Origin of the sequence: Streptomyces sp. T12, from assembly GCF_028736035.1 — a bacterium.
Lineage (GTDB): Bacteria > Actinomycetota > Actinomycetes > Streptomycetales > Streptomycetaceae > Streptomyces.
Genome location: NZ_CP117866.1, coordinates 2,517,411 through 2,747,407, shown reverse-complemented (window position 1 = coordinate 2,747,407; position 229,997 = coordinate 2,517,411). Strand labels below are relative to the sequence as shown.

The window sequence follows — 229,997 nt, the reverse complement described above, 5'->3', positions numbered from 1 at the left end:
TGCCTCGGCCTGCAGCGCCGGGACAAGGACAAGGTGCTGCACGGCCGCGAGTCGGGCATCATCAAGCGCCTGCCGCACGGTGAGTTCATCGAGGTGCACGAGCCGCTCAGTCAGGACGCGCTGTACACCCTCACCGCGCACGAGCAGTACAAGCCGCTCGAGATCGGCCCGACGGTCGACGAGAACGGCGTCGAGCGCAAGGTGAAGGGCTCCGAGAAGCTGCGCGCCAAGCTCAGCAAGGCGTACTTCGACGAGGACGGCCAGATCCCGAAGCCGACCGTCGAGGAGTACAAGGAGATCACGAGCGGCCACGGCCACCACTGATCGCTGCGCCAGCCACGCCACGGTTGAAGGGCCCCGTCCGATTGCGGACGGGGCCCTTCGCCGTGCGGGGAGACGAGCCGTCCGGTGTTCGGACGGGGCGCTTCTCTGTGCCCCGGGGCTGGATAGGGTGGACCCGTTGAGACTCGCGTCCCGTAGAGCGGGACACCACAACTGACCCAGGAGCGGCTTATGAGCGCTGTGACCCCCGCTGGAGGCGACACCGCGGCGGGCCGTTCCTGGCCCGAGGTGTTGAGCGCCCTGCTCGGCGGACAGGACCTGAGCGCCGGCGACACGGCATGGGCGATGGACCGCTTCATGAGCGGCGAGGCCTCGGACGCCCAGATCGCGGGCTTCATGGTGGCCCTGCGGGCCAAGGGCGAGACGGTCGAGGAGATCAACGGCCTCGTCGAGGCGATGTACGCCCACGCGCAGCCGCTGGACATCCCCGGCCCGGCCGTCGACATCGTCGGCACGGGTGGCGACCGGGCCAAGACGGTCAACATCTCGACGATGTCCGCCATCGTGATCGCGGGCGCCGGGGCGAAGGTCGTCAAGCACGGCAACCGGGCGTCGTCCTCGGCGAGCGGCTCGTCCGACGTGCTGGAGAAGCTCGGCATCAACCTGGACCTGTCGCCTCAGGGCGTGGCGCGGGTGGTGGACGAGGCCGGCATCACCTTCTGCTTCGCCGCCAAGTTCCACCCCTCGATGCGGTTCGTCGGTGGCGTACGGCGGGACCTGGGCATCCCGACCTCCTTCAACCTCCTCGGCCCGCTGACCAACCCCGCCCGCGTCACCGCCTCGGCCGTCGGCTGCTTCGACACCCGGATGGCGGGGCTCATCGCCGGCGTCCTGGCCGAGCGCGGCTCGTCGGCGCTCGTGTTCCGCGGCGACGACGGCCTCGACGAGCTCACTACGACAGCCACCTCGCGGGTGTGGGTGGTCCGCGACGGCAAGGTGACCGAGGAGGCCTTCGACCCGCGCGACGTCGGCCTCGACCTGGTGCCCGTGGAGGCGCTGCGCGGCGCGGACGCGTCGTACAACGCGGAGGTCGCCCGGCGTCTCCTGGACGGCGAGACAGGGCCGGTGCGGGACGCCGTACTGCTCAACTCGGCGGCGGCGCTGGTGGCGTTGGAGCCCACGGATGCCCCGCTCACGGAGCAGATCCGGCTCGGCATGGCGAGGGCGGCGGAGTCGATCGACTCGGGCGCGGCGAAGCGGACCCTCGACCGGTGGGTGGCTGCCAGCAACGCCTGATCCGGCAGCATGTGACGCAGGGCGCAGTCCAGGATCCGGACTGCGCCCTTGCGCATCGAAGATCGTATGGCAGGATGTTGGACCAGGTCATGAGTGACAGTCATGAGGCCCCGGCCGACTGTCCGGCAACCCTCCGTCCGTGGCGGGGTGCCCCGGGTGAAGACCAGGCCGTAGGCAGCGAGGTCTACGGCAAGCGCGGGCCCCTCTCGAAACCAGGGGTCCTGGTCGTTCGAGGGAGTCTTCCGTGAGCAAGCGAATGCGATAGGGCCGCCGAGCCCCGCCTCCGCGCACCCTTTTTCTCTTCTCCGCATGCCTTCAACTCGCATGCCCCTCACGGGAGTTCGCCATGTCTGTCTCCACCGCTGCCGCCGCCCAGACCATTTGCGCCCCGCTGCCCGTTCTGGGCCGTGATGTCACCGTCCCGCTGGTCACCGGCGGCGAGGTCACCTACGCCGCGCTCGACTACGCCGCCAGCGCCCCGGCCCTCCAGCGCGTCTGGGACGACGTCGCCGCCTACGCGCCGTACTACGGCAGCGTCCACCGCGGTGCCGGCTACCTCTCCCAGCTCTCCACCGACCTGTTCGAGAACGCCCGCAGGACGGTCGCCGAGTTCCTCGACTGCCGGGACACCGACCAGGTGGTGTTCACCCGGTCCACCACCGACTCGCTGAACCTGCTCGCCGCCGCCCTCCCGGCCGACTGCCAGGTCTTCGTCTTCGAGACCGAGCACCACGCCTCCCTGCTGCCCTGGCGCGACGCCCGCGTCACCTACCTCGACGCGCCCCGCACCCCGCGCCAGGCCGTCGAGACCCTGGAGCGCGCCCTCGCCGACCGCACTGTGTCGATTGAAGGGGGCTACGGCCCGGCCCTGGTCTGCGTCACCGGCGCCTCGAACGTCACCGGCGAGCTGTGGCCGGTCCGCGAGCTGGCCGCCGCCGCCCACGCGCACGGCGCCCGGATCGTGCTCGACGCCGCCCAGCTGGCCCCGCACCACCCGGTGAGCCTCCAGGAACTCGACGTCGACTGGGTCGCCTTCTCCGGCCACAAGCTGTACGCCCCCTTCGGCTCCGGCGTCCTGGCCGGCCGTACCGACTGGCTGCGCGAGGCCGAGCCGTACCTCGCGGGCGGCGGCGCCAGCCGCAAGGTCACCCGGCGCGAGGACGGGGGAGTGGACGTCGAGTGGCACGAGAGCGCCGCCCGGCACGAGGCCGGCTCCCCGAACGTCATCGGCGCCTACTCCATCGCCTCCGCCTGCAAGGCCCTGGCGGAGGCGGGCTTCGACACGCTGGTCGCCCGTGAGCAGTACCTGATCGAGAAGGTGCGCGCGGGTCTCGCCGAGGTGCCCGAGGTCCGCATCCTCTCCCTCTTCGGCGACGACGCCCCCCGCGTCGGCGTGATCTCCTTCGTCGTCGAGGGCTGGAACAGCTCCCACTTCGCCGCCGCGCTCTCCGCCGAGTACGGCATCGGGGTGCGCGACGGGCTGTTCTGCGCCCACCCGCTGGTCCGGACGCTGCTGGGCAGCGACCCGCAGACGCAGGGCGAGTGCGGCGCCCCCGAGGCGGCTCCCGGTGAGAAGTCCCTCAACGCGATCCGGGTGAGCTTCGGGGCCGGTACGCCGGACGAGCACGTCGAGCGGTTCGTGAGCGCCGTGAAGGAGCTCGTGACGGACGGCGCCCGGTGGAACTACCGCACTCAGGACGGGCGTTGCGTGCCGGACACCTCCGCGTGAGCCGGTAGCCGGGCGCCCAGCAGGATCATCCGCAGGGCGCGTTCGGTGGCGTCCGTGAGGAGTTCGGAGGCCCGGACGAGGGCCTCCGCCAGGGCCATCGGCGCCGGCAGGATCCCGCTGAACGCGTCCACGCCGGGCACGTCGGGCGCGCCCTCGCCGAGGGTGCCCGCCAGCGCGAGCACCGGGCGGCCGGACACCTTGGCCCGGCGGGCCACCTCGGCCGGGACCTTACCGCGGGGCGTCTGGTGGTCCAGGGCGCCCTCGGCGGTCACGACCAGGTCGGCGCGGGCGAGGCGGGCGTCCAGGTCGAGGTGGTCCAGGAGCACGTCGAAGCGGGGGAGCAGGCGGGCGCCCAGCGCGGCGAGGCCCGCGCCCAGGCCGCCGGACGCGCCGGTGCCGGGGCCGTGGTGCAGGTCGGTGCCCACGGCCCCCAGGTCGCGGGTGAGGACGTACGCCCAGTTCTCCAGGCCCGCCGACAGATGCTCGACCTGTGCGGGCGTCGCCCCCTTCTGCGGGCCGAAGACGCGGGCCACGCCGCGCTCGCCGCACAGCACGTTGTACGGGTTGCAGGCGACGAGCAGCTCGACATCCCGCAGGCGTGGGTCCAGGCCGGACGGGTCGATCCGGGCGAGCCGCGTCAACTCACGTCCACCACGGGGGAGTTCGAAGCCGTCGGCGTCCAGCAGTCGGGCGCCGAGGGCCTGCAGCGCGCCGGCGCCCCCGTCGGACGTCCCCGAGTCGCCGCAGCCGATCAGGACGCGCCGTACGCCGGTGTCGAGCGCGGCGCGGATCAGCTCGCCGACGCCGTACGTCGTCGTGGCGCCCGGGTCGCGCAGGGTGCGGGGGACGAGGGAGAGCCCCGCGACCGCCGCCATCTCGACGACCGCTGTGTCCTGGGAGCCGAGCAACGCGAAGTGCGTGCCGATCGGTTCGCCGACGGGGCCGGTCGCGGGCAGCGCGACGAGCCGTCCACCGGTCGCGGCGGCCAGCGTGGCGGCCGTGCCCTCCCCGCCGTCCACCAGCGGGATCAGGTCGATCAGGGCCTCCGGCAGCACCCGCCGCACCCCGTCGGCAATGGCTTCGGCGGCGGCTTGGGCGGACAGCGACTCCTTGAAGCCACTGGGGGCTACGACGACGCGGGTCAGCATGGGGTCTCCTATACACGTCTGGGGTTCGGCAACGCCCTCAAAGGGGCGCGGGGCTGTGACATATGCGGCTCCGCCGCGTGGGCGCGACCAGCCACAACGGCGCAGCCGACGTTCGACGGCGTATCGAGGCACTGTCATCGGGTCACGGGCACGCCGAGCAGCGGCCACACCGCGACGACGAACAGCAGGACGAGTGCAGCCGTCAGCGGGGCCAGGACGGCGGACAGACGCAGCAGGTCACGCGGGGTGTAGGTGGGCGTCCCCGGGATGTCGGAGAAGAGCGTCACCGGCTTGGCGGAAGCCGGAAGCGTATGGCAGAAACCGGCCGCCGCAGTGGACGCGAGCGCCGCCGCGACCGGATTCACCCCAGCCCCCACCGCCGCCGCGACCACCAGCGGCACCAGCACCGACGAACGGGCCGAGCGGGACTGAAGTACCAGGTGGGCCGCCGTACTGATCGCGATCACGACGATCAGGAACACCACCGGGCTGACTCCACCGGGCAGCCCGTCCACCAGCCACTTCGCCGCTCCCGAGTCGGCGAGCGCGACGCCCATCGCCATCGTCGCCGCCATGAACAGCAGCAGCGACCACGGCACCGTCTTCAGCGCGTCCTTCAGGTGCACGGTGCCGAGGGCCGGCGAGGCCGCCACCACCGCGCCGATCAGCGCGACGACCGCGGGCGGCACCCGGTGCAGCGGCTCGCTGCACCACAGCAGCACGACCGTGCCGAGCAGCAGCGCGCACCGCTTCTCGGCCTGTGACCAGGGGCCGGTGACCGGGTGGTCGCTGTGCTCCTGGATCTGCTCGGCGGTGATGTGCACGGGGCCTTTGCGGTCCGCGCGCCCCGTGGTCGTCAGGAGTACGGCCTCGGCGGCCAGGTGGGACGACGCCACGGCCAGCGGCAGACCGAGCAGCAGCCACTCGGTGAAGCCGATCCGGTCGCCGGTGGCCTGCCACAGCACCGACACGGTGATCAGATGGGCGCCCGCCCCGATCAGGGTCGCCACCGCCGACAGCAGGATCACGGTCGGGAACAGCAGGGCCAGCATCACGACCAGGCGCCTGCGGTCGGCGAGCGCCTTGGCCAGGGCCAGGAACACCGGCAGCGCCAGGGCGGCCCGGCCCGAGGTGGCCGGCACCGCGAACGCCGTGACGACCAGGGCGGCCGTGGTCAGGTGCACCAGCTGCCGTACGGTCCGCGCCCCGCCGACCAGGAACGCCGCCGCCCGCCCCGCCAGCCCCGTCCGGGTCACCGCGGCCGCCAGCACGAATGCGCAGATCAGCAGCCACACCGTGGAGTCGCCGAGGGTGCCGAAGAGCGTGTCGCTGCTGATCACCCCGGTCACCGTCAGCGCGAGCCCCGCGCCCAGCGCGATGTACGTGTCGTCGACCGGCGTGGCGATCCAGGCGCAGGTCGCCAGGGCGAACACGGCGAGGGTGAGGCGGGCGTCGGCGCCCAGTCCGGGGAAGTTGCCGGGGACGGCGAGCAGCGCGCACAGGGAGAGGGTCACGCACAGGGCGGCGCTCAGACGGAGGCTCAGGGTCACGTCATCGAGGGTTCACCCGGGCCGTGAGCCCTCGATGAGCCGTAGATGAAGGAGACTTCACGCGGACCGGAGACTTCAGACGGACAGGCGGTACCCCACCCCGCGCACTGTCTCGACCCGTTCGGCCCCCAGCTTCTTGCGCAGCGCCCGCACATACACGTCCACGATGTTGGAGCCCGGGTCGAAGTCGTAGCCCCACACGTGGGACAGGATCTGCTCGCGGGACAGTACCTGCCCCGGATGCCTCAGGAACAGGTCCAGCAGCACGAACTCACGGGCCGTCAGGTCCACCGTCCGCTCCCCGGCCCGCGCCCGCCGGGTGCGCAGGTCCAGGGTCAGTGAGCCCGACCGCAGCACCGTCACCTCGGGCGCCCGGGCCGCCGTACGCAGCCGCAGGCGCACCCGGGCGAGCAGTTCCTCGAAGCGGAACGGCTTGGTCATCCAGTCGTCGGCGCCGCCCTCCAGACCGGCCACCGTGTCGCGTACGGAGTCCCGGGCGGTCAGCACGATCACCGGGACCGTCACCCGGGCCTCGCGCAGTTCCCGCAGCACCGTGAAGCCGTCCCGGCCGGGCAGGCCGATGTCCAGGACCACGAGGTCGAAACCGCCGGTCAACGCGTACTCGTAGGCGGCGTCGCCGTCGCCGACGACGGTCGTGGTGAAGCCGTTGGAGCGCAGGCCCTTCTCGACGAAGGAGGCGATCCTGTCCTCGTCCTCGACGATCAGAATGCGGTTCACGTCTGTCCCTCTCCCAGTGCCAGTACGAAGGTGGCGCCGCCGCCCTCCGTGTCGCGCAGGCGCACCCGGCCGCCGTGCGCCTCCGCGATCGCCCGGACGATCGAGAGGCCGAGCCCGGCTCCGGAGCCCCGGCCGCCGCGCCGGGACGTACCGCGCCGGAACCGTTCGAAGATCACCTCGCCGTCCTGCGGCTGCACGCCGCACCCGGAGTCGGCGACGTACAGCTCGACGCCCGGCCCGTCGGCGCGGGAGCCGATCCGGACGCTCTGGCCGGGCGCGGTGTGCTGCACGGCGTTCTGGGCGAGCTGGACCATCGCCTGCGTGATCCGCTGCGGGTCCAGCTCGGCCTCGACGTCGGCGACTTCGGCGAGCTGCCAGTCCCGTTCGCCGAGGGTGCGGGCCTTGACGTAGACGTCGGCGGTGAGTTCGGCGAGCTGGACCGGCTCCGGGGTGACGAAGTCGGGGCGCTCGGCCTTGGCGAGCAGCAGCAGGTCCTCGACGATGCGGCTCATCCGGTCCAGCTCGTCGGTGACCAGCCGTATCGTCTCCTCGCGCTCCACCGGGTCGTCGCCCATGAGCTCCAGATGCCCGCGCACGATGGTGATCGGCGTGCGCAGCTCGTGGCCGGCGTCGTCGACGAACTCGCGCTGGGCAGCGAAGGCGCGCTCCAGCCGGTCGAGCATGGCGTTGAAGGTCTCCGCGAGCGCGGCGATGTCGTCGCGCCCGTGCACCGGGATACGGCGGGTGAGGTCCTGCTCGGTGAGCTGCGCCGCCGCGGTGCGCACCAGCCGTACGGGCTTGAGGATCCGTCCCGCGACCGCCCAGCCGATGCCGGTCGTCATCAGCAGGGCGACTCCGGAGATGGCGAGCAGGATACGGAACTCCTCGTTCACCGCCGCCTGTTCGCGCCCGGGGTGGAAGGCGACGACGAACGCGGCCTCCGCCTCGCCGCCGGCCCGGGCGACCGTGACCTTGGCCCAGCGGACCTCGCCGGACGCCCGGTGCAGCGTGCCCGTGGAGTCGGGGGAGTCGAAGATGCGGCGGCGGGCGTCGGCGTCCTCGTGCAGGGGAACGGGGACGGGGATGTCGCGCGGCTGGCGGAACTGAGCCGGGGACGTGCCCGCCCGGCCCACCAGGCCGATCAGCTCCTCGTCCGGGTCGGCGTACTGCCGTACCAGGAACTCGACCAGCAGCCGCGACGGGTCGGTGAACGGGCGGCCGGTCTCGGGGTCGACGCCCCGCTCCTCGAAGTTGGCGAACTCGCCCGCCTCCTGCGCCAGCAGCCCGTTCACCCGGTGGTCGACGTCCCGCAGCAGGATCGAGCGCGTGGTCGTCGCCACCGACACGAGCCCGACGGCCATGACGAACAGCAGCCAGAGCAGGATGCGGACCCTGGCGGAGATCCGTCGGCGCACGGGGTCAGCCGTCGTCCCCGAGCTCGCCGCGGTCGTCGTCCGAGGTCTCCCGGTCGGGGGCGTCGTCATCGTCGTCACTCGCGGGGCTGTCGGTCACCGGAGGCCGGGAGACGACCTCGTCGCTCGGCGTCGCTGTGGGCCGGGTGGGCGTCGGGGTGGGGGAGCCGCTGTCCAGTTCCACCTTGGCCGGGACCTTGGGGGACTCCGGGGTGTCGGTGAGGGCGAAGCTCGTCGCGGCGATACCGAGCGGAATCGCCACTACGGCGGCCAGGGCCGCGATCCGGTGCGAGAAGACCATGCCATCGAGCCTGCCCCCGGCAACGGGTGCCGAGGATGAGCCCAGGATGAAGAACTCTTCATCTTGGGCCGCAGGTGTCAGCTGTCCAGGCCGATGGCGAACGCGGCCTCGATGTCGTGCTGCGAGTACGTCCGGAACGCCACGTGCGTGTCCGTCCCCTCCACGCCGGGGATCTTGCTGATCCGGCCCGGGATGACCTCGGCGAGATCCTCGTGCTGCTTCACCCGGACCATGGCGATCAGGTCGTACGTACCGGTGACCGAGAAGACCTCGGTGACGCTCTCCAGCGAAGCGATCCGCTCCGCGATCTCGGGAATCCGGTCCACGCTGGTCTTGATGAGGACGATCGCGGTGATCACGGCTGGTTCTCTCCCTCGGAGGCCATTGCTGGGGCTCTCACCCTACTCGTGGTCCAACTGGCCTGGTTGTTCTGCCGGGGGTCCGGGGGTTGGCCCCCGGGAAGACACAGCAGTCGCAGGCCTGAACCGCGCCCACGCGTAGCCGAAGCCCAGCCCGAAGCCCACCAGGTGCGCCAGATAGGCCACGCCCGGCCCCTGGTCCGCCCGCCCCGCCGCCACCCACTGCAGGGCCACCCAGAACGGCAGCACGACCCACGCCGGGAAGCGCAGCGGCAGGAAGAGCAGAAACGGCAGCAGGCTTGTCACCCGCGCGCCGGGGAAGACGAACAGGAACGCGCCGAGGACGGCCGAGATCGCCCCGGACGCGCCGACCAGGGACTGGGTGGAGTCGTCGTTGGCGGCCGCGTAGCCCAGCAGGGCGAGGTAGCCGCAGCCGAGGTAGAACAGGGTGAACTGGACGCGTCCCATCCGTTCCTCGGTCATCACCCCGAAGACGTAGAGGAAGAGCATGTTGCCGAGCAGATGCACCCAGCTGCCGTGCACGAAGAGGGCCGTGGCCGGGGTGAGGGCGGCGCGGGGCGAGCCCTCGAACAGCTCGGCGGGCACCACGCCCCAGCGGTGGAAGTAGGCCCGCTGCGTGGCGAGCAGCCCGTCGCCGGAGCCGTACGCCGGATTCAGCCCTGCCGCCGGGCCCATCAGGAAGAGCAGACAGCACAGGGCGATCAGCCCGTACGTCACCGGCGCCGACGACCGGAAGACCGATCGGCCCACTCTGCCGAACCGAGCCCCGAAACGCGCCACGCTCCAGTCGCTGATCATGGACACAGAGCATGGCGTAACGGGACGCACGCGCACAGACCGCCTCGCCGCCGTGGACGGCCGAGCGGCGAGTACCCGCCAGGCCGTAGGGTTACGAGCCACACGCACCGGGGAGCTCGGGGCGTATCGCAGACAATAGAAAGCCTAGAAGGAAAGAGCACAGTCACGATGACGGTTCCCCTGCCGACCGGCACGACGCGGTGGCGCTGCACCCTCTGCGGCAACCTCACGCGCTTCGACGTGACGCGCTCTTCCAAGGTCGTGGAGTACGTCCACCTCGATCTGGCCGGTGAGCCCAAGGTCGAGGAGCGCGAGGTGCTCAGTGAGACCATCGAGTCGGTGCGCTGCCGCTGGTGCAACGCCGTGGACAAGGTGGAACTCGTGGACAGGCCGGGCGCCGGCTCCTGAGGGGGAGCGGGCCCCGCACAGCATTGGGGTGTGACGGATGGTGGAGACACAAGGCGGGGGGCCGGGCGACGGCGCCGCTGAGGTGCTCGACCGTCCGCTGCCCGACGGAGTGCGGCGCAAGGTCGTGCAGATCGTGTCCGACGGGTTCGGCGGGCTGACCGTCGGCGAACTGCCCGCACAGCTGCGGCAGTACGCCCGGTTCGCGCCGAACCGGCGGGCCAAGTTCGCCGGCAACGCGATGGCGGCGGCGCTGGAGACCGATCCGCTGTTCCGCCAGCGCATCGGGGAGAAGTTCAGAGAGGCCCAGCCGGAGCTCTCCGGCGCCCTCGACTCAGGCTCGGCGCCCCCGGCCGCGGACCCGCTCGACGTGGCGGCCGCGGCCTATGTTCTGCGGCCCACCGGTTGGGTCAAGCTGGTCACCGCGGCCGGCGAGGAGGCCCAGCGGGCCGACGCCGAGCGCGCCGACGAGGAGAGCCGCGCCGAGCTGGAGCGGCTGCGCGAGGAGCTCGCCCACGCCCGTGAGCACACCCGGGCCGAGACCGAGCGGCTGCGCACCGAGCTGGACGCGGCGAAGAAGGAAGCCGAATCGCTTCACCGCAAGCTTCGGTCGGCCCTCAGTGACGTCAAGCGCGGCGAGGCCGCCCTGCGCAAGGTCCAGGGCGAGATCGAGACCGTGCGCGCCGAGGGCCACGCCCAGGTCTCCGCGGCCGAGAGCGAGACCCGGCGGCTCAAGGCGCGGCTCGGGGAGGCCGAGGCCGCCCTGGAGGCGACGCGCAGAGCGGCCCGCGAGGGGCGCAGCGTCGAGGACATGCGCGTACGGCTGCTCCTGGACACCCTGCTGGACGCCGCCCAAGGGCTGCGCCGGGAGCTGGCGTTGCCGCCGGTCTCCGTGCGGCCCGCCGAGACCGTGGACGCGGTCGAACCGGGACGAATGACCCCGAAGGACATCGCCGCGCGGGCGTTGTCCGAGAACGACCCCGCGATCCTCGACCAGCTCCTCGCGCTGCCGCAGGCCCATCTGGTGGTCGACGGCTACAACGTCACCAAGACCGGCTATCCCCAGATGCCGCTGGAGAAGCAGCGCCTGCGGCTGCTCGGCCAGCTCTCGCAGCTCGCCGCACAGACCGGCGCCGAGGTGACCTGTGTCTTCGACGGGGCCGAGCTGGCCGCGCCGGTGCTGCTCGCGCCGCCGCGCGGCGTGCGGGTGCTGTTCTCCAAGCCCGGCGTGACCGCCGACGAGCTGATCCGCCAACTGGTGCGGGCCGAGCCGCCGGGCCGTCCGGTCATCGTCGCCTCCACCGACCGGGAGGTCGCCGACGGGGTGGCCAGGGCCGGAGCGCGTCCGGTGGCTTCTGCGGTGCTTCTCAAGCGGCTGTCCTGAAACGCCAACGTACAGGCGTAATGCCCGAATTGATGCGACCGTCACGCAACGTAGGGTCAAGCGCGCATCACAGCATGTGAGTTGTGTGTAAAGAATGACAGGTGTGACGAGAATTTTTGTGTGAGGATTTGATCTGATCACAACTGGGTCACTAGGGTCTGGCGTCGAACCTCCGAGCGGGTGATCACTCACAAGAAGGGTTTCACCTCAGTGGCGTCCCACCGTCGACCCAAGCAGCCGAGCCGAGCACGTGTGACCGTGCTGACCACCGCGGCCGCTGCCGCCGTGGCCATCAGTTCGCAGGCCGCCAACGCGGCACCCAGCGAGAAGCCGAGCAAGGACGAGGTCAAGGCCAAGGTCGACAAGCTCTACGAGGAGGCCGAGCAGGCCACCGAGAAGTACAACGGCGCCAAGGAGAAGCAGGAGAAGCTCCAGAAGGAGATCTCCACCATCCAGGACAACGTGGCGCGCGGTCAGGAAGACCTGAACGAACTGCGCGACTCGATGGGCCTCGCGGCCGCCGCCCAGTACCGCACGGGCAGCATCGACTCCTCCCTCCAGCTGTTCCTGTCGTCGAACCCGGACGACTACCTGGACAAGGCGTCCACCGCCGACCAGCTCAGCGCCCAGCAGGTCGACTCGCTGAAGAAGATCCAGGAGAAGCAGCGCGAACTCGCCCAGGAGCGCGCCGAGGCCGCCGAGAAGCTCAAGGACCTCGCCTCCACCCGCACCGAACTGGGCAAGAAGAAGAAGCAGGTCCAGGCCAAGCTCGCCGAGGCCCAGAAGCTGCTCAACACCCTGACGGCCGCGGAGAAGGCCGCCCTCGCCGCCGCGGACGCCCGCGCCAGCCGCTCCGCCGCCGACCGCGTGGACCTCGGCAACGTCGGCTCCGCCTCCGGCCGGGCCCAGGCCGCCTTCCAGGCCGCCCAGAGCCAGATCGGCAAGCCGTACGTCTACGGCGCCACCGGCACCGCCTCCTACGACTGCTCGGGCCTGACCTCCTGGGCCTACGCCCAGGCCGGCGTCTCCATCCCGCGCACCTCGCAGGCCCAGGCCAACGCCGGCGTGCACCTGTCGATGAGCGAACTCAAGGTCGGCGACCTGGTCATCTTCTACGACGACTTGCACCACGTCGGCCTGTACGCCGGCAACGGCCAGGTCCTGCACGCCCCGCGCACCGGCGCGGTCGTCCGGTACGAGTCGATCAACAACATGCCGTTCCAGTTCGGCGTCCGGATCTGATCCCGGCTCCACGCCTGCAAGATCAACGCCGCGTGCCGCCCGAACGAGCGAATTGCGGCACCGCCGACTGACCCCACGCCCCGCCCATGACCTGCGTCAGAGGCGGGGCGTCACTTTGTGTGCCCACGGCGGTCGTTGGTCGGCGCCCCCGCACGGAGCTACTGTCTGCCGCGTTTCCCCCGCCGCCGGGGGAAGGTCCTTGTCCGCCAGCGGAAGGAGAGCGGCTTCCCGTGGGGTCTCATCGCCGCCTTGCACCGTCCGGGTTCGACCGGGGCGCCGGTGCAGCGCTCTGCGTCATGTCAGCCGCCGCCACGGCCCTCGGGGTCGTACCGGCCACGGCCACGCCGCACGACGACGACACCCGGGCCAAGGTGGACCGCCTCTACGAAGAGGCCGAGAAGGCCACCGAGGCCTACAACAAGGCCGACGAGCGCGCCGACAAGCTCCGCAAGCAGGTGACCGACGCCCAGGACCGGATCGCCCGGCAGCAGGAGAGCATCAACTCCATGCGGGACGCCCTCGGTTCGCTGGCCGGTGCCCAGTACCGGTCCGGCGGCATCGATCCCTCCCTCGCCCTGCTGCTCTCCGACGACCCGGCCGACTACCTCGACAGGGCCGCCCGGATCGCCCGGATCAGCGCCCACCAGGCCGGCGAGCTGGAGGACCTCCAGGACGCGATGCGGGCCCTCGCCCAGGAGCGGGCCGAGGCGGCCGGGAAGCTCGTCCAACTGGAGAAGAGCCGCAAGGTCGTCGCCGCCCACAAGCGAACCGTCGAGCGCAAACTCGCCCAGGCGCGCAGGCTCCTGAACTCCCTCACCCAGACCGACCGCGCCGCCTACGACCGCGCCTCCCGCTCCGGCCGCGACGTCATGCCCGACTTCGGAAGCCTCGTCGCACCGTCGGGCCGCGCGGCAGCCGCCGTAGCCGCCGCCCACTCCGCGCTGGGTAAGCCGTACATCTGGGGCGCCAACGGCCCCTCCGGCTTCGACTGTTCGGGCCTGATCCAGTGGTCGTACGCCCAGGCCGGTGTCTCCCTGCCGCGCACCTCGCAGGGGCAGCGGTACGCCGGCCGGCAGGTCCCGCTCTCCGAGGCCCAGCCCGGCGACGTCGTCACCTACCGCTCCGACGCCAGCCATGTCGGGATGTACGCCGGCAACGGCCAGGTGATCCACGCCCCCTACCCCGGCGCACCCGTGCGCTACGACCCGGTGGGCATGATGCCGGGGGCGACGGTCACCCGGGTCTGACGTGGGTGTGACTCGGGTCTGACTCGGGTGTGACTCGGGTCTGACCGCCGCGCCCTCGCCGCCGTACGATCGGGAAATGGCTGGTCGAAGGCGGGCTTCGGGAGCGCGGGTGGTCCTCGCGCTCTGTCTGCTGTTCGTCTGTCTGGTGGGCTGCGGCGGGCGGACCGACACCGACGGCGCCAAGGCCGAGGTGCAGCGCGTCCTCGACCGGCGGGCGGCCGCGATGCTCGACCGCGACGAGGCGGCGTATCGCAGGACGGGCGCGCCGGACGGGTTCGACCACCTGCGCGCGGTGCCCCTCGCCGGGTGGTCCTACCGGCTGACCGGCCTGCACCGCACCGGCGACACGGCCACCGCCGAGGCCGAGCTCCGCTATCGCGTCGAGGGTTACGACCGGGCGCCGGTCAGCGCCGGCCGCACGCTGAGCCTCAGCCTGGACGCGCAGGGCGAGTGGTACGTCGAAGCCGAGCGGCCCGCCGGAAGATCCGCCGAGCAGCTGTGGGACCAGGGCGAGGTGAGCGTCGTACGGGGCGACGACAGCCTCGTCCTCGGAGTCGGGCAGTCCGAGGCGGCGCTGCGGTCGTACGCGGAGCTGGCGGACGACGCGGTGCCGGCCGTGTCGCAGGCGTGGGGCACGGACTGGGCCCGGCACGTCGTGGTCCTCGTACCGAAGTCCCTGGACGACATGGCCGGGCTGCTCGGCTCGCCCGCGTCCTCCTACCGCGGGATCGCCGCCGTCACCACCGGCGAGACCGGCGCTCCGGAGAAGGCGCCCGCCGACCGGATCATCGTCAACCCCGACGCGTACGGCGTCCTGGGGACGGTGGGCAAGAAGGTCGTCCTCACCCACGAGACCACGCATGTCGCCACCCGTGCCGACACCACTGCCGCCACCCCGCTGTGGCTCTCCGAGGGCTACGCCGACTGGGTCGGCTACCTCGGCAGCGGCCGCTCCCCGTCCCAGGCCGCGCCCGAGCTGTGGCGTGCCGTGTCCGAGGGGTCCGGGCCGCGGGAGCTCCCGGCCGACGCGGACTTCGGCTTCACCGGCGACGCGAACAAGCTGGCGCGGGCCTATGAGAGCGGGTGGATGGCCTGCCGGATGATCGCGGACCGCTGGGGCGAGGTCAGGCTCGGCGAGTTCTACCGGGCCGTGGGCGCGCACGAGCGGCGGGAGGGGGCGGTCGAGGGCGCGTTGAAGGACGTGCTGGGGACGTCGCTGGAGGGGTTCACCGGGCAGTGGCGGGAGTATCTGCGGGCTCAGCTCGGCTGATCCAGTGTGGCGATGGCCTCCGTCAGCCATGCGCGTTCCGCCTCGCCCGTCGCCCGGGCCACCCGCAGCATGCCCTGCCGGAACAGGTCGCCCGCCTCCTCCGCACGTACGGGCTTCCCGCCTTCGTAGAAGAAGCTTGTGGGCGCGGTCAGGAACTCCAGTCGGCGGCGCAGCACTTCGGCCTGTTCGCGGCGGTCCGGCAGGTGCCGTAGGAAGGACAGGACCGTGTTGAAGCGCACCTGGTCCGTGATCTCGACGGGCTTGGGGTGGCGCAGGCGTTCCAGCAGGTCCTCGCGGCCCTTGTCGGTGAGGGAGAGGATCCGGCGCGGGGCGGCGCTCGCGCCCGGTTCCGCGTGCTCGTCGAGCTTGCCCGCCTTGGTCAGGCGCGTGATCGCCGGATAGAGCGCGCCGTCGCTGACGGGGCGGACATGGCCGCTCAGCGCCTTGATGCGCGCCTTCAACTCGTAGCCGTGCAGGGGCTCTTCGGCCAGGAAGCCGAGGATCGACAGCTCCAGCATGGTCCTCCTTGCGGACGTGATGAGGCCATGGTACCTCTTATCGAGCTACATCTAATCGAGGTACCAGTCGATGAGGGGGCCGGATCGTGAACGCGCATCGCAAGCAGGTCATCTCGCTCGCCCACCCCGTCTACCTCTCGCTCCTCGCCTCCGTCGCCGCCGGGATCATCAACACCGTCTGGGTGTCCCGGCTCGGCGGCCCGGCCGTGGCCGCCGTGGCGGTCGCGACCAACACCGAGAACGTCCTGCTCGGCGTGGCGCTCGTCTTCGGCTCCGGTACGACCGTGCTGGTCGCGCATGCCAGGGGCGCGGGGGATGCGGGGGCCGTGCGGGCCGCCGTCCGCGGGGGATGGGCGGTGTGGGCGCTGCTCACGCCGGTGGTCGTCGTGGGCGGGTTCCTGCTGCGGGAACCTCTGGCGCGGCTGGTGCTCGGCGAGGGTTCCGCCCAGCCGCTCGCGGTGGGCTACTTCGCGATCTCGCTGCCGGGCATGGCGGTGTTCTTCGCGCAGCAGCTGGTCGACGGCATCCTCAAAGGCGCCGGTGACACCAGGACTCCGATGCGGCTCGCGCTGCTCGCGGGCGGCCTGATCCTGGTCTGCGATCCGTTCCTCATCCGCGTCCACGGCGTTCAGGGCGCCGCCGCCTCGACCGTGTTGTGCAGGAGCGTCGCCCTCGGGGTGGGGCTGGTCGCCCTGCGCCGGAATCGGCTGCTGCGGGCGGCCGCCGGGGCGCGGCCCGCGCAGTCGCTCGCCGGTGCGGCGCGGCGGACGCTGCGGACCGGGCTGCCGATGTCGGCCGACTTCACCGTGCGGCAGGCGGGCGCGCTGGTGCTGGTGGCGATCGTGGCGCGGCTGGGGGTGACGGCGGTGGCCGCGTACTCGATCGCGTACAAGGTCATGTACGTCGCCACCATGGGCTTCTACGCGGTGCGCCAGGCCGCCTCCATCCACACCGCGCACCTGCTCGGCGCCGGGCAGGACGCGCGGCGCGCGATCGGGCGGCAGGCGGTGCTGGTCGCGGGGGCTTTCGCGCTCGTGGCGGCCGTCCTGCTGGGCGTGACCGCGCCCTGGATCATGGCCGCCTTCGGTGCCGGTCCCGACGTCGCCCACGCCGGCGTGCTCTTCCTGCGCTGCATCGGGCCGTACCTGCTCCTGATGGCCTGCTTCATCGCGCTCGGCGGGGTCTTCGAGGGGAGCGGGGCAGCGCCGGTGCTGCTGCGGGTGACCGTGCTCGGTACGGCCGTCCAGCTGCCGCTCGCGTACGGGCTGTCCGGCCTCGGGCTGCCGGGTGTGTGCCTGGCCCTGGCTGTCGCCATGGGGGTGCAGTGCGCGGTGGTGCTGGTGGTGCTGCGCAGGGCCCGGCGTCAGGAGGGCAGTGACGTTTCCTTGGTGCGGGTCGCCTGAGCCGGTACGGGGAGCGGGGCGGGGCGGGCCACCGTCGAGCGCCAGAGCTCGCGGGCGGCGAGGAGCGTGGCGAGGACCAGCAGGCCGTTGCGGAGGAACAGGAGGGTGACGCCGAGGGCGTCGCTGGCGACGACGTGCGAGAACCAGACCGGGAACTCGAGGACCGTCACGAACGACGCCGCGAGGACCAGGCCGACGGGGAGCGCCATACGGCTGCCGCGGAAGCACAGGCACACGGCCGCGAGGCCGACCAGCCACACCAGGTACTGCGGGCTGATCACCCGGCTGGTCGTCGTGAACATCAGCACCGCCACGAAGGCCGCGTCCGCGAGGGTGTGCGACAGGAACCGTTTCGCCCTCAGCCGCCACAGCAGCAGCCAGCCGAAGGCGAGCCCGCTCAGGGCGAGGGCGGCCGTGCTGACGACGTCGACGTGCGGGCCGAGGAACTCCACCGAGCCGTAGTTGAGCAGCACCTGGCCGTTCCAGCCGAAGTGCCGGGCCACATGGAAGACCAGCGCGCCCAGCGACTCCACCTCGGTGCCGCGGTCCCGCTGGAAGGTCAGGAAGGCGAAGGCGCCGGGCATGGCGAGGGCGAACAGCGCGGACAGGGCGCCCGCGGTCAGCGCGGCCCAGCCCCAGGCGGCGCGTCCGCGGGCCGCGACCAGCAGCAGCACCGGCCACACCTTCAGCATCGCCCCGAAGGCCGTCAGCGCGCCCATCACCTTCGGATGCCGGGCGCCCGCGAGCAGCGCGGCCACGGCGACGGCGGTGACCATCACGTCGTAGCGCGCGTACACGGTCGGTCCGAGCAGCGGAACGCCCGCCACCCACACCCAGGCCCCGCGCAGCGTCCGCCCCGGGCGCAGGCCCGCGTACAGCAGGAGCAGCAGCACGGCCAGGTCGGCGCAGAAGGCGAGGACGAAGAACGCCGACGGGTAGTCCAGCCAGAACACCAGCGCGGGGGAGAGGATCGCGAGCGCGGCGGCGGGCGGGTACTGCCAGGTGACGTCGTCGAGCGGGAACGTTCCGGTGCGCAGCACCTCGTACCAGCCCTGGTAGATCACCGACACGTCGCTGGTGACGTCCGGGCCGGGAAAGACGTACACCTTGAACACGAAGAGCAGCAGGAGCAGCCTGGTCAGGCCCCAGACCCCCACAAGCCACGCCAGGGACCGCCGCGTGCCCGTCGTCTCCACCAGATCCCCTGCCGTTCGCTCCCGCCGTGCGGGAACATGATGTCCCCTCCAGCTGTGTGCGGGCCACACACGTGGCCGTGGCCCGGCTGTGAACAGCGGCTTCGGTAAGGTCTGCGGCGATGCACAAGACGCTCATCGTGACCAATGACTTCCCGCCCCGCCCCGGCGGCATCCAGGCATTCCTGCACAACATGGCGCTGCGGCTCGACCCGGAGCGGCTGGTCGTCTACGCCTCCACCTGGAAGCGCGGCCGCGAGGGCGCCGAGGCCACCGCCGCCTTCGACGCCGAGCAGCCCTTCACGGTCGTACGGGACCGTACGACGATGCTGCTGCCGACGCCCGCGGCGACCCGGCGGGCGGTCGGGCTGCTGCGCGAGCACGGGTGCACGTCGGTGTGGTTCGGGGCGGCGGCACCGCTCGGCCTGATGGCGCCGGCCCTGCGCAAGGCCGGTGCCGAACGGCTGGTGGCCACGACCCACGGCCACGAGGCGGGCTGGGCCCAGCTGCCCGCGGCCCGGCAGCTGCTGCGCCGGATCGGGGAGTCGACGGACGCGATCACCTACCTCGGCGAGTACACGCGGTCGAGGATCGCCGTCGCCCTGACGCCGCAGGCCGCCTCGCGGATGGTGCAGCTGCCGCCGGGGGTCGACGAGAAGACCTTCCACCCCGCATCGGGCGGCGACGAGATCCGGGCCCGGCTGGGCCTGACGGACCGGCCGGTGGTCGTCTGCGTCTCCCGTCTGGTCCGGCGCAAGGGGCAGGACACCCTGATCCAGGCCATGCCGCGCATCCTGGCCGCCGAGCCGGACGCGGTGCTGCTGATCGTCGGGGGCGGCCCGTACGAGGCGGACCTGCGGCGGATGGCGCGCGAGACGGGGGTCGCCGACTCCGTCCGGTTCACCGGGCCGGTGCCCTGGTCCGAGCTGCCCGCGCACTACGGCGCCGGCGACGTCTTCGCGATGCCGTGCCGGACTCGGCGGGGCGGGCTGGACGTGGAGGGGCTCGGCATCGTCTACCTGGAGGCTTCGGCGACCGGCCTGCCGGTGGTCGCCGGAGACTCGGGCGGCGCACCGGACGCGGTGCTCGACGGGGAGACCGGCTGGGTGGTGCGGGGCGGCTCCCCGGCGGAGGCGGCCGAGCGCATCATCACGCTCCTCGGCGACCCTGAACTGCGCGTCCGGATGGGGGAGCGGGGCCGGGAGTGGGTCGAGGAGAAGTGGCGCTGGGACCTGCTGGCGGAGAAGCTCAAAGCTTTGCTGTGAGCGGGGTTCCCGGACTCTAGGCGGAACGTAAAAATCCGCACATGCTGCGCACATGACAGTAAAACTGATGCAGCGTCAGCTGACAAGACGTCAAATCCTCGGCATGGCTGCCCTGCAGACCGCGGCCGCCCTCGGCTTCACCCGCGTCTCCCTCGCATCGGCCCAGGCCGCCGAGCCCGACGCGGTCGAATCCGTCTCCGCCATCGTCATCGGCTCCGGCTACGGCGGTGCGGTCGCCGCCCTCCGGCTGGGCGAAGCCGGCATCCGCACCGTCGTGATCGAGATGGGCCGCCTCTGGAACACCCCCGGCCCCGACGGCAAGGTCTTCTGCTCCACCAGCGCCCCCGACCAGCGCTCCATGTGGTTCCGCACCCGCACCGAGGCCCCGCTCGCCACCTTCCTGTGGCTGGACGTGGTCAACAAGGACATCAGCCCCTACCCGGGAGCCCTGGACCGCGTGCACTACGACCACATGTCCGTGTACGTCGGCCGAGGCGTCGGCGGCGGTTCCCTCGTCAACGGCGGCATGGCGGTCACCCCGCTCCAGTCCTACTTCGCCGAGCAGTTCCCGACCGTGGACACCGCGGAGATGTACCGCACGTACTTCCCGCGCGCCCGCTCCATGCTGGGCGTCAACACCGTCGACCCCGCGTGGTTCGAGTCGACCGAGTGGTACCGCTTCACCCGGATCTCCCGCAAACACGCGGCCAACGCCGGCCTGAAGACCACCTTCGTGCCGAGCGTCTACGACTTCGGCCACATGCAGCGCGAGGCCGCGGGCACGGCGACCAAGTCGGCGCTGGCGGGCGAGGTCATCTACGGCAACAACCACGGCAAGCGCACCCTCGACAAGACGTACCTGGCCGCCGCGCTCGGCACCGGGAACGTCACCATCCACACCCTGGAGAGGGTGAGGTCGATCAGCAGGGCCGCCGACGGGACGTACGTCCTGAGCGTCGACCGGATCGACGACACCGGCACGGTCGTGGAGACCAAGGAGTACGGCTGTACGTACCTCTTCCTCGGCGGCGGCAGCGTCGGGACCACCGAACTCCTCGTCCGCGCGAGGGAGTCGGGCACGCTGCCCGCCCTGGACGCGAGCGTCGGTACCGGGTGGGGGACCAACGGCAACGTGATGCTCGGGCGGGCCAACCACCTGTGGGACACGGTCGGGGAGAACCAGTCGACCATGCCGGTCATGGGCATCGACGACTGGGCCAACGCCGCCAACCCCGTCTTCGCCGAGATCGCTCCCTTACCCACGGGACTGGAGCACTGGGTCAGCCTGTATCTGGCGATCACCAAGAATCCGTCGCGGGCGTCGTTCTCGTACGACAGCGGTACGGGAGCCGTGAAACTCGGCTGGAGTGCCGCTCAGAGCGCGGTGTCGGTGGGCATGGCCAAGAAGCTGTTCGACCGGATCAACTCGGCGAACGCCACGATCTACCGGTACGACCTGTTTGGCTCGTCCAACAAGGTCTTCGCCGACGACTTCACCTACCACCCGCTGGGCGGCTGTGTGCTGGGGAAGGCGACCGACAACTACGGGAGGGTCAAGGGGTATTCCAAGCTCTACGTCACCGACGGCTCGCTCGTGCCCGGGTCGATCGGGGTGAACCCGTTCGTGACGATCACCGCGCTCGCCGAACGCACGATGGCGCGGGTCCTCGTGGAGGACACCGCGCCATAACCGTCGTACCGCTTTTAAGAGGGCGTACTACTTCTGGTAGATCGCCTCGATCTCGTCCGCGAAGTCCTTCGCCACGACGTTGCGCTTGAGCTTCAGCGACGGCGTCAGATGGCCCGAGTCCTCCGTGAACTGGGAGGAGAGAATGCGGAACTTCCGCACCGATTCCGCCTTCGACACCGCGGCGTTGCCGTCGTCGACCGCCGACTGGATCGCGGCCAGCAGGTCGGGGTCCTCGTGCAGCGACGCCGCGGTGGAGCCCGCCGGTTTGCCGTGCTCGGTGGCCCAGCGGCCCAGGAACTCGTCGTCGATGGTGACCAGCGCGCCCACGAACGGCCGCCCGTCGCCGACCACCATGCACTCCGCGACCAGCGCGTGCGCCCGGATACGGTCCTCGATCACGGCCGGGGCGACGTTCTTGCCGCCCGCGGTGACGATGATCTCCTTCTTGCGGCCGGTGATCCTCAGGTAGCCGTCCTCGTCGAGGGTGCCGATGTCACCGGTGTGGAACCAGCCGTCGGCCAGCGCCTCCTCGGTCGCGCCCGGGTTGTTCCAGTACTCCTTGAACAGGTGCTCGCCGTGCAGCAGCACCTCCCCGTCGTCCGCGATCCGCACGACCGAGCCCGGCAGCGGCTGGCCGACCGTGCCGATCTTCTGCCGGTCCCACGGGTTGAAGGCGGTGGCGGCGCAGGACTCGGTCAGGCCGTAGCCCTCCAGGACCGTGAAGCCGATGCCGCGGAAGAAGTGCCCGAGCCGCTCGCCCAGCGGGGCGCCGCCGGAGATGGCGTACTCGCCGCGGCCGCCGAGGACCGCGCGCAGCTTGCTGTAGACGAGCTTGTCGAAGACCTTGTGCTTGATCTTCAGGCCGACGGGCGGGCCGGACGGGGTGTCCAGCGCCTTGCTGTAGGCGATGGCCGTGTCCGCGGCCTTGTCGAAGATCTTGCCCTTGCCGTCCGCCTGCGCCTTGGCGCGCGCCGAGTTGTAGACCTTCTCGAAGACGCGCGGGACGCCCAGGATCAGCGTCGGACGGAACGAGGCCAGCTCGTCGGTGAGGTTCTTGATGTCCGGGACGGTGCCCAGCTTGATCGGCGCCATCATGGGCGCGACCTGCACGAGCCGCCCGAACACGTGCGCCAGCGGCAGGAAGAGCAGCACGGAGCACTCACCGGTGCGGAACAGCGGCCGCAGGCGCTCCACGATGTTCCCGCACTCGGCGAAGAAGCTGCGGTGGGTGAGGACACAGCCCTTGGGCCGGCCGGTCGTCCCGGACGTGTACACGATGGTCGCCGGGTCGTCCGCCTTCGCCAGCGAGCTGCGCTCCTCGACCGTCGCGTCGCTGATGTCCTGCCCGAGCCGCCCCAGCTCCTCGACCCCGCCGGCCTCGATCTGCCAGACGTGCTTGAGGGCGGGCAGCCGGTCGCGCACCGACTCGACGGCGGCCGTGTGGCTGTCCAGCTCGACGACGCAGGCGGTGGCGCCCGAGTCGGAGAGGATCCACTGGATCTGCTCCGGCGAGCTGGTCTCGTACACCGGCACCGTGACCGCGCCCGCCGACCAGATCGCGAAGTCGAGCAGGGTCCACTCGTAGCGGGTGCGGGACATCAGGCCGACCCGGTCGCCCGGCTGGACCCCGGCGGCGATGAGCCCCTTCGCGGCCGCGCGCACCTCGGCGAGGAAGGCGGTGGCCGTCACGTCCTGCCAGGCACCGCCCACCTTGCGGGCGATGACGGCGACGTCCGGGTGCTGCGCGGCGTTTCTGCGGACGATGTCGGTCAGATTGCCGTCCGCAGGGACCTCGTACAAAGCCGGAAGGCTGAACTCGCGCAAGACTGCTGCTCCTCATAGGGCGCCGGCGCCACGACGTTGTGTGATGCGACGGTGCGGTCCAAGGCTCGGGCAAGTGCTCTGGAATTCACATGTTGAAATCCAGAGCACGACTGGACCGACCGGACGTTACCCGCCGGTATGGCTTCTTCGACAGGGGGTCCCGGCGAGATGTTCGCTGCGTCACACGGATTGGTGTTTCTGCGCGCACAGTAGTCGAGCGGTCTGACGACTGGCCAGTAACCGCGGGACCGGCCGCCACTGTTCACGTATGCCGCACAGGCCTACCCTTGATCGTCATGGCACCCACACCGACGGGAAACCGCAGGACACGCGTACATGTGGTCAGCGATGTGCACGGCAATGCCCGTGACCTGGCCAGGGCCGGCGAGGGTGCCGACGCCTTGATCTGCCTCGGCGACCTGGTGCTGTTCCTGGACTACGCCGACCACTCGCGCGGCATCTTCCCCGACCTGTTCGGCGTGGCGGCCGCCGACCGCATCGTGGAACTGCGCACCGCCCGGCGCTTCGAGGAGGCGCGGGAGTTCGGGACGCGGCTGTGGGCCGGGATCGGCTCGGACCGGGGTGCGGTGATCGAGAAGGCGGTACGCAAGCAGTACGCCGAGATGTTCGCGGCGTTCCCGACGCCGACGTACGCCACCTACGGCAATGTCGACATGCCGCCCCTGTGGCCGGAGTACGCCGGGCCGGGCACGACGGTGCTGGACGGGGAGCGGGTGGAGATCGGGGGGTGGGTCTTCGGCTTCGTGGGCGGGGGCCTGCGGACGCCGATGCGCACGCCGTACGAGATCAGCGACGAGGAGTACGCGGCGAAGATCGAGGCCGTGGGGGAGGTGGACGTGCTGTGCACGCACATTCCGCCGGATGTCCCGGAGTTGGTGTACGACACGGTGGCGCGGCGCTTCGAGCGGGGCAGCAGGGCGCTGCTGGAGGCGATTCGCCGCACGCGTCCCCGTTACTCGCTGTTCGGGCATGTCCACCAGCCGCTGGTCCGGCGGATGCGGATCGGGGCGACGGAGTGCGTGAACGTGGGGCACTTCGCCGGGTCGGGGAAGCCGTGGGCGCTGGAATGGTGAGCGGCAGTGGTGAGCGCCGGCGCAGGTGGGGGTGAAGTCGGCTGGTCGGGGGCGCGGTAGCCTTCACGCTGCACACGCGTGCGCACCACGACTTCATACCGGCCCGCATCTGGAGGAGCCACAGCGATGGCGGAACACACCAGCTCGAGCATCACGATCGAGGCGGCACCGGCCGACGTCATGGGGGTGATCGCCGACTTCGCCCGCTACCCGGACTGGACCGGCGAGGTGAAGGAGGCGGAGGTCCTCAAGACCGACGACCAGGGCCGCGCCGAGCAGGTCCGCCTCGTCATGGACGCCGGCGCGATCAAGGACGACCAGGTGCTGGGGTACACCTGGACCGGCGAGTACGAGGTGTCCTGGACTCTGGTGAAGTCCCAGATGCTGCGGTCGCTCGACGGCTCGTACATCTTGAAGCCGGCGGGGGCGGGCTCGACCGAGGTCACTTACCAGCTGACCGTCGACGTCAAGATCCCGATGCTCGGCATGATCAAGCGCAAGGCCGAGAAGGTCATCATCGACCGGGCGCTGGCGGGGCTGAAGAAGCGCGTGGAGTCGGACAAGTAGGGGTCGCGCCGTAAGGGTGCCGGTGCGTTGCCGGGTGCACCTCGCAACAGGGCTGAACCCCGGCGTCCGTTACGGTTCACCCCCATGCGCACCATCCTGATCACAGGCCCGGGCGGCAGCGGCCGTACAACCGTCGCCGCCGCCACCGCGCTGACGGCGGCGGCGGGCGGCACCAGAACCCTGGTCCTCAGCGCCGACCGCACCGACACCCTGGGCGCGGCACTCGGCGTGGCCACCGGACCGGCCCCGACCGAGGTCGCCCCCCAGCTCACCGCCTGGCGCCCCGACGCCGCCACCGGCTTCCGCGACGACCTCGCCGCCTTCCAGGAGCGTGCCACCGCAGCCCTCGACCTCCTCGGCGCCTCCCGGCTCGACCCGGAAGAGGTCACCCCCCTCCCCGGTGCCGAGGAGCTCGCGCTGCTCCGTGCGCTGCGGGACGCCGCGCTCGCCGAGGCGCACGACCTTCTCGTCGTGGACCTGCCCGCCACCCCGCACGCCCTCGCCCTGCTCGCGCTCCCCGAGGAGCTGCGCCGCTACCTGCGCCGGCTGCTCCCGTCCGAACGGCAGGCGGCCCGTGCGCTGCGGCCCGTCCTGGGGCGGCTGGCCGGTGTTCCGATGCCCGCGCAGTGGCTGTACGAGACCGCGGCCCGCTGGGACGTCGAGCTCGCCGCCGTCGAGGCCGTCGTCGCCGACCGCGACACCGTCGTACGGCTGGTCGCCGAGCCCGGTCCGGGCGGCGCCGACGCCGTGCGCCATGCCACCCTCGCCCTCGCCCTGCGCGGCCTGCGCCCCGACCTGCTGGTCGCCAACCGGGTCCTGCCGGAGGCGGAGGCGCCGGCGGACAGCTGGCTCGCCGGGCCCGTCGCCCAGCAGCGCAAGGTTCTGGAGGAGTGGGGGGAGGACCACGAGGTTCGTCGCGTCGCGCACCTCGGGCGGGACCCGCGTGGCGCCGACGATCTCGACGCGCTCGCCGTGCCCGCCGTCAACGACTCGTCCTCCACCGTCGAGTGGCCTGTCACCGACCGGCTTGCCGAGGACGGCGTCCTCGTCTGGGCCCTCCCGCTGCCCGGCGCCGTACGCGACGAGCTCGACCTCGTCCGGCGCGGCGACGAACTCGTCGTCACTGCGGGACAGTTCCGGCGTATCGTGCCCCTGCCGTCGGCCCTGCGCCGGTGCGGTGTGGACGGGGCCGCGCTGCGCGATGGCGAGCTGCGGATCCGGTTCGCGCCGGATCCGGATCTCTGGCCGCGGACCCCGTGAAGCAGGTACGCCCGTTCGGGTAACGTCGTAGAGACGAACCGTAGTCAGGAGTCCGTCATGAGCGAAGAGCTCCCCCCGTCCGACGCCGGTGAGGATGAGGCTGTCGACGAGGTACGGGCGACCGACGCCGACGCCTGGTCGACGGCGTGCGCCGAGGACCTCGCCGCGGAGAAGGCCCGCCGCCGCGCCGAGTACGGCCCGCCGCCGGGCTCGGCCGCCGAGGAACTGCGCAAGCTCGTCGACGCGGTCGCGGACAAGCTGTCGACCATCCAGTCCCCGCTGCTCGGCGCGGTCGCCGGACCCGCCGCCCAGCAGGTGGTCAAGCAGGTCGTGGAGCAGGCCAAAGCCGCCGTCGAGCCCGTCATCGAGCGCAACCCGGACGTCTTCGACCACCTGGCCGCGGCAGGCACCGAACTCCTCGCCGCCTACCGCTCCGCGGTCCAGGCCCAGGAACGACGCTGGACGACCGGGGACCAGGATCTCGACGAGCGCCGAGACCGGGGCGACGGCACCGGCCCCGGCGAACGCATCGACCTGGACTGAGGCCCGCGACCGGCCCCTCAGCCGGGCTGCCCACCGGTCGGACGACGGGACCCTGACGGCAGGGCCTCGGGTACCGTTGGCCGTAGCGGGGCTCGACCGAAACTGAGGGATTCATGGGACTCACCATCGGCGTCGACATCGGCGGCACGAAGATCGCGGCCGGCGTGGTCGACGAGGAAGGCAACATCCTCTCGACCCACAAGGTGCCGACCCCGGGCACGCCCGAGGGCATCGTGGACGCCATCGCCTCCGCGGTGGAGGGCGCGCGCGCCGGGCACGAGATCGTCGGCGTGGGCATCGGTGCCGCCGGATACGTCAACCGTCAGCGTTCCGAGGTCTACTTCGCTCCCAACATCGACTGGCGCAACGAGCCGCTGAAGACGAAGGTCGAGGCCCGCGTCGGCCTCCCGGTCGTCGTCGAGAACGACGCCAACGCGGCCGCGTGGGGCGAGTACAAGTTCGGCGCGGGCAAGGGCCACCGCAACGTCATCTGCATCACCCTCGGCACCGGCCTCGGCGGCGGCATCATCATCGGCAACAAGCTGCGCCGCGGGCACTACGGCGTGGCCGCCGAGTTCGGGCACATCCGGATGGTCCCGGACGGCCTGATGTGCGGCTGCGGCTCGCAGGGCTGCTGGGAGCAGTACGCCTCCGGGCGCGCCCTCGTCAGATACGCCAAGCAGCGCGCCAACGCCACCCCCGAGAACGCCGAGATCCTGCTCGGCATGGGCGACGGCACCCCCGAGGGCATCGAGGGCAAGCACATCTCCATGGCCGCCCGCCAGGGCGACCCGGTCGCCGTCGACTCCTACCGCGAGCTGGCCCGCTGGGCCGGCGCCGGCCTCGCCGACCTGGCCTCCCTCTTCGACCCGTCCGCCTTCATCGTCGGCGGCGGTCTCTCCGACGAGGGCGAGCTGGTCCTCGACCCGATCCGCAAGTCCTACAAGCGCTGGCTGGTGGGCGGCAACTGGCGCCCGGTGGCGGATGTCATCGCCGCCCAGCTGGGCAACAAGGCTGGTCTGGTGGGCGCGGCGGACCTGGCCCGGGAGCCCGACCCGATCATGTAAGGGCGGCGACTTTTCGATCTACGGGGGCTTCAGCGCCGTCAGGGGCGCGAGGCTGTATCACCATGCGGCTCCGCCGCGTGGGCGCGACAAGCCACAACGAACCGGCAGTCGCCAACCAACCTCGCGCCCCGAGCTATTGGGCGTAGATTGATCCACATGGAGTTGCTCCCCAATTCCCGCACGGAGCCCGACGGTTCCGCGGTCATCAGGGCCCTGAGCTACAACATCCGCTCGATGCGCGACGACACAGCCGCCCTCGCCCGCGTCATCACCGCCTGCAATCCCGACCTGGTCCTGATCCAAGAAGCCCCCCGCTTCTTCCGCTGGCGCAAGAAACTCGCCCGCCTGGCCCGTGCAGCGAACCTCGTCATCCTCACCGGCGGCGCCACAGCCGCAGGCCCAGCGATTCTGTGCAACCTCAGGGCCACCGTGGAGAGAACAGAGGACGTACTCCTGCCGCTGACCCCGGGTCTGCACCGCCGCGGCTTCGCCACAGCAGTGGTCCGGTTCGGCGGAGCCCGTCTCGGCGTCCTCAGCTGTCACCTCAGCCTCCAGAAGGACGAGCGCTACGAGCAGGGCGCCATGCTGCTGGACCGGCTGGCCGGCCTGGGCGTGGAGCACGCCGTGGCGGGCGGCGACCTGAACGAGCGGCCCGGTGGCCGTGCCTTCGGCCGCATGGCCACCGACCTCCAGGACTGCTGGGCCACCGCCCCCTGGGGCGGCGAGTACACCTCGACCCCGGCCGACCCCCATCAACGTATCGACGCGGTCTTCGCCACCAAGGGCATCGAGGTACTCGGCTGCGGAGTCCCCCTCGGCCACCCCGGTGTGACGGAGACAGACCTGAGGGCGGCCACGGACCACCTTCCGGTCCTGGCCGCCCTCAAGATCCCGACGTCCTAGACGACCGCACCCCGCCCCGGATCGTCGCCGTCCTCGTCATCCGTCTTCATCCGCATCACCAGCGTGGCGAACCCGCCCAGGAACCCGCCGATACCGAGCGTGGCCAGCCACCACGTCATGTCCCAGCTGAGCAGCACGGCGAGCAGCAGCAGGATCGGCCCGCCGATCACCGCGAGCCAGGCGAACTTCGCGGTCGGGTCGGCGGGGGGCAGCGGCGGCGGCTCCGGCGGGACGAAGTGGCCCTCGTCGTCGACGTCGAAGTCGTCCTCGGAGGGCTCGGGCACGCTGTAGTCGCGCGGGCCGACGCCGGGGGCGAAGGAGACGGAGCTGCCCAAGGGCTTGACCGGCTTGTCGCCCCGGTCCTCCTCGGGCTCGTCGGCCTGCTTGGCCTTCTCGCCCTTCCCGCCGCCCTTGTCGCCCTTCGGCTCCCCGTCCGTCCCGCCGCTCGCTCCGTCGTTCGTGTCGGACTCCAGCAGCGCCAGGTCCTCGATCGACTTGAACGGCTTCGAGCCCGGCGGGTCCGTCGGCTCCTCGCCGTACCCGGCGACGATCGCGGCCCACGCGGCGTCCTCGTCGAACGGGACGTGCTGCTCTTCCGGCTCGCGATCCTCGCTGTCCTCGCGCCTCTCGCGGTCGGAGTCGTGCTCAGCCACGTGCGGTCGTCCCTTCCTTGTCGACGCCGGTCGCGAGCCGGTCGATGAAGCCGAGGCTCTCCTCGAAGATCCGGTCCGCTTCATGGTCCAACGTCGCCACGTGATAGCTCTGTTCCAGCACGATCTCCGTTACGTCTGTCGACGACACCCGACTCAGGACCCGGGCCGAATCCGCCGCCGGCACGGTGTGGTCCTGGGCGCTGCGCAGGAGCAGCAGGGGCTGGGTGACCTGCGGCAGTTCGCCGTCGAGAAGGCGGAAGAACTTCCTGAGGGAGTGGGCCGCGTGCAACGGAACCCGGTCGTACCCGAGCTCGACGCTGCCCTCCTTCGCGATGTCACTGGCGATGCCCCGCGTCGTACGGACGAGGTGGCGGGAGACCGGAAGGGTGTACGCGGACAGCCCGTGCACCTTGTTCGCGGGGTTGACGACCAGCACGCCCGCGACGTCCTCCCCGTGCTTCGCGGCGAGCCGCAGCGCCAGGGCGCCGCCCATGGACAGGCCGGCGACGAAGACCCGCTCGCAGCGGTCGCGGAGGTTGCGCAGCGCGCGGTCCACCTCGGCGTACCAGTCCTGCCAGCCGGTGAGCTGCATGTCCTCCCAGCGGGTGCCGTGGCCCGGCAGCAGCGGCAGCGAGACGGTGAGCCCGCGCTCGGCGAGATACTCCGCCCACGGGCGCAGCGACTGGGGGGAACCGGTGAAGCCGTGACAGAGCAGAACCCCGACCTCCCCGCCCTCGTGGCGGTACGGCTCGGCTCCAGGAAGGACCGGCACCTTACGGCCTCCTGTTCATGAGAAGGACGGACATGGCGGATATGGCGGACATGGGACGTGAGGAACGACGTGAATCCACGCGGCGGAGCCGCGTATCGATACAGCCAGGTGTGCTTCACCGTACGCGACCGTACGGACACCGACCAGGGCCGTCGGACTCTTTGACAGTGCTCCGGGTTAAGGTCTGATCGACAGACACAGGAGGCACTCGGTTGTTGTACGGCGCTATGAAGGTGGCCATCGGGGGACCGTTGAAGGTCGCCTTCAGGCCCTGGGTGGAAGGCCTGGAGAACGTTCCTGCCGCGGGCGCCGCGATCCTCGCGAGCAACCACCTCTCGTTTTCCGACTCGTTCTTCCTGCCCGCGGTCCTCGACCGCAAGGTGACCTTCATCGCGAAGGCCGAGTACTTCACGACCCCCGGCGTCAAGGGCCGGATGACGGCCGCGTTCTTCAAGGGCGTCGGCCAGCTGCCCGTGGACCGCTCCGGGGCGCGCGGCGCGGGCGAGGCCGCCATCAAGAGCGGCATAGAGGTCCTGGAGCGCGGTGAGCTGTTCGGTATCTATCCGGAGGGCACGCGCTCGCCCGACGGCCGGCTCTACCGGGGCAAGCCCGGCGGCCTCGCGCGCGTGGCGCTGGCCACCGGGGCGCCGGTCATCCCCGTCGCGATGATCGACACGGAGAAGATCCAGCCGCCGGGCCAGGTCATGCCCAAGCTCATGCGGCCGGGCATCCGGATCGGCAAGCCGCTGGACTTCAGCCGGTACCAGGGCATGGAGCACGACCGTTTCGTGCTCCGCGCGCTGACCGACGAGGTCATGTACGAGATCATGAAGCTCTCCGGCCAGGAGTACGTCGACATGTACGCGACCGCCGCCAAGCGGCAGATCGCGGATGCGGCGAAGGCCGAGAAGGAAGCGGAGAAGGCGGCCAAGGCCGCACTCGCGCAGGCCGAGAAGGACCAGGCGCAGAAGAAGAAGGAACAGCCCGAATAGGGAACAGCCCGAATAGGGAACGGCCCGCACAAGGAACGGTCCGCATGGAGTCGACCGTATCCGGGCCGGGGGGACCCAAAAAGGGGGGAAATGGCCAAGCGAGAGCGGGTCATGAGAATGTCCGTCGAGCAGCCGCTGTGGCGGGCGCTCGCCGGGTACCGGGTGCTGACCATGGTGTACGCCATCGGGCTCTTCATCAGCGCCCACGACGAGGTCGCCCGCCCCTGGGTGGCCATCGCCTACTTCGCCGTACTGGCCGTCTGGACCCTGGCCACCCTGCCCCGGGTCGCGAACGCCGCGAGCTGCACCAAGCGCTTCCTCGCCGTGGACCTCACCATCGCCCTGGTCGGCATCCTGCTCACCCGGCTCGCCGAGGCACCCGAGCGGATCGACGCCGGAGCCCCGACCCTGCCCTCGATATGGACCGCGGGCGCCGTGCTGGCGTTCGCCATCAAGGGCGGCTGGCGCTGGGCGGCCTTCGCCTCCACCCTGGTCGCCGCCGCCAACCTGGTCGAACGCTCCGGCGTACCCACCCGCGACACCATCCACATGGTGCTGCTCGTCTGGATCGCCTCCATCGCCATCGGCTACGTCGTCGAGGTCGCCCGCGCCTCCGAGCGCACCCTCGCCCGAGCCCTGGAGATCGAGGCGGCCACCCGTGAGCGGGAGCGGCTCGCCCGGGACATCCACGACGGCGTGCTCCAGGTGCTCGCGATGGTGCAGCGGCGCGGTGCCGTCATCGGCGGGGAGGCGGCCGAGCTGGGCCGGATGGCCGGCGAGCAGGAGGTGGCGCTGCGCACGCTGGTCTCGGGCGGCCTCGTACCCGTGTCGCGGGTGTCGGAGGACGCCGCCGAGGGAGCCGTCGTACGGGCCGTGGACGTGCCGGACGACGCCGACGGTCCCGTCGATCTGCGCGTGCTGCTCGCACGCTACGCCGGCGCCATGGTGAGCCTGGCCGAGCCCGGCGCGCCCGTGCCGCTGGCCCCGGCCGCCGCGCGGGAACTGGCCGCGGCCGTGGGAGCGGCCCTGGACAACGTCCGTAAGCACGCGGGGGAGCACGCGCGTGCGTGGATCCTCGTCGAGGACGAGCCCGACGCGGTGATCGTCACCGTACGGGACGACGGACCCGGCATCCCCGAGGGCCGGCTCGCGCAGGCCGAGGGCGAGGGCCGGCTCGGGGTCGCCCAGTCGATCCGGGGGCGGCTGCGGGACCTCGGCGGCAGCGCCGAGCTGATCTCGGTGCCGGGGCAGGGCACCGAAGTGGAACTGAAGGTACCGAAGGACAGCAGCGCTTCACGGGGGAAGGCGGAGCAGCGATGACGGACACCGCGAGCGGACAGCAGGGCCCGATCAAGGTCATGGTGGTCGACGACCACCCCATGTGGCGCGACGCGGTCGCCCGCGACCTGGCCGAGTCCGGCTTCGACGTGGTCGCCACCGCGGGCGACGGCGACCAGGCCGTGCGCCGGGCCAAGGCCGCCGCCCCCGACGTCCTGGTGCTCGACCTGAATCTGCCGGCCAAGCCCGGCGTCCAGGTCTGCAAGGAACTCGTCGGCCACAACCCCGCCCTGCGCGTCCTCGTCCTGTCCGCGAGCGGCGAGCACGCCGACGTCCTGGAGGCCGTGAAGTCGGGTGCCACCGGCTATCTGCTGAAGTCGGCCTCGACGGAGGAACTCCTCGACGCGGTGCGCCGTACGGCCGTCGGCGACCCGGTGTTCACGCCGGGCCTGGCAGGACTGGTCCTCGGCGAGTACCGCCGCCTCGCCTCCGAACCGCTGCCCGCCGCGCAGGACGCCGACCAGCCGGGGGCCCCGCAGCTCACCGAGCGCGAGACGGAGGTGCTGCGGCTCGTCGCCAAGGGCCTGAGCTACAAGCAGATCGCCGAACGCCTGGTCATCTCGCACCGCACGGTCCAGAACCACGTCCAGAACACCCTCGGCAAGCTCCAACTGCACAACCGGGTGGAGCTGGTGAGGTACGCGATAGAGCGCGGCCTCGACGACGAGTGATCCATCGGCCGCCGGCTTGACGACGCGTAAACCAAATACCCGGCAGTTCACCGGAATTGCCGTTCCTACCCATCCCGCTGTGACCTGGATCACCATTAGCGTGGCCTCACCAGGCAACCGCGGCGAAGGGACATTTCCATGCGGGTCGGAGTACTGACCGGAGGCGGCGACTGCCCCGGTCTCAACGCCGTCATCCGGGCCGTCGTCCGCAAGGGCGTGCAGGAGTACGGCTATGACTTCGTCGGCTTCCGGGACGGCTGGCGAGGTCCGCTCGAGAACGACACCGTCCCTCTCGACATCCCCGCCGTGCGCGGCATCCTGCCCCGCGGCGGCACCATCCTCGGCTCCTCGCGCACCAACCCCCTCAAGCAGGAGGACGGCATCCGCCGTATCAAGGAGAACCTCGCCAAGCAGGAGGTCGAGGCGCTCATCGCCATCGGCGGCGAGGACACCCTCGGCGTCGCCGCCCGCCTGTCCGACGAGTACGGCGTGCCCTGCGTCGGCGTGCCCAAGACGATCGACAACGACCTGTCCGCCACCGACTACACCTTCGGCTTCGACACCGCCGTCGGCATCGCGACGGAAGCGATCGACCGGCTGCACACCACCGCCGAGTCCCACATGCGCGTCCTGGTCTGTGAGGTGATGGGCCGTCACGCCGGCTGGATCGCCATCCACTCCGGGCTGGCCGGCGGTGCCAACGTCATCCTCATCCCCGAGCAGCGCTTCGACGTCGACAAGGTCTGCGCCTGGATCACCTCCCGCTTCAAGGCGTCGTACGCCCCGATCGTGGTCGTCGCCGAGGGCGCCATGCCGAAGGACGGCGACATGGTGCTGAAGGACGAGTCGCTGGACTCCTTCGGGCACGTCCGGCTGTCCGGGGTCGGCGAGTGGCTGGCCAAGGAGATCGAGAAGCGCACGGGCAAGGAAGCCCGTACGACGGTCCTCGGGCACATCCAGCGCGGCGGCACGCCCAGCGCCTTCGACCGCTGGCTCGCCACCCGCTTCGGGCTGCACGCCATCGAGGCCGTCCGCGACGGCGACTTCGGCAAGATGGTCGCCCTGCGCGGCACGGACATCGTCCGCGTCCCGATCGCGGACGCCACGGCCAAGCTGAAGACGGTGGATCCGAAGCTGTACGAGGAGGTCGGGGTCTTCTTCGGCTGACGCATTTCCGCCGACCGCTTTCCGCCCGGCGGCACGGGGTCGTGGGCCGTATATTCGGCCCATGGCCCCATGAAAGCCGTATGCAGGGAGCAGTCTTGGAGATCCTGGCCTTCGGCGTGCAGGCGGACGAGAAGCCCCTGATCGAGCAGGCCTTCCAGGGCCACCACGACGTCCGCTGCCTGGACGTTTTCCTCAACGAGGACACCGCCCCCATCGCCACCGGCTACGAGGTCGTCTGCACCAGCGTCAACTGCGACCTCGGCCACCGCGTCCTGCAGACCCTCGCGGCCGGCGGGACCCGGATGGTCGCCCAGCGCTCCACCGGCTTCAACAACATCGACCTCGACGTCGCCGAGCGCCTCGCCATGACGGTCGCCCGGGTCTCGTACTACTCGCCCCACTCCGTGGCCGAGTTCGCCTGGACCCTCGCCATGGCGGTCAACCGCCGCATCGTGCGGGCCTCCACGCGCACGCGTGACTTCGACTTCCGCCTCGACGGCCTGATGGGCCGCGACCTGCACGGCCGCACCGTCGGCGTCCTCGGCACCGGCAAGATCGGCGAGGCCTTCACCCGCATCGCCCACGGCTTCGGCATGAACCTGCTCGGCTGGGACGTCGCCGAGAACCCCGCCTGCCTGCGACTCGGCATGCGCTACGTCCCCAAGGAACAGCTCCTCGCCGAGTCCGACCTGGTCAGCCTGCATGTCCCGCTGCTGCCGGAGACCCGGCACCTCATCGACGCGGACGCCCTGAAGGCCATGAAGGACGACGCGATCCTGGTCAACTCCAGCCGGGGCGGCCTCATCGACACCGCGGCCCTCGTCGCCGAACTGCGCGAGGGCCGCTTCACGGGTGTCGGCCTCGACGTGTACGAGGCGGAGGCCGGGCTCTTCTTCCTCGACAAGTCCCTCCAGGCCATCGAGGACGACACCCTGGCCCGTCTCGTCACCTTCCCGAACGTCCTGGTCACCTCGCACCAGGCGTACTACACCCGGGACGCGGTCGGCCAGATCGTCGAGACCACGCTGAAGAACGTCCTCGACTACAAGGCGGGCCGCCGCTCCGAGAACGTGCTGGTCCCCCGCAGCTGACCCACCAGCTCCCGTACGACGGCGGCGCCGTTCAGGGTCAGGATCGACTCGGGGTGGAACTGCACGCCGGCGAAGCCCGGCCCGCGCATCGCGTGCACCTCCCCGTTGCCGGCCCGGCTGACCTCGATGCCGTGCGCTGTGAGCTCCTGCAGGGCCTCGTTGTCGCAGCGGGCCACGAAGCTGTTGTAGAAACCGACCGTCTCCGGCCGCCCGAACAGATCGATCGTCGTCTGCGCCCCCTGGTACGGCACTTCCTTCCGCACGATCTCCAGCCCCAGCTCGGCCGCGATCAGCTCGTGCCCGAGGCAGACGCCGAGCACACCGTGCCGGTGACTGCGGACGACCTCGGCGGTGAGGTCCCTCAGGAACCGCATCTTGGGGTCCTGCAGATCGGACGGGTCGCCGGGACCGGGACCCAGCACCACCGGGCCCTCGTGCGCGAGCACCGCCTCCCGCAGCCCCGGCTCGTCGTACCGCCGGACGGTCACCTCGAGGCCGCTCGACCGCAGCACGTGCGCGAGCATCGCCGTGAAGGTGTCCTCGCCGTCGACGACCAGGGCGTGTCCGGCCAGCTCCTCGGACCGCTCCTGCATCCGCAGCCAGAAGGGCGCGAGCGACGCCCGGCGCCCGTCGAGCGCGGCACGCACGCGTGGGTCGTCGGCGAGACGTACGCGCGCGTGCTCCCCACGCGGCCGTGCCGGACGTACGCCCAAAGCCGCCAGCACCCCCGCCGCCTTGGCGTGCGTCTCCGCGACCTCGTTCGCCGGGTCCGAGCCGCGCACCAGCGTGGCGCCGACCGGTACCCGCAGCCCGCCGTGCGCGTCGATGTCGGCGGTGCGGATGAGGATGGGGGAGTCGAGGGTCTGGGCCCCGCCCGAGTCCCGGCCGATGAGCGCGAGCGCCCCCGCGTAGTAGCCGCGCCCGACACCATCCCGCCCGAGGGGCTCGTACCGCTCGATCACCCTGCAGGCGTTCTGCACCGGCGAGCCGGTGACCGTGGCCGCGAACATGGTCTCCTTCAGGACCTCCCGCACGTCCAGCGAGGACTTGCCGCGCAGCTCGTACTCGGTGTGCGCGAGGTGTGCCATCTCCTTCAGCCGGGGCCCGACGACGACCCCGCCCATGTCACCGACGGTGCACATCATCTTGAGCTCCTCGTCGACGACCATCGACAGCTCCTCGATCTCCTTGCCGTCGGCGAGGAAGTCGAGCAGGTGCTCGGGGGTGGGCCCTTCGGCCGGGTAGCGGTACGTCCCGCTGATCGGGTTCATGACGACGGTCCCGCCGGACATCCGGACGTGCACCTCGGGGCTCGCCCCGACCAGCGTCCGCCCACCCGTCTCGCGCCCCCGCCCTTCCAAGGAAGGCCCTTCGGGCCCTTTTTGATTTCCGGTGTGCACGACGAACGTCCAGTACGCCCCCCGCTCCCCCTCCAGCAGCCGCCGGAACAGCGCGAGCGCGTCGGCGCGGCCGAACTCCGGGATCTGGCCCTCGTACGTCCGCCGGATCACGAAGTTCGCGCCCTCGCCCCGCCCGATCTCGTCCCGCAGGACGCGCCCCACGATCTGCGCGTACTCCTCGTCACCGACGTCGAACCCACCGCCCTCGACGCGCACGTCGTGCGAGGGGAGCTGGTCGAGGGCATCGGCGAGCGGGATGTCGTACGACTCCTGCGGCGTGAGTGCTGACAGTGGCGTGCCGTCGTCGCGGACGTCGAAGCCGCGCTCGCGGATCTGGCGGAAGGGGACGAGCGCCAGGCCCTCGTCGGGGAGGTCGGCCAGGCGGTCGTAGGTACTGACCGGGCCGATCAGGACCTCCACGGTGTCGTGATCGTGGCCCGGGGTGCGGCGGCGCAGCAGGGCGAACGGGCGGGGGTCGTCCAGCAAGCCGAGCAGGTTCATGGATCCGTGCTCCTTCTCAGAGAGACTCAGTGGTACTCAGTGGGAGAGGAACGGACCCCGGAAAACACCGAAGGCCGCCCCTCGGGCGGCCTTCGCGAAGTCTTGCGTACGCGCAGTCAGTGGGCCGCCGGATGAGCGGTCCACCACCAGTTCTGGGTCGAGTGCGCGAACATGCGAGGCACCCTACCCCACGTCCGCGTCGTGTACCTCGTGTCTCAATTGCTGGGCATGGGGCTGGACGCCCGACACGACCCCGTAATGTTGAGGGCGTGACCGTGAACGCTAAGACCAGCGCGAGTGCTGGCAACACCTGGCGAGACCTGCCCGCGGCGCAGCAGCCCGAGTACCCCGACACCGAGGCTCTGCGCGCAGTGATCGCGGACCTCGAGTCGTATCCGCCGCTCGTCTTCGCGGGCGAGTGCGACCAGCTGCGCGCCCGGATGGCGTCCGTCGCCAAGGGAGAGGCGTTCCTTCTCCAGGGCGGCGACTGCGCCGAGGCCTTCGACGCGGTGTCCGCCGACCACATCCGTAACAAGCTTAAGACCCTGCTACAGATGGGCGCCGTGCTGACGTACGCCGCCTCGGTGCCGGTCGTGAAGGTCGGCCGCATCGCCGGCCAGTACTCCAAGCCGCGCTCCAAGGGCACCGAGACCCGCGACGGCGTGACCCTGCCGACGTACCGCGGCGACTCGGTCAACGGCTTCGACTTCAACGAGGCCGCCCGCATCCCGGACCCCGAGCGCCTGAAGCGGATGTACAACGCGTCCGCCTCGACGCTGAACCTGGTGCGCGCCTTCACCACCGGTGGTTACGCCGACCTGCGCCAGGTGCACGCCTGGAACCAGGACTTCGTGAAGTCGTCCCCGTCCGGCCAGCGCTACGAGCAGCTCGCGCGCGAGATCGACCAGGCGCTGAACTTCATGCACGCCTGCGGGGCCGACCCGGAGGAGTTCAAGACCGTCGAGTTCTACTCCTCGCACGAGGCGCTGCTGCTCGACTACGAGTCGGCGCTGACCCGTGTCGACTCGCGCACCGGGCAGCTGTACGACGTCTCGGCGCACATGGTGTGGATCGGTGAGCGCACCCGGCAGCTGGACCACGCGCACATCGAGTTCGCCTCGAAGATCCGCAACCCGATCGGCATCAAGCTCGGCCCGACCACCACGGCCGAGGAGGCGCTGCAGTACATCGAGCGCCTGGACCCCGACCGCGAGCCGGGCCGGCTGACCTTCATCGTCCGCATGGGCGCCGACAAGGTCCGCGACAAGCTTCCCGAGCTGGTCGAGAAGGTCACCGCCTCGGGTGCCACCGTGGCCTGGGTGACCGACCCGATGCACGGCAACACCTTCGAGGCGGCCTCGGGCCACAAGACCCGCCGTTTCGACGACGTGCTCGACGAGGTCAAGGGCTTCTTCGAGGTCCACAAGGGCCTCGGCACCCACCCGGGCGGCATCCACGTGGAGCTGACCGGTGACGATGTCACCGAGTGCGTGGGCGGCGGCGACGAGATCTTCGTCGACGACCTGCACCAGCGCTACGAGACGGCCTGCGACCCGCGGCTCAACCGCAGCCAGTCGCTTGACCTGGCCTTCCTCGTCGCGGAGATGTACAGGGACCAGTAGCCGGTTCGGTTGTTACCGGCGTGTGGGGTGGGGCGCGGATCACATACGATCCGCGCCCCACCCCACTTTTACGGTTCCTGTGTGGCGGGTAAGGTTAGGTTAGCCTCACCGATCAAGGGGATGGCACGACTTCGATCCCGGCGGGAGGTGGTCCGCGTGTACGTCTGCAGTTGCTTCGGTGTCACCGAGCAGCAGGTCAAGCAGCACGCGGAGAAAGGTGCCTGTACGCCCCGCCAGATAGCGTCCGCCTGCAAGGCGGGCACGGACTGCGGGTCGTGCGTACGCCGTATCCAGGCGATCCTGGGCCGGGGCGCGTGCCCCCGTCGTGAGCTGGCCGACCAGGGTCAGCCGGTGCTGACCGACCTGGCGGACGCGGCCTAGCCTCTCGGCTAGCTGGGCTGCTCGATCTGCTGCGCGAGGTAGAGCGCCTCACCGAGCTTGTCGATGAGTTCCAGCTGCGTGTCCAGGTAGTCGATGTGGTGCTCCTCGTCCTCGAGGATCGACTCGAAGAGGTTCGCGGACGTGATGTCGCCCTTGGTGCGCATCACCTCGATACCGCGCTTGAGGCGGTCGATCGCCTCGACCTCGACCTGGCGGTCGGCCTGGAACATCTCGGTGACCGTCTGGCCGACCCGTACGTGGAACAGGCGCTGGTAATTGGGCAGGCCGTCCAGCATGAGGATGCGCTCGGTGATCTTGTCCGCGTGCTTCATCTCATCGATGGACTCTTCACGCGTGTACTTGGCGAGCTTCGTCCAGCCTTTGTTGTCCTGGATCCGGTAGTGCAGCCAGTACTGGTTGATCGCCGTCAGCTCGCCGGTCAGCTGCTCGTTCAGGAATTCGAGGACCTCGGGGTCGCCCTGCATCGCAGAGGCTCCTTCCACGCATGGGGAACTGGCAGGTTGCGCCGCATGATTGCACCGGCAGCGAAGATCGTCCAGTAAGTCTTCACTTAGTAAGTAAGGGCATGCTTAGTCGGTTATGAGGTGAATTGTGGAGGGGTGTGGTCAGGTGCACTGCCCCAGGTCTGTCAGGATGGAGTCATGGGTCAGCCGGTGGAGCGCGAAGGTGGAGCAGCAGCACACTCCGAGCTTCCGCCGGGACAGCGGGTGCAGCGCGGCTGGCCGGTCACGCACTACGGCCCGGTTCCCAAGTTTCGCCCCGAACGCTGGGAGTTCAGGGTGTTCGGCGCCACCGCCGACGGCGAGAAGCACTGCTGGACCCACGAGGAGTTCACGGCCCTGCCGTACACGAGCGTCGTCGCCGATCTGCACTGCGTCACGAAGTTCAGCATGCTCGGTGCGGAGTGGGGCGGCATCCCGGCCCGGACGATCCTGGAGATCGCCCCGCCCGCGTCGGCGGTCACCCACGTGATGGTCTGGGCGGAGTACGGCTTCAGCTCCAACCTCCGCCTCTCCGACTTCGCCTCCGAGGGAGCGATCTTCGCCACCCACAAGGACGGCGAACTGCTCACGGCGGAGCACGGTTTCCCCCTCCGTCTGGTCGTCCCTCATCTGTACGCCTGGAAGGGGCCCAAGTGGGTCCGCGGCGTGGAGTACATGACCGCCGACCGCCGCGGTTTCTGGGAGGAGCGCGGCTACCACAACATCGGCGACCCCTGGAAGGAACAGCGGTACTCGTACCAGGAGGAGCCCGGGGACGGCCCCGAGCTCTGACTCCCGGTCCCTTCGCCGGCCTCAGTGGTACTGGTGCACCACTGCGTGCCCCTTGCCGCGGCCGATCATCCACTTGTTCACGGGCGTGGTCAGGACGAAGGCGACGGCGAGTGCGATCGCCAGCACCCACCAGAACAGCGGGTCGGTGAGTCCGGCGTCCATGGCGCCCGGCCAGAGCACGATCACGCCGTTGTCGACGAGCTCCATCACGGCGATGGACAGGGTGTCCGCGGCCAGCGCCACCTTGAGCGCGGCGCGCAGGTCGACGCCCGCTTTCCGTACGCCCCGCAGGGTGAGCGCGTAGCCGAAGAAGAACGCGAGGGTGATCGCCAGGATCAGCGTCGCCGCGTTGCCCCAGCCGAGCGCGGTACCGATCACCATGCCCAGCACCTCGCCGATGGCGCAGCCGGTGAGGCAGTGCAGGGTGGCCTGGGCGGCCATGGTCCAGGTGCTGGCGGCGGCCACCTCGCCGTGGTGGTGAGCGTGCGCCGCGTGTGACGCGTGTGCTTCGTGCTGCATGAGAGCCCCCAATGCCAGGTCACGGTTCCTGCATCGAGCAAGAACCGTATACCCCCCAGGGGTATTCCCTCTCGCGCTATGCGTCCCGAAGTTTTTTCAGCCGCTCCACGTCCGCCGCGTGGCCTTCCTTCCCGCCCGGCGTCTCGATGATCAGTGGTACGCCCGCGGTGGCGGGGTGGGTCATCAGTGCCCGGAACGGGTCCTCGCCGATGTGACCTGCGCCGATGTTCTCGTGCCGGTCCTTGTGCGCGCCGACGACATCCTTGGAGTCATTGGCGTGGATCAGCTTCAGCCGGCCTTCGCCGACGGTGTCCACCAGCAGGTCGAGGGTCTGGTGCATGCCGGAGGGGCCGGTCAGGTCGTGGCCGGCGGCGAAGATGTGGCAGGTGTCCAGGCACACGCCCAGCTTCGGATGGGCGTCCAGCGCCTCGAAGTACGGTCCGAAGTCCCAGGTGCGGGAGCAGAGCGAGAAGCCCTGGCCCGCCGTCGACTCCAGCAGCAGGAACGGGTCGTCGTCGTGGGTCAGCTCGTCGAGCAGCGGCAGCAGGTGCTCCCGTACCTGCTTCAGGGCCACCGAGCGCTCCCGGCCGCCGGTCGCGCTGCCCGTGTGCACGACCACGCCGAGGGCCCCGATCTCCCGCCCCCGCCGCAGCGAGTGCCGTAGCGACTCCACCGACTTCTCGACGGTCGCCTCGGTGTGCGAGCCGAAGTTGATCAGGTACGGCGCATGCACATACGCCGGGATCGACTCGGCCTCGCACACCGCGCGGAACTCCTCGTCCTGCCGCGGATTCCCGGCGGGCGTGGCCCAGCCGCGCGGGTTGGCGACGAAGACCTGGACCGTCTCGGCCTTGAGATCGTGGGCGTAGGTGAGCCCGACGGAGTGGAGACCGCCGGCCACGGGGACGTGACCGCCGATGGGGTTGCGGGAGGGGCCCGAGGGGGCGGTGCCGGACTGCTGACTTCTCACCCGTTCAGGGTGTCATGCGGCCCGGCCCACCCCGTCACCGGATGGTGATCGTGATCGTCGACCCCTTCGGTGCCGTCTCCCCGCCCTTCACGGACTGCTTCTTGACCGTGTCGCCGAACAGCCCGAGCAGGCCACGGTCCTCGTCGACCTCGAAGCCGGCGGCCTCCAGTTCGGCCCTGGCGTCGTCGACGCTGTCACCGACCACGTCCGGGACCTCGATCATCTCGGGGCCCTTGGACAGCGTCAGCGTCACCGTGTCGCCCTCGGCGGCCTGCCTGCCGTCGGTCGGCGACTGCAGGGCGACCTGGCCCGCGTCGAAGTCGGAGTTGACTCGCGCGGAGGCGACCTTCACCTTCAGGCCGGCCTCCGCCAGCTCGGCCTTCGCGTCGGCCAGGCTCTCGCCGGTGACATCCGGGACGTCCACCGGGCTGCCCTTGCTGACGGTGAGCGCGACCGCGGAGCCGGAGCGGACCTTGGTGCCGGTCCCGGGGTCCACTGAGATCACGGAGCCCCTGGTGACGTCGTCGTTGAACTCCCGGGTCACCATGCCCGGTTCGAGTCCGCTCTCCTTCAGCTCGGTCTTCGCCTTGGCCAGCGGGTATCCCTGGAGGTCGGGCACCTTCACCGTCTCCGGTCCGGCCGAGATGACCAGGTTCACGGAGTCGTTGTGCCGGATGCGGGCGCCCGTCTCCGGGTACGTGCTGATGACGGTGCCGCGCTCGACGGTGTCGCTGTACGCGCGCTCCACCTTGCCCAGCTCCAGCCCGGCCTCCTCCAGCCGGTCGGTGGCCTGCGCCTCGGTCTTGGACAGCAGCGACGGGACCTTGGTGAACTGGCCGGAGTTGATGTACCAGATGCCGGCGCCGAGGCCGAGGGCCAGCAGGACGGCGGCGACGATGACGAGCGGGCCGCGCGGCGCACGCGGGGTCCGCGACCGGCGCCGGGGCGGCGGGGGCGGCGGGGGCGGCGGGGTCTCCAGCCGGCTGGTCCGGTTGAAGACGGCGGGCTCGTCCTCGTTCACGGGCAGTGGCCGCTGGATCGTCAGCGCACGCGGGATCACGCTCGTCCGGTCGTCGGCGTTGGTGCGCTCAGCCGCGAGTGCCTGCGGCGGCACCGCGTCCAACTGGTCCGCGCTCAGCGTGGCGCGCGTCTCCCGCGCCTGCGCGAGCAGCGCCACGGCGTCGTACGGCCGGAGGTCCGGAGTGCGCGCGGTGGCCGACGCGACCAGCTCGTCGAGCTCGTACGCCAGCCCCGGCACGATCGCCGAGGGCGGCGGGACGTCCTCGTGCAGGTGCTTGTAGAGCACCACCGCGGGGGAGTCCCCGTCGTGCGGCTTGTCGCCGGTGAGCATCTCGTAGAGGACGACACCGCACGCGTACACGTCGACGCGGGCGTCGGCGGCACCGGGCTGCTCGATCTGCTCGGGCGCGAGATAGGAGACGGTGCCGAGCACGGCGCCGGTGGTGCTGGTCACGGTGTCCACGGACCGCACGAGCCCGAAGTCGGCGACCTTGACCCGACCGTCGTCCCCTATCAGGACGTTCTCCGGCTTCATGTCCCGGTGCACGAACCCGGCGCGGTGCGCGGCGCCGAGCGCGGCGAGTACCGGCTCCAGGATGTCCAGGGCGGCCCGGGGCTGGAGCGCCCCGCGCTCGCGCAGGACGTCGCGCAGGGTGCAGCCCGCGACGTACTCCATGGCGAGATAGACGTACGACCCGTCGGTGCCCTGGTCGAAGACCTGCACCACATTGGGGTGCGCGAGCCTGGCGACGGACTTCGCCTCACGGATGAACCGCTCGACGAACACCCCGTCCACCGCCAGCGCGGGATGCATCACCTTGAGCGCGAGCACGCGGTCGAGGCGGGTGTCCAGGGCCCGGTAGACCGTGGCCATCCCGCCGACGGCGATCCGCGCGTCGACGCGATACCGGCCGTCGAGCACCTGCCCGACCAGAGGGTCCTGAAGGGTCGTATCCACGCAGGTGAGTGTACGAGCCGACACTGACACGCCTGCCGGTTCGGCCGGGATCGGGGCGTGACTGCAGCCGAGCTGTGACGGAGGACTCATTGGCCGAAGGCCTCCGTCGAACATGTGTTCAGAATGCGGGGCGCTCCGGGTCCAGCCGTGCGACGCCCTCCACCGGAGACGACGCCTGCGCGAAGTGCCGCCGCGGAATCCGCCCCGCCCGGTACGCCAGCCGCCCCGCTTCCACCGCATGCCGCATCGCGTCGGCCATCAGCACCGGCTCCTGCGCCCGCGTCACCGCCGAGGCGAGCATCACACCCGCGCACCCCAGCTCCATCGCGAGCGCCGCGTCCGACGCCGTACCTGCACCGGCGTCCAGGATCACCGGCACGCGTGCGTGCTCCACGATCAGCTGGAAGTTGTGCGGGTTGCGGATGCCGAGCCCCGACCCGATCGGGGAACCGAGCGGCATGACCGCCGCGCAGCCCACGTCCTCCAGCTTCCGCGCCAGCACAGGATCGTCGTTCGTGTACGGCAGCACGGTGAACCCGTCGTCCACCAGCGTCTCCGCGGCGTCCAGCAGCTCGATCGGATCCGGCAGCAGCGTCCGCTCGTCGGCGATGACCTCCAGCTTGATCAGATCCGTACCGAGCGCCTCGCGCGCGAGGCGGGCCGTCAGCACGGCCTCACCGGCCGTGAAGCACCCCGCCGTGTTGGGCAGCACCCGGATCCCGAGCTTCTCGAGCACCGACAGCACGGAGCCGTGGACCGAGGGGTTCACGCGCCGCATGGCGACCGTCGTCAGCTCCGTCCCGGACGCCACCAGCGCCCGCTCCAGGACCTCCAGGCTGGGCGCCCCGCCCGTGCCCATGATCAGACGGGACGTGAAGGACGTGTCGCCGATGACAAAGGGATCGTCGGCCATGGTTCAGCCTCCTTGGACGGCGGTGAGGACCTCGACGCGGTCCCCATCGGAGAGGGACGTCGACGACCACTGCGCGCGCGGTACGACGGTTTCGTTGAGGGCGGCGGCCACTCCGGAGGGCGCCGCGGTGAGGGACCGCACGAGCGTGTCGAGAGCCGTGCCCGGCTCGATCTGCCGACGCTCGCCGTTGACCGAGATGGTGACCGGGTGGTTCATGCGGGCTGCTCCGTGAGTGCGGCGGCGCTGAAGCGCCTGGGCGTGAACGGCCGGGCCTCGTCCGGGAGTTCACCGGTGGTCAGGACGTGCGCCATGGCGTCGCCGGTGACCGGCGTGAGCAGCACGCCGTTGCGGTAGTGCCCGGTGGCCAGCGACAGCCCCTCCAGCTCGGTCGGGCCGAGCAGCGGCGCGTTGTCGGGGGAGCCCGGGCGTAGACCGGCTCGCGTCTCCGTGAGCGGCAGTTCCGTGATGCCGGGTACCAACTCGTGGGCGTCGCGCAGCAGCTCGTACACGCCGCCCGCGGTCACCGTGGTGTCCCAGCCCAGCTCCTCGCTCGTCGCCCCGACGACCAGCTCCCCGCTCTCGCGCGGCACCAGGTACACCTGGCTGCCGCGCACCACGGCCCGCACGGTCCGGTTCAGGAACGGCGCGTACCGCTTCGGCACGGTCAGCCGCAGCACCTGCCCCTTCACGGGGCGCACCGGCGGCAGTACGTCGTCGGGGACTCCGGGCAGTCGCCCGCTGAGGCTGCCGGCCGCGAGGACGACCTGGCCCGCGCCCAGCTCGGTGCTGTCCGGCGTGGTGACACCGGCGGCCCGATCCCGTACGACGTCGAAGCGCTCGGCCCACGTCCGGTGGAAGATCACACCGGCCCGCTCGCACGCGGCCACCAGCGCCCCGGCCAGCCGCCGCGGATCGATCTGGTGGTCGCCGTCCACGCGCAGCCCCCCGCGCACGCCCGGCGCGAGCATCGGCTCCAGGCGCCGGCACTCCCGCCCCGACAGCCACTCGGACTCCAGCCCGGACTGGCGCTGCAGGGCGTGCAGTTCCCGCAGATGGGCGCGGTCGTCGGAGTCCAGCGCGACCGCGAGCGTGCCGCACTGGCGGTAGCCCAGGTCGTGGCCGGTGAGGTCGGTGAGCTCGGCCGCGAAGTCCGGGTAGCGACGGGCCGAGGCGAGGTTCAGGCCGAGCAGGGTCTGCTCGCCGTAGTGCAGTTCCGTGACGGCGGCCAGCATCCCGGCCGCCACCTGGGCGGCGCCGCCGCCCGGCTCGGGGTCCACGACAGCTGTCGTGAACCCGCGTTGTGCGGCCCGCCACGCCGTGACCAGGCCGATGATGCCGCCCCCGATGACAAGGACGTCTGACGTTCGCGTACGCGACATGGGCGTCCAGCCCCTCCCTTCGCCGGCATGACCCGGATCAGGTTCGTACGGTCGGAGGCCGCCAGCCTCCCTCTCAGCCCGGTGCGTCCGGGCTCCCGCGAGTGCTCTACGTTGGCCACCCTAGCCCGCCGCCACCTCTCTCAGTAAGGGAGCCCGTGCCCATGGCCCGCTCGCTCGACGGTCTCGTCCTCGCCCCCGTCGCGGACCAAGCCCCAGGTCAGGTGGGTACGCGGACCCGGTTCACCTACCACGAGAAGGACGGCGAGATCTGGGCCGAGTACGCGGGCGGAGACGTCGTACGCGGGCATCTGGTGGGTGGCCGGGAAGGCGACCGGTTGGACTTCCGGTACGTGCAGCTCAAGCGTGACGGGACGACGTCGTCGGGCCACTGCGTGTCCACGGTGGTCGAGCTTCCCGACGGGCGGGTGCGCCTGGAGGAGAGCTGGGAGTGGGAGTCGCAGGCGGGCAGCGGGACCAGCGTTGTGGAGCAGGTCACTGAGCACGACTCCTGACTGACAATTTGTCAGTTGTCTATGGTGATCAGGTGAGCGAGCAGACGACGCAGTCGCAGCGGAGAGTGGTCGTCGCCGGCGCCGGCATGGCCGGTGTGCAGACGGCGGTCGCCCTACGGGAACAGGGCTTCACCGGCACTGTCACCCTGATCGGCGCCGAGCCCCATCAGCCCTACGACCGGCCGCCCCTGTCCAAGGCCGTGCTGCTGGGCAAGTCCGAGGGCTCCGCCTTCGACGTCGACTTCGAGGCGCTCGGCATCGAACTTCACCTGGGGCGCGAGGTACTGGGCGTGCGCCCCGCCGACCACGAGCTGGACACCGAGGCCGGGCCCGTCCCGTACGACGTCCTCGTGCTCGCCACCGGCGCCGAACCGATCCGGCTGCCGGGCGTGGAAGGTGTGCCCGGCGTGCATCTGCTGCGCACCCTGGACGACGCCGAGCGGCTGCGGCCGGTGCTCGCCCGGCAGCACGACATCGTGGTCGTCGGCGCGGGCTGGATCGGCGCGGAGTTCGCCACGGCCGCGCGCGAGGCGGGCTGCGCGGTGACGGTCGTGGAGGCCGCCGACCGGCCGCTCGCGGGTGCGCTGCCCGCGGAGGTGGCGGCGCCGATGACCGCCTGGTACGAGGACAGCGGGGCGGTGCTGCGTACGCACGCGCGTGTGGAGCGCGTCGAGCCCGGCGCGGTGCTCCTCGACGACGGCTCGCGGCTGCCCGCGGGCGCCGTCGTGGTCGGTATCGGGGCGCGGCCCGCCACGGCCTGGCTGGCCGGCTCGGGCATCGAGCTCGGGGCGCACGGCGAGGTGGTGGCCGACGACGGCCTGCGCACCTCCGTGCCGGACGTCTACGCGGTCGGCGACTGCGCCTCCTTCCCTTCGGGAAGGTACGGCGAGCGCCTGCTGGTCCACCACTGGGACAACGCCCTCCAGGGCCCGCGTACGGTCGCCGCGAACATCCTCGGTGAGACACCCGCGTTCTACGACCCGGTGCCGTACTTCTGGTCCGAGCAGTTCGGCCGGTTCGTCCAGTACGCCGGCCACCACGCCGCCGCCGACACGACGCTGTGGCGCGGCGACCCGTCGGGCCCGGCCTGGACGGTCTGCTGGCTGAAGGACGACCGCCTGGTCGCTCTGTTGGCGGTGGGCCGGCCGAGGGACCTGGCGCAGGGGCGGCGGCTGATCGAGGCGGGTACACCGATGAACGCGGAGCTGTTGGCGGACCCGGCGCGGCCGATGAAGGCGGCGACGGCGTAGGGCCGAGAGCGGGGAGTTGGCCCTGGTCGGACGGGCCTGACTTCCGACTGTCAGTGGCAGATGGCAGGCTTGTTTCCGTGACCGAGATTGACGCAAAGATCGATGCTCTCGTCCCCGCCTGGCTCACCCTCCCCGACATCGCAGAGATGCTCGATGTCGAGGTGACCCGCGTCCGGCAGCTGGTCAAGGAGGGCCAGCTCATCGCCGTACGCCGTGGTGAGAACCGTGCACTGCACGTCCCCGCCGCCTTCATCGACGGGGCCGAGCAGAAGGTCGTCAAGGGCCTGTCCGGGACCCTGACGCTCCTGCGGGACGACGGCTTTACGGACGAAGAGATGCTGGAGTGGCTCTTCACCCCCGACGAAAGCCTGCCCGGCACCCCCGCGCAGGCCCTCAGCGAGAATCGCGGCACGGAGGTGAAGCGCCGCGCCCAGGCGCTCGCCGTCTGAACCGAACGCCCTGATCCGAACACTGTCCGGCCGATGGACCGGGCTCCTCTCCTGCGGGCCGCGGTCGCGGTTGACTGCGGCCCGCAGGAGGCGGGGCCGGGGCCGGAGCGTGGGGTGATTGGCGTGCGCGAGCGCCTGCCGCACGGGTTCGCCCGCGGGGCCGGGTGGGGTGCCACGCCGGACGGCGGGCATGGTGTCGCCGCAAGCGGCGGAGGGTGCCGGGCCTGGCGTCGCCACAGACTTCGGCGGCGGCCGTATCGGCGTTGTGGCATACGTCACCCCCGGGCGGCGGCCACAGCGCCAAGCGCTGTCCTGCCCCGGACCACTTCGGCCCGGACCGCGGGTCATCGCCCGGCCCGGACCACGGTCACCGATCGGCCCTGACCACGGGTCACCGATCGGCACCGGCCCGCGATGCAGCGCAAGGCTCCGGCTCTGGCGCCAAGTGCTGCTCGGCCCCGGCCACTTCGGCCCGGACCACGGGGCACCGCCCGGCCCGGACCACGGGTCGCCGCCTCCCGGACCACGGCTCACCGATCGGCACCGGCCGCGCCGTAGCGCCAGGCTCCGGCTACCGTGCCACCGTCCGGCACCAGCCCGACGTCACCCGCCCGGCAACCCGACCACAGGGGGCACCGCATGTCCGACACCGCCACCGCAGGCACCGCCCGCACCCAGTTCGCCGACGCGCGGCTCTACCTCTGCACGGGTGCCCGTAAGCAGCAGGGCGACCTCGCGGTGTTCCTGGACGCCGTACTGGCCGCCGGTGTCGACATCGTGCAGCTGCGCGACAAGGGCATGGAGGCGGCCGAGGAACTGGAGCACCTGAAGGTCTTCGCCGAGGCCTGCGCCCGGCACGGCAAGCTCCTCGCGGTCAACGACCGCGCCGACGTGGCCCACGCCGTCGGCGCCGACGTCCTGCACCTCGGTCAGGGCGACCTGCCGGTCCCCGCCGCCCGCGCGATCCTCGGCGACGACGTCTTCGTCGGCCGCTCCACGCACTCCGAGTCCGAGGCCGGCGCGGCCGCCGTCCAGGAAGGCGTGGACTACTTCTGCACCGGTCCCTGCTGGCCCACCCCCACCAAGCCCGGCCGCCACGCTCCCGGCCTCGACCTGGTCCGCCACACCGCCGCCCTCGGCACCGACCGCCCCTGGTTCGCCATCGGCGGCATCGACCTCGGCAACCTCGACGAGGTGCTGGAAGCCGGCGCCCGCCGTGTCGTCGTCGTGCGGGCGATCACGGAGGCGGACGACCCGGGCGCGGCAGCGGCGGAGTTCGCGAAGCGGCTGCGGCAGGTGTAGGTAGCGGCTGCGGGCAGGTGCAGGGGAGGGGGCAGGCCTTCCCGCTGGCCCGCCGTCCCCTCCGCCCGTTCGGCCCGCCAAGACTGTTCCGCCGGCCCGGCCCCTGGAGCACCGCGTCTCACTTCTGGCCCCCCGCGTCTCAGCCAGTGGGCAGTCGGCCTCGATCCAAGGCCTCAGGGGCTCTGCCTGGCCGCTGTGGGCCCCCGCTATGGCCCACACTGTCCAAGGCGTGGACAACAACCCGACAAATCGGGCAAATGTCCGGCATTCGGTTGGGGGACCGGGAACCCCTGGCTAACCTGCGAGTATGGCCCTCGGCACCGCATCCATCAGGTCGGACCACGCTCGTACCGTGCGCGACATGCTCGCGACCGGCAAGACGACGTATTCGTTCGAGTTCTACGCCCCCAAGACCCCGAAGGGCGAGCGGAACCTGTGGAACGCGCTGCGCCGGGTCGAGGCCGTCGGACCCGACTTCGTCTCCGTGACCTACGGCGCGGGCGGTTCCACCCGCGCGGGCACGGTCAAGGCGACCGAGGCGATCGCCTCGGACACCACGCTCACGCCGATCGCCCACCTCACCGCGGTCGACCACTCGGTGGCCGACCTGCGCAACATCATCGGGCAGTACGCCGACGCGGGCATCCGCAACATGCTGGCGCTGCGCGGCGACCCGCCCGGCGACCCGCTGGGCGACTGGGTGCGGCACCCCCAGGGCCTCGCCTACGCCGCCGAACTCGTCGAACTGATCAAGGCGTCCGGCGACTTCTGCGTCGGCGTCGCGGCCTTCCCCGCGATGCACCCGCGCTCCGCCGACTGGGAGGCCGACGTCCGTCACTTCGTCGACAAGTGCCGTGCGGGCGCGGACTACGCGATCACGCAGATGTTCTTCGAACCGGAGGACTACCTGCGCTTGCGTGACCGCGTGTCGGCCGCCGGCTGCGACACCCCGATCATCCCGGAGATCATGCCGATCGCCAGCGTGAAGACGCTGGAGCGGATCCCCTCCCTCACCAACGCCGCCTTCCCGAACGCCCTGAAAGAGCGGATCCTCACAGCAAAGGACGATCCGACCGCTGTACGCTCGATCGGGATCGAGTTCGCCACGGAGTTCTGCGCACGGCTGCTGGCCGAGGGAGTGCCCGGACTGCACTTCATCACGCTCAACAACTCCACGGCGACACTGGAAATCTACGAAAACCTGGGCCTGCACCACCCACCGCAGGCCTAGACCGGCCGTACTGGCGTACGTCACACTGCGTAGGCGGCCACTGGGAGAGGGGCGTACATGGGCTGGACGGTCCTCTACATCGCGTTCGGCATCGTCGCGCTGTGGCTGCTGGGCGAGGTGCTGCTGCAGTACAAGGCACGCCTGCGCTGGCGACTGCTCGCCTTCGTCGGCTTCCTCGGTGTCGTGGTCGGGGTACTGATCCCGTCCGTCATCGTCATCGGTCTGGGCGCGGCCGCGTTCGCGGTCGGCCAGACCTACGTCACACTGTCGTTCCGCCGCGGCTTCTCGGCCGGCTGGGCGGTCTCCGCGCCGGCCCTGGGCCCCCTGGGCGCCGTCAAGCGCCGCCGCGGCGAGCCCGACCGCCAGGAGCCGACCCTGGAGGTCTCCGACCTCGAGGCGACCGAGGGCGCTTTCACCGGCCACGACGGCACGTACGGCCACGACGAGGCCAACTACGGCCAGGGCGGCGCCGGTTACGGCCAGGACGACTACGACCGCGACGACGTCTTCACCCCCTCGCGCCAGGATCGGCCCGCGACCGCTGAGACGAACGCCGTCTACGAGCCGCAGCCCCTGCCCGAGGACACCGGCTCGTACGGCATATACAGCGACCCCGCCTACGCCGCCGCCGACCAGAACTACGCGGCCGCCGGCCAGCCCCAGGACCAGTACGCCACGGCCGACCAGAGCTATGCCTACGACGGCTACTCCGGCTACGACCAGCAGCAGTACGGCTACGACGCCACCGGCCAGCAGCAGTACGCCGCCTACTCCGACCCGTACATCGGCACCCAGACCTACGGCAACACCTCCTACGACGCCTACGGTCAGGCGCAGTACGGCCAGCAGGGCTACAGCCAGGACCAGTACGCCACCGGCACCTACGGCGAGACCCCTCCCGGCGGCGTCTGGGTCCCGCAGCAGCGCACCGACGAGGCGTACGGCGGCGAGCTTCCGCCCGAGCAGCAGTACCCGTACCAGGACAATGGCCAGCAGCAGGGCCAGAGCCAAGGGAACGGGTACGACGAGCAGTACCGCTTCTGACAGCTCGCCCAGCGCCTATCGCGAGACGCCCTGTGCGGGCGTCGCGGGCTTCACTGTGAGCCCCGGAACTCCGGCCCTTCCACGATCAGCCCGGCCACCAGCGTGCCCGACATACCGGCGTGGGGGAGTCCGCCGCCGGGATGGGACCAGCCGCCGACCGTGAACAGGCCGGGTATGCGGGTGCTGTTGGACGGACGCAGGAAGGTCCCCTCCGCTGCCGCCAGCGCCGGCGCCGGTACCCCGCCGCCCTCGGCCCCCGTCTCCCTCCGGGTGTCCACCGGCGTACGGACCTCGCGCCACAGCGTCCGCCCGCGCAGTCCCGGTATCGCCCGCTCGGCGGCCGTCACCATGCGGTCCGCGAAGGCGTCGGCGGCACCGGCCGCGGTCCAGTCGTACAGCGTCTGCGACGGCACCGTGGCCGTGAGGACCACGGACTCATGCCCGTCGTCGGGGCGCAGCGCCGGGTCGTCCGGGCGGTCGATCCGGACCGTCGGGTGCGCGGGCGGCTCACCGAGCCCGAAGGCGTCCCACTCGGCCTGCCGGTCCGATGCGTGCACCACCGTGCGGTGAGCGGTGCCCGCCTCGCGCGCGCCGCGCAGCGCCAGACAGACCACGACCCGGCCCGGGGACCTGCCCTCGGGGTGGGATTCGACCTCCTCCGCCTCGTACAGCTCGCGGCCGCGCACCAGGTCGCTCAGGCGCCACGGTCCGGTCCCGACGACCATGTCGGCCTCCGCCGTCGACCCGTCGGCCAGCTCCAATCCCGCCGCCCGGCCGTCCTTCTCCAGGACCCCGACCACCTCGGCACCGAAGCTGAACTCGACCTTCCGGGCCACGCACCGCTCGTACACCGCCCGCGCCAACTCCCGTATGCCGCCCCGCACATACCAGGTCCCGAAGGCGTGCTCCAGGTACGGCAGCACCGCCGCGCTCGCCGGGGTCTCGCGCGGATCCAGGCCGTACGCGAGCGCGTGGCTCTCCAGCAGGGCGATGAGCCGGGGATCGCGCAGCTCCCACGCGCCGACCTCGGCGAGCGTGCCGGCCCGGCGGGTGCGCAGGAGTCGCTTGTGGGGGACCGCCGGATAGGGCTCGCGCTCGGCCAGCACCTGCCAGTTAGGCCACAGCGGCTCCTCCAGCAGCGGCCTGCGCGTCCGGTCCCAGGCTTCACGGGCCCGGACCAGGAAGTCGCCCCAGCGGTCGCCGGTCCCGGCGCCCAGCGCCTCGTCCAGGGCGGCCACCACGCCCGCGCGCGAGGCGTTCGGCAGACGGACCTCGGTGCCGTCCGCGAAGACGTGCCGCGCGGACGGGTCGACCTGGACCAGCTCGACGCACGCCTCCAGCGGCTCCTTGCCGGTCTTGATGAACAGATCGCGGTACACGGCGGGAAGCGGGAGCAGCCCGGGGCCCGTGTCGAAGCCGAAGCCGTCGCGCTCGAAGCGGCGCACCGCTCCGCCGTACGTCTCCGTACGCTCGTACACCGCCACCCGGTGGCCCGCGACGGCCAGCCGGGCAGCGGCCGCCATCGCGCCCATCCCGGCGCCGATCACCGCAATCCGTGCCATGCGTGGGACTTTATAGGCCGCCACTGACAGCGGCTCGCTGACCTCGGGTGGAAGCTCGGCGTGGAAGCCGCTCGCCGGCTCAGCCGGGGCGTTGCCCCACCGCCTGTGCGAGGCGCTTCTCCTCGCGGCGCTCGGCTCTGCGGCGCCGGAAGCGGCGGATCCGCGAGACCAGGAAGAAGAGCAGCAGCAGTCCGGCCAGCAGCAGGGCGCCCGCGACGACCGCCGCGGCGACGGGGTAGAAGATCGCGAGGGTGATGAGGGCCCCGACGCCGAGATCCTCGGCGAGGCTCACCACGATGTTGCTGAACGGCTCGGGCGAGGTGTTGACGGCCATCCGCGTCCCGGCCTTGACCAGGTGGCTCATGAGCGCCGTGGAGCCGCCGACCGCGCCCGCCGCCAGCTCGGGCAGCGACCCGCTCTGCCCGGCGAGCAGCGCCGCGACGACCGCGCCCGCGACCGGCCGGATCACGGTGTGCACCGAGTCCCAGGCCGAGTCCACGTACGGGATCTTGTCGGCGACGGCCTCGCAGAGGAACAGGACGCCGGCGGCTATCAGGACATCGGGCCGTTGCAGTGCCTCGGGCACCTCGTCGCTCAGGCCGGTGGCGCCGAAGACGCCGAGCAACAGCACCACGGCGTAGGCGTTGACGCCGCTGGCCCAGCCGCTGGTGAACACCAAAGGGAGTATCGACACGGAGGCGATCGTAACCAGTCGGCAACGGAGGGTCCTGAGGGTGAGTGCGCAGCTCTGAGTACGCGTACCTAGCCGGTGAGATGAGTACGCGCGCGGATGGGCCCCGACCTGCGTGAACGAGAGAGTGGAGGCACGGAGAAGGGGATCGGCTCCGGCACCGGCGACACGGGGCGCCGGAACGGAGCGACCCCGGATCCGCTCCTTCCGCCGACCCGGCGTCGGCGGGAGCGAGACCGGGGGACCCGGGGGAACGACCGAACGGGGGTCCGACGGGGGACACGGGGGAGTACGGGGGAGTACGGGGAAAGGAAAAACGGGGGACACGGGGGAGCACGAGAAGGCGCCGGTTCGAGAGTGGCCCGCGGGGGACGCGGCCACTTTCGGACCGGCGCTTTCGTATGCGCCCGACGCTGCGGTGTGCGCGACGCCGCCGCTTCAGCGGCGACCGCTCACCCGGCCCTGCAACAGCCGGGACAGCGCCGCGTGCACGTCGTCCAGGGAGCGTTCCGGCTGGAACGACTTCCAGTCCAGCGCGGCCACCAGGACCATGCCGACCAGTGCGGAGGCGGTCAGCGCGACGTCGATCTCCTCGCTGAACTCGCCGTTCTTCACACCCTCGCGCAGCACACCCTCGACGACCGCCACGGCCTGCTGCCGCACCACCATCAGCGTGGACTGCCAGGCCCGGTTCGTACGCCACAGCTCGGCGACGTAGAGCTGGGTGAAGGACGGGTAGCGGTCGATGAAGACGAGGCCCGCCCGGATCATCGCGTCCAGGGCGTCCACCTTGCTGCCGCCGTCGCGTTCGGTCTTCTCGGCCGCCTCCCGAAGGGAGGCGGTGAGGAGTTCGACGCCGTGCCGCAGCAGCTCCTCGAAGAGGACCGACTTGCTCGCGAAGTTGTAGTAGACGGTGCCCTTCGCCACCCCGGCCCGCTCGGCGATCTCGTCAACGGTGGTGGCGGAGAAGCCCTGTTCGGCGATGAGTGTGACGGCCGCCTCGTAGAGCTTCTGCCGGGTGGCCTCACGGCGCGTGCTGCCGCCCGACGCGGCGTTGCTGCTTTCCATGGCCCCGATTGTGCCGCGCGCGCTCACAGGGTCAGCTCCGGGTGCAGCCGGTCGAGCGTCCACACCTGCCGGCGACGGGCCGACAGCGCGGTCAGCGCGAGGGCGGCCGCGGTGAAGGCGACGAGCACCACGCACGCGTGCCACACCGGTTCCAGACCGCCGCCCGTGATGAGCCTCCTGAGCGCCTCCACGACGTAACTCATCGGCAGGAAGGGGTGGAGCGCGTTGAAGAAGCCCGGGCTGGTCTGTACGGGGTACGTGCCGCCCGCGGACGTCAACTGCAGCATCAGCAGGGCCAGGACGAGGATCCGCCCCGCCGCCCCGAAGCGCGCGTTCAGCCACTGCACGATCGCCGCGAAGCACGCCGTGACCAGGAACAGGAAGCCCACCGTCCCGGCCGCCCGTGCCATCTGAAGGCCGACCGCCCAGTGCAGCACCGACATCAGGGCCACCGTCTGCAGCACCCCGATCGCCACCACGGGCAGCCAGCCGGCCAGCGCGACCCGCCACGCCGTGGCGCCCGCGGCGAGCGCGCGCCGGTTCATCGGCGCGATCAACATGTACGCCACCATCGCGCCCACCCACAGGGACAGCGGGATGAAGTACGGGGCGAAACCGGTGCCGTAGTTGGGCGCCTTGTGCATGTCCCGGGAGACGAGCTGGACCGGGTCGGCCATGACCTCGGTGCGCTGGTCGCGGGCCTGCTTGTCGTAGTCGGGGATCTGCTCGGCACCGTCGTGCAGCCCGTCGGACAGCTTCCCGGAACCGTCGACGAGCTTGTACATGCCGCCGTTGAGGTCGTACGCGCCGGACTTCAGCTGACCCACGCCGGTGTCCAGGTCCGCCGCGCCGGTCCCGGCCGTGCCGAGGCCGGAGTGCAGCTTCTTGGCGCCGGCGGCGACCTTCGCGGCACCCTGGTTCAGCTTGTTGATTCTGGTGACGGCGTCGTCGAGGTCCTCGGAGAGGCGGGGCGCGCGGTCGGCGAGCGCCCGGGACTGCTTCTGGAGGGTGGCGAGGTTCTTGTCGAGCTTCTTCAGATCGCCGTCGTGGTCGGTGATCAGTGTGTTGAGGTCGTCGGCGATCGTCGCCACGTCCGCGGCCGAGTTCTTGGCCTTCTTCAGGTCGGAGCAGGCCGGGTCGGGCAGTACGGCGTCCTCGCAGCGCGCCTTGTAGACGGCGTTCAGCACGTCGGAAGCCGCGTGGGCGCCCTTGGCAGCGCCCGGAGCGTGCTCCACCAGGTCGTCGAGGTTGTTGCGGATCGCCCCCGAGGTGTCGGCGACCAGCCGGGCGGTGTCCCCGATGGTCTTCTCGTTGTCCTGGAGGAAGGGGCCGATCTTCTTGTCGACTCCGTTGACCCTGTCGGCGAGCGTCTGCGTACCCTCGGCGACCTGCTTGGAGCCGCTCTCCAGGTCACCGGCGCCCGTGTTGAGCTTCTTCAGGCCCGTGGACAGCTTGCCGCTGCCCTTCTTGGCGTCCTTCAGCCCGTCGGCGAGGTCCTTGGAGCCCTTCTCCGCCTTCCCGATGCCGCCTTCGAGCTTGTCGGCGCCGTTCGCGGCCTTGACCGTCGCGCCGTGGATGTCGGAGAACGAGACGAAGATCCTGTCCAGGAAGGACCGCGACGCCTTGGTGGAGGCGGCCTCGCGCACCTCGCTGAAGACCGTCCGGGAGATCTGCCCGACGATGTAGTTGTTCGCGTCGTTCGTACGCACCTGAAGGGCGCCCGTCTCCGGCGAGTCGCCCGCGCTGGAGGCGATCCGCGCACTGAAGTCGGCCGGCATGGTCAGCGACAGGTAGTAGGTGCCGTTCTCGACACCCTTCTCGGCCTCGGCGGCACTCACCTCCTGCCAGTCGAAGACGTCGCTCTCGCGCAGCCCCTTGGTGATGTCGTCGCCCGCCGAGAGTTTCTTCCCGTCGGCGGTCGCCCCCTTGTCGTCGTTCACGAGCGCCACGGGGATGCGGTCGAGACGGCCGTACGGGTCCCAGAACGACCACAGGTACAGGGCGCCGTAGAGCAGGGGCAGCACCAGCAGCGCGACCAGCGCGGCACGCGGCAGCTTCCCCCGGCCGAAGCGCCTCAGCTCAAGCGCGGCCAGCCTGGGCGAGCGCATCGGTGGCCTCCTTTCCGTCGGTTTCGGGTGCGTCGGTGTCCGTGGATTCCTGGGTGGCGGACGCCGTATCGGCCTCCTGGGCGTCGCCCTTCCGGGCCTCGGCCTCCGAGGCCGTGGACACCTTGACGCTGTCGTCGGGGGCTTCGCTGCACACCGCCACGACCGTGGTCCCGGCCTCTGCGACGGACTTCAACAGCGCCCAGGCCTCGGCCCGTTCGGCGTCCGAGAGCTTGAGATCGGTGTCGTCGACACCGAGCACGCGCGGGCGCGCGATCAGGGCCAGCGCCACGGACAGCCGCAACGCCTCCAGACGCTCCAGATCGCGTACGGCGGTACGGGAGCCCTTGGGCAGCGAGTCCCGGTCGAGGCCCGCTGCCGTGAGCGCGGAGTCGATCCGCGCCTGCGCGTCGGTCCTCCGCTCGGCACGCGGGCGCAGCAGCCCGCGCCACGAGTCGCCGAACCGCCGCTGCAGCAGCGCCCGTTCGCGGAGGTGCTCGGCGACGGTCAGGGCCGGGTCCAGGTCGGTCACACCCGGAACGTGGGCCAGGGCGCTGATGCGCCGCACCGCCGCCATGCGCTTGGGCAGCCCGGCCGCGCCCACGGTGGCGGTTCCCTCGGTGGGCTTCATCCGTCCCGTGAGCGCCAGCAACAGGCACGTACGTCCGGTGCCGGACGGCCCTTCGATCGTGATCAGTGAGCCGGGCTCCGCCTCGAAGGAGACCCCGCGGAATGCCCATCCGCGGGGCCCTTCGAGGCCGAGGCCCAGGGCCGTGACGCCGACTCCGGCCACGGTTCCCCCCATCCCTGCCCCCTCAATTTGAACTGACTGGTCAGTGCAAAAGTTAGTGCGAACTCGCGATCGAAGCAAAAGCCCAGGTCAGAACGGATTGTCAGTGCCATACCCCACGATGGGCACATACGGCATCCCGTATCAGGGCGTGCCGTCACACAGACGACAGGAGGTTCGTCATGGCCAGCTATCACGCAGCAGCCGCCCACCGGCGCCGCGCCACCGGCCCTGCCCCCTCACTGACCGGCCCGGCGAGCGACGTGCACCCCGTGCTCCGCCGGACCACGGCCCCGCCCGCCGCCCTCGACCTGCTCGCCCAGGCCCGTGCCGGACTGGACGAGGCCGCCGTTCTGGAAACGCCGAACGAGCGCTATGCCACGGCCCACCTCGCCGCCCTGCGCACCGCCGCCGCCGTCCTCGCCGCGCGCGGGCGCCCCGAGCCCGCCTCCAGGCGCCGGGCCCGCATCAGGAGCGCCTGGGAAGTGCTCCCCGAGATCGCGCCCGAACTCACCGAGTGGAGCGCGCTGTTCGCCTCGGGCGCCCGGCGCCGCGCCCGGGCCGAGGCGGGCATCCAGGGCGCGGCCAGCCGCCGGGACGCCGACGACCTGATACGCGACGTGGCGATGTTCCTGCGCCTCGTCGAGCGGATGCTGGTACTCCAGCCGGTTCTGCCACAGCCGCGACCGGACACCGACGCGGACGGGACCGACGGCTCGCGTCACGCGCGCGAGGACATGCCGGACGCGGGCTGACGGCGAAACGGCCGTGTCGGGGCGCGAAGCCTCGGTCGGCCGCCCGTTCCCGTCGCCGTGTCCACGTCGCCGTCGCCGTGTCCGCGTCCCCGTCACGGTGTCCGCCCCTGCTGTCCGCGCTTGCTGTCCGCGCTTGCTGTACGTCGGGCGGGACGGGCGGTGTCGCGCGGCACCGCGAGGGCCGGGTGGGCTGCCGTAGGCAATAGGGTGGAGGGCGCCTGAAGCCTTCCCGCTCCCGTGCCCCGGGACGGGCAGGCAGCCCGATCGCTCCGCCGTGCAAGTGGCGGTGCCGCGCCGAGGAGTCAACTGCCGTGTCGGACCCGATGCGCCCCCGCGCCGCCCTCCGAACAGCCGTGGTCTGGGAAGTCCTCCGGGATGCCCTGGACCGCCGCGTGAAGGCCACGGGGCGCCAGGCGCTCGACGTCCTCGACACCGGGGGCGGCAGCGGCAACTTCGCGGTGCCCCTCGCCCGGCTCGGCCACCGCGTCACCGTCGTCGACCCCAGCCCGAACGCCCTCTTCGCCCTGGAGCGGCGCGCCGCCGAGGCCGACGTGGCCGACCGGGTGCGGGGCGTCCAGGGTGACGCCCACGGCCTCTTCGACGTGGTCGAGCGCGGCGGGTACGACGTCGTGCTGTGCCATGGCGTCCTGGAGTACGTCGACGACCCCGCCGAGGGCGTCCGCAACGCGGTGGCCGCCCTGCGCGCCGAGGGCGTCCTCAGCCTGCTCGCCGCAGGCCTGGGCGGTGCGGTGCTGGCGCGGGCGCTCGCCGGTCACTTCAAGGAGGCCAAGCAGGCCCTGGAGGACCCGGACGGCCGCTGGGGCCAGGGTGACCCGGTGCCGCGCCGCTTCACCGCCGATCAGCTCACCGGGCTGGTCGAGGGTGCGGGCCTGAGGGTCGGTGCCGTGCACGGGGTGCGGGTCTTCGCCGACCTGGTCCCCGGTGTGCTGGTGGACACCGAGCCCGGGGCGCTGGAGGCGTTGCTGAAGCTGGAGGAGGCGGCGGCCGAGCTGACCGCCTTCCACTCGGTGGCCACGCAGCTCCACGTGCTCGGCGAGACGCGGGAGACCGCCGAGGCCTGAGCCGTCCTCCGTGAGCGGACCGCACGGGCGCGCCGTTGATCAGGGGCTTGGCTGCACATGGAGTACGCCACAGGCCCCCCGATCGGGCGCCCAGCGCCGTATGATCGAGGGAGACCGTTCCGGCATGACGGGTCGGCTGCTGGGGAATGCAGATCTCAGCGAGTCGGGATGTCCATGGCGGAGCCCGGTTGGCCAATTGGCGTAGAGGGGCGGGTTTCACGGGGGCGATTCCCTGCCTATCCTGAAGGGACCCCCCGGGTCGCCCCGGCGACTGCACGATGAGGAGGACTCCGTGCCGCTCTCGGAGCACGAGCAGCGAATGCTCGAGCAAATGGAGCGAGCGCTGTACGCCGAAGATCCCAAGTTCGCGACAGCGCTTGAGGGAAGCGGGCTGCGCACGTACACCCGGCGACGGGTCTACCAGGCGGTCGCCGGCTTCCTCGTAGGTATCGCGCTCCTCATGGCAGGAATGGTCGCCAAGCAGGTCTGGCTCAGCGTGGTGGGCTTCCTGGTCATGCTGGGCTGTGCGGTACTCGCCGTGACCGGCTGGCGCAAGGCCCCCAAGCCGGGCGAACAGCCTGCCGGCGGCCCGCAGGCCCGCCGACAGCCCCGTCAGAAGCGTTCCATGATGGACCGGATCGAGCAGCGCTGGCAGCGCCGCCGTGACGAACAGGGCGGCCATTAGCTCTACGAGCAGCTCCTGGACACGCAGGGGGTGACCACCGACTCGGTGGCCACCCCCTGATGTATGTCCCGGTACGGCTTGGGGGCGGGAGAGCTGGGGCGGCACAGGATCCCAGAGGGCGGGGAGCCGAAGGCCGACAGGGCCGCAGGCGGGCCGGGCGACGTGGCGGAGCACGTCCTGAACTGACCGGGTGACGCCCCTCCCGAGCGAACGGACTCGGCCAATTCCTCAGCTCGGACAAGGTCCGGCTCAGCGACTCCGGGGCGTGCGGCATGAGGCCAACTCCTTGCCTCCGGCCCGAAGCAGCGTCCCACGAGGTGTCGCCTCGGGCTCGGAGCAGTGTCCCAGGACGTGTCGCCGTCGGCCACAAGCAGCGCCCCCACGACCTCTCGCCGCAGGCCTGAGCTGGCCACCTCGGCCGAGCTGACCTCAGGTGGCCGCCCAGACCTCAGCCGCCCCCTCGCCCTCGGCCCGTGCGGGGCTCCGTCCGGACCTCTGCCCGCTCCGGCTTGTGCCCCCGACGCAGGGTCCGCACCAGCTCCGCGTTCCGCCCGGTCGGGGCCGCCCGGCCCGACCCGCACCTGTAGCTCTGGTCCCTCCGGCCCGTGCCGTCCTCAGCTCTGCTGAGCGAACCGTCCCAGCTCTCCAGGGCCGGGCACCACGGCCACCGTCAGCTTGAGATCCGGGCCGGGGTGGGGTGCGGACTGGAGTGGGGCCCGGGCGCGAGTGACGGGCGGGCTGGAACGGCGCCTAGGCCCGAGTGAGGCGGGGGCCGGAGTGGAGGCGGGGGCCGGAGTGAGGCCTGGGCACGAGCGAGGCCCGGGCGCGACCGAGGCCTGGGCACGAGGGAGGCGGCTCAAGGCACGCGCCTCCGACCCAGCCCGCAGCCTGTGCCTCCGCTCGGCCTGAAGCGCGCACCCCCACCCCGGCCTCGCACCGCAACCTCACCCCCAGCGCCCGATCACCCCCGCTGCCCAGGCGTCGACGGCCTGCGCAGTGTCGGTCGGGCGGTGGCAGCGCGTCGTTTGATGTCGGTCCACCAGTCCGACGCGGCCCAGATCACCCGCACGCTGGAGCGCGGGGCCAGGCGGGCGCGCAGGTTTGTCGTCCACCTGGCCTTGGACTCGAGGTCGGACAGGACGAGGCGGACATCCTCCGCGAGGCCGGCCGTCGGGCGGGGAGCAGGGGCGTAGAGGACCTGTTCCACCGCGTCGGCCACCCGGTGAACCGAGGCCGCGGCCGGTGGGTCGAGGTGGCCCAGGCGGACGATGCGGGCGGCGGTCTTGCGGGGGGTCTGGGAGTCGTCCGGCGGGATGCCGAAGTCCCAGGCGGTGTCGGTGAGTTCCTGCCAGACCGCCATGGTGTGGAGCGATGCGTCCGCCGCCGTGCGGCCATGCGCTCCCAGCCGTACCGCCCGTGTCCGCAACCGCCACAGCATGGGCGCCAACGGGATCAGCAGCGCCGCCAGCCCGCCGAGCACCCACGCCAGAACGACGTACCACTTCGGGCCGTCGTCATCCGTGGCCAGCGCGGCCTGAGGGGACTCGCTCGCGCACAGCTCCGGCTTCTGCCCCGCGCAGCTCTCGCTCGTCGAGGGCGAGGCGGACGGCCCCGTGCTCGTCGACTGCGAGGGCCGTGCCACGTCCGGGAGCGTGGAGCCGGGCGTGTCCGACTGGGTGTACGACGGAACCGAACCCCGGGTCGGGGTCGGCTCGAAGCGGGTCCAGCCCACGCCCTCGAAGTACAGCTCGGGCCAGGCGTGTGCGTCCTTCAGCCCCACCGAGACCGAGCTGTCGCCCTGCGGGGTGCCGGGCGCGAAGCCCACCGCGACCCGGGCCGGTATGTCGAGCGAGCGAGCCATCGCCGCCATCGCGAAGGAGAAGTGGACGCAGAAGCCCTGTTTGTCCCGCAGGAAGCGGGCGATCGCCTGCCTACCGCTGCCGACCTTGACGTTGGTGTCGTACTGGAACCCGCCCGTCACGGCGAAGTACTCCTGGAGCTTGACCGCCTGCTCGTAGTGGCTGGTCGCGCCCTCGGTGACCTCGCGCGCGGTCTGGGCGACCACCGCGGGCAGCGAGTCGGGCAGCTCGGTGAACTCGCGCTTCAGGGCCGCGGGCGGCTCCGGAGCCTCGGCGAGCTGCTTCGCCGTCGGCTGTACATCGAGGCTGCGCACGGTGTACGTCGCCCCGCGTGTGGTCTGGCGGCGGTCGCCGACGACCGTCATCCCCAGCGGTTCGTACCGCCACCTGCCCGAGATGCTCACGCCGCTCGGCGGGTAGGGCATCGGCAGCCAGTTCTGGGCGTACCAGTCCGCGGCCGAGATGGTCGTCTCGACCTCCGCGCGCCGGACGTCGGCGCCGAGGCCGATGGGTGTGGGGAACCGGTCCGGTACGGCCTGGATGTCGCGCTTGGCCGGCTGCCAGGTGGTGCCGTCGAAGTCGTCCAGGGACACGATCCGCAGATACAGGTCCGAGATGTCGGCCGTGTTGGTCTTCAGGGACAGGACCTCGCGGTCCTCGTCCACGTTCAGGCTGTCGCGCAGTGACACCAGCGGGTTCACCGCGGAGATCGTGCCCCCGCTTCCGCTGCCGGAGCCCACGCCCGTGCCCGCGGCGCCCAGCAGGCCGCCGTTCATCGCGGGCAGGGCCAGCGGTACGAACAGGGCGATGCCCAGGGCGACCACGCCGATGCGCCGCCCGGTGCGGACCGGCGCCACCACGCCGCTGGGTTCTCCGCCCGGCGTCCTTGGAGCCCCGCCGAAGACCCGGCCCCACTGCGAGAGCCGGTCGCGGCCCTCGGCCAGGAGCAGCATCAGATAACCCGCGGCGGCGACCAGGAACCACAGCCAGTCCGCGCCGCCGTCGGACAGCCCCGCGGCCACGGAGTACAGCGCCAGCAGGGGCAGCCCGGCGGGGGCCGCGCTGCGGAACGTCACCGCGAGGGTGTCCACGGCCAAACCGATGATCAGGACGCCGCCGATGAGCATCAGCCGGATGCCGTCGGACAGTGGCGCCGGGATCGAGTACCGGCTGACGTCGTCCGCGCCGGCCTGCAGCAGGTCGGCGAAGTGACGGAAGACCTCAGGGCCGGGGATCACTCCGATGATCGCCTGCTTGTTGGCGAAGGTCAGGGTGAGCAGCATCAGCGCGGCGAGGGCCTGCACGGCCACCGTCAGGGGCCGCGCCAGCGGCACCCGCCGGGTCGCCATGCCCACGCCGGTCTGGATCGCCAGCAGGAAGATCGCCTGAATCAGCCAGGTGACCGGGGAGACCAGCGGCAGCAGGGCACAGGACGCCAACAGTGTGGCCGCCGCGGCGCACAGCGTCATCCGTGTCCGCCCGCTCATGCCGGTCCCCCCTCGCCCCGCGCCCCAGTGGTCACGGTGGCGTCCGTACGCGCTCGGTCCGCCTGGCGCCACAGCTCGTTCAGCGAAGCGCCCCGCGGCACGCTCAGGGCCGTCCAGCCCGCCTCCCGCAGCAACCGCAGCCGCTCCTCGCTCCTGTCCAACGCGCCGGGCACATCGGTGGGTTCCCGCACCCAGGCCCCGCTGTCCAGCACGAAGGCCACCGCGCCACCGCTGCGCTGCCGCATCTTGGCGGCGACCGTCGCCTGCTCCTCGTCGAGGTCGCCGAAGAACCCGACCAGCAGCCCTTCGTTGCCGCCGCGCAGCACGTCGTACGCCCGCGACAGACCCGTACCGTCGGAGTGGTCGATCACCGCGAGGGTGTCCATCATCAGCCCGGCCGCGTCCGCCGACTCCTGGCTCGCGCCCGCGAACCCGTCGGCGCCCTCGCCGGGGACCGAGTTGCCGGTGTCGGTCAGCAGCCGTACCGAAAAGCCCCGCTCGAGCATGTGGACCAGCACGGACGCGGTGCCGGACACGGCCCACTCGAAGGCCGAGTCCGGGCCCGCGCCCTGGAAGGCCAGGCCCCGGGTGTCCAGCAGGACGGTGCAGCGGGAGCGCTGCGGCTGCTCCTCGCGGCGCACCATCAGCTCGCCGTAGCGCGCGGTGGACCGCCAGTGCACCCGGCGCAGGTCGTCGCCGTAGCGGTACCCGCGCGGGATCACGTCGTCCTCGCCGGCCAGCGCGAGCGAGCGCTGCCGCCCGTCGCCGTAGCCCTTCGCCTCCCCGCTGAAGCGCACCGGCGGCAGCGGCTCCACGCGCGGGATCACGGTCAGGGTGTCGTACGTCGAGAAGGACCGGGTCAGCTCGCACATGCCGAACGGGTCGCTCAGGCGCAGTTGCAACGGGCCCAGCGGATAGCGGCCGCGCAGGTCGGAGCGCACCCGGTAGGACACCTCGCGGCGGCCGCCCGCCTCCACCCGGTCCAGCACGAAGCGGGGGCGCGGGCCGAGGACGTACGGCACCTGGTCCTGGAGCATCAGCAGCCCCGTGGGCAGCCGGGAGACGTTGTCCATCCGCAGATGGACGCGGGCCTCGCTGCCCGCGGGCACGCGCGCGGGAGAGAGCTGGCGGCTGCCCGCGACCCGGTAGCGGGTGCGGTACAGCACGGTCGCGCAGACCAGCGGCAGCACGGCGAGCAGCAGCCCGACGCGCAGCAGGTCGCTCTGGCCGAGGACGTAGGCGCAGACGGCGGCCGCGACGCCGGCGGCCAGGAAGGAGCGGCCGCGCGTGGTCAGACCGGCCAGTGCGGTGCGCAGCCCGCTCTGCTCACCGCGGTCCGGCTCAGCCTGGCCGGTACTGCCGGAGGTCATCACAGCCTCCGCGGCGGCTGCTGGCCGTAACCCTGAGTGCCGCGGCCCAGGCCCCCGAAGCCGCTCTGTTGCTGGGGCGCGGCGGGCACCGGGGTGCGCTGCAGGATCTCCTGGACGACCTGCTCGGACGTACGACGGTTCAGCTGGGCCTGTGCGGTGGGCAGCAGACGGTGGGCCAGGACCGCCACGGCGAGGGCCTGCACGTCGTCCGGCAGCGCGTACTCCCGGCCGCTCAGGGCCGCGGACGCCTTCGCCGCGCGCAGCAGATGCAGCGTCGCGCGAGGGGAGGCGCCGAGTCTGAGGTCCGGGTGGGTACGCGTGGCGGTGACCAGGTCGACCGCGTACCGGCGGACCGGCTCGGCGACGTGGACGCCGCGCACGGCGTCGATCAGCTTCACGATGTCGTGCGCGTGCGCCACCGGCTGCAGGTCCTCCAGCGGCGAGGCGCCGCCGTGCACGTCCAGCATCTGCAGCTCGGCCTCCACGCTGGGGTAGCCGACGGAGACGCGGGCCATGAAGCGGTCGCGCTGGGCCTCGGGCAGCGGGTAGGTGCCCTCCATCTCGACCGGGTTCTGCGTGGCCACCACCATGAAGGGGCTCGGCAGCTCGTAGGTCTGGCCGTCGATCGTGACCTGGCGCTCCTCCATGGACTCCAGGAGCGCGGACTGCGTCTTCGGCGACGCGCGGTTGATCTCGTCCCCGATCACGATCTGGGCGAAGATCGCGCCCGGCTTGAACTCGAAGTCCTTGCGCTGCTGGTCCCAGATGGACACGCCCGTGATGTCCGACGGCAGCAGGTCGGGCGTGAACTGGATACGCCGCACCGAACAGTCGATGGACCGCGCCAACGCCTTCGCGAGCATGGTCTTGCCCACGCCGGGAACATCCTCGATCAGAAGATGTCCCTCGGCGAGCAGTACGGTCAGCGAAAGCCGTACGACCTCGGGCTTGCCCTCGATCACTCCTTCCACCGAACTGCGGACACGCTCCACAGTGGCGGTCAGATCAGTGAGGCTCGCTCGATCGTCATAGGTCGTCACCCGGCCCTCCTCGGCCCGTTCTTTCCGGGCCGACGCTCTACGACGCGGACCGGTCCTCCCCTGGAACACGGACACCACGCATGAAACGTTCCGCGTGTTGCCACCCCCGCATTCTTGCTGCCGTTACCGATTCGTGTCACTCGCCTGTGGACAACTGCCTGCGATATGTCGGGCCTTACGGCCTTTTGGGCACGCCGGAGCCGGAATTGACAGCGGAACGACAGGTGCGGCGGATGGTTACGCGGGGGCCGTGCGACCGCTACGCGGGGTCGATCTCGCGCACCAGACCCGTCTTCACGTCGAAGACGAAGCCCCGCACGTCGTCGGTGTGCAGCAGGAACGGCGAGGTGCGCACGCGCTGCATCGACTGCCGTACGTCCTGGTCGACGTCCCGGAAGGCCTCCACCGCCCAGGCGGGTCGCTGGCCGACCTCGTCCTCCAGCTCGTGCCGGAAGTCCTCGGTGAGGTTCTCCAGGCCGCAGCCTGTGTGGTGGATCAGGACGATGCTGCGGGTGCCGAGCGCCCGCTGGCTGATGGTCAGGGAGCGGATCACGTCATCTGTGACGACGCCGCCCGCGTTGCGGATGGTGTGACAGTCGCCGAGCTCCAGACCGAGCGCGGCGTGCAGGTCGAGACGGGCGTCCATGCAGGCCACGATGGCGACGTGTAGCACGGGGCGGGCGTCCATCCCGGGGTCGGTGAACGCGGCCGCGTACCGCTCGTTGGCTTCCACGAGACGGTCGGTGACCGTGCCTCGGGGGGCTATGGCGCCCTCGGGACCTGCGGGAACCGATGCAGAAGTCGTCATACCCATGACGGTACTGGTCACGGCGTTTCCGGTCCTGTCGTGAGAAGGGAAAAAGAGCGTTATCACGTGCTCACTGTGAGGTAACCCACAGGAGTGAGGCGGGTGTGTCCGTGTGAGTGATTTTTCCCGGCTTGTTGCGTCAGGATCACGCCGGAGCGCGACGCGCAGGCCGGTTGATTGACCGCGCGACACGGTGGACTAAAGTGACGCGAAGCGGGAGGCGAGACTCCCTGCTGGACTGATTTCCCCGGAGACCCCGGCGATTTTCCGGAGATCTCCCCACGTGCGCGGCGCGTACGTACGGCTCGGCCTCCTCCCGCTCCCGGCCGGCTGACGCTTCCGGCGCCGGCAGGCCTCCCCTTCACGAGCGGGCGGGGACCCGGCGGTGCGTACCGCCTCGCCGGATCTGAGAGGGCCCCTTGAGCCAGAGTCGACATGTCCCGGTGATGCTCCAGCGGTGCCTGGACCTGTTGGCTCCCGCCCTGCAGCGGCCGGGAGCGGTGGTCGTCGACTGCACGCTCGGACTCGGCGGCCACAGCGAGGCTCTCCTGCAGCAGTTCCCCGAGGCCCGCCTCGTCGCCCTCGACCGCGACAAGGAGGCCCTGCGCCTGTCCGGCGAGCGGCTCGCGCCGTACGGCGAGCGCGCGAGCCTCGTGCACGCCGTCTACGACGAGCTCCCGGACGTCCTGGAAAGGCTGGGCATCGCGCGCGTGCAGGGCGTCCTGTTCGACCTCGGCGTCTCCTCCATGCAGCTCGACGAGGCCGACCGCGGCTTCGCCTACGCCCAGGACGCCCCCCTCGACATGCGCATGGACCAGACGACCGGCGTCAGCGCCGCCGAGGTCCTCAACACCTACCCGCCCGGTGAGCTGGTGCGGATCCTGCGCGCGTACGGCGAGGAGAAGCAGGCCAAGCGGATCGTGGGCGCCATCGTGCGCGAGCGCGAGAAGGAGCCGTTCAGCAACAGCGCGCGGCTCGTGGAGCTGATCCGGGACGCGCTGCCGCAGGCCGCCAAGCGCACCGGCGGCAACCCGGCCAAGCGCACCTTCCAGGCGCTGCGCATCGAGGTCAACGGCGAGCTCTCCGTCCTGGAGCGGGCGATCCCGGCCGCCGTGAAGGCACTCGACGTCGGCGGACGCATCGCCGTCCTGTCGTACCACTCGCTGGAGGACCGGCTGGTCAAGCAGGTGTTCGCGGCCGGCGCCGCCAACACCGCCCCGCCCGGGCTGCCCGTCGTCCCCGAGCAGTACCAGCCCCGGCTCAAGCTGCTGACCCGCGGTGCCGAACTTCCCACCGAGGAAGAGGTCGCCGACAACCGGCGCGCGGCACCGGCACGCCTGCGTGGGGCCGAGCGCATCAGGGAGGACGTGGAGTGAAGCAGGGGTGGGCGTCCGGATCCAGGAATCGAACCCGTCAGTTGGAGAACCGGACCCGGGGGAGCGTGAGTGAGTAGGAAACCCGAACTGAGGGGGCGTGCCGCCAGGCTCGCGCGGCTCTTCCCCACCGGGGCCGGGCAGGCCGCCCGTGCCCCCTTCGTCCTCCTCGTCGTCGTCCTTCTCGGCGGCGGCCTCATCGGGCTCCTCGTGCTGAACTCCGCCCTCAGTGAGGGCGCGTTCAAACTCGACGACCTGAAGAGGGACTCGAAGGCCCTCACCGACGAGGAGCAGTCCCTCCAGCGGGACATCGACGCCTACTCCGCCCCCGACGCCCTCCAGCGCCGCGCCCGGGAACTCGGCATGGTCCCCGGCGGCGACCCCGCCTTCCTCGGCCCCGACGGCACGGTCAAGGGCTTCGCCAGCCCCGCGCCCGCCGACCAGACCTCCGACTACGTCCCGCTCGTCCTCGCCCCCGAGGCCCTCGCAGACGAGCCCCCGGTGCCCCCGACGCCCAGCCCGGCACCCACCATGTCGGACCCCGCGGGCGCCCCCGCCGTGCCTGGGCACGAGGCCCCTGAAGTCGCCCCCGGCGTGCCCCAGAACGCAGCCCCCGCCCAGCAGCCCATCCCGTCCGCCCAGTCCTCCACGTACCCGACCCCCGGCAGGTGACGGAAGTGTCCGACAGGGAACCGCCGCGCCGCCGCGTGCCCGGACCCGCCAAGCCCGCCCGCTCCGGTGGTGCCCAGCGGCGCCCGGCCCCCGCGGCCCGCCCGGCCGGCCGTCCGGCACGGTCGCGCCCCATGCCCCCCGCCAAGATCCGGCTCGGCAGCCCCCGCCCCCGGCTGCGCATGGTCAGCCTGGCCCTGACCCTCGTCCTGATCGCCTTCGTCGTACGGCTGCTCCAGGTGCAAGCCGTCGACGCGAGCACATATGCCGCCAAGGCGGAGAAGAACCGGTACGTCGGCTACACCCTGGCCGCCGTGCGCGGCGGCATCACCGACCGCAACGGCGTGGCACTGGCGACCAGCGTGGACGCCTACGACATCACGGCCGACCCCACGCTCTTCAGCCGCGAACAGCTGAAGATCGACGACGGCCCAGAGCAGGCGGCCGCCCTCCTCGCGCCGATTCTCGGCCAGGAGCCGGAGGCGATCGTCAAGAAGCTCCGGCCCGCGAACAAGAACCTGCGCTACACCCTGCTGGCGAGCCGCCAGACCCCCCAGGTCTGGAAGCAGATCAAGGACCTGAAGTCCGCGCTGGCCACCAAGGCCGAGCGGGACAAGAGCACGGTCAACGTCCTCGCGGGCGTGCTCTCGGTCGCCAGCAGCAAGCGCGTGTACCCGAACGGCGATCTCGCCGCCGGGATACTGGGCTGGGTCAACGCCGACGGCAAGGGCGGCGGCGGTATCGAGCAGCAGTTGAACAAGCAGCTGTCCGGCAAGGACGGCGAGATCCGCTACGCCCAGTCCGGCGGCCGCCAGGTCCCCACCGCGGGCTCCACCGAGACGCCCGCCGTGCCCGGCAGCGACGTCGAGCTCACCATCGACCGCGACATCCAGTGGGCCGCGCAGAACGCGATCAGCGAGCAGGTGGCGAAGTCCAGGGCGGACCGCGGCTATGTGATCGTCCAGGACACCCGCACCGGCGAGATCCTCGCCATGGCCAACTCGCCCGGCTTCGACCCGAACGACCTCTCCGCGGCCAGCGGCGAGAACATGGGCAACGCGGCCGTCCAGGACGCCTACGAGCCCGGCTCCACCGCGAAGGTCATGTCGATGGCCGCCGTGCTGGAGGAGGGCGTGGCCACGCCCGGCACGTATGTCGTCGTACCCAACCGGCTGCACCGCGGCGACCGGCTCTTCAAGGACGACATCGACCACGCGACCTGGTTCCTGACGCTCAACGGTGTCCTCGCCAAGTCCAGCAACATCGGCACCATCCTGGCCACCGGCCAGCTGGGCAGGACCCAGCCGCAGGTCAACAAGGTCCTCTACGACTACCTGCGCAGGTTCGGCCTCGGCAGCTACAGCGGCCTCGGCTTCCCCGGCGAGACCCGGGGCATCCTCGCCGCGCCGGACAAGTGGTCGACCTCGCAGCAGTACACGATTCCTTTCGGCCAGGGTTTGTCCCTCAACGCGATGCAGGCGGCCTCGATCTACTCGACGATCGCCAACGGCGGCGTACGCGTCGAACCCACGCTCGTGCGCGGCACCCAGGGACCCGACGGGCAGTTCACCGACGCCCCGGCACCCAAGAAGACCAGGGTCATCAGCGCCAAGACGGCGAAGACCCTCGCCCAGATGCTGGAGTCGGTCGTGGGCGACAGGGAGGGCACCGGCACCAAGGCGCGTATCCCCGGCTACCGGGTCGCGGGCAAGACGGGTACGGCGAACCGCGTGGATCCGGCCACCGGCAAGTACCGCGGCTACACGTCGTCGTTCGCCGGCTTCGCGCCCGCGGACAAGCCCCGCATCACGGTCTACTGCGCCATCCAGAACGCCACCGCGGGCAACTACTTCGGCGGCCAGATCTGCGGCCCCATCTACAAGAAGGTGATGGAGTTCGCCCTGAAGACCCTCCAGATCCCGCCGACCGGGGCCAAGCCCGCGAAGCTCCCGGTCTCCTACAAACCCTGACCACCCTGATCAGCACCGAGCAGCCAGGAACCACCTCGTGACAACGATCACCCCCGACTCCGGGAACCAGGGCGCGCCCCGCCCCTCACTTCGCTCCCAGGCGGGTGCGCCCGGTACGCTCACCGCCGTGCCACACGCTGATCAGTCCCAAACCACCCAGAAGGGCGCATCCGTGACATACCCGGGGCCGCCCAGGCCGGCGCAGGTCTCCGCCACACCCCTCGCGGAACTCGCCGATCAGCTGGGTGCCGCCGCGCCGGACCGCGCGGACGCCGTCGAGGTCACGGGCATCACCCATGACTCGCGCGCCGTCCGCCCCGGCGATCTGTACGCCGCCCTCCCGGGCGCCCGCCTGCACGGCGCCGACTTCGTCACGCAGGCCGCGGGCCTCGGCGCGGTCGCCGTGCTGACCGACCCGACCGGCGCCGAGCGCGCCGCCGCGACCGGCCTGCCGGTCCTGGTCGTCGACGACCCGCGCGGGCAGATGGGCGAGCTGGCGGCCACGATCTACGGCCACCCCGGCCGCGACCTGCTGCAGATCGGCATCACCGGCACCTCCGGCAAGACCACCACGGCGTATCTCGTCGAGGGTGCCCTCAAGTCCGTCGAGGGCGGTGATGGGCGACGGGTGGGACTGATCGGCACGGTCGAGATGCGCATCGGCGACGAGCGCATCAAGTCCGAGCGCACCACCCCCGAAGCCACCGACCTGCAGGCCCTGTTCGCCGTCATGCGCGAACGCGGCGTGGAGGCGGTCGCCATGGAGGTCTCCAGCCACGCGCTGGTCCTCGGCCGGGTCGACGCCTGCGTCTTCGACATCGCCGTGTTCACCAACCTCAGCCCGGAACACATGGAGTTCCACTCCGACATGGAGGACTACTTCCGGGCCAAGGCGCAGCTGTTCACCCCGAAACGCAGCAAACTCGGCGTCGTCAACCTCGACGACGAGTACGGCCGCAGGCTCGCCAAGGAAGCGACCGTCCCGGTCGTCACCTTCTCCGCCGAGGGGCACCCGGACGCCGACTGGCGCGCCGAGGACGTCGAAGTCGGCCCCATGGACTCGACGTTCACCGCGGTCGGCCCCAAGGGTGAGCGGATCGCCGCCAGGTCGCCGATCGCGGGCCCCTTCAACGTGGCGAACACCCTCGCCGCCATCACCGCCCTGGCCGCCGCCGGCCTCGACGCCCAGGCCGCCGCCGACGGCATCGGCGCCGTGCCGGGCGTGCCGGGCCGCCTGGAGCGGGTGGACGCCGGGCAGGCGTACCTCGCGGTCGTGGACTATGCCCACAAGACCGACGCCGTCGAATCGGTGCTCAAGGCGCTCCGCAAGGTCACCGAGGGCAGCCTGCACGTCGTGCTCGGCTGCGGCGGGGACCGTGACACGACCAAGCGCGCGCCGATGGGCGCCGCCGCGGCCCGCCTCGCCGACACCGCCGTACTGACCTCCGACAACCCCCGCTCCGAGGACCCCCTCGCGATCCTCGCAACCATGCTCCAGGGCGCGGCGTCCGTGCCAGTACACGAGCGCGGCGAGGTCCAGGTCTTCGAGGACCGGGCCGCCGCGATCGCCGCAGCCGTCGCCCGCGCGCGGCCCGGGGACACCGTGCTCGTCGCGGGCAAGGGCCACGAGCAGGGCCAGGACATCGCCGGGGTGGTCCGTCCCTTCGACGACCGCCAGGTGCTTCGAGAAGCCATCCAGAAGACCCAGGGATGAACTTGTGATCGCCCTCTCTCTCGCCGAGATCGCCTCAGTCGTCGGCGGGCAGACGCACGACATACCGGATCCGTCGGCGCAGGTGCACGGGCCCGTCGTCATCGACTCCCGGCAGGTGAAGGACGGCAGTCTGTTCGCCGCCTTCGTGGGGGAGCGCGTCGACGGCCACGACTACGCGGACCAGGCCGTCCGGGCGGGCGCGGTGGCCGTGCTGGCCCAGCGCCCCGTCGGCGTGCCCGTGATCGTCGTCGACGACGTCCAGACGGCCCTCGGCGCCCTCGCGCGTCATGTCGTACGACGCCTCGGCGCGACCCTCGTCGCCCTCACCGGCTCGGCCGGCAAGACCAGCACCAAGGACCTGATCGCCCAGGTGCTGCGCAGCAAGGCGCCGACGGTGTTCACACCGGGCTCGCTCAACAACGAGATCGGGTTGCCGCTCACCGCGCTCACCGCCACCGAGGAGACGCAGTTCCTCGTGCTGGAGATGGGCGCCCGCGGCATCGGCCACATCAGCTACCTCACGGATCTGACGCCCCCGAAGATCGGCCTCGTCCTCAACGTCGGCACCGCCCACATCGGCGAGTTCGGCGGCCGCGAGCAGATCGCGCAGGCCAAGGGCGAACTCGTGGAAGCTCTTCCCGAGGACGGCGCCGCGATTCTCAACGCCGACGATCCTCTCGTACGGGCCATGGCATCCCGTACGAAGGCGAAGGTGATCCTTTTCGGAGAGTCCGGCGAAGCGGACGTACGCGCCGAGAACGTGCGACTCACGGACACCGGACAGCCTGCCTTCAGCCTTCGCACACCCTCCGGTGCAAGCGAAGTGACCATGCGCCTGTACGGTGAGCACCACGTGTCGAACGCGCTCGCCGCGGCCGCCGTCGCCCATGAGCTGGGCATGTCCGCAAGTGAGATCGCCACCGCGCTCTCCGAGGCGGGCTCCCTCTCCCGCTGGCGTATGGAGGTCACCGAGCGCCCGGACGGCGTGACCATCGTCAACGACGCCTACAACGCGAACCCCGAGTCCATGCGAGCCGCCTTGCGCGCGCTCGCGGCCATGGGCAAGGGGCGGCGGACCTGGGCGGTGCTCGGCAAGATGGCCGAGCTCGGGGACGAGGCGCTCGCCGAGCACGACGCGGTCGGACGGCTTGCCGTCCGGCTCAATGTCGGCAAGCTCGTCGCGGTCGGGGGAAGAGAAGCCTCCTGGCTGCAACTGGGTGCATATAACGAGGGTTCGTGGGGTGAGGAGTCGGTGCACGTGTCCGACGCACAGGCGGCGGTCGACCTGTTGCGCAGCGAGTTGCGCCCAGGGGACGTCGTGCTCGTGAAGGCGTCCCGGTCGGTCGGGCTCGAGAGCGTGGCGCAGGCGCTCGTCGAGACCGGTGCCGAGGGTGAGGTTTCCGCCCGATGATGAAGCAGATCCTGTTCGCAGGAGTCATTGGCCTGTTCCTGAGCCTGGTCGGCACCCCGCTGCTGATCAAGCTGCTGGCCCGCAAGGGCTACGGCCAGTACATCCGCGAAGACGGCCCGCGCGGGCACGCCAGCAAGCGCGGTACGCCGACGATGGGCGGTATCGCCTTCATCCTGGCGACGGTCATCGCCTACTTCCTGTCCAAGATCATCACCGGCTACGCCCCGACCTACTCGGGTCTGCTGGTGCTCGGCCTGATGGTCGGCATGGGTCTGGTCGGCTTCCTCGACGACTACATCAAGATCGTCAAGCGGCGTTCGCTGGGCCTGCGGGCCAAGGCGAAGATGGCCGGCCAGCTGATCGTCGGCGTCGCCTTCGCGGTGCTCGCGCTGATGTTCCCGGACGCCCGCGACAACACCCCCGCCTCGACGCGGCTGTCGTTCATCACGGACTTCGGCTGGAAGATCGGCCCGATCCTGTTCGTGGTCTGGGCGCTGTTCATGATCCTCGCGATGTCGAACGGCGTGAACCTCACCGACGGTCTGGACGGTCTGGCCACCGGCGCCTCCGTGCTCGTCTTCGGCGCCTACACCTTCATCGGCGTCTGGCAGTTCCAGGAGTCCTGTGCCAACGCGGGCACCCTGACCAACCCGGGCGCCTGCTACGAGGTGAGAGATCCCCTCGACCTGGCGGTCATCGCCTCGGCGCTGATGGGTGCCTGCCTGGGCTTCCTGTGGTGGAACACCTCGCCCGCGAAGATCTTCATGGGCGACACCGGTTCGCTCGCGCTCGGCGGTGTCCTCACGGGCCTGGCCATCTGCTCCCGCACGGAGCTCCTGGTGGCCATCATGGGCGGTCTGTTCGTCCTCATCACCATGTCGGTCGTCATCCAGGTCGGCTCCTTCAAGCTCACCGGCAAGCGCGTCTTCCGGATTGCACCGCTCCAGCACCACTTCGAACACAAGGGCTGGTCGGAAGTGCTTGTGGTGGTCCGCTTCTGGATCATCCAGGGCATCTGTGTGATTGTTGGCCTGGGTCTCTTCTACGCGGGATGGGCAGCAGAAAAGTGACCTCCTCGGAGCCTTTCGACTGGCAGGGCAAGCACGTCACCGTCGCCGGACTCGGCGTCTCCGGCATCCCGGCGGCCAAGGTGCTGCACGCGCGCGGGGCGCTCGTCACGGTCGTCAACGACGGCGACGACGCACGCGCGCGTGAGCAGGCCGCCGAACTGGAGGCGCTCGGCATCACCGTCCGCCTCGGCGACGGCGCGACCCTGCCCGAAGGCACCGAGCTCATCGTCACCGCACCCGGCTGGAAGCCGGACAAGCCGCTGTTCGCGGCGGCCCGCGAGGCCGGCGTCGACGTCTGGGGCGACGTGGAGCTCGCCTGGCGGCTGCGCGGCCCCGACGCCGCCCCCTGGCTCGCGATCACGGGCACCAACGGCAAGACCACGACCACCCAGATGCTGGCCTCCATCCTGAAGGCCGCCGGTCTGCGCACCGCCGCCGTCGGCAACATCGGCGTCTCGGTCCTCGACGCGGTGCTCGGCGAGGAGCAGTACGACGTCCTCGCAGTGGAGTTGTCGAGCTACCAGCTCCACTGGGCGCCTTCCCTGCGCGCCCACTCCGCCGCCGTCCTGAACCTGGCACCGGACCACCTGGACTGGCACGGCTCCATGGACGCGTACGCGCGCGACAAGGGCCGTATCTACGAGGGCAATCGCATCGCCTGCGTCTACAACGTCGCCGACAAGGCCACCGAGGACCTGGTGCGCGAGGCGGACGTCGAGGAGGGCTGCCGGGCCATCGGCTTCACCCTCGGCGCCCCGGCCCCGTCCCAACTCGGCGTCGTGGAGGGCATCCTCGTCGACCGCGCCTTCGTCGAGGACCGGCAGAAGAACGCCCAGGAGCTCGCCGAGGTCGCCGACGTCAACCCGCCGGCCCCGCACAACATCGCCAACGCCCTCGCGGCAGCAGCCCTCGCCCGGGCCTACGGGGTGCCCCCCAAGGCCGTACAGGACGGCCTGCGGGCCTTCACTCCGGACGCCCACCGCATCGCGCACGTGGCGGACGTGGCCCAGGTCGCATACGTCGACGACTCCAAGGCCACCAACACGCACGCGGCGGAGGCCTCGTTGGCGGCCTACGAGTCCATCGTGTGGATCGCGGGCGGGCTCGCGAAGGGCGCCGTCTTCGAGGAACTGGTCGCCAAGTCGGCAAAGCGGCTTCGCGGAGCCGTCCTCATCGGCGCCGATCGAGGCCTGATCCGCGAAGCCCTCGCGCGACACGCGCCGGAAGTACCCGTCGTCGACCTCGACCGGACCGACACTGGGGCGATGCTCGCGGCAGTCCAGGAGGCGAAGGGCCTCGCACAGCCCGGCGACACGGTGCTCCTTGCCCCGGCCTGTGCCTCGATGGACATGTTCGCCAACTACAACCAGCGCGGTGACGCGTTCGCGGAGGCGGTTCGCGAACTCGGCGCGGGCGCCTGACGCCGGGTCTCGGCCACTGCGGGTGCTTCGGGACCCTTGGAGGGACGCGTGACTCGGATGTGGCCGGCCAGTACGTACGCCCATGGCGGGGCGGTGAGCGCCGATGCCCGGTAGCCGTACGGGACGACCCCCCGTCCAGCGGGCGGTTCGGCGCCCCGTCGCTCCCGGGCCGCCGCGCGACAACGCCGTACGGCGGCTCTACACGCGCCTGCACCGGGCCTGGGACCGGCCGCTGACCGCGTACTACCTGATCCTCGGCGGCAGCCTGCTGATCACCGTGCTCGGTCTGGTGATGGTCTACTCGGCCTCCCAGATCACCGCGCTGCAGATGTCGCTGCCCGGGTCGTACTTCTTCCGCAAGCAGCTGCTGGCCGCCGTGATCGGCGCCGGGCTGCTGTTCGCCGCCTCCCGGATGCCCGTGAAGCTGCACCGGGCGCTCGCCTATCCGATCCTCGCCGGTGCCGTCTTCCTGATGGCTCTGGTGCAGGTGCCCGGGATAGGAGTCGCGGTCAACGGCAACCAGAACTGGATCGCCCTCGGCGGCTCCTTCCAGATCCAGCCCAGCGAGTTCGGCAAGCTCGCGCTGGTGCTGTGGGGCGCCGACCTGATCGCGCGCAAGCAGGACAAGAAGCTGCTGACGCAGTGGAAGCACATGCTCGTGCCGCTCGTGCCGGTCGCCTTCATGCTGCTCGGGCTGATCATGCTCGGCGGCGACATGGGGACGGCGATCATCCTGTCGGCGATCCTGTTCGGCCTGCTGTGGCTGGCGGGGGCGCCGACCCGGCTGTTCGTGGGGGTGCTGTCGGTCGCCGCCGCGATCGGCGTGATCCTCATCAAGAGCAGCGAGAACCGCATGGCCCGCCTGCAGTGCCTCGGCGCCACCGAGCCGCGCAGCGGCCTCGTCGACTGCTGGCAGGCGGTGCACGGCATCTATGCGCTCGCTTCCGGCGGAATCTTCGGCTCCGGACTGGGTGCGAGTATGGAGAAATGGGGGCAACTCCCCGAAGCCCACACGGACTTCATCTTCGCCGTCACCGGTGAGGAACTGGGCTTGGCGGGGACGGTGTCGGTGCTCGCCCTCTTCGCGGCTCTAGGCTATGCGGGTATCCGCGTGGCCGGACGCACGGAGGACCCCTTCGTGAGGTATGCCGCGGGAGGTGTGACCACCTGGATCACCGCGCAAGCCGTGATCAACATCGGTGCGGTGCTTGGCCTGCTGCCGATCGCCGGCGTCCCCCTCCCGCTGTTCTCCTACGGGGGATCCGCCTTGCTGCCGACCATGTTCGCCATCGGGCTGCTGATCGCCTTCGCACGCGACGAGCCCGCTGCGCGGGCAGCGCTTTCTGCGCGGCAACCCCGCTTTGGTAGAAAGCGTGCGGGAGGTGCCGGCCGCGGCCGGGAGCCTCGGAGATGGAACACGATGCGACGGCGTGCCTCGGCGGCGCGCTCGTCCGGAGAGCGGTGAATTTCGGTGCATGTCGTACTCGCCGGCGGGGGGACCGCCGGCCACATCGAGCCCGCGCTCGCCCTCGCGGACGCCCTGCGCAGGCAGGACCCGACCGTGGGGATCACGGCCCTGGGCACGGAGCGGGGCCTGGAGACCACGCTCGTTCCGCAGCGGGGCTATGAGCTCGCGCTGATCCCCGCCGTGCCGCTGCCGCGCAAGCCGACGCCCGAGCTGATCACCGTCCCGGGCCGGCTGCGCGGCACGATCAAGGCGACCGAGCAGATCCTGGAGCGCACGAAGGCGGACTGCGTCGTCGGATTCGGCGGCTATGTCGCCCTGCCCGGCTACCTCGCAGCCAAGCGCCTCGGCGTGCCGATCGTCATCCACGAGGCCAACGCCCGCCCGGGCCTCGCCAACAAGATCGGTTCGCGGTACGCCGCCCAGGTCGCCGTCTCCACCCCGGACAGCAAGCTGCGCAACTCGCGCTACATCGGCATCCCGCTGCGCCGGTCCGTCGCCACCCTCGACCGGGCCGCGGTACGCCCCGAGGCCCGCGCCGCGTTCGGGCTCGACCCGAACCTGCCCACGCTGCTGGTCTCCGGCGGCTCGCAGGGCGCCCGCCGCCTCAACGAGGTCGTCCAGCAGGTCGCGCCCTGGCTCCAGCAGGCCGGCATCCAGATCCTGCACGCGGTCGGCCCGAAGAACGAACTGCCGCAGGTGCAGCAGATGCCGGGGATGCCCCCCTACATCCCGGTAAGTTACCTGGACCGGATGGACCTCGCGTACGCCGCGGCCGACATGATGCTCTGCCGCGCGGGCGCGATGACCGTCGCCGAACTCTCCGCCGTCGGGCTCCCGGCCGCCTACGTCCCGCTGCCCATCGGCAACGGCGAACAGCGGCTGAACGCCCAGCCGGTGGTCAAGGCAGGCGGCGGACTGCTGGTCGACGACGCGGAACTGACGCCCGAGTGGGTGCAGCAGAACGTCCTGCCCGTGCTCGCCGACCCGCACCGGCTGTACGAGATGTCCCGCGCCGCAAGCGAGTTCGGCCGCCGGGACGCCGACGACCTGCTCGTCGGCATGGTGTACGAGGCGATCGCCTCGCACCGCCGCCAGTAACCGTATGACGGAGGGCAGGGAGCGTGGCCGGACAGACGACCGCCGAGCGCGGTGAACGCCAGCAGGAGTCGTCCGACCCGCCCCTCGTCCGGCGGTTGAGGCCGCGGCGCCCCCGCCTTCGTACGATCATCATTCTTGCCATCGTGCTCACGCTTCTCGGCGCGGGCTCGGTGTGGCTGCTGTACGGCTCCAAGTGGCTGCGCGTCGAGCGCGTATCCGTCTCCGGGACCCGGGTCCTGACGCCCGCACAGGTCCTCGAGGCGGCCGACGTTCCCGTCGGGGCGCCGCTGATTTCCGTCGACACCGATGCGATTGAGGCACGGCTGCGTCGGAAATTGCCCCGAATTGACGCGGTTGACGTAGTCCGCTCCTGGCCGCATGGAATCGGCCTGAAAGTGGTGGAGCGTACTCCGGTTCTGATTGTCCAAAGGGGCGGAAAGTTCGTCGAAGTGGACGATGAAGGTGTCCGATTCGCCACGGTTTCTGAGGCCCCGAAAGGCGTTCCCGCACTGGAATTGACGGTGTCCCGGTCGAGCTCCGCCGCCGCGAGCCTGCGCCGCTTCGGAGAGGACCGTCTGGTGCGGGAGGCGGTGCGGGTCGCCGACGCCATTCCGGCCGCCGTCGCGCGTGTCACCCCGGTCGTCAAGGTCCGTTCCTACGACGACATCTCACTGGAGTTGGGCGACGGCCGGACCGTCGCGTGGGGGAGTGGCGAGAACGGTGCCGCGAAGGCTCGCACACTCACCGCTCTCATGAAAGCCTCGCCGGATGCGCGGTACTTCGACGTCAGTGTTCCCACCGCCCCTGCGTCATCAGCGAGTTGACGCACATCTGCGCAGGCCAGCACCCTGGTTGGGCAGCGACATGGCTGATCACATAGGGTGAAAAGAAAAACGGGAGGTTCGGCGTGTTCGTTGAACGTGCGCCACTTGTCGACTTAGTGTCCTGTTCAGAAGACTTCAAGGAACAGACACACTGGTAACCCTAAACTTCAGGGTTAGGGTTCGGGTCGGCGCTACGGACCGTCCCATTCGGCATCAGTCGCCGGGTTTCGCGGAGCACAGCGCTTCCCCGTGATCCGACGACCCGTAACTCGAGGCGAGAGGCCTTCGACGTGGCAGCACCGCAGAACTACCTCGCAGTCATCAAAGTCATCGGTGTCGGCGGCGGTGGTGTCAATGCCATCAACCGGATGATCGAGGTCGGTCTCAAGGGCGTCGAGTTCATCGCCATCAACACCGACGCGCAAGCTCTGTTGATGAGCGACGCCGACGTCAAGCTCGACGTAGGCCGTGAACTCACCCGCGGACTCGGCGCCGGAGCCAACCCGGCCGTCGGCCGCAAGGCCGCCGAGGACCACCGCGAGGAGATCGAAGAGGTCCTCAAGGGGGCCGACATGGTCTTCGTGACGGCCGGTGAAGGCGGCGGCACCGGCACCGGCGGCGCGCCCGTCGTGGCCAACATCGCCCGCAATCTGGGCGCCCTCACCATCGGCGTGGTCACGCGCCCGTTCACCTTCGAGGGACGGCGCCGCGCCAACCAGGCCGAGGACGGCATCGCCGAACTCCGCGAAGAGGTCGACACCCTCATCGTCATCCCGAACGACCGGCTGCTGTCCATCTCGGACCGCCAGGTCTCGGTGCTCGACGCCTTCAAGTCGGCCGACCAGGTCCTGCTCTCCGGTGTCCAGGGCATCACCGACCTCATCACCACGCCGGGTCTGATCAACCTCGACTTCGCCGACGTCAAGTCGGTCATGTCCGAGGCCGGTTCGGCCCTCATGGGCATCGGCTCGGCCCGCGGCGACGACCGCGCGGTGGCCGCGGCCGAGATGGCGATCTCCTCGCCGCTCCTCGAGGCGTCCATCGACGGCGCCCGGGGCGTGCTGCTCTCCATCTCCGGCGGCTCGGACCTCGGCCTGTTCGAGATCAATGAAGCGGCCCAGCTGGTCAGCGAGGCCGCCCACCCCGAGGCCAACATCATCTTCGGCGCGGTCATCGACGACGCCCTCGGCGACGAGGTCCGGGTCACCGTGATCGCGGCAGGCTTCGACGGGGGTCAGCCGCCGGCCCGGCGGGACAACGTCCTCGGCTCGACGTCGTCCTCCTCCTCGACCTCGTCCTCGCCCCGCCGCGAGGAGCCCACTCCGGTACGGCAGACCGAGAGCCGCCCGTCCTTCGGCTCGCTCGGCAGCGTCACGCCGAAGGAGGAGCCCGAGCCCGCCGCACCGGACCCGGTGGCCGACATCCCGGTCTCCCCGCCGGTCCCGCCGTCGCGGACCTACGCCGACAGCGCGGCGGAAGAGCTGGACGTCCCGGACTTCCTTAAGTGATCCTTCTGACGTGATAGCACAGCGCGACATCGTGAGCGGCGCGCACTTCGCCTTCACCGACCGGTGGGGCGGGGTGAGCGCCGCTCCGTATGAGGAGCTCAATCTCGGCGGGGCGGTCGGAGACGACGGCGACGCCGTACTGACCAATCGCGAGCTCGCCGCCAAGTCGCTCGGGCTCGACCCGGGTGAGGTCGTCTGGATGAACCAGGTGCACGGGACGGACGTCGCGGTGGTCGACGGGCCATGGCGTGATCGTCCGGTGCCCGGCGTCGACGCGATCGTCACGGCGCGGCGGGGTCTTGCCCTCGCCGTCCTCACGGCCGACTGCGTGCCGGTCCTGTTGGCCGACCCGGTCGCCGGGGTCGTCGCCGCGGCCCACGCGGGGCGGCCCGGCATGGTCGCCGGGGTCGTCCCGGCAGCGCTACGCGCGATGACGGAACTGGGCGCCGACCCCGCCCGGATCGTCGCCCGCACCGGCCCCGCCGTCTGCGGCCGGTGCTACGAAGTGCCGGAAGCGATGCGCGCCGAGGTGGCCGCCGTGGAGCCGGCGGCGCACGCCGAGACGAGTTGGGGCACGCCGGCGGTCGATGTGGCCGCCGGGGTGCACGCGCAGCTCGCACGGCGCGGCGTGCAGGACCGGGAGCACTCACCGGTGTGCACGCGGGAGTCGGACGACCACTTCTCGTACCGCCGCGACCGCACCACCGGTCGGCTCGCGGGCTATGTGTGGCTGGACTGAATGGACATGACGGACCGTAAGGACGAACTCGCCGCAAACCTGGCGAAGGTGGAGGACCGCATCGCCGCCGCCTGCGCGGCCGCCGGGCGCGGCCGCGAGGAAGTGACCCTGATCGTGGTCACCAAGACCTACCCGGCGAGCGATGTGCGGATCCTGTCGGAACTCGGTGTGCGCCACGTCGCCGAGAACCGTGATCAGGACGCGGCACCGAAGGCCGCCGAATGCTCGGATCTGCCCCTTGCGTGGCATTTTGTCGGCCAGTTGCAGACCAACAAAGTGCGGTCTGTGGTCGGTTACGCGGATCTCGTGCAGTCCGTCGATCGTTCCAAGCTGGTGACGGGCCTGTCGAAGGAGGCCGTACGGCAGGAGCGCGAAGTGGGCTGCCTCATCCAGGTCGCGCTGGACGCGGGGGAGCGCGAGCGGGGCGAGAGGGGTGGTGTGGCGCCCGGCGGTATCGAAGAATTGGCCGACCTCGTCGCGAAGGCTCCGGGGCTGCGGCTCGACGGACTCATGACCGTCGCCCCGCTCACCGGGGAGTACGCGGGGCTCCAACAGGCGGCGTTCGAGCGGTTGATGGATTTGTCGACCGACCTGCGCCGGGCCCATCCGGCTGCGAACATGGTGTCGGCAGGGATGAGTGCGGATCTCGAAGAGGCCGTGGCGGCCGGTGCGACACATGTACGCGTCGGCACTGCGGTACTCGGAGTCCGCCCCAGGCTCGGGTAACGTCGCCAGGAAGTCGGACCACAGCAGAAAATATGGTCAATGTCGCCGGAAGGCGGGCGTAACGACCGCGTGGATCGCGGGCACTTGGCAGTCGATCCACCACAGAGCGGAGGACTCAGAGCATGGCCGGCGCGATGCGCAAGATGGCGGTCTACCTCGGCCTCGTGGAGGACGATGGGTACGACGGCCGGGGGTTCGACCCCGACGACGACTTCGAGCCCGAACTGGACCCGGAGCCCGAGCGGGACCACCGACGGCACGAGCCGTCGCACCAGTCGCACAGTGCACATCAGTCCCAAAGGGACGAAGAGGTGCGAATCGTACAGCCGCCCGCGCCGCGTGAACCCGTGGCCCGATCAACTTCGCTACCCGCGGAATCCGGCCGTCCGGCGCGTATCGCGCCCGTGGCGTCCATCACACAAGAACGCGCAAGCCTGGAGAAGAACGCACCGGTGATCATGCCCAAGGTCGTATCGGAACGAGAGCCTTACCGGATCACCACGCTTCACCCGCGGACCTACAACGAGGCCCGTACCATCGGGGAACACTTCCGTGAAGGCACCCCGGTGATCATGAATCTGACTGAGATGGATGACACAGACGCCAAGCGACTTGTCGACTTTGCGGCCGGTTTGGTGTTTGGTCTTCACGGCAGCATCGAGCGGGTGACGCAGAAGGTGTTCCTGTTGTCGCCTGCTAACGTCGATGTCACGGCGGAGGACAAGGCCCGTATCGCAGAGGGCGGGTTCTTCAACCAGAGCTGAGACGCACCACCGGGAACAACCGCACGGAACAGGGAACAGGGGAGAGGGAAGCACCAGTCATGAGCGTGGTCTTGCAGGTTCTTTACATCGCGCTGATGGTCTTCCTCATCGTGCTCATCTTCCGGTTGGTCATGGACTACGTCTTCCAGTTCGCCCGCTCGTGGCAACCCGGCAAGGCGATGGTGGTCGTTCTGGAGGCCACCTACACTGTCACTGATCCACCGCTCAAGCTTCTGCGGCGGGTCATCCCGCCGCTGCGTCTCGGGGGCGTGGCGCTCGACCTGTCCTTCTTCGTTCTGATGATCATCGTCTACATCCTGATCACGCTCGTGCGGAGCGCGATGTGAGCGATGTGACAGATACGGTCTTGCCGACTGCCGACCACTACGTTGAGGTGAAGAGATGCCGTTGACCCCCGAGGACGTGCGGAACAAGCAGTTCACGACCGTCCGCCTCCGAGAAGGCTATGACGAGGACGAGGTCGATGCCTTCCTCGATGAGGTCGAAGCCGAACTGACGCGCCTGCTCCGCGAGAACGAGGACCTGCGCGCCAAGCTGGCCGCGGCCACGCGCGCTGCTGCTCAGAACCAGCAGAACATGCGCAAGCCCCCGGAGGGTCCCGGCGGCCCGCAGGACCAGCAGCAGGGCGGCATGCCTCAGCAGGGCATGCGCGGTCCCGGCGCTCCTGTACCCGCCGGCATATCGGGCCCGCCGCAGCAGCAGATGGGTGGCCCCATGGGAGGCCCGCCCCAGCTGCCCAGCGGTGCTCCGCAGCTGCCCGCCGGTCCCGGCGGTCAGGGTGGCCCGCAGGGTCCCGGTCCGATGGGCCAGGGTCCGGGGCCGATGGGCCAGCCCCCGATGCAGCAGCAGATGGGTGGCCCGATGGGCGGTCCTATGGGTGGCCCCGGCCCCATGGGCGGCCCGGGTCAGGGTGGCCCCGGTGGCGACAGCGCCGCCCGTGTCCTCTCGCTGGCCCAGCAGACCGCCGACCAGGCGATCGCCGAAGCTCGTTCCGAGGCCAACAAGATCGTCGGCGAGGCGCGTTCGCGTGCCGAGGGTCTCGAGCGTGACGCCCGTGCCAAGGCTGACGCCCTGGAGCGGGACGCGCAGGAGAAGCACCGCGTCGCGATGGGCTCCCTGGAGTCCGCCCGCGCCACGCTGGAGCGCAAGGTCGAGGACCTGCGCGGCTTCGAGCGCGAGTACCGCACGCGGCTGAAGTCCTACCTCGAGTCCCAGCTGCGCCAGCTGGAGACCCAGTCGGACGACTCGCTCGCCCCTCCGCGCACCCCGGCCGCGGCGTCCCTCCCGCCGTCCCCGGCGCCTTCCATGGCACCGGCCGGCGCGAGTGCCCCGTCCTACGGCGGCAACCAGACGATGGGCGGCGCCCCGTCTCCGGCTGCTCCGTCCTACGGCGGTCAGCAGCAGATGTCCCCGGCGATGACCCAGCCCATGGCTCCGGTCCGGCCGCAGGGTCCCGGTCCGATGGGCCAGGCTCCGTCGCCTATGCGCGGGTTCCTCATCGACGAGGACGACAACTGACGGTTGGTAGTACGCCGTAGGCGTCGGCAGCGTTCAGGGCGGGGCCCCGGATTTCGATCCGGGGCCCCGCCCTTTTGCTACGCGTGTTCACGGAGTTTGCGGCGTTTGTTCGGGGGTCGGGTGCGGTGTCCGACGTACACAACGCCGAAGGCCCGGGACCACCAAGATTCTTTGGCGGTCCCGGGCCTTCGGATGTTCGGCCGAGCCTCGCTACGCCTTGCGCAGGCGGAACGTCAGGGTCAGGCCCTCGTCCGTGAACGGGGAGCCGTAGGTGTCGTCCGCGTCGCCCTGGGCGAAGTCCGTCGCCAGGACCTCGTCGGCGATGAGTTCGGCATGCTCGCCCAGCGCCGCGACCGTCGCCGTGTCCGTCGCCGTCCAGCGCAGGGCGATGCGGTCGGCCACGTCCAGGCCGCTGTTCTTGCGGGCCTCCTGGATCAGGCGGATCGCGTCACGGGCCAGGCCCGCGCGGCGCAGCTCCTCCGTGATCTCCAGGTCCAGCGCGACCGTCGCACCCGAGTCGGACGCCACCGACCAGCCCTCGCGCGGGGTCTCCGTGATGATCACCTCGTCCGGAGCGAGAGTGACCGTCTCGCCGTCGACCTCGACCGACGCCGTGCCCTCGCGCAGGGCCAGGGACAGCGCGGCCGCGTCCGCGTTCGCGACGGCCTTCGCCACATCCTGGACACGCTTGCCGAACCGCTTGCCCAGGGCGCGGAAGTTGGCCTTGGCGGTGGTGTCGACCAGGCTGCCGCCCACCTCGGACAGCGACGCCAGGGACTCGACGTTCAGCTCCTCCGTGATCTGCGCGTGCAGCTCGGGGTTGAGCGCCTCGAAGCCGGTCGCGGCCACCAGCGCGCGCCGCAGTGGCTGACGGGTCTTCACGCCCGACTCCGCGCGCGTGGCGCGGCCCAGCTCGACCAGCCTGCGGACCAGGACCATCTGCTTCGACAGCTCCGGGTCGATCGCCGACAGGTCCGCCTCAGGCCAGGACGACAGGTGGACCGACTCCGGGGCGCCCGGGGTGACCGGCGCGACCAGGTCCTGCCAGACCCGCTCGGTGATGAACGGGGTCAGCGGGGCCATCAGCTTCGTGACCGTCTCGACGACCTCGTGCAGCGTGCGCAGCGCGGCCTTGTCGCCCTGCCAGAAGCGGCGACGGGAGCGGCGGACGTACCAGTTCGACAGGTCGTCGACGAACGCCGAGAGCAGCTTGCCGGCGCGCTGGGTGTCGTACGCCTCCAGGGACTGGGTCACCTGGTCGGTCAGCGCGTGCAGTTCGGACAGCAGCCAGCGGTCCAGGACCGGGCGGTCGGCCGGGGCCGGGTCGGCCTCGGACGGCGCCCAGTTCGACGTACGGGCGTACAGGGCCTGGAAGGCGACCGTGTTCCAGTAGGTGAGGAGGGTCTTGCGCACCACCTCCTGGATCGTGCCGTGGCCCACGCGGCGTGCCGCCCACGGGGAGCCGCCGGCCGCCATGAACCAGCGCACCGCGTCCGCGCCGTGCCGGTCCATCAACGGGATCGGCTCCAGGGTGTTGCCCAGGTGCTTGGACATCTTGCGGCCGTCCTCGGCGAGGATGTGGCCGAGGCACACGACGTTCTCGTACGACGACTTGTCGAAGACCAGCGTGCCGACCGCCATCAGTGTGTAGAACCAGCCGCGGGTCTGGTCGATGGCCTCGCTGATGAACTGCGCCGGGTAGCGGCTCTCGAAGAGCTCCTTGTTCTTGTGCGGGTAGCCCCACTGCGCGAACGGCATCGAGCCCGAGTCGTACCAGGCGTCGATGACCTCGGGCACGCGCGTGGCCGTCTTCTCGCACTGGGGGCACGCGAAGGTGATGTCGTCGATGTACGGGCGGTGCGGGTCCAGGTTCGACTGGTCGGTGCCGGTCAGCTCGGTGAGCTGCGCGCGGGAGCCGACGCAGGTGAGGTGGTCGTCCTCGCAGCGCCAGATCGGCAGCGGGGTGCCCCAGTAGCGGTTGCGGGACAGCGCCCAGTCGATGTTGTTCTGCAGCCAGTCGCCGAAGCGGCCGTGCTTCACCGTCTCCGGGAACCAGTTGGTCTTCTCGTTCTCCTGGAGGAGGCGGTCCTTGACGGCGGTGGTGCGGATGTACCAGGACGGCTGCGCGTAGTAGAGGAGCGCGGTGTGGCAGCGCCAGCAGTGCGGGTAGCTGTGCTCGTACGGGATGTGCCTGAAGAGCAGACCGCGCTGCTGGAGGTTCTCGGTGAGCTTTTCGTCCGCCTTCTTGAAGAAGACGCCGCCGACCAGGGGGACGTCCTCGGCGAAGGTGCCGTCCGGGCGGACGGGGTTCACGACGGGCAGGCCGTACGCGCGACAGACCTTGAGGTCGTCCTCACCGAAGGCGGGGGACTGGTGGACCAGACCCGTACCGTCCTCGGTCGTGACGTACTCGGCGTTCACCACGTAGTGGGCGGGCGCCGGGAACTCGACCAGCTCGAACGGGCGCTGATACGTCCAGCGCTCCATCTCGGCGCCGGTGAAGGTCTGGCCGGTGGTCTCCCAGCCCTCGCCGAGGGCCTTGGCGAGGAGCGGCTCGGCGACGACGAGTTTCTCTGTGCCTTCTGGGCCCTTCGTCGCGACGACGTAGGTGACCTCGGGGTGCGCGGCCACGGCCGTGTTGGAGACGAGGGTCCAGGGCGTCGTCGTCCACACCAGGAGTGCGGCCTCGCCGGCGAGCGGACCGGAGGTGAGCGGGAAGCGGACGTACACCGAGGGGTCGACGACCGTCTCGTAGCCCTGCGCCAGCTCGTGGTCGGACAGGCCGGTGCCGCAGCGCGGGCACCAGGGGGCGACGCGGTGGTCCTGGACCAGCAGGTCCTTGTCGAAGATCTCCTTGAGCGACCACCAGACGGACTCGATGTACTCGGGGTCCATCGTGACGTACGCCTCGTCGAGGTCGACCCAGTAGCCCATGCGGGTCGTCAGCTGGGAGAAGGCGTCGGTGTGGCGCAGCACGGACTCACGGCACTTGGCGTTGAACTCGGCGATGCCGTACGCCTCGATGTCCTTCTTGCCGCTGAAGCCGAGCTCCTTCTCGACCGCCAGCTCCACCGGGAGGCCGTGGCAGTCCCAGCCGGCCTTGCGGGCGACGTGGTAGCCGCGCATGGTGCGGAAGCGGGGGAAGACGTCCTTGAAGACGCGGGCCTCGATGTGGTGGGCGCCGGGCATGCCGTTGGCGGTGGGCGGGCCCTCGTAGAACACCCACTCGGGGCGGCCCTCGGACTGCTCCAGGCTCTTGGCGAAGATCTTCTGCTCGCGCCAGAAGTCGAGCACGGCGTGCTCTAGCGCGGGCAGGTCTACCTGGGCGGGTACCTGGCGGTACGTCGGCGTTGTCATCAGCGAGCTTCCTCCGGCGGACTTGCTGCCTTCCGTCCGGAGGGACGAGAGCTGTGTCTTTCCGTACGCCGGTTTCGGCGCGCTCCCGCGGTACCACCCTCCTTGGCCCTCCGACGCATGGTGTGCCTCGGTGAGCCCCCTCATTGGGGTCGCGATGCCGGTTCTACCGGCCGCTGCTGTTCGGCTGCGGCTTTCTTCCGGCGGCTCCGGGGTGATCTTCGCGTCGCGCTCGCCCCCGGGCTTCCACCGTCCCCGGGTCGCTCTGGGCTGCGTACGTCGCTACTCGTCCCCATCCACGCTTTTCGCTCCGCCCAGTGTACGGCGCCGCGCCGACAGCGGCCGACCGGATTTTCGGGGCGCGGGGGCGGGGGTGCCGTACCGGCCGGGATGACTCGAATGGATCGGTACGCGTGTTCGGATTCTGGGACGGTCGGCTCGATTGCATACCCGGCGGGGAGCTGGGCACAACGCATGCAGGTCTGCCGCGCGGCATGCGCGAGGCGGGCGAATCGGGCGGTGTGCCCCGTTGCCGCGGGACTCAAGTCGATTTATCGTCCCAGCACGATTCGCGAGCAAGATCACAATATGTGAAGGGGCCGCGGCATGGTGGCGAAGAAGACCGCCGTACAGCAGTCGGCGTCGGGCAGATCCACACATGCGAGTGCCTCCGGCGGCACGGGCGCCTCTGGCGGTGCCGGTGTCTCCGGTGCGGCCAATGCCTCCGGCGGTACGGCCAAGGATGTGGGCGGGAAGAAGAGCGCGCGGGGAAGTGCCACGGGGGCACAGGGAGGTTCTGCCGCGGGGGTGCCGGGCGGGAAGCCGGTGAAGAGGGTGCGGGGGCCTGTCGGGGGCGAGGCGGAGGAGACGGCCGAGAAGAAGGCGGGTTCTAAAGCGGCCGCCAGGAAGGCTGCCAGAAAGAAAGGCGCGACCGCGAAAGCCACGGCTGAGAAGGCCACGGCTGAGAAAGCCACGGCCGAGAAGGGCACGGCCAAGAAGGCGGTGTCCAAGAAGGCCCTGTCCGGGGGCAAGGGAGCCAAGGGCGCCAAGGCTACGGCGGCCCAAGAGGCGGCGGTGGAAAAGGCGGGCGCGAAGAAGGCGGCGCCCAAGGAAAGCGCGGCCAAGAAGACGGCGCCGAAGGAAAGCGCGGCCAAGAGGGCCGTGGCCAAGGAAGGTGCGGCCAAGAAGGTGGCCGTGAAGGTGGCCGTCGGGAAGGAATCAGCGGGGAAGGAAACGGCCGGAGAGAAGGCGGCCGGGGAGAAGGGCGTCGGTGTGGGGGAGGGCGGTGCTGTGGCGAAGGGCGTCTCCGAGACGGGCGCTGCCAAGAGGAGCGCGCCCAGGACGGGCAGCACGTCCGGGACGAGCACCACGTCCAAGAGGGCCGCGGCCGGGAAGAAGGCGGTTGCGGAGCGGGCGGCTGGGAAGAGTGTGGTCGCCGAGAGCAGGGCCAAGAAGGTGGGCGCGGCGCAGGCCGCGGAGCAGACGGGAGCCACGACGGTGGTTGCGAAGAAGACTCCTGGCACGGCCACGGCGGCCAAGACCGCCCTTCCCAAGGCACGCATCTCCGCGGCGGTGGAGCCCGGCGAGCTCGCGGTGCGCCCCGGTGAGGACCCCTGGACCCCGGAGGAGGTGGAGGAGGCCCGAGCCGAGCTGATGGGCGAGGTGATGCGGCTGCGCGACGAGCTCACGTCGTCCGAGCAGTCCCTGGTCGGCCTGATGCGGGACTCCGGGGACGGGGCCGGCGACGACCAGGCGGACACCGGCGCCAAGAACATCACGCGCGAGCACGAACTGGCGCTCGCCGCCAACGCGCGCGAGATGCTCACGCAGACCGAGCGGGCCCTGGAGCGGCTCGACGCGGGCACCTACGGCCTGTGCGAGAACTGCGGCAACCCGATCGGCAAGGCGCGCATGCAGGCCTTCCCGCGCGCGACCCTGTGCGTGGAGTGCAAACAGAAGCAAGAACGCCGGTACTGACCGGTATCCGGGTGCCGCCGGACGTGTCGTACTCTCGTCCTCAGTCAGGTACCTAGGTTGAAGGACTCACGTGGCAGAGGCGGAGCGCATCATCGGTACGCCGGATACCCCAGAGGCGGCGGGAGCCGAGCCGGAGCAGTCCGACGAGAACGCGAAGGAAGCCGCGGCCGAGCGGCCCCGGGGCGGGCGCCGTATCGCCGTGCTGTTCGGGGTTGCCGCCTTCGCCTACGCCCTCGACCTGGTCAGCAAGATGATCGTGGTCGCCAAGCTGGAGCACCACCCGCCGATCGAGATCATCGGGGACTGGCTGAAGTTCGAGGCGATCCGCAACGCGGGCGCGGCCTTCGGTTTCGGCGAGGCCTTCACCGTGATCTTCACGGTGATCGCGGCGGCCGTCATCGTGGTGATCGCCCGGCTCGCCCGCAAGCTGTACAGCCTGCCCTGGGCGATCGCGCTCGGCATGCTGCTCGGCGGTGCGCTCGGCAACCTCACCGACCGGATCTTCCGCTCGCCGGGCGTCTTCGAGGGCGCGGTCGTGGACTTCATCGCGCCCAAGCACTTCGCCGTGTTCAACCTGGCCGACTCGGCGATCGTGTGCGGCGGCATCCTCATCGTGCTGCTGTCGTTCAAGGGACTGGACCCGGACGGGACCGTCCACAAGGACTGATCGCGCGTTCGGGACTGTCTCACCCGTCCGGCATACTCGTCGGGTGAGCACGATTCCCGAGATCCGTACCCTGCCCGTGCCCGACGGCCTGGAGGGCGAGCGCGTCGACGCCGCCATCTCCCGCATGTTCGGCTTCTCCCGGACCAAGGCGGCCGAGCTCGCCGCCGCGGGGAAGGTCACGGTCGACGGATCGGTGGTCGGTAAGTCGGAGCGCGTGCACGGTGGCGCCTGGCTCGAAGTGGAGATGCCGCAGGCGCCCGCGCCGGTGCAGGTCGTCGCCGAGCCGGTCGAGGGCATGGAGATCGTGCACGACGACGATGACGTGGTCGTGATCGTGAAGCCGGTCGGTGTGGCCGCGCACCCGTCGCCGGGCTGGAGCGGTCCGACGGTCATCGGCGGGCTGGCCGCGGCCGGCTATCGCATCTCCACGTCCGGTGCCGCCGAGCGCCAGGGCATCGTGCACCGGCTCGACGTGGGCACGTCCGGGCTGATGGCCGTCGCCAAGTCCGAGTACGCGTACACGTCGCTCAAGCGCCAGTTCAAGGAGCGCACGGTCGACAAGCGGTACCACACGCTCGTCCAGGGCCACCCCGACCCGACCAGCGGCACCATCGACGCGCCCATCGGCCGCCACCCCAACCACGACTACAAGTGGGCGGTCACGGCCGACGGCAAGCCGTCCGTCACGCACTACGACCTCATCGAGGCGTTCCGCGCGGCCTCCCTGCTCGATGTGAAGCTGGAGACGGGCCGCACCCACCAGATCCGCGTCCACATGGCCGCCCACCGGCACCCCTGCGTCGGCGACCTGACGTACGGCGCCGACCCGACGCTCGCCAAGCGGCTCCACCTGACCCGCCAGTGGCTGCACGCCGTACGCCTCGGCTTCGAGCACCCCGGGGACGGGCAGTGGGTGGAGTTCGCGTGCGACTACCCGGCCGACCTGCAGAAGGCTCTGGACCAGGTCCGCGAGGAGACGTACGCGTGAGTTCGCCGTCGTCGGCGCCGGCCACGTCGTATGCGGTGCGGGTCGCCGAGGACCCTGCCGACCGTGAGATGTGCTTCGCGGTGCGCAAGGAGGTCTTCGTCGGGGAGCAGGGCGTTCCCGAGGACCTGGAGTACGACGCGTACGACACCGTCGCCGTGCATGTGCTGGCCGTGCGGGCGGACGGGGTGCCGCTCGGCACCGGGCGCCTGCTGCACGGGGAGGCGGCCGCGGCGAAGGTCGACGGTGACCCGTCGGTCGGGTCGCTGGGGCGGCTCGCGGTGACCAAGGCGGCGCGTGGGCTCGGCGTCGGCGCCGCGCTGGTGCGGGCCCTCGAGGAGGCGGCACGCGCGCGTGGGCTCGCGGCCGTGGATCTGCACGCGCAGACGCATGCGCTGGGGTTCTACGAGCGGCTGGGGTACGTGGCGTACGGGCCGGAGTTCCCCGACGCGGGGATACCGCACCGGGCGATGCGGCGCGTTCTGTAGCCGCGGGGCCCGTATGCGCTGGTGAGAACGGCGGCCTGGCAGGCTTGAGGTCTGCCTTGCGGACGTCGATGTCACCGGAGCGCTAGCCGTGGATCAGTTGGCCCTGTTGTTCGTGCTGTTGCTCGGGGCCGTGGTGAGTGTCCCGGTGGGGGACCGGGTCGGGTTGCCGGCGCCGGTGCTGATGACGCTGCTCGGGATCGTGCTCGCGCTGCTCGACTTCGTGCCCAATGTCGACATTCCACCCGACCTGATCCTGCCGCTGCTGTTGCCGCCTTTGCTGTACGCCGCCGTACGGCGGACCTCGTGGCGGCAGTTCGCGGCGAACGTACGGCCCATCCTTCTGCTGGCCGTGGCGCTGGTGTTCGTCACCACGGTGTGCGTGGCCGCGGTGGCCCACGCGATCGTGCCGGGGCTGCCGCTCGCCGCCGCCGTGGCGCTGGGCGCGCTCGTCGCGCCGCCCGATCCGGTCGCGGCGACCGCCGTCGCCGGGCAACTCGGGCTGCCACGGCGGCTGGTGTCCATCCTGGAGGGCGAGGGGCTCTTCAACGACGTGACGGCCATCGTGCTGTACCACGTGGCGATCGCGGCGGCCGTGAGCGGCAGCTTCTCGCCGTGGGAAGCCGGACTGGATCTGGTGCTCTCCGCCGTGGTGGCGCTGGCCATCGGACTCGCCCTGGGCTGGGGCGCCAACAAGCTGATGGATCTGCTGGGGGACCCGACCCTGCAGATCGGGCTCACGCTGCTCGTGCCGTACGCCTCGTACGTGCTGGCCGAGGAACTCCACGGCTCCGGCGTGCTCGCCGTGCTCGTCACCGCCCTGTTCCTCGCCGAGTACGCCACCGACGCCGACGACGTGATGACGCGGCTCGCCGGGCACACCTTCTGGGACATCGTCGACACGCTGGTCACCGGCGTCGCGTTCGGGCTGATCGGGCTCGAACTGCACATCGCGGTGCGGACCGCGTCCGGGCGCTGGGCCGAGATGCTCGGCTGGGCGGCCGCGGTGGTCGGCGTCGTCGTCATCGTGCGTCTGCTGTGGTTGCTGCCGGCCACCTGGCTCACCAAGCGGATGCACGCGAAACGGGACTACGACGAGGAGATCCCGGTCAGCTGGCGCGAGACCATCGTGATGTGGTGGTCGGGGATGCGGGGCGTCGCCTCGGTCGCCCTGGCGCTGGCCGTTCCGCTGGAGACGGATGCGGGCGCCGCCTTTCCCGACCGGGACGAGATCGTGTTCATCGCGTTCGGGGTGATCATGGCGACGTTGGTGCTGCAGGGACTGACCCTGCCGTGGCTGGTGAAGCGGCTCGGGGTGCGTGCCGACAGCGAGCGGGAGAAGGAGTTCGAGAAGCAGCTGGCGGTGCGGGCCGCCAAGGCGGCGAAGCGGAGGCTGAGGGAGATCGAGGCCGTCGAGGACCTGCCGGAGGAGCTGTCCGAGCAGATGCTGCGGCGGGCGTTCGAGATCGGGGTGCGGATCAGCCCGGACATGGGGGAGGAGGAGCGCAGGGAGGCCCATCAGCAGCGGGTGCGGCGGCTCAAGCGGGTGCGGCGGATCCAGGGCGAGCTGCTGAGTGCGGCGCGGCACGAGGTGCTGGCGGCGCGCAGTGAGCCGGGGGCCGATCCCGAGGTGGTGGACCGGGTGCTGCGGCATTTGGACGTGCGCAGTCTGCGGTGATCTTCACGGCAGTCGTGTGAACGGACGAGGCATGTCGCGCGTCCCTTTGTAGGGTCGGATCATGGCTCGCAACGTTGTCATCAGTGGTGGCGGTACAGGAATCGGGCTCGCGGCGGCGCAGCTGTTCGCGGCGGACGGGGATCAGGTGCTCCTGCTCGGGCGGCGCGCCGAGGTGCTGGAGCAGGCCGGTGTGCCCGGGGCGCTCACCTACGCGGCGGATCTGAGCAAGCCGCGTGGCGTGCGCGGTGTGGAGCGGTTCGTGGCATCGGAACTCGGCACCGTGGACGTACTGATCCACAGTGCCGGAGGCGCCGGCCATCTGGAGCCCCAGGTGGACAGCGACGAGCCCCTCGACGTCGTGCTGCACAACTGGACCCTCAACTTCGGCCTCAACACCCTGACCGCGGCTCTCCTCACCGAGGCCCTGAAGGACCGGCTCGCCGACCCCGGCGGGCGGGTGCTGTTCCTGAGCTCCATCGCCGCCTTCCGGGGGTCCGGCAGCGGGGCGTACGCGGCGTCGAAGGCCGCGCTGCATCCGTACGCCCATGATCTGGCCCGGCAGTTGGGGCCGCGCGGGATCACCGTCAACGTGGTCGCGCCCGGGTATGTCGAGGACACCGAGTTCTTCGGCGACGCGATGGACGAGGAGCGGCGCGAGCGGCTCGTCGCGGAGACCTCGACCGGGCGGGCCGGTACGCCGGGGGACGTCGCCGCGACCCTGCACTGGCTGGCGTCCCACGGCGCCGGGCACGTCACCTCGCAGATCATCCAGGTCAACGGCGGGGCCGAGCGCGGGCACTGAGCCGGTCAGGGGCGGTCAGGTCGCGCCGTCGGCTGGTGGTCGTGCTGGTGCGTGCGGCGGGCCGGGATGCGGCCGGGCACGGCGCCGGGGACGGGGAAGCCGGGCGGCAGGGCCGCGTCCGTCGCGTTGACGCGCGGCAGCGCGTACGGGTGCTCCTCGGCCAGCCAGCCGATGAGCTGCTCGCGCACGGTGACCCGTACCGTCCACAGGTCGTCCGCGTCCTTCGCCGTGACCAGGGCCCGCACCTCCATGGTGCTCGGTGTCGAGTCCGTGACGACCAGGCCGTAGTCGCGGCCGTCCCACGCCGGGCAGGCGCGCAGGATGTCGCGGAGCCGCTCGCGCATCTTCTCCATCGGTGCCGAGTGGTCGAGGTGGAGGAAGACGGTGCCGGTCATCTGGGCACCGCCGCGTGACCAGTTCTCGAAGGCCTTCGAGGTGAAGTACGACACGGGCATCGTGATCCGGCGCTCGTCCCAGGTCCGCACGGTCAGGAACGTCAGCGTGATCTCCTCGACGGTCCCCCACTCGCCGTCCACGACCACCGTGTCCCCCAGGCGCACCATGTCGCCGAAGGCGATCTGGAACCCGGCGAACATATTGCTCAGCGTGGACTGGGCCGCGACACCGGCGACGATGCCGAGGATGCCGGCCGAGGCGAGCAGTGAGGCGCCGGCCGCGCGCATCGCCGGGAAGGTCAGCAGCATGGCCGCCACCGCCACCACGCCGACCACCGCCGACACCACGCGCATGATCAGTGTCACCTGGGTGCGCACCCGCCGGACCCGGGCCGGATCGCGGTGCACGCGGGCGTAGCGGCTGTACGTCGTCTCCACGACCGCCGCCGCGATACGGATCGCCAGCCAGGCCGCTGCCCCGATCAGCACCAGCGTCAGCACCCGGCCGACGGCGACCTTGTGCTCCTCCAGCAGCTGCGACTCGTCGTACGACCCTCTGAGCAGGGCAGCGCACAGGACGAGCTGGTAGGGGACGCGGGCGCGGCGCAGCAGATCCCACAGCGGGGTCTCACTGTGCCGTTCGTCGGCCTTGCGCATCAGGCGGTCGGTGGCCCACCCGATGATCAGGGTGAGCAGGACCGAGCCACCGATCACGATCAGCGGTCGGAGTATGTTCTCCATGCCCCCGAACGTAACCACTCGAGGGGGGTCATGAACATGTGCGCCGGTGAGGCGGTGGTCACGGCGTTGTCGTACCCGGCTGGCACCATGGCCTCATGAACATCATGCTTTTTCACTCGACCTATGGCCTCAGGCCCGCGGTGCGCCAGGCCGCGGACCGGCTGCGCGCCGCCGGACACGAGGTGTGGACGCCGGACCTCTTCGAGGGGCGCACGTTCGAGACGGTCGAGGAAGGCATGGAGTTCAACGACCGGGTCGGCAAGGACGAGCTGCTGAAGCGGGCCGTGCTCGCCGCCGCGCCCTACTCGGAGCGGGGCCTGGTGTACGCCGGGTTCTCGCTCGGCGCCTCCATCGCGCAGACCCTCGCGCTCGGCGACGAGAAGGCGCGCGGGGTGCTGCTCCTGCACGGCACGTCGGACATCGCGGCGAACGCCTCGGTGGACGAGCTGCCGGTGCAGCTGCATGTCGCCGAGCCGGACCCGTTCGAGACGGACGACTGGCTGAGCGCCTGGTATCTCCAGATGGGCAGAGCGGGCGCCGACGTCGAGGTGTACAGATACGCCGGGGCCGGCCACCTCTACACCGACCCCGACCTGCCGGACTACGACGAGGAGGCCGCCGAGGCCACCTGGCGGGTGGCGCTCGGCTTCCTCGACTCGCTGTAGCGGACGGCTCAGCCGGCCGCTCGGTACGCCGCCCAGTTCTGCTGCATGCGCGTCACCTGGCCCGAGGTGAACTGGTACATGCAGGAGTCGTATGTGTAGTCCATGAAGTTGTGGATCGGGTCCGCCCCCGCCTTGCGGGTGCAGGTGTCGCGGCCCTCCGGGCACTCGTAGGCGGCGCTCTTCTCGGCCGGTGTGTCGTCGACGTAGTCGCCGTTGCCGTTACAGCCGCCCTGGAAGGTGTGGTAGAGCCCCATCCAGTGGCCGACCTCGTGTGTCGCGGTGTCGCCCTCGTTGTAGTTGGCGGCCGAGCCGCCCGGCAGTGAGGCGTCGAGGAGGACCACGCCGTCCATGGACGGGCTCGACTTGTAGGAGCTGGGGAAGGTCGCCCAGCCGAGGAGGCCGTCGCCGAGGTTGGCGGTGTAGACGTTGAGCGCGTTCGCGCCGCCCTTGCGCAGGGCGGACTTCATCGCCTTCTCCTCCGCCGAGCCGTAGCCGACGTTGTACCAGGCGGCGTTGTCGGTGTAGTCGGTGCCGGCCAGCGTGAACTGGTAGCCGGAGTCGACGTTTCCGGTGCCCTGGCCGGCGTAGGCCGCGTTCAGGACGTTCAGCTGGGCGTTGATGTCGGCGGAGTCGAGCTGGCCGGTGGCTCCGTCGTGGATGACGTGGAAGTAGACCGGGATCGTGGTGGAGGCGGCCGCGGCGAGGCTGCGGTTGCCGGTGGCGGGGAGCTTGTCGAGCTTCTTCCGCAGAGCGGCGTCCATCGCCTGGGCCTTGGCGGCGCTGATCTCGTTGGGCTCGGCGACGGCCTCGCCGCCGTGTCCGGGGTGGGCCTCGCGGGCCGCGGAGTGGCCGGCCTCCTCGGCGCAGTCGGCGGCCGGAGCCTGGGCCGCCGCGACTGTGGTGGGCGCCGAGAGGGGAGCGAGCATCAAGGTTCCGGCCACGGCGGTCGTGGCGAGAACACGTCTGCGCGTAAAGGGGGATATCCGGGCAAGCGCACGCATGCTGACTCCTAGCTGATGCGTTGGGGAGGGGGCGCAGGGGTCTTCCTGGCCGCCGCCCGGAGATTACGTGGACATGCCCATGTCCGAAGAGAATCGATCAGGCCCAATCAATTACCCGACAGAAAGGGGTAATTGGGGTAAGTGAATGATCAACAGTCCGGAGTGTGAGATCGCGGTGTAACGGATTCCGCTGCCCGGGCGGGTGGTGTGTCCGGATTCGGAACGGGACTCGCACCACCCGCCGTAGCGATGTGATCTCCGGTTAACGGTCCCTATTCGGACCGGGAGTGGCTGAAAATCGACCCTCTGGCACAGGTCTTACACGGGGTCGTACGTCCGCTCGACCTTCTGCGTCCCGCTGCGCGTGCGGTACGAACGGGCCCAGGACGAGGTCGCGTCCCGCTTCGTCTTGTCGGACAGGACGTAGTAGTCCATCTGCGCCCGCTCGGCCGTGATGTCCAGGACGCCGTAGCCGTGGCGGTCGGTGTCGACCCAGTGGACGTGCCGGTTGGCGGCCTTGATGATCGGCGCGGCGATCGCGGAGACCGTGCCCTCGGGCACCTTGACGATGTCGTCCAGGTTGTCCGATGTCACCGAGGTGACGACGAACTCCGTGGCGGCCGAGGCGGACAGCGGGTACGTACCGGCGTCCACCGGCACGTCGTTGGCCCACGCCATGTGGATGTCGCCGGTCAGGAACACGGTGTTGCGGATCGCGTTCGAGCGCAGGTGGGCGAGGAGTTCGCGGCGGTCGTCCGTGTAGCCGTCCCACTGGTCGGGGTTGAGGGCGAGCCCCTCCTGCGGCAGGCCCATCAGCTTGGCCAGCGGCTTGAGCAGGTCCGCGGTCAGGGAGCCGATCGCGAACGGCGAGATCATCACCGAGTTTCCGACCAGCCGCCAGGTGGTGTCGGAGGACTTCAGCCCCGCCTTCAGCCAGTCCAGTTGGGCCCGCCCGGTGAGGGTGCGGTCCGGGTCGTCGACTTCACCGTTGCCCACCTTGACCTGCTGCGAGCGGAAGGAGCGCAGGTCGAGCAGGGAGAGATCGGCGAGCTTGCCGAAGCGCAGGCGGCGGTAGGTGGTGCCGGCGATCGCCGGGCGCACCGGCATCCACTCGAAGTAGGCCTGCTTGGCAGCGGCCTGGCGTGCGGCCCAGGCACCCTCGGCACCCTCGGTGTGGTTCTCGGCGCCGCCCGACCAGGCGTCGTTGGCGATCTCGTGGTCGTCCCAGATCGCGATGACCGGAGCCTTCGTGTGCAGGGCCTGCAGATCGGGGTCCGTCTTGTACTTGCCGTGCCGGGTGCGGTAGTCGGCGAGCGTGAGGATCTCGTGGGTGGGCGCGGTCTGGCGTACGACGGTGCCGCGCGTGCCGTACTCGCCGGTGCCGTACTCGTAGATGTAGTCGCCCAGGTGCAGCCAGGCGTCCAGGTCGCCGCGGGCCGCGAGATGGCGGTACGACGAGAAGTATCCGCCCTCCCAGTTGGCGCAGGAGACCACGCCGAAGCGCAGGCCCGAGACGGACGCGTTCGCCGCCGGCGCGGTGCGGGTACGCGCCACCGGGGAGTCCGTGCCGCCCGCCGAGAAGCGGAACCAGTAGTCGGTGGCCGGCTCCAGGCCCCGTATGTCGGCCTTGACGGTGTGGTCGGAGGCGGCGGTCGCGGTGGCCGAGCCTTTGGCGACGATGTTCGTCAGGGCCTTGTCCCGGGCGACGATCCAGCTGACCTCGGTGTCCGGGCCGAGCCCGGAGCCCGGTATCGCCTCGGCGGTGGGCGTCACCCGGGTCCACAGCAGGACGCCGTCGGGCAGCGGGTCACCGGAGGCGACGCCGTGCAGGAAGACGGGGGCCTGCTCAGCGGCCCGGGCGGGCAGCGCGGCCGCGAGCGGGCCGGCCAGGACAGCCGTCGCCGCCGCGGCCTTGACGACCGTACGGCGGCGAGGGGCAAGGGAATTGAGCTGCTCTGGTGATCTGTATCGACTGGTCACAGTCGATCAGGTTACTGATCGGTATGAACAAGAGGGGGCGAACCCGTAAGAGTTCGCCCCCTCTTCATGCGGAAGCTGGGTTCCCAGTTGGCGTCAGCCCTTGAGGGCCGCGTCCACCACCTTGTTGTAGTCGGCCACGGTCAGGAGCGGGGTGCCCCCGTTGAGCTGCTTGCCGTCCATGGTGAAGCCCGGGGTGCCGGTCACACCCTCCTTGTTGTCGTCGAAGGTCTTCGACATGGCCATCGCCCAGGCGTCGTAGGTGCCCTTCTTGACCGCGTCCTGGAACTTCTTGTTGTCCTTCAGCGCGGGCACGGTGTCGGCGACCTCGATGAGGTAGCTGTCGTCCTTGAACTTGTCGGTCGTCTCGTCCGGGTGCCACTTCGCCGAGTACAGCGCGGCCTTGTACTCGAGGAACGCCTCGTCGCTGACGTTCAGCGCGGCACCCAGGGCGCTCAGCGCGTTCTTGGAACCCTCGCCGTTGTCCTTGTTGTCGATGAACGTGGCGCCGATGTACTGGAACTTGTACTTGCCGCTGTCGATGTCCTTCTTCACGGTCGGGCCGACGGCCTGCTCGAAGGAGGCGCAGACGGGACAGCGCGGGTCCTCGTAGATCTTGAGGGTCTTCTTGGCGCTGTCCTTGCCGATGACGACGGTCGTGCCGTTCGTACCCGTGGTGTGGGCCGGGGCGACGACCTTGTCGTCCTTCACGGCCTCCCAGTAGGTGGGCTTGTTGGCCTGGACGACGGCATAACCTATGCCGCCGGCTGCCGCCAGGACGCCGACGACCGAGGCGGCGACGATGATCTGCCGCCTGACCTTGGCCCGCTTTGCCTCGCGCTCACGCTCGGCGCGCAGCCGCTCCCGGGCCGCCGTCTTCGCTGCCTGGCTGTTCCGCTTGCTCATGTTGGTGATCTCCATGGGGACACGCACACGTGTGTGCGGGATACGTATGGGTGGGTTGTGGTGCTCAGTTGCCGTTCACGCAGAGGTGAAGGCGGGCGAGCACGGCGGTCCACGCCGTCCCAGGGAGTGCACGAGGAGGAGGCTGCGGGCGGTGGTCGTACGGTCGGCGGGGCGCGGCAGGCGGCGGGCCGGTGCGATCCGGCGTACCGTCACCGCGGCGGCGGCGGCCAGCAGCAGCGGGCGGAACGTGGTCGCCGTCACCGCGCTCAGCAGCTGGGCCAGGGCCCGCTCGCCGCGGCGCAGCCAGGCGGCGGCGAGGAGGCCGACCGAGACGTGCGCGCCGAGCAGCAGCCAGGCGGTGGCCGGGTCGGCGTGGGCGAGGAGACCGCCGAGCCTGTCGGGGTCGGCACCGGTGACCTGCGCCAGTGGCGTGCCGACCTGGGTGCCGTCGCCGCACAGCACGTCCCAGCCGACCGAGGCCAGCGGGCCGGCGACCGGCCCGCCCGCCTTGCCGTAACAGACGTGCTGGCCGGTGGTGAGGATCGTGTCGGCGGCCAGCTCCAGCGGAATCAGCAGGGCGGCGATCCGCCCGAAGCTCCGCTCGCGGCCGGCCAGGGCGTACGCCAGGACGAACATGGCGGCCGCGAGCAGGGCCACCGTGTTCAGCGGCAACGGAGCCCGGGAGAGCAGCACGTGCGACGCGGTGCTGAGCGTCACGACGAGTGACGTGAACAGCGCCGCGCGTACGGCTCGTAGCTGGGTCCCGGATATGTCCATAGCGCAGGAGAGTGTGTCACGTAGGCCTGTAAGAGACCCTTAAAGAGTGCCTGTGAGCGGACGGGGAGCGCCGGTGCGCGGCCCTTCCGTCACAGACCCGGAATCCGGCCGTTGCGGAACAGGTCGACGAAGATCTGGTGGTCGGCACGCGCGCGTGCGCCGTAGTCGTGCGCGAAGTCGACCAGGAGCTCCGCGAAGCCGGCGCCCCCGTCGGAGTCCGCCGCGATCGCCGCGTCGATGGCCCGCTCGGTGGAGAACGGCACCAGGGACTCGCCGGAGGTGTCGTCCGCCGCCGCGTGCATCGTGGCCGTCGCCCGGCCGAGGTCGGCGACGACCGCCGCGATCTCCTCCGGGTCGTCGATGTCGCCCCAGTCCAGGTCCACGGCGTACGGCGAGACCTCGGCGACCAGCTGGCCCGCCCCGTCCAGCTCGGTCCAGCCCAGCCACGGGTCGGCGTGCGCCTGCAGGGCGCGCTGGGAGATCACCGTGCGGTGGCCCTCGTGCTGGAAGTACTCGCGGATCGCCGGGTCGGTGATGTGGCGGGAGACGGCCGGGGTCTGGGCCTGCTTGATGTAGATCACGACGTCGTTCTCCAGGGCGTCGCTGTGGCCCTCCAGAAGGATGTTGTACGACGGCAGCCCGGCCGACCCGATGCCGATGCCGCGGCGGCCGACCACGTCCTTCACCCGGTACGAGTCCGGGCGGGCCAGCGAGGCGTCCGGCAACGTCTCCAGATAGCCGTCGAAGGCCGCGAGCACCTTGTAGCGCGTGGCCGCGTCCAGCTCGATGGAGCCGCCGCCCCCGGCGAAGCGCCGCTCGAAGTCACGGATCTCGGTCATCGACTCCAGCAGCCCGAAGCGGGTCAGCGCCCGGGCGTCCCGCAGCGCGTCCAGCAGCGGGCCCTGGGCGGTGTCCAGCGTGAACGGCGGGACCTCGTCGCGCTTGGCGCCGGTGGCCAGGGCGTGCACGCGCTCGCGGTACGCGCCCGCGTAGATCTGCACCAGCTCGGTGATCTGCTCGTCGCTGAGCGCCTTGGCGTACCCGATGAGGGCGACCGATGCGGCGAAGCGCTTGAGGTCCCAGGTGAAGGGGCCGACGTACGCCTCGTCGAAGTCGTTGACGTTGAAGATCAGCCGGCCGTTGGCGTCCATGTACGTGCCGAAGTTCTCGGCGTGCAGGTCGCCGTGGATCCACACGCGCGAGGTGCGCTCGTCGAGGTACGGTCCGCCCCGCTTCTCCGGGTCCAGGTCGTGGTAGAAGAGACACGCCGTGCCGCGGTAGAACGCGAACGCCGAGGCCGCCATCTTCCGGAACTTCACGCGGAACGCGGCCGGGTCGGCGGCCAGGAGCTCGCCGAAGGCGGTGTCGAAGACGGCGAGGATCTCGTCGCCGCGCTGCTCGCCGTTGAGCTGGGGGACCGACATCGCTGGGTGCCTCCTGGTGCATGAACGTGTACGACAGCGTTTCTGTCGTCTCCAACGGGTGAGGGCACCCGGAAGTGCCCGCGACCCTCGCTGTGAAGGTACGCGGGGGAGCCCATTGAGTGTCAGTCCCGAGGCATAGACTTCGACGCTGACCCCAGGACTGTCCGCCAGCCCGTTGCCGAGCGTTTCCTTTGGAGGCCACACCGTGTCAAAGCCGCCGTTCACGCACCTGCACGTCCACACCCAGTACTCGCTGCTGGACGGTGCCGCGCGGCTCAAGGACATGTTCAACGCCTGCAATGAGATGGGCATGACGCACATCGCCATGTCCGACCACGGCAACCTCCACGGGGCGTACGACTTCTTCCACTCCGCGAAGAAGGCCGGAGTCACCCCGATCATCGGGATCGAGGCCTATGTCGCGCCCGAGTCCCGGCGCAACAAGCGCAAGATCCAGTGGGGCCAGCCGCACCAGAAGCGGGACGACGTCTCCGGTTCCGGTGGTTACACCCACAAGACGATGTGGGCCGTGAACAAGACGGGTCTGCACAACATCTTCCGGCTGTCGTCGGACGCGTACGCCGAGGGCTGGCTGCAGAAGTGGCCCCGGATGGACAAGGAGACCATCGCCCAGTGGTCCGAGGGGATCGTCGCCTCCACCGGCTGCCCCTCCGGCGAGGTCCAGACCCGGCTGCGGCTCGGTCAGGAGGAGGAGGCCCTCAAGGCGGCCGCCGACTACCAGGACATCTTCGGCAAGGACAAGTACTTCCTGGAGCTGATGGACCACGGCATCGACATCGAGCACCGGGTCCGCGACGGCCTCCTGGAGATCGGCAGGAAGCTCGGCATTCCGCCGCTGGTCACCAACGACTCGCACTACACGTACGCACACGAGGCGACCGCCCACGACGCCCTGCTGTGCATCCAGACCGGCAAGAACCTCTCCGACCCGGACCGCTTCAAGTTCGACGGCACCGGCTACTACCTGAAGTCCACGGACGAGATGTACGCCATCGACTCCTCGGACGCCTGGCAGCAGGGCTGCGCCAACACGCTCCTCGTCGCCGAGATGGTCGACACCACCGGCATGTTCGAGTCCCGGAACCTGATGCCGAAGTTCGACATCCCCGAGGGCTACACCGAGGTCACCTGGTTCAAGGAGGAGGTCCGCCGGGGCATGGAGCGCCGCTTCCCCGGCGGCATCCCCGAGGACCGGCAGAAGCAGGCCGAGTACGAGATGGACGTCATCATCTCGATGGGCTTCCCCGGCTACTTCCTCGTCGTCGCCGACTTCATCATGTGGGCCAAGAACAACGGCATCGCGGTCGGCCCCGGCCGAGGCTCCGCGGCCGGTTCGATCGTCGCCTACGCCATGGGCATCACCGACCTCGATCCCATCCCGCACGGCCTGATCTTCGAGCGGTTCCTCAACCCCGAGCGCATCTCGATGCCCGATGTCGACATCGACTTCGACGAGCGCAGGCGCGTCGAGGTGATCAGGTACGTGACGGAGAAGTACGGCGCCGACAAGGTCGCCATGATCGGCACCTACGGCAAGATCAAGGCGAAGAACGCGATCAAGGACTCCGCGCGCGTGCTGGGCTACCCGTACGCCATGGGCGACCGCCTCACCAAGGCCATGCCCGCCGACGTCCTCGGCAAGGGCATCGACCTCAACGGCATCACCGACCCCTCGCACCCCCGCTACAGCGAGGCGGGCGAGATCCGGGCGATGTACGAGAACGAACCGGACGTGAAGAAGGTCATCGACACCGCCAAGGGCGTCGAGGGCCTGGTCCGGCAAATGGGTGTGCACGCCGCCGGCGTGATCATGTCCAGCGAGACCATCACCGAGCACGTGCCCGTCTGGGTGCGGCACACCGACGGCGTGACCATCACGCAGTGGGACTACCCGAGCTGTGAGTCGCTCGGCCTGCTGAAGATGGACTTCCTCGGCCTGCGCAACCTGACGATCATGGACGACGCCGTCAAGATGGTGAAGTCCAACAAGGGCATCGACATCGATCTGCTGAGCCTCCCGCTCGACGATCCGACGACCTTCGAACTGCTCCAGCGCGGCGACACCCTCGGCGTCTTCCAGTTCGACGGCGGCCCCATGCGCTCGCTGCTGCGCCTGATGAAGCCCGACAACTTCGAAGACATCTCCGCCGTCTCCGCCCTGTACCGTCCGGGCCCGATGGGCATGGACTCGCACACCAACTACGCGCTGCGCAAGAACAAGCTCCAGGAGATCACCCCGATCCACAAGGAGCTGGAGGAGCCCCTCGAAGAGGTCCTGGCCGTCACCTACGGCCTGATCGTCTACCAGGAGCAGGTGCAGAAGGCCGCCCAGATCATCGCCGGCTACTCGCTCGGCGAGGCCGACATCCTCCGCCGCGTGATGGGCAAGAAGAAGCCCGACGAACTGGCGAAGAACTTCGTCCTCTTCCAGAAGGGCGCCCGCGACAAGGGCTACAGCGACGAGGCCATCCAGGCCCTGTGGGACGTGCTGGTCCCGTTCGCCGGCTACGCGTTCAACAAGGCGCACTCGGCCGCGTACGGCCTGGTCTCGTACTGGACCGCCTACCTCAAGGCGAACCACCCCGCCGAGTACATGGCCGCCCTGCTGACCTCCGTCAAGGACGACAAGGACAAGTCGGCCGTCTACCTCAACGAGTGCCGCCGCATGGGCATCAAGGTGCTCCCGCCGAACGTCAACGAGTCGGTGCACAACTTCGCCGCCCAGGGCGACGACGTGATCCTCTTCGGCCTCGAAGCCGTGCGCAACGTCGGCACGAACGTGGTCGAGTCGATCATCAAGAGCCGCAAGGCCAAGGGCAAGTACGCCTCCTTCCCCGACTACCTCGACAAGGTCGAGGCGGTCGCCTGCAACAAGCGCACCACGGAGTCGCTGATCAAGGCGGGCGCGTTCGACACCCTGGGGCACACCCGCAAGGGCCTCACCGCGCACTTCGAGCCGATGATCGACAACGTGGTCGCGGTCAAGCGCAAGGAGGCCGAGGGCCAGTTCGACCTCTTCGGCGGCATGGGCGAGGAGGAGAGCGACGAGCCCGGCTTCGGACTCGACGTGCAGTTCACCGACGAGGAGTGGGACAAGACCTATCTGCTGGCCCAGGAGCGGGAGATGCTCGGTCTGTACGTCTCCGACCACCCGCTCTTCGGCCTGGAACACGTCCTGTCCGACAAGGCGGACGCCGGCATCGCCCAGCTGACGGGCGGCGAGCACGCCGACGGCGCGGTCGTCACCATCGGCGGCATCATCTCCGGCCTCCAGCGCAAGATGACCAAGCAGGGCAACGCCTGGGCGATCGCCACGGTCGAGGACCTCGCCGGTTCCATCGAGTGCATGTTCTTCCCGGCGACGTACCAGCTCGTCTCGACCCAACTCGTCGAGGACGCCGTCGTGTTCGTCAAGGGCCGCCTCGACAAGCGCGAGGACGTGCCGCGGCTGGTCGCGATGGAGCTCCAGGTCCCCGACCTGTCCAACGCGGGCACCAACGCGCCCGTGATCCTCACCATCCCGGCCACCAGGGTGACCCCGCCGATGATCAACCGCCTCGGCGAGATCCTCACCCACCACAAGGGCGACAGCGAGGTCCGCATCAAGCTCCAGGGCCCGACCAAGACGACGGTGCTCCGGCTGGACCGGCACCGGGTGAAGCCCGACCCGGCGCTGTTCGGTGACCTGAAGGTGCTGCTCGGCCCGTCCTGCCTGGCGGGCTGAGCGGCTGAGCGGTTGGCGCGCGCCATGGCGTCGGCAGCGCGAGAGGGGCGCACCCCGTGTGGGGTGCGCCCCTCTTCATGTGCCTTCGTGTGCCTGGGTCTCAACGACCCGTTATGCAGATGTCAGTTGTGACCGAAGCGCTTTTGCCGGCCCTTGCGGGCCATGTCGCCCGGGGTCGCCTGCGTGATGCGCTGCTCGGCCTGCGTCTCCATCGACGACTGCTGGGCCTCCTGCTGACCACGCTCGGACTGCGGCTGCTTGCGGTCCTGCTTCTTGTTCTTGGCCATGGTGATGCCTCCTGTGGGGGATCTAGGGGCCAGGGCCGGGACCAGATTCACATAGGCTGACGAAGAGTGCATTTCGGATAATTACCGTGTGTAACGGGGGTTGTCGGGGCGCGAGGCATGGCGCGCCGGGGCGGCGATGCCTCGAAACGCCACGCCGAAGATCGAGTTCGCCCCGTTAACCCCCGCGTGGTCGGGCAGACTCGAAGGAAGCCCCAAGCAAACCTCCCAGGAAGAGGGTGAGTCGCGTGGACCGCTGCATCGTCCTGGTGGACGCCGGGTATCTGCTGGGGGCCGCCGCGAGCCTCCTCGCCGGGGAGCCCTCCCGGTCCCGGATCACCGTCGACCACGCCGCCCTCATCCAGGGCCTGCGCGAACGCGCCGAGTCGGACACGCAGCAGCCCCTGCTGCGCATCTACTGGTTCGACGGCGCCCCCGACCGCGTCCCGCAGCCCGAGCACCGCAGGCTGCGGGTGATGCCGCGGGTCACCGTCCGGCTGGGCGCCCTGACCCGCAGCGACGGCCGCTGGGCCCAGAAGGGCGTGGACGCCGCGATGCACGCCGAGCTCACCGAGTTGGCCCGCAACCGCGCCTGCTCGGACGTGGTGCTGGTGACCGGCGACGGTGATCTGCTGCCGGGCATGATGGCCGCCAAGGAGCACGGCGTCGCCGTACACCTGTGGGCGGTGCAGGCCGCCGACGGGGACTACAACCAGTCCGAGGACCTGGTCGCCGAGGCCGACGAACGGCGCGTGCTCGACCGTACGTGGATCACCAAGGCCGTACGCGCCAAGGAGCTCACCGGAGTCTGCGCGCCGCCGCCGGTGCCCCGGCCCGAGATCGCCGCGATCCTGTCCGCGCCGCTGCCCGACTCCGCGCTCGGCGCGAGGACCGAGCGGCCCGCCGACGAGGGCGAGCACGCCCCGGCGGCCGCCGCCTCGGAGAACGGCACGCAGGAGCGGGTGCCGGCGCCCAAGGGCGTGCCCACGCCGAAGGACCTCGCCGCCCTGCGCGCGCCCGGCGTCCAGTCGGCCCAGCCCCCCGCCAGCGCAACGCTGCGCTGGTCCTCCGACAAGGGGTGGGTGGACCGGCCCGGCGTCGCGGCCGAGCCGCCCGACGCCGCCTCGATGCCGACGCTCGCGCAGCTGACCACGGCGGAGCAGCGGTGGGCCGACCGGGAGGAGGACATCACCACGGTCGGCGGCGATCCGTACGAGGTGGGGCAGGTCTTCGCGCGACGGTGGATGGAGCGGCTGGGGGAGCAGGGCCATCTGCAGAAGCTGTCCGGGATGTATCCGCGGATTCCGCATCGGATCGACGGGGAGCTGCTGCGGTACGCGGCTCGGTTCGGGTTGCTCGCGCACAAGGACGACCAGATCGACGAGCATGATCGGTACGCGATCCGGGCCGGGTTCTGGCGGGAGATCGATGTGCGGACGGCCGCGGAGCATGCGCCCGCGGGTGAATGACGCGGGCCGAGGTGAGCTCGGCACCCCCGGGACGCGTCGTCGGGGTTGAACGCCGTTACGGCGGATTTGGGGCCACCGGCGGATTTCCTACGGCGAGCTGGTGGTTTGTGCCGAGTGGCCGACCCGAGGGCGGATCGGGGTTGCGGACCCCGTAGTCTCGTCCCTTGTGAGTACGCGCGCGGGACAGGCACTTCGGCACAGTGGGGATGTCGTGTGTGCCGTGCGCGGGCTGACCAAGACCTATCCGGCCGTACGAGGGCGGCGCGGGGCGCCCGGGACGCCCGAGGTGCGGGCCACCGACGACGTACGGCTGGACATCCGGCGCGGCGAGATCTTCGGGCTGCTCGGCCCGAACGGCGCCGGCAAGACCACCCTCGTACGACAGCTCACCGGGCTGATGCGGCCCGACTGCGGCAGCGTGGAGATCCTCGGGCACGACATCGTGCGGCACCCGGAGCGGGCCGCCCGCATCCTCGCCTACCTCGGGCAGGAGTCGACGGCCCTCGACGAGCTGACCGTGTCCCTCGCCGCCGAGACGACCGGGCGGCTGCGCGGCCTGGACGTGCGGCAGGCGCGCGCCGAGCGGGACGCCGTACTCGACGAGCTGGGCCTCGGGCCGCTTGCCGGGCGGCCGATCAAGAAGCTGTCCGGCGGGCAGCGTCGGCTGGCCTGCTTCGCCGCCGCGCTGGTCGGGGAGCGGCCGCTGCTCGTGCTCGACGAGCCGACCACCGCGATGGACCCGGTGGCGCGGCGGGCCGTGTGGTCGGCCGTGGACCGGCGGCGGGCCGAGCGCGGGACGACCGTGCTGCTCGTCACCCACAACGTCATCGAGGCCGAGACCGTGCTCGACCGGGTCGCGGTGCTCGACCGGGGCCGCGTGATCGCCTGTGACACACCCTCCGGGCTCAAGGAGCGGGTCGCGGGCGAGGTACGGGTCGAGCTGCTGTGGCGGGACCGGGCGCCCCTGGAGGTGCCCGAGGTCGCCGCGCTGCAGGACCGGGTCGTGGAGTCCGGGCGGCGCTGGACGCTGCGGCTCGCCCCCGAGGAGGCCCGCGCGGTCGTCGCCACCGTCACCGGCGGGGCCGCCTTCGCCGCGCTGGACGACTTCACGCTCGCCACGCCCAGCCTGGAGGACGTCTATCTGGCGCTGGGCGGAGCCGCACAGCAGGGGCTGGTGAAGGCTTGAGTACGCAGACCGCCGCATCCGTATCCGTACGGAACAGGGCCACCGGACGGAACAGGGCCACCTCCCCAGTGATCCCCCGTGTGAAAGGGAGCAGCGCCACGTGAGTGTCGTACCCGCCGAGGTTCTGCCGGGCAGCGCCCTGGCCGTGGACGAGACGGCCCGTCCGGCCGTGGCCGAGCTCGGGCCGCGGGCGCGGCTGTGGCCGTCGCTGTGCGCGGTGTACCGGGCGCAGCTGTCCCGGGCCCGGGTCGCGCGCATCCCGCTGCTGTTCGTGGCGACCTTCCAGTCGATCGGGATCATGATCCTGATGCGCGGTGTCGTGGACGGCGGGGCCGAGGCGCAGGCCGTGGTGGCCGGGTCGGCCGTGCTCGTGGTCGCCTTCGTCGCGCTGAACCTGCTCGCGCAGTACTTCGGGCAGCTGCGGGCCAGCGGCGGACTCGACCACTACGCCACGCTGCCGGTGCCGCCGGCCGCCGTGGTGCTCGGGGCGGCGGGGGCGTACGCCTCCTTCACCGTGCCGGGGACCGTGGTGACGGCGCTCTTCGGGTGCGCGCTGTTCGGGTTGCCGGTGGCGCATCTGTGGGTGCTCGTCGCGGTGATCCCGCTGGCCGGGGCCGCGCTCGCCGGGCTGGGGGCGGCGCTCGGGCTGCTCGCGCCGCGGCCGGAACTGGCCACGCTGCTCGGGCAGTTGGGGATGTCCGCGGCGCTGCTGCTGGGGGTGCTGCCGGCCGACCGGATGCCGGAGGTGGTGCGGTTCGCGCGGGACCTGCTGCCGTCGACGTACGGCGTGGAGGCCTTCGCGCGGACCTTCGGACCGCACCCCGACTGGGCCTTCGTGCTGGGTGACCTCGCCGTGTGCGGCGTGGTCGGCGTCGTCTCGCTGGCCGTCGCCACCTGGGCGTACCGCCGGGCCGCCGTCCGGTGACGCGCCGCACAGGCCAGCCTGGCACGATGGCAGGGTGACCGCTCCGCTGACTCCTCCGCCGCCGCCCCGTGACCAGTCCTCCCGCCACGCGTGGCAGCAGCCCGCTGCCGGGCACGCGGGTTCCGGGCCGCATGACGCCGTGCACGGCGCTCCTCCCGGGGCACAAGACCCACACGGCTCTCACGGCACGTACGGCATATATGGCTCGTACGAACAGGACGGTCCCGGAATGAAGACCGAAGTGCGAGAAGCCGCCGTCGTCGCGGTCGTGGTGGCGCTCTTCGGAGCGCTGCTCGGGGCGCTGTGGTGGTGGCTGGCGCCGAGCGTGCCGCTGGTCGGGGACGTCGTCGACAAGAGCTGGGTCGTCTACTTCAAGGACACCGAGGGGGAGCAGGCGGTCGGGGTGGACGGAACGTTCACTCTGCTCGCGCTGGTGTTCGGGCTGGTGAGCGCGGTTGCGGTCTTTCTCTGGCGGCGGCGTGGGGGTGTGCCGCTGGTGGTGGCGCTGGCCGTCGGCGGGTTTCTCGGGTCGTTGCTGGCCTGGCGGGTCGGGGTGTGGCTGGGGCCCGCGGAGGATGTGATCGGGCACGCGAAGGACGTGGGCAAGGGGGTTGCGTTCTCGGCGCCGCTGAAGCTCGGGGCCAAGGGGGCGTGGCTGGCCTGGCCGCTGGCGGCGTTGGTGGTGCACCTCGGGTTGACGGCGTTGTTCGGGCCTCGGGACGCGGATCCGTATCAGCAGCTTCCGGAGGCGCAGCAGCAGGGGCTGGGGCCGTACGGGCCGCCGTCGGCGTAGGGCTTCGGTGGGGGGTGGTTGCGCCGAGGGTTCTCGCCCCCGCCGCCCCTACCCGTCCCATCCCCAGGGGCTGGCGCCCCTTCGACCCCGCCTCCTGGGGGCCTGCGGCCCCCAGACCCCCGCTTTCGGCCCTGAACGGGCCTCGTCCTCAAACTCCCCCAGGGGGGCACCCCCAGACGGGCTGAATGACGCGGACCGGCACTGGAGAGTCGTCGGTCCCTACGCCGGGCGGTGTCCGTGGTTCGAGCGGCCCTTCTTGATGCGCCACTTGCGTTTCCGCGTTTTCTTCGACATGTCCCTCGTACTTAACCGAGGAGACCGGGTTCGTCGAGGGGTCACGCACGCCCGATGGGGGCCAGGGTCGCGTTCGTGAGCTTGGCCAGGTCGTCGGGGGAGAGTTCGACCTCCAGGCCGCGGCGGCCCGCCGAGATGCAGATCGTGGGGTGGGCGGAGGCCGAGGCGTCCAGGACCGTGGGGAGCTTCTTGCGCTGGCCCAGCGGGGAGATGCCGCCCCGGACGTAGCCCGTGGTGCGTTCGGCCAGCGCCGGGTCGGCCATCGCGGCGCGCTTGCCGCGGACCGCCGACGCCAGGGCCTTGAGGTCCAGCTGGCCGGCCACCGGGACCACCGCCACGGTCAGGGTGCCGTCCACGTCCGCCACGAGGGTCTTGAAGACCCGGTCGGGGGAGACGCCCATCGCCTGCGCCGCCTCCTCGCCGTAGGACGGGTGGGAGGGGTCGTGGTCGTAGGCGTGGATCGTGTACTCGACGCCCGCGGCCGACAGCGCCACCGTCGCGGGAGTGCCGCCGCCCGATTGTTGCTGGGCCTTCTTCGCCTTCTTCGCCATGTCGTTCCGCTCAGTTGAGACTCGTCGGACCGCGCGTCAGATCCGACGCCGGCAGCGAGGGCAGCGTACGGATGATCGAGGTCTCGGTGCGAAGGAGTTTCAGCTCGTCGCGCAGGCGGGAGGCGATGTCCGGAGCCTGGAGCAGGCGCTGCTTCGTCGGGGTGTCCAGCATCATCGCGGCCGCCACCAGGTAGGAGACGACCGAGGGCTGGTCCGGGAGGTCGGCCGTGGTGGACAGACTGCGTTCGCGTGCGCCCGCCAGGCGCTTCTGGTACTGGCGGAACGCGCGCAGCACCCCTTCCGCCAGCGCCCCCGCCTCGTCACCCTGCTCATCCGGCAGTTCCTCCAGCTCCGCCGTCAGGAACGGGCCCGACGCGTCCACCGACAGCAGGCGTACGCGAGTCGTTCCCGTCGCCAGCACCTCGAACGTGCCGTCGGCCCGCTCCCGGATCGTCGCCGCGTCGGCCACACAGCCCACCCCGTGGAACGCCTTGACCGGGTCCGGCCCGAAGCCCGCCGCGGGGCCGCGCTCGGGGATGGATGTGGGGTCCGGCATGCCGGGGGCGCTCTGGGCCACCTCATGGCCGTCGCGGATCGCCACGACGGCGAAACGGCGCGGTTCCTCCTCGGGGGTCTTCAGAAGATCGCGCATCATGGCGCGATAGCGCTCTTCGAAGACGTTCAGCGGCAGCACGAGCCCCGGGAACAGCACCGAGTTCAGGGGGAAGAGCGGAAGACGGACGGTCACGGCGCCAAAGCCTAGTGGTCGCCGGAGTGCACGCGTCCGGCGCGCCCACTCCGTGGATGACCGGCACTCGCACTCCGGGGCGGAGCGGAGGCCGTCCGCTGCCGCACTTCGTCGCGTACCTCCAGGAACCGGCCCAGTGGATCGTCCGAGAACCGGATCCACGGGAAGGAGGTGGCATACGGGCCGATCAGGCGCAGTTGCTCCAGGGCGTCCTCCCAGCGGCCCAGCCGTACCAGGACGTACGTCAGCTTGTTGCGGATCGCGGCCGGCCAGAGGTCGGCGGCCGGGAAGCGGGCGGAGAGCGTGATCGCGCGGTCGGCCGCCGTGTCCAGCCGCTCGGGCGGCACGCCCGGACCGCAGCCGTCGTTCAGGTAGGCGAGGACGGCCCGGGTAGGCAGCGCCTGTACCAGGGAGTCGGCCGGGGCGTCCTGCGCGGCCCGGTCGGCGAAGTCGAGGCACTCCCGGTGGGAGCCGTGCCAGGACGTGGCGAGGTAGCGCAGGGCCGCCACATGGCAGCCGTAGTGGAGCGGAGCGCGGCGCAGCGCCGCTTCCCACAGTTCCCCGAAGTACGTGTGCCCGGCGCGTGAGCCGCGCGCGTGGTCCAGCGCGATCCGCCACGGCACCGGGTCGCGGTCGTCGGCGCGGGCGGCGGCGGTGATCAGCGGGCTCACCCCGCGCAGCAGCTCGGCCCGGGCAGGGGACTGCCAGGCGCGGTCCACCGCCAGCTGGGCCCGGATCAGCAGCGCGTCCGGGTCGTGCGGGGCGGCCGCGCACCAGGCCTCCAGCCACTCCGGCCGCGAGCGCGCGAAGGAGGCCAGGCGCAGCGCGTACCCGTCTCGGCACTCCCACTGCGCTCTGTGCCGGGTGGTGGCGAGCAGCTCGGCGGCGGTCTCGTAGGCGCCCCGCCCGGCCGCGACCAGCGCGGGTCCGAGGCGGTCGTCGGGCGCGTCGAGGAGCACCTCGGCGTCGGCGGGGAGCCCGACGGCGGGGTGTTCTACGGTCCTTGCCGGCCGGGACGCGCGGCCGAACGGGAGCGGTAGAGCCATGGTGTCGACCATTGAAAGTCCGCTGGTCGCGCCCGCGCCATAGGGAACGGGCAACCCGCGGAAAGTTGTACACGGATCGGTCAAGAACCGGTAAAGGTCAACTGTTCAACAACAGTCGGACATCGGTGACCTCGGCTCAGCAGCCCCACTGACCTCAAGGACCTCAGCCGTCTCAGCTCCGCCGCAGCATACGGGTCGCCCCCGCCGCCACCGTCGTCGCCAGGATCCAGCCCAGCAGGATCATCGCCGCGGCCAGCCACTGCCAGGCGCCGCTCAGCTGCCAGAACCCGACCTGGCCCAGGTCGATGACCGGCAGCAGCAGGTCGAGGGCGAACAGGGCCGGGTTCCAGGTCGGATGCTCGCCGCCCTTCAGCGGTGGATGGTCGGCGTGTGCGAAGGCCACCGAACTGGCCGCCCACAGCACCGCCATCCACACGGCGGCGCGACCCGGCCGATAGCCGTAGGCGACCATCCAGTCCTGCGCGTATCCCCACAGCTTGGCCGCGGGCGGCAGCGTCTCGCGGCGTCGGCGCTGCTTGGCGAGCAGCACCTCGCGCGCGTCCTCGTCCTCACCGCCGTTGCGCAGGACGGAGGCCAGTAGCTCGTACGGCTCCGGGTTGTACTCGGCGGTCGCGGCGGCCACCCACTCCAGCCGCCGTTCCAGCGGGAACGGGCCGCGCGGCACGAGGTTCTCGTAGCTGAAGCCGCCCATGTGCAGCAGACCCGGGCCGGGCCAGGCGTCCGCCCGGTCCATCAGGTTGACCACCCGCGCCCCCGAGAGCGCCACCCGGCCGCGCTCCGGCCGCTCCCCGAGGAAGCGCAGCTCGGGCGTCTGGATGCGGCGCAGGGACAGCTCCTGCTCGTCGGTGAAGGTGAACCGGGCCCGCTCCAGGTCGACCGCGTCCCCGAACCGCCCGTCGTCCAGGCGTACCCCGCCCTGGCACGCGAAGCGCTGGATGCGCGTCCCGTGCGCGGGGGTGCGGCCGCTCAGCAGCGGACTGCCGACGCCCGCCGGGGTCAGATACAGCGTGCGTCCGACGGTCAGCTGGGGGGCGTTCAGCGCGAGCCGGGTGTACGGGTTGACCAGCCGCGCGCCCCGCAGGCTCAGCGACACGCCGATGTTGGCGCCGCGCAGGCTCAGCTCGCCGTGCGACTCCAGCATCTCGGCCTGCAGGTCCTGGCCGACGCTGATGCCGTCCGCGGCGATCGAGCGGCCGCTGCGGTCGCGGTACACGATCGCCTGGTTGAGCAGCAGATCCGTGCCGATCTGCGCGTCGGTGAGGCGGATGCCGCCCTGGAAGCGGCAGCGCGGCAGATGCAGGTCACCCTCGGTGTGCACCCGGGCCGCCTCCAGCCGCGGCACCGCGCAGTCCACCAGCCGCACGGTCGTGAAGTGGGCCTCCGGCAGCCGGATCTCCTGGTCGAAGCGGCAGCCGCGCATCTCGACGTACGGCACCACCGTGCCGCCCGCGAGGTCCATCGCGTCGCTGATCCGTACGCCGACGAGCTTCAGCGAGGACACCCGGCCGGCCAGGGCGGGCGGGCCGTCCAGCAGCAGCCAGCAGATGATCCGCGCGCGTACGGTCCGCTCGTCTCCCCAGGGATGCCCGCCGTGCGGATCGTCGACGACCGTGTCGCCGCTGCTCAGGTCGTACACGCTGCCGTTGCGGAAGGCCTGCCACATGCCGAGTTCGGCGGCGGTCAGGTCGTTCGGCAGGTCGTCCGGCAGGTCTCCGTCGCGGAGGCCGGCACCTTCGGTCACGTTTCGCCCATCCCCCTCATCTACTCATGGGTTCGTACAACTGTTCATGCCCGCTGAGTGACGCCCCGAACGCTAGACGTGAAGGTGATCTTCCGGGTTCCCGGAGGGATCTGTATCAGCCATTGATACGCGCGAACGACGCCGGACATGGGTCTGAGAGAATTGAGCCCGTGATCTCCCGAATCGATCTGCGCGGCGACGCCCTTCCCGAGGGCCCCGCCCTGCGCGACCTGCTGCCCCGAGCCGACTTCGACGTCTCGGCCGCCCTGGAGAAGGTGCGTCCGATCTGCGAGGCCGTGCATCATCGGGGCGACGCGGCGCTGATCGACTTCGCCGAGAAGTTCGACGGGGTCAAGCTCGACCAGGTGCGGGTGCCCGCAGCGGCGCTCACGCGCGCGTTGGAGGAGCTCGACCCGGCCGTGCGCGCGGCCCTGGAGGAGTCCATCCGCCGTGCCCGTCTCGTCCACCGCGAACAGCGCCGTACGGCCCACACGACCCAGGTCGTGCCCGGCGGCAGCGTGACCGGGAAGTGGGTGCCGGTCGACCGTGTCGGGCTGTACGCGCCCGGCGGCCGGTCGGTCTACCCGTCCTCCGTGATCATGAACGTGGTGCCCGCGCAGGAAGCGGGGGTCGAGTCGATCGCCCTCGCCTCCCCGGCCCAGGCCGAGTTCGGGGGCCTCCCGCACCCGACGATCCTCGCCGCCTGCGCGCTGCTCGGTGTCGACGAGGTCTACGCCGCCGGTGGCGCGACCGCCGTCGCGATGTTCGCGTACGGCACCGAGTCCTGCCCGCCGGCCAACATGGTCACCGGCCCCGGCAACATCTGGGTCGCCGCCGCCAAGCGCTACTTCACCGGCAAGATCGGCATCGACGCCGAGGCGGGCCCGACCGAGATCGCGATCCTGGCCGACTCCACCGCCGACCCGGTGCACGTCGCCTCCGACCTGATCAGCCAGGCCGAGCACGACCCGCTCGCCGCCGCCGTCCTCGTCACCGACTCCGTCGAGCTCGCGGACGCGGTGGAGAAGGAGCTGGAGCCGCAGGTCGCGGCCAGCAAGCACATCGACGACCGGATCGTCCCGGCCCTCAAGGGCAGGCAGTCCGCGATCGTGCTGGTCGACGGGGTCGACGAGGGCCTGCGGGTCGTGGACGCCTACGGCGCCGAGCACCTGGAGATCCAGACGGCGGACGCTGCCGCGGTGGCCGACCGCGTGCGGAACGCGGGCGCCATCTTCATCGGCCCCTGGGCACCGGTGTCGCTGGGCGACTACGCGGCCGGCTCCAACCACGTCCTGCCGACCGGCGGTTGCGCCTGCCACTCCTCCGGGCTGTCCGTCCAGTCCTTCCTGCGCGGCATCCACATCGTCGATTACACCAAGGACGCGCTGGCCGAGGTCGCGCATCACGTGGTCACGCTGGCGGAGGCGGAGGACCTGCCGGCACACGGTGCGGCGATCAAGGCTCGGTTCGGTTGGAAGGTACCCGGAAGCAAGTGACTGGCATCGACGATCTCCCCGTACGGGACGAACTGCGCGGCAAGTCCCCTTACGGCGCGCCCCAGTTGGACGTGCCCGTACGGCTGAACATCAATGAGAACCCCTACCCGCTGCCCGAGCCGCTGGTCGAACGGATCGCCGAGCGCGTCCGCGAGGCGGCCCGGAACCTCAACCGGTACCCGGACCGGGACGCGGTCGAGCTGCGCACCCAGCTCGCCAAGTACCTGACGGACACGTCCGGCTACCAGGTCGGCCTGGCGAACGTCTGGGCGGCCAACGGCTCCAACGAGGTCATCCAGCAGCTGCTGCAGACCTTCGGCGGGCCCGGCCGTACGGCCATCGGCTTCGAGCCGTCGTACTCGATGCACGGCCTCATCGCGCGTGGCACCGGCACCGGTTGGATCTCGGGTCCGCGCAACGAGGACTTCACGATCGACCTCGCCGCCGCCGAGAAGGCCATCGCCGAGCACCGGCCGGACGTCGTCTTCATCACCACCCCCAACAACCCCACGGGCAACGCGGTCCCGCCCGAGACGGTCCTCGCCCTGTACGAGGCCGCGCAGGCGGCCAAGCCGTCGATGGTCGTGGTCGACGAGGCGTACATCGAGTTCAGCCACGGCGACTCGCTGCTGCCACTGCTCGAAGGTCGGCCGAATCTCGTCGTCTCCCGCACGATGTCCAAGGCCTTCGGCGCCGCCGGCCTGCGCCTCGGCTATCTCGCCGCGCACCCGGCCGTGGTGGACGCCGTCCAGCTCGTACGGCTGCCCTACCACCTGTCGGCCGTCACCCAGGCGACCGCTCTGGCCGCCCTGGAGCACACGGACACGCTGCTGAAGTACGTCGAGCAGCTGAAGTCGGAGCGGGACCGGCTGGTGAGCGAGTTGCGAGCGGCCGGATACGAGGTCGTGGAGTCCGACGCGAACTTCGTGCAGTTCGGGCGGTTCGACGACGAGGGCGGCTCCCACGCCGCCTGGCAGAAGATCCTCGACCGGGGTGTGCTGGTCCGGGACAACGGCATTCCGGGGTGGCTGCGGGTCAGCGCCGGAACCCCGGAGGAGAACGACGCGTTCCTCGACGCGGTACGTGAACTGATGAAGGAGCAGAGCGCATGACTCGCGAAGGCCGCGTCGGAAGAATCGAGCGGGTCACCAAGGAGACGTCGGTGCTCGTCGAGATCGGTCTCGACGGCAGCGGCAAGGTCGATGTGTCGACCGGCGTCGGTTTCTACGACCACATGCTCGACCAGCTCGGCCGGCACGGTCTGTTCGACCTGACCGTGAAGACCGAGGGCGACCTGCACATCGACTCGCACCACACCATCGAGGACACCGCCCTCGCGCTGGGCGCCGCCTTCAAGCAGGCGCTCGGCGACAAGGTGGGGATCTATCGATTCGGCAACTGCACGGTCCCGCTGGACGAGTCCCTCGCCCAGGTCACCGTCGACCTGTCCGGCCGCCCGTACCTCGTGCACACCGAGCCCGAGAACATGGCGCCGATGATCGGCGAGTACGACACCACGATGACCCGGCACATCCTGGAGTCCTTCGTCGCCCAGGCCCAGATCGCGCTGCACGTGCACGTGCCGTACGGGCGCAACGCCCACCACATCGTGGAGTGCCAGTTCAAGGCGCTGGCCCGGGCCCTGCGGTACGCCTCCGAGCGCGACCCGCGCGCGGCCGGCATCCTGCCCTCCACGAAGGGCGCGCTGTGAACGGCCTTTCCACGGTCCTGATCGTCGTCGGCCTCTTCCTCGTCGGCGGGATCATCTCCTTCGCCAAGCAGCAGATGCCGAGGAGCCTCATCGTGCTGCTGTCGATCGGCGCCGCGATGTGTCTCGTCGCGGGCATCCTGAGGCTGGAGGTGTGGAACTGATGAGCACTGTCTCGAAGAAGGTCGTCGTCTTCGACTACGGCTTCGGCAACGTCCGCTCCGCCGAACGCGCCCTCGCGCGCGCGGGAGCCGACGTCGAGATCACCCGTGACTTCGACAAGGCCATGAACGCCGACGGCCTGCTGGTGCCGGGCGTCGGCGCCTTCGCGGCCTGCATGCAGGGCCTGAAGGAGGCGCGCGGCGACTGGGTCGTCGAGCGACGGCTGGCCGGGGGGCGCCCGGTGATGGGCATCTGCGTCGGCATGCAGATCCTGTTCGCGCGGGGCATCGAGCACGGCGTCGAGACCGAGGGCCTCGGCGAGTGGCCCGGCTCGGTCGAGCCGCTGCAGGCCGACATCGTGCCCCACATGGGCTGGAACACCGTGGACGTGGCGGCCGGCACCGAGCTGTTCGCCGGCCTGGACGCGGACGCGCGCTTCTACTTCGTGCACTCCTACGCGGTCCACGACTGGGCCCTGGAGGTGCACAACCCGCTGATGCAGGCTCCCAAGGTCACCTGGTCGACGCACGGCAAGCCCTTCGTGGCCGCCGTGGAGAACGGCGCCCTGTGGGCCACGCAGTTCCACCCCGAGAAGTCCGGCGACGCCGGAGCGCAGCTGCTCACCAACTGGATCGGAACCCTGTAGAGACATGGCCAAGCTCGAACTCCTCCCCGCCGTCGACGTCCGCGACGGCCAGGCCGTCCGCCTCGTGCACGGCGAGTCCGGCACCGAGACCTCCTACGGCTCTCCGCTGGAGGCCGCCCTCGCCTGGCAGCGGTCGGGCGCCGAGTGGCTGCACCTGGTCGACCTGGACGCCGCCTTCGGCACGGGCGACAACCGTGAGCTGATCGCCGAGGTCGCGAAGGCGATGGACATCAAGGTGGAGCTGTCCGGCGGCATCCGCGACGACGCCTCCCTGGCCGCCGCGCTCGCCACGGGCTGCACGCGTGTGAACCTCGGCACGGCCGCTCTGGAGACCCCCGAGTGGGTCGCCAAGGTCATCGCCGAGCACGGCGACAAGATCGCCGTCGGCCTCGACGTACGCGGCACGACCCTGCGCGGCCGCGGCTGGACCCGCGACGGCGGCGACCTCTACGAGACGCTGGAGCGCCTCAACAGCGAGGGCTGCGCGCGCTACGTCGTCACGGACATCGCCAAGGACGGCACGCTGCAGGGCCCGAACCTGGAGCTGCTGAAGAACGTCTGCGCGGCGACGGACCGCCCGGTGGTCGCCTCCGGCGGTGTCTCGTCCCTGGACGACCTGCGGGCCATCGCCGAGCTGGTGCCCCTCGGTGTCGAGGGCTCCATCGTCGGGAAGGCCCTGTACGCGAAGGCGTTCACCTTGGAAGAGGCCCTGGAGGCGGTAGCCGAGTGAGCGACGTACGACGCGTCACGACGGGCGCGCCCTGGGAGGACGCCTTCGGCTACGCCCGGGCGGTCGAACTGCCGAACGGCCTGGTGCTGGTCTCCGGCTGCACGTCCATAGTGGACGGCCAGATCGCCGGAGGCGGTCCGTACGAGCAGACGGTCAACGCCTTCAACGTCGCGTTCGCGGCGTTGAAGCAGTTGGGGCTCGGCCGCGACGACGTCGTACGTACGCGCATGTACATCACCCACGCCCGGGACGTGGACGAGGTCGGACGCGCTCACAAGGAGCTGTTCGACTCGGTCCGGCCCGCCACATCCATGATCATCGTCTCCGGCTTCGTGGACCCCAGCCTGGTCGTCGAGGTCGAGGTGGAGGCGTACCGAGAGGCACCCCAGTCATGACCCTGGCCGTACGAGTCATCCCCTGCCTGGACGTGGACAACGGCCGGGTCGTCAAGGGCGTCAACTTCCAGAACCTGCGCGACGCGGGCGACCCCGTCGAGATGGCCAAGGTGTACGACGCCGAGGGCGCCGACGAGCTGACGTTCCTGGACATCACCGCCTCGTCGGGCAACCGCGAGACCACGTACGACGTGGTGCGCCGTACGGCCGAGCAGGTGTTCATCCCGCTGACGGTCGGCGGCGGCGTCCGCACGGCCGAGGACGTGGACAAGCTGCTGCGCGCGGGCGCCGACAAGGTGGGCGTCAACACCGCCGCCATCGCCCGGCCCGAGCTGATCCGTGAGATCGCCGAGCGCTTCGGGCGGCAGGTGCTGGTGCTGTCGGTGGACGCGCGGCGCACCCCCGAGGGCACCTTCGAGGTCACCACCCACGGCGGCCGCAAGGGCACCGGCATCGACGCCGTCGAGTGGGCGCACCGCGCCGCCGAGCTGGGGGCGGGCGAGATCCTGCTCAACTCGATGGACGCGGACGGCACGAAGGACGGCTACGACCTCGAGATGATCGAGGCGGTACGCAAGCACGTGACGGTCCCGGTCATCGCCTCCGGCGGCGCCGGCAAGCTCGCCGACTTCGCACCGGCCGTCGAGGCGGGCGCGGACGCGGTGCTCGCGGCGTCCGTGTTCCACTTCGGGGATCTGCGGATCGGCGAGGTGAAGCAGGCGTTGCGGGAGGCGGGGCACCCCGTCCGCTGACACCGGGCTGAGCCCCGGTCGCGCTCGACGCGGCCGGGGCTTTCTCGTGGGCAGATACGAAAGGGAAATTGCGCAAAATCTATTGTGCAACTTTCCTTTCGTATCTACGGTGGGGGCATGACAGGCAGCGAAAGAGACCGCCGGATCACGGACCTGGGCACCCTCAAGGCGCTCGCCCACCCGTTGCGGATGAACCTTCTGCGAGGGCTGACGATCGCCCAGGTCGCCACCGCCTCACAGCTCGCCGAGCAGGTCGACGAGGCGGTCTCACTGGTCAGTTACCACCTGCGCAAGCTCGCCGAGCACGGGCTCATCGAGGAGGCCGAGCCGCAGAGCGCGGACGGTCGCGAGCGGTGGTGGCGGCCCGCCTCGGACGGCGTGAGCATCCGCGACGAGGACTTCCGCGACGCCCCGGAGAAGGCGGCCGCGCACACGGCCGCGAGCAGGCTCTTCGCCGAGCAGCGCACGGACATGTACCGACGCTGGCTCGACGAGCGGGCCCACTGGGGCCCCGAGTGGAACCGGGCGGCCGAGTCCTCCGAGTCCAACCTGCGTCTCACGGCGGACGAACTGGTCGAGCTGAACAAGGAGTTGCTCGCCCTGCTCCGCCGGTACGACGAGCAGGGCCGCGCCGCCGACGCCGCAGGAGAGACCGAGGGGCGCGAGAACGTCGCGCTGCACACGTACGCCTTCCCGTTCCGGACCTGAGAGGACCGACGTGCCTTCGACGCTCACCGCCCCAGAGGCCACACCGGTCGCGGAGCGCCCCGCCCACCGCGACCCCAACGTCCTGCGCTGGCTCGCCGCCTACACCTCCTCGATGATCGGCGACAGCGTCTACTACATCGCCCTGTCCTGGGCGGCCGTACAGGCCGGTTCGCCGTCCCAGGCCGGAGTGGTCATGGCGGTGAGCGCCGTGCCGCGGGCGCTGCTGATGCTGGGTGGGGGAGTGATCGCCGACCGGCTCGGGCCGCGCAAGGTCGTCATCGGCAGCGACGCGGTGCGGTGCGCGGCCGTCCTCGCGGTGGCCGGGCTGCTGTTCCTCACCACCCCGGGCCTGTGGCCGCTGGCCGCGCTCGCCCTGGTCTTCGGCACCGTCGACGCCGTGTTCATGCCGGCCGTGGGCGCGCTCCCCGCGCGCGTGACGACACGCGACCAGCTCGCGCGCGTGCAGGGCATGCGAGGTCTCGGGATCCGCTTCGCGAGCGTCATCGGCGCTCCGCTCGGCGGTCTCGGGGTCGCGGTCGGGGGCGCGGCGGCCGCGTTCGGCCTCGCCGGACTGCTCATCGCGGTGTCGGTGCCACTGCTGATCTCCGTGCGCGTACGTGAGCTGCCCGCCGACGACAAGGCGGCCGCGCAGGCCGGCACCGCCTGGCGCGATCTGGTGGCCGGCCTCGGCTACATCCGCCGCCACCAGGTGCTCGCTCCGCTGATGCTGGCCATCGCCCTCGGCGACCTCGGCTTCGTCGGCCCGCTCAACGTCGGCCTGACCCTGCTGGCCGACGAGCGCGGCTGGGGTGCCTCCGGAATGGGCTGGGTGCTCGCCGGTTTCGGCGTCGGCGCGGGTGCCGCGTCCCTGCTGCTGACCGTGCGCGGACGCCTGCCGCACGCCGGGCAGGTGGCGGGGTACACGATCCTCGCCGGGTCGTTCGCGATCGGCGCCCTGGCCTTCGTGCCCGGCGTGGTCGCCGCCGTCGGGGTCGCCCTGCTCATCGGACTGCTCGCCGGGCTCAGCGGCGCCATGTGCGGCGCCCTGCTGCAGACCCAGGCCGACGCCGCCTACCTGGGCCGCGTCACCGCCGTCTCCGGGCTGGTCAGCCTCGGATTCGCGCCGCTCAGCATGCCCCTGTCTGCCACCGCCATCGGCGCCTGGGGCACCGGCCCGGTCTTCGTGGTCAGCGCGGCGGTGTGCGGGCTGGGCGGAGTGATCGCCCTGTGCGTGCCCGGTCTGCGCCGCGCCGAACTCCCGAAGTGACCTCTCAGATCCCCAGCTGCTTGCCCTCGTGCAGCTTGGCGATCGCGTCCTTGTCGCCGTCCAGCTCGACCTTGGCGGCGCTCTGGCGGCCGTAGGAGAACATCAGCAGCTCCGACGGCTCGCCGGTCACCGTGACGACCGGCGTGCCCCGGTGGGCGACCGCCGTCTGGCCGTCGGGGCGGCGCAGCACCAGGCCTGTGGGTGCGCTGCGGCCCATCAGGCGGGCGGAGCGCTCCAGGCGCGACCAGAGGGCGTCCTGGAACACCGGATCGAGTTCGCGCGCCGTCCAGTCCGGCTGGGCCCGGCGGACGTCCTCCGTGTGGACGTAGAACTCGATCGTGTTCGACGCCTCGTCGATCTGCTTGAGCTGGAAGGGCGAGAAGCGCGGCGGGCCGGTGCGGATGAGTTGGATCAGCTCCTCGTACGGCTTCGCCGCGAACTCCTCCATCGCCCTGTCCAGGCGTGGCGCGAGCGGCTTGATCAGAATGCCGGCGGCAGCGTCGGGGCGGCGCTCGCGCACCACTACGTGCGCGGCGAGATCACGGGTCGTCCAGCCCTCGCAGAGGGTGGGGGCGTCCGGGCCCTCGGCCTCCAAGAGGTCGGCCAGGAGAAGTCGTTCACGCTTGGCGAAGGTCGACATGCAGTCAGCCTACGACCACGTACGAGGTCCGCCCAATGGACGGTCACCCAGGGTTGTCAGTGGCGCGCGGCACAATGGCAGGCATGACCACGAGCACGCCCAGCCAGCCCAGTCGGCTGGACCCCGAGATCGCCGCGCGCCTCAAGCGCAGCGCGGACGGGCTCCTGCCCGCCATCGCCCAGCAGTACGACACCGGAGAGGTGCTGATGCTCGGCTGGATGGACGACGAGGCGTTGCATCGCACGCTCACCACCGGCCGCTGCACCTACTGGTCGCGCAGCCGTCAGGAGTACTGGGTCAAGGGCGACACCTCCGGCCACTTCCAGTGGGTCAAGTCCGTCGCCCTCGACTGCGACGCCGACACCGTGCTCGTCAAGGTCGACCAGGTCGGCGCCGCCTGCCACACCGGCGCGCGCACCTGCTTCGACGTGGATGTGCTGCTCAAGGACGCCGATTCCGGCGTACCGGCCACGGATCAGTAAGGTCAGCCGCCATGGACCTCGAGACCTTCCGCAAGCTGGCCACCGACCGCCGTGTCATTCCGGTCACCCGCAAGCTCCTCGCCGACGGCGACACCCCGGTCGCCCTCTACCGCAAGCTCGCTGCCGAGCGCCCCGGCACCTTCCTGCTGGAGTCCGCGGAGAACGGCCGCTCCTGGTCCCGCTATTCGTTCGTGGGCGTACGGTCCGCGGCGACGCTCACCGAGCGCGACGGGCAGGCCCACTGGCTCGGTACCCCGCCCGTCGGCGTCCCCGCCGGGGGCGACCCGCTCGCCGCCCTGCGCGCCACCATCGAGGCCCTGCACACCCCGCGCGACCTCGCCCACGACCTGAACCTGCCGCCCTTCACCGGCGGCATGGTCGGCTACCTCGGCTACGACATCGTGCGCCGCCTGGAGAAGATCGGCCCCGGCGAGCGGGACGACCTGGGGCTGCCCGAGCTGACCATGCTGCTCACCAGTGACCTCGCCGTCATGGACCACTGGGAGGGCTCGGTCCTGCTGATCGCCAACGCGATCAACCACAACGACCTCGACACCGGTGTCGACGAGGCCTACGCGGACGCGATCGCCCGCCTCGACGCCATGCAGGCCGACCTCTCGCGCGCGGTCGCCCAGCCCCCGGCCGTGCTCCCGCCCTCCGAGCTCCCCGACTACACCGCCCTGTGGGGCGGCGAGGACTTCCAGGAGGCCGTCGAGGACATCAAGGAGCGCATCCGGGCCGGCGAGGCCTTCCAGGTGGTCCCCTCCCAGCGCTTCGAAACGCCGTGCACGGCAAGCGCGTTGGACGTCTACCGGGTGCTGCGGGCGACCAATCCCTCGCCGTACATGTACCTGTTCCGCTTCGACGGCTTCGACGTCGTCGGCTCCTCGCCGGAAGCGCTCGTGAAGGTCGAGGACGGGCAGGCGATGGTCCACCCCATCGCCGGGACGCGGTGGCGCGGCGCCACCCCGCAGGAGGACCAGGCCCTCGCCGACGAGCTGCTCGCCGACCCCAAGGAGCGCGCCGAGCACCTCATGCTGGTCGACCTGGGCCGCAACGACCTGGGCCGGGTCTGCGAACCCGGCTCCGTCGAGGTCGTCGACTTCATGTCCATCGAGCGGTACTCCCACGTGATGCACATCGTCTCGACCGTGACGGGACGCGTGGCACCCGGCCGCACGGCCTTCGACGTCCTGACGGCCTGCTTCCCGGCCGGCACCCTCTCCGGCGCCCCCAAGCCCCGCGCGATGCAGATCATCGACGAACTGGAGCCGTCCAGGCGGGGGTTGTACGGCGGCTGCGTCGGCTACCTCGACTTCGCGGGCGACTCCGACACCGCCATCGCGATCCGTACGGCCCTGCTGCGCGACGGCACGGCGTACGTCCAGGCGGGCGCGGGCATCGTCGCCGACTCGGACCCGGTCGCCGAGGACACCGAATGCCGGAACAAGGCGGCGGCGGTACTGCGGGCGGTACACACCGCGAACCGACTCACGTGAACCCGGGTGGCCCTCTCATCCGAACCCCGGGTGACTGATCGTTCGGGGTTCGGGTGATAGTGGAGTACGTGACTGCTGTACCGCACCCCCGTTCCGAAGCCCCCGGTTCCGCCCGGGCCGGCCGTATGAGTCTCGCCGTCGCCCTGCTGTGCGGGGCGCTCGGCGCGGTCGTGGCGCTGCTCGCCACCCGGCAGCGCTGGTCGGAGGGCACCGTGACGGTGGCCGACGGCCCGTTCCCGCTGATTGCCAAGGGCAGCGACGTCACCGGCGTCCCCGCGGCCCTGGCCATAGTGGGGCTGGCCGCGCTCGTCGCCGTCTTCGCCGTCCGCCGGGCCGGCCGCTTCATGGTCGCCGGCCTGCTCGCGCTCTCCGGCGCCGGCACCGTCGCAGCGGCCCTGCTCGGCGCTTCCGACAGCTCCGCGCTCGACGAGAAGGCCGCGCAGGCCTCCGGCGACACCTCGGCCACCGTCCAGGCCCTCACACACACCGCCTGGCCGTACGTCGCGGCCGCCGGTGGCGCCCTGATCCTGCTCGCCGGGCTACTGGCCCTGCGCTACGGCCGGCTGTGGCCCGGGATGTCCGGCCGCTACGAGCGCGGCGGCACCCCCCGGCCGCGCCGCAAGGCCGAGGCCACCGACCCCGACCGGCCCGAGGAGCTCTGGAAGGCCCTCGACCGGGGCGAGGACCCGACCGGCGCGTAGCACTCCGCGGGGAGGCCGGTAATCCACCTGCGGCCGGTGGAGGTTGGTCGCGCAGTTCCTCGCGCCCCCTGGGTTGGCTGCCCTTCCCGGCGTCGACTCAAGAGGGCTACCCCCGATCACCTCAGGCTCACGCGTGCGCGACAATGGCAGCGAGCTTCCGGCTCGGACATGTACTTCAGCAACGAGGAGCAAGCAATGGCGGGCAGCAGCCACGGTCACACCCCGGCCGCCTGGACCGGTGTCACGATCGCCTTCATCGGTTTCTGCGTCTCGGGCGCCTTCATGGTGATGGCCCAGCCCGCGGGTTTCTGGGCCGGCATGGGCGTCGTGGTCCTCGGCGGCGTCGTCGGCTGGATCATGAGCGCGATGGGCATGGGCCAGCCGAAGGACGCTCACAAGGCGCTGCTCATGACGCAGGAGCGCGAGGCGGCGGCCGTCGAGAGCTGAGTGGTCGTACGACTTCGCTGAGGGGCGACCCGGCACCGGCGCGGTGCCAGGGAGCGCCCCTCACGCGCGTTCGGGGGGGCACAATGCAACACGTGAACGCCGACAACCGGAGGCCGACCCGGCCCGGTGCCGCGCTGGGGCGACTGGCCGTTCCGGCGGGGGTGCTCGCCGTCGTCGTCGGGGCCTTCGCGTACGTCGGCGCCGTGGACCCGAACGAGCCCGGTCACTACCCCGCCTGCCCGCTGCTGCAGTACACCGGCATCTACTGCCCCGGCTGCGGCGGACTCCGCAGTGCGCACGCGGTCGTCCACGGGGACTTCCTGGCGGCGCTCCAGGACAACGCGATGGCGGTCACCGGCTATGTGCTCTTCGCCGTGGTGTGGACCGTATGGGTGGTCCGTGCGGTGCGGGGGCGGCCGCTCAGGATCGATCCCGGGCCGGTGCAGCTGTGGACCGCGGGCGCGTTGCTGCTGGTCTTCACGGTTGTCCGGAACCTGCCCTTCGGTGGCTGGCTACACCCTTGATCAACTGGAGAACGTCCAGGTAGTGGGACCGGCGTCAACCGGATGCGAGGCCTACGCCCTCCTCCGGATACCATCGCAGTGACCATAGTTTTCGTACTGCTTTCACAACCGACCGTCTGGAAGGGGGCCGCTCGCGTGAGTGTGCTCGACGAGATCATCGACGGAGTCCGTGCCGACCTCGCGGAGCGGCAGGCGCGCGTCAGCCTCGACGAGCTCAAGGAGCGCGCGGCGAAGGCTCCCGCGGCCAAGGACGGCGTGGCCGCCCTCCGCGGCGACGGCGTCAAGGTCATCTGCGAGGTCAAGCGCTCCAGCCCCTCCAAGGGCGCGCTGGCCGCGATCGCCGACCCGGCGGGACTCGCCGCGGACTACGAGGCGGGCGGCGCGGCCGTCATCTCCGTCCTGACGGAGCAGCGGCGCTTCGGCGGCTCGCTGGCCGACCTGGAGGCGGTCCGCGCGCGCGTGGACATCCCGGTCCTGCGCAAGGACTTCATCGTCACGTCGTACCAGCTGTGGGAGGCCCGGGCGTACGGCGCCGACCTCGCGCTGCTGATCGTCGCGGCCCTCGACCAGTCGGCGCTGGAGTCGCTGATCGAGCGTGCGGTCTCCATCGGCCTGACCCCGCTGGTCGAGGTGCACGACGAGGACGAGGTCGAGCGTGCCGTGGACGCGGGCGCGAAGATCATCGGTGTCAACGCGCGGAACCTGAAGACCCTGGAGGTCGACCGCGGGACGTTCGAGCGCATCGCGCCCGAGATCCCCGCCGGCCTCGTCAAGGTCGCCGAGTCCGGCGTCCGGGGCCCGCACGACCTCATCGCGTACGCCAACGCCGGCGCCGACGCGGTCCTGGTCGGCGAGTCCCTGGTCACGGGCAAGGACCCGAAGACGGCGGTCGCCGACCTGGTGGCGGCGGGCGAGCACCCCGCACTGCGGCACGGGCGCGGCTGATCACCCGCTAGGCTTACCCCCGATGACTCTCCCGACCACCCTGACGACCCGGGACCCGTACGCCCGCCTCGCGCGCGGCTGCCGACCCCGGGGCTGCCGCGCGCCTGCGCGCAGGGTGCATGGGCGGAGGGTCCGCTACGTCATCGGTGACGAACCGGGACAGGTAAACGGCCGTCGATGGCAGCGCGCCCCCTAGGGGCGCGGGACGCTGTTTGATTTGGGGCTACCGCCGCGCGAGCGCGACAAGCCACAGCCAGCCGGTAGCCGACTGACAAAGCCCCGCCCCCACGGCGATTAGTGCATTCACACACACTCACCGTGAGGTTTCCGCATGCCCAGCGAGTTTTTCATTCCTGACCCCGAGGGTCAGGTCCCCAGCGCCGAAGGCTACTTCGGCACGTTCGGCGGCAAGTTCATCCCGGAGGCCCTCGTCGCCGCCGTGGACGAGGTGGCCGTCGAGTACGACAAGGCCAAGCACGACCCCGAGTTCGCCCGAGAGCTCGACGACCTGCTGGTCAACTACACCGGCCGTCCCAGCTCCCTCACCGAGGTGCCTCGGTTCGCCGAGCACGCCGGCGGCTGCCGCGTGTTCCTCAAGCGCGAGGACCTCAACCACACCGGCTCCCACAAGATCAACAACGTGCTCGGCCAGGCCCTGCTCACCAAGCGCATGGGCAAGACCCGGGTCATCGCCGAGACCGGCGCCGGTCAGCACGGCGTCGCGACGGCCACCGCCTGCGCGCTGTTCGGCCTCGAGTGCACCATCTACATGGGCGAGATCGACACCCAGCGCCAGGCCCTCAACGTGGCCCGGATGCGCATGCTCGGCGCCGAGGTCATCGCCGTGAAGTCGGGCTCGCGCACCCTCAAGGACGCCATCAACGAGGCGTTCCGCGACTGGGTGGCCAACGTCGACCACACCCACTACCTCTTCGGTACGGTCGCCGGCCCGCACCCCTTCCCCGCCATGGTCCGCGACTTCCACCGCGTGATCGGCGTCGAGGCGCGCCGCCAGCTCCTGGAGCGCGCCGGCCGCCTGCCCGATGCCGCCGTCGCCTGCGTCGGCGGCGGCTCCAACGCCATCGGTCTCTTCCACGCCTTCATCCCGGACACGGACGTACGCCTCATCGGCTGCGAGCCCGCCGGGCACGGCGTCGAGACGGGCGAGCACGCGGCCACCCTGACCGTCGGCGAGCCCGGCATCCTGCACGGCTCCCGCTCCTACGTCCTGCAGGACGAGGAGGGCCAGATCACCGAGCCGTACTCGATCTCGGCCGGTCTGGACTACCCCGGCATCGGCCCCGAGCACTCCTACCTCAAGGACAGCGGTCGCGCCGAGTACCGTGCGGTCACCGACGACGCGGCCATGCAGGCGCTGCGCCTGCTGTCGCAGACCGAGGGCATCATCCCGGCCATCGAGAGCGCCCACGCGCTCGCCGGTGCCCTGGAGGTCGGCAAGGAGCTGGGCAAGGACGGGCTGATCGTGGTCAACCTGTCCGGGCGCGGCGACAAGGACATGGACACGGCCGCCCGTTACTTCGGCCTGTACGACACCGAGGCCGACGCGACCGTCGCGGCGGACGCCGACAGCGACATCGCCGAGATCGAGGGGGACGCCAAGTGAGCGGCAACATCGAGCTGTTGACGGGCACCCTCGCCGCCGCCAAGGCCGAGGGCCGCTCCGCTCTCATCGCCTACCTCCCGGCCGGGTTCCCGACCGTGGACGGCGGCATCGAGGCGATCAAGGCCGCACTCGACGGCGGCGCGGACGTCGTGGAGGTCGGTCTGCCGCACAGCGACCCCGTCCTCGACGGCCCCGTCATCCAGACCGCCGACGACATCGCCCTGCGCGGCGGCGTCAAGATCGCGGATGTCATGCGTACGGTCCGGGAGGCCTACGAGGCCACCGGGAAGCCGATCCTCGTCATGACGTACTGGAACCCCATCGACCGCTACGGCGTCGAGCGCTTCACCGCCGAGCTGGCGGAGGCGGGCGGCGCGGGCTGCATCCTGCCCGACCTGCCCGTCCAGGAGTCGGCCCTGTGGAGGGAGCACGCCGAGAAGCACGGGCTCGCGACGGTCTTCGTCGTGGCGCCCAGCAGCAAGGACGAGCGGCTCGGGCAGATCACCGCGGCGGGCAGCGGGTTCGTCTACGCCGCCTCGCTGATGGGTGTCACCGGCACCCGTGAGTCGGTCGGCGCGCAGGCCCAGGACCTGGTCGAGCGCACCCGGGCCACCGGCACCGACCTGCCCGTCTGCGTCGGGCTCGGCGTCTCCAACGCCGAGCAGGCCGCCGAGGTCGCCGGCTTCGCCGACGGCGTGATCGTCGGCTCGGCCTTCGTCAAGCGGATGCTGGACGCGCCGGACGACGCGGCCGGCGTCGAGGCCGTTCGCGCGCTCGCGGGCGAGCTGGCGAAGGGCGTGCGCGGACAGGCGTAGGCGGCGTCCTCGGACGTAGGAGACATCTTCAGAAGAAGGTCATTCCGTACGAGTCGCTCGAACGGGTGGACCTGAGGCCGGGGAGGCGCGCTGCGCCTCCCCGGTTCGTTTCTGCGGGTGTGAGCGAAAAGAATCGTGAGGGAAAGCGGACTGCCCGGGAGCGGCTGGCGGTCGAGCGTGACAAGCAGAAGGCCGCCGACAAGCGGCGCCGTGCGCTGATCGTCGGCGCGAGCGTCGTCTGCGTCCTGGGACTCGCGGCGGTGATCGGAGTCGTCGCGGCGAACGCGGGCAAGGACGACGGCAGTGACGCGGCGGGGCCGGTGGTCGGGCCCTCGGGGGCGCAGGGCAAGGACGGACTCGCGATCCCGGTGGGCGAGGCGAGCGCCAAGTCGACGCTCACCGTCTGGGAGGACTTCCGCTGCCCGGCCTGCAAGTCCTTCGAGGACGGGTACAGATCGACGATCCACGAGCTGACGGAGTCCGGCAAGCTCAAGGTCGACTACCACCTGGCGACGATCATCGACGGCAACATGGGCGGCACCGGCTCCCGGAACGCCGCCAATGCCGCGGCCTGCGCCCAGGACGCCGGGAAGTTCACGCCTTACCACGACGTGCTGTACCAGAACCAGCCCCCCGAGATCGACGACGCCTTCGCCAAGAACAGCAAGCTCCTGGAGCTCGCGGCCAAGGTCAAGGGTCTGGACACGCCCGCCTTCCGCAAGTGCGTGGAGGACGGCACGCACAACAGCTGGGTCGGCAAGTCCAACGAGGCGTTCCAGAAGGGCGGCTTCAGCGGCACGCCGACGGTGCTGCTGAACGGCAAGAACATCTACCAGGACCAGACGATGACGCCGGCGAAGCTGAAGCAGATGGTGGAGGAGGCCGCCAAGGGGTGACGCTCCCGCGGGACGGGGCCTGTTCAAGGTGCTGCCCGTTATGGACCCGTAGCCGGGCTGCCTGCCATCGCTGCCGCCCGGCAGGGTAGCGTCGACCTTGCCATGGAACTTGCCTACATTCCCAGCCCGTCGCGCGGGGTGATCCACCTCGGCCCCATTCCGCTGCGCGGCTACGCCTTCTGCATCATCATCGGTGTCTTCGTAGCCGTCTGGCTCGGCAACAAACGCTGGGTCGCCCGAGGCGGGCGGGTCGGCACGGTGGCCGACATCGCGGTCTGGGCCGTGCCCTTCGGCCTCGTCGGCGGACGCCTCTACCACGTGATCACGGACTACGAGCTGTACTTCAGCGAGGGCCGTGACTGGGTGGACGCCTTCAAGATCTGGGAGGGCGGCCTCGGCATCTGGGGTGCGATCGCGCTCGGCGCGCTGGGCGCGTGGATCGGCTGCCGCCGCCGGGGCATCCCGCTGCCCGCGTACGCCGACGCCGTCGCCCCCGGCATCGCCTTCGCCCAGGCGATCGGGCGCTGGGGCAACTGGTTCAACCAGGAGCTGTACGGCCGGCCGACCGACCTCCCGTGGGCGCTGAAGATCACGTCCTCGACGGACGGGCGGGTGCCGGGCACCTACCACCCGACGTTCCTGTACGAGTCCCTGTGGTGCATCGGCGTCGCGCTGCTGGTGATCTGGGCCGACCGCCGCTTCAAGCTGGGACACGGGCGGGCGTTCGCGCTGTACGTCGCCGCGTACTGCGCGGGCCGCGCGTGGATCGAGTACATGCGCGTCGACGACGCCCACCACATCCTGGGTGTGCGGCTGAACGTCTGGACCGCGCTGGTCGTGTTCCTGCTGGCCGTGACGTACCTCGTGGTGTCGGCGAAGAAGCGCCCGGGCCGGGAGGCCGTGGTCGAGCCGGGTGCCTCCGGCGGTGAGACCGACGGTGCGGCCGAGGGCGGTACCGAGACCGACGCCGGGACGGCCGACGCCAAGAAGACCGACGGCGACAAGGCTGAGGGCGACAAGGCCGAGGCGGACGCGTCGGACGCTGAGGACGAGAAGGAACCGAGCGACGAGGCCGAGTCGGCGACGAAGAAGGCGTAAGGCTCGGTTCTACGGTGATGAGGGCGCTCGGGACTTCCCGGGCGCCCTCGTTGTGTGTGGGCGTGGTCAGCGCCGGCGCGCCAGCGACAGGGTCCGCTGGGCCGCCGCAACCACCGCCGCGTCGATGAAGGTTCCGTCCTGCAGGGCCTGGGCGCCGTGTTCTGTCGCCGCTGCCTTGAGGATCGTCTCCGCCTGTTCCAGTTCCGCCTCCGTGGGGAGGTAGGCCCGTTCGATCACCGGGAGTTGGCGGGGGTGGATGGCCGCGCGGCCCAGGAAGCCCAGGGTGCGGCCGTGGGCGCAGGATGCCGCCAGGCCCTCCAGGTCGCGGATGTCCGGGTGGATCGACTGCGACGGTGGGGGCAGCCCCGCGGCCCGCGCGGCGACGACGACGCGGGAGCGTGACCAGTCGAGGCCCGCGTCGCCCCGTACGCCCAGGTCGGTCCGTAGGTCCGCCTCGCCCAGCGAGATGCCGTGGAGGCAGGGGTGGGCGGAGGCGATGGCATGGGCGCGCTCGATGCCCAGGGCCGATTCCAGGAGGGCGTGCAGCGGGGGCGCGCCCGGGTCGGTGGGCGGTGTGGTCTCGGCGAGGTGGATGACCTGCTCGGCGGAGGTCACCTTCGGCAGGCGCAGACCGGACAGGCCGGGAAGGGCGGCCAGCGCCTCGAGGTCCTTCGCCGCGGGCGGGGTGCCCAGGGCGTTCACGCGGACGTGGACGGGAACGGGGTGCTCCGGCTCGGCGAGCAGGTCGGCCGTGGCCGCGCGGGCGTAGTCCTTGCGGTCCGGGGCCACCGCGTCCTCCAGGTCGACGATGACGATGTCGGCGCCGGACGTCAGGGCCTTGGCCACCACCCGGGGGCGGTCTCCGGGGGCGTACAGCCAGGTCAGGGGGAAGGGGACGGGCGTTGCCGGGATCGTCACAGGGCGCCCTCCTCGCGCAGGGCCGCCAGTTCGGCGGGGGTCAGGCCCAGGTCGGTGAGGATCTCGTCCGTGTCCGCGCCGTGCGGGCGGCCCGGCCAGCGGATCGTGCCGGGGGTGGCGGAGAGGCGGAAGAGGACGTTCTGCATGCGGAGGGGACCGAGTTCGGGGTCGTCGACGGTGGTGATCGTGTCGAGGGCCGCGTACTGGGGGTCCGTCATCACGTCCCGTACGTCCTGGATCGGGGCCACCGCCGCCTCCGCCTTCTCGAAGGCGGCGAGGACGTCGGCGCGGGTGTGGCGGGCGATCCAGTCGCCGACCGCCCGGTCGAGGACGTCGGCGTGGCGGGCCCGGTCGGCGCCGGTCGCGAACCACGGTTCGTCGATCAGCTCGGGGCGCCCCACCAGGTGCATCACCCGCTCGGCGATCGACTGGGCGGAGGTGGAGACGGCGACCCAGCCTCCGTCCGCGGTGCGGTACGTGTTGCGCGGGGCGTTGTTGGCGGAGCGGTTGCCGGTGCGCTCCTGGACGTAGCCCAGCTGGTCGTACCAGGTCGGCTGGGGGCCGAGGGCCATCAGCATCGGCTCGATGAGGGCCATGTCGACGACCTGGCCCTCGCCGGTGCGCTCGCGCGCGGCCAGTGCCGTCAGCACCGCGTACGCGGTCGCGAGGGCGGCGATCGAGTCGGCCAGGCCGAACGGCGGGAGCGTCGGCGGCGCGTCCGGTTCGCCGGTGAGCGCGGCGAAGCCGCTCATCGCCTCGGCGAGGGTGCCGAAGCCGGGGCGGTGGGCGTAGGGGCCGAACTGGCCGAAGCCGGTGACGCGGGTGAGGACCAGGCGGGGGTTGGCGGCGGAGAGTTCCGGCCAGCCGAGGTCCCATTTCTCCAGGGTGCCCGGGCGGAAGTTCTCGATGACGACGTCCGCGGTCGCGGCCAGGCGCAGGAGGGTGGCGCGGCCGCCGGGCTTGGAGAGGTTCAGGGTGATCGTGCGCTTGTTGCGGCCGAGGACCTTCCACCACAGGCCCACGCCGTCCTTCGAGGGGCCGTGGCCGCGGGAGGGGTCCGGCTTCGCGGGGTGCTCGACCTTGATGACCTCCGCGCCGAAGTCGCCGAGCATCGTGGCGGCGAGGGGGCCGGCGAAGAGGGTGGCGAGGTCGAGGACGCGCAGGCCGGTCAGGGGAGGGGCGGGGGCGGTACGGAGAGGGGCGGGGGCGGTACGGGGCTGGGGGCCGGGCGCGGTCATGAGGCGTACCGTGCGTCGATCTCGGGGCGGTACGGCATCGACACCGAGGCGCCCTCCCGCTGCACCGACAGGGCCGCGGCCTCCGCCGCCCACGCCAGCGCCTCCCGCATCGGTCGTCCCTCGCCGAGCGCCACCGCGAGGGCGCCGACGAAGGTGTCGCCGGCGCCGGTGGAGTCGACGGCGGTCACCTTCGGCGCCGGGACGGTCACGGGGTCGGCGCCGCGGGTGGCGTACAGGCTGCCGGCCGCGCCCAGGGTGACGACGACCTCGGGCACCTGGTCGAGCAGCGCGATGGCCGCCTCTCGGGGGTCGGTGCGGCCGGTGAGGGTGGTGGCCTCCTGTTCGTTGGGGACCAACAGGTCGATGGTGGCGAGGAGTTCGCGGGGGAGCGGCTGGGCGGGCGCGGGGGTGAGGATCGTACGGACGTCGTGGCGGTGGGCCGCCTGGGCGCCGGCGAGGACCGCGGCCAGGGGGATCTCCAGCTGGAGCAGCAGGGTGCCGGCGGAGGCGATGACGCCCTCGTCGCCGGGGCTCAGATGGTCCAGCGTGCCGTTCGCGCCGGGGATCACGACGATCGAGTTGCCGCCCTCGTCGTCCACGACGATGTGCGCGGTGCCGGACGGGCCCTCGGCCGTGCGGAGGTCGTCGGTGTCGACGCCGGAGTGTTCGAGGGTGGAGCGCAGGCGGGTGCCGAAGGCGTCGTTGCCGACGGCGCCGATCATCGTGACGGCGCCGCCCGCGCGGGCCGCCGCGATCGCCTGGTTGGCGCCCTTGCCGCCGGGGATCGTACGGAACTCCCGGCCCGTCACGGTCTCGCCGCGCTGCGGGGCCTTTTCGACGTAGGTGACGAGGTCCATGTTCGTGCTGCCGAGCACGACGATGTCGGTCATGGGCGAGTGGCCTCCAAGGGGGTGAGCCGGTGGGCGAGTTCGTGCGTGAGCCGGGCCAGCGCGTCGAAGCCGGTGCCGTCGAAGTCGGCGACGGAGGTGGCGAGACGGTTCTTGAGGGGGGCCGTCCAGCGGTCGGGGAGGGCGGCGGGGGTGCCGGTGAGGAGGGCGGCGATGCTGCCCGCCGTCGCGCCGTTGGAGTCGGTGTCCCAACCCCCCGACACGGCACGGCAGATGGAGCCGGTGAAATCGCCGTCCGCGTGGGTGAGGGCGGCGGTGATCAGGGCGGTGTTGGGCAGGGCGTGGACCCAGTGGTGGGTGTGCGCGTGGGCGGCGTGGAGTTCGTCGACGACCGTGTCGAAGTCGTCGTGGGTCTCGGCCAGTCGGATGGCGTGGTGGATGGCTCTGGCCAGGCGGGAGTTCGGGGGGATCACCGTGAGGCCGGTGCGCAGGCAGGTGTGGATGTCGTGGGTGCCGGTCGCCGTCGCCGCCTGTGCGATGACCGCCGCCGTGAACATCGCCGCGTAGACGCCGTTGGCAGTGTGGGTGAGGGTGGCGTCGCGGTGGGCCTGTTCGGCCGCGGCGGCGGGGTTGCCGGGGTTGGTCCAGCCGTGGACGTCCGCGCGGATCAGGGCGCCGATCCATTCGCGGAAGGGGTTGCGGTGCCGGGCCGTGTGCGGGGGTTCGATGCCGAGGAGGAGGTTGCGGTGGGCGATGCGTTCGGCGGTGAAGGTGCGGCCGGGTGGGAGTTCGTCGAGCCAGAGGCGGGCTACGTCCGTGGTGGTGAAGGTTGTGCCGTGGCGCCTGAGCAGGAGGAGGTTGAGGAGGGGGTAGTTGAGGTCGTCGTCCTCGGGCATGCCGTCGATGTTCTCGGCGAGGGAGGTGAGGGCTGAGCGGCGGTTCCAGGGGTGGGTGGTGAGCAGGTCCTGGGGGACGCCGCGTGCGGTGAAGTAGGTGGTCAGGGGCCAGTTACCGGTGGATTTGGCCAGCTGGCGGATGGCTTCCAGGGGGAGCTTTTCCACGGGTTTGCCGAGGACGCAGCCGACGGCTCGGCCCAGCCAGGCGGCTTCGTAGCGGGCGGGTGCGGGGGGTGCAGGAGGTGCGAGGGGCGCAGGGGGCGCTGTGGAGGTGCAGGAATCGCTCGGCCAGTTCGGGCACAGGGACTTGATCTTCTCCAGGTCCGTCGGCTCGTCGTCCTTCAACCTGCTGGGCAGGTCGGCCAGTTCGTCCAGCAAGTCCTCCGCGAGAGTCCTCAGATACCTCGACGCCGGTTCCGTCGACGCCCCGGCCCGCAGCGGAGCTTCCATGCCGCCCGCCGCCCTCCACCTCTCCGCGATCCTCGACGGTTCCCGGCCGTCCAGGGCCGCCTGGCGCAGCTCGTGGCCCAGCAGGTCCTCCGGCTGGACCCAGGTCAGTCGGAGCATCCTCGGCCCTCCAGTGCGGTGAAGGCCGCTTCGTGGGCTCGGCGGCGCTGTACGTCCCGGGCGTGGATCTCCCTCGTGACCTCGGTCAGGGTGCGGGGCGGTTCCCAGAGGTCGAGGCGGCTGGCTTCCGCGACCGTCTTCGACCAGTCCTGCGGGGGCGGTGAGCCCAGGGCGCCGGTCAGGGCGCCGGCCATCGTCGCGATCGAGTCGCAGTCTCGGCCGTAGTTCACCGCGCCCAGGACCGCTTGGCGGTAGTCGCCGTTCGCGACCAGCAACATGGCCAGGGCGATGGGGAGTTCCTCGATCGCGTGGAGGCGGGAGGGGCGGCGGGCGCCGAGGGAAGGCTGCCGGTAGTCGGGGCCCACCGTGTCGTACGCGGTGACCGCCTCCCGGAGCGGGGTCAGGGCCGACTCGAAGTCCGTGTAGTGGCTCGCCGCTTCGCAGACCTTCTCGATCGCCGCCCTCGTGCCGTCCTTCGCCAGCGTCAGGCAGGCCGTGACGATCGAGTCCGGTGTCGCCCCGGGGCTGCACGCCGCCGCCACCGCCGCCGCGAAGACGCCCGCCGCCTCGCGGCCGTACGACGACTGGTGGGCACCCGCGAGGTCCAGGGCCTCGGCGTACGCGGCCCTGGGGTCGGCCGCGTTGACCAGGCCGACCGGGGCCATGTACATCGCCGCGCCGCAGTTGACGATGTTGCCGACGCCGGCCTCTCGCGGGTCCACGTGGCCGTAGTGGAGGCGGGTCACCAGCCACTTCTCCGCCAGGAAGATCCGGTGCAGCGGGAGTGCCTCGGCCTCCAGCTCCGGGATCCAGCGCGGGTTCGTCATCAGGTCCGGGACCAGGTGGTCGGCGATCGCGTAAGCGTCCAGGTGGTCGCGGACCCGCGCGTAGACCCGGATCAGCGCGTGCGTCATCAACGTGTCGTCGGTGACGTGCCCGTCGCCCTTGTGGTACGGCGCGAGGGGGCGGGCCGTGCGCCAGGCGTCACCGCTCCAGGGGCCGACGATGCCGTGGACGCGGCCGCCGTGGCGCTGAAGGATCTGGTCGGGGGAGTAGCCCTCCACCGGCCCGCCGAGGGCGTCGCCGACCGCCGCGCCGACCAGGGCGCCGGTGATCCGCTCGTCGAGACGCGGGCCACTGCTTTCTTCCGATTTGGGCGTCATGCCCCGAATCATCCTCCTGGTCGGGCCGGTTGCGTGGCTTCCAGGAGTTCGGCGAGTTCCACCAGGTCGGTGCCGGTGAGGCGGGGGAGTACGCAGCCGGAGAGGGTGCGGCAGGTGTCGCGCCAGGTCGCCGGGATCGACGCGCCGCCGCCCAACGCACCCGTCAGCGCACCTGCCAGGGCCGGTGCCGAGTCGGCGACCCGGGACAGGCACGCGGCGGCCGGGACCGCCTCGGCGATACGGCCTTCCGCCGCGACCGCGAGGGCCAGGGCGACCGGGACCGTTTCGGCCGCGGCGATGCCGTAGCTGTAGACGTGGTCGACGATTTGGTGTTCGAGGAGGGGGATCAGGGCGAAGGCGCTGTCGGTGTCCTGCGCGAGCTTCAGCGCGTGGCGGGCGTTGCGGCCGATCTCCGTCTCCTCGGGGAGTTCGCTGAGTGCCGCTGCCACGCAGGTCTCGATGTCCGAGCCGGTCAGGGCCAGGGCCAGGGCCGCTGCCATCGCCCTCGCACCGTGTACGCCGTCGCCGTCCTGGGTGTAGTGGGCGTCGAACTCGGCGAGGTCGGCGGCGCGGTGGGGGTCGCCGGGGTGGGCTACGGCCAGGACGCAGGCCCGTACGCAGGCCGCGTCGTCGAAGTAGTGCGGGTTGTCGTGGCCGGTGGCGGGTGGGCGCAGGCCGGTGGCGAGGTTGCCGAGGCCGGCGCGGACGGAGATGCGGGCGCGCAGGGGGAGGATGGCCGACTCGACCTCGGGGGCGCGGTCCGCTGCCGCGGCGACTTCGCCGGCCACGGCGTTCCAGGTGAGGTCGATCGCGGCTCGGGTGCGGCGTTCGCGGCTCAGGTCGCCGAGGGCGGTGTCGTCGCCGGCGCGTAGGAGGGCCTCTGCTGCGAAGGCCGCCCATTCCGCGTCGTCGGAGGGGCCGAGGCGGAGGGGTTCCGGGGGTTGGTTCAGGGCGATGGGGACGGGGAGGGTGGTCGTCGCGTTGTGTTCGGCGAAGGTGTCGAGTTCGCGGGTGAGGCGGCGGGTCCAGTCGGGCATGCGGGCGGCTCTGTGACGGGCGGCGGGCCAGCCTGCGGCGTCGCCTGCGGCCAGGCCGAGGAGGAGGCCGAGGATGCGTTGACCGGCCTCGGCTTCGCCTTCGGCCGGGTTGATCCCACTCGCACCACCCGTACAACTCTCGTCGTCGGGTGCGGGTGGTCCCGGTGGGGGCTCCTCGCCGTCGGCGGCCGCGAGTTCGTTCGGCTGCGTGAGGGCCGTGGGGCCCGCTTCGGCAGGTGCTGCTGTTGGCGCTCCCTCGTCCCAGGGAGTGGGCGGCGTCATCGTCGGCCCCCTTCGCCCGGTGTCGGAACCTCACCCGCTACGCATCCCCCCGCCCTCCACTTCCTGTCCTCCCCCGACACCAGCAACTCCGCCACATCCAGCACGTGATGCCCGGCCATCGACGGCAGGCAACTCCCCCGCGCCGGCCCGATCGCCGCCGCCCACTCCGTCGGGATCGCCGCCACCCCTTGCGTCGCACCCGCCAGCGCCCCCGCCACCGCGGCCGTCGTGTCCGCGTCCCGGCCCATGTTCACGGCCGTGAGCACCGCCTGGACGAAGTCGCCGTCCGCCGCCGCGTAAGCCCCGAAGGCCAGCGCGACCGCCTCGGGGGCCAGGTCGGTCCAGGGGTAGCCGCCGATCACGACCGCGGAGCGGACCGCGCGCTCGCCTCGGTGGGCCACTGCCACGGCGCGGCGCAGGGAACGGGCCGTCCAGGAGTCGTCCGGGACCACCGCGAGGGCCGAGGCGACCACCGCGATCGTCGGCGCCCCCGCCATCGCCGCCGCCACGCCCGCCGCGACCGCCTGGCCGCCGTAGATGCCCTCGCCGTCGTGGCTCACCGAGCCGTCGATGGCCACCAGCCGGGCCGCTTCGGCCGGGCGGCCCGCCGCGAAGACGCCGAACGGGGCCGCCCGCATGGCGAGGCCGTCGCTCCAGGCGTGGCGGTGCTGGGCGGAGATGGGGGCGGCGAGGCCTCGGCGGAGGTTCTCCAGCGTGCCGCGTTCGCTGAAGCCGGCGCCCCGGAAGGGGCCTTCCGAACGGTCCGCGATCCACTCGTGCCAGGCCGTCTCCACGTGGGCCGGGGTGAGGGCCGAGCCGTGGCGGGCGAGGAGGAGGCCCGAGAAGATCGCGTACTCGGTGTCGTCCGTGCCGGCCGGGTTGTCGGCGACGAATCCCGTGATGCGGCCCCAGCGGGCGCGGATCTCGGAGGGCTTCATGTTCTCCGCCGGGGCGCCCAGCGCGTCGCCGACCGCAAGGCCCAGCAGTGCGCCGCGTGCCCGGTCGCGGAGCTCGGCGTCCGCGGGCGCCGGGACCGAGGAAATGCAGGCGAACGATGGCATGCGCGGCCTCTCCTCCGGGGGCTCCGCCAGGGCGCGGAGCCCTTTGCGGATGTGTCCCACCGTCGGCGGTTGACCTGAGCCTCGGAAGCGTCAGTGTCACCCGGTCGACATTTGTGCAGCCCTCGCTACGAATGAGCGTTCTAGGCAAAACCGCAGGTTAGCCCAGCCTTTCCTTGCTGGCGGGACGGAAATTCGGGGCGTAGATTTTGAGTTGTCCAAGAGTAGAACTTGTCTAAAGACAGCCTTACCTGAGTTTTTGGGGGATCCTCATGGCGATCATCGAGACCGAGGCCGCGCTGCACGAGGCGCACCGTGACAACCACACGCACCGTGATGTGAACGGCGGCTGGCTGCGCCCCGCCGTCTTCGGTGCGATGGACGGCCTGGTCTCCAACCTCGCCCTGATGACCGGTGTCGCGGGCGGGGCCGTCAGCCACCAGACCATCGTGCTGACCGGACTCGCCGGGCTCGCCGCCGGCGCCTTCTCCATGGCCGCCGGCGAGTACACCTCCGTCGCCTCGCAGCGCGAGCTCGTCGAGGCCGAGCTGGAGGTCGAGCGGCGGGAGCTGAGAAAGCACCCGAAGGACGAGGAGGCCGAGCTCGCGGCCCTCTACGAGTCCCGGGGTGTCGAGTCGGAGCTCGCGCGGGCCGTGGCCGAGCAGCTCTCGCGTGATCCCGAGCTGGCCCTGGAGATACACGCCCGCGAGGAGCTCGGCATCGACCCCGGGGATCTGCCGTCGCCGCTGGTCGCCGCCGTGTCGTCGTTCGGGGCGTTCGCGTTGGGGGCCCTGCTGCCCGTACTGCCCTATCTGCTCGGTGCGGCCGCGCTGTGGCCGGCCGTGCTGCTCGCGCTCGTCGGGCTGTTCCTGTGTGGTGCGGTCGTGGCCAAGGTGACTGCGCGGACCTGGTGGTTCAGCGGGCTGCGGCAGCTCGCGCTCGGTGGTGCCGCGGCCGGTGTGACGTACGCCCTGGGCAGCTTGTTCGGAACGGCCGTAGGATAGTTCGGCTGGAACTTATGCGTTGGGCCGCATAAGTAGCCGTTACTCGCTGGTTTCGGATGCATGACCACCGGGCATGAGCCGTAAGCGCTGTGGGCAATGACGCCTGCGGCGCACTCGCGGGGTGGGCGACGGCGCCTCCTTCGCCCTCGGACCGACGGACACAGACCTGTCTCGTTCGGTCCCCACATACTTCAAGCCATGGGCGCGGAACCCTTGTCGCAGCCCGTGGTGTCCGCATGATGGAACGGATTATCCCGCTTCCCGAGAACCGCCCCATCATGTAACCTGCACGAAATTTTGCACTCACGCAGAGGGCCAACGTCGTCCCTCGGCAATTTGCATATGCCAGATGACGACGACGGGAGAGCCGATGCGTACGCCGCGCCAGCCGTCCCAGCACTCCACGAATGGCCAGAACTGGTCGTTCATGGATGCTCGCCCTGCTGCGCAGGGTATGTACGACCCCCGCAACGAGCGCGACGCCTGTGGCGTCGGCTTCGTGGCCACCCTCACCGGCGAGGCGAGCCACACGCTGGTCGAGCAGGCGCTCACCGTTCTGCGCAATCTCGAACACCGCGGTGCCACCGGCTCCGAGCCCGACTCGGGTGACGGCGCCGGCATCCTCTCCCAGGTGCCGGACACCTTCTTCCGCGAGGTTGCCGGATTCGAACTGCCCGAGGCCGGTGCGTACGCCGTCGGTATCGCCTTCCTGCCGGAGGACGGGACCCAGGACGCCGTCTCGCAGATCGAGACGATCGCGTCCGAAGAGGGGCTCACCGTCCTCGGCTGGCGTGAGGTTCCGGTCGCGCCCGAGCTGCTCGGTGCCACCGCCCGGTCGACGATGCCCGCCTTCCGCCAGATCTTCGTGGCGGACGGTTCCTCGAAGGACATCGCCCTCGACCGCAAGGCCTTCGTGCTGCGCAAGCGTGCCGAGCGCGAGGCCGGTGTCTACTTCCCGTCGCTGTCGGCCCGCACGATCGTCTACAAGGGCATGCTGACCACGGGTCAGCTGGAGCCCTTCTTCCCGGACCTGTCCGACCGCCGCTTCGGCTCGGCCGTCGCCCTCGTCCACTCGCGCTTCTCGACGAACACCTTCCCGTCGTGGCCGCTGGCGCACCCGTACCGCTTCGTCGCGCACAACGGCGAGATCAACACCGTCAAGGGCAACCGCAACTGGATGGTCGCCCGCGAGTCGCAGCTGGTCTCCGACCTGTTCGGCTCCGACGACAAGGCGCTCGAGCGCGTCTTCCCGGTGTGTACGCCGGACGCCTCCGACTCGGCGTCCTTCGACGAGGTGCTGGAGCTGCTCCACCTCGGTGGCCGCTCCCTGCCGCACTCCGTGCTGATGATGATCCCGGAGGCGTGGGAGAACCACGACTCCATGGACCCGGCCCGGCGCGCCTTCTACCAGTACCACTCCACGATGATGGAGCCCTGGGACGGCCCGGCCTGTGTCACCTTCACCGACGGCACCCAGGTCGGCGCCGTGCTCGACCGCAACGGTCTGCGCCCCGGCCGCTACTGGGTCACCGACGACGGCCTCGTCGTCCTCGGCTCCGAGGTCGGCGTCCTCGACATCGAGCCGTCCAAGGTCGTCCGCAAGGGCCGCCTGCAGCCCGGCAAGATGTTCCTCGTCGACACCGCCGAGCACCGCATCATCGAGGACGACGAGATCAAGGCGCAGCTCGCCGCCGAGGCCCCCTACGCGGAGTGGCTGGAGGCCGGCGAGATCGAGCTGTCCGACCTGCCCGAGCGTGAGCACATCGTGCACACCCACGCCTCGGTCACCCGTCGCCAGCAGACCTTCGGCTACACCGAGGAGGAGCTGCGCGTCATCCTCGCGCCGATGGCCAAGGCCGGTGCCGAGCCGATCGGTTCGATGGGCACCGACTCGCCGATCGCCGCGCTGAGCGACCGTCCGCGCCTGCTCTTCGACTACTTCACCCAGCTGTTCGCGCAGGTCACCAACCCGCCGCTGGACGCCATCCGCGAGGAGCTCGTCACCTCGCTCAGGAGCTCCCTCGGTCCCCAGGGCAACCTGCTGGAGCCGACGGCCGCGTCCTGCCGTAGCGTCACGCTGCCGTTCCCGGTGATCGACAACGACGAGCTGGCCAAGCTCATCCACATCAACGCCGACGGCGACATGCCCGGCATGAAGGCCGCGACCCTCTCCGGCCTGTACCGGGTCTCCGGCGGCGGCGACGCCCTCGCCGCGCGCATCGAGGAGATCTGCGCCGAGGCCGACGCAGCCATCGACAACGGCGCCCGCCTGATCGTCCTGTCGGACCGCCACTCCGACGCCGAGCACGCGCCGATCCCGTCGCTGCTGCTCACCGCGGCTGTCCACCACCACCTCATCCGCACCAAGCAGCGCACCCACGTGGGCCTGCTGGTCGAGGCCGGTGACGTCCGCGAGGTCCACCACGTCGCCCTGCTCATCGGCTACGGCGCCGCCGCGGTCAACCCGTACCTGGCGATGGAGTCCGTCGAGGACCTGGTCCGCGCCGGCACCTTCCTGTCGGACATCGAGGCCGAGCAGGCCATCCGCAACCTGATCTACGCCCTCGGCAAGGGCGTCCTGAAGGTCATGTCCAAGATGGGCATCTCGACGGTCGCCTCCTACCGCGGCGCCCAGGTCTTCGAGGCCGTCGGTCTCGACGACTCCTTCGTCGAGAAGTACTTCAACGGCACGGCCACCAAGATCGGCGGCGTCGGCATCGACGTCATCGCCAAGGAGGTCGCCGCCCGCCACGCCAAGGCGTACCCCGCCTCCGGCATCGCCCCGGCGCACCGCGCCCTCGACATAGGCGGCGAGTACCAGTGGCGCCGTGAGGGCGAGCCGCACCTGTTCGACCCGGAGACGGTCTTCCGCCTCCAGCACTCGACCCGCACCGCGCGCTACGACATCTTCAAGAAGTACACGGACCGGGTGAACGAGCAGTCCGAGCGCCTGATGACGCTGCGCGGCCTGTTCGGCTTCAAGACCGGTGCCGAGGGCCGTCAGCCGATCTCCATCGACGAGGTCGAGCCGGTCTCCGAGATCGTCAAGCGCTTCTCCACCGGCGCCATGTCGTACGGCTCCATCTCCAAGGAGGCGCACGAGACCCTCGCCATCGCCATGAACCAGCTGGGCGGCAAGTCCAACACCGGTGAGGGCGGCGAGGACCCGGAGCGTCTGTACGACCCGGCGCGGCGTTCGTCCATCAAGCAGGTCGCTTCCGGCCGCTTCGGTGTGACGTCCGAGTACCTGGTCAACGCGGACGACATCCAGATCAAGATGGCCCAGGGCGCCAAGCCCGGTGAGGGCGGCCAGCTGCCCGGCCACAAGGTCTACCCGTGGGTCGCCAAGACGCGTCACTCGACGCCGGGCGTGGGCCTGATCTCCCCGCCGCCGCACCACGACATCTACTCCATCGAGGACCTGGCCCAGCTGATCCACGACCTGAAGAACGCGAACCCGCAGGCGCGGATTCACGTCAAGCTGGTCTCCGAGGTCGGCGTCGGCACGGTCGCGGCGGGTGTGTCGAAGGCGCACGCGGACGTGGTCCTGATCTCCGGCCACGACGGCGGTACGGGTGCCTCCCCGCTGACCTCGCTGAAGCACGCGGGCGGCCCCTGGGAGCTCGGCCTCGCCGAGACCCAGCAGACCCTGCTGCTCAACGGCCTGCGCGACCGCATCGTCGTGCAGACCGACGGTCAGCTCAAGACCGGCCGTGACGTCGTCATCGCCGCGCTGCTCGGCGCCGAGGAGTTCGGTTTCGCGACCGCGCCGCTCGTCGTCTCCGGCTGCGTCATGATGCGCGTCTGCCACCTGGACACCTGCCCGGTCGGCATCGCCACTCAGAACCCGGTGCTGCGCGACCGGTTCTCCGGCAAGGCCGAGTACGTCGTGAACTTCTTCAAGTTCATCGCCGAAGAAGTCCGCGAGATCCTCGCCGAGCTGGGCTTCCGCTCCATCGAGGAGGCCGTCGGCCACGCCGAGACGCTCGACGTGACCCGCGCGGTCGACCACTGGAAGGCGCAGGGCCTGGACCTGGAGCCGCTGTTCCACGTCCCGGCGCTGCCCGAGGGCGCGGTGCGCCACCAGGTGATCGAGCAGGACCACGGCCTGGAGAAGGCGCTCGACAACGAGCTGATCAAGCTCGCCGCCGACGCCCTGGCCGCGGACTCCGCGACCGACGCCCAGCCGGTGCGCGCCCAGGTCGCCATCCGCAACATCAACCGCACGGTCGGCACCATGCTCGGCCACGAGGTGACGAAGAAGTTCGGCGGCGCGGGCCTGCCCGACGACACGATCGACATCACCTTCACCGGCTCGGCGGGCCAGTCCTTCGGCGCCTTCCTCCCGCGCGGTGTCACGCTGCGCCTGGAGGGCGACGCCAACGACTACGTCGGCAAGGGCCTCTCCGGCGGCCGGGTGATCGTCCGTCCCGACCGGGGCGCCGACCACCTCGCCGAGTACTCGACGATCGCGGGCAACACCATCGCGTACGGCGCGACCGGCGGCGAGCTGTTCCTGCGCGGTCGTACGGGCGAGCGGTTCTGCGTCCGCAACTCCGGTGCGCTGGTGGTCTCGGAGGGCGTGGGCGACCACGGCTGCGAGTACATGACCGGCGGTCACGCGGTGGTCCTCGGCGAGACGGGTCGTAACTTCGCGGCCGGTATGTCCGGCGGTGTCGCGTACGTCATCGACCTCGACCGCGACAACGTCAACGTCGGCAACGTCAGCGCCGTGGAGGCCCTCGACGAGGCGGACAAGCAGTGGCTGCACGACGTCGTGCGCCGCCACCAGGAGGAGACCGGCTCGACGGTCGCCGAGAAGCTGCTGGCCGAGTGGGACACCGCCGTGGCGCGCTTCAGCAAGATCATCCCCAGCACGTACAAGGCAGTGCTCGCCGCCAAGGACGCCGCCGAGCGAGCCGGTCTCTCCGAGACCGAGATCACCGAGAAGATGATGGAGGCGGCGACCAATGGCTGATCCCAAGGGCTTTTTGAACCACGGCCGCGAGGTCGCCAAGTCCCGTCCCGTCGACGTGCGTCTGAAGGACTGGAACGAGGTCTACGTCCCCGGCTCCCTGCTGCCGATCATCAGCAAGCAGGCCAGCCGCTGCATGGACTGCGGCATCCCCTTCTGCCACAACGGCTGCCCGCTCGGGAACCTCATCCCCGAGTGGAACGACTACGCCTACCGCGAGGACTGGGCGGCGGCGTCGGAGCGCCTGCACGCGACCAACAACTTCCCGGAGTTCACCGGTCGCCTCTGCCCGGCCCCCTGTGAGTCGGCGTGCGTGCTCGGCATCAACCAGCCGGCCGTCACCATCAAGAACGTCGAGGTCTCGATCATCGACAAGGCGTGGGACAGCGGTGACGTCGCGCCGCAGATCCCGGAGCGCCTGTCCGGCAAGACCGTCGCGGTCATCGGGTCCGGCCCCGCCGGTCTCGCCGCCGCACAGCAGCTCACGCGGGCCGGCCACACCGTCGCCGTCTACGAGCGCGCGGACCGCATCGGAGGCCTCCTCCGGTACGGCATCCCCGAGTTCAAGATGGAGAAGCGGCACATCAACCGCCGTATCGAGCAGATGCGCGCGGAGGGCACCCGCTTCCGTACCGGCATCGAGATCGGCCGCGACCTCAAGGCGACCGACCTGAAGAAGCGGTACGACGCGATCGTCATCGCCGCCGGTGCGACGACCGCGCGTGACCTTCCGGTCCCCGGCCGCGAGCTCAAGGGCATCCACCAGGCCATGGAGTACCTGCCGCTGGCCAACAAGGTCCAGGAGGGCGACTTCGTGACGCCCCCGATCTCGGCCGAGGGCAAGCACGTCGTGGTCATCGGCGGTGGCGACACCGGTGCCGACTGTGTGGGCACCGCCCACCGTCAGGGCGCGGCCTCGGTGACGCAGCTGGAGATCATGCCCAGGCCGAGCGAGGACCGTGCCGCGCACCAGCCGTGGCCGACCTTCCCGATGCTCTACAAGGTCACGTCGGCGCACGAGGAGGGCGGCGAGCGGGTCTACTCCGTCTCCACCACCCACTTCGAGGGCGACGAGGACGGCAACGTCCAGTGGCTGCACCTCACCGAGGTGGAGTTCATCGACGGCAAGCTGACCCCGAAGCCGGGCACCGAGCGCAAGATCCCCGCCCAGCTGGTCACCCTCGCCATGGGCTTCACAGGCACCGACCGGGAGAACGGCCTGGTCGAGCAGTTCGGCCTGGAGCTCGACGAGCGCGGCAACATCGCCCGCGACGCCGACTTCCAGACCAACGTGCCCGGCGTCTTCGTCGCCGGTGACGCGGGCCGTGGCCAGTCGCTCATCGTGTGGGCGATCGCGGAGGGCCGCTCGGCCGCCCGCGGCACCGACCGCTTCCTGACCGGCGTCAGCGAGCTGCCGGCGCCGATCCGGCCGACGGACCGCTCGCTGATGGTCTGACGGCTCGACAACCGACCTGACGGTCACTCAATAAACGTCCCGTACAACGGCGTACGGAACACAGACGGCGCCTGCCCACAGTCCCCGACCGGACTACAGGGCAGGCGCCGTCGCATGCGCTCCTACTTGACCGGAGCCACCCACGTGACGATGACGGCGGCGGCCACGCACACCACGCCGGACAGGGCGAGCCAGCGGGCCCACTCGACCAGGCGCCAGATCTTCTTCGTACGTTCCTTCTCGTACCGCAGCAGCCTGCCCGCCTCCAGCAGGATCTCCTCGCCCGGTCGCCCATGTACGGCGACGACACCCAGCCAGGAGGCGACGATCAGGGCGAGGAAACCGACGATCAGCAGCGCGATCACACTCCAGCGCGGGGCGTCCGCCAGCTTGCTCAGGTCCTCCTGGCCCTTCAGCACGAAGACGGCGGTGAGCAGCCCGGTGAGTGAGGCGAGGAAGTTGCGGTAGCCCTCGGCCTGGTGCAGGGCGGCCTGCAACTGCCGGTCCGGGGAGCCCATCTCGAGCGTGCGGCGGTCGGCATCCCGCAGCTGTTGCGGGGTGAATGTCATGAGGCGGACCTGCCGTCGTCGGGGCTGGGTGGCGGCGCGATGGGCAGCAGCGCTCCGCAGCCGAACTCCTCCTGCGCGGGGCGTCCCAGATGCACTGTCCGGCACCGGCAGAGTGTGTGGTACGGCTCCGCGCCGGGTTTCTCGCGTCGTCCGAGGAACCCGCCCTTGGTCAGCGGGTGCTGGCCGAACGTCCACCTCCGGGTCATGGCGCACCCGCAGACGGGGCAGTTCCCTTTGGCTTCGTGGACGACTTCGTCGCCTCTTGAGGTGATGGTCCACGAGAAGGTGAGCGGCGTGGGGTGGGCGGCATGGGAGTCGTAAGGGATGGCCGGCGTCATGCGGTCGCCTCGTCTTCCTCGTCCGGTTCCTCATCCGGCGGGAGGACGAGGGAGAAGAGGCGTGCGTAGCCTGCCACTCGCTCCCGCACCTGTCCCTCGGTGAGGTCCGTCTCCTCGGCGCACAGGACCAGGTGATCGGGGTCGACCCGGCCGGACAGCGCGGGGGCGCGGCCTGTCAGCTGTCGGGTCAGGATGATGACGTCGCGCCAGTCCGGGGCGAGTGGGGCTTCCGTCGCGTTCGGTGCGTCCACCCTCACGTCCAGGCCGAGGCAGCGGAACGGCGCATAGCGGTCGTAGGTGCGGCCGAGCGTCCAGCCGAAGCGGCCTGCGGTGAGGACGAGTTCCAGAGGGCCCAGGATGCCCCGGCCCAGCAGGACCTCTGCTTCGAAGGCCGCCAGGTCGAAGACCTCCGGTTCGAAGGTGTCCAGGAACTCGCCGTCCGGCCCGCTGAGTTCACCCGGGGGAGCGGAGGCTCCCAGGACGGTGAAGCGCTTCAGGCGCCGGTGGGATCCGCCCACGGTTCTGCCCTCGGCGTCGGCGTGTTCGAGGACGTCGAGGATGCTGACGCTCGCGCTGAACGTGGAGCCGTCCACTGTCAGGGCGTAGAGATCCGAGTAAGTGGGCTGCAGGGAGCGAGCCTCCTCGGGGATCTGCTCCGGCAACTTCAGCGGAAGGTGGTGCTCCTCGCGCTCCATACGGTCGTACACCTCGCCAAGCGGGAGCCTTGTGCTCGCACTGGTCGCCAGGACATGGACGGTGTGCAGGCCGTCCATGTCCAGCAGGCTCCCGTCGATCTTGTTGCTGTGGAAGAGCAGGGAGTTCGTCATCGCCATCTGCCTGACCACATCGTCGATGCGTTCCGCGGCCCCGGGGGCGAGCAGTCCGCAGACGGCCAGCATGTTCAGGTCCTTGCGGGTCTGCTCGGCCGTGGCGGAGCGAAGCCGGTAGTCGCCGGGGTCCGTCAGGAGAAACACGCATGCCCAGGGGCCGGGCCGATCGACCTCTTCGTCCGACAGCGCGTTGATCAGCTTGTAGGAGGCGGAGGGAATCCACTGTGCGGCTTCCGGCGGGAACTCGGGGGCCACGACTTGGGTCGCAGGGGCCGTGTCCTTGATCTGCTCGATCAGTGTCTTCAGCGGGGTGTCCGACTCGTTGGCGAGTCTGACGACGTGGAGCAGGGGGATGTGCCCCTCCACCCAGGGGGCGAAGTCACCGAGGCCATTGGACAGGAGCAAGCGCTCCGGACGACTGAGCTCCCCCATTTCCCGGGCCGCGGGAGTCGGCTCGGCCGCCAGTGACCAGCCAAGAGGGGAGAAGTGCCTGATGCGGTCGACCGCTTCGTCCAGCGAGTGGTGGTCCACGCGGGACAACAGGTCAACGGGATGGACGACGCCAGGCAGCCTCGTTCCGTAGCGCGGAAAGTCATCAGTCCCGATCAAGGTGAACTGGTCGGCCCTCGTGGCACGCTCGGATGCCAGGTGCGGGCCCAGTTCGGGCGGCGGTGGGAGATCCGGATCCAGCGCGCGGAGCCTTTCCAGCAGCGCGGCAGCTTCTCCCAGCGTGATTTGGTGCGTTGCGGAGAGGTCGAGCAGGGGAGCGTGGGCGGCAGGGGGATTCGGCCCCTGCACGCTCGATATGGACGCATAACCGGAACAGAGGTCGATCATGGCTTTGTCCGGCTGGAGGTCTCGCAGCGATCGGATGTCGTCTGTGGCCGGAACCGGGAGTCCGACCACCGCGTAACGGCGCCATGCCCGGACCACCTGGCCCACCGACGTGCGTCCCAGGTGAGCCGCGCCCAAGGCCGCTGCCCAGCCGCTGGGCACATCGTTGCGGAACAGGAGAGCGTCAAGGCTCGTGGGAGCCGGATAACTCCGTGGCGTGAAGGGGGCGGCAACGGAGCGGGCGGCGAGCCTGGTCTCCTGCCACTGGGCCAGTGCGTCGTTCTGATGGGTGTCCTTCTCAACGTCCAGCTGCAGTGAAGAACTGCCCCAGTCAAGTGTGGATTTGTCGATCGGTAGACATCCCACCGTGGAGAGCGTCAGTCGGCGGGGCGGGAACGGAGGCATGTGCGTGGGCGCCTCAAGCCATGCCGTGGTGTGGTCGGGTAACGCGTCCAGCACGGCCACCGCAAGCCGTGGTTCGTCATCTGTGAGTTGCCACAGCCAGTTCAGCGAGACGTCGTCGCACCGCGCGCAGGCCTCCGGCACGGCGTTCAGCAGTTCGCGCATCACCAGTTCGCGCTCGTACGACAGCATCTTGTTGCGGTCGACGCTGGGCTCCGGCCGGTGCCGTTCCTGCAGATTGACGATGTACCCGTACACCTTGGGTGCGTCCTTGACCACGACGCCGTCCAGCAGCACCTGGCCACGCCCTTGGACCAGCCAGGCATCCTTGCCGGCGCGCACGGGATCCCCGTGCCAGTCCTTCCTTGCGGCCTTCAACTCCCCCGGCTGCCAGATGACCGGTCGAGAGGCATGCCCGGGGTCGTCCCGCGCGTGCTCGGTCGCCACCACCGTGCAGTCGCTCACCCAGATCTGCGACTCCAGGGTCTCCAGCAGGGACGGCAACACCGTGTCGTCCGCGCTGAGATAGAGCCGTACGCGGGTGCCGCCGTCCAGGGACACCTTGGGGGCGTCGCCGATGCGGAGCAGGCCGGAGCCCGACTGGATGTCGGCCTGCAGTGTGTGTGGCTGGGCGCGGCCGAAGCGGTTGACCGGGCTGGTCCACACGACCACCTCCTCGGCGAGCATGAAGTAGCTGAACACGCCGATGCCGAAACGGGAGTTGAGGGGCATCTCGGGAAGCCCCGCGCGCCGCCAGTTGCGCCGCTCCTGCACGAACTCCGGGTCCTGCTCGTAGCGTCGGCCCGCCCTGGCGAACATCGAGGTGAGCTTGGCGCGGGTCATGCCGGAGCCGTTGTCGGTGCACTCGATGTACGGGCGGCCCTCTTCGTCCCAGCTCTGTTTGAAGGTGATGGTCGGTCGCCAGTCGGGGTCATGGTGGCCACGGGCCATGCCGTACCGGCGGCGCATGCCCCGGTGCCGGCAGGCGTCGAGGGCGTTCTGGTAGAGCTCGCGGACGGCGAGCATGGGGTCGCCGTACAGCTGGGCGCCCATGAGCAGCGGACGGATCTCGTCCTCGGCCAGCCGGAACCGCTCCAGCGGCTGCTTGTACCGTCGGTCCAGGGGCACGAGTTGGTCGGTGGTGACGCGCTCGGGCAGGCCGCTCAGGAGGGCGGGTGCCGAGGTGCGGTGCTTGCGCCACTCCGCGCGCATGGCGGCGATGCCGGAGTCGGCCCGGTCGACCAGCACCTCGACGGCGACGTGGAGTGCAGGGTGCGGACAGGGGAAGCGCACCGCCAGGCAGTACGTCTCGTCCGCACCGCCCGCCGACATGTCGTCGTACTCGAAGTCCGCGGACAGCGCGGCCACCACCTCGCGGGGGACGAGCTGTTCGTGCGCCCCCAGATGGTCGACGAGGACCCCGGACATCCGGCGTGGATCGGCGGCGAGCAGTCCGGAGATCCACAGCAGCCGGGCGAGGTCGGGCCCACGCCACTCGTTGCCGGGCACCGGCGGATACGGATCCCAGTCGTCGCCGTGCCGTGGGTCGTTGATGCGGGGGCTGTCGCTCGGGGGCACGGTGACGTGGGGGAGTACCTGGCGCAGCTGCCGGTCGATGGTGTGCCGGGCGGCCTCGCTGGGCGCCTTGCCGGCCGGGGTCTCGGTCGCGGCGAGCACCGCGTCGACGACAAGGCCGAGCATGTGGTCCACCGCGGGGTAGGAGCCGGTGCCCTCCCACAACGGGTCCCAGTCGGCGATGAAGCGGTGCCGCAACCAGTGGTCGGCGGCGAAGGCCTGCTCCACCAGGCCCCGGCGGCGCAGCGTTTCGGCAGTGCGGCGCGCATGGGAGTGGGCGCGGCAGACGTCCTGGGAGGCGCCGCGCACCTGACCGACGTGGTCGTCGGGGTCTGCGTGGTCCGGCTCCTCGGTGTCGGTGTCCATCCGCTCGGGAAGGACGCGGCGCAGCTCGTCCAACGCGAGCGCGACCACGCCCTCGTGGACCACCGGGGCAGCCAGCAGGGCTGCGGTCTCAGCCGGTGAGAGCAGTTCGCGCCGGCTCAGGGAGGCCCGTTCCACCAGGTTGCCCAGCCGGTCGACCATGCGGACCGGCCACGTGGGATCGGTCCAGGGGTCGTCGCGGTGTGCCCCGGCCCCGGACAGCGTCCCGACCACGTGCTCGACGAGCAGGCCGAGCTGGTCCTTGACGCGCCGATGGACCGCAGCGGTGCCGGAGGTCCGGTTCCACAACGCGGAGTTCTCGATCATCGTCGTCCAGCGGAGCGCCTCCTGGGAGCCGTCGCAGAGCTCGGGCCCGTCCTGTGCGTCCGCCGACCGTCCGTGTGGCGCGTACGGCTCGATGGTCGGCGGGGCCACACCGGCGGTGCTCGCCAGCCGGCGCACTCCGACGCGGACATGGTCGACGACCTCGGGGAAGGTGGTCGGCGGGCTGGTGGGTTCCAGTGCCTCGGCCAGCACCCGGCCGAACCAGCTGCCTTCCCTGGGGTCCGCGTAGGAGAGCTCTCCACGGGCGCAGCTGTGCAGCCAGTACACGTCCTCGGCGCGGGAGAGCAGAGTTCTGCGCTGCTGCTCCGAACCCGGCTCCTGTTCCGCTGTCACACGGCAGGTGTCGAGGCAGATGACCGCCGTGCATCCGGGAAGCAGCCCGGAGAGAAGGCCGTCGGGGTCGGCGGGGATGAGGGTGCGGTCGAACAGCGACCGTCCGCCGTCGGGCAGCTCGGCGCCGGGCTGGGCGTCCATCGGCAGCAAGTGGTCCCGGCCGTTCACGGTCTCGCCGTGGCAGGACAGGTAGACGAACGCCATGTCGCCGGGTCGGCAGGAGGAGAGGAACTCCCGGAGCCTGCCCAGCAGATCGTTGCCTCCGAGGTTGAGCAGTTGCTCCACCTCGTACTTGGAGTGCCGCAGTGCCTTGCCGACGAGGTCCACGTCCTGCGGCACACAGTCGAGCGGCGGGAAGCGCCGTGCGAGGTGCTCGTCCTGCTCCAGCGCAGGTGTCCGGGAGATGCCGATGACCAGTGCGCGCCGCCGTCCCTCGAGGTGCCGAACCGAGCCCACCTCGCCCCCTCAGTGGTCTTGCCGATCCCGACATGCTGCCAGAAACGGGGTGCGGCACACTGCCGGAACGGGCAACTGGTCAGGGGTCCCGGGCTGTTCGGGGCACCCTGGTCTGCATGGCCTTGCGGCGGCCGTCGAGGAAGGTGTTCAGGTACGCCTTCTCAAAGCCGCCCTCGGACGGGAAGTCGGCCTTGCGCAGGGCGGCCAGGCCCGGCTCTCGGCCTCCTCGCGGGACTCCTACTGCGCGGTGGCGACGGTGGACTCCGCCGGGCTCTCCCTCAGCCGGTCAGCTCGGAGACCCTGGCGAGCGCGACCGCAGCCAGCAGCACCAGTACGCCCACGGAGGCGGCCGCCTGGATCAGGGCCTGGCGTGGCCCGCGCGGGGCGTAGGCGTAGGCGAGCGTGACCGCGGCCCCCGTCAGCAGTCCGCCGAGGTGGCCCTGCCAGGAGGTGAGGCCCGCGGAGAGCAGCAGCCACAGCAGCAGGAACGTCATGAAGCGGTTGACGGTGCGCATGTCGGCGCCGACGCGGCGGGCGAGGACGTAGTACGCGGCGCCGAGCCCGAAGATCGCGCCCGACGCGCCGACCGACTCCACGTGCGCATCGGTGAGCAGCAGCTCGAACACCGAACCGCCCAGCGTCGCCAGCAGGTAGAGCGCGACGTACCGGACCCGGCCCAGCATGGGCTCCACGACCCGGCCGAGCTGCCACAGCGAGAGCATGTTCATCACGATGTGCAGCAGCCCGAAGGTGCCCTCGGTCGGCGGCGTGTGGAGGAACCCGCTGGTCAGCAGCCGGTCCCACTGCCCGGCGACCACTCCCTCGGCGTGGAAGTCCGACGGGTGGCCGGGCTCGTAGACGTAGTAGCCGCCGTCCGGCCCGACCAGCCGGGCGCTGAGCATCGCGAACCGGTCCAGGATCTCCGGGCGCACCACCTCGGCCAGGTAGGCGAGGACGTTGAGACCGATGAGTACGGACGTCACGAGCGGGGTCGCGGCGATCCGCCCGCCGACGACCGTCCGGGCCTGCCGCACCGACCGCGCCCCCTGCTTCACGCACTCCACGCACTGGTGACCGACGGCCGCCTCCCGCATGCAGTCCGGGCAGATGTACCGGTCGCAGCGGGTGCAGCGGACGTGCGACTCCACCTTGGGGTGGCGATAGCAGGTCGTGACGGTGGGCTGGGCGGACTCGGACTTGGCAGAGTCGGACTGGGCGGACTCGGACTGGGTGGACTCGGACTCCACAGCCGGCTCCTCGATGGGGACGGGACGAACGGTGAGCCGGTGGGGACGGCGGCGAAACAAAATAGCGAACACCTGTGGGCGGAGGGAGAGGCGGGGCCCATGGTGCCGTAGCCTCGGCAGCCGCACGATGCACGAGGGGGAGAGCATATGGCCGCGATCAGTCTCAGCAAGGTCGAGGAGACCGCGCCCGCCCTGGTCAGCCTGTACAAGAGCGCCGGGGTGTCGCTGCACAAGCACGGGCTGGGCGGCGTGCGGGCCGCGGTGTATCTGGTCGTCGACTACTCCGGGTCGATGAAGCCGTACTACAAGGACGGCAGCGTGCAGGCGCTCGCCGACCGGGTGCTCGGGCTGTCGGCGCACTTCGACGACGACGGGACCGTGCCGGTGGTGTTCTTCTCCACCGACGTCGACGCCGAGACCGAGATCGCGCTGGCCGACCACCAGGGGCGGATCGAGCGGATCGTGTCCGGTCTCGGGCACATGGGCAAGACCAGCTACCACCTGGCCATGGACGCCGTCATCGACCACTACCTGGACAGCGGGTCGAAGGACCCCGCCCTGGTCGTGTTCCAGACCGACGGCGGGCCCATCAACAAGCTCGCCGCGGAACGGTACCTGTGCAAGGCGGCCCCGCTTCCGCTCTTCTGGCAGTTCATCGGCTTCGGGGACCCGACCAGCAAACAGTTCGACTTCCTGCGCAAGCTCGACGAGCTGGCGGTGCCCGACAAGCGGGTGGTCGACAACGCCGGCTTCTTCCACGCCGGTTCGGATCCGCGGACGGTTTCCGACGCCGAGTTGTACGACCGCCTCGTCGGGGAGTTCCCGAAATGGCTGGCGGCGGCGCGGGCGCGGGGGATCGTACGGTCGCCTTCGTGACTCCACCCGCGATGCGCATGGGGGACGGATCGCCGACCTGGAGGGCTCGCGGCAGTTGCTGAGCCGCCTGCTCGCCCCGTTGGCCTAGCCGGTAGGCCCATGCCACCCTGAGGTGATCCGGCGGGGAGGCGGCGACTCATGGACGGCGCACGATCGGGGAACGAAGGCACGGGGGCGAGGCGGTCCGCGCCGCCCGGCAAGGGCGAGAAGATCGCCGACTGGGCGGACGGGCGGCTCGGTCTGTACGCGCTGGCCAAGGCCAACATGCGCAAGGTCTTCCCGGACCACTGGTCCTTCATGCTGGGCGAGGTCTGCCTCTACAGCTTCCTCGTCCTGATCCTCACCGGCGTCTACCTCACCCTCTTCTTCGAACCCAGCACCAACGAGGTCGTCTACAACGGCACCTACGAGCCCCTCAACGGCGTCCTGATGACCAGGGCGTACGAGTCCACGCTCGACATCAGCTTCGAGGTGCGCGGCGGGCTGCTCATCCGGCAGATCCACCACTGGGCGGCACTGGTCTTCGTCACCGGCATGCTCGTGCACATGATGCGGGTGTTCTTCACCGGCGCCTTTCGCAAGCCGCGCGAGCTCAACTGGGTGTTCGGCTGGACCCTGTTGATGCTCGGCATCATCACCGGCCTGACCGGCTACTCCCTCCCCGACGACCTGCTCTCCGGCACCGGCCTGCGCTTCGCCCACGGCGCGATCCTGTCGATCCCGATCGTGGGGACGTACGTCGCGTTCTTCCTCTTCGGCGGGGAGTTCCCCGGGGAGGACTTCATCGCGCGGCTGTACCCGATCCACATCCTGCTGCTGCCCGGTATCATGCTCGGCCTGGTGGCCGCCCATCTGATCCTGGTCTTCTACCACAAGCACACGCAGTACCCGGGCCCCGGCCGCGACCAGAAGACGGTCGTGGGCATGCCCTTCCTGCCCGTGTACATGGCCAAGGCGGGCGGCTTCTTCTTCCTGGTCTTCGGCGTACTGGCGCTCATGGGCGGCATCGCCGGCATCAACCCGGTCTGGGCCTTCGGGCCCTATCGCCCCGACATGGTGACCACGGGCGCCCAGCCCGACTGGTACCTGGGCTTCTCCGAGGGCCTGATCCGGGTGATGCCGGGATGGGAGCTCAACGCCTGGGGCCATACCCTGGAACTGGGCGTCTTCATCCCCTTCTCGCTCTTCCCGCTGATCCTGCTCGCGCTCGGCCTGTATCCCTTCCTGGAGGCGTGGATCACCGGCGACACACGCGAGCACCACATCCTCGACCGGCCGCGCAACATGCCGGTGCGCACCGGCCTCGGCGCGGCCTGGCTGAGCCTGTACACGGTGCTGCTGATCGGTGGCGGCAACGACATCGTGGCCACGCATCTGCATCTGTCCATCAACGTGATCACGTGGTTCGTACGGATCTCGGTCTTCGTCGCGCCGGTCATCACCTTCGTGGTGACCAAGCGCATCTGTCTCGGGCTGCAGCGCCGGGACCGGGACAAGGTGCTGCACGGCAGGGAGACGGGCACCATCAAGCGGCTCCCGGACGGCGAGTACATCGAGATCCACGAACCCCTCTCGCAGGGGCAGTTGTTCACCCTCACCCAGCACGAGGAGCACCCGCCGTACGAGATCGGCCCGCTCGTCGACGCCAACGGCGTCCGGCGCCGGGTCACACCGTCCCAGCGGGTACGGGCCCGGCTGGCGAAGGCGATGTTCGGCCCTCAGACGCGGATCGCGAAGCCGACGGTGGCGGAGTACCGCGAGCTCACCAGCGGCGATCACCACTGAGTACTTCGGCTCTGCATACGTCGGGGTCGCCCCAGGCGGTGCGCAGGGCGCGGGCCTTGGTCAGCCACAGCGACAGGTCGTACTCCGCCGTGTAGCCGATCGCGCCGTGCAACTGGAGCGCGGTGCGGGCGGTGGCGTACGCCGCCTCGCAGGCGGTGACCTTGGCGGCGGCGACGTCGGCGGGGGCCATGGTGAGCGCGGCTCCGAAGAGGAGGGGCCGGGCGAACTCCAGGGCGATCTTCGCGTCGGCCAGACGATGCTTGACCGCCTGGAACGAGCCTATGGGTGCGCCGAACTGGGTGCGCTGCTTGACGTAGGCGACCGTTTTGTCGAGAAGCCCGAGGCCGATGCCGAGGGCTTGGGCGGCGGTGGTGAGGCGGGCGCAGGCGAGGGCGTGGGCGGTGGGCGGGTCGGGGTTGAGGAGCTCGCCGCCGGGTTCGAGAGGGGTGAGGCGGCGGGCCGGGTCGAGGGAGTGGCGTACGGGGCCGTGGCCGGGGGAGAGGTACAGGCCTTGCGCGGTGAGCGCGAGGTGGAGGCCGGCCGCGTCACCGTCCAGGGCGTACGGCGCCGTCCACGCCAGCGTCGCCACCGCCTCGCCCGTCGCCAGCGGCGGCAGGAGCCGCTTGGCCGGGCCGGGGTCCGGTAGTCCGGCGAGCAGGGTCGCTGCCGTCACCGTTTCCACCAACGGCCCCGGTACCGCATGGCGCCCCAGCTCCACGAAGGCGACGGCGAGTTCGACGGGTCGGGGGCCCAGCCCCTCGTATGCCTGCGGAACCGCCAGCGCGAACACGCCGGCCTCGGCGATACGGGACCACAGTGCGCGGCCACCGGCATGCTCACCCCGGCTCCAGTCCCGTACGACCGACGGCGTGTCCGCAGCCGTCAGCATCGCGTCCAACGAGTCGGCGAACGCCCGCTGCTCGGCGTCGAGGAGGAACCGCATCAGCGAGGTCCCTTCGGCAGTGGCGGCGTCCCGGCCGGCGTCACCACGGCACCGCGGGTGTCCGCGTCGTCCCCCTTGGCATCGGCGGAGCCCTGCCGCATCAGCGTCGCCCCTTCGGCAGGCCGAGCAGTCGCTCGGCGATGATGTCGCGCTGGATCTCGTTCGTCCCGGCGTAGATGGGGCCGGCGAGGGAGAAGACGTACCGCTCGCACCAGTCGGTGTCGGTCAACTCGCTCTCGGCGCCCAGCAGATCGAGGGCCGTCTCGTGCAGTGCGATGTCGTACTCCGACCAGAAGACCTTGTTCAGGCTGGACTCCGGGCCGATCGACTCGCCGTCCAGGAAGCGGGAGGCGGCGGCGAAGGTGAAGAGCTGGTAGGCGCGGGCGCCGATCAGGGCGTCGGCCACGCGGTTCCATGTGCTCTGCGGGCTGCCTTGTGCTTGCCAGAGGCGATGAAGCCGGTCGGCGCTCGCGAGGAAACGGCCGGGGGAGCGGAGCATCAGACCTCGCTCGTTGCCCGCCGTGGACATCGCGATGCGCCAGCCCTGGCCCGGCTCGCCGATCACGTCCTCGTCCGGCACGAACACCTCGTCCAGGAACAGCTCGGCGAAGGCGGGCTTGCCGTCGAGGCGGGCGATGGGGCGGACGGTGACGCCGGGGGCGCGCAGGTCGAACATCAGGTAGGTCAGGCCCTGGTGGGGCTTCGGGGCGTGCGGGTCGGTGCGGAACAGGCCGAACGCGCGGTCGGCGAATGCCGCGCGAGAGGACCAGGTCTTCTGGCCGGACAGCAGCCAACCGCCGGCCGTGCGCACGGCCCTCGACCTGAGCGAGGCCAGGTCCGAGCCCGCCTCCGGCTCCGACCACGCCTGAGCCCAGACCACCTCGCCGGTGGCCATGGAGGGCAGCACACGCGCGCGTTGCTCCTTTGTGCCGTGGTCGAAGAGGGTCGGGGCGAGGAGGCTGACGCCGTTCTGGCTGACGCGGCCCGGGGCACCTGCCGCGTAGTACTCCTCCTCGAACAGCAGCCACCGCACGAGTGAGGCGTCCCGGCCGCCGTACGCCGTCGGCCAGTTGATCACCGACCAGCGGTCGGCGGCGAGTTCGGCCTCCCACGCCCGGTGCGCCGCGAAGCCCTCCTCGGTCTCCAGGGACGGGAGCGGATCGGGCGGCACATGCGCGCGCAGCCAGGCGCGGGCCTCGGCGTGGAACGCCCCATCGGCGGCGGAGTGGGTGAGGTCCACGGTCGCCTTCCCTCCCTACGAGCCCTACAAGTCCTACGAGCTCCCTGCGACTTCTTCCCTAACAAGTGTTTGGTAGGTTAGCGTGCTGCCATGACAAACGTCGAGGCGCCGACGTACGTTCCCGGGCATGCACTGCTCCGCGGGCGCACCGCCGTCATCACCGCGGCGGCCGGCGCGGGCATCGGCGGGGCGACCGCGCGCCGCTTCCTCGAAGAGGGCGCGCGCGTGCTGATCAGCGATGCGCACGCGCGGCGACTGAAGGAGTACGAGGCGGAGCTTGCCCGGGAGTTCGAGGGGGCGGTGGCCTCCGCGGTGTGCGATGTCACCGACGAGACACAGGTGCAGGCGCTGTTCGACACCGCCGTACAGGAGCACGGCCGGCTCGACGTCCTCGTCAACAACGCGGGCCTCGGCGGGACTTCGCCGCTCGTCGACATGACCGACGGACAGTGGTCGAGGGTCCTCGACGTGACCTTGAACGGCACCTTCAGGTGCACCCGGGCCGCCCTGCGCCGCATGCGGGACACCGGCGGCGTGATCGTCAACAACGCCTCCGTCGTCGGCTGGCGCGCCCAGGCAGGGCAGGCGCACTACGCGGCCGCGAAGGCGGGCGTGATGGCGCTGACCCGGTGCGCCGCGATCGAGGCGGCCGAGTACGGGGTGCGGGTCAACGCGGTGTCGCCGAGCCTCGCCATGCACCCGCACCTGGCGAAGGTGACCACCCCCGAACTGCTGGAGGAACTGACCGCGCGCGAGGCCTTCGGGCGGTACGCCGAGCCGTGGGAGGTGGCCAACGTGATCGTCTTCCTGGCCTCCGGCTACTCCTCGTACATGACGGGAGAGATCGTCTCCGTCAGCAGCCAGCGCGCCTAGGACGACAATGGACCCCGTGCCGACCAAGAAGAAGCCCCAGGTGACCGCCGCAGCCGTCAGGCGCCGCGAACTCCTCGACACCGCCGCCGAGGTCTTCGCCGAGCAGGGCTACAACGCCACCACCGTTCGCAAGATCGCCGACCACGCGGGCATGCTCGCGGGCAGCCTCTACTACCACTTCGACTCCAAGGAGTCGATGCTGGAGGAGATCCTGCGGACCTTCCTCGACGAGCTGTGGAGTGGCTACGACGCCGTCCTGGAGGCCGAGCTGGACCCGCGCGAGACGCTTCAGGCGCTGGTCACCGAGTCGTTCCGGGAGATCGACCGGCATCGGGCCGCCGTCGCGATCTACCAGAAGGAGAACAGACAGCTGGTGGCGCAGGAGCGGTTCGCGTTCCTCGCCGAGTCGCAGCGCAGGTTCGAGAAGGCGTGGCTGTCCACGCTGGAGCGCGGGGTCGCGGCCGAGGTGTTCCGGTCCGACCTCGACGTCCGGCTGACCTACCGGTTCGTGCGGGACACGGTGTGGGTCGCCGCGTCCTGGTACCGGCCCGGCGGACAGCACAGCCCGGAGGAGATCGCCCGGCAGTACCTGTCGATGGTGCTGGACGGGATCGCCGTACGTGAATAGCCGTCAGTAGCCGTTGATGTGCCCTTATCTGTGAGGGAGATGGGTTGCCATGGCCGAGGCCTACATCGTCGAAGCGGTCCGTACGCCCGTCGGGCGGCGCGCAGGAGGGCTCAGCGGGGTCCATCCGGCCGACCTGGGCGCGCATGTCCTCAAGGAACTCGTCTCGCGCGCGGGCATGGATCCGGCCGCCGTCGAGGACGTCGTCTTCGGCTGTCTGGACGCCGTGGGGCCGCAGGCCGGGGACATCGCGCGGACCTGCTGGCTGGCCGCCGGGCTGCCCGAGGAGGTGCCGGGCGTGACCGTGGACCGGCAGTGCGGGTCCTCGCAGCAGGCCGTGCACTTCGCGGCGCAGGGCGTGCTGTCCGGCACCCAGGACCTGGTGGTCGCGGGCGGCGTGCAGAACATGTCGATGATCCCCATCGCCTTCGCCACCCGGCAGGCCGCCGAGCCGCTGGGGCTGACGGCGGGCCCCTTCGCCGGCAGCGAGGGCTGGCGGGCGCGGTACGGGGAGAAGCCCGTCAACCAGTTCGTCGGCGCCGAGATGATCGCCGCGAAGTGGGGGATCAGCCGGCAGGACCAGGAGGAGTTCGCCCTGCGCTCGCACCGGCGAGCGCTGCGGGCGATCGACGAGGGCCGCTTCGAGCGGGAGCTCGTGCCCTACGGCCGGGTCGCCGTCGACGAGGGGCCGCGCCGGGACACCTCCCTGGAGAAGATGGCCGGGCTGAAGCCCGTCATCGACGGCGGCACGATCACGGCCGCCTGTTCCTCGCAGGTCTCCGACGGCGCGGCGGCGATGCTGCTGGCCTCGGAGCGGGCGGTGCGCGAGCATGGGCTCACGCCCCGGGCCCGGGTGCACCACCTCTCGGTGCGCGGTGAGGATCCCATCCGCATGCTCACCGCCCCCATCCCCGCCACCGCCCACGCCCTGAAGAAGACCGGCCTGTCCATCGACGACATCGACCTCGTCGAGATCAACGAGGCCTTCGCTCCGGTCGTCCTGGCCTGGCTGAAGGAGACCGGCGCGGACCCGGAGAAGGTCAACGTCAATGGGGGTGCCATCGCGCTGGGCCACCCCCTGGGCGCGACCGGAGTGAAACTGATGACGACCCTGCTGCACGAACTGGAGCGCACCGGAGGCCGGTTCGGGCTGCAGACGATGTGCGAGGGCGGCGGGCAGGCGAACGTGACGATCGTTGAGCGGCTTTGACGACGGCGGGACCGAGGGGGCCGTCGGGGTGGTGCCGATGTGCGAGGGCGCGGACGAACGTGACGATCAACGAGAGGCTGTAGCTGTCAGTCCTGGAGGCGCTCCCGCACCTCCTCGGCCTCCTTCATGATCCGCTCCACCAGTTCCGCGCAGGACGGCAGGTCATCGATTACCCCGGCGACCTGCCCGGACGCCATCACCCCCAGATCCGTACGGCCGTCCACCATCGACGCCTTCAGCAGCATCGGCGTGTTCGCGGCGAGCAGGACCTGGCTCCAGCTCAGGTCCTTGCCGTGCCTGAGCGCACGACCGTCCCGGACCATCCGGCGCCAGCTCGTGCCGGAGAGCTTCCGGTAGCCCGCCGCCCTGCGGACCGCCTGGAGGAGAGCCCTCGCACGGCCCGAGCGCTCCAGGGCGTCGACCAGCTCCGTACGCAGCATGCGGTGGGGCAGGCCGTCCACGGCCGTAGTGACGGTGACGTCCCGGACCGTCGCCGCCAGATACCGCGCCTTCACCGCATCCGGCACCGTCGAGTCCGACGTCAGCAGGAACCGCGTGCCCATCGCGACCCCCGCCGCTCCGTAGGCCAGCGCCGCGACCAGTCCCCGGCCGTCGAAGAAACCGCCCGCCGCCACGACCGGTATGTCCACGGCGTCGACCACCTGCGGCAGCAGTACCGTCGTCGCCACCTCACCGGTGTGCCCGCCGCCCTCCCCGCCCTGCACGATCACCGCGTCCGCACCCCAAGCCGCGACTTTCTCGGCATGCCGCCGGGCGCCGATCGAGGGGATGACGATCACGCCCGCGTCCTTGAGCTCGGCGATCAGCCCGGGGGAGGGCGCGAGAGCGAAGGAGGCGACGCGCACGCCCTCGTCGATCAGGACGCGGACCCGGTCGCCGGCGTCCGAGGCGTCCGCGCGCAGATTCACGCCGAACGGCGCGTCCGTACGGGACCTGACCTCGCGTATCGCCTCACGGAGCCGGTCGACGGTCATCGTCGCGGAGGCCAGGATGCCCAGCGCACCCGCGTTCGCCGTCGCCGAGACCAGCCGGGGGCCCGCCACCCAGCCCATCCCCGTCTGCACGATCGGGTGGCGGACACCGACCAGCCGGGTCAGCGGCGTCTCCCTCACGCGCCGACCTCCCTGGCGCGGGTGTTCGCCGGGTCGATGACCTCGCGGATGAGGCGCAGTTCGGCGGCGGTGGGTTCGCGGGTCGGCGGCACGTCGTCCGGGACGACCAGGTCGAACGCGGTCGCCTCCCTGACCTGCGCCGGCGTGACTCCCGGATGGAGCGAGGCCAGACGCATCGCGTGGTCGGGCGTGGCGAAGTCGAAGACGCCGAGGTCGGAGACGACACGGGGGATGCGGTGATAGCGAGCGCCGCCCGCGTGGTCGTAGCCCACCCCGCACACCATGTCGACCTTCTCGACGAACACCCGGCGCGAATGCCGCGGGATCCAGTAACTGGTCGGGTTGTTGAGGGTGTTGACCGGCGCGCCGCGCACCCCGAGCAGCTGCCGTTTCGGCTGCTCCCAGTCGCCGACGCACGAGATGTTCTGGTTGCCGTACCGGTCGATCTGGCTCGCGCCCATCATCACGTGCCGCCGGCCACCGGTGACCAGGGCCAGGTGCTGCCGGTACGGCAGCCAGCCCTCGGTCGTCCCGTCCGGGCGGACGAGCATCGCCTCGCCGTCGGTCAGCAGCAGGTCCGGCGAGAACGTGAGCCGTGCCAGCCGGGCCCCCACGGACGGGATCAGGCCCATCGGGCTCGCCAGGATCTCACCGGCGTCGCGCCAGGCCTCGGCGCAGGCGATCACGCAGTACTCGGCGCGGGTGGCCGGGAGAAGGGGCGTGCGGGGGACCTCCGTCATGACCCCTCCCTGACCGCCGACTGGTACGTCTGTTCGTCCCCGCCGAGGAACCGCGCCGCGAACTCCGGCCACGGCGTGGTCGCGTACGTCTTCTGGAACGCCTCGTCCCGGCCGTAGCCGGGCGCGCAGGACGTGAAGTGCGCCCCGTTCGGGGCCTCGACGACACCGGTCACCGTGTGCCGCTTGATCAGCAGCGACTGTGGGGCCGCGTCCTTCGTCAACTCGGCGGTGTCGACGACCCGTTCGCACGAGACGTACGCCGCGTCGGCCGCCTCGCAGAACAGGTCGTCGAAATACGGGTCGGGGCCCAGATACTGCCCGTTGCCCAGCCGGTCGGCGCGGTTGACGTGGACCAGGGCCGCGTCGAGCCGCAGCGCGGGCATGGCGACGAACGTCTCCCCGTCGTCGTACGGCGAGGTCACCGTCCGCAGGCCCGGGTTGACCCGCATCACATCCGAACCGATCCCGGCCCGCACCGGCAGGAAGGGCAGCCGGTTCGCGGCCGCGTGCAGGCCCCACATGAACATCGCCTCGTCGATCTCCATCAGCTCGAAGGCGCCGCGCTCCCGGGCCGCGCGGAAGTGCGGTTCGAGGGGGATGGAGTCGAGGGTGGCGAAGGGGGCGACCAGCTTCCGGATCCGGCCGGCGGCGGCGAGCATGCCGACGTCCGGGCCGCCGTACGAGACGACGGTGAGGTCGGTGACATCGGACCGGAGCACTGCCCTGACCAGGGCCATGGGTTTGCGGCGCGAGCCCCAGCCGCCGATGCCGAGGGTCATGCCGCTGTGCAGCAGGGAGACGACCTGGTCGGCGGTCATCGTCTTGTCACTCACCTACGCCCCCTCATCCGTCTTGCCGAAGGTGTCACGGACCCGGTCGGCCACCCCGCTGAGTCCTGCCTCGAAGGTGAAGCCCTGTTCGAAGCGGTAGCTGCGGCGCACGTCGACCGGATCGATGCCGTTGATGGCGGCCTTGGCCAGGCGCAGCAGCTGCCCGTCCTTGGCGGCGATCTCGCGGGCCAGCTCCAGGGCCGCGGCGCGCAGTTCCTCGCGCGGCACGACCCGCCACACCGAGCCGTGCGCGTGCAACTCGGCCGCGGTCGCCGTGCGCGAGGTGTAGTACAGCGCGCGCATCAGGTGCTGGGGGACCAGCCGGGCCAGATGGGTGGCCGCGCCCAGTGCTCCCCGGTCCAGCTCGGGCAGCCCGAAGGTGGCGTCCTCGCTCGCCACGATCGCGTCCGCGTTGCCCACCAGGCCGATACCGCCGCCCAGGCAGAAGCCGTGCACGGCCGCGACGACGGGCACCTCGCAGTCGTACACCGCCCCGAAGGCCTGCGCGCAGGCGCGGTTGGCGCCGATCAGCGCGCTGTGCCCGTCCCGCTGTATCTCCTTGATGTCCACGCCCGCGTTGAATCCGCGCCCCTCGCCCGCGATGACGACACACCGCACCTCCGGGTCGCGTCCCGCCGCCCGCACGGCGTCGGCCAGGGCGAACCAGCCCGCCACCGGCAGGGCGTTCACCGGGGGGAAGTCGACCGTGACGACGGCGATTCCATTTTTTTCGGGCCCTTTTTCCGGGGACGAGGTGGAGACACCCATGGCCGCATCAGCTACCTTTCCACCAAACGTTTGTTAGGTGAAGGGTAGCCGGGAATGGGGCTGGACGGGAAGGTCGTGGTCGTCACGGGCGGTACCCGGGGCGTCGGTGCCGGCACGGCGAAGGCCTTCGCCGAGGCCGACGCGGACGTCGTGGTCTGCGCGCGCAGACCACCCGAAGTCCCGTTGTCCGGGGCGGAGTTCAGGCCCCTCGACCTCCGCGACCCGGCAGCCGTACGGTCCTTCTTCGCCGACCTGCCGCGCCTCGACGTCCTCGTCAACAACGCGGGTGGCACACCGTACCGACGGTTGACGGACGCGGACGCCGAGCGGCACGCGCGCGTGATCGAGCTGAACCTCGTCGCTCCGCTGACGGCGTCCCTGGCCGCGTACGAGCACCTGAGGCGTGTGCGGGGCTCGGTGGTGATGATCGGCAGCGTCAGCGGCGGCCGTCCGTCGCCCGGGTCGGCGGCGTACGGGGCGGCCAAGGCCGGGCTGGAGAGCCTGGCCCGCTCGATGGCGGTGGAGTGGGCACCGGAGGTCCGGGTCAACACCCTGGTCGTCGGCATGGTCCGCACGGAGCAGTCGCATCTCCACTACGGGGGCGAGGACGGCATCACCGGCGTCTCCCGCACCGTCCCGCTCGGTCGCCTCGCCGAACCGGCCGACGTGGGCGCGGCCGCCGTCTTCCTCGCCTCCGACGCCGCCGCCTACATCAGCGGGGCGAGCCTGCTCGTGCACGGCGGGGGCGAGCGGCCCGCGTTCCTGGACGCCGCAACGGTCAACAAGGAGGCATGACATGAGCCGGATCTGCGAAGGGCGGGTCGTGGTCGTCACCGGCGCGGGCCGGGGCCTTGGCCGCGCACACGCGCTCGCGTTCGCCGCGGCGGGGGCGAAGGTCGTCGTCAACGACCTCGGGGTCGGCCTCGACGGCACGCCGGCCGCCGACGACCCGGCCGGACGGATGGCCGCCGACGGGCTCGACCGGCAGGTCGCCGTGGGCGCTCCAGCCCGGGAGGTGGCCGAGGGCGGCCCTGCCCGGGAGGTGGCGGCCGACGGCCCTGCCCGGCAGGTCGCCGCGGGCGGCCCCGTCCGGCAGGTGGCGGCCGACGGCCCCGTCCGGCAGGTGGCCGCCGACGGCCCCACCCGGCAGGTCGCCGTGGGCGGTCCAGCCCGGCAGGTGGCCGAGGGCGGTCCAGCCCGGCAGGTCGCCGTCGACAACCCCGCCCAGCAGGTGGCCGACGAGATCCGGGCGGCGGGCGGCGAGGCGATCGCGCACGGTGGCGACATCGCGACGAGCGCCGGGGCGGCGTCCCTGGTGGCGGCCGCGCTGGAGACGTACGGGCGTCTCGACACCCTCGTCAACAACGCCGGCTTCCTACGCGACCGGATGCTGGTCAACCTCGACGAGGACGACTGGGACGCGGTCGTACGGGTCCACCTCAAGGGCCACTTCCTCCCCCTGAAGCACGCGGCGGCGCACTGGCGGGCAGAGGCGAAGGCGGGCCGGACCCCGGTCGCCCGGGTCGTCAACACGAGCAGTGGGGCAGGGTTGTTGGGCTCGCTCGGCCAGGCCAACTACAGCGCCGCGAAGGCCGGCATCATCGCCCTGACCCTGGTCGCGGCGGCCGAGCTGGCCCGCTACGGCGTCCAGGTCAACGCGATCGCGCCGGCCGCCCGCACCCGCATGACGGAACGCACCTTCGCGGAGTCGATGGCGGCCCCCGACGCGGGCTTCGACGCCATGGCCCCGGAGAACGTCTCCCCGTTGGCCGTCTGGCTGGGCTCGGCGGCGAGCGAGGGCGTGACGGGGAGGGTCTTCGAGGCGGAGGGTGGCCGGATCACGGTCATGGAGGGCTGGCGGGCGGGGCCGACGGTGGACAAGGGGGCCCGGTGGACGCCGGAGGAGGCGGGGGAGACGGCGCTGAAGCTGTTGGGGGAGGCGGGAGTGCCGGGGGCGGTGTACGGGGCGTGAGGGGAAATCCAGCCCCTCCGGCGTTCGAGGAGCGGGGGTCCAGGGGGCGGCAGCCCCCTGGCGGGGTCGAAGGGGCGGAGCCCCTTCAGGATGGGACGGGTAGGGGCGGCGGGGGCGAAGAACCCTACGTGTCGCACTCCAGCACCGTCCGGCACAACCCACACCGCGCCCGAACCCGCCCCCGCACCGGCACCCGAATCCGCTGCTGACACGTCGGACACGCAAACGACACCCGCAGCGGCCCCGTCCCGTCCGGCGTGAACACATACGGCGCCCCCGGCCGGACCCCGGCCCCGGCCCCGGCCTCGACCCCGTGCCGCTCCTGCGCATGCCGCCGATCGCGCGCGTACCGGCGGCGCCCCGCCCAGCCGGCCGCCGTCAGCGGCGGCTGCTGCTCGTCGCGCCGCGCCTCGGCCATGCCCTTCCCATACGCCGTGTACGCCTGCGGACTGGTGAACCACACCGACGGATCCTCGGCGAAGACCAGCGCCCGCTTGGCGAGGACGTACCCGAACTCCTCCGGCGTCAGATACCCCAGCTTCTGCGAGGACGCCGCGTCCTCCCGGTACGCGTCGAGGAGCAGCCAGCCCGCGCCGAGATACGTCGCCGCCGTGTCGGTGAGGATCTCGTTCTCCCGGGTCCCGGGGAAGGACAGGTCCAGGCGGTGCAGGTACACATGCATCACCTCGTGGGCGAGCGCCGCCCCGATGTCCCGTCGGTGGGTGCGGAAGCGGTCGTTCAGCTCGACGAAGTACTCGGGCCCGGCGGCGAGTTCGACGCTGGCCGCGTGGTTCATCTCCCGGAAGCTGACGACCAGCCGGGCGTCCGGCAGGCGGTAGTGCCGCACCAGTTCGCGGGCCACCCGCTGCGCGCCCAGATACAGATCATCCGTGTCGCAGAACGCCACATCGGCCGGCAGCACGCTGGTCGCGAACGTCTGGACGGTGTCGTACGACAGCCGCTTGTAGAGCGCGGTGATCGAGGCCCGCACCGTCTGAAGGTGTGGGAAGCCGTGCTGGACCGGTCCGCCGTTCGCCACGCCCGTACCCCCAAGACGCCTTGAACCCGATTCCACTCTACGGGGATGTGAGGGGTTTTTCCCCGGCGAGGTTCCATGCCCGGGACGTGAGATCCGTCCTTGTCAAGCATGCCACCTGATCTTCATACTGCGGGCCGCTCAACACGCCATGAAAGGACGTACGTTGACCCTTAGCTCGCCGAAGAGAAGCGGCATAACCCTGGCCAAAAGAGCCGCGGCGGTCGGTGCCGTGGCCCTCGCGGTCGCCTCCCTTCAGCCCCTCAGCGCGCAGGCCGCGTCCACCCGTGTCGTCGGGGGAACGCCCGCCGCGCAGAGCGAGTTCCCGTTCATGGTCCATCTCTCCATGGGCTGCGGCGGGGCGCTCTACAAGAAGGACGTCGTGCTGACCGCCGCCCACTGCATGGACGGCTCCGGCAACAACACCAGCATCACCGTCACCGCGGGTGTCAACGACCTCGACTCCTCCGCGGCGATCAAGGTCAAGTCGACCAAGGTCAAGGTGGCCCCGGGCTACGACGGCAGCGGCAAGGACTGGGCGCTGATCAAGCTCGCCCGGCCCATCGACAAGCCGACGCTGAAGATCGCCACCACGGACCGCTACAACCGCGGCATGTTCACGATCGCCGGGTGGGGCGACACCCAGGAGGGTGGTGGCACGGGCACGACCAAGCTCCAGAAGGCCACCGTTCCCTTCGTCGCCGACCGCGTGTGCAAGCGCCACTACGGGAACCGGCTGGTGTCGAAGGAGGAACTGTGCGCCGGCTGGCAGAGCGGCGGCATCGACACCTGCCAGGGTGACTCAGGCGGCCCCATGTTCCGCAAGGACGACGCGGGCAAGTGGATCCAGGTCGGCATCGTCAGCTGGGGCGACGGCTGCGCCCGCACCGGTGTGCCCGGCGTCTACACCGAGGTCAGCACCTTCGCGAAGGACATCGCCCGCGCGGCGAACGCCCTGTAGACAGGCTCCGTACCAGGAGCGCGTCAGCAGGGCTGCGTCAGACGGCCCGGAGCACCGGGGCACCCGCCTCGCCGGACCCCCACCGGGCCGTCTCCGCCAGCTCCAGCACCCACACCTCGTTGCCGCCCTCCCGCAGGACGGGCCCCGGGACGTACAGCGAGTGCTGCGGGCCCGTGGACCAGTAACGGCCCAGACCGAAGCCGTTGATCCACGCGAACCCGCGGGTGAAGCCCGGCAGCTCCAGGCGGGCGTCACCGGCGCCCCGCACCGTGACGGTGCCCCGGTACAGACCTGGGGCACCGTCGCCGGGCAGCTCCCGCGACGGCACCGCCCGGACCCGCTCGACGTCGTCCAGCGCCTCCAGCCGCAGCCCACGCGCGCGTACGTCGTGCAGATACTGCCGCTCGTGCAGCACGCCCCCGGTGATCCCCTTGGGCTCGCCCAGCCGCGGCCCGTAGTTGACCCGCCCCAGGGACTCCACCCACAGCTCCACGCGCGCGTACCCGGCGACGGGCTCCTTGAGGCTCGCGTCGTCCTCGGTGAGCACCCCGGCCCGCTCCCCGTCGACGTACACCACGGCGAGGTCCCGCAGCCCGCGCACCGTCAGCGGGTACGGCTGCCGCGGCCCCGGCACCGCCACCTCGTACCGCACCAGGCCCCGCTCGACGCCCAGCTCCTCGAAGGTGGGCGGCACAGGACCGGACGTCTCGGGGCCGCCCAGCGTCTCCAATACGTCGCCCAGGGGAGCCCAGTCGGCCAGGACCGCCTCGGCCGGCGCGCCCAACGGGGCGGGCGCGGGCGGGACTTCGGGCGGCGGGCCTTCGGCGTACTCGGCGAGGACCTCGCGAAAGGCCCAGAACTTCGCCGTGGGGCGGCCGTACTCGTCGATCGGGGCGTCGTAGTCGTACGACGTCACATCGGGTTCCAGCGCCCCGTCGTGCAGCGCGCCGCCGCCCCGGTTGGCGCCCGCCCACCCGGCGAAACTGGTGCCGCCGTGCGCCATGTACAGATTGACCGAGGCCCCGCACTCCAGGATCTCCCGCAGGGCCGCCGCCGCGTCCCGGTGATCCCGTACGACATGCTCGCCGCCCCAGTGGTCGAACCAGCCACACCAGAACTCCATGCACATCAGCGGACCGTCGGGACGGTGCCGGCGCAGGCTCTCGAAGGCCTCGCGCGCGTGGGAGCCGAAGTTCACCGTCGCCAGGACCCCCGGGATCGAGCCGCCGCAGAGCATGTGGTCCTCGGGGCCGTCCGAGGTGAACAGCGGGACCGTGACGCCCTTGGTCCGCAGCAGATCGGCCAGCCACCGCAGGTACGCCGCGTCGGACCCGTAACTGCCGTACTCGTTCTCGACCTGGACCATGATCACCGGTCCGCCGCGGTCGATCTGCCGGGGCACGATCTCGCGCAGGAGGTAGTGGTACCAGCGCTGCACGCGGTGCAGGAACTGCTCGTCGCGGGTACGCACGCGCGTGCCGAACCCGGCCGTCAGCCAGTACGGCAGGCCGCCGTTCTCCCACTCGGCGCAGATGTACGGCCCCGGGCGCACGATCGCCCACAGCCCCGCCGCCCGGGCCGCGTCCAGGAACCGGCCCAGGGCCCGCACGTCCCGATGGTGCCCCGGCCTCGGCTCGTGCAGGTTCCACGGCACATACGTCTCCACGCAGTTGAGGCCCATCGCCCGCAGCATCGCCAGCCGGTGCCCCCACTGGGCCTCGTGCACCCGGAAGTAGTGCAGCGCGCCGGACAGCAGCCGCACCGGCCGCCCCTCCAGCAGGAAATCCGTGTCCCCCACCCTGAACTCGCTCATGCGCCCCACCCTCACCTCTGGCGGTGATCACGTCCATGGACAAAGATCGGCGCTGCTTGGACGGAAAACCGCACGCAGTGGGAGGGACCGCGGATGTACCACACCTGGATGCGGTTCTTCACGCCCGGCCCGGCCCATCACCGGCTCGGCCTCGTCTGCCTCGGCGTCGGCCTGCAGTACGGCGCCCTGCCCACGGTCGGCCCCCGCACCCTCGACCACCACGTCGCCGTCGTCATCAACGCGGGCGGCGGCTGGTACGAGGGCCCCGACGGCCGCCGTACGACCGTCACCGCGCCCGCGCTGCTGTGGCTGACCCCCGGAGTGCCGCACCACTACGCGCCCGACCCCGGGACCGGCTGGGACGAGGGCTTCGTCGACTTCGCCGGGCCCGCCACCGCCTCGTACACCGAGCTCGGCTACATCGAACCGGACCGCCCCGTCGTGCCCCTCTCCGACGCCTCCGGCCCGCGTGCCGTCATCGGACGCATGGCGCGCGCCGCCCGCCGGGACAACCCCCTCCTGGAGGTCGAGACCGGCGCCGCCGTCCATGAACTCCTCGTCGCCCTGCGACGCGCGCGTGCCGACCTCGCGCCGGACGGCGACGTCGTCCTCAAGGCCCTCGCCCGCGACGCGTGCCTGCCGCTGACCGTCGCCGATCACGCCGCCCGGCACGGCATGACCCTCGCCGACCTGCGCACCGCCGTGCGGCGCGGCGCCGGCTGCAGCCCCAAGGACTATCTGCTCGGCATCCGCCTGGGCCGCGCCAAGGAACTCCTCGCCGCCACCGAGCTGCCCGTCGCCGCCGTCGCCCGCCGCGTCGGCTACGACGACCCTGCCTACTTCTCCCGCCTGTTCACCCGCCGCGTCGGCATGGCCCCCGTCCGCTTCCGGGCCCAGCAGGGCCGCACCGTCCCCGGCGGCTGGAGCAACCAGGTCCCCGACCCCGACGATCCACCCGTGATCGAACGAATGACCACGTGAGCGGCCCCGTAGGCTGGGCCCTCATGACCACCAGCAACACGTCTCCCGGCGCCGTCGACCCCGCCGTCCGCGAGGAGCTCGCCCGGCTGCGCGACAGCATCGACAACATCGACGCGGCCGTCGTCCACATGCTCGCCGAACGCTTCAAGTGCACCCAGCAGGTCGGCCACCTCAAGGCCAAGCACCAGCTCCCGCCCGCCGACCCCGCCCGCGAGGCCCGCCAGATCGCCCGCCTGCGCACCCTCGCCGAAAACGCCAAGCTCGACCCGGCTTTCGCTGAAAAGTTCCTCAATTTCATCATCGCCGAAGTGATCAGGCACCACGAGAGCATCGCCGAGGACACCATCAACGGCGCTGCGCCCACGGCGAACTGACCTCGATCGGCCCTCCCGAGGGAGTGACACGGCGGCCCAGGCCCGGCATGCTGCGCTGTGCACTCCATGCAAGCTGACACGCACTCCCCGTCAGCGCCCGGACACACCCTGGATGTCCACGCCGGGAGGGACGTCGGGCCATGCCGTCGGATGCCAAGATCCTCATCGTCGACGACCACGAGGACACGCTGTACGCGCTGGAGAGCGCCCTGGCCCCGCTGGGCTACCGGCTCGCCCGTGCCACCAGCGGTGACGAGGCGCTCAAGCAGGTGCTCCGCGGGCAGGTCGGCCTGCTGCTCCTGGACGTCCGGATGCCCGGCGTCAGCGGCCTGGACGTGGTGCGCTACATGCGGCGCCTGGAACAGACCCAGCACATACCGGTCATCCTGCTCACCGGTTTCGGCGCGGACCACGAACTGACCGCCACCGCCTTCGGACTCGGCGTCGCCGACCTGGTCATGAAGCCCATCGAGCCCTGGGCGCTGCGCACCAAAATCCGCTACCTGTACGACTCCTACCAGCGCCAACGCGCGCTGGAGCACGAGGTCCGCGAGTTACGCGCCCTCGTCAAGGACGACCCCGGCGGCCAGGAACCCCGCCACCGCCCCGCCCTGCCCCACCACGACACCCGCGTCCCACCGCAGCGCGACAGCCCGGCGGCGACCTCGGCCAAGGACCGGCCCTGCGCAGACCGGGCCAAAGACCGGACATAGCGCACTTATTGATCCGCCCCTGTGCCTCGCCAGCGGCATCAGGCAGCATGTCCTGCATGTCCGTACTGACGCGCGACGAAGCGCAGACCCGTGCCCAGCTCCTCGACGTCCACCGCTACACGGTCGAACTCGATCTGACCACCGGGGACGAGACCTTCGACTCCCGCACCGTCATCCGGTTCACCACGCGCGCGGACCACGCGGACACGGACACCTTCGTCGAGATCAAGCCGGCCGAGCTGCGCTCCGTCACGCTGGACGGACACCCCCTCGATCCCGAGACCCTGGACGAGAACAGGCTGCCCCTGAAGAACCTCACCGCCGGTAAGCACGAACTGCGCGTCGACGCGGCCATGCGCTACTCCCGCACCGGCGAGGGCATGCACCGCTTCACCGACCCCGTCGACGGCGAGACGTACCTCTACACAAATTTGTGCATGGACGACGCCCAGCGCGTCTTCGCCGCCTTCGACCAGCCCGACCTCAAGGCCGTCTTCGACCTCTCCGTCAAGGCCCCCGAGGGCTGGACCGTCCTCGCCAACGGCATCACCGAACACCTCGACGACGGCCGCTGGCAGGCCGCCGCCACCCCGCTGATCTCCACCTACCTCCTCGCCGTCGCCGCCGGCCCCTGGCACTCCGTGTACACCGAACACCGCGGCCTGCCCTTCGGCCTGCACTGCCGCCGCTCGCTCGCCCCCTACCTCGACACGGACACCGACGAGCTCTTCGAGGTCACGCGCGCGTGCTTCGACCGCTACCACGAGAAGTTCGAAGAGCCCTACCCCTTCGACTCCTACGACCAGGCGTTCGTCCCCGAGTTCAACGCCGGCGCGATGGAGAACCCCGGACTCGTCACCTTCCGCGACGAGTTCGTCTACCGCTCCGCCGTCACCGACGCCGAGCGCCAGACCCGTGCCATGGTCATCGCCCACGAGATGGCCCACATGTGGTTCGGCGACCTCGTCACCCTGCGCTGGTGGGACGACATCTGGCTGAACGAGTCCTTCGCCGAGTACATGGGCTACCAGACCTGCGCCGAGGCCACCCGCTTCACCGACACCTGGACCGACTTCGGCGTCGCCCGCAAGGCCTGGGGCTACGACGCCGACCAGCGGCCCTCCACCCACCCCGTCGCCCCCGAAGGCGTCAACGACACCGCCACGGCCCAGCTCAACTTCGACGGCATCTCCTACTCCAAGGGCGCCTCGGCGCTGCGCCAACTGGTGGCCTGGCTCGGCGAGAAGGACTTCCTCACCGGCATCAACACCCACGTCGCCCGCCACAAGTTCGCCAACGCCACCCTCGCCGACTTCGTCGACTCCCTCGCCGCCGCCACCGAACGCGACGTCCACTCCTGGGCCGACGCCTGGCTGCGCACCACCGGCGTCGACACCCTCACCCCGGCCGTCACCCCCGGCGAGAACGGCACCTACACCCTGACCGTCGACCGCGCCGGCAGCCGCCCGCACCGCATCGCCGTCGGCCTGTACGACCTGGACCTCGGCGACAACGAGGGCCATCTCGTCCTGCGCGAACGCCTCGACCTCGACGTCCCGCAGGCGGCCCCGCAGCCCATCGGTAAGCGCCCGGCACTGCTGCTGCTCAACGACGGCGACCTGACCTACGCCAAGGTCCGCTTCGAACCCGAATCCTTCGAGACCGTCCGTACGAGCCTCGCCGGGCTGCCCGACCCGCTCACCCGCGCGCTCGTCTGGAACGCCCTGCGTGACGCCGTCCGCGACGGCGAACTGGCCCCCGGCGCCTACCTGGAGGCCGCCCGCGCCCACCTGCCGCACGAGAGCGACCTCGCCGTCGTCCAGGGCGTCCTCGCCTTCGCCACCGCCCAGGTCGCCGACCGCTACGTCACCCCCGAGGAACGTCCGGCAGCCCTGTCCACCCTCTCCTCCCTCTGCCGCGATCTCATCCGCCGCACCGAGGACGGCGACAACCCCGGGCTGCGTCTGATCGCCGTACGCCACTTCGTCGACGTCGCCGCCCACCCGGACACGATCGCCGCCTGGCTCGCCGACGGCACCGTGCCCGGCGGACCCGAACTCGACCCCGAACTGCGCTGGCGCGTCCTGAGCCGCCTCGCCGTCCTCGGGGCCGTCGACGAGGCCGCCATCGCCGCCGAGCTGGCGCGCGACCCCAGCGCCACCGGCCAGGAGGGCGCCGCCCGCTGCCGGGCCGCCCTGCCCGATGCGGAGGCCAAGGCGAGGGCCTGGGACGCCATGTTCGCCACCGACGACGGCACCGATCTGTCCAACTACCTCTTCATCGCCACCGCGCAGGGCTTCTGGCAGCCCGAACAGGCCGACCTCGTACGGCAGTACGTGCCGCGCTACTACCAGGACGCGATCGCCGTCGGCGCCCGCCGCGGCCCCGCCATCGCCGACGCCGCCGGCCGCTGCGCCTTCCCGGTGTACGCCGTCGACGCCGCCGCCCTGCGGCTGGGCGAGGAGTGCCTGCGCGACGGCGAGCCGATCCCCGCCCTGCGACGCAGGCTCGCCGACCACCTCGACGACCTGGCACGGGCGTTGCGCGTGCGGGAGGGCGAGTGAGGCCGGTGCAGGCGGCGTAGGGCACCGCTCGTGGCTACGGGTGATGCGGCGGGCTGATCTTCCCAGGACCGCCGCCCCTTACTCCGTCACCCACGCCACACCACTCCCGACACGCTTTCCCCGCACGCAAGTACCTCCTTTCGGGTTCCGATCGTTGGGCTTTTCGGGCGCGATCACGCATCCGGGTACAAGCTGGAAGTCCCTCTTGCCCTGCGCCCGGGAGGACACGATGAGCACGCCGCCGTCGCTCGCTTCAGGCCCTGAAGGTCCCCACGCCCTGCGGCCGTTGCTCGACACCGTGCTCGACGCGCTGAGCGAGGGCGCCCGCGCCCGCGGGGGACCACTGCCATCGGGCGGCCCGGACGCGGTCGCCGCGCGCATGCGGGAGGCGGTCGGCGACGTCCTCCCGGAGGAGGGCGACCCGGACGCCCTCCACAACCTCGTCCGGGCCCTCGCCGCGGGCGCCACCGACCCCTCGGACCCCCTCTGCGTCGCCCACCTCCACTGCCCGCCCCTCGCCCTCGCCACCGCCGCCGACCTCGCCGCCTCGGCCCTCAACCCCTCGCTGGACTCCTGGGACCAGGCGCCCGGAGCGTCTGAGCTGGAGGCGTTGGTGATGGGGGTGCTCGCCTCGGAGGTGTTCGTCGGTGAGGGAGGGCAAAGGGGAGGGCAGAGGGGAGGCATCACCCTGCTCACCACCGGCGGCACCGAGTCCAACCAACTGGCCCTCCTCCTCGCCCGAGAAGCCCAGGGCGCCGGTGTCCGGCTGGTCCACGGGGCCAACGCCCACCACTCGTTGCCCCGCGCCGCCTGGCTGCTCGGACTGCCCGAACCCGTCGTCGTGCCCGCCCCGGCCGGCGTCCTCGACCCCGTCGCCCTCGACGAGGCCCTCACCCAGCTGCCCGGCCCGCACCTGGTCGCCGCCACCGCGGGCACCACCGACGCCGGGCTCATCGACCCCCTCCCCGAGATCGCCGCCCTGTGCGCCGCGCACGGCACCCGGCTCCACATCGACGCCGCCTACGGCGGAGGCCTCCTCTTCAGCGACCGCTACCGCGACCGGCTCACCGGCCTCGACGCCGCCGACAGCGTCACCCTCGACCTGCACAAGCTCGGCTGGCAGCCCGTCGCCGCCGGTCTCCTCACCGTCAGGGACCCCGACGACCTCGCCGTGCTCCACCACCGCGCCGACTACCTCAACGCCGACGACGACACCGCAGCGGGCCTGCCCGACCTGCTCGGCCGCTCCCTGCGCACCAGCCGCCGGCCCGACGTCCTCAAGATCGCCGTCACCCTCAAGACCCTCGGCCGCAGCGGACTCGGCCGACTCGTCGAGCAAGTCTGCGACCACGCCCACGAGTTCGCCGCCCTCGTCCACGACCACCCCGGGTTCGAGCTCTACGACCCGCCCACCATCAGTACGGTCCTGTTCCGGCCCGCACACGCCACCGACGCCGCCGTCGCCGCCGTACGCCGAAGGCTCCTCACCGACGGCCGTGCCGTTCTCGGGCGGGCCCGGATAGACGGGCGCCTGTGGTTCAAAGCCACGCTCCTCAATCCCCACACGCGCCCGGACGACCTGGCCGCCCTCCTGAAACTGGTGGAAGGAAACACCCCCGGATGAGCCCCCAGCCCAACCCCCACACCCGCCCCCAGACAGGCGCCTACGCCCGCCCCCAGACAGGCCCCGGCGCCGGCCTGCGCGCAGTACCCGACACCGGCCCTCAGCCGACCCTCAGGACACCCCCACGCCACGACCCCGACACCCCCCGGGATCCCGACACCCCCCGCGACCTCGTCGGCATCGGCATCGGCCCCTTCAACCTCTCCCTCGCCGCCCTCGCCCACCCCCTCGACGACCTCGACGCCGTCTTCTACGAGCAGCGACCCGCCTTCGCCTGGCACCCCGGCCTCCTCATCGAGGGCGCCCGCATCCAAGTCCCCTTCCTCGCCGACCTGGTGACGCTCGCCGACCCCGCCAGCCCCTGGTCCTTCCTCAGCTACCTCAGGTCCCGCGACCGGCTCTTCCCCTTCTACTTCGCCGAGCGCTTCCACATCCAGCGCGCCGAATACGACGCCTACTGCCGCTGGGTCTGCGAGAACCTCCCCGCACTGAGCTTCGGCCACCAGGTCGACGCCGTCCGGTTCAACTCCGAACGCGACGTCTTCGAGGTCGACTTCACCCAGCTCGGCCCCGACGGGGAGGCCGAGGCGCTCGGCCGTACGTACGCCAGGAACATCGTCCTGGGCGTCGGCACCGAACCGGACGTTCCCGACGCGCTCAGGCCCCTCGTCGAGGCGCCCGGCGTCCCCGTCATCCACGCCGCCGACTACCTCGACCACCGCGAGAGGCTCCTCGCCGCCGAACACATCACCGTCATCGGGTCGGGGCAGTCCGGCGCCGAGGTCTTCCTGGACCTGCTCCGACGCCGCCCCGCCGGGCGCGAGGGGCTGCACTGGCTCGGCCGTACCGATGCCTTCGCGCCCATGGAGTACTCCAAGCTCGGCCTGGAGCACTTCACGCCCGACTACACCCGCTACTTCCACGCCCTCGCCGAACCGGTCCGCGACCAGCTCGTCGCCTCCCAGTGGCAGCTCCACAAGGGCATCGACGCCGACACCCTCTCCGCCATTCACGACGAGCTCTACCGCCGCTCCCTGGACGGCGGCTGGCCCGACACCGTCCTCACCCCCGGCGTCCGCGTCCGCACCGCCGGCCGTATCGCCACGACCAAGCTGGAACTCCACCTGGAGCACATCCACCAGAACACCCGCTCGCGCCTCACCACCGAAGCGGTCGTCCTGGCCACCGGCTACCGCGAACGCCCCCTCAGCCGCATCCTCGCCGGCCTCGACCCCTATATGCGCCTCGACAGCCGGGAACGCCCCCGCATCGACGACGAGTACCGCCTGATCATGGACCCGTCCGTCACCGGCTCCGGCTGCAACGTCTACGTCCAGAACGCCGAACGCCACACCCACGGCGTCGGCACCCCCGACCTCGGCCTCGCCGCCTGGCGCAGCGCCGCCATCCTCAACTCCGTGACCGGCAAGGAGACTTACCCCCTCCCCACGCGTACGGCCTTCACCACCTTCGGCCTCCAGCAGCAGGAGCCCCGGATCCCGTCCGCGCGTCAGCCGAAGGTGCTGACACCACTGATGGACGGGATCTGAGGCTCCCGACGAGACGACCGCGGGCCCAGGCCCTGTCGTCTAGAAGACCGGCGTACCGTTCCGCGTGAGCTTCCAGTCCACCGACGCGAAGTTCTTCGGGTCCAGCAGGCCCTTCGCGGTCACCCACTCCGCGATCCGGGTGCGGATCTCCGTCGACTCCGACCACAGCTCCTGAGCCGACGCCACATGCGGGAACGCGCCACCGCCGTTCGCCCGGTAGTTGTTCACCGCGAACACGAACTGCTGGGCGTCGTCCAGAGCGGCACCGTTGTAGGACAGGTTCTTGATCCGCGAACCGGCCGCCTGGGCGACATCGATCTCGTACGACAGCCCCGACACGTAGTCGTAGTTGTAGTCCGGACGGTTGTTCGCATTGGTCAGCTTGTCGACGTCGACCGCCGCGTCCGGCGCCGTCTGCACGAAGTACTCCGCCGAATACTCCAGGTACGCCTTGATCTGCGCGCCCGTCATCAGCTTCGCGACCAGCGTGTTGTCGTACACGTACAGGCTCGACAGATCCCGGATGGTCACCTCGCCGGCCGGGATCTCCGAGGTGCGGGAGAAGGGGGAGGCCTGGGAGATGACGGGCAGCGAGGCGTACTCCGTGCCCGCCAGCGCCGCCCTGGCCACATCCTCCTGGACCTTGGTGATCAGGTCGATGATCGGGGCGTCCTTGTAGCGGGCGTCGACCGTTGTCAGCTTCTCGGTCGCCTTGCCGACGACCTGGTTGACGTACTCCACGACGATGTCGTGGTCGTCCTTCAGCAGCTTGGTGATCTTCGGGTCGTCGGCGACCGTCTTCGAGTCACGCACGGTTGCCTTCACCGACTCGACCGTCCAGCGGCCCTTGGCGAAGACCAGCTCGAAGTCGAACAGGGTCAGTCGCTGCGCATAGCACAGCGGCTCCGACAGCACGACCGTCTTACCCGTCTTCTCGTTCGTGACCAGCAGCTCCGCGATCTCCGTGTGCGCATGTCCGACGAGGATCGCGTCGATGCCCGGCACCTGCTGGGCCACCAGCGCCGACGAGTTCTCGATGTACGGCAACTGGTCACCGTACGACGACGTACCGGACGAACCGGAGTGCGCCGACACGACCACCACGTCCGCACCCATCGAGCGCAGCTTCGGCACCCACTTCGCGGCCTGTTCCTCCAGACCCGGGAACACCATCTTGCCCTCGACGTACGCCTTGTCCCAGATCGCGATACCCGGGTTGGTCAGACCGAGCACCGCAACCTTCACCGGCGGGGCGCCCGGCACGCAGAACTTCTTGATGAAGTACGGCGGGAACGCGGGCTTCAGCGTCTTCGCGTCCAGCGCGTTCGCACCCAGAAGCGGGAAGTCGCACTGCTCCTCGAACTTGCGCAGCGTCTCGATGCCGTAGTTGAACTCGTGGTTGCCAAGGGCCACCGCGTCATACCCGATCGCGTTCATCGCCGCCGCCATCGGGTGGACCGGGCCCCCCTTGGCGGTGATCGGGTCGACCTTCGCGTAGTAGTACGTCAGCGGGGTGCCCTGGATCGTGTCGCCGGCATCGATGAGCAGCGTGTTGCGGCGGCCCTTCTCCTCACGGACCTGGCTCACCAGCGTCGAGACGCGCGCCAGACCCTTTGCATTGCCCTTGGCGTCCGCGTACTCCGCGTCCTTGAAATAGTCCCAGTTGAAGATGTTGCCGTGCAGATCGGTCGTGCCCATCACCGTCAGCGAGTACCGCTTCGCCGGCCGCGAGCCCTTCGCCGCCTCAGCGGCCTGCGCCGCCGGGACGGCCACCGTCGTGGCCAGCGCCGCCCCCGCTCCGGTCACGGCGGACTTCTTCAGGAACTTCCGGCGGTTCAACGGCATGGTGCTTCTCCCAGGCGAATGGTCAACAACGCGCGTAGATTCTGACCTGGCCATGGCAGGCAGCAACAGACCCCGCAGGTTTCGATCTGATGACCCACGGGGTCCTGTAACCCGGCAAGCAATGACAGAGTGGGACGTATGACCGCCCCATCAGAGGAACTTCAGCCCGCCGTCCCCTACGGCACCCCCGACGCCCCCCGCATCGCCGTCCGCGGCGAAGCCCGCCTCGAGGTCGACCCCGAGATCGCCCGCATCGGCGTCACCGTCGCCTCCCGCGGCAAGGACCGCCGTGCCGCCCTGGACGACCTCACACGCCGCAACACCACCGTTCTCGACCTCGTCAAGACCTACGGCGACGCGGTCGAGCGACTGGAGACCGGCGCCTTCTCCATCAGCCCCGAACTGAAGGACAAGGGACGCGGCGAGCGCGTCCACGCCTACCACGGCCGCGTCCACATCACCGCCGTACTCACCGACTTCACGGCGCTCGGCGAACTCACCACACGCCTGGCCGACCTGGACCTCACCCGCGTCGACGGCCCCTACTGGGCCCTGCGCCCCGACTCGCCGGCCCACCGCGAAGCGCGGCAGCAGGCGGTACGGGAGGCGGTGCAGCGGGCGCGGGAGTACGCGGAAGCACTGGGGACCTCCCTGGCCGCGCTGGTGGAACTCGCCGACATCGGCGCGGAGAACGCCCCGCCGCCCTACCCGCAGGCCCCCGGCAGCCGCATGCGCTCCATGGCCTACGGCGCCGCGGAGGACGCCGGGGCCGCCCCCCTCGATCTCGAACCCCAGCGGCAGCATGTCTACGCGCAGGTCAACGCCCGCTTTACGATGGCGCCGCCGCGGCTGTGAATACACGGCGCGGGATTTCGAATTCTCTTGCGATCGCATCCGAATGGCGATGACGTGATGGCGTACTGGGGGTGCTTCGAACGCTCATCGGAGCACCCCGCCGCACAATTCAACACTTGTCAATAGCCCTTCACGCAAAGGTTGTTGAGTAGTCATACGCGGCCAATTCCCTACCCGCCGGTAAGTCATAGAGTCGAAACATGCGCCGAGCGAAGATCGTCTGCACCCTGGGCCCTGCCACCGACTCGTACGACCAGATAAAGGCACTGGTCGACGCCGGAATGGACGTCGCCCGATTCAACCTCAGCCACGGCAGCTACGCCGACCACGAGGAGCGCTACCAGCACGTACGCAAGGCCTCCGACGAGACCGGCCGCAGCGTCGGCATCCTCGCCGACCTTCAAGGCCCGAAGATCCGCCTCGGCCGCTTCACCGAAGGACCCGTACTCCTTGAACGCGGAGACACCTTCACCATCACCGTGGAAGAGGGCGCCGAAGGCGACCGCCAGCAGTGCGGGACCACCTACTCCGGCCTCGCCGCCGACGTCACCCCGGGCGAACGCATCCTCGTCGACGACGGCAAGGTGTGCCTGGAGGTCACGTCCGTCGACGGACCACGCGTCCACACGACGGTGGTCGAAGGAGGCATGGTCTCCGACAACAAGGGCCTGAACCTGCCGGGCGTCGCAGTATCGGTCCCCGCCCTCTCGGAGAAGGACGAAGCCGACCTGCGCTGGGCGCTGCGCACGGGCTTCGACGTCATCGCGCTGTCCTTCGTCCGGTCCGGCCGCGACATCGAGGACGTGCACAGGATCATGGACGAGGAGGGCCGCCGCCTCCCCGTCATCGCCAAGGTGGAGAAGCCGCAGGCCGTCGACGCGATCGACGACATCGTGGCTGCCTTCGACGGCATCATGGTCGCCCGCGGCGACCTGGGCGTGGAGATGCCGCTGGAGCAGGTCCCGATCGTCCAGAAGCGCGCCGTCAAGCTGGCCAAGCGCAACGCCAAGCCGGTCATCGTCGCCACCCAGATGCTCGACTCGATGATCGACAACTCCCGCCCGACGAGGGCCGAGGCCTCGGACGTGGCGAACGCCGTCATCGACGGCACGGACGCGGTGATGCTGTCCGGTGAGACGAGCGTCGGCAAGTACCCGATCGAGACGGTCCGGACGATGGCGAAGATCGTCGAGGCGGCCGAGGAGGACATCCTCGCCAAAGGCCTCTCGCCCCTGACCGAACGCAACAAGCCCCGCACCCAGGCCGGCGCCGTGGCCCGCGCGGCAGCCGAGATCGGCGACTTCCTGGGCGCGAAGTTCCTGGTCGCCTTCACCCAGTCCGGCGACACCGCCCGCCGCCTGTCCCGCTACCGCTCACCTATCCCACTGCTGGCCTTCACGCCGGAACCGGCGACGCGGTCCCAGCTGAATCTGACGTGGGGTGTGGAGACGTTCCTCGGTCCGCATGTGGAATCGACGGACGCGATGGTCGACCAGGTGGATGAGCTGCTGCTGAAGTACGGGCGCTGCGAAAAAGGTGACCCCGTCATCATCACGGCAGGCTCCCCCCCGGGCGTCCCCGGCACCACGAATCTCGTGCGCGTCCATCGCATCGGGGGGCAGGACTGACGGTGAGGATGCGTGTGGCAGCTTTCCGTCGAGGCTGACGAACGGCGATGGCGGGTTCTTCGGTTAAGGCTTCTACGCGCCGCCGCATACGGCGAAGGCCCTGCAGCCTTCCGGTGATGGCTGTAGGGCCTTCGCGGCACAGGTCAGCGTCAGGTAGAGATGGCCCAGTCAGTGCATTGGTTCATCTGTGTTTCACCTTCGTACCTGGCAACCTGAACTCCAACGTTCCACATTCCGCCGTCTTGCTGGGCGGTGGTGTCCCAGGTTTTGGTAGTACCGTTGTTCCCGTCGTAGTTGTAGCGCCACTGGAACGGAATCAGGGTTCCCCCGGCAGCCTTAGTGACGAGCCGAACCCTGACGTGATGGCGATCGCTCGACGTGTCCTTAACGGCCAGCGTGACAGTGACTGTGCTCGTGGTGCCGTTGTGTCAGCCGGTGACGGCAGCCCAACCATACGCCCCGGTGGTGGTACAAACCATCGTGTCGGTGGCGGCCGCAGGGGTTGTCGTTGCCATGACAGCTATTGCTGCAGCGCTACCGACTATTGCTGCCTTGGTCTTGTTCCGCAAGTGGCACCTCCATGCCTGACTGTTGATCAGCGACACTATATGTCCATGGAGTCATAAGAGGGGGGTGCATCACATCGGCGAGGACGACAGCCCCAAGTCGCAGGCGCAGGGCCCCTCTTGAGGAGGGGCCCTTTGAGGTGGGGCTAGTGCTTGGGGCCTACATGGGTGTCCATGAGGGCTACGGAGGCTTTGCGGGCGACGGAGATGTTGTACGGGTTGCCGTTGCGGGTGCAGTGCGTCCACTCGATGCCGAGCTTGTCGAGGGTGTCCGTATAGAGCCGGCGAATGTCGTCGGACACGTTGGTGAAGAAGTACCTGGGGTATTCGTAGCGCTTGCGCTCACCGCCGACGATGCGGGTCGTCCAGTTGGTGATACGGCAGCCGTCGGAGTGGATGAGGCCTCGGATGAAGTCCCAAGGGTGAGAGTCGACGATTTCCTGTTGCCAGGGCTCGAGGGCGATGGCGCGCTCGTGCTTCTTGCCGGGGCCGTGTTGAGGGAAGAGGCATGGCCAGTGTCGGGAGTAACTCGTCACCGCTACGCAGCCTTGTTTCTGGAGCGTGTAGACGCTGATGTCGGGGCGTACTTTCATGATGGCCTCGCGGCATTGTTGGATCAGTCCGGGCCACGCGTCGGCGCACGCGATCCTGAGGTGGTACCCGGTGCCGCGAGGATGGGCGCTGAGGCAGCCGTCGCCGAGATAAAGGCCCAACAAGTAGGCGTACGCGCGCTCGTCAGCAGGTGGTCCGGGGTCCGGCGGAGCCATGCGTGGCAGTGGCTCGAGGCGGTGCTGCCAGGAGCGGATCGCCGCCCGAGAGATGCCCACCTCCTTACTCACCGAGTTCAGGCTGCGTCCTTGGGCGACCAGCGCCAGGGATCGTTTACGTGTGCTGGCGTCGTACATGTGATCACTCTGTGAGAGTGATCGCGACGACACGCAGCAAAAAGCGGATGTTCACGAGAACGTGGACATCCGCTTCTCAGGCTGACCTTGGAATCGAAGGAAAAGTGCCCCGGGTCGGACTCGAACCGACACTGTATGGGTTTTGAATCCATTGCCTGCTGCCAATTGGGCTACCGGGGCCCAGCAAATCGAAGGTTTACCTCGACCCACTGCCCGTCCACCATACCGCAGCTAGGTAGGCTCTTGTCAGCAGCACCCATGCCCCTGAACGAGGAGCCCCCGTGACCGCCCCCGAGTCGCCCCAGCCCGTAGACGCGCCCGACGACGACAAGTCGCACGTGCCTCCGCTGACGACCCGTGTCGTCATCGCCGAGGACGAGGCACTGATCCGGCTCGATCTCAAGGAGATGCTCGAAGAAGAGGGGTACACCGTCGTCGGCGAGGCCGGTGACGGTGAGCAGGCCGTCGAGCTGGCCCGTGAGCACAAGCCCGACCTTGTCATCCTCGATGTGAAGATGCCGAAGCTGGACGGTATTTCGGCGGCCGAGAAGATCGCCGAGGAGTCCATCGCCCCGGTGCTGATGCTGACGGCGTTCTCCCAGCGGGATCTGGTCGAGCGGGCCCGGGATGCCGGTGCCATGGCGTACCTGGTCAAGCCGTTCAGCAAGAGTGACGTCGTGCCTGCCATCGAGATGGCGGTGTCGCGGTTCACGGAGCTGAAGGAGTTGGAGAAGGAGGTCGCCGACCTCACTCTGCGTCTGGAGACGCGGAAGCTGGTGGACCGGGCGAAGTCCGTCCTTCAGACGGAGTACGGGCTGACGGAGCCGGCTGCCTTCCGGTGGATCCAGAAGACCTCGATGGATCGGCGGATGTCCATGCAGCAGGTCGCCGAGGCGGTCATTCAGGACTCTGAGGAGAAGAAGGCGCGGTAGTAGCGCCGGGCGCGTTTTGGCTGTGTGATCAGGCGGAGCCTTCGGTCCAGTCCTGTTGGGGGAGCGGGATGGTGGCCGGGGGCTCCGTGTCGTTTGCGCGGACGCGCAGTGCGGTGGGGTGTCGGTTGCGGGGGAGGTCGTACCAGAGGTCGTAGGTGATGGTGCCGTGTGCGGCGACTTCGGTGCGTAATGGCTGGCGTTTGATCTGGGTGGCTTCGCGGTCGAGGGTGAGTTCGGTGCCGTTGTCGAGGGCGAGTCGGTGGAGTTCGTTGTCGATCTGGCCGAAGACGGAGTCCTGGGAGGTGATGGTGAGGCGGATGCGGCAGAGTCGGCCTTTGGCCCAGTGTTCGCCGTGGGTGCCGACGATGGTGGTGATGCCGCAGCGTAGGCCGGTTGTGTCGAACTGGAGGTTTCCGCTGCGGACGGGGTCGGTTTCGGGGGCTGCTTCCAGTGGGCGTAGGGGGGTGGTCGGTGTGTGTGGCCAGAGGGTCGAGGCGGTTGCGGCGGTGATGGCTGCTCCGAGTAGGAGGCCTGTGAGTCCGGCCAGTGCGGTGCGCAGGTGCCGCTTGTCGGGTGTGGGGTGGGCTGGGGTGGGGGCGGGTCTGGATCCGTCTGGTGTCTGCATGGCTCGTTTCGGGTGGGTCGGCGGGGCTCGTTAAGAGCCTGTGAAGATCATCCGGCTGGTGCGCTGGTGGCCGAAACATTCGCCTGCTGATGGCTGGGGTTGTGTATCCGGCAGTTGAACCGAGGTCACAGGGCGATCACACATCGGTGGTCGGCCTATCCGACTGGCTGTCAACCCGATTAGATTCCCCGCACACCGTAGGGATAAGCGGTGTCCTTGCAGGGATCACGAGTTCTTCTGCGGGAAGCATCGTTGAGGCCAGGGAGCCCTTAGTGCTGAACAAGACCGTCATCAAGCTGGCCATTCCTGTGGCCGTTGGAGCGCTGGCGCTGACCGGTTGTGGCGGTGGCGACTCCGGCAGTGGCGACACTGTGAAGATTGCCTTCGAGGGGCCGCTCTCCGGCGACAACGTCGCGCTGGGTGAGAACATGCAGAACGGCGTGCAGTTGGCGATCAAGCAGGCCAATGCGAGCGGTGACCTGGGCTTCAAGCTGGAGTACGTGGCTGCTGACGACCAGGGTCTGCCGGACAAGGCGCCGACTGCGGCGCAGAAGGTCATCGACGACCCGGATGTCAAGGCTGTTGTCGGTCCCGCCTTCTCGGGTCCGACCAACACGGCTTCGCCGTCGTACGCGGAGGCCGGTCTGGTGACGGTGACGCCGTCGGCTACCAACCCGTTGCTGACGGACGAGGCCAATGGCTTCACGAGCCTCCTGCGGGCCGTTCCCAACGACAACATGCAGGGCAAGGCCATGGGTGACTTCTTCTCGAAGAAGATAGGCGCCAAGAAGGTCTACCTGATCGACGACAAGACCGACTACGGCGTGGGTCTGTCCAAGGTCGCCGAGGCGACCCTGAAGGCGGCCGGTGTCTCGGTCGTGAAGAAGAGCGTCCCGCAGAAGACGCCGGACTACAGCGCCACCGCGAAGGATGTCGTCAACTCCAAGGCTGACGGCCTGATCTACGCCGGCTACTACCAGGACCTGGCGCCGTTCGCGAAGAAGCTGTCGGACGCGGGCTTCAAGGGTGCGGCGATCTCGGGTGACGGTTCCAACGACGCCAAGTTCGTTGAGCTGGCCGGCTCGGCCTCCGAGAACTGGTACCTGACGTGCCCGTGCACCGACGCGACCGTCGAGGCGGGTACGAAGAAGTTCGCGGAGGACTACCAGAAGGAGTTCAACCGGGCTCCGGGTACGTACTCCGCCGAGGCGTACGACGTCGCGAACATGATCATCGCGGAGATCAAGAAGGCGGGTAAGGACGTCGAGCGTGAGGCGCTGCGTGACGCCCTCGCCAAGGCCTCCTACAAGGGTCTGACGAAGACCTTCTCGTTCGAGAAGAACGGTGAGTTCAAGGGTACGGACGTCTTCGTCTACCAGGTGAAGAGCGGCAAGATCGCGTACCAGGGCAACGTCAACGAGCTGATCGGCTGAGGCCGGGCTCCGGCGATTGACGCCAAGTGATGGGGGCCGGGGGACGGTGGTTCTCCCGGCCCTCGTCTGCGGAGAGTGCAAGATGGCGCAGCCGTTGACCGATCCGCATGTTTTTCTGCGGGCCGCCCTGGCGTTCTGAGTCCGGCGGCTTGCCTGGTTCCTACAGGAAGTTCAACGCATGTCCCTTCAGGAGTTCTGGGACTATCTGGTCCTAGGGCTGATGCTCGGCTCGCTGTATGCCGTCATCGCCATCGGCTACACCCTTGTCTATGGTGTGCTGCAGCTCATCAACTTCGCGCACAGCGAGGTTTTCATGGTGGGTGCTTACGGCAGTCTCATTGTTCTCACCCTCGTTGATCCGGGGGCCAATCCGTCGATGCTGGCTTCGATCGGCTTTGTCGCTCTGGCCATGGCCGGGTCGGCGTTGTTCGGTGGTGTGACGGCGTACGGACTTGAGAAGGTTGCGTACCGGCCGTTGCGCAGACGTGGTGCGCCTCGCCTGATCTTTCTGATCACGGCGATCGGTGCCTCGTTCTTCCTCTACAACCTGGCGGGCAAGCTTTTCGGCCGTGACCCGTCGACGCTGCCGGAGATGTACAAGAACGAGAACGTGTTCACCATCTTCGGGGCGGGGGTGAACATCACTCAGCTGCTGCAGTTCGCGACGGCTGTGGTCATGATGATCGCGCTCGACCTGCTGGTGAACCGTACGAAGCTCGGCAAGGGCATCCGCGCGGTGGCGCAGGATGCCGAGGTTGCGAGCCTGATGGGTGTGGACATCGACAAGGTGATCTCCCGCACCTTCATCATCGGTGGTGTGCTCGGTGGTGTGGCGGGCTTCCTGTTCGCCAACCTCAACCAGGTTTCGTACACGATGGGCTTCATTCCCGGCATCACCGCCTTCGCGGCGGCGGTGGTGGGTGGTATCGGCAACATCCGCGGAGCGATGCTCGGTGGTGTGCTGATCGGAATCGTGGAGACGATGACGGTGCCGCTGCTCGGTGATGAGTGGCGAAGCGTTTCCGCAATGGTGGTACTGATTCTCGTGCTGATGTTCCGTCCGATGGGCATCCTCGGTGAGCGAGTGGGGAGGGCGGCATGAGTGCGGTCGAGACATCTCAGAATCTGACGCCGTCTCAGGCGGCAAAGCTGCGCCGTACGGCGTGGTACCGGCAGCCGCGGTTCTCCCGGCTGTGGGCGATGCTGGCGCTGGGTGTGCTGCTGGCCCTGGTGACGGGCGAGCAGGGCAACACCCGGGACATCTTCTTCTCCCTCGAGACCACCTTCACGGGCGGCGGGCTGTGGGTCTGCCTGGCGCTGACCGTCGGTGTGTGGGTGCTGCGCGAGTTCGCGGGTGACGGGCTCAAGGGCCTTGCCGAGAAGGCGAAGCCGGGCACGGTCGCTCCGCTGGCCGCGGTGCGCGGCCGGATCCAGGCCGACAAGCGGCTGCGCTGGGGCCTGATCGTTCTCGCCCTGGTGCTGGCCCTCGCGATCCCCTCCATGGTGGAGCGGTACTGGCAGACGGTGCTGGTCGATCAGATCGCCATCTTCGTACTGCTGGCGATCGGCCTGAACGTGGTGATCGGCTGGGCGGGCCTGCTGGACCTCGGCTTCTTCGCCTTCTTCGCGGTGGGCGCGTACTCGACGGCGTTCTGGACCGGCCGGCTGCCGATCGAGCCTCCGGTGGTGCTGAACCCGTTCTGGGTGATCCCGATCGCCGTGGTCACCTGTCTGCTGACGGGTCTGCTGCTCGGTGCTCCGACGCTGCGCCTGCGCGGCGACTACCTGGCCATCGTCACGCTCGGCTTCCACGAGATCATCTACCTCGTGGCCAAGAACGCCGACGGCGTGACGGGCGGTCCTCAGGGCGCGCGGATGATCCCCGACTTCTCGATCGACTTCGCCGGGATCTCCTACAAGTGGTCGATCGATCCACTGCCTTACTGGTACCTGCTGGTCTTCTTCATCGTGATCGTGATCATCCTGTTCTCGCGCCTGGAGCACTCCAGGGTGGGCCGGGCCTGGACCGCGATCCGTGAGGACGAGATCGCGGCGGCGGCCAACGGTGTGGACACGGTCCGCTTCAAGCTGATGGCGTTCGCGATCGGCGCGTCGACGTCGGGTGTCGCGGGTGTGGTGTTCACCAGCAAGTACGGGTACATCAACCCCGAGGTCTTCCCGTTGCTCCAGTCCATCCTGGTGCTGGCGTACGTGATCTTCGGTGGCATGGGCTCGATTCCGGGCGTGCTGATCGGCGCCGCCGCGCTGGTGTGGCTGCCCGAGGCACTGAAGGACTACGTGGACCCGTCCGACCGGTACATGTACCTGGGCGCACTGCTTGTGATCATGATGATTTACCGGCCGCAGGGCATCTGGCCTTCCCGCCGACGTCAGCGTGAGCTGAAGCTGGCGCAAGAAGGCATCGGGGACGCGGATGCGATGTCCGAGCCGGCGGGAGGCAAGTTCTGATGACCACCGATGTGACGAGCGAGTCGGCCGCCGTCGGCGGGCCGGCGTCCGCTGACACGGATCTGGTGCTGGAGACCTGGGATGTGACGCTGCGTTTCGGCGGCCTGACCTCTCTGGACCATGTCAATCTGCAGATGCGGCGGGGCGAGATCCTCGCGGTGATCGGCCCCAACGGCGCGGGGAAGACCTCGCTGTTCAACTCCTTGACGGGGGCGTACACCCCGCAGGAAGGGAAGATCGTCTTCCGTCCGAAGGACGGCGGCGAGAAGTCCCTGCTCGGCAGCAAGCCGCATATCGTCAACCGGCTGGGCCTGGCGCGTACCTTCCAGAACATCCGGCTGTTCTCGGCGCTCACCGCGCTGGAGAACGTGAAGATCGCGGCGGAGACCCGGCTGAAGGCCGGCCCGGTCTCGATCATGCTGGGGCTGCCGAACGCGCGGAAGGCCGAGCGGCTCAGCGACGAGCGGGCGCACCGGCTGCTGAAGTTCGTGGGCCTGGAGGACAAGCTCAACGAGATCGCGGGCAGCCTGTCCTACGGTGATCAGCGCAGCCTGGAGATCGCGCGGGCGCTGGCCACCGATCCGCAGGTGCTGCTGCTGGACGAGCCGGCGGCGGGTACCAACCCGACGGAGAAGCTCGAGCTGGAGGGGCTGATCCGCCGTATCAACACCGAACTGGGCGTGAGCGTGCTGCTGATCGAGCACGACATGCGTCTGGTGATGTCGGTGGCGGACCGGGTGATGGTGCTCAACTTCGGCAAGAAGATCGCCGAGGGCACGCCGAGCGAGGTGCAGCAGCACCCTGCCGTGATCGAGGCCTACCTCGGCTCCTCCGCGGAGGACGCGGCGGCGGTCCAGGAGGTCATCGCCGAGCACGAGCACGAGTCGGCGTCGGACACGGAGGACGGCCAGTGAGTACGACCACGGAGCTGAAGAAGGACCCGGGCGGAGACTCCGGCGGTACGGGCAGCCCGCTGCTGGAGCTGAAGGGCCTGCGGGTGTTCTACGGCGCCATCGAGGCGCTCAAGGGCATCGACCTGACGGTCGGCGAGGGCGAGATCGTGGCTCTGCTCGGCGGCAACGGCGCCGGCAAGACCACGACGCTGCGCACCGTCTCCGGCATGCTGCAGCCCCGCGAGGGCGAGGTCTGCCTGCGTGGGGAGCGCATCGACGGCATCAAGTCGCACGAGCTGGTGCAGTTCGGTATCGGGCATGTGCCCGAGGGCCGGCGGGTGTTCGCGACGATGTCGGTGCGCGAGAACCTGGAGATGGGTGCCTACCGCTTCAAGTCGGTGGACTCCGCCGACATGGATCGCGTGTTCACCCTGTTCCCGAGGCTTGCCGAGCGGCGTTCGCAGTACGCGGGCACGCTGTCCGGTGGTGAGCAGCAGATGCTCGCGATCGGGCGCGCTCTGATGGGCCGGCCGGAACTGCTGCTGCTGGACGAGCCGTCGATGGGTCTCGCACCGCTGATCGTGCAGCAGATCTTCGAGATCATCCATGAGATCAACCAGCAGGGCACGACCGTGCTGCTGGTGGAGCAGAACGCGACACAGGCGCTGGGGCTGGCGAATCGGGGTTATGTCCTGGAGACCGGCTCGGTGGCCATGTCGGGCGATGCGCAGGATCTGCTGGCCGACTCGCGTATCCGGGCGGCTTACCTCGGTGAAGGCGCGGCCTGAGCCTGACGCTCGGCCGTAGGCGTTGCGGGAGCCGGGAGGACTTCGTCTTCCCGGCTCCCGCTCGTGTGTGCGGCACCGGTGGCGTGCGTGCCGAAGGCGCTGTGGAGGTCGTCCGACGGCACCCGTCAGCCGGCGGCGCCGGGTCCGGGGAGCTGCGAGGGGGTGACGTCCCGCAGCAGGCAGGTCAGCCGCGCGCTGCACACGCGCCGCCCCGCCTCGTCGCTGATCACGATCTCGTACGTCGCCGTCGAGCGGCCCCGGTGCAGGGGCGTGGCCACGCCGGTGACGAGGCCGGAGCGGACCCCGCGGTGGTGGGTGCAGTTGAGGTCGACGCCGACCGCGATCTTGGAGCTGCCGGCGTGCAGCATCGACCCCACCGACCCGAGCGTCTCGGCGAGCACCGCGGAGGCGCCGCCGTGCAGCAGCCCGTACGGCTGGGTGTTCCCCTCCACCGGCATGGTCCCGACGACCCGCTCGGCGGAGGCCTCCACGATCTCGACACCCATGCGCGTCCCGAGGTGCCCGGCGGAGAACAGGGCCGGCAGGTCGACGCCGAGCGCGGCGTACTCGTCGATGACCTCCTGCGGGAACGTCACATGCTGCTGCTCGCCCATGGGTCCGGCTCCGTTCGTCGTGCTCAGTCGGTATAGGTCGACTGAGCAAACGCTCAGTCGGTGGCCGATTGTTCCAGACGTACGACGACGGACTTGCTGGCCGGGGTGTTGCTGGTGTCCGCGGTGGCGTCCAGCGGCACGAGCACGTTGGTCTCCGGGTAGTAGGCGGCCGCGCAGCCCCGGGCCGTCGGATAGTGCACCACCCGGAAGCCGGGCGCCCGCCGCTCGACCCCGTCCTTCCATTCGCCGACCAGGTCGACGTACGAGCCGTCGGCGATGTTCAGCAGCCGGGCGTCCTCGGGGTTGATCATGACGACCCGGCGGCCGTTCTTGATGCCCCGGTAGCGGTCGTCGAGGCCGTAGATCGTGGTGTTGTACTGGTCGTGCGACCGCAGGGTCTGCAGCAGCAGCCGTCCCTCCGGCAGCCGGGGGTACTCGACCGGAGCCGCCGTGAAGTTGGCCTTGCCCGTCGCCGTCGGGAAGCGGCGCTCGTCGCGCGGCGCGTGCGGGAGCGTGAAGCCGCCGGGGCGGGCCACGCGCGCGTTGAAGTCCTCGAAGCCGGGGATCACGCGCGCGATACGGTCCCGGATCGTCGCGTAGTCCTTCTCGAACTCCTCCCAGGGCACCCTGCTGTCCTCGCCCAGGACCCGGCGGGCGAGCCGGCACACGATGGCCGGCTCGGAGAGCAGGTGCGCGCTCGCGGGCTCCAGACGGCCGCGGGAGGCGTGCACCATACCCATGGAGTCCTCGACCGTCACGAACTGCTCGCCGCTGCCCTGGAGGTCGCGCTCGGTGCGGCCCAGCGTCGGCAGGATCAGCGCACGCGCGCCCGTGACGGCGTGGCTGCGGTTGAGCTTCGTCGACACGTGCACGGTCAGCCGGGCGCGCCGCATCGCCGCCTCGGTGACGTCCGTGTCGGGCGTGGCGGCCACGAAGTTGCCGCCCATCGCGAAGAAGACCTTCGCCTCGCCGTCGCGCAGCGCGCGGATGGCCCGTACGACGTCGTAGCCGTGCTCGCGCGGCGGCGCGAAGCCGAACTCCTTCTCCAGGGCGTCCAGGAAGGCCGGGGCGGGCCGCTCGAAGATGCCCATCGTGCGGTCGCCCTGCACGTTCGAGTGGCCGCGCACCGGGCACACGCCCGCGCCCGGGCGGCCGATGTTGCCGCGCAGCAGAAGGAAGTTGACGACCTCGCGGATGGTCGGCACGGAGTGCTTGTGCTGGGTGAGGCCCATGGCCCAGCACACGATGGTGCGCTGCGAGGCGAGGACCATGGCCATGACCTTGTCGATGTCCGCGCGGGTGAGGCCGGTCGCCGTCAGTGTCTCGTCCCAGTCGGCGGCGCGGGCGGCCGCGGCGAACTCCTCGTAGCCGTGGGTGTGCTCGCGGACGAACTCCTCGTCGACGGCGCCCTGAGTCTCCAGGATCAGCTTGTTGAGGAGGCGGAAGAGGGCCTGGTCGCCGCCGATGCGGATCTGCAGGAACAGGTCGGTGAGGGCGGCGCCCCTGAGCATGCCCTGGGGGGTCTGCGGGTTCTTGAACCGCTCCAGACCGGCCTCGGGCAGCGGATTGACGCTGACGATCTTCGCGCCGTTCTCCTTGGCCTTCTCCAAGGCGGAGAGCATGCGCGGGTGGTTCGTCCCCGGGTTCTGTCCGGCGACGATGATCAGGTCGGCCTTGTAGAGGTCCTCGAGCAGGACGCTGCCCTTGCCGATGCCGATGGTCTCGGAGAGGGCCGACCCGGACGACTCGTGGCACATGTTGGAGCAGTCCGGCAGGTTGTTCGTGCCGAGCTCGCGCGCGAAGAGCTGGTAGAGGAACGCGGCCTCGTTGCTGGTGCGTCCGGACGTGTAGAAGACGGCCTCGTCGGGGGAGGCGAGGGCGGTGATCTCCTCGCCGATGATGTCGAAGGCGCGTTCCCAGGTCACCGGCTCGTAGTGCGTGCCCCCTTCGGGGAGGAACATGGGATGCGTCAGCCGCCCCTGCTGTCCCAGCCAGTAACCACTCCTGGTCGCGAGATCGGCGACGGAGTGCGCGGCGAAGAACTCCGGGGTGACCCGGCGCAGGGTCGCCTCCTCGGCCACCGCCTTCGCACCGTTCTCGCAGAACTCCGCCTTGTGCCGGTGATCCGGCTCCGGCCACGCACACCCCGGGCAGTCGAAGCCGTCCTTCTGGTTGACCCGCAGCAACGTCAGCGCGGTGCGCTTCACGCCCATCTGCTGCTGCGCGATGCGCAAGGTGTGCCCGATGGCGGGCAGCCCCGCCGCCGCGTGCTTCGGCTCCGCGACCTGCGGGGCGTCCTGAACCGGATCGCCCTTGGGCGGCTTGGTGGCCATCGCGCACTCTCCCTGTCTTCTCGTTCACCGCGGGGACGCCTCCCCGGCGCCGGCCCGCGTGCACGACACCGGCGCTCCTGCGGCTCACCGGCCGTGTACACGTGTGAGGTACATCTCCGATCCTCGCACGTGGGACGGACAACCAGGGGGCGGGCTCGGGGAGGGCGGGCGGAGGTGGGGACGGGGGTGGGAGGCGCCAGTGGCATCGGTGGTGGCGGGGTGGGTGAGCAGAGGGGGGTGACGCCCGCCTGCGGTCATCCCTGCCGCTGCTTCCGGTCTGCCGCATCGGCCGGACCCCCCGATGGGGACCGACTGTCAGTGGGGCGTGGCAGGATCGGGGGCGTGGCAGAGACAGCATCGAAGCAGACCGAGACCAACCCCGGCGGCAGCCGGCCCCGCCTGATGCTCATGGACGGGCACTCGCTGGCCTATCGTGCGTTCTTCGCGCTGCCCGCGGAGAACTTCACGACCGCGACGGGCCAGCCGACGAACGCGATCTACGGCTTCGCGTCGATGCTGGCCAACACCCTGCGCGACGAGGCGCCCACCCACTTCGCGGTGGCCTTCGACGTGTCCCGCAAGACATGGCGCTCCGCGGAGTTCACGGAGTACAAGGCGAACCGCTCCAAGACCCCGGACGAGTTCAAGGGCCAGGTCGAGCTGATCGGCGAGCTGCTCGACGCGATGCACGTCTCGCGGTTCGCGGTCGACGGCTTCGAGGCCGACGACGTGATCGCCACCCTCGCCACCCAGGCCGAGGCCGACGGCTTCGAGGTGCTGATCGTCACCGGCGACCGGGACTCCTTCCAGTTGGTCAGCGAGCAGACGACGGTGCTGTATCCGACGAAGGGCGTCTCCGAGCTGACCCGCTTCACGCCGGAGAAGGTCTTCGAGAAGTACGGATTGACGCCCGCCCAGTACCCCGACTTCGCGGCCCTGCGCGGCGACCCGTCCGACAACCTGCCGGGCATCCCGGGCGTCGGCGAGAAGACGGCCGCGAAGTGGATCAACCAGTTCGGCTCGTTCGCCGAGCTGGTCGAGCGCGTCGAGGAGGTCAAGGGCAAGGCCGGTCAGAACCTCCGCGACCACCTGGAAGCGGTCAAGCTCAACCGCCGGCTGACCGAGCTGGAGCGGGGCGTCGAGCTGCCCAAGACCGTCACCGACCTCGCGCGCGTGCCGTACGACCGCAAGGCCGTCGCGATGATCCTGGACACCCTGGAGATCCGTAACCCCTCCCTGCGCGAGCGGCTCTACGGCGTCGACCCCGGAGCCGAGGAGGCCGAGACCACGCCGATCGCGACCGACGGCGTGGAACTGGACGGCTCGGTGCTCGGCACCGGCGAGCTGGCCCCCTGGCTGGCCGAGCGCGGCGGCGAGCTCCTGGGCGTGGCCACCGTCGACACCTGGGCGCTGGGCACCGGCTCGGTCGCCGAGGTCGCGCTCGCGGCGGGCGACGGCGCGGCCGGCTGGTTCGACCCGTCGCAGCTGGACGAGGCCGACGAGAAGGCGTTCGCGGCCTGGCTGGCCGACGCCGACAAGCCGAAGGTCTTCCACAACGCCAAGGGCGCGATGCGGGTCTTCGCCGAGCACGGCTGGAGCATCGCCGGCGTCCGCATGGACACCGCGCTCGCCGCCTACCTGGTCAAGCCGGGCCGCCGCTCCTTCGACCTGGACGCGCTGTCCCTGGAGTACCTCCACCGCGAGCTGGCCCCCGCCGCCGCGGCCGACGGCCAGCTGGCCTTCGGCACGGACGACGGCGCCGAGGCCGAGGCCCTGATGATCCAGGCCCGTGCGGTCCTCGACCTGGGCGAGGCCTTCGAGAGCCGCCTGGAGGAGGTCGGCGCCGCGGAGCTCCTGCGTGACATGGAGCTGCCGACCTCAGCCCTGCTGGCCCGCATGGAGCGGCACGGCATCGCGGCCGACCGGGCCCACCTGGAGGCCATGGAGCAGATGTTCGCGGGCGCCGTGCAGCAGGCCGTGAAGGAGGCGCACGCGGCGGCCGGACACGAGTTCAACCTGGGCTCGCCCAAGCAGCTCCAGGAGGTCCTCTTCGGCGAGCTCGCCCTGCCCAAGACGAAGAAGACGAAGACGGGCTACACGACGGACGCCGACGCCCTGGCCTGGCTGGCGACCCAGACCGACAACGAACTGCCGGTCATCATGCTCCGCCACCGAGAGCAGGCGAAGCTGCGCGTCACCGTCGAGGGCCTGATCAAGACGATCGCGACGGACAGCCGTATCCACACGACCTTCAACCAGACGGTCGCGGCGACCGGCCGCCTCTCCTCCACGGACCCGAACCTGCAGAACATCCCGGTCCGCACGGACGAGGGCCGGGCGATCCGCCGGGGCTTCGTGGTCGGCGAGGGCTTCGAGTCCCTGATGACCGCGGACTACAGCCAGATCGAGCTGCGCGTGATGGCCCACCTGTCCGAGGACGAGGGCCTGATCGAGGCGTTCACCTCGGGCGAGGACCTGCACACCACGGCCGCCTCGCAGGTGTTCGCGGTGGAACCGGCCGCGGTGGACGCGGAGATGCGCCGCAAGATCAAGGCCATGTCGTACGGCCTGGCCTACGGGCTGTCGGCCTTCGGCCTCTCGCAGCAGCTGAACATCGACGCGGGCGAGGCCCGCGCCCTGATGGACGCCTACTTCGAGCGCTTCGGCGGCGTACGGGACTACCTGCGCCGCGCGGTCGACGAGGCCCGGGCGACGGGCTACACGGCGACGCTCTTCGGCCGCCGCCGCTACCTCCCCGACCTCAACAGCGACAACCGTCAGCGCCGCGAGGCCGCCGAGCGCATGGCCCTCAACGCCCCCATCCAGGGCACGGCGGCGGACATCGTCAAGATCGCCATGCTCAACGTGGACCGCGCCCTGTGCGAGGCGAACCTCACCTCCCGCATGCTCCTGCAGGTCCACGACGAAATCGTCCTGGAAATCGCCCCCGGCGAACGCGACGCCGCGGAAGAACTGGTCCGCCGGGAAATGTCCAACGCCGTCCACCTCAACGTCCCCCTGGGCGTCTCGGTGGGCGTGGGCCCCGACTGGGAGTCGGCAGCCCACTAGCCTCCGGCGGCAGGGCCACATCTGGATGCCGGGGCCGGTACCCACCCGGCCCCGGCATCCCATTGCGTTGCGGCGTGCGGAAGTGCAACGCCGCAGAGGGGCGCGGGGCTGTGTCGATGTGCGGCTCCGCCGCGTGGCGCGACCAGCCACAACGAACCCGTAGCCCCGAAAACCACCGCAACCCGGCACACGCAAGGGGCCCTGGCCCCACCCCCGGAGGGACCCGTCACTCGCGTGGCCCCCGCAAAAGCGCCCCCCACGCCCGCCGCCCGTAAGGATGCGGACATGGGTATACGCACGCTCCACCGCCGGACGGCCCCGGCACCGGCGCAAGCGAACGCCGAGAAGGCCCCGGCCACAGCGCACCCGCCCGTCCCGGCCGTCGCCACCGACGCAAGCACCGCCCGCATCCCCGCCGACCTGATGAGCACCCTGCGGCACAAGGCGACAACCACCCGGCGCCGCCTCGCCCACCGGGCACCAGGATGGGCCGAGCTCACCCGCAGCTATCTGGCCCTCGCCCTCACCCTGCTCCCACGGTCCCACCCCCAAGGAACGGTCACCGTGTTCGTCGCGCCCGCCGGCACCCTCACCGAGCCACCGGACGGCTCGACTCCCTACCGGCCTCACCCGTACCCGCACTGCCAGGGCCCGGGACCGGGACCGGCACCGGGCGCCACACCCTGACTCCCGCGGCATACAGCAGCAGCCCCAGGACGAGTCCCGCGCCCGCCCCGAAGCACAGCGTCGGAATCAGCTCCCAGTACTTCGCGGTCGACCCCCAGTACGCCCACCAGCGCGACGCCCGCTGCACCGCCGCCACCGCGGCGATCCCGCCGATCACCGCCCCGGCCAACCACCGGTCCCGTACCGAAAGCACCGCAACCCCGACCGGCGCGGCCGCGGGCGTCCGCCGTAGCGCCACGCACACGAACGCGGCGATGACGACCGCGGCGACCGCCGAACCGCCGTACTGCAGATACCAGTACAGCGGCGAGCCCGCGATCTCCTCGCCCAGGACGGGAAACAGCCGCATCCCCCAGCGGTCGAGATGCGTGAACGCGTCCCACACGACATGCGTCAGCGCACCGAGCACGGCCGAGAGGTACCAGCGCACCGCCAGCGACGGCCGTACACGCGCGCGTGGCGCCCCGCAGCGCAACAGCGTGGCCACCCGTGCCTGTCGCCGCACCGGCAGCTGCGCCACCAGCGGTTCGCGCAGCAGCAGCCACAGGCCCACCATCGCCCAGGCGATCACCACGTCGATGGTGAACACGCCCGCGAACGAGTGCGTGACATCGCCGAACTCCATCGCCCCCGACAGGACACTCGCCGCGTAATAGGTCATGTCGGGCGAGAAGGAGCCGGCCAGCATCACGGCCGGTACGAGCGCGGCGCGGCCGGTTCCGTCGGTGCGTACGGCGGGCAGTACGGCCGCCGCATGGCTCAGCGTGAACGGCAACGGGGCTCCTTGTGCCGGACGTTGTGGGAGGTTGACGGGACCGGTCGGCCCCGGTCGGCGGCGAAGCCGGTGGCAGGGACGTCCGACGGCCAGTATGCGGGACGTCCCTCAGGCAGGCCGGGCGTGCCCAACTGGTAAAAATCGGGCGCCAACGGGTGCCCGCGCAAAGGAAGTTGTCGTAGGGTCGCCTGGGTCACCGCGCCGGGCGTGCGGTCGAACACGCGAACGGCGCATGAAATCGCGCCGCGAGGGCAACTGTCGCGGCGAGTCGATCGTCACAACAGGGGCGGGCTCGGCATGGCGGGCCCGACGGACAGAGACGGGCGCCCGGGCGTCCACGGGAGGGGTTCGCTCTATGGCGGCGGAATTCGGCAGGCTGCGCAAGGGGGCGGTGAACACCACGGTGGCCGCGGTCGTGGTCGCGGCACTGGCCGCGTCCCAGGCTCCGGGAGTGACGACCGACGACGCCGGCAGAAAGGTCACCACCGGAACCCAGCCCTCGGCGGACGCGCCCGCCGAGGACAGCGCGACCGGCAACTCGCCGTACTACACGGACCTGCCGCCGCTCAACAGCCCCAACCCCTCGCCCACGCCCAGCACCCCCGTCACCCCGGGCGCCTCCGAGGCGGGCATACCCGCGACCGTCCTCGACGCGTACAAGAAGGCCGCGACCGCGCTCCAGGAGTCCAAGCCCGGCTGCAACCTGGAATGGCAACTTCTCGCCGCCATCGGCAAGGTCGAGTCCGGCCAGGCCCGCGGCGGCCGCGTCGACGCGAACGGCACCACGATCAGCCCGATCCTCGGCCCGCAGCTCAACGGCAACGGCTTCGCGAGCATCAGCGACACCGACGACGGTGCCTACGACGGGGACGCCTCGTACGACCGTGCCGTCGGACCCATGCAGTTCATCCCCTCCACCTGGGAGTGGGCCGGCCGCGACGGCAACGCGGACGGCAAGAAGGACCCCAACAACGTCTACGACGCCGCGCTCGCCGCCGGCCACTACCTGTGCCGCTTCGGCTGGGACCTGTCCACCCAGGGCGACCTCAGCAGCGCGATCCTCAGCTACAACAACTCGCAGGACTACCTGAACCTGGTCCTGAGGTGGCTGGAGTACTACCGCAAGGGCACCCACGAGATCCCGGACGGCACCGGCACCCTCCCCTCCGACCGCAGCGACGACAACGCCGGAGCCAGTCCCTCGCCGTCGCCCACACCGCCCAGGACGCCCAGCACCCCCGCCAAGCCCGGCGGCAACGGCGGTTCCACGAGCCCGAAGCCGACCCCGCCGAGCACAACTCCGCCGAGCACGACCCCGCCGAGCACGACGCCCCCCACCCCCACCGACACGGTGGACCACCTGGAGGACGCCGGCACCGCGAAGCTCACCGCGATGGCGGGCGACACCTTCACCGAGAAGATCAGCGCCCGCGCCGAGACCGAGGCCGGCAAGGGCGTCGCCAAGGTCCGGGTCCGTTTCACGATCATCGGCCAGAGCGACGCCACCTTCGCCGGCGGCGAGAAGTACGCGGCCGCTCTCACCAACAGCGCCGGTGAGGCGGTCGCGCCGGCACTGCGGGCGGGCGACGACACGGGCGAGTTCGTCGTCCGCGCCACCCTCGTCGGCCGTTCGATCCCCGGCCTCGACTACACGGCCACCGTCACCGAGCGCGCCGCCGACACCCTGGCCCGCACCAGCGACACAGCGCTGACCTGCACCCCGGGCGGCGAGTTCGCCGACCAGGTCGAGGTGAAGGCGACCTACAAGGGCGCCGTGGCGGACAAGGTCGCGGCCACCGCCACGCTCATCAAGTCGGCGGACGACCCGACCGAGAACGACAAGGGCCCCTACTTCAAGGACGCCGACGGCAAGGCCGTACGCACCCTGACCGGCCTCACGACGGACGCGAACGGCCTGCTCAAACTGCCGAAGCTGTACGCCGACGACACCACGGGCACGTTCCTGCTCCGCATCAACACCGCGGGCGGCGCGACCCTGACCGTCGAACTCAAGGTGGAGGCCCCGGCCGAGGCGACGCCCACCCCGACCCCCTCGGAGTCGGAGTCCGGGTCCGCGTCGGCGAGCCCGACCGCGTAGGCACCGCACGACCCGACGAAGGGCGTCCTTCCGCTACGGCGGACAGGGCGCCCTTCGTCCGTCCGCACAACTCGTTCGCTGTGCAACGTGTTCTCATCTCGCCCGCCCGTTGCTACGGTGCCGGACCTGACGATGTATCAGCTCCGCGGTTCCGGGAGGCCCCTATGCGCGCCCTGATCGCCGCCGCGACCGGTCTCGCCGTCGCGCTCGCCCTGGTCCTCGCCATCACGGCCATGGGCGCACCGACCGGCAAGACGTCGCCGAAGCCGCTGCTGACGACGGTGCCCGCACACCCGTGACCGCCCGCCCGGGAGGGAGGCCGAGATGCGCCGTAAGGCCGGCCTGATCCTGCTCGCCCTCGCCGTGTTCTTCACGGCACTGTCCCCACTGGTGCGCTGGTACGCCTTCCCGCGCCTGGCCAAGATCCCGGCCGGCCAGTACCAGGACATGGTCCTGGAGGCGAAGGACGCGACCCTCCTCGACTACGGCACGATGAAGGCCCGCAAGGTCTCCAAGGTGACCATCGTGCAGACGCTGAAGGGCAACGTCGAAGCCTCGGAGGAGATCGAGAAGACGGCCGGCAAGGACGTGGTCGTCTGGGACGGCCTGTCCTATGTCGTCGGCCCCGACGGCAAGATGGTCTCCAAGATCCCCGAGCGCTACATCTTCGACGCCCACACCCAGGAACCCGTGCACGCCACCGGCGAGATGGTCGACGGCGACCCGGTGAAGCGGGCGGGCATCGAGTTCAAGTGGCCCTTCCTGACGGAGAAACGCGACTACGAGTACTTCGACGCACAGGCGCGGGTGACGGCCCCCATCCACTACAAGGGCACCCAGAACTTCCGCGGCGTGGAGGTCTACTACTTCGAGCAGACCATCCCGTGGACCAAGGTGAGGTTCCCCAGGACCATGCCGGTCGAGGGCATCACACCGGAGTCGGTGGCCAAGACCGGCACCACCCGCTGGTACACCACCGTCCGCAAGTTCTGGGTCGAACCCCTCACCGGGGCACCCGTCTACGGCGAGGAGATCCACAAGGAGGAACTGCGCGGCGGCACCCTGCTCGGCGGACGCGAGAAGGTGACGGCGTTCGCGGGCCACGTGAAGATGCGCGAGGACTACATCGACCACACGGTGGACCTGGTCAAGTCCAACCGCACGCTGGTCCAGCTGATGACGTCGTATCTCCCCTGGGGCTTCCTGACCCTGGGACTCCTGCTCCTGGCGCTCTCCCTCTACCTGGAGGCACGCGGCCGCCGCCCCGGCGACCCGGAACCGACGAAGAACGCCGACCTCGAACAGGTCACCGCCTGAGCCGGGCGTTGGTGTGCCGGGTCGGCTCGGCGCCGGCGGGGTCCTCGGGCCACGGATGCTTGGGATAACGGCCGCGCAGCTCCGCCCGTACGCCCTTGTAGCCGTCCCTCCAGAAGGAGGCGAGGTCGGCGGTGACGGCCGCGGGCCGCCCGGCGGGGGAGAGCAGATGGACCAGGAGCGGCACCCCGGCCACGCAGGGCGACTCGTGCAGCCCGAACATCTCCTGCAACTTCACGGCGAGAACGGGCTGTTCGGGGTTGTCGTAGTCGATCCGAATGCGGGACCCACTGGGTACGGTGATGCGCTCCGGCGCCAGCTCGTCGAGCCGCCCGGCCTCCCCGGAGGCCCACGGCAGCAGCCGTGCCAGCGCCGCCCCGGCATCGATCCGCGCGAGATCGGCCCGCCGCCGGGCCCGGCTCAGCTCGGGCTCCAACCACTCGTCCACGCGCGCGTACAGCGCGTCGTCGGCGACGTCGGGCCAGGGCGCACCGAGGTGCAGATACAGAAACCCGAGCCGCTGCCGCAGTACGCCGGCGTCGGCGGACCAGCGCAACAGGCCGAGCCCTTCCTGCCGCAGACCTTCGAGCAGCGCGTTCCGTACGAGGGCGGGGTCGGCGTCGCGCAACGGCCGCACCGCGAGCTCGATCGCCCCCAGCCGCTCCACGCGCCGTGCTACGACGTCCCCGTCGGCCCAGTGGACCTCCTGGGCCTCGGAGTGCAGCGACGGCGCCGCCGACCGGGCCATGTCCTCGTCCACCGCGGCGGCGAGCTGCACACGCGCGTGCCCCTTGCCGACGGGCCGATCGGCGACGGCGACGGCGATCCAGGGGGCGCCGCGCAGGGCGGATCCCTCGGGGAGTTCGGCGCGAGTGCCGGAGGCCATGAGGTAGGAACCGCCGTCGGCCTTGGCCACGCGCTCGGGAAAGGCGAGTGCGGCGACGAGCCCGGCGAGGCTGTGCTCCCCGGCCCCTGCGGCAGGAGAGTCACCGGTGGGCACGTCCGCGAGCTCTTTGGTCATGGCCCGCAGCCGCCGCACCTCCGCACGCCACCGCCCCGCGTAGGGATCACCCCCGCTGCGGGCCGCGCGCAACGCACCGGCGAGATCGTCCCCGTACCCGCGCGGCGCCTCCTCGCTGAGCAGCGCCACGACCTCCGCGACCCGGTCCGAGGCACCCGCGTCCAGCAGCGCCCGCCCCAGCCGGGGATGCAGACCCAGCCGAGCCAGCCGCACACCCCGCTGCGTGGCCCTGCCGACGGAGTCCACCGCGCCCACTCCCGCGAGAGCGGCCCGTGCCGCCGCCATGGCCCCACCCGGCGGCGGATCCAGCAACGCCAGACCCGTGGCCTCCGGGTCACCCCAGCACGCCGCCTGCAACGCGAACGCGGTCAGGTCGGCCACCTTGATCTCCGGAGAGGGGAACCGCGGCAGACGCGTGTCCTCGGCCTCCGCCCAGCAGCGGTACACCGCCCCCGGCGCCTCCCGCCCGGCCCGCCCCGCCCGCTGCCGCCCCGCCGCCTGCGAGGCCCGTACCGTCGTCAGGGCGCTCAGCCCGCGCGCGTGGTCGACGCGAGGCTCCCGCGCCAGCCCCGAGTCGACGACCACCCGCACACCAGGAACCGTCAGCGACGACTCCGCAACGGATGTCGTCAGCACCACCCGGCGCCGCTCCCCGCCCGCCAGCACCGCGTCCTGCACGGCCGCCGGCGCCCGCCCGTGCACCTGGAGCACCTCGACGTCCCCGAGGCTGCCCAGCTGCCCGGCCACCCGCGCGATCTCGCCCACACCCGGCAGGAAACACAGCACGTCCCCGGCCCGCTCGGCCAGCGCCCGCCGCACCACCGACGCCACGTGCGTCAGCAGCGCCGGGTCGACGCGCATGCCGTGCGGGGGCCGTACGGGACGCGTCGGCGGCGCCCACACCACCTCCACGGGGTGCGCAACGCCCTCGGCCTCGACCACGGGCGCGTCACCCAGCAGCCGCGCCCACCCCGCCGCGTCCGTCGTCGCCGACGCGGCCACCAGCCGCAGCTCCGGCCGCAGGGTCTGACGTACGTCCCACAGGAACGCCGCCACCGTGTCCGCGTCCAGATGCCGCTCGTGGCACTCGTCGAGCACCACCACGTCCACGCCCGCGAGCTCCTGGTCGCGCTGCAGCCGCTGGAGCAGCACACCGGTCGTGACGACCTCCACGCGCGCGTGGCGCCCGACGACCCGCTCCCCGCGCACGGTGTATCCGACGCTCTCGCCGACCTTCTCGCCCAGCAGCCACGCCATCCGCCGCGCGGCGGCCCGGGCCGCGATCCGCCGCGGCTCGGCGACGACGACCCGCCGGGCCGGCTCCTCGCCGAGCAGCCCGGCCAGGACCAGCGGCACCAGGGTGGTCTTGCCGGTGCCGGGCGGCGCGACGAGCACCGCGGTGCCGTGCGCGTCCAGGGCGTCGGTCAGGCCGGGCAGGGCGCTGCGTACGGGCAGCGCGTCCAGGGCGTCGTAACGGATCACGCTCTCAGTCTCGTACGCACACGAAGATCGCCGTCCCCGGGATCAGGTTCCCGCGCAGCGGCGACCAGCCGCCCCACTCCGAGTTGTTCCAGGCCGGCCACTCCGGCTCGACCAGGTCCACCAGCCGGAACCCCGCGGCCACGACGTCCCGCACCCGGTCGCCGACCGTGCGGTGGTGCTCGACGTAGACCGCGCGGCCCTCGTCGTCCTGCTCGACGTACGGCGTGCGGTCGAAGTACGAGGCCGAGACGGACAGGCCCTCCGGGCCGGGCTCGTCCGGGAAGGCCCAGCGGATGGGGTGGGTGACGGAGAAGACGAGGCGTCCGCCCGGCCGCAGCACCCGCCGCACCTCCCGCAGCACCAGCACCGGGTCGGCGACGAACGGCAGCGCGCCGTACGCCGAGCACGCCAGGTCGAAGGAGGCGTCGGCGAAGGGGAGGGCGCCCGCGTCGGCACAGACCAGGGGGAACGCGCCGCCGATGCGCAGGGCGTGCTGGAGCTGGCGGTGGGAGATGTCCAGGGCGACCGGGCGGGCCCCCTGCGCGGTCAGCCAGCGCGAGCACTGGGCGGCGCCGGCGCCGATCTCCAGGACGTCCTTGCCCTTGAGATCCTCCGGCGGGCCGAGCAGCTCGGCCTCCACCTCGTCCAGGCCCTCGGGGCCCCACACGAAGCGGTCGTCGCCGAGGAACGTGCCGTGCTCGATCTGGTACTCGTCGGCGTTGCGGTCCCACCAGCCCCGGTTGGCCCGGGAACTCTCCGCGACACCGGCGTCGCGCCGGGTGGCCTCCGCTTCGACGGAGGCGGCGTCGGACGCGATATCGGGCGATACGGGCTCTTGGATGATCGGCTCCCTCGTCGTACTCTTCCGTCACCTGAATGGCGCGGCCCCCCGGTGGTGTCACGCAAGAGGCGTCCCAAGGCCTGTGTGGCCTCAGGAGACAGGTTTTGTGCCGGGTATGCGGCGATCCGCCCCGGGTGTGCGCCTTCGCGCATTGACCCTGCCCGGCTGCCCCCGTATGCTACAAGTTGCGCTGCGGGCCTGCGCACCTCAGACGTAGCAGGCTGCGCTCGCATCTGTTGTATGTCCCCTCGGTTTTCGAGGCGCATCACCAGCGTTGGTGAGGCGCTTCCTTGGCTGTCCGGCTTCTTCAGAGCGATACGGGCTCCCGGCGTAGCAGTACCTACGACTTCAATGTCCGTACCGGAGCCCTTTCCCACATGACGAGCAGCACCGAGACCACCGCAACCACCCCGCAGGTAGCGGTCAACGACATCGGTAACGAGGAAGCCTTCCTCGCCGCGATCGACGAGACGATCAAGTACTTCAACGACGGCGACATCGTCGACGGCGTCATCGTGAAGGTCGACCGGGACGAGGTCCTGCTCGACATCGGTTACAAGACCGAAGGCGTTATCCCGAGCCGTGAGCTCTCGATCAAGCACGACGTCGACCCCAACGAGGTCGTCGCCGTCGGTGACGAGATCGAAGCCCTTGTTCTTCAGAAGGAGGACAAGGAAGGCCGCCTGATCCTCTCGAAGAAGCGCGCCCAGTACGAGCGTGCCTGGGGCACCATCGAGAAGATCAAGGAAGAGGACGGGATCGTCACCGGTACCGTCATCGAGGTCGTCAAGGGTGGTCTCATCCTCGACATCGGCCTCCGTGGCTTCCTCCCGGCCTCCCTGGTCGAGATGCGCCGCGTTCGCGACCTCCAGCCCTACGTGGGCAAGGAGCTCGAGGCCAAGATCATCGAGCTGGACAAGAACCGCAACAACGTGGTCCTGTCCCGCCGTGCCTGGCTCGAGCAGACCCAGTCCGAGGTCCGCCAGACGTTCCTCACGACCCTGCAGAAGGGCCAGGTCCGTTCCGGCGTCGTCTCCTCGATCGTCAACTTCGGTGCCTTCGTGGACCTGGGTGGCGTCGACGGTCTGGTCCACGTCTCCGAGCTCTCCTGGAAGCACATCGACCACCCCTCCGAGGTTGTCGAGGTCGGCCAGGAAGTCACCGTCGAGGTCCTCGACGTCGACATGGACCGCGAGCGTGTCTCCCTGTCGCTGAAGGCGACGCAGGAAGACCCGTGGCAGCAGTTCGCCCGGACCCACCAGATCGGCCAGGTCGTGCCCGGCAAGGTCACGAAGCTGGTTCCGTTCGGTGCGTTCGTCCGCGTGGACGAGGGCATCGAGGGTCTGGTCCACATCTCCGAGCTGGCCGAGCGCCACGTGGAGATCCCGGAGCAGGTCGTCCAGGTCAACGACGAGATCTTCGTCAAGGTCATCGACATCGACCTCGAGCGCCGCCGCATCAGCCTCTCGCTGAAGCAGGCCAACGAGGCCTTCGGTGCCGACCCGGCCACGGTCGAGTTCGACCCGACCCTGTACGGCATGGCTGCCTCGTACGACGACCAGGGCAACTACATCTACCCCGAGGGCTTCGACCCCGAGACCAACGACTGGCTCGAGGGCTACGAGACCCAGCGCGAGGCGTGGGAGCACCAGTACGCCGAGGCGCAGACCCGCTTCGAGCAGCACCAGCAGCAGGTCATCAAGTCGCGCGAGGCCGACGCCGCTGCCGCGGCCGAGGGCGGCGAGGCTGCGGCTCCGGCCGCGTCCGGTGGCGGCTCGTACTCCTCCGAGGGCCCGGACAACTCCGGCGCGCTGGCCTCGGACGAGGCGCTGGCCGCGCTCCGCGAGAAGCTCGCGGGCGGCCAGAGCTGAACGCTGGCTCGCTGAGGCTTAGCAGCTGACTGAGGGACCGTACCTTTCGGGGTGCGGTCCCTCAGGCGTTTTTGGGTCGTGTTTCGGCTGTGGGCCGGTGGGGCTTGTCGCGCAGTTCCTCGCGCCCCTTGGCGGCGTTGCCCGTGCCGTCCTCAAGATCATGGCCTTCTCCCTCGGGAATGCCCACGCCCGTAAGGGCGTTGTGACGTACGGACACGAGGAGGAGCGGTCACAGTGCTTGATCCGCAGGGTTTGTACGCATGGGAGCCGAAGGGCCTGGCTGTCGTCGACATGGCGCTCGCCCAGGAGTCGGCCGGCCTTGTCATGCTCTACCACTTCGACGGATACATCGATGCGGGTGAGACCGGCGACCAGATCGTCGACGGGCTCCTGGAGTCGCTGCCCCACCAGCTCGTCGCCCGCTTCGACCACGACCGGCTGGTGGACTACCGCGCCCGCCGTCCGCTGCTGACGTTCAAGCGCGACCGCTGGGCCGCGTACGAGGTGCCCGCCATCGAGGTGCGGCTCGTGCAGGACGCCACCGGGGCGCCCTTCCTGCTGCTGTCCGGGCCCGAGCCGGACGTGGAGTGGGAGCGCTTCGCCGCGGCCGTCCAGCAGATCGTCGAGCGGCTCGGGGTACGCCTGTCGGTGAACTTCCACGGCATCCCGATGGGCGTCCCGCACACCCGCCCGGTCGGTGTCACCCCGCACGGCAACCGCACCGACCTCGTCCCGGGCCACCGCAGCCCCTTTGACGAGGCGCAGGTGCCCGGCAGCGCCGAGTCCCTGATCGAATACCGGCTCATGGAGGCCGGCCACGAGGTCCTGGGCGTCGCCGCGCACGTCCCGCATTACATCGCCCGCTCGGCGTACCCGGACGCGGCCCTGACCGTGCTGGAGGCCGTCACGGCGGCGACCGGACTGGTCCTGCCGGGCATCGCGCACTCCCTGCGTACGGAGGCCCACCGCACGCAGAACGAGATCGACCGCCAGATCCGCGAGGGCGACGAGGAGCTCACCAACCTCGTCGAGGGCCTGGAGCACCAGTACGACGCGATCGCCGGGGCCGAGACCCGCGGCAACATGCTCGCCGAGCCCGTGGACATCCCGTCGGCCGACGAGATCGGGCGGGAGTTCGAGCGGTTCCTGGCGGAGCGTGAGGGCGAGAACTGAGGGAGGGGTCCGGTCCTGCCGGGTGCGCTGTCGGTGGCAGGGCCTAAGCTTCCCGTCATGCTGAAGGTGGGCCTGACCGGGGGCATCGGAGCCGGTAAGAGCGAGGTGTCGCGGCTGCTCGTCGAGTGCGGGGCCGTGCTGATCGACGCGGACCGCATCGCGCGCGAGGTCGTCGCGCCCGGCACGCCCGGCCTTGCCGCCGTCGTGGAGGCGTTCGGTGAGGAGGTACTCGCCGAGGACGGCAGCCTGGACCGGCCCAAGCTGGGCTCGATCGTCTTCGCCGACCCCGACAGACTCGCCGTACTGAACTCGATCGTGCACCCCCTCGTCGGCGCCCGCTCCCGCGAGCTCGAAGAGGCCGCCGCCGAGGACGCCGTCGTCGTCCATGACGTCCCGCTCCTCACGGAGAACGGCCTGGCGCCGCTGTACGACGTCGTGGTCGTCGTCGACGCCGGCCCGGAGACCCAGCTCGACCGGCTCGTCAGGCTGCGCGGCATGACCGAGGACGACGCACGCGCGCGTATGGCCGCGCAGTCGACGCGTGAGAAGCGCCGGGAGATCGCGGACATCGTGATCGACAACGACGTACCGCTGGAAGAGCTTCAGCGGCGGGTGAAGGACGTCTGGGACGAGCTCGTGCGCCGGGCCCACGGGGCGCAGGGGGACCGGTAGTCCCTGTCGTCGCAGGAATAGGGGCATGTCGTTCGCGCGTTGAACTCCTCCAGTGAGGGAAGGACTTTGCCGTGCCCGAGACCAGCGGTTCGACCGGACGTACTCCGGAGACGCATGTCATCGACTTCCGTGCCGCCGAGCATCTGCTCGCCGCGCGGGACCCGCGGGGCGCGGTGAAGCTGCTCGACGGGGTCATCGCCGTGCACCCGGAGAACACCGCGGCCCGGCTGCTGCGCGCGCGTGCCTTCTTCGCCGCCGCGCAACTGCGGCCCGCCGAGCTGGAGTTCACCATCGTCCTGGAGCGCGAGCCGGACAACGCGTTCGCGCACTTCGCGCTCGCTCGCACCTACGAGCGCCAGGGGCGGCCCGACCAGGCCAAGCGCCACTTCCGGCTGGCGGCCGCGCTCGATCCGAACCCGGATTACCTCAAGGCAGCACGGTTCGACGCGTGAGCGGCGACCGGGGGCGGCGGATCTGCCGGTGCGACTAGGGGTGGCGGTTGCCGTCCGGCGGGGGCGGCCGGTAGGAGCGGTTCTCGGGCGGGCGATACGGCGGGATGTCGCGGCCCGGCTGATAGTGCGGGCCCTGGCGGATGTGCCTGAGGACCATGGCCATGTCGATCGTGACCACCAGCCACAGCACGCCGCAGGCCGCCGCCCAGCCGGGACGGCCCGCGAGCGAGAACGCGGCGGTACCGAAGATCGCCCAGACCAGGCCCCACACGCACAGCCAGAAGCGGGCCCGCAGTGCACTGCGCGCCGTCGTCGGCTCACTGCCCGTACGCATCGGGACCACCACTCCTCCTTGAAACGTACTCCTCGTACTCCTCGCAGGGGGCCTCGTGCTGCCGGACACCGATGAACTGGCCGAAGTACTGCTCGACCTCGGCGTACCCCACGAGGAAGTCAACGGCCTCGTACGCATGGGCCGGCGGGTGACGGACGACCCCGAGCTGCGGCAGGTCCTCGAGCGGTCCGTCGACGAGCTCGTCCAGGGGATGGGTGAGGTCGGCCGCCCGGTCGACCTGCCCGACCTCGACTGGGCCTCGGGCGCCCTGCAGCGCTGCTTCCCGGTGTACGTCTTCGTCGCCGCGCTGCCGTACACGCGCGCGTACCACCGCGCCCGCGGCATCCCGGCCGACGTCGCCCGGCGCACCCTCGTCGACCTCGGGCGGAACATGGCCGTGCACCGCAGGCGGTACGGCCGGGTGGGCGTGCAGGCTCCCTGGTGGCTCACCCATCACTTCCGCGGCGAGCTGTACCAGCTGGGGCGCCTGCAGTTCGAGCGGGCGCGGCTCGGGCAGCGGACGGGGATGCGGCTCGCGGCGGCCGGGCTCGACGTGGGTCCGCACTCGCGCTGCCTCACCCTGCACATCCCCGACTTCCACGGGCCGCTGTCTCCGGCCGCCGTCGACCGATCCCTGGCGCTGGCCCGGGAGTTCTTCGCCCGCCACTTTCCCGAGGAGCGGTACCGGACGGCGACCTGTCACTCCTGGCTGCTGGACCCGCAGCTCAGGAAGTACCTTCCCGGGGACTCCAACATCGTCCGGTTCCAGGAGCGCTTCAGTGTCGCCCGCGAGGACACCGAGCCGGCCGACACCGAGCCGGTCCAATTCGTCTTCGGCGACCCGGAGTTGCCGGTCGAGAGCCTGCCGCGCCGCACGGCGGTGGAGCGTGCCGTCGGAGACCATCTGCGGGCGGGCGGGCACTGGTACATCGGGCACGGGTGGCTGGCGTTCGACGCACGCGGGTGAGATTCCGTCGGCAATTGCGTTCGTACGGCGATGAGTTCCGCGGCGTCGGCCGGTCTACCTCTGTGACAGCACCACGGACCACCGCTTCACACAGGAGACCCCCATGTCCGAGAGCTCCGTCCCCGTCACGTCCGCCTCCACCGGCACCCTCGTCGCCGAGTCCACGACTGCGCGCGGCCGCCGGGCCCGTATCGCCCTGCGCGGCCTGCAGGTGCTGCTCGCGCTCTTCATGGGCATCGCGAGCGCCCTGCCCAAGCTGATCGCGCACTCCTCCGCGGCAGACACGTTCGACGAACTCGGCTGGGGCAGTGCGGGCATGTACACCATCGGTGCCCTCGAACTCGCCGGAGCCATCGCGCTGTTGATCCCGGTGCTGCAGTCGGTGGCGGCCATGGCGTTCATCGGACTGATGGTGGGCGCGTTCGTCGTCCAGATCGCCGCCTTCGACGCGCAGTACGCCGCGACACCGCTCATCCTGATCGTGCCGTTCGCCCTGATCGCGTGGGCGCGGCGCGACTCCAACGCGGAGCTGCTGCGGCTGCTGCGACGACGGGCGTGACGTTACGGCGGTGGCGTCCGGCGGTGCCTGGAAGGCTCGCGCCGGACGCCACCGCCGTATGTCACTGTCCGCGCGGCCTTTCGGCTCCGCCGCCCATGAGCCCGCGCAGCCGTTCCATCTCGCGCCGGTCCCGTTTGGTCGGCCGGCCCGTGCCGCGGTCGCGGATGCCGGCCGGGGCGACGGCCTCGCGCGGCGGGGGAGGGGGCGAGTTGTCGACGTAGCACTGGACCGCCACCGGGGCGCCGACCCGCTTGCGGATGAGCCGCTTGACGATGACGATCCGCTCCCGGTTCTCCTGCCGCACGCGCACCTCGTCGCCGACGCGCAGCGAGTGGGCGGGCTTCACGTTCTGGCCGTTCACGCGCACGTGCCCGCCCTTGCAGGCGGCGGCGCCCAGGGAGCGGGTCTTGACCAGGCGTACGGCCCAGATCCAGCTGTCGATCCGCACGGGCTCGCCGCTCTGCGGGCCGGCGGCCTCGGCGGCGGCCACGGCGGCGGCGATCTTCGGGTCGACGGCCGGCTCCGCGTTCGTCGCGTCCGGCTGTCCGGCGGCCGTGCTGCCGCCCTTCTCCTCGTCGTCCTCGGAAGCCATGCCTCGACCTTAGTCCCCGTACGGGGCGAGGACGGCTTTACGGTGGAGCTGTGGACGCCCTCGCTGATCTGGACGCGCGGATGGCGGGCTGCCGGGCCTGCCCGCGGCTGGTCGACTGGCGTGAGGAGGTGTCCCGCACCAAGCGCGCCGCCTTCGCCGACCAGACGTACTGGGGCCGCCCGGTGCCCGGCTTCGGCCCGCCGGACGCCCGGCTGCTGATCGTCGGGCTCGCCCCGGCGGCACACGGCGGCAACCGCACCGGCCGGATGTTCACCGGGGACCGCTCGGGGGACGTGCTGTACCAGGCGCTGTACGACGTGGGCCTCGCCTCGCAGCCCACGTCGGTCGCCGTCGACGACGGCCTGGAGCTGTACGGCGTACGCGTCACCGCCCCCGTGCACTGCGCCCCGCCTGCGAACAAACCCACCCCGGGGGAGCGGGAGACCTGCCGGGCCTGGCTCGTGCAGGAGCTGCGGCTGTTGCGGCCGACGGTGCGTGCGGTCGTCGTACTGGGCGCGTTCGGCTGGCAGGCGACCCTGCCCGCGCTGGCGGAGACGGGATGGCGCGTGCCCCGGCCGCGGCCCGCCTTCGCGCACGGGGCGCGGGTCGCGCTCGACGGGCTTGACGGGCTTGACGGTTTCGACGGGCTCGAACTCTTCGGGTGCTTCCACGTCAGTCAGCGCAACACCTTCACCGGCAGGCTGACGCCCGCGATGCTGCGGGAGGTGCTGCGTACGGCGGCGGAGGCGGCGGGGCTCGGAAAATGAGGCGACGCTGCCGCCGTACGGACGTTACGTTGCCCCGATGGGCCTCTACCCGGAGATCGAACCGTACGACCACGGCATGCTCGACGTCGGGGACGGCAACCGCGTCTACTGGGAAACCTGCGGAAACCCCGGAGGCAAGCCCGCGGTCGTGCTGCACGGCGGGCCGGGGTCCGGCAGCGGCCCGTTCTTCCGGCGCTACTTCGCCCCGGACGCGTACCGGATCGTGCTGCTCGACCAGCGCGGCTGCGGGCGGTCCACACCGCACGCGAGCGCGTACGACACCGACATGAGCGTCAACACGACGGCCCATCTCATCGCCGACCTGGAGCTGCTGCGGTCGCACCTGGGCATCGAGCGCTGGCTGGTGTGGGGCGGATCGTGGGGTTCGGTGCTCGGGCTGCGGTACGCGCAGACGCATCCCACAGCGGTGTCCGAGCTGGTTCTGACCCTGGTCGCCACCGGCGCCGACGCGGAGCACGCCCTGATGACCAGGGGACTGGGAAGGATCTTCCCGCAGGCGTACGAGCGGTTCCTGGCCGAACTGCCCGCCGACGACCGGGACGGCAACCTCGCCGCCGCGTACAACCGTCTGATGGAGTCCTCCGACCCCGCTGTGCGGGAGCGGGCCGCGCGTGCCTGGACCGACTGGGAGACGGCGATCATCCCCGCGCCGCCGCGCTCGGTCCAGCGCTTCGAGGACCCCGACTTCCGCATGGGCTTCGCCCGGACGGTCACGCACTACTGGGGCAACGACTGCTTCTTCGGCGAGGGCAACGACGAAGGCGTGATCCTTCGGGACGCGCCTGTGCTGAAGGACATTCCCGGCACCCTTGTCCAGGGCAGTCTCGACTTCGGCAACCTGCTCGGCACGGTCTGGCGTCTCCACCATGCCTGGCCCGGCAGCGAGCTGATCGTCGTCGACGAGGTCGGGCACGACGTCGGCTCGCCGGGCGTCGCGGACGCGCTGGTGGCGGCGACGGACAAGTACGCGCGCTGCTAGGCGAGTTCTCCGGCGTCCTCGCTGTCCTCGAACAACTGCCGTACCGTCGACCGGTAGTTGGTCCGCACATGGGCGAGCGCGTGCGCGCGGGCCCGGTTCGGGTCGCCGGAGGCGATGGCCTCGTACAACTCGCGGTGTTCGACGAGGAGATGGGCCCACTCCTCGTTCCGCCGGGTCATCCAGCGCAGACGGCCGGCGACCGGCTCCAGGGCCTCGATCAGCAGTTTGTTGCCCGCCATGGCCACGATGCGGTCGTGCAGCCGGCTGTTGACGTCCGTGATGGTCTCCGCGTCGCCCGCCTCGGTCGCGGTGGCCGCCTGGTCGAGGAGCCGCTCGACCTCGGCCAGCTCCTGCGGTGTCGCACGGGAGGCGGCCAGTCCCGCCGCGTACACCTCCAAGGCCTCGCGCAGCTCGAAGAGCTCCTTGACGTCGGCCGGGGTCAGCCGGCGTACGACCGTACGGCGCGCCGACTCGAAGTGGACGAAGCCCTCGGCGACCAGGGCCCGGATCGCCTCGCGGACCGGCACCCGTGAGACCCCGAGGCGCTCGGCCAGCTCCCGCTCGACGAGACGGTCGCCGGGCCGGAGGCGGCCCACGATGATGTCCTGCCGCAGGGTCGCCAGGACGCGTTCCCGTACCGCGCCCAGGGGTTCGATCTTCGTCGTGGAGCTCATGAGGCCATCTTCGCCGACTCCGGGTGTGTTTTACGGAGCGTTAACAAGAGCGACATCGGCCGGAATGGTTGACGGGAGGACCATGTCCGCAGTTTGGTATACCAAACACCCTCCACAAGCAGTCCTCCGTCCCCCGGCTCCTGGAGGCCCCGTGTCCCTCGCCGACCGTGCCGAAGTCACCGGCACACCAGCGTTCGTCCCCGATCCCAGGCTCACCAACGAAGACCTCGCGCCCGCCGACAAGCGCAACTGGAAGGTATTCGACCTCTTCGCCCTGTGGATGTCCGACGTCCACAACCTCGGCAACTACACGTTCGCGGCCGGCCTGCTGGTCCTCGGCATGAACGTGTGGCAGGTCTTCACCTCCCTGCTCGTCGGCTTCGTGCTCATCTACATCGGCATGAACTGGATGGGGAAGATCGGCCAGCGCCACGGCGTCCCGTTCCCCGTCGTCAGCCGCATCAGCTTCGGTGTCTGGGGTGCCAACATCCCGGCGCTGATCAGGGCTGTGATCGCCATCATGTGGTACGGCATCCAGACCTATCTCGCGTCCGTCGCCGTGAACGTGATGCTGCTGGCCGCCTGGCCCGGCCTGGAGTCCTGGACGCACAGCTCCTTCCTGGGCCTGCACGCGCTCGGCTGGGTCTCCTTCCTCTCCCTCTGGCTCATCCAGGCGTTGATCATCAGCCAGGGCATGGAGTCGGTGCGGAAGTTCCAGGACTTCTGTGGTCCGGCGATCTGGGTGGTGATGATCGCGCTGGCCGTCTGGATCTTCGCCAAGGCGGGCTGGACGATCTCGCTGACGAGCACCCCGCACCCGGTCTCCGTCGGCGAGCAGTGGCGGCAGTGGTTCGGCGCGATCGGCCTGATCCTCGCCACGTACGGCACGCTGATGCTCAACTTCTGCGACTTCTCGCGCTTCGCGCCCGACTACCGGACGGTCCGGAAGGGTAACTTCTGGGGCCTGCCCATCAACTCGACGGCGTTCGTGGTCGTTTCGGTGATCGTCACGGCCGGCTCGCTGGAGGTGTTCGGCGAGGCCATCACGGATCCGGCGGAGCTCGTGGCCAAGGTCGGCAACACCTGGATCCTGGTCCTGGCCGCCCTGACGTTCGCCATCGCCACGATGGGCGTCAACATCGTCGCCAACTTCGTCTCACCGGCGTACGACCTGGCCAACGTCTGGCCGCAGAAGATCACCTTCAAGGTCGGCGGCATGATCAGCACCGTGGCGGCGCTCGTCGTGACCCCCTGGAACCTCTTCTCGAACCCGACGGTCGTGAACTACTTCCTGGGCGGCCTGGGCGCCTTCCTGGGCCCGCTGTTCGGCGTGATCATGGTCGACTACTACCTGGTCAAGCGCGGCCGCGTGGACGTGAACGAGCTGTTCTCCGCCGAGCCGGGCTCGCGCTACTACTACCGCAAGGGCGTCAACCCCAAGGCGCTGTGGGCGTTCCTGCCGGCGGCGGGGGTCGCGGCGGTGCTGGCGCTGGTGAAGACGTTCAGCGATGTGGCGCCGTACTCGTGGTTCATCGGGACGGCGTTGGGAGCCGGGCTGTACCTGGTGCTGTGCCGCGGTGAGCGCGCGGAGTCCGCCGCCGAGTCCGCCATCGAGTCCGGTGGCGAGTCCGTGACGCAGGAGGTCTGAAGGACGTGCGGATCGTCGTCACCAACTGCAACACCACGCAGGAGATGACCGAGGAGATCGTACGAGGTGCCCGGGCCGCGGCAGGCCCGGGCACCACCGTGCTCGGCCTGACCCCCGCGTGGGGGCCGGAGTCGGCGGAGGGGTGGCTCGACAGCTACCTCTCGGCGGCGGCGGTCATGGACGCGCTGCGGACGTACGAGGGCCCCGCGTACGACGCGGTCGTCATGGCCGGCTTCGGGGAGCACGGGCGTGAGGGCGTCCGGGAGCTGGTGGACGTACCGGTCGTCGACATCACCGAGGCGGCGGCCCACCTGGCGTGCCTGCTGGGCCGGCGATACGGGGTCGTGACCACGCTGGAGCGCTCGTGCGGGCAGATCGAGGACAGCCTCGAGACGGCCGGGGTGGGCCGTAACTGTGTCGCCGTGATCGGTACGGGGCTCGGCGTGCTGGAGCTGGAGGACGGCGAACGCACCGAGTCCGCCTTTCTGGCCGCTGCCGAACGGGCGCGGGACGCGGGTGCCGAGGTCCTGGTGCTGGGGTGCGCCGGGATGACCGGGTTGCAGCGGACCGTGGGGGAGAAGCTGGGGGTTCCGGTGGTCGACGGGGTGGGGGCGGCCGTCAAACTCGCCGAGTCGCTGGTGGCGTTGGGGCTGACGACGAGCCGGGCCGGGAGCTACGCGAAGCCGTTGCCGAAGCGGCGGGACTGGGGGCGGACGCGGGAGTGATCACCGTGGGCCGGGGCGCCAGACGTACCGCACGTCCGGCTCCTGCTCCTCGTTCCCGCTGCCGTTCGTGTACTCGACGGCGACGAAGCCGTGCCGCTCGTAGAAGCGGTGGGCGGGCTCGTTGACCTGGAACGTCCACAGGGACAGCCCGTCCGGCCTGCGTCGCTTGGCGAGGTCGACGAAGCGGTCGCCGATGCCGAGGCCGCGCCAGTCGGGGTCGAGATAGAGCTGGGAGAGCTGGTCGCCGTCGAGCACCATGAGACCGACGACCCGGTCGGCGGCCTCGGCGACCCAGGTCTCCCGCAGCAGCACCACGACTTCCCGGAAGTACGTCCGCACGTCGTCGTCGGAGCGCGGCCGGACGACCGTCGGCAGGGCGGCGGCGAAGGACCGCAGCCAGACGTCGGCGGCGGCACCGGCGTCGGTCGCGGTGGCGCGGCGGAGGGCCACCGAGCTCATGACTGTGTCCCCTGCTCCGGAACGACGGCCGTGGCCGTGATCTCCACCAACTGCCCCGGGTAACCGAGGCAGGCCACCCCGAGCAGCGTCGACGAGTGAGGACCGGCGCTCAGTCCCGACGCCTCCACGACCTCCCACACGGCGGACAGCACCGCCGTCTCACTGCTCACGACGTACACGTCGCTCGACAGCACATGCCCCAAGTCACTGCCGACCGCGCGCAGTTGCTCCTCAAGGTTGGCGATCACCTGCTCGGCCTGCCGTACGGGGTCCCCTGCACCGACCAGGTTCCCGTCGGCGTCGAGAGGCACGGACCCGGCGAGGAAGGCGAGCTTCGTGCCGGCCTCGACGACGGAGGCGTGGGAGTAGGTGGGGGGTGGGAAGAGGGTGCGGACGGTGACGCGCTGGATCATGCGGGCTCCTGGGACTCCGGGGCGCCTGAGTCGGCCGACTTGGACAGGCAACGGGACAGCCTGCCGATCATCCAGCTCCTCGGGACGTGACCGCATCCGGATTTTCGCGCGCCGACGGAGCGGAGGGCTGCGCGTGTCCGTGCTCACCGCGGCGGCGCCACGCTCCGTCGTATCACCGTGATCAGGTCACGCACCTCGGCGCTCGCCCCCGTGCGCTGACCCGCGGTGGGCGGTGGCGGCGTGCCGCGGTCCGCCGAGGAGTCGTGAGCGGGGTCGGCGGGGGAGAGCAGACGCCGCAAGGCGGCGAGTGCCTCGTGACGGTCGGCGTCGCCGGTGCGGAGCAGCTCCAGTTGTGCGGTCGCCTCGCGCCACTGTGCCTCGGTGAGCGCGGTGCGCCCGAGTTGGTCCAGGAGGGGGAGCAGGCTGTCACTGTCCTCGGCGAGGGCTCCCGCGCGCACCGCACCGTCCGGTTCGGCAGCCACCAGCGCGTCGTACGACACCACGCACCGGAACCCGGTGTCGTCGTCCGACATGGTCTCCGAGGCATCGTTCACCTCGTAGGCCGCCGCTGACGCGAAGGGACTCGTGAAGGCCGAGCCGCGCAGCACATGGCGCCCTGGGCCGGCACCGGTCGCGCACCACTCCCACACGTTCCCGGCGAGGTCGTAGATGCCGTACGGGCTGACACCGCTGCGGTAGCGGCCCACCGGCGTGGTCGTGTCGATACCCGATTCGCGGACGTTGCACTTGGCGACGGTCGGCTGGTTGCCCCACGGGTAGACGCTCCCCGAGGAGCCACGTGCGGCCTTCTCCCATTCCTCGCTCTCCGGGAGCCGCTTGCCCGCCCACGAGGCGTACGCGCCGGCATCGGTGTGCGTGACGTGGACGACGGGATGGTCGGCGAGCGCGGCCGGCGGTTCCGGGCCTTCCCAGTGCCGGGGTACCGGATGGCCGGTGGCGGCGGTGAAACGGGCGTATTCGGCGTTCGTGACCGGGGTGACGTCCATGTAGTAGGCGTCCGCGGTACGCAGCTCGTTGTCCGGCCCGGAGAGGAAGGAGCCGCCGTCCACGAGCGACATCGGCTTGCCGTCCACCGGGTGTTTCACCTGGCGGAACCGCACCCGGGGGTTGAGGGACAGATACAGATCGCCCCGGATGTCGGCACCCCACATCACCGGTTCCTGAGGGGCGCGCTGGACCACGAAGTTGTACACGTGCTGGAAGATGTCGTGGACGGACACGAATCCGTCGGCGTCGTGGTCGGCGTCGCCGCTGCGCAGACCGTCCAGCAGACCGGCCGTGAACACGCCGTGCCCGAGGCTCGACGTCTCCCGGCTGGTCTCCTCGTGGCCCGACGAGCCGATCACCATCCGGCCCTGTCCGCTGAGATGCTGCAGCGACTGGGTGACCAGAGCGCGGGTGCGGGGCCCGCCGGGTGCTCCCGCGAAACAGCAGTCGAGCAGCATGATCTGGCCACGGCATGCCGAGGCGTCCAGCATCGCGTCGAGCAGTCCGAGACTCACACACGACGAGAGCGGACGCTGCGGTGCCGCGTCGCGCGGGGCCAGGAAGAGGTGCTCGCCGTAGCGCAGGGCGTGTCCGGCGAAGTACAGGAGAAAGGTGTCCTGGGGAGCCAGCGTACGGATCGTGGTCTCCAGGTGCTCCTCCAGTTCCCGTTTGGTCGGGTCGAGGAGCAGCGCGCTCGCGGTCGGCTCGAATTGGCCGTATCTGGGGTTGGTGAGCAGCGCGTGCAACTCGCGGGCGTCGTCGTCGGCGAACTCCAGCGGTGGCAGCCCGCCCTCGTAGGAGCCGACTCCGACGAGCACGGCTATCCGCCTCCCTTGCGAGGCTGCCTGGCCTGTCACAGCGCCTCGAAGGGGACGGCGGACCAACAGGCTCGCAGGGTCTGCGTCAGCTCGTCCGAGGGGAGAAGAGCCGTCCCGTCGATCGCGGCGACCGGCCGGACACCGATGACCGCGTTGGTCGCGAAAGCGGCGTCGTACGTGCCGAGTTCGTCGGCGGGAACGGGCGCGGTGCGCACCGTGAAGCCGTGGTCCGCCAGCGTCTTGCGAAGGAGGCGTACGGCGGTGCCCGGCAGCACCTCGGCCTCGGGCAGCACGATGTCCGTTCCCCGCACGAACGCGATGTTCCAGGTGGCGCCCTCGCTGATGTGGCCGCTGGGGTCCCGGAACAGCACGTCGTCGAAGCCGCGTGCCTGAGCGGCCCTGCGCTGCTGCAACTGCCCCAGCAGACCGACGCTCTTGACGCCGGGCTCGTCCCGTTCGTACGCCGCGATCGTCACCCGCAGCGGCGGTAGCGGCTTGCTCGGGGCCGGACGGAACGTGACGAGGATGTCGGGCGCCGTCGTGCTCGTCGGGTGCCCCATGTCCAGACCGCGCTGGAACAGCGTGACACGTACGACGACGGGGGAGGGCGTGGGGTACTCCGGAAGCGCCTCCTTCACCAGGGTGCGTACGGTGTCCGTGTCCACCTCCGTGCCGAAAAGCGCGGTCGAGTCGTGCCGCAGCCGGTCCAGGTGGAGGGAGAGCCCGCGTACGCCGTCGGCCGTCACCAACATGGACGTGAAACAGCCGTAGTTGTAGAGGGCGAGCGGTGCGAGATCGGCCGCGGTCGCGGGCTTTCCGTTGACGTACACGGGGCTCCTTGTCGTTGTGAGGTCGTTCACGCGGTCGAGCCGGCCGACGGGGCCGGAACGGTCCGGGCCGTCATGAGCCGGCATCCGGCGGTCTGCGGCGCCGGGCGGTGCCGCTCCTGCCTGCCCAGATCATGCCGCCGGTCGCGAAGCACAGGAAGTACGCGACGCCCAGCAGCCAGTTGCCGGTGGTCCACCACCCCAATGCGCACGCGCCCACCGCGCCGGCCGCGACCAGAGCGGTGCGCAGTACCACGGGATGGGCATCGGCGGCAGGCCCCAGGAGGTCGAGACCCCGGCAGATCCACCCGGCGGGCCACCACAGCAGTGGCGCGGCCGCCAACGCCGCCGTCACCGCCGTGCTCTGCGCGGTCTGCCCCAGGAGCAGTCGGAGGGCGCCGGAGGCCACACAGACCAGCGCGCAGAAGACGGCCGCCCTGTGTCTGCGGTCGTAGCCGACACCCCGGTCCAGGAACAGAAACACCGTGGCGAAACCAGCCGTGCCGAGTGTCGCGAGCAGGAGCGCGAGGTCTACGAGCCGCAGGGTCACCTGCTGGGAGTCCGACTGCACGGTCTGTAGCAGTGTGAGCATCAACGCGAGGACGGTGAAGGCGGCGGCCTGGGCCGCCGAGAGCACCTGGCGTCGCTGTTCGGCGCTGTAGTTCTGCTGGTCGAGCACCACTTGGTAGCTGTCGACCGCCGCCGCGAGCCGAGCGTCGGCGAGCTCGAACTCGCTGACCTGGAAGCCGATTTCACGCTCCACCACAAACGCGAGACGAACGCTCCAGGTGGTGCTGGGCGCAGGATGACCGAGGTGGGCGAGCCGGACGCCGAGGTTGTCGCGCAACTGCTGGCAGTCGTGCAGATTCAGCCGCAGCTGGGACAGTTCGGTGAGCAGTCGTGTACGCCGTTCGACGATGCTGAGCAGCCGCTGGCTGCTCTCCCGGTGGCCGGCGAGGCTGTGACCCTGCCCCCTGGCCGCCAACCTCGCCTGGAAGGTGCCGACTTCGGACTCCAAGCCGCGCAGGTCGTCCGAGAGCTCGGCGCCCGTGCGAGCCACGATCGCGCGCGTGCGGCCGACCGAGGCGAGGTCCAGGACGAACAGGGCGCCGTGCCCGAGCGTCTCCCGCGCTGTGTCATACCAGAGCAGGTCGTCGACGGCGGCCATCGCGTCGGCCGAGTGGTCATGGGTGAAGTGGACGGCGTACCGGTCCCGTGCGACGGCGAGAACGGCCGCCTCGCCCGCGCCGGCGATGTGGAGGCGGTCGAGCGGCAGTTCGTCGTCACGCGTGCCGTCGGCGGCCGTCATCTTGCCCACCGCGGTGACGGTGATGTCGCGCAGTGACTCGGGAACCAGGGCGTCCAGCCGCGCCTCGAACTCACCCAACGGGCCGGTGTCCTCACGGCGGATGCACAGGACGAGCGACTGCGCGTACCACAGGGCCATGACCATGCCGCCGCTGCCGCCCTCGTCCTCGGCGGCGAGTGCGGTGCCGCCTCCGGTGGGATCGGCGGCGACCTCGGGTAACGAGGGGTATCCCGCCAGTTCTTCGGCGGCGGCCTCGCTCTTCAGGGCTTCCCACAGCGCGGCGATCGTGGGATGTCCGCTCAGGAGGCGGGCGGGATCAGGGGCGGCTATCTGCGCGTACCAGAAGGCAGTTGTCTGTCCCATGCCAAAGTCACCCCCCAGACCCTTTTACGATGATCGCGAGTTTACGGGAGCGAGTGACCGATGAGCGTGTGGCTTGTACGACCGGGCCGGGGAGAAGGAGGGCGACGAGATCACCGACCGGGTCGAGGGCGTCCCAGGTTGGCCCTGGGCACCGGACTCGCCCTCTGTATCGCCTTCATCGCCTGGGTGGCCTGGGGGTTCCTCCAGTTCGACCACGACGTCGACCATCCGCGCGAAGGCGGCTTCTCCGGCTGGCAGTGCGACGCCGACAGATGCGGTCAACCTTCAGTGTCCCCCTGAGCTGCGGGGGGGGGTGCCCCATTCCGGGGGACCGTGGCGCTCGCGGCGCCGGAAGGTCGATCAGGTCGCTGACGTTCGCCACCTCCTGCAAGGTCCGCGCCAGGGACACCAGCGTCTCCCGTACGGCGGCGATCTCGCGGCGCAGGGTCTCCGCGTGCTCCCACTCGCGTTCGTGGACCACGGGATCGCGTCCCGTCGGTCGCTGGGACTCGTACGCGGTCAGGCGGGGATGCCACTGGGCGAGGAGCGGACGCAGCACGCGGTTGAGGACGGTGACGGCGAGGACGCCGAAGCTGACGTGGCCCGGGGCGAGGGGCGGGGCGACGTCGGGGCCGTAGCGGCGGAGGATCTCGCGCGTGGTGTTGAAGAAGGTGTAGAGGGACGACAGCGCCTCGCGCAGGAAGCCCTCGTCGGGGTCGAGCTCCTCGACCGACACGCGTGTGACCAGCTCCAGGTACAGCTCCCAGGCCGCGCTGCGCTCCGCGTCGGCCGGCTCCCAGGTGCCGGATATCTCGCCGACGAACGGAATCGTCAGCTTGGCCGTGATCTGCGACGGACCGCTCGGTCGACGTCGCCTGCGCTGCCTGTGTCCCATGATCGCCCTCCCCGGTACCCACAGTAGGGTAAGTCGCCGTGTGGGACGTCTTCCTCAGCTACAGCCGCGGTGACGTGGAGCGGGTCCGACCGCTCGCGCGGGCGCTGCGCGACGGCGGGCTCGAGGTGTTCACGGACGAGACCGGGGTCGAGTCCTTCGCCGGCATCAGCGCCACCATCCGGCGCGAACTGGGCCGTTCCAAGGCGCTGCTGGCTTTCTACTCCACCGGCTACCCCGAGCGCGAGGCCTGCCAGTGGGAGCTGACCACCGCCTGTCTGGCGGGACTTGGGGAGGGCGACCCGCGGCGCCGGGTCATGGTGGTCAACCCGGAGCGGACGGCGGACCACATCCAGCCCGTGGAACTGCGCGACGCCAGACACGCAGCGCCCGACGACCTCCCCGCCCTCGTGGCCGACGTACGCGCGCACGTGGCCCGCCTCGACGGCCCCATGACGATCGCCGAACCCGGCGTACGACGCTGGCTGCTGGGGACCCCGCAGCCGCGCCCCGACTTCCTGGGCCGCCTCTTGGAGCTCTGGCAGGTGCACTCCGCCCTGCACGCCCACGCGGCCCCGCTCGTCACCGGCCGCGCCGCCGCGCACGCCGTGCAGATCCGCGGCATGGCGGGCATCGGCAAGACCCTGCTGGCCCAGGAGTACGCCCTGCGCTTCGAGGCGGCGTACCCCGGCGGCGTGTGCTGGGTGGACGGGGAGGCGTACGAGGATTCCGTGCGCGCCCTCGGCGCAGGCGCAGGTGGCCTCTTCGCTCACTTCGACGCCATCGGCGAACCGTTCCTGTGGATCGTCGACGCCGCCCCCGCCGACCGGCTCCCCGCCCGCGACATCGCGGCGATGGCGGCACCGCACCCCCTCGGCCACACCCTCTTCACCCTCCGCAGCCGCGCCTACGACACCCTCGGCACCCCGGTCGACCTGAGGCCGCTCGACGCTCCCCACGCGCGCGTGCTGGCCGGCGGCGACGAGGCGCTCGCCGACGCGGTCGACGGCCACCCCCTCGCGCTGGGCCTGCTGGGCCGTGCCGTCCGCGCCGGCCACCACCCCGGCGCGCTCTACGACCGGCTGCACGCCCGGGGCCGGTCCCTCCTCGACACCCTCGCCGGCGAGGACGTCACGGGCGCCGTCGTACGGGATGTGGACACCAAGGACGCCGCCGACGTCCTGCGCTGCGCCGCCGCCCTCCATCCGCTGCCCCTCACCACCGACGACGCGGCCCACGTCCTCGCCGCGGCCGACCGCGTCCCGCAGATCGTCGCCCACCGCCGCGCGGCGGGCGGCATCCGTGAACTGCGCGCCCGCAGCCTGCTGACCCCCGCAGCCGACGAACGCTGGTCCCTGCACCCCGTGACCCAGCACGCCTGGCACCACCACGACCCGGCCCCCGCCCGCACGGAGGCCCTCCGCCATGCCGCCCTGCGCACCCTGTGCGGCCGCCGCGACTCGCGTGACCCGGTTACGCTGGCCTTCCCCGGTACCCGGAGGGAGGCACCCATGGCAGCGCCCAGCGAGTCGGAACGGATGGCCGCCTACGACATCCAGGTCGAGCTGGTCACCCGGATCGGGGTGCAGGAGCTGGCGCCGGGGACAGGGAGCCTGCGGGAGGCGCTCACCTCCCTGAAGTCGCTGATCGACTTCACGCGCGCGACGCTGCACACGTACAGCGTGAGCCTGGAGCGCGGCTCGGCAACCGGCGCGCCGACGGTCCAGAGCCTCGCGTACGTCCTGATCAACGAGACGATTCGCCCCTTCACCAGCACCTGGCACCCACGCCTGGCTGCTTATGAGGCCCGCTGCCCGGCGGAGACGGCCCCGCTCGACCATGAGGCGGCGTGGCCGGAGGCGGACGCGATGCGGGCCGAACTGACCGCGCTGCGCGAGCCGTTGGTGCGGATCGCGGAGGGGCTGGGCGGCATCTCCGGGGCGGACTTCGGGGTGGCGGCGACGGGCTGAGTCCTTGGGGCGGGCCTCGGGCGTAATTGCCTGGAGGCGCGGCGGCAGGGCTACGTACGCTGCCGCGCATGCCCTCCCACACCGACCCCGCCTCCCACACCGACTCCGCCTTCCTCGACGCCGTCGCCGACCGCCTGGCCGCCCTCCCCACCGTCCGGGCCGTGGCCCTCGGCGGCTCCCGTGCCCAGGGCACCCACAGGCCCGACAGCGACTGGGACCTGGCGATCTACTACCGGGGCGCCTTCGATCCGGCCGACCTCCGCGCGGTCGGCTGGGAGGGCGAGGTGTCGGAGGTCGGCGGCTGGGGCGGAGGTGTGTTCAACGGGGGTGCGTGGCTGACGATCGACGGGCGGCGCGTCGACGTCCATTACCGCGATCTCGACGTCGTGGAGCGGGAGTTGGCGGAGGCGGAGGAGGGGCGGTTCCGGGTGGAGCCGTTGCTGTTCCATCTCGCGGGGATTCCCAGCTACCTGGTAGTCGCGGAGCTGGCGATCAACCAGGTGTTGCGGGGTGCGCTGCCGCGACCGGCCGGCTATCCGGAGAAACTGCGTCGCGCGGCGAGCGAACGCTGGTTCGGCACCGCCCGGGCCACGTTGGCGTACGCGAAGGCCAACCATGCCCCGGCGGGCCGCCTCACCGAGGTCGCGGGCGCGGTCGCCACGGCCGCCGTGCAGACCGGGCATGCGGTGCTGGCGGGGCGGGGGGAGTGGGTGACGAATGAGAAGCGGTTGCTGGAGCGGGCGGGGTTGCGGAGTGTTGACGGTGTCATCGGGGCGCTGGGGGTGCGTCCTGATCAGTTGGGCGCGGCGGTCGCGGAAGCGGAGGTGCTGTTCGAGCGGGCGATGGGCTGAGGGGCCCTCAATTCGACTGCGGCGTTGATCCTCTCGGCCGTAGCCGTCGGCACTCTGCTCGCTGGCCGACACGGTCGCCGAAAAGCTCGCGGCGACGACCGGCACACTGCGGCTCTCTCCGCGTGGCCCTCTCTGTGCGGCTCCCCACGCGGGCTTCCGTAGTTGCGTTCATAAAGAACGTGGCGTTTCCACGTATCGTCACATCCCCGAAACGTCAGCGTCCCATCCCCTCCAAGAGCCCGCCCTACCGTGGACACCACAGCCCGAAGCCCGGCCACCGTCGCCCGAAGGCACACCCCCGCCCTCGCCCCGACAGGAGCCCCGTGTCCCGCCCCGCCCGCCGTGCAGCCCCGGTCCTCACCCTTCCGCCCTGGCTCGCCCACACTCTCCGCACCCAGCGCGGACCCGTTCCCTGGAGTGCGGTCGTGCGAGGGGCGTTGGCCGCCGGGCCCCTGCTTCTCGCCGCGGTCCTCGCCGACCGTGTCTCCCTCGGCGTCGTAGCCGTGATCGCGGCCATGCTCGCCGGCATCAACGACCGCCCCGGCAGCCGCCGTGTCTCCGTCAAGCGGCTCGGGGTGCCCGCGCTGGCAGGGGCGGCCGGGCTGTTCGTCGGGACGTACGCCGGGGAGCACATCGGTGCCGTCCCGCTCACGCTCCTCCTCACCGGCCTCGGGCTCTTCGCCGGCGGCATCAGTGCCGTCGGACCCGTCGCCTCCGGCGCCGGTACGCAGTTGCTCGTCGCCTCCGCCATCGGGGCCGGGATGCCGTTGCCGGATGCCGGGTGGCAGCGGGCGCTCGCCTATCTCGCCGGTGCCGTATGGCTGCTCGCGTTGCGGCTCGTGCTTCCCACGCCCGGTTCCCTCGCCGGCGACTTCCGGTTCGACGGGGAGCGGGACGCCGTCGCCGCCGTGTACGACGCCGTCGGCGAGCTCCTCGACGCCGCGGGCACCGAGCGGGCCACCGCCCGGCGCGTCGCGCTCACCGCCGCCCTCGATCACGCGCAGGACGCCCTCACCGGGCCCCGGCTGCGGCGGTACGCCTCCTCGTCCGCCGAGCGGCGGTTGCACGCGCAATACGCGGCCGCCCTTCCCCTCGCCGAGGCCGCCACCGCGCTCGCCTGGGCCGGGGAACCGGTGCCCGCCCGGGCCTCCGAAGGCCCCCGGCGCCTCGCCGCCGCCGTACGCGGCAACGCGCACACCGGCCCCCTCCCCGCGCCCTCCCGGACCGCGCCCGCCCTGCGCGCCCTCGACGACGCCCTGCTGCATGCCGCCGAGGCCTTCGACCGGGGCGAGGGCAACAGCGACGACCTGCACACCCGGCGTCGTACGGCAAAGGACCTTCGCCGAGCTGTGTTCGGGGCCGGGGGCAGGGAGTACGGGCTGCGCGTCGCCCTGTGCTTCGGGGCCAGCGCCGCCATCGCCCAGGCCC

206 protein-coding genes, 1 tRNA gene and 2 riboswitches (2 of these 209 cut by a window edge) are annotated in these 229,997 nt (G+C 70.8%); of the genes, 126 read left to right on the top strand and 81 right to left on the bottom strand.

All coding sequences use genetic code 11. The features are described from left to right. The 3 genes from PBV52_RS12225 to PBV52_RS12215 all read left to right on the top strand — a co-directional run. A protein-coding gene (locus PBV52_RS12225; RefSeq protein ID WP_274238360.1) for a ubiquinol-cytochrome c reductase cytochrome b subunit crosses the window boundary here: on the top strand, positions 1-324 show its 3' end. Its footprint begins 1,320 nt before the window's first position; the window shows 324 of its 1,644 coding nt (coding positions 1,321-1,644); the start codon falls outside the window, past its left edge; the stop codon is at positions 322-324. Between the two features lie 189 nt (positions 325-513). After that, positions 514-1,578: an anthranilate phosphoribosyltransferase gene (trpD, locus tag PBV52_RS12220; RefSeq protein WP_274238359.1), complete on the top strand. Its 1,065-nt coding sequence runs from the start codon at positions 514-516 to the stop codon at positions 1,576-1,578. A gap of 85 nt (positions 1,579-1,663) precedes the next feature. Next, positions 1,664-1,780, top strand: a riboswitch (SAM riboswitch). A 144-nt stretch (positions 1,781-1,924) separates the two neighbouring features. Next, complete coding sequence (locus PBV52_RS12215; protein ID WP_274238358.1) at positions 1,925-3,307, top strand: aminotransferase class V-fold PLP-dependent enzyme; 1,383 nt, start codon at positions 1,925-1,927, stop codon at positions 3,305-3,307. On the opposite strand, the gene PBV52_RS12210 is transcribed toward PBV52_RS12215, so the two are convergent. The 7 genes from PBV52_RS12210 to PBV52_RS12180 all read right to left on the bottom strand — a co-directional run bounded on the left by PBV52_RS12210 (position 3,271) and on the right by PBV52_RS12180 (position 9,634). Continuing rightward, positions 3,271-4,455 (bottom strand): glycerate kinase, encoded by a 1,185-nt coding sequence (locus tag PBV52_RS12210; RefSeq protein WP_274238357.1) that lies wholly within the window; start codon positions 4,453-4,455, stop codon positions 3,271-3,273. The genes PBV52_RS12215 and PBV52_RS12210 overlap by 37 nt on opposite strands. Before the next feature lie 134 nt (positions 4,456-4,589). Further along, positions 4,590-6,005: an SLC13 family permease gene (locus PBV52_RS12205; RefSeq protein ID WP_274238356.1), complete on the bottom strand. Its 1,416-nt coding sequence runs from the start codon at positions 6,003-6,005 to the stop codon at positions 4,590-4,592. Between the two features lie 75 nt (positions 6,006-6,080). Next, positions 6,081-6,743 (bottom strand): response regulator transcription factor, encoded by a 663-nt coding sequence (locus PBV52_RS12200; RefSeq protein WP_274238355.1) that lies wholly within the window; start codon positions 6,741-6,743, stop codon positions 6,081-6,083. Continuing rightward, positions 6,740-8,227, bottom strand: a complete 1,488-nt coding sequence (locus PBV52_RS12195; RefSeq protein WP_274238354.1) for a HAMP domain-containing sensor histidine kinase — start codon at positions 8,225-8,227, stop codon at positions 6,740-6,742. The genes PBV52_RS12200 and PBV52_RS12195 overlap by 4 nt, the downstream gene beginning before the upstream one ends. Next, positions 8,163-8,456, bottom strand: coding sequence for a small secreted hydrophilic protein (locus tag PBV52_RS12190; RefSeq protein ID WP_274238353.1), 294 nt, complete (start codon positions 8,454-8,456; stop codon positions 8,163-8,165). Before PBV52_RS12190 ends, PBV52_RS12195 begins: the two co-directional genes overlap by 65 nt. A 77-nt stretch (positions 8,457-8,533) precedes the next feature. Beyond that, the gene (locus tag PBV52_RS12185) at positions 8,534-8,815 is read right to left on the bottom strand and encodes an Lrp/AsnC family transcriptional regulator (protein ID WP_048585175.1); all 282 of its coding nucleotides are present in this window, start codon (positions 8,813-8,815) and stop codon (positions 8,534-8,536) included. Between the two features lie 42 nt (positions 8,816-8,857). Beyond that, positions 8,858-9,634 carry a rhomboid family intramembrane serine protease gene (locus PBV52_RS12180; protein ID WP_274238352.1) on the bottom strand — a complete coding sequence of 259 codons (777 nt, stop codon included), beginning with the start codon at positions 9,632-9,634 and terminating at the stop codon, positions 8,858-8,860. A gap of 168 nt (positions 9,635-9,802) precedes the next feature. On the opposite strand from PBV52_RS12180, the gene PBV52_RS12175 reads away from it, so the two are divergent. From PBV52_RS12175 to PBV52_RS12155, 5 genes are all read left to right on the top strand, one after another. Beyond that, a complete protein-coding gene (locus tag PBV52_RS12175) occupies positions 9,803-10,042 on the top strand; it encodes a hypothetical protein (protein WP_274238351.1) in 240 nt (79 codons plus the stop codon). 37 nt (positions 10,043-10,079) lie between these two features. Further along, complete coding sequence (locus PBV52_RS12170; protein ID WP_274238350.1) at positions 10,080-11,423, top strand: NYN domain-containing protein; 1,344 nt, start codon at positions 10,080-10,082, stop codon at positions 11,421-11,423. Positions 11,424-11,633: 210 nt separating this feature from the next. Beyond that, a complete protein-coding gene (locus tag PBV52_RS12165; RefSeq protein WP_274238349.1) occupies positions 11,634-12,665 on the top strand; it encodes an NlpC/P60 family protein in 1,032 nt (343 codons plus the stop codon). Positions 12,666-12,895: 230 nt separating this feature from the next. Then, positions 12,896-13,912 (top strand): C40 family peptidase, encoded by a 1,017-nt coding sequence (locus tag PBV52_RS12160; protein ID WP_274238348.1) that lies wholly within the window; start codon positions 12,896-12,898, stop codon positions 13,910-13,912. Positions 13,913-13,988: 76 nt separating this feature from the next. Then, positions 13,989-15,182 (top strand): hypothetical protein, encoded by a 1,194-nt coding sequence (locus PBV52_RS12155; RefSeq protein WP_274238347.1) that lies wholly within the window; start codon positions 13,989-13,991, stop codon positions 15,180-15,182. On the opposite strand, the gene PBV52_RS12150 is transcribed toward PBV52_RS12155, so the two are convergent. After that, entirely contained in the window at positions 15,170-15,700 is a 531-nt protein-coding gene (locus PBV52_RS12150) for a PadR family transcriptional regulator (RefSeq protein ID WP_274238346.1), read from the bottom strand. The genes PBV52_RS12155 and PBV52_RS12150 overlap by 13 nt on opposite strands. Before the next feature lie 86 nt (positions 15,701-15,786). Between PBV52_RS12150 and PBV52_RS12145 the strand changes: the two genes are divergently transcribed. Next, entirely contained in the window at positions 15,787-17,103 is a 1,317-nt protein-coding gene (locus PBV52_RS12145) for an MATE family efflux transporter (RefSeq protein WP_274238345.1), read from the top strand. Here the strand turns inward: PBV52_RS12145 and PBV52_RS12140 are convergent. After that, positions 17,064-18,299 (bottom strand): glycosyltransferase family 87 protein, encoded by a 1,236-nt coding sequence (locus tag PBV52_RS12140; protein WP_274238344.1) that lies wholly within the window; start codon positions 18,297-18,299, stop codon positions 17,064-17,066. The genes PBV52_RS12145 and PBV52_RS12140 overlap by 40 nt on opposite strands. A 119-nt stretch (positions 18,300-18,418) precedes the next feature. Here PBV52_RS12140 and PBV52_RS12135 point away from each other — a divergent pair, with 119 nt between their 5' ends. Continuing rightward, the gene (locus tag PBV52_RS12135; protein WP_274238343.1) at positions 18,419-19,561 is read left to right on the top strand and encodes a glycosyltransferase family 4 protein; all 1,143 of its coding nucleotides are present in this window, start codon (positions 18,419-18,421) and stop codon (positions 19,559-19,561) included. A gap of 103 nt (positions 19,562-19,664) precedes the next feature. Beyond that, complete coding sequence (locus PBV52_RS12130; RefSeq protein WP_274238342.1) at positions 19,665-21,251, top strand: GMC oxidoreductase; 1,587 nt, start codon at positions 19,665-19,667, stop codon at positions 21,249-21,251. Positions 21,252-21,278: 27 nt separating this feature from the next. On the opposite strand, the gene PBV52_RS12125 is transcribed toward PBV52_RS12130, so the two are convergent. Continuing rightward, a complete protein-coding gene (locus PBV52_RS12125; protein ID WP_274238341.1) occupies positions 21,279-23,075 on the bottom strand; it encodes a long-chain fatty acid--CoA ligase in 1,797 nt (598 codons plus the stop codon). Between the two features lie 296 nt (positions 23,076-23,371). On the opposite strand from PBV52_RS12125, the gene PBV52_RS12120 reads away from it, so the two are divergent. From PBV52_RS12120 to PBV52_RS12095, 6 genes are all read left to right on the top strand, one after another. Beyond that, on the top strand, positions 23,372-24,169 hold the full coding sequence (locus PBV52_RS12120) for a metallophosphoesterase (RefSeq protein ID WP_274238340.1): 798 nt from the start codon (positions 23,372-23,374) through the stop codon (positions 24,167-24,169). Between the two features lie 126 nt (positions 24,170-24,295). Next, entirely contained in the window at positions 24,296-24,736 is a 441-nt protein-coding gene (locus PBV52_RS12115) for an SRPBCC family protein (protein ID WP_274238339.1), read from the top strand. Between the two features lie 84 nt (positions 24,737-24,820). Further along, positions 24,821-25,996 carry an ArsA family ATPase gene (locus PBV52_RS12110; RefSeq protein WP_274238338.1) on the top strand — a complete coding sequence of 392 codons (1,176 nt, stop codon included), beginning with the start codon at positions 24,821-24,823 and terminating at the stop codon, positions 25,994-25,996. Between the two features lie 57 nt (positions 25,997-26,053). Further along, entirely contained in the window at positions 26,054-26,539 is a 486-nt protein-coding gene (locus PBV52_RS12105; RefSeq protein ID WP_274238337.1) for a DUF5304 domain-containing protein, read from the top strand. A 113-nt stretch (positions 26,540-26,652) separates the two neighbouring features. Then, entirely contained in the window at positions 26,653-27,606 is a 954-nt protein-coding gene (locus PBV52_RS12100; RefSeq protein WP_274238336.1) for an ROK family glucokinase, read from the top strand. A gap of 156 nt (positions 27,607-27,762) precedes the next feature. Next, positions 27,763-28,509, top strand: a complete 747-nt coding sequence (locus PBV52_RS12095) for an endonuclease/exonuclease/phosphatase family protein (protein WP_274238335.1) — start codon at positions 27,763-27,765, stop codon at positions 28,507-28,509. On the opposite strand, the gene PBV52_RS12090 is transcribed toward PBV52_RS12095, so the two are convergent. After that, positions 28,506-29,162: a hypothetical protein gene (locus PBV52_RS12090; protein ID WP_274238334.1), complete on the bottom strand. Its 657-nt coding sequence runs from the start codon at positions 29,160-29,162 to the stop codon at positions 28,506-28,508. The two genes, PBV52_RS12095 and PBV52_RS12090, sit on opposite strands and share 4 nt — an antisense overlap. Continuing rightward, positions 29,155-29,934, bottom strand: a complete 780-nt coding sequence (locus tag PBV52_RS12085; RefSeq protein ID WP_274238333.1) for a carboxylesterase — start codon at positions 29,932-29,934, stop codon at positions 29,155-29,157. The genes PBV52_RS12090 and PBV52_RS12085 overlap by 8 nt, the downstream gene beginning before the upstream one ends. Positions 29,935-30,161: 227 nt before the next feature. Here PBV52_RS12085 and PBV52_RS12080 point away from each other — a divergent pair, with 227 nt between their 5' ends. The 5 genes from PBV52_RS12080 to PBV52_RS12060 all read left to right on the top strand — a co-directional run bounded on the left by PBV52_RS12080 (position 30,162) and on the right by PBV52_RS12060 (position 35,193). Continuing rightward, on the top strand, positions 30,162-30,926 hold the full coding sequence (locus PBV52_RS12080) for a 1-acyl-sn-glycerol-3-phosphate acyltransferase (RefSeq protein ID WP_274249361.1): 765 nt from the start codon (positions 30,162-30,164) through the stop codon (positions 30,924-30,926). A 90-nt stretch (positions 30,927-31,016) separates the two neighbouring features. Continuing rightward, a complete protein-coding gene (macS, locus tag PBV52_RS12075; protein WP_274238332.1) occupies positions 31,017-32,246 on the top strand; it encodes a MacS family sensor histidine kinase in 1,230 nt (409 codons plus the stop codon). Beyond that, on the top strand, positions 32,243-32,935 hold the full coding sequence (locus tag PBV52_RS12070; protein WP_274238331.1) for a response regulator transcription factor: 693 nt from the start codon (positions 32,243-32,245) through the stop codon (positions 32,933-32,935). The genes macS and PBV52_RS12070 overlap by 4 nt, the downstream gene beginning before the upstream one ends. A gap of 138 nt (positions 32,936-33,073) precedes the next feature. Beyond that, positions 33,074-34,102, top strand: coding sequence for a 6-phosphofructokinase (locus tag PBV52_RS12065; RefSeq protein ID WP_274238330.1), 1,029 nt, complete (start codon positions 33,074-33,076; stop codon positions 34,100-34,102). Between the two features lie 95 nt (positions 34,103-34,197). Further along, the gene (locus PBV52_RS12060) at positions 34,198-35,193 is read left to right on the top strand and encodes a 2-hydroxyacid dehydrogenase (protein WP_274249360.1); all 996 of its coding nucleotides are present in this window, start codon (positions 34,198-34,200) and stop codon (positions 35,191-35,193) included. Here PBV52_RS12060 and PBV52_RS12055 read toward each other — a convergent pair. Together PBV52_RS12055 and PBV52_RS51690 are read right to left on the bottom strand one after the other, a co-directional pair. Then, complete coding sequence (locus PBV52_RS12055) at positions 35,145-37,094, bottom strand: anthranilate synthase family protein (protein ID WP_274238329.1); 1,950 nt, start codon at positions 37,092-37,094, stop codon at positions 35,145-35,147. The genes PBV52_RS12060 and PBV52_RS12055 overlap by 49 nt on opposite strands. 116 nt (positions 37,095-37,210) lie before the next feature. After that, positions 37,211-37,267, bottom strand: coding sequence for a trp operon leader peptide (locus PBV52_RS51690; protein WP_071528813.1), 57 nt, complete (start codon positions 37,265-37,267; stop codon positions 37,211-37,213). Positions 37,268-37,363: 96 nt separating this feature from the next. On the opposite strand from PBV52_RS51690, the gene PBV52_RS12050 reads away from it, so the two are divergent. Then, complete coding sequence (locus tag PBV52_RS12050) at positions 37,364-38,716, top strand: class II 3-deoxy-7-phosphoheptulonate synthase (protein ID WP_274238328.1); 1,353 nt, start codon at positions 37,364-37,366, stop codon at positions 38,714-38,716. Between the two features lie 120 nt (positions 38,717-38,836). Then, positions 38,837-39,097 carry a bacterioferritin-associated ferredoxin gene (locus PBV52_RS12045; protein WP_274238327.1) on the top strand — a complete coding sequence of 87 codons (261 nt, stop codon included), beginning with the start codon at positions 38,837-38,839 and terminating at the stop codon, positions 39,095-39,097. Between the two features lie 8 nt (positions 39,098-39,105). Here PBV52_RS12045 and bfr read toward each other — a convergent pair whose 3' ends face one another. Further along, a complete protein-coding gene (gene bfr, locus PBV52_RS12040) occupies positions 39,106-39,582 on the bottom strand; it encodes a bacterioferritin (protein ID WP_030051286.1) in 477 nt (158 codons plus the stop codon). A 177-nt stretch (positions 39,583-39,759) separates the two neighbouring features. Between bfr and PBV52_RS12035 the strand changes: the two genes are divergently transcribed. After that, the gene (locus PBV52_RS12035) at positions 39,760-40,392 is read left to right on the top strand and encodes a sulfite oxidase-like oxidoreductase (RefSeq protein WP_274238326.1); all 633 of its coding nucleotides are present in this window, start codon (positions 39,760-39,762) and stop codon (positions 40,390-40,392) included. A 21-nt stretch (positions 40,393-40,413) separates the two neighbouring features. Here PBV52_RS12035 and PBV52_RS12030 read toward each other — a convergent pair whose 3' ends face one another. The 6 genes from PBV52_RS12030 to thiO all read right to left on the bottom strand — a co-directional run bounded on the left by PBV52_RS12030 (position 40,414) and on the right by thiO (position 46,151). Continuing rightward, positions 40,414-40,911: a DUF4396 domain-containing protein gene (locus tag PBV52_RS12030; RefSeq protein WP_274238325.1), complete on the bottom strand. Its 498-nt coding sequence runs from the start codon at positions 40,909-40,911 to the stop codon at positions 40,414-40,416. Between the two features lie 76 nt (positions 40,912-40,987). Then, positions 40,988-41,881: a deoxyribonuclease IV gene (locus PBV52_RS12025; RefSeq protein ID WP_274238324.1), complete on the bottom strand. Its 894-nt coding sequence runs from the start codon at positions 41,879-41,881 to the stop codon at positions 40,988-40,990. Between the two features lie 34 nt (positions 41,882-41,915). Then, positions 41,916-43,859, bottom strand: a complete 1,944-nt coding sequence (gene pknB, locus PBV52_RS12020; RefSeq protein WP_274238323.1) for a Stk1 family PASTA domain-containing Ser/Thr kinase — start codon at positions 43,857-43,859, stop codon at positions 41,916-41,918. 118 nt (positions 43,860-43,977) lie between these two features. After that, complete coding sequence (locus PBV52_RS12015; RefSeq protein ID WP_274238322.1) at positions 43,978-44,772, bottom strand: thiazole synthase; 795 nt, start codon at positions 44,770-44,772, stop codon at positions 43,978-43,980. Positions 44,773-44,775: 3 nt separating this feature from the next. Then, positions 44,776-44,988, bottom strand: coding sequence for a sulfur carrier protein ThiS (thiS, locus tag PBV52_RS12010; protein ID WP_274238321.1), 213 nt, complete (start codon positions 44,986-44,988; stop codon positions 44,776-44,778). Next, positions 44,985-46,151, bottom strand: a complete 1,167-nt coding sequence (thiO, locus tag PBV52_RS12005; protein WP_274238320.1) for a glycine oxidase ThiO — start codon at positions 46,149-46,151, stop codon at positions 44,985-44,987. The genes thiS and thiO overlap by 4 nt, the downstream gene beginning before the upstream one ends. Further along, positions 46,149-46,260: riboswitch (TPP riboswitch) on the bottom strand. It overlaps the preceding gene by 3 nt. A 52-nt stretch (positions 46,261-46,312) precedes the next feature. Between thiO and PBV52_RS12000 the strand changes: the two genes are divergently transcribed. The 6 genes from PBV52_RS12000 (at position 46,313) to PBV52_RS11975 (ending at position 51,939) form a co-directional block, all read left to right on the top strand. Beyond that, complete coding sequence (locus tag PBV52_RS12000; RefSeq protein ID WP_274238319.1) at positions 46,313-46,663, top strand: hypothetical protein; 351 nt, start codon at positions 46,313-46,315, stop codon at positions 46,661-46,663. A 32-nt stretch (positions 46,664-46,695) separates the two neighbouring features. Next, positions 46,696-47,913, top strand: a complete 1,218-nt coding sequence (locus tag PBV52_RS11995) for an NAD(P)/FAD-dependent oxidoreductase (RefSeq protein ID WP_274238318.1) — start codon at positions 46,696-46,698, stop codon at positions 47,911-47,913. Positions 47,914-47,990: 77 nt separating this feature from the next. Next, a complete protein-coding gene (locus PBV52_RS11990; RefSeq protein WP_123760175.1) occupies positions 47,991-48,362 on the top strand; it encodes an Rv2175c family DNA-binding protein in 372 nt (123 codons plus the stop codon). A gap of 639 nt (positions 48,363-49,001) precedes the next feature. Then, the gene (gene thiE, locus PBV52_RS11985) at positions 49,002-49,664 is read left to right on the top strand and encodes a thiamine phosphate synthase (protein ID WP_274238316.1); all 663 of its coding nucleotides are present in this window, start codon (positions 49,002-49,004) and stop codon (positions 49,662-49,664) included. 307 nt (positions 49,665-49,971) lie between these two features. Then, the gene (gene metF, locus PBV52_RS11980) at positions 49,972-50,895 is read left to right on the top strand and encodes a methylenetetrahydrofolate reductase [NAD(P)H] (RefSeq protein ID WP_274238315.1); all 924 of its coding nucleotides are present in this window, start codon (positions 49,972-49,974) and stop codon (positions 50,893-50,895) included. Positions 50,896-50,952: 57 nt separating this feature from the next. Beyond that, complete coding sequence (locus PBV52_RS11975) at positions 50,953-51,939, top strand: hypothetical protein (RefSeq protein WP_274238314.1); 987 nt, start codon at positions 50,953-50,955, stop codon at positions 51,937-51,939. 50 nt (positions 51,940-51,989) lie between these two features. Here the strand turns inward: PBV52_RS11975 and PBV52_RS11970 are convergent, their stop codons facing one another. The 5 genes from PBV52_RS11970 to PBV52_RS11950 all read right to left on the bottom strand — a co-directional run bounded on the left by PBV52_RS11970 (position 51,990) and on the right by PBV52_RS11950 (position 58,170). Beyond that, positions 51,990-53,501 (bottom strand): NAD(P)/FAD-dependent oxidoreductase, encoded by a 1,512-nt coding sequence (locus tag PBV52_RS11970; protein ID WP_274238313.1) that lies wholly within the window; start codon positions 53,499-53,501, stop codon positions 51,990-51,992. Positions 53,502-53,580: 79 nt separating this feature from the next. Then, positions 53,581-54,195, bottom strand: a complete 615-nt coding sequence (locus PBV52_RS11965) for a DUF4126 domain-containing protein (RefSeq protein ID WP_274238312.1) — start codon at positions 54,193-54,195, stop codon at positions 53,581-53,583. 435 nt (positions 54,196-54,630) lie between these two features. Beyond that, on the bottom strand, positions 54,631-55,260 hold the full coding sequence (locus tag PBV52_RS11960; protein ID WP_274238311.1) for a TetR/AcrR family transcriptional regulator: 630 nt from the start codon (positions 55,258-55,260) through the stop codon (positions 54,631-54,633). Between the two features lie 23 nt (positions 55,261-55,283). After that, on the bottom strand, positions 55,284-57,368 hold the full coding sequence (locus tag PBV52_RS11955; RefSeq protein ID WP_274238310.1) for a YhgE/Pip domain-containing protein: 2,085 nt from the start codon (positions 57,366-57,368) through the stop codon (positions 55,284-55,286). Further along, positions 57,340-58,170: an ATP-binding cassette domain-containing protein gene (locus PBV52_RS11950; RefSeq protein ID WP_274238309.1), complete on the bottom strand. Its 831-nt coding sequence runs from the start codon at positions 58,168-58,170 to the stop codon at positions 57,340-57,342. Before PBV52_RS11950 ends, PBV52_RS11955 begins: the two co-directional genes overlap by 29 nt. Before the next feature lie 167 nt (positions 58,171-58,337). Between PBV52_RS11950 and PBV52_RS11945 the strand changes: the two genes are divergently transcribed. From PBV52_RS11945 to PBV52_RS11935, 3 genes are all read left to right on the top strand, one after another. Next, entirely contained in the window at positions 58,338-58,910 is a 573-nt protein-coding gene (locus PBV52_RS11945) for an SAV_6107 family HEPN domain-containing protein (RefSeq protein WP_274238308.1), read from the top strand. Positions 58,911-59,221: 311 nt separating this feature from the next. Then, positions 59,222-59,992, top strand: coding sequence for a bifunctional 2-polyprenyl-6-hydroxyphenol methylase/3-demethylubiquinol 3-O-methyltransferase UbiG (locus PBV52_RS11940; protein WP_274238307.1), 771 nt, complete (start codon positions 59,222-59,224; stop codon positions 59,990-59,992). 292 nt (positions 59,993-60,284) lie between these two features. Next, entirely contained in the window at positions 60,285-60,677 is a 393-nt protein-coding gene (locus PBV52_RS11935; protein WP_274238306.1) for a DUF3040 domain-containing protein, read from the top strand. Between the two features lie 961 nt (positions 60,678-61,638). Here the strand turns inward: PBV52_RS11935 and PBV52_RS11930 are convergent. The 4 genes from PBV52_RS11930 to PBV52_RS11915 all read right to left on the bottom strand — a co-directional run bounded on the left by PBV52_RS11930 (position 61,639) and on the right by PBV52_RS11915 (position 67,241). Continuing rightward, a complete protein-coding gene (locus tag PBV52_RS11930; RefSeq protein ID WP_274238305.1) occupies positions 61,639-64,023 on the bottom strand; it encodes a DUF3488 and transglutaminase-like domain-containing protein in 2,385 nt (794 codons plus the stop codon). Next, on the bottom strand, positions 64,020-65,393 hold the full coding sequence (locus PBV52_RS11925; RefSeq protein WP_274238304.1) for a DUF58 domain-containing protein: 1,374 nt from the start codon (positions 65,391-65,393) through the stop codon (positions 64,020-64,022). Before PBV52_RS11925 ends, PBV52_RS11930 begins: the two co-directional genes overlap by 4 nt. Then, positions 65,393-66,433, bottom strand: a complete 1,041-nt coding sequence (locus tag PBV52_RS11920) for a MoxR family ATPase (RefSeq protein WP_274238303.1) — start codon at positions 66,431-66,433, stop codon at positions 65,393-65,395. Before PBV52_RS11920 ends, PBV52_RS11925 begins: the two co-directional genes overlap by 1 nt. A 259-nt stretch (positions 66,434-66,692) precedes the next feature. Continuing rightward, positions 66,693-67,241, bottom strand: a complete 549-nt coding sequence (locus PBV52_RS11915) for a carbonic anhydrase (protein ID WP_274238302.1) — start codon at positions 67,239-67,241, stop codon at positions 66,693-66,695. Between the two features lie 419 nt (positions 67,242-67,660). Between PBV52_RS11915 and rsmH the strand changes: the two genes are divergently transcribed. The 16 genes from rsmH to PBV52_RS11835 all read left to right on the top strand — a co-directional run bounded on the left by rsmH (position 67,661) and on the right by PBV52_RS11835 (position 85,535). Next, positions 67,661-68,617: a 16S rRNA (cytosine(1402)-N(4))-methyltransferase RsmH gene (gene rsmH, locus PBV52_RS11910; protein ID WP_274238301.1), complete on the top strand. Its 957-nt coding sequence runs from the start codon at positions 67,661-67,663 to the stop codon at positions 68,615-68,617. 69 nt (positions 68,618-68,686) lie between these two features. Continuing rightward, positions 68,687-69,286 (top strand): septum formation initiator family protein, encoded by a 600-nt coding sequence (locus PBV52_RS11905; RefSeq protein WP_274238300.1) that lies wholly within the window; start codon positions 68,687-68,689, stop codon positions 69,284-69,286. A 5-nt stretch (positions 69,287-69,291) separates the two neighbouring features. Continuing rightward, complete coding sequence (locus PBV52_RS11900) at positions 69,292-71,253, top strand: peptidoglycan D,D-transpeptidase FtsI family protein (protein WP_373921851.1); 1,962 nt, start codon at positions 69,292-69,294, stop codon at positions 71,251-71,253. A 172-nt stretch (positions 71,254-71,425) separates the two neighbouring features. Next, a complete protein-coding gene (locus PBV52_RS11895) occupies positions 71,426-72,967 on the top strand; it encodes a UDP-N-acetylmuramoyl-L-alanyl-D-glutamate--2,6-diaminopimelate ligase (RefSeq protein ID WP_274238298.1) in 1,542 nt (513 codons plus the stop codon). Positions 72,968-72,971: 4 nt separating this feature from the next. Next, the gene (gene murF / locus PBV52_RS11890; protein ID WP_274238297.1) at positions 72,972-74,378 is read left to right on the top strand and encodes a UDP-N-acetylmuramoyl-tripeptide--D-alanyl-D-alanine ligase; all 1,407 of its coding nucleotides are present in this window, start codon (positions 72,972-72,974) and stop codon (positions 74,376-74,378) included. Continuing rightward, on the top strand, positions 74,375-75,448 hold the full coding sequence (gene mraY / locus PBV52_RS11885) for a phospho-N-acetylmuramoyl-pentapeptide-transferase (RefSeq protein ID WP_274238296.1): 1,074 nt from the start codon (positions 74,375-74,377) through the stop codon (positions 75,446-75,448). Before murF ends, mraY begins: the two co-directional genes overlap by 4 nt. Beyond that, a complete protein-coding gene (gene murD / locus PBV52_RS11880; protein ID WP_274238294.1) occupies positions 75,430-76,869 on the top strand; it encodes a UDP-N-acetylmuramoyl-L-alanine--D-glutamate ligase in 1,440 nt (479 codons plus the stop codon). Before mraY ends, murD begins: the two co-directional genes overlap by 19 nt. A gap of 103 nt (positions 76,870-76,972) precedes the next feature. Then, positions 76,973-78,334: a putative lipid II flippase FtsW gene (gene ftsW / locus PBV52_RS11875; RefSeq protein WP_274238293.1), complete on the top strand. Its 1,362-nt coding sequence runs from the start codon at positions 76,973-76,975 to the stop codon at positions 78,332-78,334. A gap of 6 nt (positions 78,335-78,340) precedes the next feature. Further along, the gene (murG, locus tag PBV52_RS11870) at positions 78,341-79,435 is read left to right on the top strand and encodes an undecaprenyldiphospho-muramoylpentapeptide beta-N-acetylglucosaminyltransferase (protein ID WP_274238291.1); all 1,095 of its coding nucleotides are present in this window, start codon (positions 78,341-78,343) and stop codon (positions 79,433-79,435) included. Positions 79,436-79,458: 23 nt separating this feature from the next. Further along, positions 79,459-80,259, top strand: a complete 801-nt coding sequence (locus tag PBV52_RS11865; RefSeq protein ID WP_274238289.1) for a cell division protein FtsQ/DivIB — start codon at positions 79,459-79,461, stop codon at positions 80,257-80,259. A gap of 290 nt (positions 80,260-80,549) precedes the next feature. Then, a complete protein-coding gene (ftsZ, locus tag PBV52_RS11860; RefSeq protein ID WP_274238288.1) occupies positions 80,550-81,767 on the top strand; it encodes a cell division protein FtsZ in 1,218 nt (405 codons plus the stop codon). Between the two features lie 10 nt (positions 81,768-81,777). Continuing rightward, complete coding sequence (gene pgeF / locus PBV52_RS11855) at positions 81,778-82,506, top strand: peptidoglycan editing factor PgeF (RefSeq protein WP_274238287.1); 729 nt, start codon at positions 81,778-81,780, stop codon at positions 82,504-82,506. A gap of 6 nt (positions 82,507-82,512) precedes the next feature. Beyond that, positions 82,513-83,232, top strand: coding sequence for a YggS family pyridoxal phosphate-dependent enzyme (locus PBV52_RS11850; RefSeq protein WP_274238286.1), 720 nt, complete (start codon positions 82,513-82,515; stop codon positions 83,230-83,232). Between the two features lie 122 nt (positions 83,233-83,354). Further along, a complete protein-coding gene (locus PBV52_RS11845) occupies positions 83,355-83,996 on the top strand; it encodes a cell division protein SepF (RefSeq protein WP_030049252.1) in 642 nt (213 codons plus the stop codon). Between the two features lie 59 nt (positions 83,997-84,055). Beyond that, positions 84,056-84,343, top strand: a complete 288-nt coding sequence (locus PBV52_RS11840) for a YggT family protein (RefSeq protein ID WP_004001943.1) — start codon at positions 84,056-84,058, stop codon at positions 84,341-84,343. Between the two features lie 55 nt (positions 84,344-84,398). Next, on the top strand, positions 84,399-85,535 hold the full coding sequence (locus tag PBV52_RS11835) for a DivIVA domain-containing protein (protein WP_274238285.1): 1,137 nt from the start codon (positions 84,399-84,401) through the stop codon (positions 85,533-85,535). Positions 85,536-85,745: 210 nt separating this feature from the next. Here PBV52_RS11835 and ileS read toward each other — a convergent pair whose 3' ends face one another. Continuing rightward, positions 85,746-88,892: an isoleucine--tRNA ligase gene (gene ileS, locus PBV52_RS11830; RefSeq protein WP_274238284.1), complete on the bottom strand. Its 3,147-nt coding sequence runs from the start codon at positions 88,890-88,892 to the stop codon at positions 85,746-85,748. A gap of 603 nt (positions 88,893-89,495) precedes the next feature. Here ileS and PBV52_RS11825 point away from each other — a divergent pair. The 6 genes from PBV52_RS11825 (at position 89,496) to PBV52_RS11800 (ending at position 95,483) form a co-directional block, all read left to right on the top strand. Then, on the top strand, positions 89,496-90,866 hold the full coding sequence (locus tag PBV52_RS11825) for a TraR/DksA C4-type zinc finger protein (protein ID WP_274238283.1): 1,371 nt from the start codon (positions 89,496-89,498) through the stop codon (positions 90,864-90,866). Positions 90,867-90,936: 70 nt separating this feature from the next. Beyond that, positions 90,937-91,533, top strand: a complete 597-nt coding sequence (gene lspA, locus PBV52_RS11820) for a signal peptidase II (RefSeq protein WP_274238282.1) — start codon at positions 90,937-90,939, stop codon at positions 91,531-91,533. A gap of 43 nt (positions 91,534-91,576) precedes the next feature. Continuing rightward, the gene (locus PBV52_RS11815; protein WP_274238281.1) at positions 91,577-92,521 is read left to right on the top strand and encodes an RluA family pseudouridine synthase; all 945 of its coding nucleotides are present in this window, start codon (positions 91,577-91,579) and stop codon (positions 92,519-92,521) included. Between the two features lie 68 nt (positions 92,522-92,589). Continuing rightward, positions 92,590-93,006, top strand: a complete 417-nt coding sequence (locus tag PBV52_RS11810; RefSeq protein WP_274249359.1) for a GNAT family N-acetyltransferase — start codon at positions 92,590-92,592, stop codon at positions 93,004-93,006. Positions 93,007-93,094: 88 nt separating this feature from the next. Continuing rightward, positions 93,095-94,681 carry a Na+/H+ antiporter gene (locus PBV52_RS11805; RefSeq protein WP_274238280.1) on the top strand — a complete coding sequence of 529 codons (1,587 nt, stop codon included), beginning with the start codon at positions 93,095-93,097 and terminating at the stop codon, positions 94,679-94,681. A gap of 61 nt (positions 94,682-94,742) precedes the next feature. Next, positions 94,743-95,483, top strand: coding sequence for an SDR family NAD(P)-dependent oxidoreductase (locus tag PBV52_RS11800; RefSeq protein WP_274238279.1), 741 nt, complete (start codon positions 94,743-94,745; stop codon positions 95,481-95,483). Between the two features lie 5 nt (positions 95,484-95,488). On the opposite strand, the gene PBV52_RS11795 is transcribed toward PBV52_RS11800, so the two are convergent. Continuing rightward, positions 95,489-96,619 (bottom strand): mechanosensitive ion channel family protein, encoded by a 1,131-nt coding sequence (locus tag PBV52_RS11795; RefSeq protein WP_274238278.1) that lies wholly within the window; start codon positions 96,617-96,619, stop codon positions 95,489-95,491. 95 nt (positions 96,620-96,714) lie between these two features. On the opposite strand from PBV52_RS11795, the gene PBV52_RS11790 reads away from it, so the two are divergent. Next, entirely contained in the window at positions 96,715-97,284 is a 570-nt protein-coding gene (locus PBV52_RS11790; protein ID WP_274238277.1) for a dienelactone hydrolase family protein, read from the top strand. Positions 97,285-97,292: 8 nt separating this feature from the next. On the opposite strand, the gene PBV52_RS11785 is transcribed toward PBV52_RS11790, so the two are convergent. From PBV52_RS11785 to PBV52_RS11765, 5 genes are all read right to left on the bottom strand, one after another. Continuing rightward, positions 97,293-98,285, bottom strand: a complete 993-nt coding sequence (locus PBV52_RS11785; RefSeq protein ID WP_274238276.1) for a zinc metalloprotease — start codon at positions 98,283-98,285, stop codon at positions 97,293-97,295. Between the two features lie 318 nt (positions 98,286-98,603). Next, positions 98,604-100,265, bottom strand: coding sequence for an alkaline phosphatase (locus PBV52_RS11780; protein WP_274238275.1), 1,662 nt, complete (start codon positions 100,263-100,265; stop codon positions 98,604-98,606). Between the two features lie 93 nt (positions 100,266-100,358). Then, entirely contained in the window at positions 100,359-101,168 is an 810-nt protein-coding gene (locus tag PBV52_RS11775) for a thioredoxin domain-containing protein (RefSeq protein WP_274238274.1), read from the bottom strand. 75 nt (positions 101,169-101,243) lie between these two features. Next, positions 101,244-101,945: a hypothetical protein gene (locus tag PBV52_RS11770; protein ID WP_274238273.1), complete on the bottom strand. Its 702-nt coding sequence runs from the start codon at positions 101,943-101,945 to the stop codon at positions 101,244-101,246. Between the two features lie 89 nt (positions 101,946-102,034). Beyond that, positions 102,035-103,369: a DUF2252 domain-containing protein gene (locus PBV52_RS11765; protein ID WP_274238272.1), complete on the bottom strand. Its 1,335-nt coding sequence runs from the start codon at positions 103,367-103,369 to the stop codon at positions 102,035-102,037. A 205-nt stretch (positions 103,370-103,574) separates the two neighbouring features. On the opposite strand from PBV52_RS11765, the gene dnaE reads away from it, so the two are divergent. Beyond that, on the top strand, positions 103,575-107,114 hold the full coding sequence (dnaE, locus tag PBV52_RS11760; protein ID WP_274238271.1) for a DNA polymerase III subunit alpha: 3,540 nt from the start codon (positions 103,575-103,577) through the stop codon (positions 107,112-107,114). Positions 107,115-107,236: 122 nt separating this feature from the next. Here the strand turns inward: dnaE and PBV52_RS11755 are convergent, their stop codons facing one another. Next, entirely contained in the window at positions 107,237-107,401 is a 165-nt protein-coding gene (locus tag PBV52_RS11755) for a hypothetical protein (protein ID WP_274238270.1), read from the bottom strand. 245 nt (positions 107,402-107,646) lie between these two features. Between PBV52_RS11755 and PBV52_RS11750 the strand changes: the two genes are divergently transcribed. The 4 genes from PBV52_RS11750 (at position 107,647) to PBV52_RS11735 (ending at position 111,771) form a co-directional block, all read left to right on the top strand. Further along, positions 107,647-108,867 (top strand): NYN domain-containing protein, encoded by a 1,221-nt coding sequence (locus PBV52_RS11750; RefSeq protein WP_274238269.1) that lies wholly within the window; start codon positions 107,647-107,649, stop codon positions 108,865-108,867. Positions 108,868-109,078: 211 nt separating this feature from the next. Continuing rightward, on the top strand, positions 109,079-110,053 hold the full coding sequence (locus PBV52_RS11745; RefSeq protein ID WP_274238268.1) for an ABC transporter ATP-binding protein: 975 nt from the start codon (positions 109,079-109,081) through the stop codon (positions 110,051-110,053). 100 nt (positions 110,054-110,153) lie between these two features. Beyond that, positions 110,154-110,978 carry an ABC transporter permease gene (locus PBV52_RS11740; RefSeq protein WP_274238267.1) on the top strand — a complete coding sequence of 275 codons (825 nt, stop codon included), beginning with the start codon at positions 110,154-110,156 and terminating at the stop codon, positions 110,976-110,978. A gap of 34 nt (positions 110,979-111,012) precedes the next feature. Beyond that, positions 111,013-111,771, top strand: coding sequence for an AAA family ATPase (locus PBV52_RS11735; protein ID WP_274238266.1), 759 nt, complete (start codon positions 111,013-111,015; stop codon positions 111,769-111,771). A 335-nt stretch (positions 111,772-112,106) separates the two neighbouring features. Here PBV52_RS11735 and ybaK read toward each other — a convergent pair whose 3' ends face one another. The 4 genes from ybaK to PBV52_RS11715 all read right to left on the bottom strand — a co-directional run bounded on the left by ybaK (position 112,107) and on the right by PBV52_RS11715 (position 116,172). Beyond that, positions 112,107-112,616 (bottom strand): Cys-tRNA(Pro) deacylase, encoded by a 510-nt coding sequence (gene ybaK / locus PBV52_RS11730; protein ID WP_274238265.1) that lies wholly within the window; start codon positions 112,614-112,616, stop codon positions 112,107-112,109. Positions 112,617-112,626: 10 nt separating this feature from the next. Continuing rightward, positions 112,627-113,364, bottom strand: coding sequence for an LON peptidase substrate-binding domain-containing protein (locus PBV52_RS11725; protein WP_274238264.1), 738 nt, complete (start codon positions 113,362-113,364; stop codon positions 112,627-112,629). A gap of 11 nt (positions 113,365-113,375) precedes the next feature. Next, positions 113,376-114,422 (bottom strand): hypothetical protein, encoded by a 1,047-nt coding sequence (locus PBV52_RS11720; RefSeq protein ID WP_274238263.1) that lies wholly within the window; start codon positions 114,420-114,422, stop codon positions 113,376-113,378. A 160-nt stretch (positions 114,423-114,582) separates the two neighbouring features. Further along, entirely contained in the window at positions 114,583-116,172 is a 1,590-nt protein-coding gene (locus PBV52_RS11715) for an oxidoreductase (RefSeq protein ID WP_274238262.1), read from the bottom strand. A 170-nt stretch (positions 116,173-116,342) separates the two neighbouring features. Here PBV52_RS11715 and hisD point away from each other — a divergent pair, with 170 nt between their 5' ends. From hisD to PBV52_RS11665, 10 genes are all read left to right on the top strand, one after another. Next, positions 116,343-117,668 carry a histidinol dehydrogenase gene (gene hisD, locus PBV52_RS11710; protein ID WP_274238261.1) on the top strand — a complete coding sequence of 442 codons (1,326 nt, stop codon included), beginning with the start codon at positions 116,343-116,345 and terminating at the stop codon, positions 117,666-117,668. After that, positions 117,665-118,780 (top strand): histidinol-phosphate transaminase, encoded by a 1,116-nt coding sequence (locus PBV52_RS11705; RefSeq protein ID WP_274238260.1) that lies wholly within the window; start codon positions 117,665-117,667, stop codon positions 118,778-118,780. Before hisD ends, PBV52_RS11705 begins: the two co-directional genes overlap by 4 nt. Next, positions 118,777-119,379 carry an imidazoleglycerol-phosphate dehydratase HisB gene (gene hisB / locus PBV52_RS11700; RefSeq protein WP_274238259.1) on the top strand — a complete coding sequence of 201 codons (603 nt, stop codon included), beginning with the start codon at positions 118,777-118,779 and terminating at the stop codon, positions 119,377-119,379. Before PBV52_RS11705 ends, hisB begins: the two co-directional genes overlap by 4 nt. Continuing rightward, positions 119,376-119,540: a hypothetical protein gene (locus tag PBV52_RS11695; RefSeq protein ID WP_062710143.1), complete on the top strand. Its 165-nt coding sequence runs from the start codon at positions 119,376-119,378 to the stop codon at positions 119,538-119,540. The genes hisB and PBV52_RS11695 overlap by 4 nt, the downstream gene beginning before the upstream one ends. Continuing rightward, positions 119,540-120,184, top strand: a complete 645-nt coding sequence (hisH, locus tag PBV52_RS11690; RefSeq protein ID WP_274238258.1) for an imidazole glycerol phosphate synthase subunit HisH — start codon at positions 119,540-119,542, stop codon at positions 120,182-120,184. Before PBV52_RS11695 ends, hisH begins: the two co-directional genes overlap by 1 nt. A gap of 4 nt (positions 120,185-120,188) precedes the next feature. After that, on the top strand, positions 120,189-120,914 hold the full coding sequence (gene priA, locus PBV52_RS11685) for a bifunctional 1-(5-phosphoribosyl)-5-((5-phosphoribosylamino)methylideneamino)imidazole-4-carboxamide isomerase/phosphoribosylanthranilate isomerase PriA (RefSeq protein WP_274238257.1): 726 nt from the start codon (positions 120,189-120,191) through the stop codon (positions 120,912-120,914). Further along, positions 120,911-121,309 carry a RidA family protein gene (locus PBV52_RS11680; protein ID WP_274238256.1) on the top strand — a complete coding sequence of 133 codons (399 nt, stop codon included), beginning with the start codon at positions 120,911-120,913 and terminating at the stop codon, positions 121,307-121,309. The genes priA and PBV52_RS11680 overlap by 4 nt, the downstream gene beginning before the upstream one ends. Beyond that, positions 121,306-122,061: an imidazole glycerol phosphate synthase subunit HisF gene (gene hisF / locus PBV52_RS11675; protein WP_274238255.1), complete on the top strand. Its 756-nt coding sequence runs from the start codon at positions 121,306-121,308 to the stop codon at positions 122,059-122,061. Before PBV52_RS11680 ends, hisF begins: the two co-directional genes overlap by 4 nt. 117 nt (positions 122,062-122,178) lie before the next feature. Next, a complete protein-coding gene (locus tag PBV52_RS11670) occupies positions 122,179-122,769 on the top strand; it encodes a transcriptional regulator (protein WP_274238254.1) in 591 nt (196 codons plus the stop codon). Positions 122,770-122,779: 10 nt separating this feature from the next. Continuing rightward, a complete protein-coding gene (locus PBV52_RS11665) occupies positions 122,780-124,036 on the top strand; it encodes an MFS transporter (protein ID WP_274238253.1) in 1,257 nt (418 codons plus the stop codon). Between the two features lie 4 nt (positions 124,037-124,040). Here the strand turns inward: PBV52_RS11665 and PBV52_RS11660 are convergent, their stop codons facing one another. After that, entirely contained in the window at positions 124,041-124,676 is a 636-nt protein-coding gene (locus PBV52_RS11660; protein WP_274238252.1) for a TIGR03085 family metal-binding protein, read from the bottom strand. Positions 124,677-124,750: 74 nt separating this feature from the next. Between PBV52_RS11660 and hisI the strand changes: the two genes are divergently transcribed. The 11 genes from hisI to lgt all read left to right on the top strand — a co-directional run bounded on the left by hisI (position 124,751) and on the right by lgt (position 133,707). Beyond that, on the top strand, positions 124,751-125,158 hold the full coding sequence (gene hisI, locus PBV52_RS11655) for a phosphoribosyl-AMP cyclohydrolase (RefSeq protein WP_373921848.1): 408 nt from the start codon (positions 124,751-124,753) through the stop codon (positions 125,156-125,158). A gap of 11 nt (positions 125,159-125,169) precedes the next feature. Next, entirely contained in the window at positions 125,170-126,657 is a 1,488-nt protein-coding gene (locus PBV52_RS11650) for an anthranilate synthase component I (protein WP_274238250.1), read from the top strand. Positions 126,658-126,716: 59 nt separating this feature from the next. After that, on the top strand, positions 126,717-127,358 hold the full coding sequence (locus PBV52_RS11645) for a TIGR02234 family membrane protein (protein WP_274238249.1): 642 nt from the start codon (positions 126,717-126,719) through the stop codon (positions 127,356-127,358). 195 nt (positions 127,359-127,553) lie between these two features. Further along, positions 127,554-127,805 carry an HGxxPAAW family protein gene (locus PBV52_RS11640; protein WP_274238248.1) on the top strand — a complete coding sequence of 84 codons (252 nt, stop codon included), beginning with the start codon at positions 127,554-127,556 and terminating at the stop codon, positions 127,803-127,805. Positions 127,806-127,888: 83 nt separating this feature from the next. Then, positions 127,889-128,329 (top strand): DUF2752 domain-containing protein, encoded by a 441-nt coding sequence (locus tag PBV52_RS11635; RefSeq protein ID WP_274238247.1) that lies wholly within the window; start codon positions 127,889-127,891, stop codon positions 128,327-128,329. A 135-nt stretch (positions 128,330-128,464) separates the two neighbouring features. Continuing rightward, positions 128,465-129,274, top strand: a complete 810-nt coding sequence (trpC, locus tag PBV52_RS11630) for an indole-3-glycerol phosphate synthase TrpC (protein ID WP_274238246.1) — start codon at positions 128,465-128,467, stop codon at positions 129,272-129,274. A 22-nt stretch (positions 129,275-129,296) separates the two neighbouring features. Next, the gene (gene trpM / locus PBV52_RS51685; protein WP_367669387.1) at positions 129,297-129,470 is read left to right on the top strand and encodes a tryptophan biosynthesis modulator TrpM; all 174 of its coding nucleotides are present in this window, start codon (positions 129,297-129,299) and stop codon (positions 129,468-129,470) included. Positions 129,471-129,605: 135 nt separating this feature from the next. Continuing rightward, a complete protein-coding gene (gene trpB / locus PBV52_RS11625; RefSeq protein ID WP_274238245.1) occupies positions 129,606-130,898 on the top strand; it encodes a tryptophan synthase subunit beta in 1,293 nt (430 codons plus the stop codon). Further along, entirely contained in the window at positions 130,895-131,713 is an 819-nt protein-coding gene (trpA, locus tag PBV52_RS11620) for a tryptophan synthase subunit alpha (protein WP_274238244.1), read from the top strand. Before trpB ends, trpA begins: the two co-directional genes overlap by 4 nt. A gap of 119 nt (positions 131,714-131,832) precedes the next feature. Next, positions 131,833-132,609 carry a thioredoxin domain-containing protein gene (locus tag PBV52_RS11615; RefSeq protein WP_274238243.1) on the top strand — a complete coding sequence of 259 codons (777 nt, stop codon included), beginning with the start codon at positions 131,833-131,835 and terminating at the stop codon, positions 132,607-132,609. Between the two features lie 102 nt (positions 132,610-132,711). Further along, the gene (gene lgt / locus PBV52_RS11610) at positions 132,712-133,707 is read left to right on the top strand and encodes a prolipoprotein diacylglyceryl transferase (protein WP_274238242.1); all 996 of its coding nucleotides are present in this window, start codon (positions 132,712-132,714) and stop codon (positions 133,705-133,707) included. A 66-nt stretch (positions 133,708-133,773) separates the two neighbouring features. Here lgt and PBV52_RS11605 read toward each other — a convergent pair whose 3' ends face one another. The 7 genes from PBV52_RS11605 to PBV52_RS11575 are packed head-to-tail and all read right to left on the bottom strand — an operon-like array spanning position 133,774 to position 141,717. After that, entirely contained in the window at positions 133,774-134,625 is an 852-nt protein-coding gene (locus tag PBV52_RS11605; RefSeq protein WP_274238241.1) for a CoA ester lyase, read from the bottom strand. Further along, positions 134,622-135,863 carry a CaiB/BaiF CoA-transferase family protein gene (locus tag PBV52_RS11600; protein WP_274238240.1) on the bottom strand — a complete coding sequence of 414 codons (1,242 nt, stop codon included), beginning with the start codon at positions 135,861-135,863 and terminating at the stop codon, positions 134,622-134,624. The genes PBV52_RS11605 and PBV52_RS11600 overlap by 4 nt, the downstream gene beginning before the upstream one ends. Beyond that, positions 135,860-136,753: a ribokinase gene (gene rbsK, locus PBV52_RS11595; protein WP_274238239.1), complete on the bottom strand. Its 894-nt coding sequence runs from the start codon at positions 136,751-136,753 to the stop codon at positions 135,860-135,862. The genes PBV52_RS11600 and rbsK overlap by 4 nt, the downstream gene beginning before the upstream one ends. Further along, entirely contained in the window at positions 136,750-138,174 is a 1,425-nt protein-coding gene (locus PBV52_RS11590; protein WP_274238238.1) for an ADP-ribosylglycohydrolase family protein, read from the bottom strand. The genes rbsK and PBV52_RS11590 overlap by 4 nt, the downstream gene beginning before the upstream one ends. After that, a complete protein-coding gene (locus PBV52_RS11585; RefSeq protein WP_274238237.1) occupies positions 138,162-139,337 on the bottom strand; it encodes an ADP-ribosylglycohydrolase family protein in 1,176 nt (391 codons plus the stop codon). Before PBV52_RS11585 ends, PBV52_RS11590 begins: the two co-directional genes overlap by 13 nt. Before the next feature lie 8 nt (positions 139,338-139,345). Then, complete coding sequence (locus PBV52_RS11580; protein WP_274238236.1) at positions 139,346-140,656, bottom strand: ADP-ribosylglycohydrolase family protein; 1,311 nt, start codon at positions 140,654-140,656, stop codon at positions 139,346-139,348. After that, positions 140,653-141,717: an ADP-ribosylglycohydrolase family protein gene (locus tag PBV52_RS11575; protein ID WP_274238235.1), complete on the bottom strand. Its 1,065-nt coding sequence runs from the start codon at positions 141,715-141,717 to the stop codon at positions 140,653-140,655. Before PBV52_RS11575 ends, PBV52_RS11580 begins: the two co-directional genes overlap by 4 nt. A gap of 269 nt (positions 141,718-141,986) precedes the next feature. On the opposite strand from PBV52_RS11575, the gene PBV52_RS11570 reads away from it, so the two are divergent. From PBV52_RS11570 to PBV52_RS11560, 3 genes are all read left to right on the top strand, one after another. Further along, entirely contained in the window at positions 141,987-142,718 is a 732-nt protein-coding gene (locus PBV52_RS11570) for a VIT1/CCC1 transporter family protein (protein ID WP_274238234.1), read from the top strand. A gap of 370 nt (positions 142,719-143,088) precedes the next feature. Continuing rightward, the gene (gltB, locus tag PBV52_RS11565; RefSeq protein WP_274249358.1) at positions 143,089-147,696 is read left to right on the top strand and encodes a glutamate synthase large subunit; all 4,608 of its coding nucleotides are present in this window, start codon (positions 143,089-143,091) and stop codon (positions 147,694-147,696) included. Then, the gene (locus PBV52_RS11560; protein WP_274238233.1) at positions 147,689-149,149 is read left to right on the top strand and encodes a glutamate synthase subunit beta; all 1,461 of its coding nucleotides are present in this window, start codon (positions 147,689-147,691) and stop codon (positions 149,147-149,149) included. Before gltB ends, PBV52_RS11560 begins: the two co-directional genes overlap by 8 nt. A gap of 122 nt (positions 149,150-149,271) precedes the next feature. Here PBV52_RS11560 and PBV52_RS11555 read toward each other — a convergent pair whose 3' ends face one another. The 4 genes from PBV52_RS11555 to PBV52_RS11540 all read right to left on the bottom strand — a co-directional run bounded on the left by PBV52_RS11555 (position 149,272) and on the right by PBV52_RS11540 (position 156,342). Further along, positions 149,272-149,718 carry a hypothetical protein gene (locus PBV52_RS11555; RefSeq protein ID WP_274238232.1) on the bottom strand — a complete coding sequence of 149 codons (447 nt, stop codon included), beginning with the start codon at positions 149,716-149,718 and terminating at the stop codon, positions 149,272-149,274. Next, on the bottom strand, positions 149,715-150,056 hold the full coding sequence (locus PBV52_RS11550; protein ID WP_274238231.1) for a hypothetical protein: 342 nt from the start codon (positions 150,054-150,056) through the stop codon (positions 149,715-149,717). Before PBV52_RS11550 ends, PBV52_RS11555 begins: the two co-directional genes overlap by 4 nt. Next, positions 150,053-155,194: a caspase family protein gene (locus tag PBV52_RS11545; protein WP_274238230.1), complete on the bottom strand. Its 5,142-nt coding sequence runs from the start codon at positions 155,192-155,194 to the stop codon at positions 150,053-150,055. Before PBV52_RS11545 ends, PBV52_RS11550 begins: the two co-directional genes overlap by 4 nt. Positions 155,195-155,472: 278 nt before the next feature. Then, a complete protein-coding gene (locus tag PBV52_RS11540) occupies positions 155,473-156,342 on the bottom strand; it encodes a rhomboid family intramembrane serine protease (protein ID WP_373922007.1) in 870 nt (289 codons plus the stop codon). Between the two features lie 246 nt (positions 156,343-156,588). Here PBV52_RS11540 and PBV52_RS11535 point away from each other — a divergent pair, with 246 nt between their 5' ends. Both PBV52_RS11535 and PBV52_RS11530 read left to right on the top strand, forming a co-directional pair. Continuing rightward, entirely contained in the window at positions 156,589-157,317 is a 729-nt protein-coding gene (locus PBV52_RS11535) for a VWA domain-containing protein (protein WP_274238228.1), read from the top strand. A 138-nt stretch (positions 157,318-157,455) separates the two neighbouring features. Continuing rightward, positions 157,456-159,102, top strand: coding sequence for a cytochrome bc complex cytochrome b subunit (locus tag PBV52_RS11530; RefSeq protein ID WP_274238227.1), 1,647 nt, complete (start codon positions 157,456-157,458; stop codon positions 159,100-159,102). Here the strand turns inward: PBV52_RS11530 and PBV52_RS11525 are convergent. Together PBV52_RS11525 and PBV52_RS11520 are read right to left on the bottom strand one after the other, a co-directional pair. Further along, the gene (locus PBV52_RS11525; RefSeq protein WP_274238226.1) at positions 159,080-160,045 is read right to left on the bottom strand and encodes an acyl-CoA dehydrogenase family protein; all 966 of its coding nucleotides are present in this window, start codon (positions 160,043-160,045) and stop codon (positions 159,080-159,082) included. The genes PBV52_RS11530 and PBV52_RS11525 overlap by 23 nt on opposite strands. A gap of 100 nt (positions 160,046-160,145) precedes the next feature. After that, complete coding sequence (locus PBV52_RS11520; protein WP_274238225.1) at positions 160,146-161,285, bottom strand: acyl-CoA dehydrogenase family protein; 1,140 nt, start codon at positions 161,283-161,285, stop codon at positions 160,146-160,148. Positions 161,286-161,375: 90 nt separating this feature from the next. Between PBV52_RS11520 and PBV52_RS11515 the strand changes: the two genes are divergently transcribed. Genes PBV52_RS11515 through PBV52_RS11505 form a run of 3 tightly spaced genes read left to right on the top strand, consistent with a single transcriptional unit; the run spans position 161,376 to position 163,993 of the window. After that, positions 161,376-162,158 (top strand): SDR family oxidoreductase, encoded by a 783-nt coding sequence (locus PBV52_RS11515; RefSeq protein ID WP_274238224.1) that lies wholly within the window; start codon positions 161,376-161,378, stop codon positions 162,156-162,158. Between the two features lie 16 nt (positions 162,159-162,174). After that, complete coding sequence (locus tag PBV52_RS11510; protein ID WP_274238223.1) at positions 162,175-162,786, top strand: TetR/AcrR family transcriptional regulator; 612 nt, start codon at positions 162,175-162,177, stop codon at positions 162,784-162,786. Between the two features lie 49 nt (positions 162,787-162,835). Then, positions 162,836-163,993, top strand: a complete 1,158-nt coding sequence (locus tag PBV52_RS11505) for an acetyl-CoA C-acetyltransferase (protein ID WP_274238222.1) — start codon at positions 162,836-162,838, stop codon at positions 163,991-163,993. 86 nt (positions 163,994-164,079) lie between these two features. On the opposite strand, the gene PBV52_RS11500 is transcribed toward PBV52_RS11505, so the two are convergent. From PBV52_RS11500 to PBV52_RS11485, 4 genes are read right to left on the bottom strand one after another with little or no spacing between them, the layout of a single operon-like run. After that, positions 164,080-165,126: a nitronate monooxygenase family protein gene (locus PBV52_RS11500; protein ID WP_274238221.1), complete on the bottom strand. Its 1,047-nt coding sequence runs from the start codon at positions 165,124-165,126 to the stop codon at positions 164,080-164,082. Next, positions 165,123-165,866: a CoA-transferase subunit beta gene (locus PBV52_RS11495; RefSeq protein WP_274238220.1), complete on the bottom strand. Its 744-nt coding sequence runs from the start codon at positions 165,864-165,866 to the stop codon at positions 165,123-165,125. Before PBV52_RS11495 ends, PBV52_RS11500 begins: the two co-directional genes overlap by 4 nt. Beyond that, a complete protein-coding gene (locus PBV52_RS11490; protein ID WP_274238219.1) occupies positions 165,863-166,699 on the bottom strand; it encodes a CoA transferase subunit A in 837 nt (278 codons plus the stop codon). Before PBV52_RS11490 ends, PBV52_RS11495 begins: the two co-directional genes overlap by 4 nt. Further along, positions 166,700-167,464 (bottom strand): enoyl-CoA hydratase family protein, encoded by a 765-nt coding sequence (locus PBV52_RS11485; protein WP_274238218.1) that lies wholly within the window; start codon positions 167,462-167,464, stop codon positions 166,700-166,702. It lies immediately after the preceding gene. Positions 167,465-167,518: 54 nt separating this feature from the next. On the opposite strand from PBV52_RS11485, the gene PBV52_RS11480 reads away from it, so the two are divergent. Continuing rightward, complete coding sequence (locus PBV52_RS11480) at positions 167,519-168,259, top strand: SDR family oxidoreductase (RefSeq protein WP_274238217.1); 741 nt, start codon at positions 167,519-167,521, stop codon at positions 168,257-168,259. A 1-nt stretch (position 168,260) separates the two neighbouring features. Beyond that, positions 168,261-169,436: an SDR family oxidoreductase gene (locus tag PBV52_RS11475; RefSeq protein ID WP_274238216.1), complete on the top strand. Its 1,176-nt coding sequence runs from the start codon at positions 168,261-168,263 to the stop codon at positions 169,434-169,436. A 124-nt stretch (positions 169,437-169,560) separates the two neighbouring features. Here PBV52_RS11475 and PBV52_RS11470 read toward each other — a convergent pair whose 3' ends face one another. Continuing rightward, on the bottom strand, positions 169,561-170,475 hold the full coding sequence (locus PBV52_RS11470; protein WP_274238215.1) for a hypothetical protein: 915 nt from the start codon (positions 170,473-170,475) through the stop codon (positions 169,561-169,563). Between the two features lie 148 nt (positions 170,476-170,623). Here PBV52_RS11470 and PBV52_RS11465 point away from each other — a divergent pair, with 148 nt between their 5' ends. Next, positions 170,624-171,433, top strand: coding sequence for a trypsin-like serine protease (locus PBV52_RS11465; RefSeq protein ID WP_275947839.1), 810 nt, complete (start codon positions 170,624-170,626; stop codon positions 171,431-171,433). A gap of 37 nt (positions 171,434-171,470) precedes the next feature. Here the strand turns inward: PBV52_RS11465 and PBV52_RS11460 are convergent, their stop codons facing one another. Next, the gene (locus tag PBV52_RS11460; RefSeq protein ID WP_274238213.1) at positions 171,471-173,246 is read right to left on the bottom strand and encodes a beta-galactosidase family protein; all 1,776 of its coding nucleotides are present in this window, start codon (positions 173,244-173,246) and stop codon (positions 171,471-171,473) included. 93 nt (positions 173,247-173,339) lie between these two features. Between PBV52_RS11460 and PBV52_RS11455 the strand changes: the two genes are divergently transcribed. The 6 genes from PBV52_RS11455 (at position 173,340) to PBV52_RS11430 (ending at position 181,052) form a co-directional block, all read left to right on the top strand. Beyond that, positions 173,340-174,227: an AraC family transcriptional regulator gene (locus tag PBV52_RS11455; RefSeq protein ID WP_274238212.1), complete on the top strand. Its 888-nt coding sequence runs from the start codon at positions 173,340-173,342 to the stop codon at positions 174,225-174,227. A 23-nt stretch (positions 174,228-174,250) separates the two neighbouring features. Continuing rightward, positions 174,251-174,601 (top strand): chorismate mutase, encoded by a 351-nt coding sequence (locus tag PBV52_RS11450; RefSeq protein ID WP_274238210.1) that lies wholly within the window; start codon positions 174,251-174,253, stop codon positions 174,599-174,601. Between the two features lie 140 nt (positions 174,602-174,741). Continuing rightward, on the top strand, positions 174,742-175,314 hold the full coding sequence (locus PBV52_RS11445) for a two-component system response regulator (RefSeq protein ID WP_274238209.1): 573 nt from the start codon (positions 174,742-174,744) through the stop codon (positions 175,312-175,314). A gap of 56 nt (positions 175,315-175,370) precedes the next feature. Next, a complete protein-coding gene (gene pepN / locus PBV52_RS11440) occupies positions 175,371-177,878 on the top strand; it encodes an aminopeptidase N (RefSeq protein ID WP_274238208.1) in 2,508 nt (835 codons plus the stop codon). Positions 177,879-178,107: 229 nt separating this feature from the next. After that, positions 178,108-179,502, top strand: coding sequence for an aminotransferase class V-fold PLP-dependent enzyme (locus tag PBV52_RS11435; RefSeq protein ID WP_274238207.1), 1,395 nt, complete (start codon positions 178,108-178,110; stop codon positions 179,500-179,502). Then, on the top strand, positions 179,499-181,052 hold the full coding sequence (locus tag PBV52_RS11430; protein ID WP_274238206.1) for a lysine N(6)-hydroxylase/L-ornithine N(5)-oxygenase family protein: 1,554 nt from the start codon (positions 179,499-179,501) through the stop codon (positions 181,050-181,052). Before PBV52_RS11435 ends, PBV52_RS11430 begins: the two co-directional genes overlap by 4 nt. A 39-nt stretch (positions 181,053-181,091) precedes the next feature. On the opposite strand, the gene PBV52_RS11425 is transcribed toward PBV52_RS11430, so the two are convergent. Further along, entirely contained in the window at positions 181,092-182,897 is a 1,806-nt protein-coding gene (locus PBV52_RS11425; protein WP_274238205.1) for a 5'-nucleotidase C-terminal domain-containing protein, read from the bottom strand. Positions 182,898-183,035: 138 nt separating this feature from the next. Between PBV52_RS11425 and PBV52_RS11420 the strand changes: the two genes are divergently transcribed. Both PBV52_RS11420 and pyk read left to right on the top strand, forming a co-directional pair. Next, positions 183,036-183,752 carry an SIMPL domain-containing protein gene (locus PBV52_RS11420; protein ID WP_274238204.1) on the top strand — a complete coding sequence of 239 codons (717 nt, stop codon included), beginning with the start codon at positions 183,036-183,038 and terminating at the stop codon, positions 183,750-183,752. A 200-nt stretch (positions 183,753-183,952) separates the two neighbouring features. Beyond that, positions 183,953-185,380: a pyruvate kinase gene (gene pyk / locus PBV52_RS11415; RefSeq protein ID WP_274238203.1), complete on the top strand. Its 1,428-nt coding sequence runs from the start codon at positions 183,953-183,955 to the stop codon at positions 185,378-185,380. Between the two features lie 712 nt (positions 185,381-186,092). On the opposite strand, the gene PBV52_RS11410 is transcribed toward pyk, so the two are convergent. Both PBV52_RS11410 and PBV52_RS11405 read right to left on the bottom strand, forming a co-directional pair. Continuing rightward, entirely contained in the window at positions 186,093-186,851 is a 759-nt protein-coding gene (locus PBV52_RS11410; protein WP_274238202.1) for a helix-turn-helix domain-containing protein, read from the bottom strand. Positions 186,852-186,956: 105 nt separating this feature from the next. Then, positions 186,957-187,031 (bottom strand) — tRNA-Leu (locus tag PBV52_RS11405). Between the two features lie 101 nt (positions 187,032-187,132). Here PBV52_RS11405 and PBV52_RS11400 point away from each other — a divergent pair. Beyond that, positions 187,133-187,783 (top strand): ANTAR domain-containing response regulator, encoded by a 651-nt coding sequence (locus PBV52_RS11400; RefSeq protein ID WP_128429102.1) that lies wholly within the window; start codon positions 187,133-187,135, stop codon positions 187,781-187,783. A 28-nt stretch (positions 187,784-187,811) separates the two neighbouring features. Here PBV52_RS11400 and PBV52_RS11395 read toward each other — a convergent pair whose 3' ends face one another. Then, a complete protein-coding gene (locus tag PBV52_RS11395; RefSeq protein WP_274238201.1) occupies positions 187,812-188,408 on the bottom strand; it encodes a hypothetical protein in 597 nt (198 codons plus the stop codon). A gap of 272 nt (positions 188,409-188,680) precedes the next feature. Between PBV52_RS11395 and PBV52_RS11390 the strand changes: the two genes are divergently transcribed. The 5 genes from PBV52_RS11390 (at position 188,681) to PBV52_RS11370 (ending at position 193,991) form a co-directional block, all read left to right on the top strand. Further along, positions 188,681-189,841: a branched-chain amino acid ABC transporter substrate-binding protein gene (locus PBV52_RS11390; RefSeq protein WP_274238200.1), complete on the top strand. Its 1,161-nt coding sequence runs from the start codon at positions 188,681-188,683 to the stop codon at positions 189,839-189,841. A 178-nt stretch (positions 189,842-190,019) separates the two neighbouring features. Beyond that, complete coding sequence (locus tag PBV52_RS11385; RefSeq protein ID WP_128429099.1) at positions 190,020-190,943, top strand: branched-chain amino acid ABC transporter permease; 924 nt, start codon at positions 190,020-190,022, stop codon at positions 190,941-190,943. Further along, positions 190,940-192,310, top strand: a complete 1,371-nt coding sequence (locus PBV52_RS11380) for a branched-chain amino acid ABC transporter permease (RefSeq protein ID WP_274238199.1) — start codon at positions 190,940-190,942, stop codon at positions 192,308-192,310. The genes PBV52_RS11385 and PBV52_RS11380 overlap by 4 nt, the downstream gene beginning before the upstream one ends. Then, positions 192,310-193,224: an ABC transporter ATP-binding protein gene (locus PBV52_RS11375; protein ID WP_274238198.1), complete on the top strand. Its 915-nt coding sequence runs from the start codon at positions 192,310-192,312 to the stop codon at positions 193,222-193,224. The genes PBV52_RS11380 and PBV52_RS11375 overlap by 1 nt, the downstream gene beginning before the upstream one ends. A gap of 14 nt (positions 193,225-193,238) precedes the next feature. Further along, entirely contained in the window at positions 193,239-193,991 is a 753-nt protein-coding gene (locus tag PBV52_RS11370; protein ID WP_274249357.1) for an ABC transporter ATP-binding protein, read from the top strand. Positions 193,992-194,116: 125 nt separating this feature from the next. On the opposite strand, the gene PBV52_RS11365 is transcribed toward PBV52_RS11370, so the two are convergent. Further along, entirely contained in the window at positions 194,117-194,605 is a 489-nt protein-coding gene (locus PBV52_RS11365; protein WP_274238197.1) for a hotdog fold thioesterase, read from the bottom strand. 53 nt (positions 194,606-194,658) lie between these two features. Continuing rightward, positions 194,659-196,938 (bottom strand): FdhF/YdeP family oxidoreductase, encoded by a 2,280-nt coding sequence (locus tag PBV52_RS11360; protein WP_274238196.1) that lies wholly within the window; start codon positions 196,936-196,938, stop codon positions 194,659-194,661. Positions 196,939-197,280: 342 nt separating this feature from the next. On the opposite strand from PBV52_RS11360, the gene polA reads away from it, so the two are divergent. Continuing rightward, positions 197,281-200,007: a DNA polymerase I gene (polA, locus tag PBV52_RS11355; protein WP_274238195.1), complete on the top strand. Its 2,727-nt coding sequence runs from the start codon at positions 197,281-197,283 to the stop codon at positions 200,005-200,007. Between the two features lie 285 nt (positions 200,008-200,292). Continuing rightward, entirely contained in the window at positions 200,293-200,694 is a 402-nt protein-coding gene (locus tag PBV52_RS11350) for a hypothetical protein (RefSeq protein WP_274238194.1), read from the top strand. Here PBV52_RS11350 and PBV52_RS11345 read toward each other — a convergent pair. Next, positions 200,597-201,469 carry a DUF4184 family protein gene (locus tag PBV52_RS11345; protein ID WP_274238193.1) on the bottom strand — a complete coding sequence of 291 codons (873 nt, stop codon included), beginning with the start codon at positions 201,467-201,469 and terminating at the stop codon, positions 200,597-200,599. The genes PBV52_RS11350 and PBV52_RS11345 overlap by 98 nt on opposite strands. A gap of 355 nt (positions 201,470-201,824) precedes the next feature. On the opposite strand from PBV52_RS11345, the gene PBV52_RS11340 reads away from it, so the two are divergent. The 3 genes from PBV52_RS11340 (at position 201,825) to PBV52_RS11330 (ending at position 204,884) form a co-directional block, all read left to right on the top strand. Next, positions 201,825-203,567 carry a lytic transglycosylase domain-containing protein gene (locus tag PBV52_RS11340; RefSeq protein WP_274238192.1) on the top strand — a complete coding sequence of 581 codons (1,743 nt, stop codon included), beginning with the start codon at positions 201,825-201,827 and terminating at the stop codon, positions 203,565-203,567. Positions 203,568-203,731: 164 nt separating this feature from the next. Further along, the gene (locus PBV52_RS11335) at positions 203,732-203,866 is read left to right on the top strand and encodes an SPW_0924 family protein (protein WP_274238191.1); all 135 of its coding nucleotides are present in this window, start codon (positions 203,732-203,734) and stop codon (positions 203,864-203,866) included. Between the two features lie 25 nt (positions 203,867-203,891). After that, positions 203,892-204,884, top strand: a complete 993-nt coding sequence (locus tag PBV52_RS11330; RefSeq protein ID WP_274238190.1) for a DUF3068 domain-containing protein — start codon at positions 203,892-203,894, stop codon at positions 204,882-204,884. On the opposite strand, the gene hrpB is transcribed toward PBV52_RS11330, so the two are convergent. Continuing rightward, complete coding sequence (gene hrpB / locus PBV52_RS11325; protein WP_274238189.1) at positions 204,874-207,384, bottom strand: ATP-dependent helicase HrpB; 2,511 nt, start codon at positions 207,382-207,384, stop codon at positions 204,874-204,876. The genes PBV52_RS11330 and hrpB overlap by 11 nt on opposite strands. A 4-nt stretch (positions 207,385-207,388) precedes the next feature. Then, positions 207,389-208,228: a class I SAM-dependent methyltransferase gene (locus PBV52_RS11320; RefSeq protein ID WP_373922006.1), complete on the bottom strand. Its 840-nt coding sequence runs from the start codon at positions 208,226-208,228 to the stop codon at positions 207,389-207,391. A 374-nt stretch (positions 208,229-208,602) separates the two neighbouring features. Here PBV52_RS11320 and rpsA point away from each other — a divergent pair, with 374 nt between their 5' ends. After that, the gene (rpsA, locus tag PBV52_RS11315) at positions 208,603-210,096 is read left to right on the top strand and encodes a 30S ribosomal protein S1 (RefSeq protein ID WP_274238187.1); all 1,494 of its coding nucleotides are present in this window, start codon (positions 208,603-208,605) and stop codon (positions 210,094-210,096) included. 61 nt (positions 210,097-210,157) lie between these two features. Here the strand turns inward: rpsA and PBV52_RS11310 are convergent, their stop codons facing one another. Beyond that, positions 210,158-210,283, bottom strand: coding sequence for a hypothetical protein (locus PBV52_RS11310; protein ID WP_274238186.1), 126 nt, complete (start codon positions 210,281-210,283; stop codon positions 210,158-210,160). 47 nt (positions 210,284-210,330) lie between these two features. On the opposite strand from PBV52_RS11310, the gene PBV52_RS11305 reads away from it, so the two are divergent. From PBV52_RS11305 to PBV52_RS11295, 3 genes are all read left to right on the top strand, one after another. Further along, positions 210,331-211,269 carry a PAC2 family protein gene (locus tag PBV52_RS11305; RefSeq protein WP_274238185.1) on the top strand — a complete coding sequence of 313 codons (939 nt, stop codon included), beginning with the start codon at positions 210,331-210,333 and terminating at the stop codon, positions 211,267-211,269. Between the two features lie 57 nt (positions 211,270-211,326). Next, the gene (gene coaE, locus PBV52_RS11300) at positions 211,327-211,941 is read left to right on the top strand and encodes a dephospho-CoA kinase (RefSeq protein ID WP_274238184.1); all 615 of its coding nucleotides are present in this window, start codon (positions 211,327-211,329) and stop codon (positions 211,939-211,941) included. 71 nt (positions 211,942-212,012) lie between these two features. Next, positions 212,013-212,393: a tetratricopeptide repeat protein gene (locus tag PBV52_RS11295; protein ID WP_274238183.1), complete on the top strand. Its 381-nt coding sequence runs from the start codon at positions 212,013-212,015 to the stop codon at positions 212,391-212,393. A gap of 34 nt (positions 212,394-212,427) precedes the next feature. On the opposite strand, the gene PBV52_RS11290 is transcribed toward PBV52_RS11295, so the two are convergent. After that, positions 212,428-212,727 (bottom strand): DUF6343 family protein, encoded by a 300-nt coding sequence (locus tag PBV52_RS11290; protein ID WP_274238182.1) that lies wholly within the window; start codon positions 212,725-212,727, stop codon positions 212,428-212,430. Between the two features lie 55 nt (positions 212,728-212,782). On the opposite strand from PBV52_RS11290, the gene PBV52_RS11285 reads away from it, so the two are divergent. Together PBV52_RS11285 and PBV52_RS11280 are read left to right on the top strand one after the other, a co-directional pair. Further along, positions 212,783-213,694, top strand: a complete 912-nt coding sequence (locus PBV52_RS11285) for an acyltransferase domain-containing protein (RefSeq protein WP_274238181.1) — start codon at positions 212,783-212,785, stop codon at positions 213,692-213,694. Between the two features lie 103 nt (positions 213,695-213,797). After that, a complete protein-coding gene (locus tag PBV52_RS11280; protein WP_274238180.1) occupies positions 213,798-214,253 on the top strand; it encodes a DoxX family protein in 456 nt (151 codons plus the stop codon). A gap of 61 nt (positions 214,254-214,314) precedes the next feature. On the opposite strand, the gene PBV52_RS11275 is transcribed toward PBV52_RS11280, so the two are convergent. Beyond that, positions 214,315-214,845, bottom strand: a complete 531-nt coding sequence (locus PBV52_RS11275; protein ID WP_274238179.1) for an RNA-binding S4 domain-containing protein — start codon at positions 214,843-214,845, stop codon at positions 214,315-214,317. 80 nt (positions 214,846-214,925) lie between these two features. Here PBV52_RS11275 and PBV52_RS11270 point away from each other — a divergent pair, with 80 nt between their 5' ends. Then, complete coding sequence (locus tag PBV52_RS11270; RefSeq protein ID WP_274249356.1) at positions 214,926-215,612, top strand: uracil-DNA glycosylase; 687 nt, start codon at positions 214,926-214,928, stop codon at positions 215,610-215,612. A gap of 37 nt (positions 215,613-215,649) precedes the next feature. Continuing rightward, positions 215,650-216,612: a prolyl aminopeptidase gene (gene pip, locus PBV52_RS11265; protein ID WP_274238178.1), complete on the top strand. Its 963-nt coding sequence runs from the start codon at positions 215,650-215,652 to the stop codon at positions 216,610-216,612. On the opposite strand, the gene PBV52_RS11260 is transcribed toward pip, so the two are convergent. After that, entirely contained in the window at positions 216,609-217,286 is a 678-nt protein-coding gene (locus PBV52_RS11260) for a GntR family transcriptional regulator (RefSeq protein WP_274238177.1), read from the bottom strand. The genes pip and PBV52_RS11260 overlap by 4 nt on opposite strands. Before the next feature lie 151 nt (positions 217,287-217,437). On the opposite strand from PBV52_RS11260, the gene PBV52_RS11255 reads away from it, so the two are divergent. Beyond that, a complete protein-coding gene (locus PBV52_RS11255) occupies positions 217,438-218,934 on the top strand; it encodes an NCS1 family nucleobase:cation symporter-1 (protein ID WP_274238176.1) in 1,497 nt (498 codons plus the stop codon). A gap of 5 nt (positions 218,935-218,939) precedes the next feature. Then, complete coding sequence (locus PBV52_RS11250) at positions 218,940-219,659, top strand: aspartate/glutamate racemase family protein (protein WP_274238175.1); 720 nt, start codon at positions 218,940-218,942, stop codon at positions 219,657-219,659. Here the strand turns inward: PBV52_RS11250 and PBV52_RS11245 are convergent, their stop codons facing one another. From PBV52_RS11245 to PBV52_RS11220, 6 genes are all read right to left on the bottom strand, one after another. Further along, on the bottom strand, positions 219,660-220,118 hold the full coding sequence (locus PBV52_RS11245) for a GNAT family N-acetyltransferase (RefSeq protein ID WP_274238174.1): 459 nt from the start codon (positions 220,116-220,118) through the stop codon (positions 219,660-219,662). After that, complete coding sequence (locus PBV52_RS11240; RefSeq protein WP_274238173.1) at positions 220,115-220,531, bottom strand: RidA family protein; 417 nt, start codon at positions 220,529-220,531, stop codon at positions 220,115-220,117. The genes PBV52_RS11245 and PBV52_RS11240 overlap by 4 nt, the downstream gene beginning before the upstream one ends. A 143-nt stretch (positions 220,532-220,674) precedes the next feature. Beyond that, positions 220,675-222,357 (bottom strand): SUMF1/EgtB/PvdO family nonheme iron enzyme, encoded by a 1,683-nt coding sequence (locus PBV52_RS11235; protein ID WP_274238172.1) that lies wholly within the window; start codon positions 222,355-222,357, stop codon positions 220,675-220,677. Between the two features lie 35 nt (positions 222,358-222,392). Next, positions 222,393-223,271: an aminotransferase class IV gene (locus PBV52_RS11230; protein WP_274238171.1), complete on the bottom strand. Its 879-nt coding sequence runs from the start codon at positions 223,269-223,271 to the stop codon at positions 222,393-222,395. Beyond that, on the bottom strand, positions 223,258-224,856 hold the full coding sequence (locus PBV52_RS11225; RefSeq protein ID WP_274238170.1) for a hypothetical protein: 1,599 nt from the start codon (positions 224,854-224,856) through the stop codon (positions 223,258-223,260). Before PBV52_RS11225 ends, PBV52_RS11230 begins: the two co-directional genes overlap by 14 nt. Positions 224,857-225,031: 175 nt before the next feature. Beyond that, positions 225,032-225,751: a hypothetical protein gene (locus PBV52_RS11220; RefSeq protein WP_274238169.1), complete on the bottom strand. Its 720-nt coding sequence runs from the start codon at positions 225,749-225,751 to the stop codon at positions 225,032-225,034. Between the two features lie 38 nt (positions 225,752-225,789). Here PBV52_RS11220 and PBV52_RS11215 point away from each other — a divergent pair, with 38 nt between their 5' ends. From PBV52_RS11215 to PBV52_RS11205, 3 genes are all read left to right on the top strand, one after another. Next, positions 225,790-227,718, top strand: a complete 1,929-nt coding sequence (locus tag PBV52_RS11215; RefSeq protein WP_274238168.1) for a toll/interleukin-1 receptor domain-containing protein — start codon at positions 225,790-225,792, stop codon at positions 227,716-227,718. A gap of 68 nt (positions 227,719-227,786) precedes the next feature. Further along, positions 227,787-228,569: a nucleotidyltransferase domain-containing protein gene (locus PBV52_RS11210; RefSeq protein ID WP_274238167.1), complete on the top strand. Its 783-nt coding sequence runs from the start codon at positions 227,787-227,789 to the stop codon at positions 228,567-228,569. Positions 228,570-228,892: 323 nt separating this feature from the next. Further along, positions 228,893-229,997, top strand: the 5' portion of a protein-coding gene (locus tag PBV52_RS11205) for an FUSC family protein (RefSeq protein WP_274238166.1). 848 nt of this gene lie beyond the right edge of the window; 1,105 of the gene's 1,953 nt are visible here — the first part of the coding sequence; it begins with the start codon at positions 228,893-228,895; its stop codon lies beyond the right edge, outside the window.

What these genes read in the sequence shown, in the direction of transcription:
- mraY (WP_274238296.1), top strand. Translation starts at nt 74,375, where the DNA reads ATGATGAAGCAGATCCTGTTCGCAGGAGTCATTGGCCTGTTCCTGAGC.
- rpsA (WP_274238187.1), top strand. Translation starts at nt 208,603, where the DNA reads ATGACGAGCAGCACCGAGACCACCGCAACCACCCCGCAGGTAGCGGTC.
- PBV52_RS11280 (WP_274238180.1), top strand. Translation starts at nt 213,798, where the DNA reads ATGTCCGAGAGCTCCGTCCCCGTCACGTCCGCCTCCACCGGCACCCTC.
- trpD (WP_274238359.1), top strand. Translation starts at nt 514, where the DNA reads ATGAGCGCTGTGACCCCCGCTGGAGGCGACACCGCGGCGGGCCGTTCC.
- PBV52_RS11720 (WP_274238263.1), bottom strand. Translation starts at nt 114,422, where the DNA reads ATGGTCGACACCATGGCTCTACCGCTCCCGTTCGGCCGCGCGTCCCGG.
- macS (WP_274238332.1), top strand. Translation starts at nt 31,017, where the DNA reads ATGGCCAAGCGAGAGCGGGTCATGAGAATGTCCGTCGAGCAGCCGCTG.
- PBV52_RS11810 (WP_274249359.1), top strand. Translation starts at nt 92,590, where the DNA reads ATGTGCTTCGCGGTGCGCAAGGAGGTCTTCGTCGGGGAGCAGGGCGTT.
- ybaK (WP_274238265.1), bottom strand. Translation starts at nt 112,616, where the DNA reads ATGGCGAAGAAGGCGAAGAAGGCCCAGCAACAATCGGGCGGCGGCACT.
- PBV52_RS11795 (WP_274238278.1), bottom strand. Translation starts at nt 96,619, where the DNA reads ATGGAGAACATACTCCGACCGCTGATCGTGATCGGTGGCTCGGTCCTG.
- PBV52_RS11775 (WP_274238274.1), bottom strand. Translation starts at nt 101,168, where the DNA reads ATGAGCAAGCGGAACAGCCAGGCAGCGAAGACGGCGGCCCGGGAGCGG.
- PBV52_RS11960 (WP_274238311.1), bottom strand. Translation starts at nt 55,260, where the DNA reads ATGGAAAGCAGCAACGCCGCGTCGGGCGGCAGCACGCGCCGTGAGGCC.
- PBV52_RS11435 (WP_274238207.1), top strand. Translation starts at nt 178,108, where the DNA reads ATGAGCACGCCGCCGTCGCTCGCTTCAGGCCCTGAAGGTCCCCACGCC.
- PBV52_RS12170 (WP_274238350.1), top strand. Translation starts at nt 10,080, where the DNA reads ATGGTGGAGACACAAGGCGGGGGGCCGGGCGACGGCGCCGCTGAGGTG.
- PBV52_RS12155 (WP_274238347.1), top strand. Translation starts at nt 13,989, where the DNA reads ATGGCTGGTCGAAGGCGGGCTTCGGGAGCGCGGGTGGTCCTCGCGCTC.
- PBV52_RS12030 (WP_274238325.1), bottom strand. Translation starts at nt 40,911, where the DNA reads ATGCAGCACGAAGCACACGCGTCACACGCGGCGCACGCTCACCACCAC.
- PBV52_RS11925 (WP_274238304.1), bottom strand. Translation starts at nt 65,393, where the DNA reads ATGACCTCCGGCAGTACCGGCCAGGCTGAGCCGGACCGCGGTGAGCAG.
- ileS (WP_274238284.1), bottom strand. Translation starts at nt 88,892, where the DNA reads ATGACAACGCCGACGTACCGCCAGGTACCCGCCCAGGTAGACCTGCCC.
- PBV52_RS11600 (WP_274238240.1), bottom strand. Translation starts at nt 135,863, where the DNA reads ATGACCGCGCCCGGCCCCCAGCCCCGTACCGCCCCCGCCCCTCTCCGT.
- PBV52_RS11505 (WP_274238222.1), top strand. Translation starts at nt 162,836, where the DNA reads ATGGCCGAGGCCTACATCGTCGAAGCGGTCCGTACGCCCGTCGGGCGG.
- thiO (WP_274238320.1), bottom strand. Translation starts at nt 46,151, where the DNA reads ATGTCGCGTACGCGAACGTCAGACGTCCTTGTCATCGGGGGCGGCATC.
- PBV52_RS11550 (WP_274238231.1), bottom strand. Translation starts at nt 150,056, where the DNA reads ATGACGCCGGCCATCCCTTACGACTCCCATGCCGCCCACCCCACGCCG.
- PBV52_RS11395 (WP_274238201.1), bottom strand. Translation starts at nt 188,408, where the DNA reads ATGCAGACACCAGACGGATCCAGACCCGCCCCCACCCCAGCCCACCCC.
- PBV52_RS11410 (WP_274238202.1), bottom strand. Translation starts at nt 186,851, where the DNA reads ATGTACGACGCCAGCACACGTAAACGATCCCTGGCGCTGGTCGCCCAA.
- PBV52_RS11555 (WP_274238232.1), bottom strand. Translation starts at nt 149,718, where the DNA reads ATGACATTCACCCCGCAACAGCTGCGGGATGCCGACCGCCGCACGCTC.
- ftsW (WP_274238293.1), top strand. Translation starts at nt 76,973, where the DNA reads ATGCCCGGTAGCCGTACGGGACGACCCCCCGTCCAGCGGGCGGTTCGG.
- PBV52_RS12210 (WP_274238357.1), bottom strand. Translation starts at nt 4,455, where the DNA reads ATGCTGACCCGCGTCGTCGTAGCCCCCAGTGGCTTCAAGGAGTCGCTG.
- pip (WP_274238178.1), top strand. Translation starts at nt 215,650, where the DNA reads ATGGGCCTCTACCCGGAGATCGAACCGTACGACCACGGCATGCTCGAC.
- PBV52_RS11460 (WP_274238213.1), bottom strand. Translation starts at nt 173,246, where the DNA reads ATGAGCGAGTTCAGGGTGGGGGACACGGATTTCCTGCTGGAGGGGCGG.
- pepN (WP_274238208.1), top strand. Translation starts at nt 175,371, where the DNA reads ATGTCCGTACTGACGCGCGACGAAGCGCAGACCCGTGCCCAGCTCCTC.
- PBV52_RS11330 (WP_274238190.1), top strand. Translation starts at nt 203,892, where the DNA reads ATGCGCCGTAAGGCCGGCCTGATCCTGCTCGCCCTCGCCGTGTTCTTC.
- rbsK (WP_274238239.1), bottom strand. Translation starts at nt 136,753, where the DNA reads ATGACCGACATCGTCGTGCTCGGCAGCACGAACATGGACCTCGTCACC.
- PBV52_RS11375 (WP_274238198.1), top strand. Translation starts at nt 192,310, where the DNA reads ATGACCACCGATGTGACGAGCGAGTCGGCCGCCGTCGGCGGGCCGGCG.
- PBV52_RS11485 (WP_274238218.1), bottom strand. Translation starts at nt 167,464, where the DNA reads ATGGGTGTCTCCACCTCGTCCCCGGAAAAAGGGCCCGAAAAAAATGGA.
- PBV52_RS11455 (WP_274238212.1), top strand. Translation starts at nt 173,340, where the DNA reads ATGTACCACACCTGGATGCGGTTCTTCACGCCCGGCCCGGCCCATCAC.
- PBV52_RS11765 (WP_274238272.1), bottom strand. Translation starts at nt 103,369, where the DNA reads ATGTCGGTCCCCCAGCTCAACGGCGAGCAGCGCGGCGACGAGATCCTC.
- PBV52_RS11570 (WP_274238234.1), top strand. Translation starts at nt 141,987, where the DNA reads ATGGCGATCATCGAGACCGAGGCCGCGCTGCACGAGGCGCACCGTGAC.
- PBV52_RS12000 (WP_274238319.1), top strand. Translation starts at nt 46,313, where the DNA reads ATGGCCCGCTCGCTCGACGGTCTCGTCCTCGCCCCCGTCGCGGACCAA.
- coaE (WP_274238184.1), top strand. Translation starts at nt 211,327, where the DNA reads ATGCTGAAGGTGGGCCTGACCGGGGGCATCGGAGCCGGTAAGAGCGAG.
- hisH (WP_274238258.1), top strand. Translation starts at nt 119,540, where the DNA reads ATGAGCACTGTCTCGAAGAAGGTCGTCGTCTTCGACTACGGCTTCGGC.
- PBV52_RS12100 (WP_274238336.1), top strand. Translation starts at nt 26,653, where the DNA reads ATGGGACTCACCATCGGCGTCGACATCGGCGGCACGAAGATCGCGGCC.
- PBV52_RS11515 (WP_274238224.1), top strand. Translation starts at nt 161,376, where the DNA reads ATGACAAACGTCGAGGCGCCGACGTACGTTCCCGGGCATGCACTGCTC.
- PBV52_RS12195 (WP_274238354.1), bottom strand. Translation starts at nt 8,227, where the DNA reads ATGACGACGCCCCCGACCGGGAGACCTCGGACGACGACCGCGGCGAGC.
- PBV52_RS12095 (WP_274238335.1), top strand. Translation starts at nt 27,763, where the DNA reads ATGGAGTTGCTCCCCAATTCCCGCACGGAGCCCGACGGTTCCGCGGTC.
- PBV52_RS11580 (WP_274238236.1), bottom strand. Translation starts at nt 140,656, where the DNA reads ATGACGCCGCCCACTCCCTGGGACGAGGGAGCGCCAACAGCAGCACCT.
- PBV52_RS11430 (WP_274238206.1), top strand. Translation starts at nt 179,499, where the DNA reads ATGAGCCCCCAGCCCAACCCCCACACCCGCCCCCAGACAGGCGCCTAC.
- PBV52_RS12150 (WP_274238346.1), bottom strand. Translation starts at nt 15,700, where the DNA reads ATGCTGGAGCTGTCGATCCTCGGCTTCCTGGCCGAAGAGCCCCTGCAC.
- PBV52_RS11210 (WP_274238167.1), top strand. Translation starts at nt 227,787, where the DNA reads ATGCCCTCCCACACCGACCCCGCCTCCCACACCGACTCCGCCTTCCTC.
- PBV52_RS11480 (WP_274238217.1), top strand. Translation starts at nt 167,519, where the DNA reads ATGGGGCTGGACGGGAAGGTCGTGGTCGTCACGGGCGGTACCCGGGGC.
- thiS (WP_274238321.1), bottom strand. Translation starts at nt 44,988, where the DNA reads ATGAACCACCCGGTCACCATCTCGGTCAACGGCGAGCGTCGGCAGATC.
- PBV52_RS12055 (WP_274238329.1), bottom strand. Translation starts at nt 37,094, where the DNA reads ATGAACCTGCTCGGCTTGCTGGACGACCCCCGCCCGTTCGCCCTGCTG.
- PBV52_RS11670 (WP_274238254.1), top strand. Translation starts at nt 122,179, where the DNA reads ATGACAGGCAGCGAAAGAGACCGCCGGATCACGGACCTGGGCACCCTC.
- PBV52_RS11945 (WP_274238308.1), top strand. Translation starts at nt 58,338, where the DNA reads ATGGCCAGCTATCACGCAGCAGCCGCCCACCGGCGCCGCGCCACCGGC.
- PBV52_RS11380 (WP_274238199.1), top strand. Translation starts at nt 190,940, where the DNA reads ATGAGTGCGGTCGAGACATCTCAGAATCTGACGCCGTCTCAGGCGGCA.
- trpB (WP_274238245.1), top strand. Translation starts at nt 129,606, where the DNA reads ATGCCCAGCGAGTTTTTCATTCCTGACCCCGAGGGTCAGGTCCCCAGC.
- PBV52_RS11660 (WP_274238252.1), bottom strand. Translation starts at nt 124,676, where the DNA reads ATGTCGACCTTCGCCAAGCGTGAACGACTTCTCCTGGCCGACCTCTTG.
- PBV52_RS11955 (WP_274238310.1), bottom strand. Translation starts at nt 57,368, where the DNA reads ATGCGCTCGCCCAGGCTGGCCGCGCTTGAGCTGAGGCGCTTCGGCCGG.
- PBV52_RS11335 (WP_274238191.1), top strand. Translation starts at nt 203,732, where the DNA reads ATGCGCGCCCTGATCGCCGCCGCGACCGGTCTCGCCGTCGCGCTCGCC.
- PBV52_RS11385 (WP_128429099.1), top strand. Translation starts at nt 190,020, where the DNA reads ATGTCCCTTCAGGAGTTCTGGGACTATCTGGTCCTAGGGCTGATGCTC.
- hisB (WP_274238259.1), top strand. Translation starts at nt 118,777, where the DNA reads ATGACTCGCGAAGGCCGCGTCGGAAGAATCGAGCGGGTCACCAAGGAG.
- bfr (WP_030051286.1), bottom strand. Translation starts at nt 39,582, where the DNA reads ATGCAGGGCGACCCCGAGGTCCTCGAATTCCTGAACGAGCAGCTGACC.
- PBV52_RS11915 (WP_274238302.1), bottom strand. Translation starts at nt 67,241, where the DNA reads ATGACGACTTCTGCATCGGTTCCCGCAGGTCCCGAGGGCGCCATAGCC.
- PBV52_RS11755 (WP_274238270.1), bottom strand. Translation starts at nt 107,401, where the DNA reads ATGGCCAAGAACAAGAAGCAGGACCGCAAGCAGCCGCAGTCCGAGCGT.
- priA (WP_274238257.1), top strand. Translation starts at nt 120,189, where the DNA reads ATGGCCAAGCTCGAACTCCTCCCCGCCGTCGACGTCCGCGACGGCCAG.
- PBV52_RS11220 (WP_274238169.1), bottom strand. Translation starts at nt 225,751, where the DNA reads ATGGGACACAGGCAGCGCAGGCGACGTCGACCGAGCGGTCCGTCGCAG.
- PBV52_RS12045 (WP_274238327.1), top strand. Translation starts at nt 38,837, where the DNA reads ATGGCACGACTTCGATCCCGGCGGGAGGTGGTCCGCGTGTACGTCTGC.
- PBV52_RS11270 (WP_274249356.1), top strand. Translation starts at nt 214,926, where the DNA reads ATGGCGGGCTGCCGGGCCTGCCCGCGGCTGGTCGACTGGCGTGAGGAG.
- PBV52_RS11365 (WP_274238197.1), bottom strand. Translation starts at nt 194,605, where the DNA reads ATGGGCGAGCAGCAGCATGTGACGTTCCCGCAGGAGGTCATCGACGAG.
- PBV52_RS12015 (WP_274238322.1), bottom strand. Translation starts at nt 44,772, where the DNA reads ATGGCCGACGATCCCTTTGTCATCGGCGACACGTCCTTCACGTCCCGT.
- PBV52_RS11240 (WP_274238173.1), bottom strand. Translation starts at nt 220,531, where the DNA reads ATGATCCAGCGCGTCACCGTCCGCACCCTCTTCCCACCCCCCACCTAC.
- PBV52_RS11800 (WP_274238279.1), top strand. Translation starts at nt 94,743, where the DNA reads ATGGCTCGCAACGTTGTCATCAGTGGTGGCGGTACAGGAATCGGGCTC.
- PBV52_RS11845 (WP_030049252.1), top strand. Translation starts at nt 83,355, where the DNA reads ATGGCCGGCGCGATGCGCAAGATGGCGGTCTACCTCGGCCTCGTGGAG.
- trpM (WP_367669387.1), top strand. Translation starts at nt 129,297, where the DNA reads ATGACTCTCCCGACCACCCTGACGACCCGGGACCCGTACGCCCGCCTC.
- PBV52_RS11245 (WP_274238174.1), bottom strand. Translation starts at nt 220,118, where the DNA reads ATGAGCTCGGTGGCCCTCCGCCGCGCCACCGCGACCGACGCCGGTGCC.
- PBV52_RS11835 (WP_274238285.1), top strand. Translation starts at nt 84,399, where the DNA reads ATGCCGTTGACCCCCGAGGACGTGCGGAACAAGCAGTTCACGACCGTC.
- PBV52_RS11445 (WP_274238209.1), top strand. Translation starts at nt 174,742, where the DNA reads ATGCCGTCGGATGCCAAGATCCTCATCGTCGACGACCACGAGGACACG.
- PBV52_RS11790 (WP_274238277.1), top strand. Translation starts at nt 96,715, where the DNA reads ATGAACATCATGCTTTTTCACTCGACCTATGGCCTCAGGCCCGCGGTG.
- PBV52_RS11350 (WP_274238194.1), top strand. Translation starts at nt 200,293, where the DNA reads ATGGGTATACGCACGCTCCACCGCCGGACGGCCCCGGCACCGGCGCAA.
- PBV52_RS11590 (WP_274238238.1), bottom strand. Translation starts at nt 138,174, where the DNA reads ATGCTCCGACTGACCTGGGTCCAGCCGGAGGACCTGCTGGGCCACGAG.
- PBV52_RS12065 (WP_274238330.1), top strand. Translation starts at nt 33,074, where the DNA reads ATGCGGGTCGGAGTACTGACCGGAGGCGGCGACTGCCCCGGTCTCAAC.
- PBV52_RS11475 (WP_274238216.1), top strand. Translation starts at nt 168,261, where the DNA reads ATGAGCCGGATCTGCGAAGGGCGGGTCGTGGTCGTCACCGGCGCGGGC.
- PBV52_RS11340 (WP_274238192.1), top strand. Translation starts at nt 201,825, where the DNA reads ATGGCGGCGGAATTCGGCAGGCTGCGCAAGGGGGCGGTGAACACCACG.
- PBV52_RS12180 (WP_274238352.1), bottom strand. Translation starts at nt 9,634, where the DNA reads ATGATCAGCGACTGGAGCGTGGCGCGTTTCGGGGCTCGGTTCGGCAGA.
- PBV52_RS11230 (WP_274238171.1), bottom strand. Translation starts at nt 223,271, where the DNA reads ATGCCGGCTCATGACGGCCCGGACCGTTCCGGCCCCGTCGGCCGGCTC.
- hisF (WP_274238255.1), top strand. Translation starts at nt 121,306, where the DNA reads ATGACCCTGGCCGTACGAGTCATCCCCTGCCTGGACGTGGACAACGGC.
- PBV52_RS11930 (WP_274238305.1), bottom strand. Translation starts at nt 64,023, where the DNA reads ATGAGCGGGCGGACACGGATGACGCTGTGCGCCGCGGCGGCCACACTG.
- PBV52_RS12130 (WP_274238342.1), top strand. Translation starts at nt 19,665, where the DNA reads ATGGCTGCCCTGCAGACCGCGGCCGCCCTCGGCTTCACCCGCGTCTCC.
- PBV52_RS11290 (WP_274238182.1), bottom strand. Translation starts at nt 212,727, where the DNA reads ATGCGTACGGGCAGTGAGCCGACGACGGCGCGCAGTGCACTGCGGGCC.
- PBV52_RS11825 (WP_274238283.1), top strand. Translation starts at nt 89,496, where the DNA reads ATGGTGGCGAAGAAGACCGCCGTACAGCAGTCGGCGTCGGGCAGATCC.
- PBV52_RS11225 (WP_274238170.1), bottom strand. Translation starts at nt 224,856, where the DNA reads ATGGGACAGACAACTGCCTTCTGGTACGCGCAGATAGCCGCCCCTGAT.
- PBV52_RS11950 (WP_274238309.1), bottom strand. Translation starts at nt 58,170, where the DNA reads ATGGGGGGAACCGTGGCCGGAGTCGGCGTCACGGCCCTGGGCCTCGGC.
- PBV52_RS12110 (WP_274238338.1), top strand. Translation starts at nt 24,821, where the DNA reads ATGCGCACCATCCTGATCACAGGCCCGGGCGGCAGCGGCCGTACAACC.
- PBV52_RS11495 (WP_274238220.1), bottom strand. Translation starts at nt 165,866, where the DNA reads ATGACGGAGGTCCCCCGCACGCCCCTTCTCCCGGCCACCCGCGCCGAG.
- PBV52_RS11260 (WP_274238177.1), bottom strand. Translation starts at nt 217,286, where the DNA reads ATGAGCTCCACGACGAAGATCGAACCCCTGGGCGCGGTACGGGAACGC.
- PBV52_RS11275 (WP_274238179.1), bottom strand. Translation starts at nt 214,845, where the DNA reads ATGGCTTCCGAGGACGACGAGGAGAAGGGCGGCAGCACGGCCGCCGGA.
- PBV52_RS11640 (WP_274238248.1), top strand. Translation starts at nt 127,554, where the DNA reads ATGGCGGGCAGCAGCCACGGTCACACCCCGGCCGCCTGGACCGGTGTC.
- PBV52_RS11465 (WP_275947839.1), top strand. Translation starts at nt 170,624, where the DNA reads ATGAAAGGACGTACGTTGACCCTTAGCTCGCCGAAGAGAAGCGGCATA.
- metF (WP_274238315.1), top strand. Translation starts at nt 49,972, where the DNA reads ATGGCCCTCGGCACCGCATCCATCAGGTCGGACCACGCTCGTACCGTG.
- PBV52_RS11420 (WP_274238204.1), top strand. Translation starts at nt 183,036, where the DNA reads ATGACCGCCCCATCAGAGGAACTTCAGCCCGCCGTCCCCTACGGCACC.
- PBV52_RS12120 (WP_274238340.1), top strand. Translation starts at nt 23,372, where the DNA reads ATGGCACCCACACCGACGGGAAACCGCAGGACACGCGTACATGTGGTC.
- gltB (WP_274249358.1), top strand. Translation starts at nt 143,089, where the DNA reads ATGCGTACGCCGCGCCAGCCGTCCCAGCACTCCACGAATGGCCAGAAC.
- PBV52_RS11585 (WP_274238237.1), bottom strand. Translation starts at nt 139,337, where the DNA reads ATGACGCCCAAATCGGAAGAAAGCAGTGGCCCGCGTCTCGACGAGCGG.
- PBV52_RS11650 (WP_274238250.1), top strand. Translation starts at nt 125,170, where the DNA reads ATGGACCTCGAGACCTTCCGCAAGCTGGCCACCGACCGCCGTGTCATT.
- PBV52_RS12190 (WP_274238353.1), bottom strand. Translation starts at nt 8,456, where the DNA reads ATGGTCTTCTCGCACCGGATCGCGGCCCTGGCCGCCGTAGTGGCGATT.
- PBV52_RS12105 (WP_274238337.1), top strand. Translation starts at nt 26,054, where the DNA reads ATGAGCGAAGAGCTCCCCCCGTCCGACGCCGGTGAGGATGAGGCTGTC.
- PBV52_RS11525 (WP_274238226.1), bottom strand. Translation starts at nt 160,045, where the DNA reads ATGCGGTTCCTCCTCGACGCCGAGCAGCGGGCGTTCGCCGACTCGTTG.
- lgt (WP_274238242.1), top strand. Translation starts at nt 132,712, where the DNA reads ATGGAACTTGCCTACATTCCCAGCCCGTCGCGCGGGGTGATCCACCTC.
- PBV52_RS12080 (WP_274249361.1), top strand. Translation starts at nt 30,162, where the DNA reads ATGAAGGTGGCCATCGGGGGACCGTTGAAGGTCGCCTTCAGGCCCTGG.
- PBV52_RS12070 (WP_274238331.1), top strand. Translation starts at nt 32,243, where the DNA reads ATGACGGACACCGCGAGCGGACAGCAGGGCCCGATCAAGGTCATGGTG.
- pyk (WP_274238203.1), top strand. Translation starts at nt 183,953, where the DNA reads ATGCGCCGAGCGAAGATCGTCTGCACCCTGGGCCCTGCCACCGACTCG.
- PBV52_RS11970 (WP_274238313.1), bottom strand. Translation starts at nt 53,501, where the DNA reads ATGGCACGGATTGCGGTGATCGGCGCCGGGATGGGCGCGATGGCGGCC.
- PBV52_RS12215 (WP_274238358.1), top strand. Translation starts at nt 1,925, where the DNA reads ATGTCTGTCTCCACCGCTGCCGCCGCCCAGACCATTTGCGCCCCGCTG.
- PBV52_RS12175 (WP_274238351.1), top strand. Translation starts at nt 9,803, where the DNA reads ATGACGGTTCCCCTGCCGACCGGCACGACGCGGTGGCGCTGCACCCTC.
- PBV52_RS11785 (WP_274238276.1), bottom strand. Translation starts at nt 98,285, where the DNA reads ATGCGTGCGCTTGCCCGGATATCCCCCTTTACGCGCAGACGTGTTCTC.
- murD (WP_274238294.1), top strand. Translation starts at nt 75,430, where the DNA reads ATGGGCAGCAGAAAAGTGACCTCCTCGGAGCCTTTCGACTGGCAGGGC.
- thiE (WP_274238316.1), top strand. Translation starts at nt 49,002, where the DNA reads ATGTCCGACACCGCCACCGCAGGCACCGCCCGCACCCAGTTCGCCGAC.
- PBV52_RS12135 (WP_274238343.1), top strand. Translation starts at nt 18,419, where the DNA reads ATGCACAAGACGCTCATCGTGACCAATGACTTCCCGCCCCGCCCCGGC.
- PBV52_RS12035 (WP_274238326.1), top strand. Translation starts at nt 39,760, where the DNA reads ATGGGTCAGCCGGTGGAGCGCGAAGGTGGAGCAGCAGCACACTCCGAG.
- PBV52_RS11560 (WP_274238233.1), top strand. Translation starts at nt 147,689, where the DNA reads ATGGCTGATCCCAAGGGCTTTTTGAACCACGGCCGCGAGGTCGCCAAG.
- PBV52_RS11530 (WP_274238227.1), top strand. Translation starts at nt 157,456, where the DNA reads ATGGACGGCGCACGATCGGGGAACGAAGGCACGGGGGCGAGGCGGTCC.
- PBV52_RS11360 (WP_274238196.1), bottom strand. Translation starts at nt 196,938, where the DNA reads ATGGCCACCAAGCCGCCCAAGGGCGATCCGGTTCAGGACGCCCCGCAG.
- PBV52_RS11535 (WP_274238228.1), top strand. Translation starts at nt 156,589, where the DNA reads ATGGCCGCGATCAGTCTCAGCAAGGTCGAGGAGACCGCGCCCGCCCTG.
- PBV52_RS11850 (WP_274238286.1), top strand. Translation starts at nt 82,513, where the DNA reads ATGACGGACCGTAAGGACGAACTCGCCGCAAACCTGGCGAAGGTGGAG.
- PBV52_RS11840 (WP_004001943.1), top strand. Translation starts at nt 84,056, where the DNA reads ATGAGCGTGGTCTTGCAGGTTCTTTACATCGCGCTGATGGTCTTCCTC.
- PBV52_RS11770 (WP_274238273.1), bottom strand. Translation starts at nt 101,945, where the DNA reads ATGGACATATCCGGGACCCAGCTACGAGCCGTACGCGCGGCGCTGTTC.
- PBV52_RS11635 (WP_274238247.1), top strand. Translation starts at nt 127,889, where the DNA reads ATGCAACACGTGAACGCCGACAACCGGAGGCCGACCCGGCCCGGTGCC.
- hisI (WP_373921848.1), top strand. Translation starts at nt 124,751, where the DNA reads ATGGCAGGCATGACCACGAGCACGCCCAGCCAGCCCAGTCGGCTGGAC.
- PBV52_RS12115 (WP_274238339.1), top strand. Translation starts at nt 24,296, where the DNA reads ATGGCGGAACACACCAGCTCGAGCATCACGATCGAGGCGGCACCGGCC.
- PBV52_RS11975 (WP_274238314.1), top strand. Translation starts at nt 50,953, where the DNA reads ATGGGCTGGACGGTCCTCTACATCGCGTTCGGCATCGTCGCGCTGTGG.
- PBV52_RS11425 (WP_274238205.1), bottom strand. Translation starts at nt 182,897, where the DNA reads ATGCCGTTGAACCGCCGGAAGTTCCTGAAGAAGTCCGCCGTGACCGGA.
- PBV52_RS11450 (WP_274238210.1), top strand. Translation starts at nt 174,251, where the DNA reads ATGACCACCAGCAACACGTCTCCCGGCGCCGTCGACCCCGCCGTCCGC.
- PBV52_RS11575 (WP_274238235.1), bottom strand. Translation starts at nt 141,717, where the DNA reads ATGCCATCGTTCGCCTGCATTTCCTCGGTCCCGGCGCCCGCGGACGCC.